The organism is Roseovarius tolerans, assembly GCF_900109855.1.
In the GTDB taxonomy this organism is placed as follows: Bacteria; Pseudomonadota; Alphaproteobacteria; order Rhodobacterales; family Rhodobacteraceae; genus Roseovarius; species Roseovarius tolerans.
Genome location: NZ_FOBO01000004.1, coordinates 1 through 220,225 on the forward strand (window position 1 = coordinate 1; position 220,225 = coordinate 220,225).

At 64.5% G+C, this 220,225-nt stretch carries 225 protein-coding genes, 2 tRNA genes, 1 other RNA gene, 1 pseudogene and 1 riboswitch (1 of these 230 cut by a window edge); of the genes and pseudogenes, 115 read left to right on the forward strand and 114 right to left on the reverse strand.

The window, feature by feature from the left end; genetic code table 11:
* From BMX04_RS04620 to BMX04_RS04630, 3 genes are all read right to left on the reverse strand, one after another.
* On the reverse strand, positions 1-326 hold a 326-nt coding region (locus tag BMX04_RS04620; RefSeq protein ID WP_139194495.1), incomplete at its 3' end, for a DDE-type integrase/transposase/recombinase.
* Positions 327-399: 73 nt separating this feature from the next.
* A complete protein-coding gene (locus tag BMX04_RS04625; protein WP_139194496.1) occupies positions 400-1,383 on the reverse strand; it encodes a hypothetical protein in 984 nt (327 codons plus the stop codon).
* A 212-nt stretch (positions 1,384-1,595) separates the two neighbouring features.
* Positions 1,596-1,685, reverse strand: a tRNA-Ser gene (locus BMX04_RS04630).
* Positions 1,686-1,886: 201 nt separating this feature from the next.
* Here BMX04_RS04630 and BMX04_RS04635 point away from each other — a divergent pair.
* Genes BMX04_RS04635 through BMX04_RS04665 form a run of 7 tightly spaced genes read left to right on the forward strand, consistent with a single transcriptional unit; the run spans position 1,887 to position 8,237 of the window.
* Positions 1,887-2,774: an SPOR domain-containing protein gene (locus BMX04_RS04635; RefSeq protein ID WP_074785222.1), complete on the forward strand. Its 888-nt coding sequence runs from the start codon at positions 1,887-1,889 to the stop codon at positions 2,772-2,774.
* A 15-nt stretch (positions 2,775-2,789) separates the two neighbouring features.
* Positions 2,790-3,953 carry a D-alanyl-D-alanine carboxypeptidase family protein gene (locus BMX04_RS04640; RefSeq protein WP_074785223.1) on the forward strand — a complete coding sequence of 388 codons (1,164 nt, stop codon included), beginning with the start codon at positions 2,790-2,792 and terminating at the stop codon, positions 3,951-3,953.
* Positions 3,950-4,576 carry a dTMP kinase gene (gene tmk, locus BMX04_RS04645; RefSeq protein WP_074785224.1) on the forward strand — a complete coding sequence of 209 codons (627 nt, stop codon included), beginning with the start codon at positions 3,950-3,952 and terminating at the stop codon, positions 4,574-4,576. The genes BMX04_RS04640 and tmk overlap by 4 nt, the downstream gene beginning before the upstream one ends.
* Positions 4,573-5,694 (forward strand): DNA polymerase III subunit delta', encoded by a 1,122-nt coding sequence (locus BMX04_RS04650; RefSeq protein WP_074785225.1) that lies wholly within the window; start codon positions 4,573-4,575, stop codon positions 5,692-5,694. The genes tmk and BMX04_RS04650 overlap by 4 nt, the downstream gene beginning before the upstream one ends.
* A gap of 20 nt (positions 5,695-5,714) precedes the next feature.
* Positions 5,715-6,506: a TatD family hydrolase gene (locus BMX04_RS04655; RefSeq protein WP_074785226.1), complete on the forward strand. Its 792-nt coding sequence runs from the start codon at positions 5,715-5,717 to the stop codon at positions 6,504-6,506.
* Positions 6,506-7,303, forward strand: a complete 798-nt coding sequence (locus tag BMX04_RS04660; protein ID WP_074785227.1) for an MBL fold metallo-hydrolase — start codon at positions 6,506-6,508, stop codon at positions 7,301-7,303. Before BMX04_RS04655 ends, BMX04_RS04660 begins: the two co-directional genes overlap by 1 nt.
* 4 nt (positions 7,304-7,307) lie before the next feature.
* On the forward strand, positions 7,308-8,237 hold the full coding sequence (locus BMX04_RS04665) for an AEC family transporter (protein WP_074785228.1): 930 nt from the start codon (positions 7,308-7,310) through the stop codon (positions 8,235-8,237).
* A gap of 36 nt (positions 8,238-8,273) precedes the next feature.
* On the opposite strand, the gene BMX04_RS04670 is transcribed toward BMX04_RS04665, so the two are convergent.
* The 6 genes from BMX04_RS04670 to BMX04_RS04695 form a co-directional block, all read right to left on the reverse strand.
* Positions 8,274-9,506: a mandelate racemase/muconate lactonizing enzyme family protein gene (locus tag BMX04_RS04670; RefSeq protein WP_074785229.1), complete on the reverse strand. Its 1,233-nt coding sequence runs from the start codon at positions 9,504-9,506 to the stop codon at positions 8,274-8,276.
* A 76-nt stretch (positions 9,507-9,582) separates the two neighbouring features.
* Positions 9,583-10,668, reverse strand: coding sequence for a zinc-binding dehydrogenase (locus tag BMX04_RS04675; protein ID WP_074785230.1), 1,086 nt, complete (start codon positions 10,666-10,668; stop codon positions 9,583-9,585).
* Between the two features lie 308 nt (positions 10,669-10,976).
* Positions 10,977-11,783 carry a 3-oxoadipate enol-lactonase gene (gene pcaD / locus BMX04_RS04680; RefSeq protein WP_074785231.1) on the reverse strand — a complete coding sequence of 269 codons (807 nt, stop codon included), beginning with the start codon at positions 11,781-11,783 and terminating at the stop codon, positions 10,977-10,979.
* Between the two features lie 10 nt (positions 11,784-11,793).
* Positions 11,794-12,768, reverse strand: coding sequence for a threonine ammonia-lyase (locus BMX04_RS04685; RefSeq protein WP_074785232.1), 975 nt, complete (start codon positions 12,766-12,768; stop codon positions 11,794-11,796).
* The gene (locus BMX04_RS04690) at positions 12,765-13,598 is read right to left on the reverse strand and encodes an alpha/beta fold hydrolase (protein ID WP_074785233.1); all 834 of its coding nucleotides are present in this window, start codon (positions 13,596-13,598) and stop codon (positions 12,765-12,767) included. Before BMX04_RS04690 ends, BMX04_RS04685 begins: the two co-directional genes overlap by 4 nt.
* Positions 13,598-14,284 (reverse strand): haloacid dehalogenase type II, encoded by a 687-nt coding sequence (locus tag BMX04_RS04695; protein WP_074785234.1) that lies wholly within the window; start codon positions 14,282-14,284, stop codon positions 13,598-13,600. Before BMX04_RS04695 ends, BMX04_RS04690 begins: the two co-directional genes overlap by 1 nt.
* A gap of 225 nt (positions 14,285-14,509) precedes the next feature.
* On the opposite strand from BMX04_RS04695, the gene BMX04_RS04700 reads away from it, so the two are divergent.
* A complete protein-coding gene (locus BMX04_RS04700) occupies positions 14,510-14,938 on the forward strand; it encodes an FKBP-type peptidyl-prolyl cis-trans isomerase (RefSeq protein ID WP_050662655.1) in 429 nt (142 codons plus the stop codon).
* Between the two features lie 360 nt (positions 14,939-15,298).
* The gene (locus tag BMX04_RS04705; protein ID WP_074785235.1) at positions 15,299-15,907 is read left to right on the forward strand and encodes a hypothetical protein; all 609 of its coding nucleotides are present in this window, start codon (positions 15,299-15,301) and stop codon (positions 15,905-15,907) included.
* Between the two features lie 2 nt (positions 15,908-15,909).
* Here the strand turns inward: BMX04_RS04705 and irrA are convergent, their stop codons facing one another.
* A complete protein-coding gene (gene irrA / locus BMX04_RS04710) occupies positions 15,910-16,332 on the reverse strand; it encodes an iron response transcriptional regulator IrrA (protein WP_050662657.1) in 423 nt (140 codons plus the stop codon).
* Positions 16,333-16,514: 182 nt separating this feature from the next.
* Between irrA and fabA the strand changes: the two genes are divergently transcribed.
* The 5 genes from fabA to BMX04_RS04735 all read left to right on the forward strand — a co-directional run bounded on the left by fabA (position 16,515) and on the right by BMX04_RS04735 (position 20,772).
* On the forward strand, positions 16,515-17,024 hold the full coding sequence (gene fabA, locus BMX04_RS04715) for a bifunctional 3-hydroxydecanoyl-ACP dehydratase/trans-2-decenoyl-ACP isomerase (protein ID WP_074785236.1): 510 nt from the start codon (positions 16,515-16,517) through the stop codon (positions 17,022-17,024).
* Between the two features lie 26 nt (positions 17,025-17,050).
* On the forward strand, positions 17,051-18,280 hold the full coding sequence (gene fabB / locus BMX04_RS04720) for a beta-ketoacyl-ACP synthase I (protein WP_074785237.1): 1,230 nt from the start codon (positions 17,051-17,053) through the stop codon (positions 18,278-18,280).
* A gap of 7 nt (positions 18,281-18,287) precedes the next feature.
* Positions 18,288-19,079, forward strand: coding sequence for an enoyl-ACP reductase FabI (locus BMX04_RS04725; RefSeq protein ID WP_050662660.1), 792 nt, complete (start codon positions 18,288-18,290; stop codon positions 19,077-19,079).
* Between the two features lie 47 nt (positions 19,080-19,126).
* Complete coding sequence (locus tag BMX04_RS04730) at positions 19,127-19,384, forward strand: hypothetical protein (protein WP_050662661.1); 258 nt, start codon at positions 19,127-19,129, stop codon at positions 19,382-19,384.
* An 89-nt stretch (positions 19,385-19,473) separates the two neighbouring features.
* The gene (locus BMX04_RS04735) at positions 19,474-20,772 is read left to right on the forward strand and encodes a glycine cleavage T C-terminal barrel domain-containing protein (RefSeq protein WP_074785238.1); all 1,299 of its coding nucleotides are present in this window, start codon (positions 19,474-19,476) and stop codon (positions 20,770-20,772) included.
* Positions 20,773-20,951: 179 nt separating this feature from the next.
* On the opposite strand, the gene BMX04_RS04740 is transcribed toward BMX04_RS04735, so the two are convergent.
* Positions 20,952-21,827, reverse strand: coding sequence for a hypothetical protein (locus BMX04_RS04740; protein WP_074785239.1), 876 nt, complete (start codon positions 21,825-21,827; stop codon positions 20,952-20,954).
* 113 nt (positions 21,828-21,940) lie between these two features.
* Between BMX04_RS04740 and miaB the strand changes: the two genes are divergently transcribed.
* From miaB to trmB, 9 genes are all read left to right on the forward strand, one after another.
* Positions 21,941-23,266, forward strand: a complete 1,326-nt coding sequence (miaB, locus tag BMX04_RS04745) for a tRNA (N6-isopentenyl adenosine(37)-C2)-methylthiotransferase MiaB (RefSeq protein ID WP_074785240.1) — start codon at positions 21,941-21,943, stop codon at positions 23,264-23,266.
* A gap of 187 nt (positions 23,267-23,453) precedes the next feature.
* Positions 23,454-24,032 (forward strand): OmpA family protein, encoded by a 579-nt coding sequence (locus BMX04_RS04750; RefSeq protein WP_074785241.1) that lies wholly within the window; start codon positions 23,454-23,456, stop codon positions 24,030-24,032.
* An 11-nt stretch (positions 24,033-24,043) separates the two neighbouring features.
* Entirely contained in the window at positions 24,044-24,349 is a 306-nt protein-coding gene (locus tag BMX04_RS04755; protein WP_074785427.1) for a hypothetical protein, read from the forward strand.
* Between the two features lie 181 nt (positions 24,350-24,530).
* A complete protein-coding gene (locus tag BMX04_RS04760; protein ID WP_050662665.1) occupies positions 24,531-25,505 on the forward strand; it encodes a PhoH family protein in 975 nt (324 codons plus the stop codon).
* 6 nt (positions 25,506-25,511) lie between these two features.
* Complete coding sequence (gene ybeY / locus BMX04_RS04765; protein ID WP_074785242.1) at positions 25,512-26,000, forward strand: rRNA maturation RNase YbeY; 489 nt, start codon at positions 25,512-25,514, stop codon at positions 25,998-26,000.
* A gap of 42 nt (positions 26,001-26,042) precedes the next feature.
* Complete coding sequence (locus BMX04_RS04770) at positions 26,043-26,930, forward strand: hemolysin family protein (RefSeq protein ID WP_050662667.1); 888 nt, start codon at positions 26,043-26,045, stop codon at positions 26,928-26,930.
* Positions 26,923-28,458, forward strand: coding sequence for an apolipoprotein N-acyltransferase (gene lnt, locus BMX04_RS04775; RefSeq protein WP_074785243.1), 1,536 nt, complete (start codon positions 26,923-26,925; stop codon positions 28,456-28,458). The genes BMX04_RS04770 and lnt overlap by 8 nt, the downstream gene beginning before the upstream one ends.
* Positions 28,459-28,490: 32 nt before the next feature.
* A riboswitch (SAM-SAH riboswitch) is annotated at positions 28,491-28,538 on the forward strand.
* A 5-nt stretch (positions 28,539-28,543) separates the two neighbouring features.
* Complete coding sequence (gene metK / locus BMX04_RS04780; RefSeq protein ID WP_050662669.1) at positions 28,544-29,710, forward strand: methionine adenosyltransferase; 1,167 nt, start codon at positions 28,544-28,546, stop codon at positions 29,708-29,710.
* Between the two features lie 43 nt (positions 29,711-29,753).
* The gene (gene trmB, locus BMX04_RS04785; protein ID WP_074785244.1) at positions 29,754-30,467 is read left to right on the forward strand and encodes a tRNA (guanine(46)-N(7))-methyltransferase TrmB; all 714 of its coding nucleotides are present in this window, start codon (positions 29,754-29,756) and stop codon (positions 30,465-30,467) included.
* Positions 30,468-30,471: 4 nt separating this feature from the next.
* On the opposite strand, the gene argE is transcribed toward trmB, so the two are convergent.
* Positions 30,472-31,638 (reverse strand): acetylornithine deacetylase, encoded by a 1,167-nt coding sequence (gene argE, locus BMX04_RS04790; protein ID WP_050662671.1) that lies wholly within the window; start codon positions 31,636-31,638, stop codon positions 30,472-30,474.
* 187 nt (positions 31,639-31,825) lie between these two features.
* On the opposite strand from argE, the pseudogene BMX04_RS04795 reads away from it, so the two are divergent.
* Together BMX04_RS04795 and BMX04_RS04800 are read left to right on the forward strand one after the other, a co-directional pair.
* Positions 31,826-32,488, forward strand: a pseudogene (locus BMX04_RS04795) (ATP-binding cassette domain-containing protein); the annotation flags it as partial.
* Between the two features lies 1 nt (position 32,489).
* Entirely contained in the window at positions 32,490-33,689 is a 1,200-nt protein-coding gene (locus BMX04_RS04800) for an HlyD family type I secretion periplasmic adaptor subunit (protein WP_074785245.1), read from the forward strand.
* A 39-nt stretch (positions 33,690-33,728) separates the two neighbouring features.
* Here the strand turns inward: BMX04_RS04800 and BMX04_RS04805 are convergent, their stop codons facing one another.
* The gene (locus BMX04_RS04805; protein ID WP_050662687.1) at positions 33,729-34,745 is read right to left on the reverse strand and encodes a ribose-phosphate pyrophosphokinase; all 1,017 of its coding nucleotides are present in this window, start codon (positions 34,743-34,745) and stop codon (positions 33,729-33,731) included.
* 104 nt (positions 34,746-34,849) lie between these two features.
* On the opposite strand from BMX04_RS04805, the gene BMX04_RS04810 reads away from it, so the two are divergent.
* Together BMX04_RS04810 and BMX04_RS04815 are read left to right on the forward strand one after the other, a co-directional pair.
* Complete coding sequence (locus tag BMX04_RS04810; RefSeq protein WP_074785246.1) at positions 34,850-35,449, forward strand: 2-hydroxychromene-2-carboxylate isomerase; 600 nt, start codon at positions 34,850-34,852, stop codon at positions 35,447-35,449.
* Between the two features lie 4 nt (positions 35,450-35,453).
* Positions 35,454-36,260, forward strand: a complete 807-nt coding sequence (locus tag BMX04_RS04815) for an alpha/beta fold hydrolase (protein ID WP_074785247.1) — start codon at positions 35,454-35,456, stop codon at positions 36,258-36,260.
* 45 nt (positions 36,261-36,305) lie between these two features.
* Here BMX04_RS04815 and BMX04_RS04820 read toward each other — a convergent pair whose 3' ends face one another.
* Entirely contained in the window at positions 36,306-37,259 is a 954-nt protein-coding gene (locus BMX04_RS04820) for a radical SAM protein (protein WP_074785248.1), read from the reverse strand.
* A 158-nt stretch (positions 37,260-37,417) separates the two neighbouring features.
* Here BMX04_RS04820 and zwf point away from each other — a divergent pair, with 158 nt between their 5' ends.
* The 4 genes from zwf to BMX04_RS04840 all read left to right on the forward strand — a co-directional run bounded on the left by zwf (position 37,418) and on the right by BMX04_RS04840 (position 41,850).
* Positions 37,418-38,872, forward strand: a complete 1,455-nt coding sequence (gene zwf, locus BMX04_RS04825) for a glucose-6-phosphate dehydrogenase (protein ID WP_074785249.1) — start codon at positions 37,418-37,420, stop codon at positions 38,870-38,872.
* The gene (pgl, locus tag BMX04_RS04830) at positions 38,869-39,540 is read left to right on the forward strand and encodes a 6-phosphogluconolactonase (protein ID WP_074785250.1); all 672 of its coding nucleotides are present in this window, start codon (positions 38,869-38,871) and stop codon (positions 39,538-39,540) included. Before zwf ends, pgl begins: the two co-directional genes overlap by 4 nt.
* Positions 39,541-39,554: 14 nt before the next feature.
* Complete coding sequence (gene pgi / locus BMX04_RS04835) at positions 39,555-41,135, forward strand: glucose-6-phosphate isomerase (RefSeq protein WP_074785251.1); 1,581 nt, start codon at positions 39,555-39,557, stop codon at positions 41,133-41,135.
* A 439-nt stretch (positions 41,136-41,574) separates the two neighbouring features.
* The gene (locus BMX04_RS04840) at positions 41,575-41,850 is read left to right on the forward strand and encodes a glycine zipper 2TM domain-containing protein (protein ID WP_050662689.1); all 276 of its coding nucleotides are present in this window, start codon (positions 41,575-41,577) and stop codon (positions 41,848-41,850) included.
* 72 nt (positions 41,851-41,922) lie between these two features.
* Here the strand turns inward: BMX04_RS04840 and eno are convergent, their stop codons facing one another.
* The 8 genes from eno to BMX04_RS04880 form a co-directional block, all read right to left on the reverse strand.
* Entirely contained in the window at positions 41,923-43,197 is a 1,275-nt protein-coding gene (eno, locus tag BMX04_RS04845) for a phosphopyruvate hydratase (protein WP_074785252.1), read from the reverse strand.
* 85 nt (positions 43,198-43,282) lie between these two features.
* On the reverse strand, positions 43,283-44,257 hold the full coding sequence (locus BMX04_RS04850) for a glutathione S-transferase family protein (protein WP_074785253.1): 975 nt from the start codon (positions 44,255-44,257) through the stop codon (positions 43,283-43,285).
* Positions 44,258-44,620: 363 nt separating this feature from the next.
* Positions 44,621-46,864 carry a phosphoenolpyruvate--protein phosphotransferase gene (ptsP, locus tag BMX04_RS04855; RefSeq protein WP_050662921.1) on the reverse strand — a complete coding sequence of 748 codons (2,244 nt, stop codon included), beginning with the start codon at positions 46,862-46,864 and terminating at the stop codon, positions 44,621-44,623.
* A 67-nt stretch (positions 46,865-46,931) separates the two neighbouring features.
* Positions 46,932-48,170, reverse strand: a complete 1,239-nt coding sequence (locus tag BMX04_RS04860) for an aspartate kinase (protein WP_074785254.1) — start codon at positions 48,168-48,170, stop codon at positions 46,932-46,934.
* 90 nt (positions 48,171-48,260) lie between these two features.
* Positions 48,261-49,796 (reverse strand): Ppx/GppA family phosphatase, encoded by a 1,536-nt coding sequence (locus tag BMX04_RS04865; protein WP_050662919.1) that lies wholly within the window; start codon positions 49,794-49,796, stop codon positions 48,261-48,263.
* Between the two features lie 50 nt (positions 49,797-49,846).
* Positions 49,847-52,021, reverse strand: coding sequence for an RNA degradosome polyphosphate kinase (locus BMX04_RS04870; RefSeq protein ID WP_074785255.1), 2,175 nt, complete (start codon positions 52,019-52,021; stop codon positions 49,847-49,849).
* A gap of 49 nt (positions 52,022-52,070) precedes the next feature.
* The gene (locus BMX04_RS04875; RefSeq protein ID WP_074785256.1) at positions 52,071-52,745 is read right to left on the reverse strand and encodes a P-loop NTPase family protein; all 675 of its coding nucleotides are present in this window, start codon (positions 52,743-52,745) and stop codon (positions 52,071-52,073) included.
* Positions 52,745-53,812 (reverse strand): AI-2E family transporter, encoded by a 1,068-nt coding sequence (locus tag BMX04_RS04880; RefSeq protein ID WP_074785257.1) that lies wholly within the window; start codon positions 53,810-53,812, stop codon positions 52,745-52,747. Before BMX04_RS04880 ends, BMX04_RS04875 begins: the two co-directional genes overlap by 1 nt.
* A 150-nt stretch (positions 53,813-53,962) precedes the next feature.
* Between BMX04_RS04880 and proS the strand changes: the two genes are divergently transcribed.
* Positions 53,963-55,318 carry a proline--tRNA ligase gene (gene proS / locus BMX04_RS04885; protein ID WP_074785258.1) on the forward strand — a complete coding sequence of 452 codons (1,356 nt, stop codon included), beginning with the start codon at positions 53,963-53,965 and terminating at the stop codon, positions 55,316-55,318.
* Between the two features lie 17 nt (positions 55,319-55,335).
* On the opposite strand, the gene BMX04_RS04890 is transcribed toward proS, so the two are convergent.
* The 6 genes from BMX04_RS04890 to gatC form a co-directional block, all read right to left on the reverse strand.
* A complete protein-coding gene (locus BMX04_RS04890; RefSeq protein WP_074785259.1) occupies positions 55,336-55,842 on the reverse strand; it encodes a DUF2244 domain-containing protein in 507 nt (168 codons plus the stop codon).
* A 36-nt stretch (positions 55,843-55,878) separates the two neighbouring features.
* Positions 55,879-56,279, reverse strand: an RNA gene (gene rnpB, locus BMX04_RS04895) — RNase P RNA component class A.
* A 12-nt stretch (positions 56,280-56,291) separates the two neighbouring features.
* Positions 56,292-57,011 (reverse strand): N-acetylmuramoyl-L-alanine amidase, encoded by a 720-nt coding sequence (locus BMX04_RS04900; protein WP_244888476.1) that lies wholly within the window; start codon positions 57,009-57,011, stop codon positions 56,292-56,294.
* Positions 57,011-57,727 carry a hypothetical protein gene (locus tag BMX04_RS04905; protein ID WP_074785429.1) on the reverse strand — a complete coding sequence of 239 codons (717 nt, stop codon included), beginning with the start codon at positions 57,725-57,727 and terminating at the stop codon, positions 57,011-57,013. The genes BMX04_RS04900 and BMX04_RS04905 overlap by 1 nt, the downstream gene beginning before the upstream one ends.
* A gap of 37 nt (positions 57,728-57,764) precedes the next feature.
* Positions 57,765-59,252, reverse strand: a complete 1,488-nt coding sequence (gene gatA / locus BMX04_RS04910; RefSeq protein ID WP_074785260.1) for an Asp-tRNA(Asn)/Glu-tRNA(Gln) amidotransferase subunit GatA — start codon at positions 59,250-59,252, stop codon at positions 57,765-57,767.
* Positions 59,252-59,539 (reverse strand): Asp-tRNA(Asn)/Glu-tRNA(Gln) amidotransferase subunit GatC, encoded by a 288-nt coding sequence (gene gatC / locus BMX04_RS04915; protein ID WP_074785261.1) that lies wholly within the window; start codon positions 59,537-59,539, stop codon positions 59,252-59,254. The genes gatA and gatC overlap by 1 nt, the downstream gene beginning before the upstream one ends.
* A gap of 141 nt (positions 59,540-59,680) precedes the next feature.
* On the opposite strand from gatC, the gene BMX04_RS04920 reads away from it, so the two are divergent.
* The gene (locus tag BMX04_RS04920) at positions 59,681-60,373 is read left to right on the forward strand and encodes a metal-dependent hydrolase (protein WP_074785262.1); all 693 of its coding nucleotides are present in this window, start codon (positions 59,681-59,683) and stop codon (positions 60,371-60,373) included.
* 58 nt (positions 60,374-60,431) lie between these two features.
* Here the strand turns inward: BMX04_RS04920 and BMX04_RS04925 are convergent, their stop codons facing one another.
* Positions 60,432-61,238: a pseudouridine synthase gene (locus BMX04_RS04925; RefSeq protein ID WP_050662909.1), complete on the reverse strand. Its 807-nt coding sequence runs from the start codon at positions 61,236-61,238 to the stop codon at positions 60,432-60,434.
* Positions 61,239-61,335: 97 nt separating this feature from the next.
* Between BMX04_RS04925 and BMX04_RS04930 the strand changes: the two genes are divergently transcribed.
* A complete protein-coding gene (locus tag BMX04_RS04930) occupies positions 61,336-62,028 on the forward strand; it encodes a cyclic nucleotide-binding domain-containing protein (protein ID WP_074785263.1) in 693 nt (230 codons plus the stop codon).
* Positions 62,029-62,034: 6 nt separating this feature from the next.
* Complete coding sequence (locus BMX04_RS04935; protein WP_074785264.1) at positions 62,035-62,493, forward strand: nucleoside deaminase; 459 nt, start codon at positions 62,035-62,037, stop codon at positions 62,491-62,493.
* Here the strand turns inward: BMX04_RS04935 and BMX04_RS04940 are convergent.
* The 4 genes from BMX04_RS04940 to phaC all read right to left on the reverse strand — a co-directional run bounded on the left by BMX04_RS04940 (position 62,485) and on the right by phaC (position 66,544).
* Complete coding sequence (locus tag BMX04_RS04940; RefSeq protein WP_050662906.1) at positions 62,485-63,450, reverse strand: LysR family transcriptional regulator; 966 nt, start codon at positions 63,448-63,450, stop codon at positions 62,485-62,487. The genes BMX04_RS04935 and BMX04_RS04940 overlap by 9 nt on opposite strands.
* Positions 63,451-63,456: 6 nt before the next feature.
* A complete protein-coding gene (gene phaR / locus BMX04_RS04945) occupies positions 63,457-64,014 on the reverse strand; it encodes a polyhydroxyalkanoate synthesis repressor PhaR (RefSeq protein WP_050662905.1) in 558 nt (185 codons plus the stop codon).
* Between the two features lie 132 nt (positions 64,015-64,146).
* On the reverse strand, positions 64,147-64,596 hold the full coding sequence (locus BMX04_RS04950; RefSeq protein WP_050662904.1) for a hypothetical protein: 450 nt from the start codon (positions 64,594-64,596) through the stop codon (positions 64,147-64,149).
* A gap of 142 nt (positions 64,597-64,738) precedes the next feature.
* On the reverse strand, positions 64,739-66,544 hold the full coding sequence (gene phaC / locus BMX04_RS04955; RefSeq protein WP_074785265.1) for a class I poly(R)-hydroxyalkanoic acid synthase: 1,806 nt from the start codon (positions 66,542-66,544) through the stop codon (positions 64,739-64,741).
* 108 nt (positions 66,545-66,652) lie between these two features.
* Between phaC and phaZ the strand changes: the two genes are divergently transcribed.
* A complete protein-coding gene (phaZ, locus tag BMX04_RS04960; RefSeq protein ID WP_050662927.1) occupies positions 66,653-67,948 on the forward strand; it encodes a polyhydroxyalkanoate depolymerase in 1,296 nt (431 codons plus the stop codon).
* A 28-nt stretch (positions 67,949-67,976) separates the two neighbouring features.
* Here the strand turns inward: phaZ and BMX04_RS04965 are convergent, their stop codons facing one another.
* Complete coding sequence (locus BMX04_RS04965; RefSeq protein ID WP_074785430.1) at positions 67,977-68,432, reverse strand: GAF domain-containing protein; 456 nt, start codon at positions 68,430-68,432, stop codon at positions 67,977-67,979.
* A 451-nt stretch (positions 68,433-68,883) separates the two neighbouring features.
* Here BMX04_RS04965 and BMX04_RS04970 point away from each other — a divergent pair, with 451 nt between their 5' ends.
* Positions 68,884-69,345 carry a GNAT family N-acetyltransferase gene (locus tag BMX04_RS04970; RefSeq protein WP_074785266.1) on the forward strand — a complete coding sequence of 154 codons (462 nt, stop codon included), beginning with the start codon at positions 68,884-68,886 and terminating at the stop codon, positions 69,343-69,345.
* Between the two features lie 6 nt (positions 69,346-69,351).
* Here BMX04_RS04970 and BMX04_RS04975 read toward each other — a convergent pair whose 3' ends face one another.
* The gene (locus tag BMX04_RS04975; protein WP_074785267.1) at positions 69,352-70,524 is read right to left on the reverse strand and encodes a thiolase family protein; all 1,173 of its coding nucleotides are present in this window, start codon (positions 70,522-70,524) and stop codon (positions 69,352-69,354) included.
* Positions 70,525-70,621: 97 nt separating this feature from the next.
* Here BMX04_RS04975 and BMX04_RS04980 point away from each other — a divergent pair, with 97 nt between their 5' ends.
* The 3 genes from BMX04_RS04980 (at position 70,622) to BMX04_RS04990 (ending at position 73,250) form a co-directional block, all read left to right on the forward strand.
* Positions 70,622-70,960 (forward strand): STAS domain-containing protein, encoded by a 339-nt coding sequence (locus tag BMX04_RS04980; RefSeq protein WP_074785268.1) that lies wholly within the window; start codon positions 70,622-70,624, stop codon positions 70,958-70,960.
* Positions 70,961-71,010: 50 nt separating this feature from the next.
* Positions 71,011-71,442, forward strand: a complete 432-nt coding sequence (locus tag BMX04_RS04985) for an ATP-binding protein (protein ID WP_074785269.1) — start codon at positions 71,011-71,013, stop codon at positions 71,440-71,442.
* A 230-nt stretch (positions 71,443-71,672) separates the two neighbouring features.
* Positions 71,673-73,250, forward strand: coding sequence for a gamma-glutamyltransferase family protein (locus tag BMX04_RS04990; protein ID WP_074785270.1), 1,578 nt, complete (start codon positions 71,673-71,675; stop codon positions 73,248-73,250).
* A gap of 46 nt (positions 73,251-73,296) precedes the next feature.
* On the opposite strand, the gene hspQ is transcribed toward BMX04_RS04990, so the two are convergent.
* Complete coding sequence (gene hspQ / locus BMX04_RS04995; protein ID WP_050662899.1) at positions 73,297-73,623, reverse strand: heat shock protein HspQ; 327 nt, start codon at positions 73,621-73,623, stop codon at positions 73,297-73,299.
* A 189-nt stretch (positions 73,624-73,812) separates the two neighbouring features.
* On the opposite strand from hspQ, the gene BMX04_RS05000 reads away from it, so the two are divergent.
* Positions 73,813-74,415: a transglycosylase SLT domain-containing protein gene (locus BMX04_RS05000; protein WP_050662898.1), complete on the forward strand. Its 603-nt coding sequence runs from the start codon at positions 73,813-73,815 to the stop codon at positions 74,413-74,415.
* Between the two features lie 7 nt (positions 74,416-74,422).
* Here the strand turns inward: BMX04_RS05000 and BMX04_RS05005 are convergent, their stop codons facing one another.
* Entirely contained in the window at positions 74,423-74,776 is a 354-nt protein-coding gene (locus tag BMX04_RS05005; protein ID WP_074785271.1) for a dihydrodipicolinate reductase, read from the reverse strand.
* A gap of 54 nt (positions 74,777-74,830) precedes the next feature.
* Entirely contained in the window at positions 74,831-75,649 is an 819-nt protein-coding gene (dapB, locus tag BMX04_RS05010) for a 4-hydroxy-tetrahydrodipicolinate reductase (RefSeq protein ID WP_074785272.1), read from the reverse strand.
* Between the two features lie 129 nt (positions 75,650-75,778).
* Between dapB and BMX04_RS05015 the strand changes: the two genes are divergently transcribed.
* Both BMX04_RS05015 and BMX04_RS05020 read left to right on the forward strand, forming a co-directional pair.
* Positions 75,779-76,198, forward strand: a complete 420-nt coding sequence (locus tag BMX04_RS05015; protein WP_074785273.1) for a protein tyrosine phosphatase family protein — start codon at positions 75,779-75,781, stop codon at positions 76,196-76,198.
* A gap of 207 nt (positions 76,199-76,405) precedes the next feature.
* A complete protein-coding gene (locus BMX04_RS05020) occupies positions 76,406-76,918 on the forward strand; it encodes a 2-dehydro-3-deoxygalactonokinase (protein ID WP_244888477.1) in 513 nt (170 codons plus the stop codon).
* A 6-nt stretch (positions 76,919-76,924) separates the two neighbouring features.
* On the opposite strand, the gene BMX04_RS05025 is transcribed toward BMX04_RS05020, so the two are convergent.
* Positions 76,925-77,383: a GatB/YqeY domain-containing protein gene (locus tag BMX04_RS05025; RefSeq protein ID WP_074785274.1), complete on the reverse strand. Its 459-nt coding sequence runs from the start codon at positions 77,381-77,383 to the stop codon at positions 76,925-76,927.
* Positions 77,384-77,545: 162 nt separating this feature from the next.
* Between BMX04_RS05025 and carA the strand changes: the two genes are divergently transcribed.
* Positions 77,546-78,694: a glutamine-hydrolyzing carbamoyl-phosphate synthase small subunit gene (gene carA / locus BMX04_RS05030; protein WP_074785275.1), complete on the forward strand. Its 1,149-nt coding sequence runs from the start codon at positions 77,546-77,548 to the stop codon at positions 78,692-78,694.
* 96 nt (positions 78,695-78,790) lie between these two features.
* Positions 78,791-80,728, forward strand: coding sequence for a glycosyltransferase (locus BMX04_RS05035; protein WP_083398084.1), 1,938 nt, complete (start codon positions 78,791-78,793; stop codon positions 80,726-80,728).
* Here the strand turns inward: BMX04_RS05035 and BMX04_RS05040 are convergent.
* Complete coding sequence (locus BMX04_RS05040; protein WP_050662892.1) at positions 80,669-81,313, reverse strand: GntR family transcriptional regulator; 645 nt, start codon at positions 81,311-81,313, stop codon at positions 80,669-80,671. The genes BMX04_RS05035 and BMX04_RS05040 overlap by 60 nt on opposite strands.
* Positions 81,314-81,422: 109 nt before the next feature.
* Here BMX04_RS05040 and BMX04_RS05045 point away from each other — a divergent pair, with 109 nt between their 5' ends.
* The 3 genes from BMX04_RS05045 (at position 81,423) to BMX04_RS05055 (ending at position 83,602) form a co-directional block, all read left to right on the forward strand.
* On the forward strand, positions 81,423-82,067 hold the full coding sequence (locus tag BMX04_RS05045) for a pyrimidine 5'-nucleotidase (protein WP_074785432.1): 645 nt from the start codon (positions 81,423-81,425) through the stop codon (positions 82,065-82,067).
* 88 nt (positions 82,068-82,155) lie between these two features.
* On the forward strand, positions 82,156-82,371 hold the full coding sequence (locus BMX04_RS05050) for a hypothetical protein (protein ID WP_074785276.1): 216 nt from the start codon (positions 82,156-82,158) through the stop codon (positions 82,369-82,371).
* A gap of 28 nt (positions 82,372-82,399) precedes the next feature.
* The gene (locus BMX04_RS05055; protein ID WP_074785277.1) at positions 82,400-83,602 is read left to right on the forward strand and encodes a UbiH/UbiF family hydroxylase; all 1,203 of its coding nucleotides are present in this window, start codon (positions 82,400-82,402) and stop codon (positions 83,600-83,602) included.
* A 288-nt stretch (positions 83,603-83,890) separates the two neighbouring features.
* Here BMX04_RS05055 and BMX04_RS05060 read toward each other — a convergent pair whose 3' ends face one another.
* The 3 genes from BMX04_RS05060 to BMX04_RS05070 form a co-directional block, all read right to left on the reverse strand.
* The gene (locus BMX04_RS05060; protein WP_074785278.1) at positions 83,891-85,018 is read right to left on the reverse strand and encodes an aminotransferase class V-fold PLP-dependent enzyme; all 1,128 of its coding nucleotides are present in this window, start codon (positions 85,016-85,018) and stop codon (positions 83,891-83,893) included.
* A 64-nt stretch (positions 85,019-85,082) separates the two neighbouring features.
* Positions 85,083-85,541, reverse strand: a complete 459-nt coding sequence (locus BMX04_RS05065) for an Lrp/AsnC family transcriptional regulator (RefSeq protein ID WP_074785279.1) — start codon at positions 85,539-85,541, stop codon at positions 85,083-85,085.
* On the reverse strand, positions 85,538-85,993 hold the full coding sequence (locus tag BMX04_RS05070) for an Lrp/AsnC family transcriptional regulator (RefSeq protein WP_074785280.1): 456 nt from the start codon (positions 85,991-85,993) through the stop codon (positions 85,538-85,540). The genes BMX04_RS05065 and BMX04_RS05070 overlap by 4 nt, the downstream gene beginning before the upstream one ends.
* A gap of 127 nt (positions 85,994-86,120) precedes the next feature.
* Here BMX04_RS05070 and ilvC point away from each other — a divergent pair, with 127 nt between their 5' ends.
* Positions 86,121-87,143: a ketol-acid reductoisomerase gene (gene ilvC, locus BMX04_RS05075; RefSeq protein WP_074785281.1), complete on the forward strand. Its 1,023-nt coding sequence runs from the start codon at positions 86,121-86,123 to the stop codon at positions 87,141-87,143.
* A 55-nt stretch (positions 87,144-87,198) separates the two neighbouring features.
* Here the strand turns inward: ilvC and BMX04_RS19355 are convergent, their stop codons facing one another.
* A complete protein-coding gene (locus BMX04_RS19355; protein WP_175477326.1) occupies positions 87,199-87,360 on the reverse strand; it encodes a hypothetical protein in 162 nt (53 codons plus the stop codon).
* Between the two features lie 111 nt (positions 87,361-87,471).
* On the opposite strand from BMX04_RS19355, the gene BMX04_RS05080 reads away from it, so the two are divergent.
* Entirely contained in the window at positions 87,472-88,386 is a 915-nt protein-coding gene (locus BMX04_RS05080; protein ID WP_074785282.1) for a DMT family transporter, read from the forward strand.
* A gap of 134 nt (positions 88,387-88,520) precedes the next feature.
* Here the strand turns inward: BMX04_RS05080 and folP are convergent, their stop codons facing one another.
* Together folP and BMX04_RS05090 are read right to left on the reverse strand one after the other, a co-directional pair.
* A complete protein-coding gene (gene folP / locus BMX04_RS05085) occupies positions 88,521-89,528 on the reverse strand; it encodes a dihydropteroate synthase (protein WP_074785283.1) in 1,008 nt (335 codons plus the stop codon).
* Positions 89,528-90,457, reverse strand: coding sequence for a dihydroneopterin aldolase (locus BMX04_RS05090; protein ID WP_074785284.1), 930 nt, complete (start codon positions 90,455-90,457; stop codon positions 89,528-89,530). Before BMX04_RS05090 ends, folP begins: the two co-directional genes overlap by 1 nt.
* 220 nt (positions 90,458-90,677) lie before the next feature.
* Here BMX04_RS05090 and BMX04_RS05095 point away from each other — a divergent pair, with 220 nt between their 5' ends.
* Positions 90,678-91,262, forward strand: a complete 585-nt coding sequence (locus BMX04_RS05095) for a carboxymuconolactone decarboxylase family protein (protein ID WP_074785285.1) — start codon at positions 90,678-90,680, stop codon at positions 91,260-91,262.
* On the opposite strand, the gene BMX04_RS05100 is transcribed toward BMX04_RS05095, so the two are convergent.
* Positions 91,263-91,616, reverse strand: coding sequence for an ArsR/SmtB family transcription factor (locus BMX04_RS05100; RefSeq protein WP_074785433.1), 354 nt, complete (start codon positions 91,614-91,616; stop codon positions 91,263-91,265).
* 265 nt (positions 91,617-91,881) lie between these two features.
* On the opposite strand from BMX04_RS05100, the gene BMX04_RS05105 reads away from it, so the two are divergent.
* Positions 91,882-92,514, forward strand: coding sequence for an ATP-dependent Clp protease proteolytic subunit (locus tag BMX04_RS05105; RefSeq protein ID WP_050662834.1), 633 nt, complete (start codon positions 91,882-91,884; stop codon positions 92,512-92,514).
* 150 nt (positions 92,515-92,664) lie between these two features.
* Positions 92,665-93,936, forward strand: a complete 1,272-nt coding sequence (clpX, locus tag BMX04_RS05110; RefSeq protein WP_050662835.1) for an ATP-dependent Clp protease ATP-binding subunit ClpX — start codon at positions 92,665-92,667, stop codon at positions 93,934-93,936.
* 301 nt (positions 93,937-94,237) lie between these two features.
* On the opposite strand, the gene queF is transcribed toward clpX, so the two are convergent.
* The 5 genes from queF to BMX04_RS05135 all read right to left on the reverse strand — a co-directional run bounded on the left by queF (position 94,238) and on the right by BMX04_RS05135 (position 98,119).
* Positions 94,238-94,702 carry a preQ(1) synthase gene (queF, locus tag BMX04_RS05115; RefSeq protein ID WP_074785286.1) on the reverse strand — a complete coding sequence of 155 codons (465 nt, stop codon included), beginning with the start codon at positions 94,700-94,702 and terminating at the stop codon, positions 94,238-94,240.
* 12 nt (positions 94,703-94,714) lie between these two features.
* Complete coding sequence (queE, locus tag BMX04_RS05120; protein ID WP_074785287.1) at positions 94,715-95,455, reverse strand: 7-carboxy-7-deazaguanine synthase QueE; 741 nt, start codon at positions 95,453-95,455, stop codon at positions 94,715-94,717.
* Positions 95,434-95,790 carry a 6-carboxytetrahydropterin synthase QueD gene (queD, locus tag BMX04_RS05125; protein ID WP_074785288.1) on the reverse strand — a complete coding sequence of 119 codons (357 nt, stop codon included), beginning with the start codon at positions 95,788-95,790 and terminating at the stop codon, positions 95,434-95,436. Before queD ends, queE begins: the two co-directional genes overlap by 22 nt.
* A complete protein-coding gene (gene queC, locus BMX04_RS05130) occupies positions 95,790-96,488 on the reverse strand; it encodes a 7-cyano-7-deazaguanine synthase QueC (RefSeq protein WP_074785289.1) in 699 nt (232 codons plus the stop codon). Before queC ends, queD begins: the two co-directional genes overlap by 1 nt.
* Positions 96,489-96,640: 152 nt before the next feature.
* Entirely contained in the window at positions 96,641-98,119 is a 1,479-nt protein-coding gene (locus BMX04_RS05135; RefSeq protein ID WP_074785290.1) for an AMP-binding protein, read from the reverse strand.
* Between the two features lie 108 nt (positions 98,120-98,227).
* Between BMX04_RS05135 and BMX04_RS05140 the strand changes: the two genes are divergently transcribed.
* The 4 genes from BMX04_RS05140 to aat all read left to right on the forward strand — a co-directional run bounded on the left by BMX04_RS05140 (position 98,228) and on the right by aat (position 101,404).
* Positions 98,228-98,770: a LuxR C-terminal-related transcriptional regulator gene (locus BMX04_RS05140; protein WP_050662841.1), complete on the forward strand. Its 543-nt coding sequence runs from the start codon at positions 98,228-98,230 to the stop codon at positions 98,768-98,770.
* 146 nt (positions 98,771-98,916) lie between these two features.
* On the forward strand, positions 98,917-99,399 hold the full coding sequence (gene accB, locus BMX04_RS05145) for an acetyl-CoA carboxylase biotin carboxyl carrier protein (protein ID WP_074785291.1): 483 nt from the start codon (positions 98,917-98,919) through the stop codon (positions 99,397-99,399).
* Positions 99,400-99,410: 11 nt separating this feature from the next.
* Complete coding sequence (gene accC / locus BMX04_RS05150) at positions 99,411-100,760, forward strand: acetyl-CoA carboxylase biotin carboxylase subunit (protein ID WP_050662843.1); 1,350 nt, start codon at positions 99,411-99,413, stop codon at positions 100,758-100,760.
* Between the two features lie 2 nt (positions 100,761-100,762).
* Positions 100,763-101,404, forward strand: coding sequence for a leucyl/phenylalanyl-tRNA--protein transferase (aat, locus tag BMX04_RS05155; protein ID WP_074785292.1), 642 nt, complete (start codon positions 100,763-100,765; stop codon positions 101,402-101,404).
* Here the strand turns inward: aat and BMX04_RS05160 are convergent.
* The 12 genes from BMX04_RS05160 to BMX04_RS05215 form a co-directional block, all read right to left on the reverse strand.
* Positions 101,371-101,724, reverse strand: a complete 354-nt coding sequence (locus tag BMX04_RS05160) for a DUF2155 domain-containing protein (RefSeq protein ID WP_074785293.1) — start codon at positions 101,722-101,724, stop codon at positions 101,371-101,373. The two genes, aat and BMX04_RS05160, sit on opposite strands and share 34 nt — an antisense overlap.
* Positions 101,721-102,182 (reverse strand): outer membrane lipid asymmetry maintenance protein MlaD, encoded by a 462-nt coding sequence (mlaD, locus tag BMX04_RS05165; protein ID WP_074785294.1) that lies wholly within the window; start codon positions 102,180-102,182, stop codon positions 101,721-101,723. The genes BMX04_RS05160 and mlaD overlap by 4 nt, the downstream gene beginning before the upstream one ends.
* 11 nt (positions 102,183-102,193) lie before the next feature.
* Entirely contained in the window at positions 102,194-102,577 is a 384-nt protein-coding gene (locus BMX04_RS05170; protein WP_074785295.1) for an NADH:ubiquinone oxidoreductase subunit NDUFA12, read from the reverse strand.
* A 159-nt stretch (positions 102,578-102,736) separates the two neighbouring features.
* Positions 102,737-103,009, reverse strand: a complete 273-nt coding sequence (locus tag BMX04_RS05175) for a glucose-6-phosphate isomerase (RefSeq protein ID WP_074785296.1) — start codon at positions 103,007-103,009, stop codon at positions 102,737-102,739.
* Positions 103,010-103,115: 106 nt separating this feature from the next.
* Positions 103,116-104,021, reverse strand: a complete 906-nt coding sequence (locus tag BMX04_RS05180; RefSeq protein WP_074785297.1) for a DMT family transporter — start codon at positions 104,019-104,021, stop codon at positions 103,116-103,118.
* The gene (locus BMX04_RS05185) at positions 104,018-105,046 is read right to left on the reverse strand and encodes a DMT family transporter (protein WP_074785298.1); all 1,029 of its coding nucleotides are present in this window, start codon (positions 105,044-105,046) and stop codon (positions 104,018-104,020) included. Before BMX04_RS05185 ends, BMX04_RS05180 begins: the two co-directional genes overlap by 4 nt.
* 297 nt (positions 105,047-105,343) lie before the next feature.
* The gene (acs, locus tag BMX04_RS05190; protein ID WP_074785299.1) at positions 105,344-107,293 is read right to left on the reverse strand and encodes an acetate--CoA ligase; all 1,950 of its coding nucleotides are present in this window, start codon (positions 107,291-107,293) and stop codon (positions 105,344-105,346) included.
* A gap of 91 nt (positions 107,294-107,384) precedes the next feature.
* Complete coding sequence (locus BMX04_RS05195) at positions 107,385-108,140, reverse strand: ABC transporter ATP-binding protein (protein ID WP_050662852.1); 756 nt, start codon at positions 108,138-108,140, stop codon at positions 107,385-107,387.
* Between the two features lie 14 nt (positions 108,141-108,154).
* Positions 108,155-108,913, reverse strand: coding sequence for an ABC transporter ATP-binding protein (locus BMX04_RS05200; protein WP_050662853.1), 759 nt, complete (start codon positions 108,911-108,913; stop codon positions 108,155-108,157).
* Between the two features lie 12 nt (positions 108,914-108,925).
* The gene (locus tag BMX04_RS05205; RefSeq protein ID WP_074785300.1) at positions 108,926-110,128 is read right to left on the reverse strand and encodes a branched-chain amino acid ABC transporter permease; all 1,203 of its coding nucleotides are present in this window, start codon (positions 110,126-110,128) and stop codon (positions 108,926-108,928) included.
* A gap of 4 nt (positions 110,129-110,132) precedes the next feature.
* Entirely contained in the window at positions 110,133-111,164 is a 1,032-nt protein-coding gene (locus BMX04_RS05210) for a branched-chain amino acid ABC transporter permease (protein WP_074785301.1), read from the reverse strand.
* A gap of 104 nt (positions 111,165-111,268) precedes the next feature.
* Positions 111,269-112,615: a substrate-binding protein gene (locus BMX04_RS05215; protein ID WP_050662856.1), complete on the reverse strand. Its 1,347-nt coding sequence runs from the start codon at positions 112,613-112,615 to the stop codon at positions 111,269-111,271.
* Between the two features lie 219 nt (positions 112,616-112,834).
* On the opposite strand from BMX04_RS05215, the gene BMX04_RS05220 reads away from it, so the two are divergent.
* The 8 genes from BMX04_RS05220 (at position 112,835) to BMX04_RS05255 (ending at position 121,351) form a co-directional block, all read left to right on the forward strand.
* Entirely contained in the window at positions 112,835-114,145 is a 1,311-nt protein-coding gene (locus BMX04_RS05220; protein ID WP_074785302.1) for a helix-turn-helix domain-containing protein, read from the forward strand.
* 72 nt (positions 114,146-114,217) lie between these two features.
* On the forward strand, positions 114,218-114,586 hold the full coding sequence (locus BMX04_RS05225) for a response regulator transcription factor (protein WP_050662858.1): 369 nt from the start codon (positions 114,218-114,220) through the stop codon (positions 114,584-114,586).
* Positions 114,583-114,855 (forward strand): hypothetical protein, encoded by a 273-nt coding sequence (locus BMX04_RS05230; RefSeq protein ID WP_074785303.1) that lies wholly within the window; start codon positions 114,583-114,585, stop codon positions 114,853-114,855. Before BMX04_RS05225 ends, BMX04_RS05230 begins: the two co-directional genes overlap by 4 nt.
* The gene (locus tag BMX04_RS05235) at positions 114,855-117,539 is read left to right on the forward strand and encodes an ATP-binding protein (protein ID WP_074785304.1); all 2,685 of its coding nucleotides are present in this window, start codon (positions 114,855-114,857) and stop codon (positions 117,537-117,539) included. The genes BMX04_RS05230 and BMX04_RS05235 overlap by 1 nt, the downstream gene beginning before the upstream one ends.
* Positions 117,540-117,609: 70 nt before the next feature.
* Positions 117,610-118,581 (forward strand): FliM/FliN family flagellar motor C-terminal domain-containing protein, encoded by a 972-nt coding sequence (locus tag BMX04_RS05240; RefSeq protein ID WP_244888479.1) that lies wholly within the window; start codon positions 117,610-117,612, stop codon positions 118,579-118,581.
* A gap of 86 nt (positions 118,582-118,667) precedes the next feature.
* Positions 118,668-118,994, forward strand: coding sequence for a TraR/DksA family transcriptional regulator (locus tag BMX04_RS05245; protein ID WP_074785305.1), 327 nt, complete (start codon positions 118,668-118,670; stop codon positions 118,992-118,994).
* Between the two features lie 90 nt (positions 118,995-119,084).
* The gene (locus tag BMX04_RS05250) at positions 119,085-119,294 is read left to right on the forward strand and encodes a hypothetical protein (RefSeq protein ID WP_074785306.1); all 210 of its coding nucleotides are present in this window, start codon (positions 119,085-119,087) and stop codon (positions 119,292-119,294) included.
* A gap of 89 nt (positions 119,295-119,383) precedes the next feature.
* Positions 119,384-121,351: an enoyl-CoA hydratase/isomerase family protein gene (locus tag BMX04_RS05255; RefSeq protein WP_074785307.1), complete on the forward strand. Its 1,968-nt coding sequence runs from the start codon at positions 119,384-119,386 to the stop codon at positions 121,349-121,351.
* Positions 121,352-121,357: 6 nt separating this feature from the next.
* Here the strand turns inward: BMX04_RS05255 and BMX04_RS05260 are convergent, their stop codons facing one another.
* Positions 121,358-122,965, reverse strand: a complete 1,608-nt coding sequence (locus BMX04_RS05260; protein ID WP_074785308.1) for a peptide chain release factor 3 — start codon at positions 122,963-122,965, stop codon at positions 121,358-121,360.
* Between the two features lie 135 nt (positions 122,966-123,100).
* The gene (locus BMX04_RS05265; RefSeq protein ID WP_074785309.1) at positions 123,101-124,114 is read right to left on the reverse strand and encodes a Hint domain-containing protein; all 1,014 of its coding nucleotides are present in this window, start codon (positions 124,112-124,114) and stop codon (positions 123,101-123,103) included.
* 195 nt (positions 124,115-124,309) lie between these two features.
* On the opposite strand from BMX04_RS05265, the gene BMX04_RS05270 reads away from it, so the two are divergent.
* The 3 genes from BMX04_RS05270 (at position 124,310) to BMX04_RS05280 (ending at position 127,231) form a co-directional block, all read left to right on the forward strand.
* Positions 124,310-125,089, forward strand: coding sequence for an SDR family oxidoreductase (locus BMX04_RS05270; RefSeq protein ID WP_074785310.1), 780 nt, complete (start codon positions 124,310-124,312; stop codon positions 125,087-125,089).
* A 114-nt stretch (positions 125,090-125,203) separates the two neighbouring features.
* Positions 125,204-126,571 carry an SLC5/6 family protein gene (locus BMX04_RS05275; protein ID WP_074785311.1) on the forward strand — a complete coding sequence of 456 codons (1,368 nt, stop codon included), beginning with the start codon at positions 125,204-125,206 and terminating at the stop codon, positions 126,569-126,571.
* A 66-nt stretch (positions 126,572-126,637) separates the two neighbouring features.
* Positions 126,638-127,231 (forward strand): DUF3833 domain-containing protein, encoded by a 594-nt coding sequence (locus tag BMX04_RS05280; RefSeq protein ID WP_083398098.1) that lies wholly within the window; start codon positions 126,638-126,640, stop codon positions 127,229-127,231.
* Between the two features lie 27 nt (positions 127,232-127,258).
* On the opposite strand, the gene ribA is transcribed toward BMX04_RS05280, so the two are convergent.
* On the reverse strand, positions 127,259-128,353 hold the full coding sequence (ribA, locus tag BMX04_RS05285; protein ID WP_074785312.1) for a GTP cyclohydrolase II: 1,095 nt from the start codon (positions 128,351-128,353) through the stop codon (positions 127,259-127,261).
* A 159-nt stretch (positions 128,354-128,512) separates the two neighbouring features.
* Between ribA and BMX04_RS05290 the strand changes: the two genes are divergently transcribed.
* From BMX04_RS05290 to BMX04_RS05310, 5 genes are all read left to right on the forward strand, one after another.
* Entirely contained in the window at positions 128,513-129,199 is a 687-nt protein-coding gene (locus tag BMX04_RS05290; protein ID WP_050662871.1) for a response regulator transcription factor, read from the forward strand.
* Between the two features lie 286 nt (positions 129,200-129,485).
* Positions 129,486-130,274: an exodeoxyribonuclease III gene (locus tag BMX04_RS05295; protein WP_074785313.1), complete on the forward strand. Its 789-nt coding sequence runs from the start codon at positions 129,486-129,488 to the stop codon at positions 130,272-130,274.
* 55 nt (positions 130,275-130,329) lie between these two features.
* Positions 130,330-131,250: a thioredoxin family protein gene (locus BMX04_RS05300; RefSeq protein WP_074785314.1), complete on the forward strand. Its 921-nt coding sequence runs from the start codon at positions 130,330-130,332 to the stop codon at positions 131,248-131,250.
* Between the two features lie 26 nt (positions 131,251-131,276).
* Positions 131,277-131,924: an LON peptidase substrate-binding domain-containing protein gene (locus tag BMX04_RS05305; protein ID WP_074785315.1), complete on the forward strand. Its 648-nt coding sequence runs from the start codon at positions 131,277-131,279 to the stop codon at positions 131,922-131,924.
* On the forward strand, positions 131,921-132,130 hold the full coding sequence (locus BMX04_RS05310) for a Trm112 family protein (RefSeq protein ID WP_074785316.1): 210 nt from the start codon (positions 131,921-131,923) through the stop codon (positions 132,128-132,130). The genes BMX04_RS05305 and BMX04_RS05310 overlap by 4 nt, the downstream gene beginning before the upstream one ends.
* A gap of 98 nt (positions 132,131-132,228) precedes the next feature.
* On the opposite strand, the gene cobT (BMX04_RS05315) is transcribed toward BMX04_RS05310, so the two are convergent.
* Genes cobT (BMX04_RS05315) through cobS form a run of 3 tightly spaced genes read right to left on the reverse strand, consistent with a single transcriptional unit; the run spans position 132,229 to position 135,682 of the window.
* On the reverse strand, positions 132,229-134,106 hold the full coding sequence (gene cobT / locus BMX04_RS05315; protein ID WP_074785317.1) for a cobaltochelatase subunit CobT: 1,878 nt from the start codon (positions 134,104-134,106) through the stop codon (positions 132,229-132,231).
* A complete protein-coding gene (locus BMX04_RS19015; RefSeq protein ID WP_139194498.1) occupies positions 134,103-134,699 on the reverse strand; it encodes a hypothetical protein in 597 nt (198 codons plus the stop codon). Before BMX04_RS19015 ends, cobT (BMX04_RS05315) begins: the two co-directional genes overlap by 4 nt.
* Positions 134,696-135,682 (reverse strand): cobaltochelatase subunit CobS, encoded by a 987-nt coding sequence (gene cobS / locus BMX04_RS05320; RefSeq protein ID WP_050662877.1) that lies wholly within the window; start codon positions 135,680-135,682, stop codon positions 134,696-134,698. Before cobS ends, BMX04_RS19015 begins: the two co-directional genes overlap by 4 nt.
* A 166-nt stretch (positions 135,683-135,848) precedes the next feature.
* Between cobS and BMX04_RS05325 the strand changes: the two genes are divergently transcribed.
* Both BMX04_RS05325 and BMX04_RS05330 read left to right on the forward strand, forming a co-directional pair.
* Entirely contained in the window at positions 135,849-136,391 is a 543-nt protein-coding gene (locus BMX04_RS05325; RefSeq protein WP_074785318.1) for a sigma-70 family RNA polymerase sigma factor, read from the forward strand.
* A complete protein-coding gene (locus BMX04_RS05330; protein WP_074785319.1) occupies positions 136,388-137,083 on the forward strand; it encodes an anti-sigma factor in 696 nt (231 codons plus the stop codon). The genes BMX04_RS05325 and BMX04_RS05330 overlap by 4 nt, the downstream gene beginning before the upstream one ends.
* A 102-nt stretch (positions 137,084-137,185) precedes the next feature.
* Here BMX04_RS05330 and BMX04_RS05335 read toward each other — a convergent pair whose 3' ends face one another.
* Positions 137,186-138,403: a cytochrome b/b6 domain-containing protein gene (locus BMX04_RS05335; protein WP_074785320.1), complete on the reverse strand. Its 1,218-nt coding sequence runs from the start codon at positions 138,401-138,403 to the stop codon at positions 137,186-137,188.
* 168 nt (positions 138,404-138,571) lie between these two features.
* Here BMX04_RS05335 and fabD point away from each other — a divergent pair, with 168 nt between their 5' ends.
* Positions 138,572-139,507 (forward strand): ACP S-malonyltransferase, encoded by a 936-nt coding sequence (gene fabD / locus BMX04_RS05340; RefSeq protein WP_074785321.1) that lies wholly within the window; start codon positions 138,572-138,574, stop codon positions 139,505-139,507.
* A gap of 14 nt (positions 139,508-139,521) precedes the next feature.
* Here fabD and BMX04_RS05345 read toward each other — a convergent pair whose 3' ends face one another.
* Positions 139,522-140,214 (reverse strand): DUF2726 domain-containing protein, encoded by a 693-nt coding sequence (locus BMX04_RS05345; RefSeq protein ID WP_074785322.1) that lies wholly within the window; start codon positions 140,212-140,214, stop codon positions 139,522-139,524.
* A 127-nt stretch (positions 140,215-140,341) separates the two neighbouring features.
* On the opposite strand from BMX04_RS05345, the gene fabG reads away from it, so the two are divergent.
* Both fabG and BMX04_RS05355 read left to right on the forward strand, forming a co-directional pair.
* On the forward strand, positions 140,342-141,079 hold the full coding sequence (fabG, locus tag BMX04_RS05350; RefSeq protein ID WP_074785323.1) for a 3-oxoacyl-[acyl-carrier-protein] reductase: 738 nt from the start codon (positions 140,342-140,344) through the stop codon (positions 141,077-141,079).
* Between the two features lie 228 nt (positions 141,080-141,307).
* Positions 141,308-141,541 (forward strand): acyl carrier protein, encoded by a 234-nt coding sequence (locus BMX04_RS05355; protein WP_050663737.1) that lies wholly within the window; start codon positions 141,308-141,310, stop codon positions 141,539-141,541.
* Positions 141,542-141,617: 76 nt separating this feature from the next.
* Here the strand turns inward: BMX04_RS05355 and BMX04_RS05360 are convergent, their stop codons facing one another.
* Entirely contained in the window at positions 141,618-142,577 is a 960-nt protein-coding gene (locus BMX04_RS05360) for an alpha/beta fold hydrolase (protein ID WP_074785324.1), read from the reverse strand.
* Positions 142,577-142,867, reverse strand: coding sequence for an SCP2 sterol-binding domain-containing protein (locus BMX04_RS05365; RefSeq protein ID WP_050663739.1), 291 nt, complete (start codon positions 142,865-142,867; stop codon positions 142,577-142,579). Before BMX04_RS05365 ends, BMX04_RS05360 begins: the two co-directional genes overlap by 1 nt.
* 71 nt (positions 142,868-142,938) lie before the next feature.
* On the opposite strand from BMX04_RS05365, the gene BMX04_RS05370 reads away from it, so the two are divergent.
* The 5 genes from BMX04_RS05370 to BMX04_RS05390 all read left to right on the forward strand — a co-directional run bounded on the left by BMX04_RS05370 (position 142,939) and on the right by BMX04_RS05390 (position 147,948).
* Positions 142,939-143,499, forward strand: coding sequence for a tetratricopeptide repeat protein (locus BMX04_RS05370; protein WP_074785325.1), 561 nt, complete (start codon positions 142,939-142,941; stop codon positions 143,497-143,499).
* A 20-nt stretch (positions 143,500-143,519) separates the two neighbouring features.
* Positions 143,520-146,366: a helicase-related protein gene (locus BMX04_RS05375; RefSeq protein ID WP_074785326.1), complete on the forward strand. Its 2,847-nt coding sequence runs from the start codon at positions 143,520-143,522 to the stop codon at positions 146,364-146,366.
* Positions 146,367-146,369: 3 nt separating this feature from the next.
* Positions 146,370-146,750: an RNA-binding S4 domain-containing protein gene (locus tag BMX04_RS05380; RefSeq protein WP_074785327.1), complete on the forward strand. Its 381-nt coding sequence runs from the start codon at positions 146,370-146,372 to the stop codon at positions 146,748-146,750.
* Between the two features lie 52 nt (positions 146,751-146,802).
* A complete protein-coding gene (fdxA, locus tag BMX04_RS05385) occupies positions 146,803-147,141 on the forward strand; it encodes a ferredoxin FdxA (RefSeq protein WP_074785328.1) in 339 nt (112 codons plus the stop codon).
* Positions 147,142-147,438: 297 nt separating this feature from the next.
* Positions 147,439-147,948, forward strand: a complete 510-nt coding sequence (locus BMX04_RS05390; protein WP_050663744.1) for a CarD family transcriptional regulator — start codon at positions 147,439-147,441, stop codon at positions 147,946-147,948.
* A 332-nt stretch (positions 147,949-148,280) separates the two neighbouring features.
* Here BMX04_RS05390 and BMX04_RS05395 read toward each other — a convergent pair whose 3' ends face one another.
* A complete protein-coding gene (locus BMX04_RS05395; protein WP_074785329.1) occupies positions 148,281-149,039 on the reverse strand; it encodes an adenosylcobinamide-GDP ribazoletransferase in 759 nt (252 codons plus the stop codon).
* A 78-nt stretch (positions 149,040-149,117) separates the two neighbouring features.
* On the opposite strand from BMX04_RS05395, the gene cobT (BMX04_RS05400) reads away from it, so the two are divergent.
* Both cobT (BMX04_RS05400) and BMX04_RS05405 read left to right on the forward strand, forming a co-directional pair.
* Complete coding sequence (gene cobT, locus BMX04_RS05400) at positions 149,118-150,131, forward strand: nicotinate-nucleotide--dimethylbenzimidazole phosphoribosyltransferase (RefSeq protein ID WP_074785330.1); 1,014 nt, start codon at positions 149,118-149,120, stop codon at positions 150,129-150,131.
* 176 nt (positions 150,132-150,307) lie between these two features.
* Positions 150,308-151,972: an ABC transporter permease gene (locus BMX04_RS05405; protein WP_050663747.1), complete on the forward strand. Its 1,665-nt coding sequence runs from the start codon at positions 150,308-150,310 to the stop codon at positions 151,970-151,972.
* Positions 151,973-152,080: 108 nt separating this feature from the next.
* Here BMX04_RS05405 and BMX04_RS05410 read toward each other — a convergent pair whose 3' ends face one another.
* Positions 152,081-153,766 carry a thiamine pyrophosphate-dependent enzyme gene (locus BMX04_RS05410; RefSeq protein ID WP_074785331.1) on the reverse strand — a complete coding sequence of 562 codons (1,686 nt, stop codon included), beginning with the start codon at positions 153,764-153,766 and terminating at the stop codon, positions 152,081-152,083.
* A gap of 133 nt (positions 153,767-153,899) precedes the next feature.
* On the opposite strand from BMX04_RS05410, the gene BMX04_RS05415 reads away from it, so the two are divergent.
* Positions 153,900-154,343 carry an NUDIX domain-containing protein gene (locus BMX04_RS05415; RefSeq protein WP_074785332.1) on the forward strand — a complete coding sequence of 148 codons (444 nt, stop codon included), beginning with the start codon at positions 153,900-153,902 and terminating at the stop codon, positions 154,341-154,343.
* Here the strand turns inward: BMX04_RS05415 and BMX04_RS05420 are convergent.
* Positions 154,333-155,181: a DMT family transporter gene (locus tag BMX04_RS05420; RefSeq protein ID WP_074785333.1), complete on the reverse strand. Its 849-nt coding sequence runs from the start codon at positions 155,179-155,181 to the stop codon at positions 154,333-154,335. The two genes, BMX04_RS05415 and BMX04_RS05420, sit on opposite strands and share 11 nt — an antisense overlap.
* A gap of 543 nt (positions 155,182-155,724) precedes the next feature.
* On the opposite strand from BMX04_RS05420, the gene BMX04_RS05425 reads away from it, so the two are divergent.
* Positions 155,725-156,369, forward strand: coding sequence for a CE1 family esterase (locus tag BMX04_RS05425; protein ID WP_420876398.1), 645 nt, complete (start codon positions 155,725-155,727; stop codon positions 156,367-156,369).
* 19 nt (positions 156,370-156,388) lie between these two features.
* On the opposite strand, the gene BMX04_RS05430 is transcribed toward BMX04_RS05425, so the two are convergent.
* Positions 156,389-157,204: a cyclase family protein gene (locus BMX04_RS05430; protein ID WP_074785334.1), complete on the reverse strand. Its 816-nt coding sequence runs from the start codon at positions 157,202-157,204 to the stop codon at positions 156,389-156,391.
* 105 nt (positions 157,205-157,309) lie between these two features.
* Between BMX04_RS05430 and BMX04_RS05435 the strand changes: the two genes are divergently transcribed.
* Positions 157,310-157,576 carry a hypothetical protein gene (locus BMX04_RS05435; protein ID WP_074785335.1) on the forward strand — a complete coding sequence of 89 codons (267 nt, stop codon included), beginning with the start codon at positions 157,310-157,312 and terminating at the stop codon, positions 157,574-157,576.
* Positions 157,577-157,587: 11 nt separating this feature from the next.
* The gene (locus BMX04_RS05440; protein ID WP_074785336.1) at positions 157,588-158,169 is read left to right on the forward strand and encodes a DUF1523 family protein; all 582 of its coding nucleotides are present in this window, start codon (positions 157,588-157,590) and stop codon (positions 158,167-158,169) included.
* Positions 158,170-158,312: 143 nt separating this feature from the next.
* Here the strand turns inward: BMX04_RS05440 and BMX04_RS05445 are convergent, their stop codons facing one another.
* The 8 genes from BMX04_RS05445 to BMX04_RS05480 form a co-directional block, all read right to left on the reverse strand.
* On the reverse strand, positions 158,313-158,711 hold the full coding sequence (locus BMX04_RS05445; protein ID WP_074785337.1) for a Na+/H+ antiporter subunit G: 399 nt from the start codon (positions 158,709-158,711) through the stop codon (positions 158,313-158,315).
* 11 nt (positions 158,712-158,722) lie between these two features.
* The gene (locus tag BMX04_RS05450; RefSeq protein WP_050663755.1) at positions 158,723-158,992 is read right to left on the reverse strand and encodes a K+/H+ antiporter subunit F; all 270 of its coding nucleotides are present in this window, start codon (positions 158,990-158,992) and stop codon (positions 158,723-158,725) included.
* Positions 158,989-159,480 carry a Na+/H+ antiporter subunit E gene (locus BMX04_RS05455; protein ID WP_074785338.1) on the reverse strand — a complete coding sequence of 164 codons (492 nt, stop codon included), beginning with the start codon at positions 159,478-159,480 and terminating at the stop codon, positions 158,989-158,991. The genes BMX04_RS05450 and BMX04_RS05455 overlap by 4 nt, the downstream gene beginning before the upstream one ends.
* 14 nt (positions 159,481-159,494) lie before the next feature.
* Entirely contained in the window at positions 159,495-161,012 is a 1,518-nt protein-coding gene (locus tag BMX04_RS05460) for a monovalent cation/H+ antiporter subunit D (RefSeq protein WP_074785339.1), read from the reverse strand.
* Positions 161,009-161,362: a Na+/H+ antiporter subunit C gene (locus BMX04_RS05465; protein ID WP_050663758.1), complete on the reverse strand. Its 354-nt coding sequence runs from the start codon at positions 161,360-161,362 to the stop codon at positions 161,009-161,011. The genes BMX04_RS05460 and BMX04_RS05465 overlap by 4 nt, the downstream gene beginning before the upstream one ends.
* Before the next feature lies 1 nt (position 161,363).
* Positions 161,364-164,222: a monovalent cation/H+ antiporter subunit A gene (locus BMX04_RS05470; RefSeq protein ID WP_074785435.1), complete on the reverse strand. Its 2,859-nt coding sequence runs from the start codon at positions 164,220-164,222 to the stop codon at positions 161,364-161,366.
* Between the two features lie 190 nt (positions 164,223-164,412).
* The gene (locus BMX04_RS05475; protein ID WP_074785340.1) at positions 164,413-164,901 is read right to left on the reverse strand and encodes a hypothetical protein; all 489 of its coding nucleotides are present in this window, start codon (positions 164,899-164,901) and stop codon (positions 164,413-164,415) included.
* A complete protein-coding gene (locus BMX04_RS05480; protein ID WP_074785341.1) occupies positions 164,898-165,380 on the reverse strand; it encodes an RNA pyrophosphohydrolase in 483 nt (160 codons plus the stop codon). The genes BMX04_RS05475 and BMX04_RS05480 overlap by 4 nt, the downstream gene beginning before the upstream one ends.
* A 134-nt stretch (positions 165,381-165,514) precedes the next feature.
* On the opposite strand from BMX04_RS05480, the gene BMX04_RS05485 reads away from it, so the two are divergent.
* Positions 165,515-166,150 carry a glutathione S-transferase family protein gene (locus tag BMX04_RS05485; protein WP_074785342.1) on the forward strand — a complete coding sequence of 212 codons (636 nt, stop codon included), beginning with the start codon at positions 165,515-165,517 and terminating at the stop codon, positions 166,148-166,150.
* A gap of 7 nt (positions 166,151-166,157) precedes the next feature.
* Here the strand turns inward: BMX04_RS05485 and BMX04_RS05490 are convergent, their stop codons facing one another.
* Positions 166,158-167,381 (reverse strand): MFS transporter, encoded by a 1,224-nt coding sequence (locus tag BMX04_RS05490; protein ID WP_074785343.1) that lies wholly within the window; start codon positions 167,379-167,381, stop codon positions 166,158-166,160.
* A gap of 518 nt (positions 167,382-167,899) precedes the next feature.
* Entirely contained in the window at positions 167,900-168,826 is a 927-nt protein-coding gene (locus tag BMX04_RS05495; protein ID WP_074785436.1) for a LysR substrate-binding domain-containing protein, read from the reverse strand.
* 205 nt (positions 168,827-169,031) lie between these two features.
* Between BMX04_RS05495 and BMX04_RS05500 the strand changes: the two genes are divergently transcribed.
* Entirely contained in the window at positions 169,032-169,475 is a 444-nt protein-coding gene (locus BMX04_RS05500) for a cupin domain-containing protein (protein WP_083398087.1), read from the forward strand.
* A gap of 365 nt (positions 169,476-169,840) precedes the next feature.
* Here the strand turns inward: BMX04_RS05500 and BMX04_RS05505 are convergent, their stop codons facing one another.
* The 3 genes from BMX04_RS05505 to BMX04_RS05515 all read right to left on the reverse strand — a co-directional run bounded on the left by BMX04_RS05505 (position 169,841) and on the right by BMX04_RS05515 (position 172,317).
* Positions 169,841-170,398 (reverse strand): YceI family protein, encoded by a 558-nt coding sequence (locus BMX04_RS05505; protein WP_074785345.1) that lies wholly within the window; start codon positions 170,396-170,398, stop codon positions 169,841-169,843.
* Between the two features lie 34 nt (positions 170,399-170,432).
* Positions 170,433-171,041 (reverse strand): ImuA family protein, encoded by a 609-nt coding sequence (locus BMX04_RS05510; RefSeq protein WP_074785346.1) that lies wholly within the window; start codon positions 171,039-171,041, stop codon positions 170,433-170,435.
* Positions 171,042-171,312: 271 nt separating this feature from the next.
* Complete coding sequence (locus BMX04_RS05515) at positions 171,313-172,317, reverse strand: hypothetical protein (RefSeq protein WP_074785347.1); 1,005 nt, start codon at positions 172,315-172,317, stop codon at positions 171,313-171,315.
* 729 nt (positions 172,318-173,046) lie between these two features.
* Here BMX04_RS05515 and BMX04_RS19020 point away from each other — a divergent pair.
* A complete protein-coding gene (locus tag BMX04_RS19020) occupies positions 173,047-174,459 on the forward strand; it encodes a hypothetical protein (protein WP_139194501.1) in 1,413 nt (470 codons plus the stop codon).
* 644 nt (positions 174,460-175,103) lie between these two features.
* Here BMX04_RS19020 and BMX04_RS19360 read toward each other — a convergent pair.
* Positions 175,104-175,187, reverse strand: a tRNA-Tyr gene (locus BMX04_RS19360).
* 158 nt (positions 175,188-175,345) lie between these two features.
* On the opposite strand from BMX04_RS19360, the gene rlmB reads away from it, so the two are divergent.
* Positions 175,346-176,122: a 23S rRNA (guanosine(2251)-2'-O)-methyltransferase RlmB gene (gene rlmB, locus BMX04_RS05525; RefSeq protein ID WP_074785349.1), complete on the forward strand. Its 777-nt coding sequence runs from the start codon at positions 175,346-175,348 to the stop codon at positions 176,120-176,122.
* On the opposite strand, the gene BMX04_RS05530 is transcribed toward rlmB, so the two are convergent.
* Positions 176,104-177,006, reverse strand: a complete 903-nt coding sequence (locus BMX04_RS05530; RefSeq protein ID WP_074785350.1) for a hypothetical protein — start codon at positions 177,004-177,006, stop codon at positions 176,104-176,106. The two genes, rlmB and BMX04_RS05530, sit on opposite strands and share 19 nt — an antisense overlap.
* Before the next feature lie 114 nt (positions 177,007-177,120).
* Between BMX04_RS05530 and BMX04_RS05535 the strand changes: the two genes are divergently transcribed.
* The 3 genes from BMX04_RS05535 to BMX04_RS05545 all read left to right on the forward strand — a co-directional run bounded on the left by BMX04_RS05535 (position 177,121) and on the right by BMX04_RS05545 (position 179,579).
* Positions 177,121-177,420 (forward strand): hypothetical protein, encoded by a 300-nt coding sequence (locus BMX04_RS05535; RefSeq protein ID WP_050664288.1) that lies wholly within the window; start codon positions 177,121-177,123, stop codon positions 177,418-177,420.
* A gap of 192 nt (positions 177,421-177,612) precedes the next feature.
* Positions 177,613-178,086, forward strand: coding sequence for a CoA-binding protein (locus tag BMX04_RS05540; protein WP_074785351.1), 474 nt, complete (start codon positions 177,613-177,615; stop codon positions 178,084-178,086).
* 80 nt (positions 178,087-178,166) lie between these two features.
* Entirely contained in the window at positions 178,167-179,579 is a 1,413-nt protein-coding gene (locus BMX04_RS05545) for an FAD-binding oxidoreductase (protein ID WP_074785352.1), read from the forward strand.
* Here the strand turns inward: BMX04_RS05545 and BMX04_RS05550 are convergent.
* Positions 179,548-180,084, reverse strand: coding sequence for a PaaI family thioesterase (locus tag BMX04_RS05550; protein WP_074785353.1), 537 nt, complete (start codon positions 180,082-180,084; stop codon positions 179,548-179,550). The two genes, BMX04_RS05545 and BMX04_RS05550, sit on opposite strands and share 32 nt — an antisense overlap.
* Positions 180,085-180,145: 61 nt before the next feature.
* Positions 180,146-181,012, reverse strand: coding sequence for a methylenetetrahydrofolate reductase [NAD(P)H] (gene metF / locus BMX04_RS05555; protein WP_074785354.1), 867 nt, complete (start codon positions 181,010-181,012; stop codon positions 180,146-180,148).
* Positions 181,013-181,117: 105 nt separating this feature from the next.
* On the opposite strand from metF, the gene BMX04_RS05560 reads away from it, so the two are divergent.
* Positions 181,118-182,023 carry a LysR family transcriptional regulator gene (locus BMX04_RS05560; RefSeq protein ID WP_074785355.1) on the forward strand — a complete coding sequence of 302 codons (906 nt, stop codon included), beginning with the start codon at positions 181,118-181,120 and terminating at the stop codon, positions 182,021-182,023.
* A gap of 276 nt (positions 182,024-182,299) precedes the next feature.
* On the opposite strand, the gene BMX04_RS05565 is transcribed toward BMX04_RS05560, so the two are convergent.
* On the reverse strand, positions 182,300-183,160 hold the full coding sequence (locus tag BMX04_RS05565) for a helix-turn-helix domain-containing protein (protein WP_074785356.1): 861 nt from the start codon (positions 183,158-183,160) through the stop codon (positions 182,300-182,302).
* Between the two features lie 107 nt (positions 183,161-183,267).
* Between BMX04_RS05565 and BMX04_RS05570 the strand changes: the two genes are divergently transcribed.
* The gene (locus tag BMX04_RS05570) at positions 183,268-183,474 is read left to right on the forward strand and encodes a DUF2061 domain-containing protein (protein ID WP_074785357.1); all 207 of its coding nucleotides are present in this window, start codon (positions 183,268-183,270) and stop codon (positions 183,472-183,474) included.
* A complete protein-coding gene (locus BMX04_RS05575; protein ID WP_074785358.1) occupies positions 183,467-184,372 on the forward strand; it encodes a fatty acid desaturase in 906 nt (301 codons plus the stop codon). The genes BMX04_RS05570 and BMX04_RS05575 overlap by 8 nt, the downstream gene beginning before the upstream one ends.
* A gap of 251 nt (positions 184,373-184,623) precedes the next feature.
* On the opposite strand, the gene BMX04_RS05580 is transcribed toward BMX04_RS05575, so the two are convergent.
* Genes BMX04_RS05580 through BMX04_RS05595 form a run of 4 tightly spaced genes read right to left on the reverse strand, consistent with a single transcriptional unit; the run spans position 184,624 to position 188,399 of the window.
* Positions 184,624-185,406: a heme ABC transporter ATP-binding protein gene (locus BMX04_RS05580; RefSeq protein WP_074785359.1), complete on the reverse strand. Its 783-nt coding sequence runs from the start codon at positions 185,404-185,406 to the stop codon at positions 184,624-184,626.
* Positions 185,406-186,473 (reverse strand): FecCD family ABC transporter permease, encoded by a 1,068-nt coding sequence (locus tag BMX04_RS05585; RefSeq protein ID WP_074785437.1) that lies wholly within the window; start codon positions 186,471-186,473, stop codon positions 185,406-185,408. Before BMX04_RS05585 ends, BMX04_RS05580 begins: the two co-directional genes overlap by 1 nt.
* Entirely contained in the window at positions 186,451-187,335 is an 885-nt protein-coding gene (locus BMX04_RS05590) for a heme/hemin ABC transporter substrate-binding protein (RefSeq protein ID WP_074785360.1), read from the reverse strand. The genes BMX04_RS05585 and BMX04_RS05590 overlap by 23 nt, the downstream gene beginning before the upstream one ends.
* Entirely contained in the window at positions 187,332-188,399 is a 1,068-nt protein-coding gene (locus BMX04_RS05595; protein ID WP_074785361.1) for a ChuX/HutX family heme-like substrate-binding protein, read from the reverse strand. The genes BMX04_RS05590 and BMX04_RS05595 overlap by 4 nt, the downstream gene beginning before the upstream one ends.
* Before the next feature lie 223 nt (positions 188,400-188,622).
* Between BMX04_RS05595 and BMX04_RS05600 the strand changes: the two genes are divergently transcribed.
* The gene (locus tag BMX04_RS05600; RefSeq protein ID WP_083398088.1) at positions 188,623-190,632 is read left to right on the forward strand and encodes a TonB-dependent receptor domain-containing protein; all 2,010 of its coding nucleotides are present in this window, start codon (positions 188,623-188,625) and stop codon (positions 190,630-190,632) included.
* A 54-nt stretch (positions 190,633-190,686) separates the two neighbouring features.
* On the opposite strand, the gene BMX04_RS05605 is transcribed toward BMX04_RS05600, so the two are convergent.
* Together BMX04_RS05605 and BMX04_RS05610 are read right to left on the reverse strand one after the other, a co-directional pair.
* Positions 190,687-191,976, reverse strand: a complete 1,290-nt coding sequence (locus BMX04_RS05605; RefSeq protein WP_074785362.1) for an NAD(P)H-dependent oxidoreductase — start codon at positions 191,974-191,976, stop codon at positions 190,687-190,689.
* An 85-nt stretch (positions 191,977-192,061) separates the two neighbouring features.
* Positions 192,062-192,853 (reverse strand): IclR family transcriptional regulator, encoded by a 792-nt coding sequence (locus BMX04_RS05610; RefSeq protein ID WP_074785363.1) that lies wholly within the window; start codon positions 192,851-192,853, stop codon positions 192,062-192,064.
* A gap of 171 nt (positions 192,854-193,024) precedes the next feature.
* Here BMX04_RS05610 and BMX04_RS05615 point away from each other — a divergent pair, with 171 nt between their 5' ends.
* From BMX04_RS05615 to BMX04_RS05670, 12 genes are all read left to right on the forward strand, one after another.
* The gene (locus tag BMX04_RS05615) at positions 193,025-194,542 is read left to right on the forward strand and encodes an ABC transporter substrate-binding protein (protein WP_083398089.1); all 1,518 of its coding nucleotides are present in this window, start codon (positions 193,025-193,027) and stop codon (positions 194,540-194,542) included.
* A gap of 95 nt (positions 194,543-194,637) precedes the next feature.
* Entirely contained in the window at positions 194,638-195,555 is a 918-nt protein-coding gene (locus BMX04_RS05620; RefSeq protein ID WP_074785365.1) for an ABC transporter permease, read from the forward strand.
* Position 195,556: 1 nt separating this feature from the next.
* A complete protein-coding gene (locus BMX04_RS05625) occupies positions 195,557-196,459 on the forward strand; it encodes an ABC transporter permease (RefSeq protein ID WP_074785366.1) in 903 nt (300 codons plus the stop codon).
* Between the two features lie 4 nt (positions 196,460-196,463).
* Entirely contained in the window at positions 196,464-197,462 is a 999-nt protein-coding gene (locus BMX04_RS05630; protein ID WP_050662990.1) for an ABC transporter ATP-binding protein, read from the forward strand.
* Positions 197,459-198,457, forward strand: a complete 999-nt coding sequence (locus BMX04_RS05635; protein ID WP_074785367.1) for an ABC transporter ATP-binding protein — start codon at positions 197,459-197,461, stop codon at positions 198,455-198,457. The genes BMX04_RS05630 and BMX04_RS05635 overlap by 4 nt, the downstream gene beginning before the upstream one ends.
* Before the next feature lies 1 nt (position 198,458).
* Entirely contained in the window at positions 198,459-200,042 is a 1,584-nt protein-coding gene (locus tag BMX04_RS05640; protein ID WP_074785368.1) for a gamma-glutamyltransferase, read from the forward strand.
* On the forward strand, positions 200,039-201,436 hold the full coding sequence (locus BMX04_RS05645) for a M20 family metallopeptidase (protein WP_074785369.1): 1,398 nt from the start codon (positions 200,039-200,041) through the stop codon (positions 201,434-201,436). The genes BMX04_RS05640 and BMX04_RS05645 overlap by 4 nt, the downstream gene beginning before the upstream one ends.
* A gap of 149 nt (positions 201,437-201,585) precedes the next feature.
* Positions 201,586-202,080, forward strand: coding sequence for an Lrp/AsnC family transcriptional regulator (locus BMX04_RS05650; RefSeq protein ID WP_074785370.1), 495 nt, complete (start codon positions 201,586-201,588; stop codon positions 202,078-202,080).
* A 161-nt stretch (positions 202,081-202,241) separates the two neighbouring features.
* Positions 202,242-203,414: a glycine cleavage T C-terminal barrel domain-containing protein gene (locus tag BMX04_RS05655; RefSeq protein ID WP_074785371.1), complete on the forward strand. Its 1,173-nt coding sequence runs from the start codon at positions 202,242-202,244 to the stop codon at positions 203,412-203,414.
* A 12-nt stretch (positions 203,415-203,426) separates the two neighbouring features.
* On the forward strand, positions 203,427-203,876 hold the full coding sequence (locus tag BMX04_RS05660) for an OsmC family protein (RefSeq protein ID WP_074785372.1): 450 nt from the start codon (positions 203,427-203,429) through the stop codon (positions 203,874-203,876).
* Positions 203,877-203,897: 21 nt separating this feature from the next.
* On the forward strand, positions 203,898-204,701 hold the full coding sequence (locus BMX04_RS05665) for an enoyl-CoA hydratase (RefSeq protein ID WP_074785373.1): 804 nt from the start codon (positions 203,898-203,900) through the stop codon (positions 204,699-204,701).
* A gap of 2 nt (positions 204,702-204,703) precedes the next feature.
* Positions 204,704-206,353 carry an acyl-CoA synthetase gene (locus tag BMX04_RS05670; RefSeq protein ID WP_074785374.1) on the forward strand — a complete coding sequence of 550 codons (1,650 nt, stop codon included), beginning with the start codon at positions 204,704-204,706 and terminating at the stop codon, positions 206,351-206,353.
* Positions 206,354-206,365: 12 nt separating this feature from the next.
* On the opposite strand, the gene BMX04_RS05675 is transcribed toward BMX04_RS05670, so the two are convergent.
* Positions 206,366-206,836 (reverse strand): DUF411 domain-containing protein, encoded by a 471-nt coding sequence (locus tag BMX04_RS05675; RefSeq protein WP_074785375.1) that lies wholly within the window; start codon positions 206,834-206,836, stop codon positions 206,366-206,368.
* 215 nt (positions 206,837-207,051) lie between these two features.
* On the opposite strand from BMX04_RS05675, the gene BMX04_RS05680 reads away from it, so the two are divergent.
* Complete coding sequence (locus tag BMX04_RS05680) at positions 207,052-209,313, forward strand: mechanosensitive ion channel domain-containing protein (protein WP_074785376.1); 2,262 nt, start codon at positions 207,052-207,054, stop codon at positions 209,311-209,313.
* Positions 209,314-209,330: 17 nt separating this feature from the next.
* Here the strand turns inward: BMX04_RS05680 and BMX04_RS05685 are convergent, their stop codons facing one another.
* The 4 genes from BMX04_RS05685 to BMX04_RS05700 all read right to left on the reverse strand — a co-directional run bounded on the left by BMX04_RS05685 (position 209,331) and on the right by BMX04_RS05700 (position 212,962).
* Positions 209,331-210,125: an alpha/beta fold hydrolase gene (locus BMX04_RS05685; RefSeq protein ID WP_083398090.1), complete on the reverse strand. Its 795-nt coding sequence runs from the start codon at positions 210,123-210,125 to the stop codon at positions 209,331-209,333.
* On the reverse strand, positions 210,101-211,402 hold the full coding sequence (locus tag BMX04_RS05690) for a TRAP transporter large permease (protein ID WP_074785377.1): 1,302 nt from the start codon (positions 211,400-211,402) through the stop codon (positions 210,101-210,103). Before BMX04_RS05690 ends, BMX04_RS05685 begins: the two co-directional genes overlap by 25 nt.
* Before the next feature lie 3 nt (positions 211,403-211,405).
* Positions 211,406-211,909, reverse strand: coding sequence for a TRAP transporter small permease (locus BMX04_RS05695; RefSeq protein ID WP_074785378.1), 504 nt, complete (start codon positions 211,907-211,909; stop codon positions 211,406-211,408).
* 63 nt (positions 211,910-211,972) lie between these two features.
* Entirely contained in the window at positions 211,973-212,962 is a 990-nt protein-coding gene (locus tag BMX04_RS05700) for a type 2 periplasmic-binding domain-containing protein (RefSeq protein WP_074785379.1), read from the reverse strand.
* A gap of 209 nt (positions 212,963-213,171) precedes the next feature.
* Between BMX04_RS05700 and BMX04_RS05705 the strand changes: the two genes are divergently transcribed.
* Positions 213,172-214,056, forward strand: coding sequence for a LysR substrate-binding domain-containing protein (locus BMX04_RS05705; protein WP_074785380.1), 885 nt, complete (start codon positions 213,172-213,174; stop codon positions 214,054-214,056).
* Between the two features lie 353 nt (positions 214,057-214,409).
* Here BMX04_RS05705 and BMX04_RS05710 read toward each other — a convergent pair whose 3' ends face one another.
* Together BMX04_RS05710 and BMX04_RS05715 are read right to left on the reverse strand one after the other, a co-directional pair.
* Positions 214,410-214,625, reverse strand: a complete 216-nt coding sequence (locus BMX04_RS05710; RefSeq protein WP_074785381.1) for a polysaccharide deacetylase family protein — start codon at positions 214,623-214,625, stop codon at positions 214,410-214,412.
* 51 nt (positions 214,626-214,676) lie between these two features.
* Positions 214,677-215,048 carry a cupin domain-containing protein gene (locus BMX04_RS05715; protein WP_050663005.1) on the reverse strand — a complete coding sequence of 124 codons (372 nt, stop codon included), beginning with the start codon at positions 215,046-215,048 and terminating at the stop codon, positions 214,677-214,679.
* A gap of 297 nt (positions 215,049-215,345) precedes the next feature.
* Between BMX04_RS05715 and BMX04_RS05720 the strand changes: the two genes are divergently transcribed.
* On the forward strand, positions 215,346-216,290 hold the full coding sequence (locus BMX04_RS05720; protein WP_175477327.1) for a ligand-gated ion channel: 945 nt from the start codon (positions 215,346-215,348) through the stop codon (positions 216,288-216,290).
* Between the two features lie 21 nt (positions 216,291-216,311).
* Here BMX04_RS05720 and BMX04_RS05725 read toward each other — a convergent pair whose 3' ends face one another.
* The 5 genes in view from BMX04_RS05725 to BMX04_RS05745 are tightly spaced (at most 34 nt apart) and all read right to left on the reverse strand, a layout consistent with a single transcriptional unit that may run on beyond the window.
* Complete coding sequence (locus tag BMX04_RS05725; RefSeq protein ID WP_074785383.1) at positions 216,312-216,677, reverse strand: hypothetical protein; 366 nt, start codon at positions 216,675-216,677, stop codon at positions 216,312-216,314.
* 34 nt (positions 216,678-216,711) lie between these two features.
* Positions 216,712-217,221, reverse strand: coding sequence for a DUF308 domain-containing protein (locus tag BMX04_RS05730; RefSeq protein ID WP_074785384.1), 510 nt, complete (start codon positions 217,219-217,221; stop codon positions 216,712-216,714).
* A gap of 10 nt (positions 217,222-217,231) precedes the next feature.
* Positions 217,232-217,750 carry an HdeD family acid-resistance protein gene (locus tag BMX04_RS05735; protein WP_074785385.1) on the reverse strand — a complete coding sequence of 173 codons (519 nt, stop codon included), beginning with the start codon at positions 217,748-217,750 and terminating at the stop codon, positions 217,232-217,234.
* Positions 217,751-217,776: 26 nt separating this feature from the next.
* A complete protein-coding gene (locus BMX04_RS05740) occupies positions 217,777-219,624 on the reverse strand; it encodes a glycerophosphodiester phosphodiesterase (protein ID WP_074785386.1) in 1,848 nt (615 codons plus the stop codon).
* Positions 219,625-219,627: 3 nt separating this feature from the next.
* Positions 219,628-220,225: the final stretch of an efflux RND transporter permease subunit gene (locus BMX04_RS05745; RefSeq protein ID WP_074785387.1), read on the reverse strand. 2,534 nt of this gene lie beyond the right edge of the window; only the last 598 of its 3,132 coding nucleotides appear in the window; its start codon lies off the right edge, out of view; its stop codon occupies positions 219,628-219,630.

Genomic DNA, 220,225 nt, shown 5'->3' on the forward strand with positions numbered 1-220,225 from the left:
CTTTCCAGAACTTCGCCTTCGTGATCAACGGCTCGCCACAGATAATGTCTCTCACCGTTGATTTTCACGAACATCTCATCCAGGTGCCAGCGCCAGCGGCTGGATTTCAATCCGGCCACACGGCGTTTTTTGATCTCTGCTGCAAACAATGGCCCGAACCGATGCCACCAATACCGCACCGTTTCATGGCTTAAATCTATGCCGCGCTCATGCAGCAGATCCTCGACGTTCCGGAGAGACAAAGGGAACCGCACATACATCATAACCGCCAGGCGGATGATCTCAGGGCTCGTCTTGAAGTATTTGAAAGGGTCTCGGTTTTTCATCCGAGCAGGGTAGGGCGGCATCAACTCCGCCTCAACCCAAGTTCCTTTGACAATGCCCTAAACTCCATTCCCTCTATATTCCGCGTTCCCGCTTTTTTGTCCGCAGCAACTCAAGAAAGCGTTCTTCCCATCCCTCGGTATGAACGAAGCGGTCAAAACGCTCATCGGTCCCCTTCAACAGTTCAAGTCGCGAGCGTTGAGATACGTCCTCCCAATCGTCGTAGAGAACATAAAGTGCGTTCCCGTATCTGACGTTCTCAAATACCACTAGGTTGTCCGCGAACTTTGCCCCGACATACGCATGCAATCCGCCCGCTCCGCGAATGTATTGCTGAGGTTCTAGGCGTTCAAATAGCGCTACTCTTTCTGCAACTGTGCGTGCAGCTTCGCCCGATATCCTGCCTCCATCAAGTAGGCGTTCGACAACCTCATCACGGGTTCCGGGTGGAAAGAACTGCCAGTCCATTTGGACAGTCCGTATATAGTCGTCACGGCTGGCGTCGCTCGCGAACACGCTACAAGTTCCGACGTTTTCTTGCAGCAGGTTCAGCGCCAGCAACAACTCATCCTCGAATACTTCGCTAGTGCGATCAAGATCGCGGTCCAAGGCAAAGCGGAACAATCCGGCTGCATTTTCTTTGCCTGCCTTAAGAAGTTCGGCTTCCAACTCGTAGAAGCGGGGTTCATGGTGTTCGCGCTGGTATACCTCTTGTTCGAGGTAGTGGACATGTGTTCCGTATGTTGCGGCATCGCCAAAATTGGGCGTCTCGAAGGTTCGAGACTTGGTGATCTTTGGTAGGTCGGTACGCCGTTCGATCCACCCCTCACGGTTCCGCGTTGACCATTTACCCATTTCTGCGAGAGGCAAAGTCGAAACTACAGCGCCTTCCTCTTCCGGCATACCAAGGTGCCGATAGTCATTCAATTGCGCGGAGCTGATCAGTTTCGTCACAGCAACTCGGACAAGTTCGGTTTGAATGCCGTCAAGAGCTTTGTGCACCTTCTTGGGCGGTTTGAGCACGTTGCGCGGCCTCCAAAGCGTCTTTTTATATGTCACATCGCGCTCCTGAAACACCATATATTATCGATTTTTAGCGGCTTACACATCATGTAGCACGGAAAGCGCTCAGGCTACTAGTGGCCAGTTGCAGGCGCGAACAACCTGTGCCTAGGGTGAGGAGCCTATTTATACACCAGCGGGTCCAATAAGGGGTCCAATAAGATGATTCGCGTACCGCTTAAGTATATGATATATAACGATAAATACTTTGGCGGAGGAGGTGGGATTCGAACCCACGGTACGCTCTCACGCACGCCGGTTTTCAAGACCGGTGCAATCGACCACTCTGCCACTCCTCCGGCCCGGATGCTCCTACAGCGCCGCGCACGATTCTGAAAGATGTTGTTTCGCGTGGAAAATCGCCCATGCCGCGCCTGCGCACTTTTCACGTCGCGGGTGAGGCGCTAGAGTGTGCGCGGGATCATGCCGGAATAACGAGCGGCGCGACCGGAAAACCGGCGCAGGCCGGGTGGGCGTGAGCTACAGGCAAGGGGCAGAACATGACATATGCGATTGGGGGCGGACGGGCACCGTGGTGCCGTTTGATGCTGGCGGGGCTTGGTCTCGCGGTGCTGGCCGGATGCGATGAGAATGGCAATTTCTCGCTCCAGCCCGATACGCGCGGCGGTGAAGTCCCGGCGCGTTCCGGCAGTTCGGTCAAGCTGGTGGAGCGCGACGTCGAGGCTCCGGATGTGTTTCAGGTCACCGACATGGGCCTGTGGGACGGTCGTCCGTCGCTTGGCGGGGTCTGGGTGGCGCATCCTGACGTGAAAGAGCCCGAGCGGGTGATCATCCGCAATACGTCGAATTCGAATTTTGTGATCGGCGCACTGTTCCGGCGCGAGCGCGAGGCGCCGGGGCCTGCGTTGCAGGTGTCATCGGATGCCGCCGCCGCCCTTGGCATGCTGGCAGGCGCGCCGACGCAGCTCAACGTCACGGCCCTGCGGCGCGAAGAAACTCCGGTCGCACCAGAGCCCGAGGCGGAGGCCGCGACTGAACCGCTCGCCGAGACGCAGGACATCGAAGAAAGTGCGCTTGACCCGGTCGCGGGCGCCGCCGCGGCCATCGAGGCCGCCGAAGCGCAGGCTGAGACCGCAGCCGCCCCCGCCCCGGTCGAGACGCCCAAACCGCGTCCCGCCCCGCGTGCATCTGCGCTGGAAAAGCCGTTTATCCAGGTCGGTATATTCAGTGTTGAGGAGAACGCCCAGAACACTGCAACCGCGATGAGGCAGGCGGGGATGGTGCCCACCGTGCTGGAACAGTCTTCACAGGGCAAGGCGTTCTGGCGGGTCATCGTCGGTCCCGTCACCAGCACGTCGGAGCGCGGCACCGTACTGAAAAAGATTCAGGGGATCGGCTTTGACGATGCCTATCCCGTCACCAACTGATCAATGGAGGGGAGTATGCGCCTGATCCGCCCTATCCTTGCCGGTCTTCTGGGGCTGATGCTGGCCTGGCCCGCCGCCGCGTTCGAGACGAGCGCGCGCGCAGCTTATGTGCTCGATGTCACCACCGGCACGGTTCTGCTCAACAAGAACGCCGACACGCCGCTGCCGCCCGCCTCGATGTCGAAACTGATGACGCTCTATGTGGCCTTCGAGGCGGTGCGCAGTGGGCGCTTGTCACTGGATGAACGCCTGCCGGTTTCGCAGCATGCCATGAGCTATGGTGGCTCAACCATGTTTCTCGACACCACTGACCGCGTGAGCGTCGAGGATCTGTTGCGCGGGATCATCGTGCTGTCGGGCAATGACGCCTGCGCGGTGATCGCCGAGGCGCTGAGCCCGGATGGCACCGAGGCCGGGTTCGCCCGCTTCATGACGCAGCGCGCGCAGCAGATGGGCATGACCAATTCGGTGTTCAAGAATTCCAACGGCTGGCCTGCCGATGGCCATGTCATGAGCATGCGTGATCTGGCGTTGCTGGCGCGGCACATCATTCAGGATTTCCCAGAATTCTACGAGATGTTCGCCGAGCGCGAGTACCGCTTCGACGGGCGTGCGCCGAGCAACATCAACAATCGCAATCCGCTTCTGGGTCTGGGCATCGGGGCGGACGGGCTCAAGACTGGGCACACGCAGGAGGCGGGATATGGCCTCACCGGCTCGGCACGGCAGGGTGACCGCCGGGTCATATTTGCGATTTCCGGCCTCGACAGTGCCTCCGCCCGCGCCCGAGAATCCGAGGCGATCGTCAATTGGGCGTTTCGCCAATTCGCGCGCAAATCCGTGGTGAAGGCCGGAGACGAGGTGGCGCGCGCGCCGGTCTGGATGGGCGAGGCGCAGAGTGTGGGGCTGACCCCGGCCGAGGACGTCGAAACGCTTTTGCCGGTGTTGGGCGGGGATCAGGTTGCGGCACAGGTGGTCTATACCGGCCCCGTGCGTGCGCCTGTGGCAGCGGGCGATCAACTGGCTGAATTGGTGCTGACACCCGAGGGGCTGCCCGAGACGCGGGTGCCGCTGGTGGCTGCCGAAGCCGTTGCGCAGGGCGGGTTCGTGACCCGTTTGCGGACGGTCTCGGGGCTGTTGATCAAACGGTTGCAGGAAGGTCCCGGGGGCGCGCTTTGAGCGGGTCGGGCCTGTTCGTCAGTTTCGAGGGCATCGACGGGTCGGGCAAGTCCACGCAGGCGCGCCTGCTGGCCGAACATCTGTGCGAGCGTGGCCGCGACGTGGTGCTGACCCGCGAGCCGGGCGGCAGTGCCGGGGCCGAAGAGATCCGCCGTCTGGTGCTGGAGGGAGACAAGGATCGCTGGTCGCCCGAGACCGAGCTTTTGCTCTTTACAGCGGCTCGGCGTGACCATCTGGAACGTGTGATCTTGCCTGCGATTGCCGCCGGTCAGGTGGTGATCTGCGACCGTTTCGCCGACAGCACGCGGATGTATCAGGGCCTTGGTCGCGCCGACCTGCGCGGGCTGGTCGATCAGTTGCACGAGTTGATGATCGGGCGCGAGCCGGATGTGACGGTGCTCATCGACATCGCGCCCGATGTGGGGCTGGGCCGCGCTCTGTCGCGTGGCGGCGGCGAGGAACGATTCGAATCCTTCGGAGAAGGGCTGCAGGCGCGGATGCGCGCCGGGTTTCTGGCTTTGGCCAAGGAATTCGACGGGCGTTTCGTCGTGATCGACGGCGGGCGTGGGGTAGAGACGGTTGCCGGGGATGTGGCGCGCGCGGTGGAGGCGCGGCTGCCATGAGTGACGAGTTCCTGCCAGATCCTGATCGCGTCGAAGGCGCGCCGCACCCGCGCGAGACCGCGCGTCTGATCGGGCAGGGGGCCGCAGAGACGGAATTCCTTGATGCGTTCAACAGTGGGCGGCTGCATCATGGGTGGCTGATCACCGGGCCGCGCGGGGTGGGCAAGGCTACCTTTGCCTGGCGGTTGGCCCGCTTTCTGCTGGCCAATCAGGAGGCGCAGGGTGACGGGCTTTTCGGGGCGCCGCCGCCGCCCGCGTCGCTGGATGTGGAGCCCGAGCACCCTGTTGCGCGGCGCATGCTCGCGTTGTCGGAGCCGGGGCTTTTCCTGCTGCGGCGTGGTCCCAATGACAAGGGCGACCGACTCGCCGCCGAAATCCGGGTGAGCGAGGTGCGCAAGCTGGGCAATTTCTTCGCGCTGTCCTCGGCGGATGGCGGGCGGCGTGTGGTGATCGTCGATGCGGCGGATGAGCTCAACACGCAGGCGGCCAACGCGATCCTCAAAATGCTGGAAGAGCCGCCCGCGCGCACAGTTCTCTTGCTCGTTTCACATCAACCCTCTGGCCTTTTACCGACGATCCGCTCGCGCTGCCGCACGCTGCGGCTGGCCCCGCTCGGCCCCGAGGACATGGCCACTGCGCTCGAACAGGCGGGCATCGCGCTTGAGGGCGATCCTCTGGCGCTTGCGGAACTGTCGGGTGGCTCGGTCGGGGCTGCGGTGCGGCTGCTCAATCTGGGCGGTCTCAAGACCTATTCGGAGCTTGTCGGCCTGATGGAAAGCCTGCCGCGCCTTGATCGGGCGCGCGCGCTGAAGCTGGCCGAGGCGGCGGCGATGCGAGGTGCGGAAGAGCGGCGAGACCTGCTGTTTTCCTTAACCGATCTCTTCATGATCCGCCTCGCGCGCACCGGCGCGACCGGTCATCCGCCGGGGGCAGAGGCCGCCCCGGGTGAGGCCGCGTTGCTCTCGCGTCTTGCGCCTGATCCGCAGCGCGCGCGGGATTGGGCGGATTGCGCGCAAGAGATCGGCGCGCGGGCGCGGCATGGCCGGGCGGTCAACCTTGACCCTGCCAGCCTAGTCCTAGATACGGTGTTCAGAATTCAGCAAACCGCGAAGGGCTGAGCGCCCGCCGAGGGAGAGGCATGAGCACCGAGATCCGCATCACCGACAGCCATTGCCACCTCGACTTTCCCGACTTCGACACCGAGCGTGACGATGTGATCGCCCGCGCAGTGAAGGCGGGCGTGACACGTATGGTGACGATCTGCACCAAGCTGCGGCAGGAACCTCAGGTGCGCGCCATTGCCGAGGCGTATCCGGAGGTGTTCTACGCTGCCGGAACGCATCCGATGAGCGCCGCCGCCGAGCCGATGGCGTCGGTGGAGGAGTTGGTGGCGCTCGCCGCGCATCCGAAATTCGTGGGCATCGGCGAGAGCGGGCTCGACTACCATTACACCGCCGAGAGCGCCGAGGTGCAACAGCAGAGCCTGCGCATCCATATCGCGGCGGCGCGGGACACCGGCCTACCGCTCATCATCCATGCCCGTGATGCCGACGAGGACATGGCGCGCATCCTGACCGAGGAATATCGCAACGGGGCATACACTTGCGTCATGCATTGCTTTTCTTCGGGGCCGGATCTGGCCAAGGCGGCGCTCGATCTCGGGTTTTACCTGTCGATGTCGGGCATCGCGGCCTTTCCCAAGAGCCAAGCGCTGCGCGATATCTTCGCGGCCGCCCCGGTGGACCGCATTCTGGTCGAGACCGACGCGCCCTATCTCGCGCCGCCGCCCTATCGCGGCAAGCGCAATGAGCCATCCTATACCGTGCATACCGCGCAAAAGGGGGCCGAGGTGTTCGGCATGGAGTGGCCAGAATTCGCCGCGCAGACCGAGGCCAATTTCGAGCGGCTGTTCACCAAGGCGGTGCTGTGATGGGCGAGTTGCGCTTTACCATTCTCGGCTGCGGCTCTTCGGGCGGTGTGCCGCGCCTTGGTGGGCATTGGGGCGATTGCGACCCGTCTGAGCCGCGCAATACGCGGAGGCGCTGTTCGCTACTGATCGAGCGCGAGACAGAAGGCGGCGTGACCCGCGTGCTGATCGACACGTCGCCCGACCTGCGTGCGCAGCTGCTGGATGCGGGCATAGGCGCGCTCGATGCGGTGGTTTATACCCATGCCCATGCCGATCACGTGCATGGCATCGACGACCTCCGGATGATCGTGTTCAACATGCGCCAACGCCTGCCGGTCTATGCCGATGGTGACACGCAGAACGCGCTTTATTCGCGCTTCGGCTATGCCTTCACCCAGCCCGAGGATAGCCCCTATCCGCCGATCCTCGACATGCACACGATTGATGGCCCTTTCGAGATCGAAGGGGCTGGGGGTGCTATTCCGCTCTCCCCGTTTCAGGTCGGGCATGGCTCTATTGATGCGCTTGGCTTTCGGGTGGGGGATCTGGCCTACCTGCCCGATGTGGCCGAGATCCCCGAAGCGGTCTGGCCCACACTTCAGGGGCTTGATTGCTGGGTACTCGACGCGCTCCGCCGCACGCCGCACCCGACGCATGCGCATCTTGAACTGGCGCTTGAATGGATCGCGCGGGCGGCCCCGCGCCGGGCCGTGCTGACCAATATGCATATCGACCTTGACTATCAGACCGTCGCTGACGAGACGCCTGAACATATCACCCCGGCCTATGATGGGATGATCATCCGCTACGCGGTCTGATGCGATGCAGGCGCTGATCGAAGTCATCCTGCCGGTCTTTCTGGTGATCGGCTTTGGCTATCTCGCGGTCTGGCGCGGCTGGTTCAGTCAGGTTGGGGTCGAGGGGCTGATGACCTTCACCCAGAAATTCGCGATTCCCTGCCTGCTTTTCGCCGCTATTGCCCGGCTCGATCTGGGGCAGAATTTTGAATGGCGGCTACTTCTCAGCTTCTACGTGGGGGCGCTGTCGGGGTTCCTACTGGGCCTCTTGGGCGGCCGGTTCCTGTTTGGCCGCTCTTGGGAGGACGCGGTCGCCATCGGCTTTTGCGGGCTGTTTTCCAACTCGGTCCTTCTGGGCCTGCCGATCATGGAGCGCGCCTACGGTGTAGATGCGCTTTCGGCGAATTTCGCGATCATCGCGATCCATTCGCCCTTTTGCTACGGCATCGGCATCACCGTGATGGAGGTTGTGAAGGCGCGCGGGCAGGCGGGGATCACGGTCGTGGGCAAGGTGCTGCGGGCGATGTTCTCGAACACGCTGATCATGGGCATCGGCGCGGGGTTCGCCGTCAATCTCTCGGGGTTGCCGTTGCCGGTGCCGTTCAATGATGCGGTTGACCTGATGGTGCGCGCGGCGCTTCCGGCGGCTCTCTTTGGGTTGGGGGGTATCCTTGTGCAATACAAGCCCGAGGGCGATATGCGGGTGATCCTCTATGTCTGTGCCGCCTCGCTATTGGCGCATCCGCTGGTCACCTATGGCCTCGGGCGGGGGCTTGGCCTGTCGGTCGATGCGCTGCGCTCGGCGGTGGTGACGGCGGCGATGGCGCCGGGGGTCAACGCTTATATCTTCGCCAATATCTACGGCCACGCCAAGCGGGTGGCGGCGTCGAGCGTGTTGATCTCGACGGCGCTGACGGTGGTGACGGCTTGGCTGTGGCTGCAAGTGCTTCCTTAGAAAGCACTTTTCCAGTTTTGCCCGTGCTTCGCCGACTCACTCCGTCTTTAGCGGTGCGCCTCCGGCGAAGCTGTTGCCGTTCACGTAATCGCAAGGGGCGTCCTGCATTTCCAGGTGCAGGCCGTCCCCGTCGAAGGGGTGCGCGCGGGCGAGGGCCTCGTCTACGTCGATGCCGAGGCCGGGGGTGTCGGGCGGGGTGATGAAGCCGTCCTCGACCGTGATACCGCCCTTGATGAGCGCGCTGTGAAACGGCGTTTCGATGGTCTCGGCCATCAAGATGTTGGGGATGGAGGTGGCGAGGGCCACATTCGCTGCCCATTCCACGGGTCCGGCATAGAGGTGGGGGGCCAGTTGCGCGTTATGGGCCTCGGCGATGGCGGCGACCTTTTTCATCTCCCATATCCCGCCTGCGCGGCCAAGGGCGGGTTGCAGGATTTCGGCGGCACCCGCGCGCAGGACGGCGGCGAATTCGGCCTTGGTGGTCAGCCGCTCTCCGGTGGCGACGGGGATGCGCACGGCCCGGGCCACACGGGCCATTTCTTCAATGTTATCAGGGGGTATGGGCTCTTCATACCAGAGCGGAAAGTAGGGCTCCAACGCCTGTCCGAGGCGGATGGCACCGGCGGTGGTGAATTGCCCGTGGGTGCCGAAGAGAAGGTCGGCGCGGTCGCCCACGGCCTCGCGGATGGCGCGGCAGAAGGCGACCGACATGGTGATGTCGGACATCGCGGGCATATGCCCGCCGCGCATCGTGTAGGGGCCGGCTGGATCGAATTTTATCGCGGTATATCCGCGACTTACGCAGTCGAGCGCACTCTCGGCGGCCATCTCGGGGGAGGTCCAGAATTGGCTCAGATCGTGGTGCGGCAGGGGGTAGAGATAGGTATAGGCGCGGATGCGGTCGTTCATCCGGCCGCCGAGCAAGGCCCAGACCGGACGCTCGCGCGCCTTGCCCAAGATGTCCCAGCAGGCGATTTCCAGCCCGGAAAACGCACCCATCACCGTCAGATCGGGGCGCTGCGTGAAGCCCGAGGAATAGGCACGGCGGAACATAAGTTCAATGTTTTCAGGGCTTTCACCTGCCATGTGGCGCGTGAACACGTCCTCGATCACGGCGCGCATCGCGTCCGGCCCGACGGAGGCGGCGTAGCATTCGCCCCAGCCGGTGATGCCGTTATCGGTGGTCAGTTTCACCAGTATCCAATAGCGCCCGCCCCAGCCGGGGGCGGGGGGCGAGGTCACGATGATGTCGAGGTCTTGCAGTTTCATTGGGTCTCCGGGGGGCTGATTTTGCCGGTCGGTATCGTGTCGGTATTACGTCGGTATCGCGTCGGTGCCGGTGCCGTCAGTCGAACACGATCACGTTGCGCTTGGCGGCGCCGGTCTTGGTGTCGGCGATGGCCTCGTTGATCTGGTCGAGCCGCCAGCGGCCCGAGATCAGCTCGTCGAGTTTCAGCCGCCCCTGTTCGTAGAGATCGACCATCCATGGGATGTCGCGGCGGATCACCGCCTCGCCCATCTTGGAGCCGACAAGCGCCTGTCCCATGGCGGCGAAATTGGCGGCCTCGTAGTGGCTCTCGGCGCCGCTATGGGGCATGCCGACCATGATCATCCGGCCGCCGCCCGCGAGGTAGCGCGGCGCCTCGTCATAGGCGCGCGCGACCCCCACGGTGACGAGCACCGCATCGGCCCCGCGCCCCATCGCCGCCTTGGCCGCGCGCCACGGCTTGTCCTCGGTGGCAAGCACGCCGTCGGTCGCGCCGAACTCTCGCGCGATGGCGAGTTTTTCTTCGTTCATGTCCACTGCCACGATACGCCGCGCGCCCGCGATGCGCGCGCCCTGAATGGCGTTGAGGCCGACGCCGCCTGCGCCGATCACCACCACGTCCTGCCCCGCGCGCAGATGTGCCGCGTTGACCACCGCACCGACGCCGGTGATCACCCCGCAGGCCAGCAATGAGGCCGCCGCCATGTCGATGCCTTCGGGCAGTTTCACCACCTGGCTGTGATGCACCACGACCTTTTCGGCGAAGGCCCCGCAGGCCATGGCCTGATGCAGCTTGCCGCCATCCGTGGTCGTGAGGGGGCCGTGATCGCCGTCATAGGGCGTCTCGCATCCCGTGGGCCGCCCGCTGCCGCAGCTTGGGCATTGGCCGCAGGCGCGAATGAGCGTGACGACGACCGGGTCGCCTGCGGTCAGCCCTGTGACACTGGCCCCGATGCCGCGCACCCGGCCTGCCGCCTCGTGGCCGTAGACCGCCGGGAGCGATCCGCCCCAGCCGCCATCGGCATAGGAAATGTCCGAATGACAGATCGCCACGGCGTCGAGATCGACGAGGACCTCGCCCGCCTCGGGGGCGCGTAGGTGGACGTCCTCGACGGTGAGCGGAGCGCCGAATGTGTGACAGACGGCGGCCTTGATGGTGTGCATGAATTTCTCCCTCGTTTTTTCACAGGTGAGGGGGATTCGGGGGAGGGTTCAAGGGCAATTTTGTGGGGGTTTGGGTTGGGCTGGAGCGGGCGTTTGCACTTTGCCAGAAAGTGCCGCGTGATCGCAGGGCCGGGGACTGGCGAAGCAACGGTTGTTGCCCGCGCTTTATCCCAGCCAAGTCATTCTAAACTCAACACGTTGCACAACCCCTCAAATCGCCAGGCCGCGGGACGGCCCGGCGATCGCGCGGCACCTTCGGTGCGTTTCGCGCGGTTGCCCCTTCTGTCCGCTCCAAGCCAAAAGTCCCCTCAATGCCCTGACGGCGCGGCGCGCAGATGTCCCGTGGCGTTGATGAAATCCCCAAGGCAGGCGGCATAATCGGCGGGTGCGTCCACGGGTGGCACATGCCCGGTACCGCGCAGCAGGCGGAATTGCGAGCCGGGGATGAGATCGACGGTTTCACGCACGAGATCGGGCGGGGTGGAGCCGTCCTCGGCCCCCGCTATCCCGAGGGTGGGGATGCGCAACCCGGAGGTGGGGGTGTAGAAATCGGTGCCGGAAATCGCGGCGGCGCAGCCCGCGTATCCCTCGGGGTCATGAGCGCAGAGATGCTCATACCACGGCTGGTGGTGGCCGGCTTTGACATAGGCGCGGGGGAACCACCGCTCGCACGAGCCGCGGGCCAGATCCTCCATTCCGCCGGGGCGGCGGGCGGTGGCGATGCGCTCGGCCCAGATCGCGGGTGTGCCGATCTTGGCGCCGGTATTCGAGAGCACCAGTGCGCGCACGAGGTCGGGGCGCTTTACCGCCAGCCCCTGCGCCACCATGCCGCCGACGGAGAGACCGACGAAGATCGTGTCGCGCAGGCCGAGATGGTCCATCAGCCGTTCCGCGTCGCGGATCAGCGCGCCCATCGTGTAGGGCGCGGGCGGGGTGGAGGATTGCCCGTGGCCGCGCGCGTCGTAGCGGACCACGCGCAGGCCGGGCGGCAGCAGCGGCACGACATTGTCCCACAGATGCGTGCCGGTGCCGAGCGCATGGGCGAGCACGAGCGCCGGGCCCGTGCCCTCGTCGAGGTAGTGGATCGTTACATCATCGAACTCTGCGAAAGGCATTCTTGCTCCTTCAGGCGAACTGGCTTAGCGCCGTTTGGAAAACATCCGCATCGACATTGCCGCCGGAAATGGTGCAGATCACCGCATCGCCCTCGATCTCATCCGTGCGGAAGAGGGCTGCCGCGAGGGCCACCGCGCCGCCGGGTTCAGCCACCAGCTTGAGCCGGGAAAAGGCGAGCGCCATGGCGTGCAGCGCCTCGTCGTCGCTCACCACAAGGCCGGGACCGCAGAGGCGGTGTAGGATGGGAAAGGTGATATCGCCCGGTTGCGGCGTGACGATGGCATCGCAGAGGCCGGTCGTGGTCTGCGCATTGCGCATGATCCTGCCATGGCTGAGAGAGCGGGTGGCGTCGTCAAACCCCTCCGGCTCGCAGGGGCGGGCGCGCAGTCCGGGTGCGTCGGCCTCGAGCGCCAGGGCGATGCCCGAGGTGAGACCGCCACCGCCGCAGCACACGAGCACATCCGCCGTCTCGATGCCGAGGGCCGCCGCATCCTCGGCGATCTCAAGCCCCGTGGTGCCTTGGCCTGCGATCACCTGTGGCTCGTCATAGGGTTTGATCAGGGTCAGGCCGCGCTCGGCGCTGAGCCGCGCGCCGATGGCGTCGCGATCCTCGGCCGCGCGATCATAAAGCACCACCTCGGCGCCGAGGGCGCTTGTGTTGTCGATCTTCATGCGCGGCGCGTCCCTTGGCATGATGATGACGGCGGGCACGCCGAATTCGCTGGCGGCGAGCGCCACGCCCTGCGCGTGGTTGCCAGAGGAAAAGGCGATCACGCCATGGGCGCGGGTGTCGGGGTCGAGTGCGGAGATGGCGGAGCGCGCGCCGCGATACTTGAAGCTGCCGGTGTGTTGCAGGCATTCGGGTTTCACGAAGACGCGCCGCCCGGCGATCTCGTCGAGAAAGGGCGAGGAGAGCAGCGGCGTTCGCCTTGCGTGGCCTGCGAGGCGGGCGGCGGCGCTGCGGATCATGGTGATATCGGTCATCTTGTCTGGTCCAGAAGGGCGCGAATGGCGGTGAGGGATTGGGTTTCGTCGAGAAACGGGACGTGGCCCCGGTCAGGCACGGTGGCGGCGATCATGTCGGGGCGGCGGTCCTGCATTTTTTGGAAGATCTCCACGCTCAGCAGATCGGAATTGGCACCCCGGATCGCGGCAAGGGGCAGGCCGTCCAGCGCATCGAAAAGCTGCCACAGATCCGCGGCCTCGCCTGCGCCCGCCTGACCGACGAGCGCATCGCGCAGCTTCGGGTCATAGCGCAGGCCCAGCCCGCCGCCGGGTTTCTCAAAGAACATCGCCTCGGCCTGTGCGCGCCAGCGGGCCAGCGGCACGCCGTGAAAGGCGCGCGCGTTGACATGGGCGAGCGCGCCGCCTGCGGCGTCGAGATCGGGCAGGGCGGGTTCGCGCCCGACATAATCCATGATGCGTTCGATGCCTTCGGTGGTGACCTCGGGGCCGATATCGTTGAGCACGACACCTGCCAGCCGGTCATGGGCGGTGTGACCGAGGGCCATGGCAATGAGCCCGCCGCGCGAGGTGCCGATGAGGGTGACGCGGTCGATGCCGAGATGATCGAGCAACTCGACCGCATCCTGCCCCTCGCGCAGGATGTTGTAGGACATGAAATCGGGCGTGTGATCGGACTGTCCGCGCCCGCGATAATCCATGCAGATCATCCGGCAACCCGAGAGATGCGGGGTGAGAAAGCCGAAATCGGCGCTGTTGCGGGTGAGGCCAGCAAGGCAGAGCACGGGTTGGCCGTGGCCTGCATCGGTGTAGTGGAGCGAGAGCCCGTCCGACGTCGTGAAACGTGCCATCAGCTGCGCGCCAGATCGGGGATGCCGGAGAGATCGGTCAGTTGCCGGTCGGGGGCGGCGGGCAGGCGGTCCACCGGATCGCCCGCGCGGTTGACCCAGACGGTGTTGAAGCCATACCCGGCGGCGGCGCAGGCGTCCCAGCCGTTGGAGGAGACAAAGAGCACTTCTTCGGGGGCGCAGCCAAAACGTTGGCCGACAAGGTCATAGACCACCCGGGCGGGCTTGAAGATGCCGACGCTCTCGACCGAGAGCACATCATCGAGAAGCGCGCCGATACCGGCCGATTTCACCGCACCGTCGAGCATGTCGGGCGCGCCGTTGGACAGGATCGCGGTGTCCTTTCCCGCCTCCTTGAGGGCGGCGAGCATGGTGGGCACTTCGGGGTAGGCCTCGAGTTCCCAGTAGAGTTGCAGCAGGCGTTCGCGCAGGTCGGCGTCATCGCCCAGACCTTCGGCCTCTAGCGTCCAGTCGAGCCCGTCCTGCGTGACCTGCCAGAAGCCGACATGCTCGCCCATCACGGCGCGCAGCCAGGTGTATTGCAACTGCTTAAGGCGCCATTTCTCGGCGATGGCGGGCCAGTGGCGGGCGAAGGTCTCGCGCCCTGGCTCGGACGCGGCGCTGCGCGCGGCGGCGGCGACGTCGAAGAGCGTGCCATAGGCGTCGAAAATGCAGGTGGTGATCGGCATGGTATCCCCTCTTGGGTGATCGTGCGGGTGATTTCGCGCGCAGACTGGCATGGACGGGGCGGGGGGGAAAGACCCCATGCGCATACGGCGCAGTGAGCGGCCAAGGATCGGTTTGCAAATCTGGCCATAGGCGGTTACGATTCGCGCCAGCCACACAAGCACCCGCGCGACCGGCGCGGCCTTGCAAACTCACGCACTCCCCATACACAACAGATTGGAACAGCCATGACGCAAGTCAAATCGGGCGATACAGTTCGCGTACATTATACCGGCACCCTGACCGATGGTCAGACCTTCGATTCCAGTGAAGGCCGCGATCCGCTGGAATTCGTGGTCGGCTCGGGCCAGATCATCCCCGGCCTCGATGCCGCGATGGAAGGCATGGCCGTCGGCGAGAAGAAGACCGTCGACGTGCCCGCCGATCAGGCCTATGGCCAGCCCGACCCCAATGCGCAGCAGGCCGTGCCGCGCGCCGAGATCCCCGAGGATATCCCGCTTGATCTGGGCACGCAGCTGCAGGTGCAGACGCCGCAGGGGCAGGTGATGCCGGTGACTGTGGTGGAGGTCACCGAGGAGCAGGTGATCCTCGACGCCAATCACCCGCTGGCGGGCAAGGACCTGACCTTTGCTATCGAGCTGGTGGATATCACCTGATCTCGCTTGCAGGTTTGAATGAGTGCACGCGCCGGGCCTTGGCCCGGCGTGTTGCGTTTTAGGGGGGTGTTGGCCTGAAGTGGGCAACGGATGACTGCAAGAAGGTGCCGCGCGATCGCAGGGCCGGGGACTGGCGATTCAACGGTCGTGGCGGGCACTTTATCCTAGCCAAGTCAGTCGTAACTCGACACGTTGCGCGCCCCATCAAATCGCCAGGCCGCGGGACGGCCCGGCGATCGCGCGGCACCTTCGGTGCTATTCGCGCGGTTGGCTCTTAGGTCCGCTCAAGGCCACTCGTTGCAGACTCGACGACAAGCCCTCTAGGATGATCCCGATCGCATCACGCCGAAAGGGCCCGCCATGTCCGCGACCGAAAAGATTCTGACCCGTATCCGTGAGCTGCAGGACGAGTTGGACGAGGAATTCGCCCGCCGCCGTGCCGCGTTCCGCTACGGGTTCGAAAACGGGCGGGTGGTGTTCGAGGCCGAGGTGCGCCGACGTCACCGCGAGATGAGGGTGCGCCTGCTGACGTTCCTGCGCCAGACCCGGCCCCTGACGGTGATCACCGCGCCGGTGATCTACAGCCTGATCGTGCCCTTCGTGCTGCTGGATCTCTTCGTCACGCTCTATCAGGCCATCTGTTTTCCGGCCTATGGCATCGACAAGGTGCGCCGCGCCGATTTCATCCGCGTGGACCGGCACCACCTTGCCTATCTCAACGCGCTGCAAAAGCTGAACTGTGTCTATTGCGGCTATTGCAACGGGCTGATCGGCTATGTGCAGGAGGTCGCGGGCCGGACCGAGGCCTATTGGTGCCCGATCAAGCACGCCGCCCGCGTCGGCACGCATCATGCCTATTACGCGCAATTCGTGGATTATGGCGATGCCGAGGGGTTCGAGGCGGGGCTGGAGGCATCGCGCCGCCGGGTCACGCAGGCCGGACTGTCGGGGATCGCGCCGTCGGAGTGACCTTACTGCGCCGTGCGGCGCAGGCGGATCACGACGTCGACCGCGCTGATCTCGGCGCCGTCGGGGGCTGAGGGCAGGCGCGAGATTTCCAGCTCGTCGGCGGGGGCGTCGCTGAGGCGGTTTTCGTCTTCCCAGAAGAAATGCGGGTGGTCATGGGTGTTGGTGTCGAAATAGCTCTTGGAGCCATCGACCGTCACTTCCTGAATGAGCCCGGCCTCGCAGAACGCGCGCAGCGTGTTGTAGACGGTGGCCAGCGACACGCTTTCGCCCTGGGTCTGCACATCGGCAAAGAGGCTTTCGGCGGTGACGTGCCGGTGCTGGCCATCCCCCACGAGAAGACGCGCCAAGGCCACGCGCTGCCGCGTGGGCCGCAGCCCGGCCCCCGAGAGCCAATCGGTCGCCACTGTCGTCGCTTGCGTTGTCATGGATCGCCTTTCCCTTCTTTGTCTGTAATATAGGGCCGCGCCCCCCCCGAGTTCAAACAAAATTCATCTGCCGCGAAACAAGGCCGCAACACTGCGGCAGGCTTGCAAGGGGCTTTTGCCCGGTGTTAGAGGGTTTCAGGACAAGTTCTTTTGCGAAGCAAGCAATGAAAGGGGCCGCCCGAATGGCCGATTATCCAAGCAGTTTCGATCGCGACGATCTGCTGAAATGCGCCCGCGGCGAGCTTTTCGGGCCGGGCAATGCGCAATTGCCCGAACCGCCGATGCTGATGATGGACCGCATCACCGAGGTGTCGGGCGATGGCGGGGCGCATGGCAAGGGGCATATCGTGGCCGAATTCGACATCGACCCCGATCTTTGGTTCTTCAAATGCCACTTTCCGGGCAATCCGATCATGCCCGGCTGTCTGGGCCTTGATGGTCTGTGGCAGTTGACCGGTTTCAACCTCGGCTGGCGCGGCTGGCAGGGGCGCGGCTATGCGCTCGGCGTCGGCGAAGTCAAGCTGACGGGCATGGTGCGCCCTGACAGAAAGATGCTGACCTATTACGTGGATTTCACAAAGGCGGTGCAGACCCGTCGTCTCACGATGGGGGTTGCCGATGGCCGGGTTGAGGCCGATGGTGAGGTCATCTATCAGGTCAGCGACATGAAGGTCGCCCTTTCGGAAAACTGATCCGCGCTGAAACAAGGAGAGCGCCTATGCGTCGTGTCGTCGTCACCGGGCTGGGGATCGTATCCAGCATCGGCAACAACGCCGAAGAGGTCCTGACCTCTCTCAGGCAGGGAAAATCGGGCATCACCGCCAATGAGGCGATGGCCGAACACGGCTTTCGCAGCACGATCGCGGGGGCGATCGACCTCGATGTCGCCGAGCATGTCGACAAGCGCACGCTGCGCTTCATGGGGCCGGGGGCGGCCTATGCGCATATCGCCATGGGGCAGGCGATCGCCGATAGCGGGCTCGAGGAGGCCGATATCGTCAACCCGCGCACCGGTCTGGTCGCGGGCTCGGGCGGGCCGTCGACCTCGGCGATGTTGCAGGCGCATCAGACGGTTCTGAAAACCGGATCGACCAAGCGCATCGGGCCGTTCGCGGTGCCCAAGACGATGTGCTCGACGATCTCTGCCAATCTGAGCACCGCCTACCGGATCAAGGGCATAAACTATTCGATCACCTCGGCCTGTTCGACCAGCCTGCATTGCATCGGCAATGCCGCCGAGCAGATCATGATGGGCAAGCAGGATGTGATGTTCGCGGGTGGCGGCGAGGAGCTGGACTGGACGTTGTCTTGCCTCTTTGATGCGATGGGCGCGATGTCGTCGAAATACAACGACTCGCCGGAGCGTGCGAGTCGTGCCTTTGACGCCGATCGCGACGGGTTCGTGATCTCGGCCGGCGGCGGCATCGTGGTGCTGGAAGATCTGGAGCACGCCCGCGCCCGGGGTGCCAAGATCTATGCCGAGGTGACAGGCTACGGGGCCACCTCGGACGGGGCCGACATGGTTGCGCCCTCGGGCGAGGGCGGTGAGCGCGCGATGCGCGTGGCGCTGTCGACGCTGTCTGAGGACCGCAAGGTGAGCTATATCAACGCGCATGGCACCTCGACCCCCGTGGGCGATGTCGGCGAGGTCGAGGCGGTGCGCCGCATCTTCGGGCACGGCACCACCCCGCCGATCAGTTCCACCAAGTCGATGACCGGTCATTCCCAGGGGGCCACCGGCGCGCAGGAGGCGATCTATTGCCTGCTGGCGCTGGAGCACGATTTCATCATTCCGTCGATCAATGTCGAGACGCTCGACCCTGCGCTTGACGCGGCCGAGATCGCGACCGACCGGGTGGATAATGCCGGGCTCGATACGGTGATGACCAATTCCTTCGGCTTCGGCGGCACCAATGGCTGCATGCTGCTGAGCAAGTATCACGGATGACACGCAGATGATAAATTCGATGCAGGGCAAGCGCGGCCTGATCATGGGGGTGGCCAATGACCGCTCCATCGCGTGGGGGATTGCCCGGGAAATGCACGCGGCGGGGGCGGAACTGGCGTTTTCCTATCAGGGCGAGAATTTCGCGCGGCGCGTGGCCCCGCTGGCCGAGAGCGTCGGCTCGGATATCCTGCTGGATGTGGATGTGACCGATGACGCCTCGCTCGATGCGGCCTTTGCGGCGCTGGCCGACCGCTGGCCGACGATTGATTTCGTGGTCCATGCCATCGCCTATTCCGACAAGTCGGAACTGACCGGGCGGTTCCTCAACACCAGCCGTCAGAACTTCAAGCATTCGATGGAGATCTCGGCCTATTCCTTTATCGAGGTGGCCCGCCGGGCGCATCCGATGATGCGCGACAATGGCGGCTGTCTGCTGACGCTGACCTATCAGGGGTCGAACAAGGTCGTGCCGAATTACAACATCATGGGCGTGGCCAAGGCCGCGCTTGAGGCGGCGACGCGCTATCTGGCCAACGATCTGGGCCCCGAGGGTATTCGCGTGAACGCGATCAGCCCCGGCCCGATGCGGACGCTGGCGGGGGCCGCGATCGGTGGCGCGCGCAAGACCTTCAAGCACACGGAAATGAATGCGCCGATGCGGGCCAATGCCACGCTGGAGGCGATCGGCGGCACGGCGGTCTACCTTGCGTCCGACGCAGGTGCCTGCACCAGCGGCGAGATCATCCATGTGGATTGCGGCTATCACGTGCTGGGCATGCCGCAGGCCGAAAACCTCTGATCTGGCAGCGCCATATTGCTGCCATGCTGTGATGCCAGACTTCCGGCATGTTTGATCGCACCGAATATCTTACGCCACGACAGGCGCGTTGCCGACAGCGGGCGCAAAATGCGCGCGGATGGGCGCGGGTGGTCAATCTTGCGATGGTCGGCTGCTGTCTTGGAGCGATCTGGCAGGAGCCGGAGATCGCGCCGCCGGTACATGCCGGGATGACGCTGGTGGTGAATAACGTGGCGCGGCTGGTGCTCGATCCTGAAACGCAGCGCGCGGCGACCGAAAAGGGCGAGGCGGCTTCGGGCGTCTGAGGGGCGGGGGTGTCCCGCTTGAAGGTCCGTGATCGGGATTCTGCCGCGCGCGTGTTGACCGCGCCCTAGGCGATCCCCACGTCATTTGCATGACCTACCAGAACCGCACCCACCCGAATGTGCCCGGCGTGGATCAGTCGGATCGCACCGTGCCCGCCAATCTTCGCCAATCCGGGCCGACGCCTGTGCAGATGCTGGTCTCGACCCGGGTCAGGAAATCGCCGTTCTGGCACCTGTCGATCGAGGCCGGGGCCTGGCGCGCGACGATCTACAACCGGATGTATCATCCGCGCGGCTATGCCCGCCCCGAAGATGGCGGGGCGATGGCCGAGTATCGCGCGCTGGTCAATGGCGTGACCCTGTGGAATGTCGCGGTCGAGCGACAGATCCGCGTCAAGGGCCCCGATGCCGAGGCGTTCGTCAACACCGTGATCACCCGCGACGCCACGCGGATCAAGCCGATGCATGGCAAGTATTGCATCCTGTGCAATGACAAGGGCGGCATCCTGAACGATCCGGTCCTGCTGCGACTGGCCGAGGACGAGTTCTGGTTCTCGGTCTCGGATAGCGACCTGATGCTGTGGCTGCAGGGGGTGAACACGCCGCGCCGCTGGGATGTGGATATCCGCGAGTTGGACGTCGCGCCGCTGCAGGTTCAGGGGCCGCTCTCGGAGGATCTTATGGCCGACCTGATCGGCGAGGCGCTGCGCGACATCCCCTATTATGGGCTGATGGAGGCGCAGATCGAGGGTTGCCCGGTGGTCATCAGTCAGACCGGGTTCAGCGGCGAGAAGGGTTATGAAATCTACGTGCGCGATGCCTCGGAGACCGCAGAGCGCGTCTGGTATGCGCTGCGCGGCCTGGGGGCGCGTTACGGGCTGCGGGTGATCGCGCCGGGCCATCATCGCCGGATCGCTGCCGGGATCCTGTCCTGGGGGCAGGACATGGACTCAGAGACCTCACCGTTTCAGGTCAATCTCGCCTATCAGGTGCCGCGCGCGAAACCCGTCGATTACATCGGCAAGGCGGCGCTGGAGGCGCAGCGCGACGAGATCGAGGCGGGGCGCTATCCGTTCTCGCTCAAGCTGGTCGGGCTGAAGATGGGCGGGTTGCCGATCACCGATTATGCGCCTGATTTCTGGCTGGTCGGGGATGCCGAAGGCGCGCGCTGCGGCTATGTCACCTCGCCGTGGTATTCGCCGGAACTGGAGCAAAATATCGCCTTGGCCTATGTGCCGTGGGACAAGTCCGCCGTCGGCACGCAGTTGCAGGTCGAATTGCCGGAGATGTATCAGGAGACCTCGGGGCAGTCGGTTGCGGCGGTGGTGTCGGAGGTGCCGTTCGTGGCGTCAGAGCATCCGAGCGCGCGCGAGCAGGGGCGCGGGTAGGGGCTGCCGATGACAGTTTTCGGATGTTGTTAGTGGCCTTGAACTGCCGTTGACGGTTTCAGAAATGAGCCGTGCAGCGCCCGCCCGAGGGGGCAGTCGGGCGCTGCGCGGCGGTGCCTGCGGCACCTTGATTCCGCGCATTGGGGCTGAACTTCAACGGCAGCAATAGGCCACCCGCGTCAGAACCATTGCCCCGGCTCCATCAGCCCCAGATCGAGCAATTGCCGGGAGTGCCATTCGAACGGGATTGAGTTGTGCCAGTGGAAGCCCTCGATATCGAAGGTCGAGCCGGGGTTCCGCTTGAGCGCCTTGGCGGTGCGGAATGACACGATGGCCCCCGTCAGGTTGTTGTGCCACGGGCAGGCATAGGTGTTGTATTCCTCGTCCGAAAACGTGTGATCGTCGCGCAGGGTCAGCCCGGCCTTGGCCCGAAAAAGCGCGATCCGGTCGATCTTGCGCCGGGCGGCGGGGATATGCTCCTCGTAGCGCCAGCGCAGCCCGCCGAAGAAATCGAGCTGGCGTTCGCGCGGGTGGTTGTGATTGGCCGGGTCGTTGCGGGCGAGCGCGTAATACCCGGATTTGTCCATATGCGCCTCTTCCAGCGAGACAGCAGTGGGATGGCGCGCGAGATCGCCGGCATAGAGGTCGATGACATAGGTCAGCATCGCGTCGCGCCGTTCCTCGGTGTGGAAGGCCAGAAGCTCGCCGATGGTGCGCGTCTCGCAGAACGGGTAAAAGAGGTATTCGGCATTGTAGCAGTAATACATCCACAGCCCCGGCGCGGCCTTGATCACCGCGTCCACCGCCCCGGTCAGGCTGTCGCCCGAGGGCAGATCATAGGCGATGCGATGGATGAGCGGGTTTTCAGTGACGTCGGGGGCGAGGGTAAAGCTGTCGGGGGCGAAGAAGAGCACCGAGTTGAACCCCGAATCGACATGGTGGCGCAGGGTGGAATCAAGCTCCACCTCATCCTCGGCAAAGACCATTGCCACCGGCCCCTTGGCGAGGGCGGTGTCGGGGGCGGCGAGAAACTCGGTCAGGGTCGGGGCGGTCATCGGCTGCTCTGTCCTCTTGTTGGCGGCAGATTCCGTCAAACGCGCGGGCATTGCAAGTGCCCCCTGCAGTGATGTAGTCACCCGGCTTGAACCCTCAGGCGGAGGCCCGGCGCATGGCGGATGTGAAAAAGCTCTATATCAAGACCTATGGCTGTCAGATGAACGTCTATGACAGCGAGCGCATGGCCGAGGCGATGGGCGGCGCGGGCTATGTCACCACAGAGGATGCGGCCGAGGCCGACATGATCCTGCTCAACACCTGTCATATCCGCGAAAAGGCCGCCGAGAAGGTCTATTCGGAACTGGGACGGTTCCGTGCGCTGAAGGAGGAAAAGCCCGATCTCAAGATCGGTGTGGCGGGCTGCGTGGCGCAGGCCGAGGGGCAGGAAATCATGCGCCGTCAGCCGCTGGTCGATCTGGTGGTGGGGCCGCAGAGCTATCACCGCCTGCCGCAGATGGAGGCGCGGGTGCGCGGGGGCGAAAAGGCGCTCGACACCGATTTTCCGCTCGATGACAAGTTCGACACGCTGCGGCAGCGCCCCAAGGCCAAGCGCGGCCCGACAGCGTTTCTGACCGTGCAGGAGGGCTGTGACAAGTTCTGCGCCTTCTGCGTGGTGCCCTATACTCGTGGCGCCGAGGCGAGCCGCCCGGCGGCGCGCGTGCTGGAAGAGGCGCGTGATCTGGTCGAGCGGGGCGTGCGCGAGATCACCCTGCTGGGGCAGAACGTCAACGCCTATCATGGCGTGGGAGAGGGCGGCGACTGGTCGCTGGCGCGGCTGATTTGGGCGCTCAATGACATCGACGGGTTGGAGCGTATCCGCTTTACCACGAGCCACCCCAACGACATGGATGACGATCTGATCGCGGCGCATGGCGAGTGTGCCAAGCTGATGCCCTATCTGCATCTGCCGGTGCAGTCGGGCAGTGACCGCATCCTCAAGCGGATGAACCGCAGCCACACCGCCGAAAGCTATCTGCGGCTGATAGAGCGTATCCGCGCGGCGCGGCCAGATATCCTGATATCGGGCGATTTCATCGTCGGGTTTCCGGAAGAGACGGAAGAGGATTTTCAGGCCACGATGGACCTGATCGAGGCGGTCAATTACGGCTACGCGTTCTCATTCAAGTATTCCACGCGCCCCGGCACCCCGGCGGCGGAACGCGCGCAGGTGGCCGAGGACGTGAAATCCGAGCGTCTGCAACGGCTTCAGGCGCTGATCACCCGGCAACAGCGCGCGGCGCAGGATGCGATGGTCGGGCGCACCGTTGGCGTGCTCTTTGAAAAACCCGGGCGCATGGCCGGACAGATGGTCGGCAAGTCGGATTACCTGCACGCGGTTCACGTGACGGATGACCGTGTGCAGCCGGGCGATCTGGCGCAGGTGGAAATCATCGAGAGCGGGCCGAACTCTCTTTCAGGGCGAATCGTCTCGGTCTGATACGCGCGCGCCTGCATGAAATGCGGCGGAAATGCGGCGCTGACTTGGGATTGTTTCTGCTTAGTCCACAATATCTGGTGGAATATGCTTCACTTTGACAGCTTTCTTGCTAAACTTTCATTGCATTTGAGTTGGGTGTGCCGGCGTGTCGGGTGACCCGGCATAGGGTAATATAAGGACAGTGGTCGTGGCGAAATTGACTTCGGAAACGCTGCACGGTCTGGTGAAAGGGTCTGCGGTCGCGGCGCTCTCTCTGGGCCTGGCGGCAGGGGCAGCATTTGCCCAGAGCGGTGATCGGATCGTGAGTGGCGAGCGATACATTCCCACCATCTGGGTCGATCCCGATGGCTGTGAGCATTGGGTGATGGATGACGGCGTCGAGGGCTACATGAGCCCGCATGTCAGCCGTCAGGGCATCCCGGTGTGCCGCGAGGCAAACCTGTGCGGCGTGGTCAACACCGATCAGCATTTTGCCACCGACAGCGCGCGCATTCACGCCTCGGCCCGCGACCGGCTGGCGCAATTCTTCCGTGATACGCAGGCGATTTCCTATACCATCGTGGGCCATACCGACAGCCGCGCGTCGGATGAATACAACATGGACCTGTCGCTGCGTCGCGCCAATTCGGTGGCCGCGGTGGCGGCCAGCACCGGGGCGCAGATCGCGGATGTGCGCGGCTATGGCGAGCGGATGCCGAAAGCGTCGAACAATACCGCCGGTGGCATGGCGCAGAACCGGCGTGTCGAAATTCTGTGCTGGCGCTGAGGGGACTGATGATGAACACGCTTAAAATTGCACTCGCCCTTCCGGTGGTCGGCCTTCTGGCGGCCTGTGACGCGGGACCGGACAAGACCGAAGACCGCAACTTTTTCGACAAGGACCACCTGAGCACGATGCGGGCCGGTATCTGGGTCGATCCCAACGGCTGCGATCACTGGATCATCGACGACGGCGTCGAGGGGTATCTGTCGCAGCGGCTCGACAAGTTCGGTAAGCCGGTCTGTTCCGGCTCGGCCCCGCCCACGGTGGCGACCGGAGATTTCAAGCAGGGCTCGACCGGGACGTTCGGCGATCCGATCTGATGTGACGCCGATCAGGGCAATATCCGATGCGGGCCGGGGACGGCCCGCATTTTTTTGTTAGACGCAGGGCAGCAGCGCATGTCGGCGCTTGCACCCCGCGTCGCATGTTGGCACTCTGAGTGCAGACCTTTTGCAGTGGGAGACATGTTTGGTCCATAGCGCACCGCCCCCCGCCCCGGACATGGCCGCAGGCCACGAAACCCTTGTTGAATTTCCCGATAACCGTCTGCTGATCGAGCTTTGCGGCGAATATGACCGCAACCTCGCCGATATCGAAAAATCCCTTGGAATCCAGATCCTGCGCCGGGGCAATCAGCTTGTCGTGGTGGGTGAGACGGATGCGCGCGAGGCGGCGGCGGAGGTGCTGGCCGCGCTCTACGAGCGGCTGGAAAGCGGCAAGAGCGTGGAGCGCGGCGACGTGGACCGCGAATTGCGCATGGGCGACGACGAGGGCGATTCGGGCGGTCTGGACGGTGATCAGCTTGAGATGTTCAAGGGCGGCACGGTCGAGATCAAGACCCGCAAGAAGCTGGTGGAGCCGCGCACCGACGCGCAGAAAGCCTATGTGCGGTCGCTCTTTGCGCATGAGCTGGCGTTCGGCATCGGGCCTGCGGGCACCGGCAAGACCTATCTCGCGGTGGCGGTCGGTGTGAACATGTTCATCGAGGGGCATGTGGACCGGATCATCCTGAGCCGTCCGGCGGTGGAGGCGGGCGAGAAGCTGGGCTATCTTCCCGGCGACATGAAGGACAAGGTCGATCCCTACATGCAGCCGCTCTATGATGCGCTGAATGATTTTCTGCCCGCCAAGCAACTGGCCAAGCTGATCGAGGAAAAGCGCATCGAGATCGCGCCCTTGGCGTTCATGCGGGGGCGGACGCTGGCCAATGCGTTTGTCGTGCTCGATGAGGCGCAGAACGCCACCTCGATGCAGATGAAGATGTTCCTGACCCGTCTGGGCGAAGGTAGCCGCATGGTCATCACCGGCGACCGCACGCAGATCGACCTGCCGCGCGGTGTGCCGTCGGGGCTGGCGGATGCGGAGCGGCTGCTGACGACCATTCCGCAGATCAGTTTCAACTATTTCACCGCCAAGGACGTGGTGCGGCACCCGTTGGTGGCGGCGATCATCGAAGCCTATGAGGCTGAAGGTTAGGCGCACATGCTGACCGAGGTGATGATCGAGGACGACCGCTGGCAGGCGGTGGGGCTGGCGGGGCTGGCGGCGCGCGCGGCGGAGGCCACGCTGGTGCATCTGGGGCTGGCCCCCGGTGATTGGGAGATCAGCGTTCTGGGCTGTGACGATGCGCGCATTGCCGTCCTGAACGGTGATTTCCGGGACAAGCCGCAAGCCACCAATGTATTGAGCTGGCCGAGCGCGGAGCGCGGCGCTGACCGCCCCGGCGCGCGGCCTGCACTGCCCGAGGCGGGGCCTGATCCGGAACTGGGCGATGTCGCGATTGCCTATGAGACCTGCGCGCGCGAGGCCGAGGCAGGCGACAAACCGCTGGGTGATCATGTGACACATCTGATCGTGCATGCGGTGTTGCACTTGTTGGGTTACGATCACATCCGTGACCAAGATGCCACTTTGATGGAGGCGACCGAAGTCGCCATACTTGGCAAACTGGGGGTTGGTGACCCATATTAGCTATTGAGGGGCCTAGACCCCTGTGATTTGGAAAAGAGACGGATGGACGAGAGTACGGACGGGTCTTCTAGCGCAGCGCAGGGCGCGCAGCCGGAGGGCCATAGCGAGAGTGACGAAACGGGCGGGTTTTTCCGTCGCGTGATCGGGATATTCAACCCGGGCGAAGATATCGACGAGATAGCGCAGGACGACGCCGAGTACGTCAATGGTGCGCCGGGTATCGGCAACCTGCGTCACATGGCGGTCGAGGATGTGGCCATACCCAAGGCCGAGATCGTCTCGGTGCCGTCGGACATTACCAAGGATGATCTGGTGCATGTGTTCCGTGACAGCGGCATGACACGGCTGCCGGTCTACGAGGGTACGCTCGATACCCCCATCGGCATGGTGCATCTCAAGGATTTCGCCCTCAAGCACGGGTTCAACGGCAATGGCCCCGCGTTTTCGCTGAAGAAGATGCTGCGGCCGCTGCTGTTCGTGCCGCCGTCGATGCCGATCGGGGTGCTGTTGCAGAAGATGCAGGCCGAGCGGCGGCACATGGCGCTGGTGATCGACGAATATGGCGGCGTGGACGGGCTTGTCACCATCGAGGACCTGATCGAACAGGTGGTGGGCGAGATCGAGGACGAGCACGATATCGACGAGGGCCAATACTGGACCGAGGAAAAGCCTGGCTGTTACATCGCCCTCGCCAAGACCCCGCTGGAGGAGTTCGAGGCCGAGATCGGCCAGTCGCTGACCGACGTGGACGAGGTGGACGAGGAAGAGATCGACACCATCGGCGGGCTGGTCTTCATGCTGTTGGGCCGGGTGCCGGTGCGCGGTGAGGTGATCGAGCATCCCGCGGGCCCGGTGATCGAGGTGATGGAGGCCGACCCGCGCCGGATCAAGCGGGTGCGGGTGCGGCTAGTCGAGGCGGCGCATGGCTGAGCAGGGGCGCGTGGCCGGCATGGCCGCGCAGATCCCCCTGATGCCGCGCGGGCGGCGCGTTATGCTTTTATTGCTGATCGGGGCGCTGGCGGCGCTCGGGCAGGCCCCGGTCGGGGCGTGGCCGGTGACGCTGCTGGCGCTGGCGGTGGTCTTTGGCCTCTTTCGGATGACCGAGGGATGGCGGCAGGCGGCCTGGCTGGGCTGGCTGATCGGCACCGGCTATTTCCTGCTGGCGCTCAATTGGATTGTCGAGCCGTTCCTTGTGGATGTGGCGCGGCATGGCTGGATGGCGCCCTTTGCGCTGATGGGTTTGGGCGCGGGGCTGGCGCTATTCTGGGCGCTGGGCCTGGGTGTGGGGCGGGCCCTGGGCGGTGGTTTGCCCGGGTTCGTCGGCGGCATGGGCCTTGCCGAACTGGCGCGCGGCTTTGTCTTTACCGGCTTTCCATGGGCGCAGCCGGGGCATGTGCTGATCGACACGCCGCTTTTGCACTGGGCGGCGTGGCTGGGCGCGCCGGGATTGCTGGCGCTGGTGCTGCTGGCGTCGGCGCTCATCTGGCGGGTGGCGACGGCGCGGCATGTGCCCTCGGTGCTGGGGCTGCTGGTGCTGGTGGCGCTTTGGCCGCTGGGGGCATGGCGCACGCCCGAGGCGGGTGCCGCGCCCGGGGCCCTCACGGTGCGACTTGTGCAACCCAATGCGCCACAGCACGAGAAATGGGACCCCGACAAGATTCAGGGGTTTTACGAGCGGCAATTGCGGTTCTCGGCGGTGGGCGAGGGGGCGCGGCCCGATCTGATCGTTTGGCCGGAGACGGCCGTGCCGGTGCTGCTGAACCATGCCGGGCGCACATTGGAGAGCATTTCCGGCGCGGCGGGGGGGGTGCCGGTGGTGCTGGGCATTCAGCGGTTCGATGGGCCGCGTCTCTATAATTCGCTGGCTTATGTGGAGGCGGGGGGCGCTGTCGCGGCGGTCTATGACAAGCATCACCTCGTGCCCTTCGGGGAATACATGCCGTTCGGCGATCTGCTGGCGGACTGGGGGATTCACGGCCTCGCGTCGAATGCCGGGCAGGGCTATTCCGCCGGGCCCGGCGCGCAGGTGCTCGACCTTGGCGCCGTGGGGCGGGCGCTGCCGCTGATCTGCTACGAGGGTGTATTCTCGCGCGATCTGCGGGCGGCCCCCGAGCGCGCGGATTTCCTGTTGTTGATCACCAATGATGCGTGGTTCGGCAAGATTTCCGGCCCCTATCAGCATCTGGCGCAGGCGCGTCTGCGCAGCGCCGAGATGGGGCTGCCGATGATCCGGGTCGCCAATACCGGCGTGTCGGCGATGATCGACGCGACCGGGCGCGTCACGGCGCGTATCCCGATGGGCGAGGCGGGATGGCGCGATGCGGCCCTGCCGCCGCCCTTGCCGCCGACGCTATATGCGCGGCTGGGCGATGCGCCGATGATCCTGCTGTTTCTGGCTCTGCTGGGGCTGTCGCGGCTGCGCCACAGGGCGCGGCAGACCGGTGCAGTTCTCCATTGACGCCACCGGGTGGGGGGCGTAACGACACGCCACAATCGTCACAACGGCTTCCTGGCGTGGCGCTGAAACACAATGGAGCACTTTCATGGCAAGACAGAATTACCTTTTTACCTCCGAATCCGTTTCGGAGGGACACCCGGATAAGGTCTGCGACCGGATTTCCGACGCGATCCTCGATGCGTTCCTCGCCGAGGAAGAGAACGCGCGGGTCGCCTGCGAGACCTTTGCGACCACCAATTGCGTGGTCGTCGGCGGTGAGGTGGGGCTGTCGGACAAGTCGCGGCTCGCGGATTTCATGGGCCGGATCGACGGTATCGTGCGCGACTGCGTGCGTGATATCGGTTACGAGCAGGACGAATTTCACTGGAATACCTTGCAGTTGCACAACATGCTGCACCCGCAGTCGGCGCATATCGCGCAGGGCGTGGATCGCGACGGTGCGGGCGATCAGGGCATCATGTTCGGCTTTGCCGTCGATGAGACCGATGCGCTCATGCCGGCGCCGATCCTGTTCTCGCATGCGATCCTGAAGCGGCTGGCGGAGGCGCGCAAATCGGGGGCCGAACCGACGCTTGGGCCCGATGCCAAGTCGCAGCTGACCCTGCGCTACGAGGATGGCAAGCCGGTCGAGGTGACGCAGCTTGTGTTGTCGACGCAGCATACCGACGAGGCGCAGACGAGCGATGATATTCGCGCCATCGTCGAGCCCTATATCACGGACGTGCTGCCGAAAGAGTGGATCACCAGCAATACCGAATGGCACGTGAACCCCACGGGCACCTTCGTGATCGGTGGGCCTGACGGCGATGCGGGCCTGACCGGGCGCAAGATCATCGTGGATACTTATGGTGGCGCGGCCCCGCATGGCGGCGGCGCGTTCTCGGGCAAGGATCCGACCAAGGTGGACCGCTCCGCGGCCTATGCGGCACGGTATCTGGCGAAGAACATCGTGGCGGCGGGGCTGGCGCAGAAATGCACGCTGCAACTGAGCTATGCGATCGGCGTGGCGCGGCCTTTGTCGATCTATGTCGATACGCATGGCACCGGCCAAGTGCATGAGGCGGAGATCGAGAAAGCGGTTGCGCAGAATATGGATCTGACGCCGCGCGGCATTCGTGAGCATCTGTCGCTGACCCGTCCGATCTATGCGCGCACGGCGGCCTATGGTCATTTCGGGCGCGCGCCCGACGATGACGGCGGCTTCAGCTGGGAGCGCACCGATCTGGTCGATGCGCTGAAAAAATCCGTTTGATCAAGGGGCTGGTGCGTGAACCTCACGCGCCAGTTTTAGCTGCATGAGCCAAGACAAGCACCCGACCGGCGCGCCGTGGCGCAACTTTCACGGCCGGTTCAAGGGCAAGGCCCTGCGTCCCAAGCAAGAGGAATACCTGGCTGAGGATCTGGGCAAACTGTCGCCCGGGCCGGTCGATTGGGACATGAACCCCGCGCGGAAACCGATTGATCTGAAGGCGCTTTTCGGGGATCGGGAGGTCTGGCTTGAGATCGGGTTCGGCGGGGGCGAGCACATGGTGCATCAGGCCGTCGAAAATCCGGGCGTGGGGATCATCGGCTGTGAGCCCTATATCAACGGCGTAGCGATGCTGTTGGGCAAGATCCGCGATGCCGATGCTCGGAATGTTGCGGTTTATCCGGGGGATGTCCGCAACATGTTTGACGTGCTGCCGGAGCAGTCCATCTCGCGGGCGTTCCTGCTTTATCCTGATCCATGGCCCAAGAAACGCCATCACAAGCGGCGCTTCGTGACCGAGCAGCATTTGACGCCGCTTGCCAAGTGCCTGAAGCTTGGCGCTATTTTCCGGGTCGCGACGGATATCCCCGATTACGTGCGCCAGACCTTGGAAGAGGTGCCGCGCCACGGGTTCGAGTGGCTGGCAGAGCGCCCTGCCGACTGGCGGGAGCCGTGGGGCGATTGGATATCCACACGCTACGAGCAAAAGGCCCTGCGCGAGGGCCGGGTGCCGCATTACCTGACCTTCCGGCGGGTCTGAGGCGTCAGGCCGCGAGCTTGTCGCCCAAGCGGCCCAGCATGTCGAGGCATTGCTGCAGTTGGTCGAGGGCCACGTATTCGTCGGGCTTGTGTGCCTGGTCGATCGAGCCGGGGCCGCAGACCACCGCCGACATGCCGTATTGCTGGAAGATCCCCGCCTCGGTGCCGAAGGGCACGAGTTCTGCGCCGTTGCGGCCGGTGAGTTCCATCATGATGTCCTTGGCCTCGTTGATCTCGGTGGGTTCCAGCCCGTCGACCTCTCCGATCACCTCGGTGGTGATGCTGGCCTCGGGGTGGACGCCGCACATGCGCGGCAGCAGCACCTCTTCGCAATAGCGGCGCATGTCCTCCTTGACGAATTCGGCATCGGCGAGGGTGACGGGGCGCATTTCCCATTCGATGGTGGCGTTCGAGGCGATCACGTTATGCGCCACGCCGCCCTTGATCGAGCCGGTGTTGATCGTGGTCCAGGGGGGCTCGAAGCGGCTATCTTCGGGGGCACGGAAGCGCAGCGATTCCTTGAGTTCCAGCAGGCGGTTGACGTAGCGCACCGCGTATTCGACCGCGTTGACGCCGCGTGCGGGATGCGAGCCGTGCCCGGCGAGGCCGCAGAAATGGGTGGTGTATTCGTAGCAGCCCTTGTGGCCCTCGATGATGCGCATCGAGGTGGGTTCGCCGATGATCGCGACGCCGGGACGGATGCCGCGCTTTTTCAGGCTGTCTACCAGCGCCTGCGCGCCGAAGCAGCCGACCTCTTCGTCATAGGTGAAGGCGAAATGAACCGGGCGGTCGCGCACCTTTTCGGCAAAGATCGGGGCCATCGCGCAGGCGGCGGCGATAAAGCCCTTCATGTCGCAGGTGCCGCGTCCGTAGAGGTGACCGTCATGTTCGATCAACTCGAACGGGTCGCTGGCCCAGTCCTGTTCGGCCACCGGCACCACGTCGGAATGGCCCGAGAGCACGATGCCGCCATCGACGTCATCGGGGCCGATGGTGGCGAAGAGATTGGCCTTGTGGCCGATCTCGTCGTGGAAGATGTCGACCCGCGCGCCGTGGGATTCGAGCCGGTGCGCGAGATAGGCGATCATGTCGAGGTTGCTGACCTCGGAGATCGTCGGGAAGGCGATGAGATCGCGCAGGAGTGCGACGGTATCGGAGAGTTGCGTGCTCACATCGATGTCCTTGGTCAGTAGGGCGGTTTGAAAACTGTCTGACCTTGTTGATCCTGAGCGGCCCCGTCAAGTCCTTGTCCGGGGAAATCTTGCCGAGCGTGGTGGGTGATAATTGTGCTGCCTGTTGCATAATCGACTCAGGCGTGTGGAGTGGTAGGCCGAATACTGGCCTATACATCAAGATATATTGGATATTCCCGCGCTGGCCATTCAGCCGGGGCAGAGGATCGCGGTGCTGGGCACCAATGGGTCGGGCAAGTCGACCTTTCTCAAGCTGTTGGCCGGGCTTTATGCGCCGTCCTCTGGCCGGGTGATGCTGGACGGCACCGATATGGGTCAGATCGCGCCGCGCGACCTGCGGCGGCTGGTCGGCTATCTGGGGCAGGATGTGCGGCTGTTCACCGGCAGCCTGCGCGAGAACCTGAACCTGACGCTGCTGGAGCGTGACGACGCGCGGCTGATGCAGGCGCTGGATTTCGCCGGGTTGGGGCCGTTCGTGAAGGGCCATCCCAAGGGGCTCGACCTCGAAATTCTCGACGGCGGGCAGGGGTTGAGCCAGGGCCAGCGGCAGAGCATCGGCTGGGCGCGGCTGTGGTTGCAGGACCCGGCCATCTGCCTGCTGGACAAGCCGACGGCGGCGCTGGATCAGACGCTGGAACGCACGCTGGTGAGCCGGTTGGAGACATGGCTATCGGGGCGCACGGCGGTGATCGCCACGCACCGCATGCCGATCCTGAGCCTGACCGACCGCACCCTGATCCTGCAGGCCGGGCGGATGGCCGTCGATGGCCCGCGCGATCAGGTGCTGGCGCATCTGGCGCAGGTCGGTGCCACGGCGGGAGGGGCATGAGATGAGCGACACCACAGAGCGCAACGCGGCCCATGTGATCGCCGATCTCAATGCCCGGCTGGGCGGCCCGAGCCTGATGATCTGGCTTTGTGCGCTGACGGTCTGGGCGTTTGTTCTGTGGGCGTCGCTGGCCTGGATCGACGAGATCGTGCGCGCGCCGGGCGAGTTCATTTCCAATTCGCGCCCGCAGATCATCCAGAACCTCGAAGGTGGCATCCTTGCGGAGTTGCAGGTGCAGGAGGGCGACGTGGTGGAGCGCGGCGATGTGCTGGCGCGGCTGCATGACACCCGGTTCCAGAGCGAGGTCGCCGATATGCGCGACCAGATCGCGGCGCTGGAGGTGCGGCAATTGCGGCTGGAGGCGGAACTGGCCGGGCAGTTCGATTTCGAGGTGCCCGAGGCGCTGGCCGGGCGGGCGCCCGAGATGGTCGCCTCGGAGCGCGCGCTGCTGAAGGCGCGGCAGGAGGATTACGTCAAGCGCAGCGAGGGGGCGGCGCGGGTGATGGTGCAGGCGGCCGAGGAAAAGCGCCTGCTGGAGAACCTGCTGGCACAGAAGATCGTCGCGCTGATTGAGGTCACACGCGCACGCAAGGCCCATGCCGATGCCGAAAAGCGCTATGACGAGATCGTCACGCAGGCCGAACTGGAACGCGCCGAGGCCTATTCCGAGGTTCTGAAGGAGTTGGCGACGCTGCGCCAGACGCTCAAGGCCAGTCAGGACCAGCTGAACCGCACCGTGCTGCGCAGCCCGATGCGCGGGGTGGTCAACAATCTCAGCGTGACCACCATCGGCGGGGTGGTGCGCCCCGGCGAGGAGATCCTGGAGATCATCCCGCTCGATGAGGCGCTGCATGTCGAGGCGCGGGTCGAGCCGCGCGACATCGCCAATATCCGGCGCGGGCAGGAGGCGACGATCAAGCTGACGGCCTATGATTACACGATCTACGGCACCCTCAAGGGCCGGGTGGATTTCATTTCCGCCGACACGTTCAAGGATGAGCGTGCCCGCGACCCGGACGGCAACCCGCATTACAAGGTGACGCTGCGGGTGGATATGGGGGCGCTGACCGCGCGGCAGGCGGGCATCGAGATCCGCCCCGGCATGCAGGCGGATGTGGAATTGCACACCGGCGAGAAGACGGTGCTGCAATACCTGCTCAAGCCACTTTACAAGAGCCAGGAGGCGCTGCGCGAGCCGTAGCCCTCTACGGCGATGCGCGACGGCCCAAGGCCCCCGTCTTCAGCCCGCGAATTGCCCCTCGTAGACCGGCTCCAGCGTGGGGGTCTCGAAGAGCGACGAGACCGAGGTGCCATTCCAGATATTGAGGATCGCCTGCGCAAAGACCGGAGCGGTCGGGATGATGCGGATATTGGGCGTGGCCTTGACCGCCTCGGTGGGCTGGATCGTGTCGGTGATGACCATGGATTTCAGCACCGAATTGGTGATCCGCTCGACCGCCGGGCCGGACATCACGCCGTGGGTGGTATAGGCGTGCACCTCGCGTGCGCCGTTGTCGATCAAGAGTTGCGCCGCCTTGCACATGGTGCCGGCGGTGTCGCACATGTCATCGACGATGATGCAGATCTTGTCGCTCACATCGCCGATCACCGTCATTTCGGCAACTTCACCGGCCTTTTCGCGGCGCTTGTCGACGATCGAGAGCGGTGCCTCGATCCGCTTGGCCAACTCGCGGGCGCGTGCCACGCCGCCCACATCGGGCGAGACGATCATCACGTCGTCCATCGTGCCCTTGAACTGGGTCATGATGTCGAGCGCGAAGATCGGCGAGGCGTAGAGGTTATCCACCGGGATATCGAAGAAGCCCTGGATCTGGGCGGCGTGCAGGTCCATGGTCAGCACCCGTTCGATCCCGGCCTCGACGATCATGTTGGCCACCAGCTTGGCCGAAATCGGCGTGCGCGCCTTGGAGCGGCGATCCTGCCGTGCATAGCCGAAATAGGGGATCACGGCGGTGATGCGCTTGGCCGAGGAGCGGCGCAGCGCGTCGGACATGATCAGCAGTTCCATCAGGTTGTCATTGGCCGGGTTCGAGGTGGGCTGGATGATGAACATGTCCTCGCCGCGGACGTTCTCGTAGACCTCGACAAAGATTTCCTGATCGTTGAACCGTTCGATGCGCGCGTCGCAGAGCCCGACATCGACCCCCCGATGCATCGACATGCGCCGCGCGATGGCCTTGGCGAGTGGCATGTTGGCATTGCCGGAAATCAGCTTGGGTTGCGATGTGGAAGGCATGATGTGGTCCCCGGAATGATCCATGTGACAGATTCGTGATGTTGCACACCGCTTAGCATGCGCCTAACGTCGCGCAAAGCGATGCGAACGGGGAGCGCGGTGAAATGGCCCATATAGATTATTATTTCTCGACCTTGTCGCCCTTTGCCTATCTGGCGGGCTCGGGGTTGGAGGAGATCGCGGCCCGGCATGGCGCAGGCGTCACCTACAAGCCGCTCGACATCATGGCGCTGTTTGCGCGCACCGGCGGCACGTCACCCGCCGAACGGCACCCGTCGCGCAATGCCTATCGCGCGCAGGAATTGCCGCGACAGGCGAAAAAGCGCGGCCTGCCGCTCACTGTCAAACCGGCGCATTGGCCGACCAACCCGGCGCCGTCGTCCTATGCGATCATCGCCGCGCAGAATGCGGGCGGTGGCGATGTCGGCGCGCTGGTGCAATCGGTGCTGCGCGCCTGCTGGGCCGAGGAGCGTGATATCGCAGAGGATGCGGTGGTGCGCGACTGCCTGCAACAGGCGGGGTTCGATCCGGCGCTGGCCGACACCGGTCTGCTGAGCGGGGCCGAGACTTATGCCGCCAATCTCGAAGAGGCGGTGAATGCGGGCGTGTTCGGCGCGCCGTTCTACGTGGTCGACAGCGGTCAGTCGTTCTGGGGGCAGGACCGGCTGGAGGATCTCGACCTGCATCTGGCGGGCAAGCTCTGAGGTCATGCCGAAGGCGAGCCGCGCGGGCCATCCGATTTACTGGACCGAGTTCGGACGCGGACGGCGCGCGGCGCTTGGGCTGCATTGCTCGCTGTCGCATTCCGGCAGCTGGAGCGGGATCATGCGCGGCCTCGGAGGCGTGCTGCACCTGACGGCCCCCGATCTGCCGGGACACGGGCAGAGCGCGCCCTGGGATGGCGCGACAGAGATCCAGGCGCTGAGCACCGCGATCGCGGCGGAGTTCCTGACCGGCCCCACCGATATCATCGGTCATTCCTTTGGCGCGACGGTGGCGCTGCGGCTGGCGGTCGAGCATCCCGGGCTGGTGCGGTCGCTGATCCTCTACGAGCCGGTGTTCTTTGCCGTGGCGCTGGCCGATCATCCGCAGATGCGGGCGCGCCACGCGCTCGAGATGTCGGGCTATGCCAAGGGGATCGAAGCGGGGGACATGGCGGCGGCGGCGCAAGCCTTTCTGCGGGTCTGGGGCGACGGGCGCGCCTGGGACGATCTGCCCGGCGCGGTGCGCGCCGGGCTGGCGGCGCAGATGCCGCTGATCGAGGCGGCGGCCCCGGCGCTCTACGAGGATGCGGGCGGCATGCTGGCCAGCGGTGCGCTGGCCCGGGTCGCAGCACCGGTGCTGCTATTGGAGGGCAGCGCGTCGCCTGCGATCATCACGGCGATCAACGAGGGGCTGGCGGCGCGCTTGCCGCAGGCCGCGCGCGCGGTGATCGCGGGGGCAGGGCATATGGGGCCGATGACCCATCCCCAACAGACCGGCGCGGAAGTGCTGCGGTTTCTGGGCGAGACCTGAGCCGGGCGAGACGCGCTTTGCAAGCGCCTTGCGCGGTGGGCCGGGTCAGCCCGAGCAGTTGGCCCCGCCGAGGACGCAGAACTTGGCGCAATGCGGGTGGTTGAGGGCGACATCGCGCTCGGCCTCGGCGAGGCTTTCGCCCAGCTCGAATTCCGGCGCGTAGGGCAGCAGCGTGCAGGCCAGCACGGCCGGTTTTTCGGCCCCCTTGCGTTTCACAACCATGCGCGAGGAGGCGCACATCACGTCGCGCGGTGACTTGCCGAGGATGTCCCAGCAGGCGGTGGTGATCTCGGGGACCTCGGCGCTCTCGTCCATTTCGGGAAAGAGCACGGTCGCGCCGGGGTCATAGGCGTCGATCTCGAAGCCGTGTTCGGCATAGAGCTGGGCATAGCCCGCGCGCGATTGTGCCTCGGTCTCGTCCCAGACGGTGCGGCCTGCCACGGTCATGCGGATGCCGTTGTCGCGCAACCAGCACATGCCGTCGATGGTTCTGGCAAAGGTGCCCGGCCCGCGTTCCTCGTCATGGCAGGCCTCGGACCAGTGATCGACCGAGATGCGCAGGGTCAGCTTGTCGCGCCATGTCTGCGCCAGGTCGAGCAGGCCCGCGCGCATCGTCTTGCGCATCATCGGGCGCATCGCGTTGGTGAGGATCAGCACCTCGTACCCCTCTTCCAGGGCCGCCCGTGCCATGCCGATCATCTGCGGATTCATGAACGGCTCGCCGCCGGTAAAGCCGATTTCGGTCACCGGCCAGTGGCGCGCGCGGATCTGGTCGAGATAGTCGCGCACCTCCGATTCGGTGATATAGACGAGCGCGTCATTCGAGGGTGAGGACAGGATATAGCAATTCCGGCATTCGATGTTGCACAAGGTCCCGGTGTTGAACCACAGCGTTTCGGGATGGCTGAGCGGCACGGTGGCGCGCGGCTGACCATCGGCGGTGCGCGCGGCATCCTGAAACTTGCCTTGATTGGCGGGGATACTGAGGCTGTCTTTCATGCGTTGGATCGCTCCTTTCCGAATATGTGTGAGCTATCTCTCACGATCTGGCAAGGGAAGGGCTCTGACGCCATTGTGAAGCCGCAGCGACATGTTACAGTCATGCCGATACGCGGATCGCCCGGAAGATGGGCGCGCGGCAATCTGAGGAGACAGGCATGGCGTCTCGGGTGATCCCGGTCGATCCGTTCGATCTGGTGGTGTTCGGCGGCACGGGCGATCTGGCCCGGCGCAAGATATTGCCTGCGCTCTTTCGCCGTTATGTCGCCGGGCAGATCGAGGGCGACGTGCGCCTGATCGGGGCGGCGCGCAGCGAGATGGACGCGACGGCCTATCGCGAGATGGTGCGTGAGGCGATCCTCGAGTTCGGTGGCGACGAGGCAGGCCGCAAGACCGAGCTCGCGGCGTTTCTCAAGATGCTGGATTATGTGACCCTTGATGCCAAGGGCACGCAGGGCTGGGCCGATCTGGCGGGCAAGATGCGCACCGATCGCATCTGCGCGTTCTATTTCTCGGTGGCCCCGTCGCTGTTCGGGGATCTGGCCAAGCGGTTGCACAAGCATGGCATGGCCGATGACGAGAGCCGCATCGTGGTGGAAAAGCCCTTTGGCCGCGACCTGGAGACCGCCCGCGCGCTCAACCGGACGCTGGCGCAGCATTTTCACGAGGGGCAGATCTACAGGATCGACCATTATCTCGGCAAGGAAACCGTGCAGAACCTGATGGCGATCCGGTTCGGCAATGTTCTGTTCGAGCCGCTGTGGAACAGCCAGTATGTCGACCACATCCAGATCACCGTGGCCGAGAGCGTGGGCGTCGGCGGGCGTGGCGATTATTATGACAGTTCGGGCGCAATGCGCGACATGGTGCAGAACCACATGATGCAGCTCTTGTGTCTCATTGCGATGGAGCCGCCCGCCAAGTTCGAGCCCGACGCGGTGCGCGACGAAAAGCTCAAGGTCATTCGCGCGCTCGATCCGGTGGAGCCGGAAAACGTGGTGCGGGGCCAGTACGAAGGCGGTGACGCGCAGCCGGGCTATCGCGCGCAGGTCGAGAATGCCGACAGCCTGACCGAGAGTTTCGTGGCCCTGAAGGCGCATATCAGCAACTGGCGCTGGGCCGGCACGCCGTTCTACCTGCGCACTGGCAAGCGCCTCAAGGAGCGGGCGAGCGAGATCGCGGTGATGTTCAAGGACGCGCCGCATTCGATCTTTGGTGCCGATGCCGGGCGGCATCACAATATCCTGACCATCCGGTTGCAGCCCAATGAGGGGATCGAACTGGGGGTCACGATCAAGGAACCGGGGCCGGGCGGCATGCGTTTGATAGATGTGCCACTCGACATGACCTTTGCCGAGGCGCTTGGGCCCGAGGAGGCCGATTTCCCGGATGCCTATGAGCGGCTGATCATGGATGTGATCCGTGGCAATCAGACGCTTTTCATGCGCGGTGACGAGGTCGAGGCCGCCTGGGCCTGGACCGATCCGGTCATTGCCGAGTGGGACGCGCAATCAGATGCGCCATTGCCCTATGTGAGCGGCTCTTCGGGGCCGGATGACGCGCTCATGCTGATGCATCGCGACGGGCGGCGCTGGCGGGAGATACGACCATGAACATCATTGATTATCCGGATGCCGAAATGCTGGCCATCGGCCTTGCCGATGAATTGGCCAGCGCCCTGCGCACCGCGCTTGCCAATGAGGAGCGCGTGCTTTTCGTGGTGCCCGGCGGCACGACGCCCGGCCCGATCTTTGATGCGCTCTGTGAGACAAGTCTGGACTGGGACCGGGTGGATGTGCTGCTGAGCGACGAACGCTGGCGGCCCGAGGTGCATGTGCGCTCCAACACGCGGCTGATCCGCGAGCGGCTGCTGACCGGGCGTGCGGCGGCGGCGCGCTATCTGCCGCTTTATGCCAAGGCGGAGGAGCCCGAGGAGGTGCTGGCGGAACTGGAGGCCAATATCTCACCCGCGCTGCCGATTGATGTCTGCCTGTTGGGGATGGGCGAGGACATGCATACCGCTTCGCTTTTCCCGGGGGCCGACAATCTGGAGGATGCGCTGGCGCGGCGCGCGCCGATCCTTGTGCCGATGCGCGTGGACGGGGCCGAGGAGCCGCGTGTCACGCTGTCGGCGCGGGTGCTGAACGGGGCGGTGGCCAAGCATCTGGTGATCACCGGCGACAAGAAGCGCCGCGCGGTGGAACGCGCGCAGCACATGCGGGCCGTCGAGGCCCCGGTCGCCGCCGTGCTGGACGACATGACCGTGCATTGGGCCCCGTGACAGGAGTGTGTGAAATGTGGACCGAGGTCGAGCGTGCGGCTGAGGCCGCAGCAGGGCGCAGTATTGCCGATTTGTTCGAGACGGCAGGCCGCGCCGAGGCGTTTTCCGTGCGCTTTGACGGGATGCTGCTGGATTATTCCAAGACCGCGCTCGATGAGGATGCGCGCGCCGCGCTGGTGCAGCTGGCCGGGGCGGCCGGGGTTGCGGCGCGCCGCGCGGCGATGTTCGACGGTGCACCGATCAATGAGACCGAGGGGCGCGCGGTCCTGCATAGCGCGCTGCGCAACCTCTCGGGCGGGGCGGTCATGGTCGAGGGCGAGGATATCATGCCCGGCATCCACGCCACCCGCGCCCGGATGGCCGCGTTTGCCGAAGAGATCCGGCAGGGGTCGATCACCGATGTGATCAATATCGGCATCGGCGGCTCGCATCTGGGCCCCGAGATGGCGGTGCGCGCGCTCGGCCCCTATCACGACGGGCCGCGCTGTCATTTCGTGTCGAACGTGGACGGGGCGGATATCGCCGACACGCTGCGCGGGCTCGATCCTGCGACCACTTTGGTGATCGTCGCCTCCAAGACCTTTACCACCATCGAGACGATGACCAATGCCGCCACCGCGCGGGCGTGGATGGAGCGCGCGGGCGTCGATCCGGGGCCGCAATTCGCCGCCGTGTCCTCGGCGCTGGAGAAGACCGCCGACTGGGGGATCGACCCGGCCCGTGTCTTTGGCTTTGGCGATTACGTGGGCGGGCGCTATTCGGTCTGGGGGCCGATCGGCCTCGCTGTGATGATCGCAATCGGGCCGGAGCGGTTCGAGGAATTCCTGACCGGGGCCGAGGCGATGGACCGGCATTTTCAGGACGCCGAACCGCTGGAGAACATGGCCGTGATGCTGGCGCTGGTCGGGCTGTGGCATCATCAGGGCATGGGATACGGCACCCGCGCCGTGCTGCCCTATGATCAGCGTCTGGCGCGGTTGCCCGCCTATCTGCAACAGCTGGAGATGGAGAGTAACGGCAAGCGGGTGCGCATGGATGGCGCGCCGCTCACACGCCCCTCGGGCCCCGTGGTCTGGGGTGAGCCGGGCACCAACGGGCAGCACGCGTTCTATCAGTTGATCCATCAGGGAACGGCAGTGGTGCCCTGCGAGTTTCTGGTGGCGGCAGAGGGGCATGAGCCGGATCTGGCGCATCATCACCGGCTGCTGGTGGCCAATTGTCTGGCGCAATCCGAGGCGCTGATGCGCGGGCGCGGGATCGACGAGGCGCGCGCGCTGATGCGCGAGGCGGGGTTTGCCGGGGCCGAGTTGGAGCGGCAGGCCGCACACCGCGTGTTTCCGGGCAACCGGCCCTCGGTGACGCTGGCCTATGACCGGCTGACGCCCCGGCGGCTGGGGCAGATCGTGGCGCTTTATGAACACCGGGTGTTTGTCGAGGGGGTGATCCTCGGGATCAATTCCTTCGATCAATGGGGGGTGGAATTGGGCAAGGTTCTGGCGGGCGAGATGGTGCCGCTGCTGGAGGGGAGCGACACCACCCGCAAGGACGGCTCAACCCGTCAACTGGTTCACTTCTGCAAATCATACACGGGCTGAGCCGCCTCCCCCCGGGAGTGGGGGCATTGATACCTCCGGGGGATTGGCGTGTCTCTGAACCATCAGAACTCGGAAACGTACACGCCACTGGGTCACACATGAGCGCACCGCACAGGTCTCGGCCCCGTTCCAAGCGCGTCATTTGGGATGCTGCGCGAGGCGGGCACCGCGACCCGTTCGGCGGCGCACATCAAGACTCACGTCTGGTGGGGGTGAGAGTTTCAGGACAGGGGAGATTTTTTTGCGCCGGCATGCATGAAGCTGGGTCATTGGGGAGGAGTGAGGTGAGGGGGGCTGACTCGGACCTTTGCCGAAGCCTTTTTGGGCGGCGATGGAACATGTGGGCGGGCGCGCGCGTTCCAACGTTGAGAGGTGGCGCGATGTGCCGCCCCGGTGGGTGCCGCAAGGGCCTGCCGTGCACCATAGAAAGGAGATCAGGATGAAACTTTGGATGCTACTCGCCGCAGGTCTGACCACGCTCGCACTCGGGGCCTGTGCGAACATGTCAACCGAGGGGCGCACAGTCGCCGGTGCCGCAGGCGGGGCCGCCGCAGGCCTGATCGCGGCGGAGGTGCTTGACGCCGATGACAATTGGCGAGTGATCTCGGCGCTCGGCGGGGCCGCTGCCGGGACGGTCGTGGCGCAGAACACGCAGAACGGCAATTGCGCCTATGCGCGCGGTGACGGCACCTATTACACCGCCCCCTGCCGCTGATATCGAGACGGATGACAGACACGGGCCGGGCTTTGAGAAAGCCCGGCCCGTTTTGCGTGCTGCAACGTTGGATCAGCGCAGGATTGAGCGGCCTGCGTAAATTGCGGTTTCGCCGAGCATTTCCTCGATCCGGATCAGCTGATTGTATTTTGCCAACCGGTCCGAGCGGGCGAGCGAGCCGGTCTTGATCTGCCCGCAATTGGTGGCGACAGCCAGATCGGCGATGGTGGCATCCTCGGTCTCGCCAGAGCGGTGCGACATGACATTGGTCATGCGCGCGCGATGCGCCATTTCGACCGCCTGAAGCGTCTCGGTGAGGGTGCCGATCTGGTTGACCTTGACCAGCATCGCGTTGGCCGCGCCTTTCTCGATACCCATGGTGAGGCGCGTGGGGTTGGTGACAAAGAGATCGTCGCCGACAAGTTGCACGCGGTCGCCGATCGCCTGCGTGAGGGCCACCCAGCCGTCCCAGTCATCCTCGGAACAGCCGTCCTCGATCGAGATGATCGGATAGTCGTTCACCAGGCTTTGCAGGTAGGCCACGTTCTCGTCGCTGGTGAGGCTGAGACCCTCGCCGCAGAACTCGTATTTGCCGCCCTTGAAATATTCGGTCGCGGCGCAATCGAGCGCGAGGCAGATGTCGTCACCCGGTGTGTAGCCCGCCTTTTCGATGGATTTCAGGATGAAGTCGAGCGCGTCGCGGGTCGAGGACAGGGCCGGGGCAAAGCCGCCCTCGTCGCCCACACCAGTCGCAAGGCCCGCCGCTGACAGTTCCTTCTTCAGGGTGTGGAACACCTCGGCGCCCATGCGCACCGCGTCGCGGATGTCGGAGGCGCTGACCGGCATGATCATGAATTCCTGTATGTCGATCGGGTTGTCGGCATGTTCGCCGCCATTGATGATGTTCATCATCGGCACCGGCAGGGTGCGGGCCGAGGTGCCGCCGACATAGCGATAGAGCGGCTGGCCGGAATAATCCGCCGCCGCCTTGGCGACCGCAAGGCTGACACCGAGGATCGCGTTCGCGCCGAGACGCCCCTTGTTGGGGGTGCCGTCGAGTTCGATCATCGTCATGTCGACCGCCACCTGCTCGGTGGCGTCCATGCCCAGAAGTTCCTCGGCGATCTCGCCGTTGACCGAGGCACAGGCCTCGAGCACGCCTTTGCCGAGATAGCGCGCGGCGTCGCCGTCGCGGCGTTCCACCGCCTCATGCGCGCCGGTCGAGGCCCCCGAGGGCACCGCCGCGCGACCCATGGTGCCATCTTCGAGCGTGACGTCCACCTCGACCGTGGGGTTGCCCCGGCTGTCGAGAATTTCGCGGGCATGGATGTCGATTATACTGCTCATGGGCGGGAATCCTTGGACCAAATTGCGTTGCACGTGCCTTAGCAAGTTTTCCCGGTTTTGCAAACGCGGCACGCGGGCGCCGCGATCAGCCGCGCCCGTGCGGTGCGTCGTAATCGGGGCGCGGGTTGATCGGGATGATCCGGTGCGGATTGATGGTGTCGTGGCTGTAATGGTAGTGGCGCACGATGTGGTCGAAATCCACCGTCTCGCGCACGCCGGGCCATTGATATAGCTCGCGGACATAGCCCCAGAGATTGGGGTAATCGACGATCCGGTGACGGTTGCATTTGAAATGCAGGTGATAGACCGGGTCGAAGCGGATGAGCGTTGTGAAGAGCCGCCAGTCGGCCTCGGTCAGCCGGTCGCCCATCAGGTAGCGGTTCTGCGACAGGCGCTCTTCCAGCCAGTCGAGGCTGTCGAAGAGCGGATGCACGGCGGCGTCATAGGCCTCTTGTGAGGTGGCGAAGCCGGATTTGTAGACGCCGTTGTTGACGGTGTCGTAGATGCGCTCGTTGACCGGCTCGATGGCGTCGCGCAGGTCTTTGGGCCAGTAGTCGTCGGTATTGCCGGTGATCCCGTCAAAGGCCGAGTTGAACATGCGGATGATCTCGGAGCTCTCATTGGAGACAATGGTCTCGCGCTCGGTGTCCCACAGGATCGGCACGGTCACGCGGCCGGAAATCTCGGGATCGGCCTTGAGATAGATGTCGCGGGCGAAGGGCAGGTCGTAGAGCCGGTCGCCGGTGGTGCCGGGAAAATCGGTACGGAATTCCCAGCCCTCGGACAGCATGTCGGGATGCACGACCGACACGTCGATGTGATCGGTCAGACCCTTGAGGCTGCGAAAGATCAGGGCGCGATGTGCCCAGGGGCAGGCATAGGCGACGTAAAGGTGATAGCGCCCGCTTTGTGCCTTGAAGCCGCCCTCGCCCGACGGGCCGGGGCTGCCATCCGGGGTGATCCAGTTGCGGAATTTCGCGGTGGAGCGGACGAATTTTCCGCCCGTCGATTTGGTGTCGTACCAGGTGTCGTGCCAGACGCCGTTGACCAGTTGGCCCATGGGGATGCCCTCCTTCTTTGAGGCGAAGGTAGGGTGGCAGGACGGCGGGGATAAGCCGTAGCACCGCGCAGGGGGCGTGCGGGGGTGCACAGGGGGGTGGGGGCGTCTGGAGAGGACCTTAGATTGAAGCACCTGCGCGGAACAAGGCCGAAGGCCGCCGCGCATCGACGGGCCGCCCCCCGGCACGGCGATTTGGCTGCAACGTGCTCTACGCTCTGATCTTTTTCGGGCTTGGCTGAGATAAAGCGCTACAAAACTGACGTTGGATCGCCGCACCGCGGCCCGTCGATGCGCGGCTTACTGCAACGATCGCTTCAGGCCACCCCCGCCCCACATCACGATCCACCACGCACCCACCAACCATCACAGCTTGCCGCGCAGATACTCCATCACGGCCGGGCGCACGCTTTGCGCGCCGACGCTGCGTTCGGCGTGGATCACGTCGCGCAATTCGCCAAGGTCGATGCGGCGCAACACGCTTTTGACCGGGCCGATGGAGGCCGGGCGCATGGAAAGCGTGCGAAAACCGATGGCGGCGAGACAGGCGGCCTCGACCGGACGGCCTGCGTCTTCGCCGCAGAAACTGAGCGGGGTGTCGAGCGTGGCGCAGCGATAGACGATGCCTTCGAGGAAGTTGAGAAAGCTTACGTTGAGCGTGTCGTAGCGGCGGCGGACGCGCTCGTTCTCGCGGTCAGCGGCGAAGAAGAACTGCTTGAGATCATTGCCGCCCACCGAGAGGAAATCGACCTCGGAATAAAAGCTGTCGGGCGCGAAGGCGAGCGAGGGCGTCTCCAACATCGCGCCCACCTCGATCACCTCGGGGATGGGGTGGCCGAGAATGCGCTCGCGCTCCAGTGCCTTGTCCATCTCGGCGCGGGCGGCGGTGAACTCGTCGCGCTGCGCCACGAAGGGGAACATGATCGTCAGCGGCCGTCCCCGCGCGGCGCGGATGAGGGCCTGAAGCTGCATGCGCATGACGCCGGGTTTATCCAGCCCCACCCGGATCGCGCGCCAGCCCATGGCGGGGTTCGGCTCGTCGGTGGCCTTCATGTAGGGCAGCACCTTGTCGGACCCGATATCGAGGGTGCGAAACACCACGCGCTGATCCTTGGCCGCGTCCATCACGCGGGCGTAAAGCTCCGACAGTTCGGCGCGCTTGGGCATGTGGTTGCGAATGAGAAATTGCAACTCGGTCCGAAAGAGGCCGACGCCCTCGGCCCCCGAGCTTTCGAGACTGGGCAGATCGGCCATCAGACCGGCATTCATCTTGAGCTTGATGTGCGCGCCGCAAAGCGTCTTGGCGGGTTTGTCGCGGATCGAGGCATAGCGCTCCTGCGCCTGTGCCTGCATCGCCATCTTGTCGCGAAACGCCGAGACGACCGAATCGTCGGGGCGCAGATGGGCGATGCCCTGATCGCCGTCGACCAGGATCAGATCGCCGTTGAGCGCCTCGGTGGTGACGCGGGCGGCATGAATGATCAGCGGAATGGCGAGCGCGCGGGCGACGATGGCGGCATGAGAGCCGACCGCGCCTTCCTCGAGCACGATCCCCTTGAGTGCGCGCCCGTAATCCAGAAGCTCGGCGGGGCCGATATTGCGCGCCACGAGGATCGGGTCGGCGGGCATTTCCGCGCCGGTCTCGTGGCCCTGTCCGGTGAGGATGCGCAGCAGGCGATTGCTGAGATCGTCGAGATCGTGGAGGCGTTCGCGCAGGTAGGCGTCGCTGACCTGGCTCATCCGGGCGCGGGCGGCGGATTGTTCCTTTTCGACGGCGGCCTCGGCCGAGAGGCCACTGTCTATGTTGCCCTCCATCCGGCGCATCCAGCCCTTGGAATTGGCGAACATGCGATAGGCTTCGAGCACGTCGAGATGTTCTTTTTCGCCGCCCTTGGCGGAGCTGAGCATGCGGTCGACGCCGACGCGCAGCGCCTCGACCGCCTCGTGCAGGCGTTCCAACTCGCGGGCGGGGTCTTCGGCGATGGGGTTGGTGACGACGACGCGCGGTTCGTGCAGCCAGACATGACCCTGCGCCGCACCTTCCTGTCCGCAGCTGCCGCGAAAGAGCACCGCCTGGCTGTGGCGCGCCGACATCGCCGCGCCCTCGCCGACGAAGGCCCCGAGTTCGGCCATTTCGGCAAGCACCATGGCCACCACTTCGAGCGCGTAGATTTCCTCATCGGAGAACAGCCGCGCCTGTTTCGATTGGACCACCAGAACGCCCAGTTTCTCGCCGAGCCGTTGCACCGGCACGCCCGCGAAAGAGGAATAGGCCTCTTCACCGGTCTCGGGCATGAAGCGAAAGCCCTTGGCGGCGGGGGCATTGTCGGTGTTGATCACCTCGCCCGAGCGCGCGACGCGACCGACCAGACCTTCGCCGAGCTTCATCCGGGTCTGGTGCACGGCCTCGGCCTTGAGGCCTTCGGTGGCGCAGAGTTCAAGCGTGTCCTCGTCGCGAAAGAGATAGATCGAGCACACCTCGGTGTGCATCTCCTCGGCGATCAGCCGGGTGATCTGGTCGAGCCGGGTCTGCCCGCCCGCATCCTCGGCCATGACCGCGCGCAGGCGGCCCAGCATCTGGCGGCTGTCGGTCTTGAAGCTGTCGCTCATGGGTGGCGGTCCCCCGGGCTCGTTTCAGGGCTGGCCCGCCCGGTGCGCCGGTTATCCGCGCGCAGACTCAGGCCGATTTGTCCAACTCGAAGGCATCATGCAGCGCCTGAACCGCGAGTTCCATGTATTTCCGGTCGATCAGAACGGAAATCTTGATCTCGGAGGTTGCGATGACCTTTATGTTCACACCTTCATCACTGAGCGTCTTGAACATCTTGGCAGCGACGCCCGACTGGCTGCGCATGCCGATGCCCACGGCAGAGACCTTGGCGACGTCGGTGTCGGCAATCAGGTCATGATAGTTGATCTGACCCGAGTCCTTGGCCGCCAGAAGCGCCTTTTCGGCGCGTTTGACCTGATCTGTGGGGCAGGAGAAGGTCATGTCGGTGCGGCCCTCCTCGGAGATGTTCTGCACGATCATGTCCACGTTGATCCCGGCCTCGGATAGTGGGCCGAAGATGGCCGCCGCGATGCCGGGCCGGTCGGCCACGGAGACGAGGGTCATCTTTGCCTCGTCCCGGGAATAGGCGATGCCGCTTACGACGTTCGATTCCATGATTTCCTCCTCGGCGCAGACAAGCGTGCCGGCCTCATCCGATTGTTCCTCGAAACTACTGAGCACGCGCAGTTTCACGTTATAGCGCATGGCCAGTTCGACCGAGCGGGTTTGCAGCACCTTGGCCCCGAGCGAGGCCAGTTCGAGCATTTCCTCGAAGGCGATCCGGTCGAGTTTACGGGCCTTTGAGGCGATGCGCGGGTCGGTGGTGTAGACGCCGTCCACATCCGTGTAGATGTCGCAGCGCTCGGCGTTGAAGGCCGCGGCAAAGGCTACGGCGGTGGTGTCGGAGCCGCCCCGCCCGAGCGTGGTGATGCGGCCCTCGGGGCTGATGCCCTGAAAGCCCGCGACCACGGCGACGCGCATGCCCTCATTGAACTTGGCGGTGATGTTCTCGGGCGGGATATCCTCGATCCGGGCGGAAGAATGCGACGAGTTGGTCTTGAGCGGCACTTGCCAGCCCTGCCAGCTGCGCGCGGGCACGTCCATTTCCTGCAAGGTCAGCGCCATCAGCCCGGCGGTCACGTTCTCGCCGGAACTGACCACGGCGTCGTATTCGCGCGCGTCATAGAGAGGTGAAATTTCGCCCACCCAGTTCACCAGCTCGTTGGTCTTGCCGGACATGGCCGAGACGATAACGATCACGTCATAGCCCTTGGCGACCTCGACGCCGATGCGTTTGGCGGCGCGCCGGATGCGGTCGATATTGGCGACGGACGTGCCGCCGAATTTCATCACGAGAACGGGCATGCGCACTGTCCTGAGCCGTTTTTACCGGGCGGGGTTTACGCGGCGGCGCGAGGCGGCGCAAGAGGGCAGGTGACGCAGGGGCGCGCGCGCTCAGCGCACCACGGCCTCGGCCCCCAGGGCCGAGGCAAGTGCGGCGAAGCGCGACCGCGCCACTTCGCCGTAGAGCGGGGCGGCCTCGTCCGAGAGGCGCAGTTCGAGCACCTTTTTCTTGGGGAACCAGCGCAACTCGCCCAGGCGGGCGTTCTTTTTCAGCCAGAGCATCGCGGCGAAGCGCATCGCCTTGCCGACGATTTCGGCGTCATCCTTGTCCTTCTCGGAAATCAGGCTGTCGAGATCGGAAAACCGGCTGTTGTCGCGCTTGTTGGAATAGCGGTGCAGCAGGGCAAGGCCGAGGAACACGCGCTCGGAATGCTTGAGCCCGCCGAGGTTGGCGCGGGTGGCGTTGTCGAAACAGACCTCGCCGCGGTAATCGGGATGGGCGCGCCAGCTGACATCGTGCAAGAGGCAGGCGGCGCGGATCAGGCGGCGGCGTTCGGGGCTGGCGGATTTGAAGAGCGGCAGCAGGAAGTGATAGATCACCTTGCCGAAGCCCGGCAGGCGAGCGTCCTTGTGCTCGGCGAAGCGGCAAGCCTCGATCAGCGGGTCGCGGTCGCGCAGGAGTTGCGGCATCTGTTCGTAGAGCAGCCCTTCGCGGATGCCGTAGCTGGAGACGGCGATGTCGCGCGGCTTGAAGGTCTTGAGCACCTCGCGCAGCACCTCGGCCGCGAGTGGGACGAGGGCGATCCGGCTTGATGAGACGCCGGACGCGTTGCGCAGCGTGTCGAGATCGGTTTTCTCGATATGCTTGATCGTGGCGCGCAGGTCGGCGGGGCGCATGCGGTATTCGTGCAGCACGTGCAGCGGATAGCCACGCCGGGCCATGTCGATCTTGGCAATCGCGCGCCAGGAGCCGCCGACGAGAAAGAGCCGGTTGCGCTGTTCGCCGAGTTCCTTCTGCATGGCGGCGAGCGTCTTCTGGATGTGCGTCTTGCGGGCCTTCTTGCCGCCCTTGAGATCGGCCAGCTTGAAGGGCCCGAGCGGCGAGGAGATGCGCGCGCCGACGGTGCCGCCGTCGATTGCCGCGAGTTCCATCGACGAGCCGCCGATATCGCACACCAGACCGTAGGACCCGGGCCAGCCCAGAAGCACGCCCTGCGCCGAAAGCCGCGCCTCTTCGCGCCCGTCGATGACCCAGAGCTTGAGGCCGGTCTCGCGCTCGACCTCGGCGCAGAAATCGGCGCCGTCCTCGGCGTCGCGCACCGCTGCCGTGGCCACGGTCACCAGCGGGCCGGTATCCATGCCATTGGCCAGCATCTGGAAGCGGCGCAGGGCCTCGACCGCGCGCTTGCGTCCTTCGGGGTTGAGCCGCCCGGTTTCAGTCATGCCGGAGCCGAGGGCGCACATGATCTTTTCGTTGTAGAAATAGGCCGGGCTGCGCGCCGCGCCGTCAAACACCACGAGGCGGACGGAGTTGGAGCCCACATCGACCACGCCCACCCGGCTGAGCGCACGGGCTGTGTCGCTATCGAAGAGCGGGCGGCCGAAAGGCCCGCCATCGGGTTCCGCAGGATCGTTGGTGCCGTCCATATCCGTCCCAGTCTCGTGCGCCCCCTCTATGCGTCAGGGGCGCGCGCGGGTCAATCACCGGTATGGGTGAGTTTCGGCACATCCGACGCGCCCGCCGAGCCACGGCCCGACAGCGACGGGTTCTCCATGAAGAAGCGGTGGCAGTTGAAGGCGAATTCGCCTTCGGGCTTGACCATGCGTGAAAAGGTGCCGTCCGGTGCCATCACCCAGCTTTGGGCGACATCGGCCATGTTGGCGGCCATCACCTGGCTGACGATCTGTGCCTTGACGGTGGGGTTTTCGATCTCGACCAGCGTTTCCACACGGCGGTTGAGGTTGCGCCCCATCCAGTCGGCGGAGGAGATGAAGACCCGCGCCTTCTTGGAGGGCAGCCCCGCGCCGTTGCCGTAACAAACGATGCGCGAATGCTCCAGAAAGCGCCCGACAATGGATTTGACGCGGATGTTCGAGGACAGGCCCTTGATGCCGGGGCGCAGCCCGCAGATGCCGCGCACCACGAGGTCGATCTTGACCCCGGCCTCGGAGGCGGCATAGAGCGCGTCGATCACATCCGGCTCGATCAGCGAATTCATCTTGGCCCAGATCGCTGCCGGACGTCCGGCGCGGGCGTGCTCGGCTTCCTTGCCGATCAGGTCGATCAGGCGGGGTTTGAGCGTGGTGGGCGAGATCGCCAGGTTTTCGAGGCTGTCGGGCTGCGCGTAGCCCGAGAGGTAGTTGAAGACCTTGGTGGCGTCCCGTCCGAGGGTGGCGTCGCAGGTGAAAAAGCTGAGATCGGTGTAAATCCGCGCCGTGATCGGGTGATAGTTGCCGGTGCCGTAATGGGTATAGGTGACGAGGTTGTCGCCCTCGCGGCGGACCACGGTGGAAATCTTGGCATGGGTCTTGAGGTCGAGAAAGCCGTAGACCACATGCGCGCCCGCGCGCTCCAGTCGCCGGGATTGCCGGATATTCGCGGCCTCGTCGAAGCGGGCCTTGAGTTCCACCAGCGCGGTGACGGATTTGCCGTCCTCGGCCGCCTCGCACAGCGCCTCGACGATGGGCGAGTTGCGCGAGGTGCGGTAGAGCGTCTGCTTGATCGCCACCACGTCCGGGTCGCGCGCCGCCTGTTGCAGGAAGCGCACCACCATGTCGAAGGTCTCGTAGGGGTGGTGCAGCAGCATGTCCTTTTGCCGGATCGCGGCGAACATGTCGCCGTCATGATCCTGCACCCGTTCGGGCACGCGCGGCGTGAAGGAGGGCCACAGCAGGTCGGGCCGGGCGTCGAGCACCAGTTCCTTGAGATCGGCGAGACCGATCATGCCCTCGACCTCGACGACCTCGTCGGGGATGACGTGCAATTCCTCCATGATGACCGCGCGCAGGGCCACTGGCGCCCCGGCGGAGATCTTCATGCGGACAACCTCGCCCCGGCGGCGGCGTTTCAGCGCCACCTCGAATTCGCGCACGAGGTCTTCGGCCTCGTCCTCGACCTCGAGATCGCTGTCGCGCAATACGCGGAAGGCGCAGTGCCCCTTGTACCTGTAGCCGGGAAAGAGGCTGGAGAGATGCAGGAGCAGCAATTCCTCGAGCGGCAGCACGCGGAATTCGCCTTCGGGGGCGGGCAGGGCGACGAACCGGTCGATCTGCTGCGGGATCGGCAGCAGCGCCTGCAGCGGGCGCTTGTCGGACTTGCGTTCAAGCTGCAATGCCAGGCTGTAGCCGAGGTTGGGAATGAACGGGAACGGATGCGCCGGGTCGATGGCCAGTGGCGAGAGCACCGGAAAGACCTTGTGTAGAAACACGTCGGCCAGCACGTCCTTGTCGGCGTCGCTGAGCGAGGTGTGATCGAGAATCGCGATGTTCTCGGCCTCCATCTCGACGCGCAACGCCTCGTAGGTGTCTTGCTGCGACTCGAGCAGGCCGCGCGCGTTGTCGTTGATCAGCACCAGTTGCTCGGCGGGGGTGAGCCCGTCGGCTGCGGGCGTCGTGTTTCCCGCCTTGGCCAGTTCGCGGAGGCCCGCGACGCGCACGTTGTAGAATTCGTCGAGGTTGGTCGCGGAAATCGACAGGAAGCGCAGCCGTTCCAGCAGCGGCACGCGGGGGTTTTGCGCCTCTTCCAGAACGCGCCAGTTGAAGCCCAGCCAGCTGAGTTCGCGGTTGAAGAAACGACCGGGGCCGGTGACGTCGAGATCGGGCAGGTCGACCGGTTCGGGCGCGGGGGATTTGAGAAAATCTGCGTTTGTCATGGCGGCCTTATGGCTTTGGCATGTAACGGTTGGGTGACGCAGGGTGGCGCTATTCGCCGGGATTGTCCAGCACCCGTGCGGCAAGGCTGCGGGTGATCGCGCGACCCTGGGCCAGCGCGGCCCGGTCGAGCGCCTCGACGGTCTCACGGGCGGCGTCGAAGGACCGTTCGATGCGGCGGGCGAGATAGGGGATGGTGTCGGGGCTGGGGCTGAGCTGGCGGTCGGCAAAGAGCTTCATCAGCACCGCCGAGAGCAGCGCGTCGTCGGGCGCGCGCAGCTCGGTGAGCAGCGTGCCCTGCATGCGGCTGGCCAGGTCGGGCAGGGTCAGGCCCCACAGGTGCGGCGCGGTGCGGGCGGTGACAAGCAGCGTGTGACCTTCGGCCAATGTCAGGTTGTGCAGGTGAAAGAGCGCGTCTTCGGCGGCGCGGTCACCGGCGATCAGATGGGCATCTTCGACCGCGACGGGGCCTTGGGCGAGGGTGGGGATATCGGCGTCGGGCAGATCCTGCGCGGCGATGATGTGCGCGCCCGAAAGCGCGGCCCAGACATGGGTGAGGTGGGTCTTGCCCGCGCCTGCGGGGCCGGCGAGGATCAGCTTGCGCGAGGGCCAGCCCTGCCAGCCCTCGATCATCGCCACGGCTTCGGCATTGGCGGGGGAGACGAAGAAATCCTCGCGCCCCAGCGCCGGGCGCATGGGCAGATCGAAGCTCAGCTGTTGGGCCATCACTCGTCGCCCTGGCTGTCGAGTCCGCGATAGAGGCGGCTGTCCTTGTACTGGTCGAGCACGAACCGGGTGATCACCCCGAGCGAGGCCGCCACCGGCACCGCCACCAGCATGCCGACAAAGCCGAAGAGCGTGCCGAAGGCCGACAGCGCGAAGATCAGCCAGACCGGGTGCAGCCCGACCGAGGAGCCGACCAGCTTGGGGGTGAGGAAATTGCCCTCGATCACCTGACCGGAGACGAAGATCGCAGCCACAAGGCCGATGCTGACCCAGTCGCCCCAGAACTGAAAGAGCGCGAGGCCAAGCGCCAGCGCGCCACCGAGGATCGCACCGACATAGGGAATGAAGGTCACCAGCCCGGCCAGCGCCCCCACCACAAGGCCGAATTGCAGCCCGACCAGCATCAGCGCCACCGCGTAATAGGTGCCGAGGATCAGGCAGACCGTGCCCATGCCGCGGATGAAGCTGGCGAGCGTGGCGTCGATCCGGCCCGCGAGGCGGCGGATCACCGGGGCATGATCGCGCGGCAGCAGATCGTCGATCTTCGCGATCATGCGGTCCCAGTCATAGAGCAGATAGACCGCCACGACGGGGGCCACGACCAGCAGCACCACGATGTTGAGCAGCGAGGCGGCGGAGCTGAGCGCGGTTTGCAACACCTCTCCGCCCCGGTCGCGGATCGTCTCGCCAAAGGACGTGAGCGTCTGATGCGCGGCCGAGCCGGGATCGAACAGCGACGGGACATGCGTGCTCAGAAAGTCCCGAAGGTCGCGGGCCAGTTGCGGCGCGGTCTCGAAGAGGGCGATGGCCTGGTTGACCAGCGTCGGGATCACCAGCAGCAGGGCAAGGGTAAAGATCAGAATGGCCACCAGCGTGATCACCACGACCGCCGCCATACGGCTCAGCCCCATCCGCTCCAGCCGGTCGGCGACGGGATCGAGGAAATAGGCCAGCGCCCCGCCGATCACGAAGGGCAGGATCACGTTGCCCAGAAACCACAGCAGCAGGATGAACACCGCCGTGGCGATGCCCCAGTATTTCGCCTGTTCCCTGACCGGCAATGCCATGATGCGTGCTCCTGCTCGTCGCGCACTATGTCACCTCTGGGCGGGCGGGTTTCAAGGGGAAAGGCGCGTGCGCGCAGTGCTGGCTTGCTCCGTTCTGCGATCTCGCCTAGAACCGGCGACGATCCGGACCCAACCCATGAAGGCCCTAACATGCGTCTCAGCCGATATTTTCTGCCCGTCCTCAAGGAAACGCCCTCGGAGGCGCAGATCGCCAGTCACCGCCTGATGCTGCGGGCGGGGATGATCAAGCAGGCGACTGCCGGGATCTATTCCTGGCTGCCCTTGGGCTTCAAGGTGTTGCGCAAGCTGGAAAACATCGTCCACGAAGAGCAGGTGCGCGCGGGCCATGTGCCGATGCTGATGCCGACGCTGCAATCGGCGGACTTGTGGCGCGAGAGCGGACGTTATGACGATTACGGTGCCGAGATGCTGCGCATCACCGACCGGCACGGGCGCGACATGCTCTACGGCCCCACCAACGAAGAGCTGATCACCGACATCTTCCGCGCACATGTGGGCAGTTACAAGGATCTGCCGCTGACGCTCTACCATATCCAGTGGAAATTCCGTGACGAGGTGCGGCCGCGCTTTGGCGTGATGCGCGGCCGCGAGTTCTTCATGAAGGACGGCTATAATTTCGACCTGACGAAAGAGGACGCGCTGCACGCTTATAACCGCCACATGGTCAGCTACCTGCGCACCTATGAGCGGATGGGCCTTCAGGCCATTCCGATGCGCGCCGATAGTGGCCCGATCGGTGGCGACGACACGCATGAATTTCTGGTGCTGGCCGAAACCGGCGAGTCGGAGGTGTTCTATGACAGTGCGATCACCGATCTGAAGCTGGGCGAGCGCGTTGTCGATTACGACAGCCGCGCCGAGTGTGAGGACATCGTCACCGAGTGGACGACGCCCTATGCCCGCACCGACGAGACCCATGACGAGGCGAAATTCAACGCCATACCCGAGGATCGTCGCCGCTCCAGCCGGGGCATCGAGGTGGGGCAGATCTTTTATTTCGGCACCAAGTATTCCGAGCCGATGGGCGCCACGGTGCAGGGCCCCGACGGCAAGCCCGTGCCGGTGCACATGGGCAGCCACGGCATCGGGGTGAGCCGTCTGGTGGGTGCGATCATCGAGGCGAGCCATGATGACAAGGGCATCATCTGGCCCGAGGGCGTCACGCCGTTCCATGCTGGGATCGTCAATCTCAAGCAGGGCGACAGTGAGGCGGATGCCGCCTGCGAGGCGCTTTATGCGTCGCTCACGGCGCTTGGGCTGGAGCCGCTTTACGATGACCGCGACGAGCGCGCGGGCGGCAAGTTCGCGACGATGGACCTGATCGGTCTGCCGTGGCGGATCACGGTGGGTCCGCGCGGCCTCAAGAACGGGGTGGTGGAACTGACCAGCCGTCGCACCGGCGAGAGCGAGGAACTGCCGCCCGAAGCGGCGGTGGAGAAGCTGGCGCAGATCTACGCGGGCCATGTGCTGCGGCCTGCGTTCTGAACGATAGCGCGGCGCGCCTATCCCGCCATTGGGGCGGGCGGGCGTAGCGCATCGCTCAACTCGCCATAAAGCGCCTTGCGCTCGTCCTCGGACAGGAAGGCGCCGATTTCGACCTCGCGGTCGCTGCCCTTGAGGGTGATGTAATGCTCGACCGGGCCGCCCTTGGGGTGCATCTGCACCCGCGCCCAGTAGCGGTTGCAGTCCCATTCCTGCACGTCGCCGCGCGGATTGGTCCGCGTCAGGTGCACCTCGTCCGGTGAAATGACCAGCTCCTCGGTCACGCGCGCGCTGCGATAGCTGTGCTCCAGCGCCCACCAGATGCCGCCCACAGCCGCCAGTATGAAGGGCAACAACCCCCAGAGCACCACCGTCCCCAGAAGCGGATAAAGCGGGATGGTGATCAGCGTGAAGGTTCCCAGCACGAACGCGGCAAAGCCCCGGCGCGGCAGCGACCGGTGCGGCCAGAGCGAAAGGCTGATATCTCGGTCTGCCCCGCGCGGCGGGGTGCTCCATTCATACGGCATGACCCGTTTGTAGCCCTTGGATGGAAAATGAAAAGGGTGCGCGGAGGGCCTGTAAGCCGGATTCTGTCCAGGGGTTGCCCCCTTGGATGACCATTCATCTGGACGCGTGGTTGCCCGCGCGCCTCAAGCTGCCAACCCGGACCGCCGGGCCAAGACGTGCCTGCGGGCGGTTTCGGTTGCCCGACCGGTCCCCGCGTGCGGTCCCTATTTGGCATTGCTCCCGGTGGGGCTTGCCGTGCCGGTCCGGTTGCCCGTCCCGCGGTGGGCTCTTACCCCACCGTTTCACCCTTACCCGGCCACAAAGGTCGGGCGGTCTGTTTTCTGTGGCGCTTTCCCTCGGGTTTCCCCGGCCGGGCGTTACCCGGCACCGTTGTCTTGTGGAGTCCGGACTTTCCTCGACGCCCCTTGCGGGGTGCCGCGGCCATCCGACCCTCCGCGCGAGGTTCGACTTAGGCGGTCGCGGCGTCCCGGTCAACGGGGAAGCGACGGGCGAGATCGGCGATCATCGCGCAATCCTCGGGGTCAAGCGGCCCGGTGGCCTGGGGACGAAAGCGCAGGCGGACGGCGCGCAGGATGTCGTCGGCCGTTACGTCGTCGCGCAAGGCATAGCCGAAGCGCTCGGCGTTGTGCAAGAACTCCGCCTCCGAGACGCGGCCCTGCGCAGGCACCTCGGGCCAGACCGAGAGCCCCGACCGCGCCAGCCCGCGCCAGTCAAAGCGCGGCCCCGGATCGGATTTGCGGGCGGGGGCCATGTCGGAATGGGCGATGACGCGCGCGGGCGCGATCTGCCAGCGCGGCATGATGCCCGCCATGAGCCGTTCCAGCGCCGCCATTTGCGGGGCGGGAAAGGGATGCGCGCCGGTATTGGCCAACTCGATGCCGATGGAGCGGGAATTGACGTCGCTGACATTGCCCCATTGCCCGGCCCCGGCATGCCAGGCGCGCATCTCTTCCTCGACCATGCACCAGATGCGGCCCCGCTCGCTGATCAGGTAGTGTGCGGAGACCTCGGCCCCCGCATCACAGAGCCTGTCGAGCGCCGCCTCGGGGGTCGTCATCGCGGTGTAATGCAGCACGATCATGTCGGGCGTGGCACCATTCCGGCGCGGCCCGACATTGGGTGAGGGGTGGGGGATCACCGCAAGCTGCGCGTCGGCGCAGCCGCGCATCAGCCGCCGACCGCGGTCTGGAACGGGCTCGGATCCCAGCCGCAGGCATAGCCGTCGCCATCGGGATCAAGCCCGAGGCGGTCACGGTCCGGCCCGCCCCGGCGCAGAAAGTCGATCTGTGCCTGATCCGAGGACGGGTATTGCGCGCAGTTGCGGCGGAACTTGCTTTCGGCGTTGAAGCCGCCGCGACTATAGAGCCGGGTGCCCACCGGGTGGCGGTTGGCCAGCGCGTAGGCCACGATATTGGGGCCGACATCGCCGGGGCGGGCGCCGATCGCTTCGGGCTGAATGACCTGATATTGCTCGCGGTTGCGGGCGATGCGGGCGGCGTCCTCCTCGATGGAGCGCTCCGAGCCGACGGCGTCGAAATCGTTTTCCTGCGAAATACCTGCGGAATTGAGCACCGGGGGCGGGTTCGACGGGCTGGCCTGCAGCGGCGCCTCGCCGGAATTGGATGCGGCGAGCGCGGCTTCGGTTTCCGCCGCGAGACGCTCTGCCTCGCTGCCCCCGGTCGCCTGCCCGGTGGCGTCGAGCGGCTCGGACGAGACCGCATCGGGCGCGGGCAGGGCATTGCCCGCAAGCGCCGCCTCGCGCGCCGCTTTCTCGCGCTGATAGTCGCTGTAATCCTCAAAGCCGACGCCCGCGCCGCTTTCGGGGATCGCCGGGGCACAGGCCCCGAGCGCCAACATCGTCACCACTGCAACTGCGATCCGCATCATTTTTATCCTGCCATGTGCCCTTTTGTCGGGGCGTTTACCACCATTTGGCGGGCTTGGCCACAAAGCCTGCCGCCTGCTCCAGCGCATAGGCGGTGTTAAGCAGATCGCCCTCTTCCCATGGCCGGCCAATCAGTTGCAGCCCGAGCGGCAGGCCTTGGCGGTCGATCCCCGCAGGCACCGCGATGCCCGGCAGACCGGCCAGGTTGACGGTCACGGTGAAGACGTCGTTGAGATACATCTGCACCGGATCGGCATCGGTCATCTCGCCCAGACCGAAGGCCGCGCTTGGCGTGGCGGGGGTGAGTATGGCGTCGATACCGGCGGCGAAGACCTCCTCAAAGTCGCGCTTGATCAGGGTGCGGACTTTGCGGGCGCGGTTGTAATAGGCGTCGTAGAACCCGGCCGATAGCACGTAGGTGCCGACCATCACGCGGCGCTGCACCTCGTGGCCGAAGCCCTCGGCGCGGGTTTTCTCGTACATTTCGGTGATGCCGTCGCCCTGCGCCAGTTTTCCCCGGTGGCCATAGCGCACGCCGTCATAGCGCGCGAGGTTCGAGGATGCCTCGGCAGGGGCGATCACGTAATAGGCGGGCAGGGCGTATTTGGTATGCGGCAGGGAAATGTCGCGGATCTCGGCGCCTGCGTCCTTGAGCATCGCGGTGCCATCGGCCCAGAGTTTCTCGATCTCGTCGGGCATGCCGTCCATGCGGTATTCCTTGGGGATACCGATCACCTTGCCCTTGATGTCGCCGGTCAGCATCGCCTCGAAATCCGGCACGGGGATATCCGCCGAGGTGCTGTCCTTGGGGTCATGGCCGCACATCGCGCCCAGCATGATCGCGCTGTCGCGCACCGTCTTGGTCATTGGCCCGGCCTGATCCAATGACGAGGCAAAGGCCACGATCCCCCACCGCGAGCAGCGCCCGTAGGTGGGCTTGATGCCGGTGATGCCGGTGAAGGCCGCAGGCTGGCGGATCGAGCCGCCGGTATCGGTGCCGGTCGCGGCAAGGCAGAGATCTGCCGCCACGGCGCTGGCCGAGCCACCGGAGGAGCCACCGGGGGTGAGCTGTGCCTCGTCATTGCCGCGCCGCCACGGGTTGACGACGTTGCCGTAGCAGGAGGTCTCGTTCGATGAGCCCATGGCGAACTCATCCATGTTGAGCTTGCCCAGCATCACCGCACCGGCGTCGAAAAGGTTCTGCGTGACGGTTGATTCGTATTCCGGCGTAAAGCCTTCCAGAATGCGGCTCGCGGCCTGCGAGGGCACGCCGCGCGTGCAGAAGAGATCCTTGATCCCCAGTGGAATGCCGCACATCGCGGGCGCATCGCCCTGCGCGATCCGCGCATCCGCTGCCTGCGCCTGTGCGCGGGCCAGATCGGGTGTGTCATGGACAAAGGCATTGAGCGCGCCTGCGCCCTGCACCGCCGTCAGACACGCCTCGGTCAATTCCACGCTGGTCACATCGCCCTTGCGCAGCGCGTCGCGGGCATCAGAAATGGTAAGTTTGTTGAGATCGGTCATTATTCAACCACCTTCGGCACGGCAAAGAAGCCCTCGCGCGCGTCGGGCGCATTGGCGAGGATCTTGTCCTGCTGGTCACCCTCGGTCACTACGTCCTCGCGGCGTTTCAGGCGCTGCGGGGTGACGGAGGTCATCGGCTCGACGCCCTCGACATCCACCTCGCCCAATTGCTCGATAAAGCCGAGGATGGTGTTGAATTCCTCTGCCAGCGCAGGCAGCGCGTCCTCGTCCACGCGGATGCGCGCCAGCTTGGCCACCTTGGCCGCGGTTTCCAGATCGATCGACATGAGCCACTCCTCTTGTCCGGTTGCCCTCGCGTTTAGCGCCCGCGCGATATGGGTGCAAGACGGGTGCGGGCCCGGCACCCCCTTTATTCTGGCCGAAGCCTTGCTACAGTCGCGTCAAATCGCAACACAGGGAGACGACACATGAATATCATCTGGCTCGGACACAGCTCTTTCCGGATCGAGATAGGGGGACAGGTGCTGCTCATTGACCCGTGGCTGAACGGCAACCCTATGCTGCCCGAGGACAGCCACGACGAGGCCACAAGGGGGGCCACGCATATCCTGCTGACCCATGCGCATTTCGATCACGTCAACGACGTGCTGCCGCTGGCCAAATCCCTTGGCATCCCGGTGGTCGGACAGTTTGACCTGATGGCGCATTGGGAGCAGGCCGAGCAGATCGAGACGGTGGGCTTCAACAAGGGCGGCACGGTCGATCTGGAGGGCGTCAAGGTGACGATGGTGCATGCCACCCATTCCACCAGCTTTGGCACAGATGCCGGACCGCATGTGCCGGGCAGCGAATGCGGCTTCATGATCGCGGGCGAGGGGCATGTGATCTATGTCTCGGGCGATACCGACGTGATGGCAGATATGGGCGTGTTCCACGACCTGCATGCGCCCGATATCGGGATCTTGTGTGCGGGCGGGCATTTCACGATGGATATGCGCCGGGCAGGCTATGCGGCGAAAAGGTTCTTTGACTTCAAGACCGTGATCCCGTGCCACTACAAGACCTTTCCGATCCTGGAGCAATCGGCGGAGGCGCTGGTCAAGGCATTGCCCGGCGTCGATGTGATCGAGCCCGAGGTGATGACGGCGATCACGATCTGAGCGCGGAGTGGGGGCGCTGCCCCCACGCCCCCGGGATACTTTTGGCAAGATGAAGGGATCAGCGGCGGCGGCGCTGCGGTTTGCGCTGCGGTTTTGTGGGCGACTTCTTCGTGTCGGGCTCGGGCTCGTCCGGCATCCCCAACTGGTCGCGCAGCACGCGGGGGCGGATCTCCTCGACCGCGCCGGGTTTGAGCTGGCCCAGCTGGAACGGTCCGTAGGACAGGCGGATCAGGCGGTTGACGACGAGGCCCACCGCCTCCATCGCGCGGCGCACCTCGCGGTTCTTGCCCTCGCGGATCGACACCGAGACCCAGGCATTTGCCCCCTGCTGGCGGTCGAGCGTGACCGTCATCGGCTGGAATTTCTCGCCCTCGACCACCAGCCCCTTGCGCAGCGGATCGAAGGTGGCCTCGGTCGGCCGCCCGTTGACGCGTGTGCGGTAGCGGCGCAGCCAGCCGGTCGAGGGCAGTTCCAGCTTGCGCTTCAACTCGCCGTCATTGGTCAGCAGCAACAGCCCCTCGGAATTGAGATCGAGCCGCCCGATGCTCATCACGCGCGGCATGTCTTCGGGCAGATCGTCGTAGATCGTCGGGCGGCCCTGCTCGTCACGGGTGGTGGTCACGCGGCCCACGGGCTTGTGATAGAGCCAGAGGCGCGCGGGCTCGGGCGCTGCAAGGGCGCGGCCATCGACCACGATCTTGTCCGCAGATGTCACGTTGAGCGCGGGCGAGGTGATCTTTTGCCCGTTGACGGTGACCCGGCCCGCCTCGATCAGGCGCTCGGCCTCGCGGCGGCTGGCGCGGCCTGCGCGGGCGATGACCTTGGCGATGCGGTCGCCCGGGGGAGGGGTGGGGGACGTGTTCATGAGAACAGGCCATAGAGCAAACTGCGGTGGTGAAAAAGACCCTATCAGCGGCGTCGGCGCGCGGCTATGGTGCCCGCGCGCGGCGAGGGGGCAGAGGATGGAATGGCAAAGTGAGCTTTGGATCAGCGGGCTGATCTATGGGGCGCTGGCCTTTGGCGTCATGGGGTTTCTGGCACGGGATGAATTGCTGCTGCGGCTCTTAATGTTGGCGGCGAGCGCGCTGTACCTGGTTTATTACTACAATGTCGCCTCGGTTCCGCTTTGGGATGCCATCCTTGCGAATTCGATCCTCGCCACGGTGAACATCGCGGTGATCCTTGTCGTGGTGCTGGAGCGCACGACCTTTTACATGTCGAAGGAAACCGAGGCGCTGTTTCGCCAGTTTCCGATGCTGACGCCGGGACAGTTCCGCAGGTTGCTGAAGGCGGCGCGCGAGGTCGAGGCCGTGGAGCCGCTGAGCCTGACCCGTGCGGGCACGGCGGTGGACCGGCTGTGGTATGTGCATGAGGGGGCGCTGCGGATCGGCAAGGGCGGTCGGGAGGCCCGGGTCGAGACGACCATGTTCGTGGGCGAGTTGGCGTTTCTCACAGGGGCCCCGGCGAGTGCGTCGGTTTCGTTGGAACCGGGGGCGCGGGTGCTGGAATGGGAGGCCGCCGACCTGCGTCGCCTGCTCGGGAAATCGGCCAAGCTGAATGTTGCGCTTCAGGCCCAGTTCAATGCCGATCTGGTGCGCAAGGTCACGCGGTCCGCGCCATTGGCGGAATTCTCCCTTGGCCGGTTGGAGCCGTAAGGCGACATGAGAGATACGACACATATGGACCGGGCGCTGGATGAGGCCCGTGCCGCGGGTGCCCGGGGCGAGGTGCCGGTGGGCGCGGTGGTGGTGGCCCCCTCGGGCGAGATCGTGGCGCTTGCGGGCAATCGCACACGCGAGTTGAACGATCCCACGGCGCATGCCGAGATCCTCGCGATTCGCGCCGCCTGTGCTGCACTCGGCTCGGAGCGGCTGGTGGGGCACGATCTCTACGTCACGCTGGAGCCGTGTGCGATGTGCGCGAGCGCCATTGCGGCGGCGCGGATCGCGCGGCTCTATTACGCGGCGGACGATCCGAAATCGGGCGGGGTGGCACAGGGCGCGCGGGTGTTTGCGCATCCGCAATGCCACCACGTGCCGGAGGTTTACGACGGGATCGGCGCGCGCGAGGCCGAGGCGCTGCTCAAGGCGTTCTTTGCCGCGCGGCGCGGCTCAGAATAGGGTGATGCCCTTGGCTAGGAACGGGTGCTGCCGGATCGCCGGATCGACGATCGTTTCCTGCAGGATCGGCTTTAGCTTGGCGGCCAGCGTTTCGGGCATGTCTTGCAAGATGCCCTTGCGCGCGGTCACGCTGATGGTGCGGGTCAGCGGGGCCAGCGGCAGTTCCAGCACGTCGATCTGATCGGCGAAGCGGCGCGCGCGCATCAGGGCCAGCGGCGTCAGGATCGACCAGCCGGTGCCCTGTCCGACCAGCGCGAGGATGGAATGATAGCTGTCCAGTTCGAACCGGTGCGGCAGGCTTAGATTTTCCCGCGCGAGATGCGATGAGATCAGCCGCCCCATGTAATGGCGCTGCGTGTACTGGATGAGCGGCAGGCGCTTGAGTTGGCGCAGCACGTCGCGGTCGGGCTTGATCACGCCGCGCGGGGCGACCACGGCAAAGCCTTCGCGCAGCACCGGGTGCACCTCGGTCCAGTCGGCGGCACCGCCCAGTTCGGCGGCGACGATGATATCGAGCGAGCGGGCGTCAAGCTGATCGTAGAGATGATGGCTCGCACCGGTTTCCAGCAGGAACTGGCAACCTTTCAGTTCTCCGGCCATGTGGGTCAGCAGTTGCGGGGTCACATCCGCCTCGAGATCCTCGATCATGCCGAGGCGAAAGCGGGTTAGCGTCGAGAGATGCGACATCGCGAGCTCGGCGCGCGCCTGTGCGGCCTCGTTGAGAATGACCTGCGCGCGGCGGTGCATGATCTCGCCCGCAGGGGTCAGGCGGATGGGGCGCGCGTTGCGTTGCAGCAGGGTGGCCCCGACCGCGCCTTCGAGGTTGGTGAGTTGCTGGCTGACCGCCGAAGGGCTGGCCCCGAGACGCCGGGCGGCGGCGGAAATCGAGCGTTCGTCGGCGGCGGCCATGAACACCTCTATGCCCCAGAGGGTGATCCGGCCCGGGCTTTCGACCATGGGACGTTACTTGCCCATCTTCGACAGCTTGCTCTGCAACTCCGCAAGCTGTTTCTTGATGTCGTCGAGATCTTCGTCGTCCCGCGGCGCATCGCCGTCGGATTGCGGCGTCGTGCTGCCCATGCCGGGCATGCCGCCGGTCATCGCCTTCATGAACGCCTCTTGCTGAGCGCGCATCGCCTCCATGCCGGGCATCGCCGCGAGCGGATTGGCCTTGGTCATGTTCTCCAGCATCTTGGATTGCCCGTCGCGCAGCATCTCGAAGCTGGCGGCGAGGAATTCCGGGACCACGCTGGTGGCCTGCGTCGTGTAGCTGCGCACGAGGTCGTTGAGCACGTTGATCGGCAAGACGCTTTCGCCGCGACTTTCGTGTTCGGCGACGATCTGGAGCAGGTATTGCCGGGTCAGGTCGTCGCCGGATTTCAGGTCGATGATCTGAACTTCGCGCCCGTCGCGGATGAATTCGGCGATATCCTCCAGGGTGACGTAATCGGAGGTCTCGGTGTTATAGAGCCTGCGGCTGGCGTAGCGTTTGATAAGTAACGGTTTTTGGGTGTCGGCCAAAGGATGTCCCTCCCGAGGAATGCGGCTGCAGCACAGAGTAGACGCATGTGCAGAAAAAAGAAAGGGCGAGCCTTTCGGCTCGCCCTTCGCAGTCCATGCCCCTAGGGAGGGGACGGGGCATGTATTCTGCTATCACTTGGTTGCGGCGGTCGCTTTCTGCGTCGCGGCAGTCACGTCGTCGGTTGCTTTCTTGACAACCTTCGTCGCGTCTTCCTGCATGGTCTTGCCGGCAGCCATCATCAGTTCGACGGTTTCCATCTGAACCTTCTTCGCGATTTCGGCGAAGGCGGCCATGTTCTCGGCGGCCACTTCGGCGTTGGCCGATGCGAAATCGGTCATCGACTTGGCGTAGTCTGCGGGCTCTGCCTTGGCTTTCGCCATCTCGGACATCTTGGCCAAGGTTTCCTTGGTCCATTTGTTCGAGATTTCAGCCGACTGCTCGGCTGCGGTCAGGGCGACGCCGGACAGCTTCTCGCTGAGCGTTGCCTGGTTCTTGAACGCGTCTTCCATCGCCTTGGTGTCGACGGGGAATGCGCCCATGACGTCTTTGAACATCGCGGTGTAATCTTGGGTCTTAGCCATTGGTAAAGTCCTCTCGGGTTAAGCGGGGTGATCCGCTGTGTTGTGCAACTGAGAGAAATATACGTGCTGCAGTGCAGCATTTCAAGATGTTTTTCTGCATTGCAGCATTTTTGAGTAACCCAAGGTCAAGAACCCATGAAAATCAGGTGGTTGCCTTTTTGCGCACATAGGTGCCGGGGGCCGGGGCAAGGGCGGGATGCTCCGAATCGCCCGGCTCTCGGGCCGCGACCATCTTGCCGGAGCGCTTGGCGAGCCATGCTTCCCAGCGGGGCCACCACGACCCTTCGTGATAGGTGGCGTTGGCCATCCACTCATCTGCGGACCCGCTCAGATCCTCATTGGCGTAGTGGCCGTATTTCTTTTTCGAGGGCGGATTGACGATGCCGGCGATATGGCCGGATTCGGACACGATGAAGGTGCGATCCTTGGAGCCGGTCTGCTGAAAACCGCGATAGCAGTCTTTCCAGGCGGCGATGTGGTCGCTTTCGCAGGTGACCGACATCAGCGGGATCTTGACGTCGCCGATATGCAGCCGCTCGCCGCAGAGATCGAAGCCGCCGGTCACGAAATCGTTGCTCTGACACAGCCCGCGCAGGTATTGCACGGTCATGCGCCCGGGAAGGTTGGCGCCGTCGCCGTTCCAGTATAGCAGGTCGAAGGCGGGCGGTGCCTCGCCCATCATGTAGCTGCGCACGGCGGGCTGATAGATCAGATCGCGCGAGCGCAGGAAGGACATGGTGCGTCCCATGATGAAAGAGCGCAGCATGCCTTGCGCGGCCACTTCCTCCTCGATCCCGTCGATGAAATCGTCCTGCAAGAAGGGGGTGAATTCACCCTGTTCGGCAAAATCGGTGAGGGCGGTGAAGAAGGTGGCCGATTTGACCGACTTGTCGCCGCGCTTGGCCATCAGCGAAAGCGTCAGGTGCAGCGTGGTGCCCGCGATGCAGTAGCCCACGGCATTGACCTGCTTTTGGCCGGTGATCGCCTTGGCCTCGCGGATCGCCGTCCGAAAGCCCTCGTCGATATAGTCCTCCATGCCGACATCGGCATGGCTGGCATCAGCATTGACCCAGCTGACCACGAAGAGGGTATAGCCCTGATCGGTGATCCATTTGATCATGCTGTTCTGCGCCTTGAGGTCGAGAATGTAGAACTTGTTGATCCAGGGCGGAAAGATCACCAGCGGGATGGCGCGCACCTGTTCGGTGGTGGGGCTGTACTGAATGAGCTCCATCATGCGGTTGCGATAGACCACCTCGCCGGGCGTGGTGGCGATGTTGGTGCCCAGCTCGAATGCCTTGTCATCGGCGAGCCGCACGACCAACTCGCCATTATTGGCCTCAAGGTCGGCGATCAGGTTCTCCATCCCCTTCACGAGGCTTTCGCCCTCGGTCTCGATCGCGCGTTCGAGCGCGTCGGGGTTGGTGCCGAGGAAATTCGTCGGCGACATCATGTCGATGATCTGATGCGCAAAGTAGTCCAGCCTGCGGCGGTCCTTCGCGGGGAGATCCTCGTCGATATCCTCCAGCGCCTGCTCGATCGCCTGCGCGTTGAGGGCATATTGGCGCTTGATGTATTTGAAATAGGGGTGCGAGTTCCAGAGCGGGTTGGCAAAGCGCTTGTCGCCCGCCAGCGGATCGGGCCCGTCCTCCGTCTCGGCCACCTCGCCGCGCACCAGCATCTGCTGCGCCTCCATGAAGTGGCGCACCGACTTGCCCCAGTATTCCAGTTGCTGCTCGTAGATCTTGCCGGGGTTTTCGAACATTTCGGTCCAGTAAGACGACGCCGCCTTGGAAAACAGCTCTTGCGAGGGGGCGTTCAATGTCGGATTTGCGGGCTTGCGCGCCGCGAGTGCCTGGATGAGTCGCTGTGACAACTGCTCGACCTTAGCGAGATTTTCATTCAGCTTTTCAACGTTCTCGCCTGCGATATCGTCATGCGTTGTCATTTCAATCATTTCCCCTTAACATTTTCTGCTATGCAGCATATCGTCGTCAAGGCCGGAGGGGCAGTGCGACGAATGGAACCGGGTGCCCACCCGAAACAGGAGACGAATATGCGCTACATGGCCACCTACGATCTGATGGAATCCCTCCGCAATGCCAACCAATGGCTGGGAGCCTCCGCCCTCTCCATGGCATCCTATCCGATGTTCAGCATGGTGCCAAACCCTGCGTTGCAATGGATGGCCGCCTGGGGCGAAGTGACGGAACGCAGCTTTCAACGGATGACCGCCAAGCCCGACTGGGGTATCCGCACCTTTACCCACGAGGACGGGCGCGATCACCTGGTGAACATCGAGACCGTCGTCTCGCGTGCATTCGGTGACCTGATCCATTTCAACGTCGCTGGCCGCGAAGAGCAGGCGCGCAAGGTGCTGCTCGTGGCACCGATGTCGGGCCATTACGCGACGCTGCTGCGCTCGACCGTGAAGTCGCTGATGGTCAATTGCGAGGTCTATGTCACCGATTGGCATAACGCGCGCGACATTCCCGTGTCCGAGGGTAAGTTCGATATCGAGGATTACACCCTCTATCTTGTCGATTTCATGAAGGCGCTCGGCCCCGATATCAACGTGATCGCCGTCTGTCAGCCCGCGCCGCTGACGCTGGCCGCGACTGCCTATCTCGCCGAACTCGACCCCGAGGCGCAGCCGCGCACGCTCACGCTCATCGGCGGCCCCATCGACCCCGACGCGACCCCCACCGACGTGACCGATTTCGGCCGTCGCGTGACCATGGGCCAGCTGGAAGAAACCATGATCCAGCGTGTCGGCTTCAGCCACAAGGGGGTGGGCCGTCAGGTCTATCCCGGCCTGCTGCAACTGGCCTCTTTCGTGTCGATGAACGCAGAACGGCACGCCAAGGCCTTTACCGATCAGATCCTGCGTGTGAGCCAAGGCGATGCCAGCGATCACGATGCGCATAACCGGTTCTACGACGAGTATCTCGCCGTCATGGACATGCCCGCTGAATTCTACCTCTCGACGGTGGAGCGGATCTTCAAGGGGCTGGAAATCGCGCAGAACCGCTTTGTCGTAGATGGTCACCCGGTCGATTTGGGCAAGATCACCGATGTCGCGGTCAAGACCGTCGAAGGCGGCAAGGACGACATTTCCGCGCCCGGGCAATGCGTCGCCGCGCTTGATCTGTGCACCGGGCTTCCCGACAGCATGAAGGCCAGCTACCTGGAGCCTGAGGCGGGCCATTACGGTATCTTCGCCGGCCGGTCCTGGCGCAACAACATCCGCCCGCTGGTGCTCGATTTTATCGACGCGAATGCCGGGCGCAAGAAAGGCGCGCGCAAAGCCGCGCCGAAGCCTGCCAACCGGAACGTCGCCGCCAACGGCTGAGGCAGTCCGGCGGGTCCGGCCGGTTTTTTTACACGCTGCCGAAGACTTGTGACAGGATGCGGGCCAGATGGTCCGCGTCCTGTTGCGTGAAAGCGCCGGGCCGGTCGCTGTCGATATCGAGCACCGCGATCAGTTCGCCTGTCCCGTTGCGCACCGGCAGCACGATCTCTGATCGGGTCGAGGAGGCGCAGGCGATATGGCTGGGAAAGGCGTCGACGTCATCGACACGCTGCACCTCGCCGGTGCGCGCCGCCGCCCCGCAGACCCCGCGCGAAAACGGAATGGTCAGGCAGCCATGCCCGCCCTGGTAGGGGCCGATCTTGAGCATCTCGGGCGCGGTGACGCGGTAGAACCCGGTCCAGTCGAAGCGGTCATCGGCGTGGTGCAATTCGCAGACCACGGTGGCCATCAGCGCCACGGTGTCGGTCTCGCCCTCGGTGAGGGCGGCGATGGTCTTGGTGATGCTGTCGTAATCAATGGTCATGGTCGCGATATGCCACGGCACGCAGGCGGGGGCCAGTCCCCTCGCAGGGGGGTTGCGTTGGGAGTGCAAAGCGTCGGGTCCCGTGAGAGGATTGGAAGTGTGGGCTTGGAGCAGACATAGCACCCCGCCAGAAGGTGCTGCGTGATCGCAGGGCCGGGGACTGGCGATGCAACGCTCGTGGCGGGTATTTTATGCTAGCCAAGTCATTGTAACCTCGACACGTTGCACACCCTATCAAATCGCCAGGCCGCGGGACGGCGTCATGCCGGAGGCATGCCTCTGGCATGACGATCGCGCGGCACCTTCGGTGCGTTTCGCGCGGACAGGCTTCAAGGGCAACTCAACGCCTTTCACCTCCAAAGCTTCGCGGCGACGGCCACCGGTTGCATCCCACCGGCCTCTCGTGGCAAGTCCTTGCCCCGACACCCGAATCCCATATCAAGGAGAGGCCATGTCCCTGCTCACCCTGCATCGCAACCACGCCCGCGACCTTGCCCCGCTCGCCCGCCTTCTTGCCGATCCCGACGATCTGGCGCTCGTCAATCCGCATGCTGCACAGCCCTTCGACCCCGGCGAATGGGCGATGAAATGGGTTGGGGAACGGGATGACGAGACCTTCTACCTGCTCGACGACGCAGGCTGCGAGGTGGGTTTCTTCGCGCTGCGCGTGGGCGTAGGGCCGGAGGTGCGGCACCTGACATATGTCTTTGTCGAGGAACGCATGCGCGGCGGCACCGGTGAGGAGCTGGCGCGGCTGGCCGAAGACGCCGCGCGCGATCTCGGCGCGCTGTCGATCACGCTCAAGGTCGAACTCGACAATGAGCCTGCCCTAAACCTCTACCGCAAGGCGGGGTACGAGGAACTCTCGCGCCGCGGCGGCATGGCCACGATGCGGCGCGATCTGGACGGCTAGACCCTCTCAGACCCGCTCGATGGCGATCGCGGTGCCTTCACCGCCGCCGATGCAGATGGCGGCGATGCCGCGCGTGAGCCCGCGCTTTTCCAGCGCATTGAGCAGCGTGACCATGATCCGCGCACCCGAGGCCCCGATGGGATGGCCCAATGCGCAGGCCCCGCCATTGACGTTCACCCGGTCGCGCGGCAGACCCATCTCGTGCATGAAGGCCATGGGCACCACGGCGAAGGCCTCGTTCACCTCCCAGAGATCGACATCCTCGATCCCCCAGCCCAGCCGCTTGAGCAGCTTTTGCGCGGCCGGAACCGGCGCGGTGGTGAACCAGCCGGGGGCCTGCGCGTGGCTGGCATGGCCGAGGATGCGGGCGCGGATGTTGAGCCCCTGCGCCTGCGCCGCCTCGCGCGAGGCCAGCACCAGCGCGGCCGCCCCGTCGCTGATCGAGCTTGAATTGGCCGCCGTCACGGTGCCGCCCTCGCGAAAGGCGGGCTTGAGTTGCGGGATCTTCTCGGGGCGTGCCTTGGCGGGTTGCTCGTCGGCGGTGATCACCATCTCGCCCTTGCGGGTTTTTAGCGTGACCGGTGCGATCTCGCCCTCGAAGGCCCCGGATGTCTGTGCGTCGAGCGCACCCTGCAACGAGGCGATGGCATAGTCGTCCTGTGCCTCGCGGGTAAATTGGAATTTCTCGGCGCAATCCTCGGCGAAGGTGCCCATCAGGCGGCCGGTGTCATAGGCATCCTCCAGCCCGTCGAGGAACATGTGATCGACGACCTGTCCATGCCCCAGCCGCGCACCGCCGCGCATCTTGGGCAGCAGGTAGGGGGCGCAGGACATCGATTCCATGCCGCCCGCGATAATCGTCTGCACCTGGCCAAGCGCGATCTGGTCAAACCCCGTCATCGCGGCCTTCATGCCCGAGCCGCACATCTTGTTGAGTGTGGTGGCGGGCACCTCTTCGCCGAGGCCGCCCAGGAACCCGGCCTGCCGTGCCGGGGCCTGGCCCTGTCCTGCGGGCAATACGCAGCCCATCAGAACCTCATCGACCGTTGCCGTGCGCGCATCATTGAGCGCCGCCGCAATCGCCGTACCGCCCAGAACAGGGGCCGCGACGCCGTCGAAATCGCCCTGAAATCCGCCCATCGGGGTGCGTGCCGCCCCGGCGATCAAAACCTCTTTCATTTCGCATCCTCCCACTGAAATTCTGCGCCTGAATACCGGATGGTAACGAATCAGGTCTAGCGTGCCCTGTATTACTACGTATCATCCCGGAGGCAGTATGGATCTCGCGACCACCCCTTATCCTGACATGACAGTCATCACGGTCAACGCCGGGCGTATCGACGCCGCCGCCGCCATCGCCTTCAAGGATGCGATGCGCGCTGCCGTGGCGGATGGGCCTGCGCGTGTCGTGCTTGACCTGTCGCATGTCACCTTTGTCGACTCGAGCGGGCTCGGGGCGATTGTCGCGGCGATGAAGCATCATGAGGCGGGGCGCAGGCTCGATCTTGCGGGGCTGACGCCGGACGTGGCCAAGGTGTTCCGGCTGACGCGGATGGACACCATCTTTACCATCCACCGCAACCTCGACCGGCTTATCCCCCGCGCGACCGGGTGATGGCGCTCTGCCACATCGAGCCCTAGAGGACCCGGAGACCGACCCAGATCATGGCAGACACCATCCATGTCGAGTGTATCGCCACCCAGACCGCCGTGCGCGGGCTGCTGATCGGCATTCGGACGTGGCTGCGGGCTGCGAACCTGTCGGAAGAGAACTGCGGCACGGTGGAGATCGCCCTTGCCGAGGCGCTGAACAACGTCGTGGAACATGCCTACCCGGCGGATCTGCCGGGTGGTATCGCGCTCGATCTTGCACTGACCGCCGCCGGTCTGCGCTGTGAATTGCGCGATCAGGGGGCGGCGTTGCCGGGCCTTGGTCCGCCCGATACCGGCCTGCCACCCATCGACGGCCCGCGCGAAAGCCTGCCGGAAGGGGGATTCGGCTGGTCGCTGATTCGCACCCTGAGCAGTCGGCTGAGCTATGAACGCCGCGACGGCGAGAACCGTCTGACGCTGGAATTCAACCTTAACCCGGCCTGATTCAATCTATGGGGGAACATGCCGCATTATCACCGCAATCCAGGCAAACTGGTGCCGCACGGCCCCGTCACAACAGGTCCTGTAGCTGCATATGGCTTCCCTCGACGTCGTGCGTAATTGCCCCCACCCAGTGCGCGGCGTCGAGGTCTCTCCCCTTCTTCAGTTCGGACGATTGGCAAAGCGCGCGATAGGTCCTAATGTCTGCCCCATTCACAAGATGAGGCAACGACATGCGCGACTTTCACCTGCCGGGCCGCTCGGCCACCTATGCCACGAACGGGATGTGCGCCACGTCTCATCCACTTGCGGCCAAGACCGCCATCGACATCCTCGAACGTGGTGGCAACGCCGTGGACGCCGCGATTGCCGGTGCGGTGCTGTTGGGCATCTGCGAGCCGCAGATGACCGGTATCGGCGGCGATTGCTTTGTGCTGTTCAACACCCCCGGTGACCAGACTGTGCATGCGCTCAACGGCTCGGGCCGGGCACCTGCCGGTGCCTCGGCGGCGGCCTTGCGTGCCGAGGGCCATGATGTGATCCCGCTCCGCAGCGCGCATGCCGTCACCGTTCCCGGGGCCATCGACGCGTTTTGCCAGTTGAGTGCCGATCACGGCAAGCTGGGGCTGGATGCGCTGCTTGCCCCTGCGATCCGCTATGCGGAAGAGGGCGTGCCGGTGGCACCGCGCGTGGCCTTTGACTGGCCGACGGCGGGCCAGGCGCTTCAGGCACATGGGCGCGCGCATTTCATGCCGACGGGCAGCGCGCCACGGGTGGGCGACATGTTCCGCGCGCCCGGTCAGGCCGAGGTGCTGCGCCGCGTGGCCCGCGACGGCCGCGCCGCGTTCTACGAGGGCGAGGTGGCCGAGGATATCCTGGCCGCGCTCAACGCGCTTGGCGGTGTGCATCAGGCGCAGGATTTCGCCGCGCAACGCTGCGACTACACCACGCCGGTGAGCGGCGATTACAAGGGCGCCAATCTGGTCGAGCATCCGCCGAACGGGCAGGGGGCCACGGCGATCCTGCTGCTCAATATCCTCAAGCATTTCGACATCGCCGGGATGGACCCGATGGGAGCCGAGCGCCTGCATATCGAGGCCGAGGCCACCAAGCTGGCCTATGACGCGCGCAACCGCTTTATCGCCGACCCGGACCATACCGCGCGGCTGGATCACATGCTGTCAGCGGAGACCGCAACGCGGCTGGCCGCGCTGATCGACCCAAAGCGTGCAATGGAGGCCGCATCCCCGCTGAGCGAGCAGGTGCATCGCGATACCGTCTATATCAGCGTGGTGGACAAGGACCGCATGTCCGTTTCGCTGATCTACTCGATCTTTCATGGCTTCGGCTCGGGCATCGCATCGGAAAAGTTTGGCGTGCTGCTGCAAAACCGCGGCGCGGGCTTTACGCTGGAAGAGGGGCACCCCAATGAACTGGGGGCCGGAAAGCGCCCGATGCACACGATCATTCCGGGGATGCTGACCGAAGGTGGGCGCGTGACGATGCCCTTTGGCGTGATGGGCGGCTCGTATCAGTCGACCGGACATGCGCGCATGGTGTCGAACCTGCGCGATTTCGGGATGGATGTGCAGACGGCCATCGACGCGCCGCGCGCCTTTGCCGATCACACCGGGCTGAAGGTCGAGCGCGGTTTCGCGCCGGATGTAGCGCAGGCGCTGACCGATCTGGGGCACACGGTCTATGATCCGCCCGAGGCCATCGGCGGCGCGCAGGCGATCTATATTCACGAGAATGGCGTGCTGGAAGGTGGCAGCGATCCGCGCAAGGATGGTTGCGCGCTCGGGAATTGAGGGTGCAGGGGCGGTGTCTGGTGGGGGCGATCCCACCGCACCGGCCTTAATTCAACTGGAAATGCAGCGGGTAATGCCCGTCCTCGAACGGTCCGAACAGATCGGGGATGTCCGGATGATCTACCGGCTCGCCCGAGTAGTCGGCCACGAGGTTCTGTTCGCTCACATAGGCGACGTAGTAGCTTTGCTCGTTCTCGGCCAGCAGGTGATAGAACGGCTGTTCCTTCGAGGGGCGGCTGTCCTCGGGGATCGAGGCATACCACTCCTCGGTATTCGAGAACTGGGGGTCCACGTCAAAGATCACACCGCGAAACGGGTGTTTCTTGTGACGGACCACCTGGCCCAAGTGATATTTCGCGCGTGTTTTAATCATAACGAGTGTGCCCCTATCACACATACTAGACGGTGCAAGGCCGGTTTGTCGAATCATCGGCTGAAACATAAGGGAAACAGTCTGTGAACCGGACCGGGACAGACCGCCGCGGCGCGATCCGCGAATTCGTGATTCCCCCCGGCCCACGTTTCCGCTAGACTTGGCAAAAAAGAAGAAAGCGAGAGGCAAATGAGCAGAACTCTTCGCGCTTTGGTCGTATTTTTGCTGCTGTCCTCCTGTGGCGGCGGAACGGGTTACGGTACGGCCCCGCGCAATCTCGATAACGCCTGTGCGATCCTCGCGGAGCGACCCGAATACGCGCGCGCATTCAACGCGTCGGCGCGACGATGGGGCGTGCCCGCCCATGTGCAGATGGCGACGATCTATCAGGAAAGCAAATTCATCAGCGACGCGCGCACGCCGTTTCGCTGGTCGCTTGGCGTGATCCCGACCGGGCGGGTCAGTTCCGCCTATGGCTACAGTCAGGCGCTCGACGGCACTTGGGACGAGTACAAGCGCGAGACCAATCGCTTTGCCGCACGGCGCAGCGATATTCATGACGCGGCGGATTTCATCGGCTGGTACATGGCGAAATCGACCGAACGCCTCGGGATTTCGCCGCTGGATGCGCGCAATCAGTATCTTGCCTATCACGAAGGGCGCACCGGCTTTTCGCGCGGTAGCTATAATGGCAAACCGTGGCTGTTGCGGGTCTCGGGCGAAGTGGGAGAGCGCGCCACGCGCTACCGCGCACAACTGGGCACATGTTCCCAAGGGCGTGGTCTGGTCTGAGGCCGCGTTATTTCAGGTAGAGGTCGGCGTATCGGCCGCTGCCCTGGTCGGAGATGAACCGCAGTTTGTTGCCTTGCAGGCGCACAGCCTGACAGTTCGGGCCGAGATTGGTGCTGCCCCAGTAGAGGTCGCGGCAGAAGTAATCGCCGTTCCATTTCCATGCCCCGGTCACGTCGCGGCCAAAGGCGCGCCCCTTGATCTGGCCCTCGGGGGTGACGTTGAGCGAAATGCCAAAGCGCGTCAGGTCGCGATCCTTGATCAGCGATACGAACCGCGCGCGGTCGGTGATGTTGTTGAAGCCCTCAGCGGCCACCGGGCCGGCAAGGCCTAGACACAAGATGGAAATCAGTACGGCACGCATATCAAAACCCTCACACTAGGTTGTATCGAGATACGTGTGAGGGCGGGATCTGGATCAGTTGTCGTTCAGGCCGAGCACGTCGATCATGTCATATTGCCCCGGCTTGCGCCCCTGTCCCCAGAGCGCGGCCTTGAGCGCGCCGCGTGCGAAAACCGCGCGGTCGGTGGCGATGTGGCGTAGCACGATGCGCTCGCCCGCGGCGGCGAAGATCACGTCATGCTCGCCCACGATATCGCCGCCGCGAATGGCGGAAAACCCGATATGGCCGCGCTCGCGCTTGCCGGTGATGCCGTCGCGGGCACGGTCGCTGACGTGATCGAGCAGCAGGCCGCGCCCGTCGGCCGCCGCCTCGCCCAGCATGAGGGCGGTGCCCGAAGGCGCATCGACCTTCTGGTTGTGATGCGCCTCGACGATCTCGATATCGAAATCCTCATCCAGCGCCTGCGCCACTTTCTTCGTCAGCTGCGTCAGCAGATTCACGCCGAGGGACATGTTTCCCGCCCGCACGATCACCGCATGACGCGCGGCGGCCTCGAGCTTTTTCAGGTGGCCGTCGTCAAACCCGGTGGTGCCGATCACATGCACCACCCGCGCCTGCGCGGTCAGGGTCGCCATCTCGACCGTCGCGTCGGGTGCGGTAAAGTCGATCACGGCATGCGCGCCCGCCACCAGTTCCAACGGGTCGTCGCTGACCGTCACCCCAAGATCGCCGCCGCCCATGGCCGCGCCCACGTCCTGCCCGATCCAGCAATGACCGGGCCGCTCGACCGCGCCGATCAGACGCGCGCGCGGGCTGTCGCTGACTGTGCGGATCAGCATCTGCCCCATCCGCCCAGAGGCCCCGGTGATCACGATACCCGGCAAATCGCTCATCTGTGGCCGCTCCTCATGTGATGTTTCGGCCTGCATAGCGTGGGGGCGCATGCGCGGCAAGCCGCGCGCGGCATTGATCTCGCGGGCGATTCTCGCGCATATGTCGGCAACGCTTTCAGGGAGGGCCACATGGACCTGCGCAAGATCACCGAAGATTTCTCCGTCTCGCCCCAGATCACGCCCGAGGACATGCCAGCCATCGCCGAGGCCGGGTTTCGCGCGGTCTTGTGCAACCGGCCCGATGGCGAAGAGTTCGGCCAGACGCCCTATGACGCCGTGGCCGATGCGGCTCGTGCGGCGGGGCTCGAGGTGCGCTGCGTGCCGTTTTCCTCGGGGCAATTGACCCAAGGCGTGGTGGAGGAGTTTCAGACAGCCCTTGCCGAGATGCCGCGCCCGGTGCTGGCCTATTGCCGTACCGGCACGCGCTGCACGATGATCTGGAGCCTTGTGAAATACGACGATCTGGGGGCCGACGAGGTGCTGCGCGCCACGTCGGATGCAGGCTATGACATGTCAGGCCTCGTGGCACAGCTTGACCGCCAAGCATGAGCGATTGCGCGATTGTCGGCCATGACGGCCACCGCGCGCGGGCCTTTGTGCAACGCGGCGGCAGGGTAGTAGACAGTGCCCATGGTCCGGACCGCGACGCGGCGCTCGCGGCATTGGTAGCGGTGCCGGAGCGGGTCTTTCACATCGGCGACGGCGCGCCTGACAATCTGCCCACCCCCCCTTTTGCCCATCACCCCGGGGCGCAGCTTGCCCGCCCTGACACAGGACAGCCCGGCGGATGTGCTCGATGGCTGGGTGCGCCTGCTGCTACTGGGCTTTGTCGAAGCGCAGCCCGACTGGGACGGCGTGGCGCTGGTGCTGACGGATCAGCTCAGCCATTGGGTGCATCTGAGCGCGCGCGAGGCGGTGAGTTGCCAGAGTTTCCTGACCCCGCGCCTGATCGCGGCCCTTGGGGGCACGCTGCCTGCCGATATGGGTGCGCTTGGCGACAGCCTGAGCCGCCCTGAACGCCTTGCCGCGCATCTGCGCAGTGCCGAGGTGTCGGGCCGGGCCGGTGCGATTTCGGGCTATCTGATCGGTGCGGAACTGGCCGCGGCACGGCCCTATTGGCTGGGCCAGAGCGTGGCCCTGATCGACGGCGGCGGGAGCGGTGCGGGGCATGCCGAGGCATTGGAGGCGCAGGGCGTGCCGGTCAGCCGACACGACCCCGAGGCCATTCTGTCCACCGCCCTTGCCGCGCTTGGCGAGCGGATCGGCTAGCTGGCTTCAGGCCAGCCGGGCCTTGACCTGCGGGCCGACTGCGCCGAAATCCATTTGCCCGGAATGGCGCTCTTTCAGCTTGCCCATGATCTTGCCCATGTCGCGGATCGAGTTCGCGCCGACATCGGTGATCGCCTTGTCGATGGCGGCGGTGACCTCGTTCTCGTCAAGCTGGCGCGGCAGGAATTCCTCGATCACCTCGATTTCCGCACGCTCGCGCTCGGCAAGGTCGAGACGGCCACCCTCTTCGTAGGCGCGCACGCTCTCGTTGCGCTGCTTGGTCATCTTGGCGAGGATGGCCATGATCTCGGGATCGCCCACGGTTGTCGCGCCGTCGGCGCTGCGCCCGGCGATTTCCTGATCCTTGATCGCGGCGTTGATCAGGCGGAGCGTGGCCAGACGGCTGGCATCCTTGTCCCGCATCGCCTGCTTGAGGGCCTGATTGACCCGGTCGCGCAATTCCATTCGTTCCATCCCCATGGTCTCTACACAAGATGCCAAGGCTACTGAAAAGCCACGGGCATGGCAACCGTCAGAGGACTGCGCGGACGGGCGAACCGGCCCTTGACCCGACCGGGGCGCAGCCGTAGGTATGCGCCAATTTGCTCAGACCGGAGACTCGCCCAGATGGCCCATGCGACCCGCCCCCGCCCGACTGCCTGCCTGGCGCTTGCCGATGGCTCGCTCTTTTATGGTCAGGGTTTTGGCGCGGTGGGCGAGACGGTGGCGGAACTGTGCTTCAACACCGCGATGACCGGCTATCAGGAGATCATGACCGATCCCAGCTATGCCGGGCAGATCGTGACCTTCACGTTCCCGCATATCGGCAATACCGGCGTGAACACGGAAGATGACGAGACCGTCGATCCGGTGGCCGCAGGCATGGTCGTCAAGTGGGACCCGACCGATCCGTCGAACTGGCGCGCGCAGGAGCATCTGGCGGCATGGCTCGCACGGCGCGGGCGGATCGCCATCGGCGGTGTCGATACCCGCCGTCTGACCCGCGCGATCCGACAGCAGGGCGCGCCGCATGTGGCGCTGGCGCATGACCCCGAGGGCAATTTCAACGCCGAGGCGCTGGTCGCCAAGGCACGCGGTTTTGCCGGGTTGGAGGGCATGGACCTCGCGCGCGACGTGACCTGCACGCAGTCCTACCGCTGGGACGAGATGCGCTGGGCCTGGCCCGAGGGCTATGCCCGTCAGACTGACGCGCGTCACAAGGTCGTGGCGGTGGACTACGGGGCCAAGCGCAATATCCTGCGCTGTCTGGCAAGTGCGGGCTGCGAGGTGACGGTGCTGCCCGCGACGGCCACCGCCGAGGATGTGCTGGCGCATTCGCCCGATGGTGTGTTCCTGTCCAATGGTCCGGGCGACCCGGCGGCGACCGGCGAATATGCGGTGCCGATGATCCGGGGTGTGCTCGACAAGGGGCTGCCGCTGTTCGGGATTTGCCTCGGGCATCAGATGCTGGCGCTGGCATTGGGCGGCAAGACCGTGAAAATGAACCACGGCCATCATGGTGCCAACCACCCGGTCAAGGACCTGGAGACCGGCAAGGTCGAGATCACCTCTATGAACCATGGCTTTGCGGTCGATGGCCAGAGCCTGCCCACAGACGTGATGGAGACCCATGTGTCGCTGTTCGACGGCTCCAATTGCGGCATCCGTATCAAGGACCGCCCGGTGTTTTCCGTGCAGCATCACCCCGAGGCGAGCCCCGGCCCGCAGGACAGCTTTTACCTTTTCGAGCGGTTCGCGGCCTCGATGGCGCGATAAACCCTGAGTATTTCCTCTCGCGTTAACCACTCGTTAAAAGATCGTTAACCATCCGCGCGCTAGCGTTTCCTCAAGGCAGAGAGGGAAGGTTGCCGCATGGGGATTTCTGAATTGCGCCAACTCGGGCCGGGTTGGGATGATGGGGTTGCGACGCTGCGCCGGACCGGTGCATTGGGGCGCGAACTGGTCCGGGCAGGCACGGTCAGCACGTCGGACATGGCGCTTGCCGAGTTGATGCGGCGGCATTGCGACACTTCGCTCGACCGTATCCTGCGCGCCGAGGGGCTGGCCAGCGAGGATGATCTGCTGGCCGCGCATGCCCGCCATCTGGCCACCCGACGGATCACACCCGAGGCTCTCGCCACCTCCCCAACCATAGATAGCGGTCTCGATCCTCGCGTGCTCTTGAAGCATGGGGCATTGGCTATCCGGGACGGGCATGGCGCGCCGCGCATTGTGGCCGATGGTGGCGACAGCCTTGTCGCCCTGCGCCGTGCTCTGCCGCCGGACCTGGCGGAGGCCCGCTCGCTGATGGCCCCGCGTGCGGATGTGCAGGCGCGGCTCGGGCAGGAGTACAGGGCGGAGTTGCGCGCATTGGCCACCGCGCGGGTTCCCGAAAGCGAAAGCTGTCGCACGTGGGGCGGCACGGCTGCGCGACGCCTGCGCCTGACCCTCGCCGCGCTTTTGTGTCTCGTGTTGCTGTGCCTTGCCTTTCCGGTCGCGTTGTTCGGCCTGTTGGCAGGCTGGGCCGTGGTGACTTTGGTGGTCGCGGCGGGGCTCAAGACTGCGGCGTTCACGGCGCATTTGACGGGCGTGCGATCGGCGCCCGTGCCGCGCCCGAACCTGGCCCTGCCGCACGTGTCGATCCTCGTGCCGCTTTTTCGCGAGACCGAGATCGCGCATGCACTGATCGCGCGCCTGAGCCGGCTCACCTATCCCAAATGCCTGCTCGACGTGATCCTCGTGCTGGAGGAAGAAGATCAACTGACCCAGCAGACCCTTGCGGGCATCGACCTGCCGCCCTGGGTGCGGCCCGTGGTCGTGCCGGACGGGCAGCCGCGCACCAAGCCGCGCGCGATGAATTACGCGCTCGATTTCTGCAGGGGCGATATCATCGGCATTTTTGACGCCGAGGACGCGCCCGACCCCGATCAGATCACCAAGGTCGCCCGCCGTTTTCAGCAGGTCCCGCGCGAGGTGGCCTGCCTGCAGGGCATTCTCGACTACTATAACCCGACGCAGAACTGGCTCGCGCGCTGTTTCACAATCGAATACGCGACCTGGTTCCGCACCATGCTGCCGGGCATGGCGCGGCTCGGGCTGGCCATACCGCTTGGCGGCACGACGCTCTATTTCCGGCGCGACGTGCTGGAGGAGCTGGGCGGGTGGGACGCCCATAACGTGACCGAGGACGCCGATCTGGGCTTTCGGCTGGCGCGCCACGGCTACCGGACCGAGATGATCGAGACGGTGACCGAAGAAGAGGCCAATTGCCGCCCCTGGCCCTGGATCAAGCAGCGTTCACGCTGGCTCAAGGGTTATATGACAACCTATCTGGTGCATATGCGGGCGCCCCGGCATCTGCATGCGCAAATGGGGGCGTGGAAATTCTGGGGCTTTCAGGCGCATTTCGTCAGTGCCGTGTCACAGGTCCTGCTCGCGCCGGTGCTGTGGTCGTTCTGGCTGGTGCTGTTCGGTCTGCCGCACCCGCTCGACCCGGTCCTGCCGCGCGCGGTGCTCACTGCCATCGGCAGTCTTTTCCTGACCGTCGAGGTGTTGAATGCCTGTATTCACGCGGTGTCTGTCGCGCGGCCAAAGCACCGGCATCTGATCGCCTGGGTGCCGGTGATGCATTTCTATTCCCCGCTTGGCGCGGTGGCGGCCTACAAGGCGCTCTATGAACTGGTGTGCAAGCCGTTCTTCTGGGACAAGACGGCGCATGGTCTGTCGGTGACGGCACGCGGGCAGCGTGGCTCAGACGGCGGACTGGACCTCGCCGGAATCAAGCTTGAGCCGGGTCACGAAGGCCTTTGAGATGTGATCGCGCAGCGCCTGTGCCGCCGCCTCGCCGTCATGCGCCTCGATCGCGGTGACGATGGCGTCATGTTCCTTGAGCGCATCCTCGTCTCGGCCCACGGCGGCCAGCGACGTGGTCGCCAGAAGCGCCATGGAACGATGCACGAGATCAAGCTGCTGCACCAGAAAGCGGTTATGGGACGACAGATGTATCTGCTTGTGAAAGCGCCGGTTGGCGCGCGCCATATCAGACGGTTTGCCCAAGAGCGCGCGATCATCCTCGACCATGTCGCGCAGCACACGCACCTCTTCGGGCGTGGCGTGGCGTGCGGCGAGCGCCGCGGCCAGCCCTTCGAGTTCGGCGCGCACCACGTAAAGCTCTGCCAGTTGGTTGTAATCGAGCGAGGCCACGATCAGGCTGCGCCCGTCGCGCGTCAGCATGGATTGTGTCTCAAGCCGTTGCAGCGCCTCGCGGATCGGGGTGCGTGACACGCCGAACCGCTCGGCCAGATCGCTTTCGACCAGCCGGTCGCCGGGCTTGAACACGCCGATGTCGATCGCCTCGAGGATCAGGGAATAGGCATCGGTGCTGGGCGGTTTCATGGGCGGTTCCGTTTCGTTTCCTGCGTTGAGGCAAGACCTTACGCGGATTGTGCGCGGGATCAAGCCTTGCCCGATTGCACCCATTGTCGCGCCCGCCTATGATCGCGCCATGCCGAAACAGGATTTCACCCATGTCGAGACATGGGTTTTCGACCTCGATAACACGCTCTATCCCCCCTCTGCCCGGCTCTTTGATCAGATCGAGGCGCGGATGACGCATTTCGTGATGGAGACGCTGCGCGTGAGCCATGCCGAGGCCGACCGGCTGCGTCATGCCTATTGGCGCGATCACGGCACCACGCTGGCCGGGCTGATGCGGCTGCATGATCTCGATCCCGGTCCCTATCTGCACGCGGTGCATGACATCTCGCTCGATCATCTGGAACCCGATGCCGATCTGGGTGCGGCCATCCGTGCGCTGCCGGGGCGGCGGATCGTCTACACCAACGGCTCCGCGCCCTATGCCGAGCGGGTGATCGACCGGCGTGGGCTGGCCGGCGCATTCGATGCGGTCTACGGCGTCGAGCATGCGGAATATCGCCCCAAACCCGAGGCAGAGGCGTTCGAGACGGTGCTGCGGCGCGACGGCAGTGCGGCGGCGCGTGCGGCGATGTTCGAGGACGATCCGCGCAACCTCTCGGCGCCGTATGCCATGGGGATGCGCACCGTGCATGTGGCACCGGACCGCGTTGAAGCCGCGCATATTCATCACCATACCGACGATCTGGGTGGGTTTCTGGCGCGGCTGGTCTGAGCGCTGCGGCGAAACGCCCCTTTGCGGTGCGGGCGCGCGGTCATAAATACGTGAATGAAACAGTCACCTTTTCACAATGAGGCCGCTCATGACCCTGACCGACACTACCCCCGCGCACGACGTACCGCGCGCCCATCACGATGCGGACGCGGGTGCCGTCGGCCCGATCCTGCTGAGCCTTGCGATTTTCATCGCCGGGTGGGGAACGAGCATTGCGCTCTGGGGCATTCCGGGGCTTTATATTCCCGCGCTGGCGCTGGTCCCGGTGATGTGGGTGGTGCTGCTGATCATTTCGCGCGGCTGAGGTTGGCCGCGCCCCGAGGGAGGCCGACATGACGCAGGCGGAGTATGACATCGTCGTCTCTGGCGGGGGCGTGGCCGGTCTTGCCGCAGCCTCGGTCTTTGGCAGCGCGGGGTTTTCCGTGCTTTGCGTCGATCCCGCACCACCCATTACCGCGCGCGATGCCGAGGGCTCGGATCTGCGCACCACGGCGTTTCTGCAACCGGCGCAGGCGCTCTTGGACCGGGCCGGGGTGTGGGCGCCGCTCGCGCCTCATGCCGCCGATCTGCAGGTGATGCGGATCGTCGATGCGGGCGGTGAGGTGCCGGAGCCGCGTGTGACGCGCGAGTTCGACGCCTCGGATATTTCCGAAAAGCCGTTTGGCTGGAACCTGCCCAATTGGCTGTTGCGCCGCGAAATGGTCGCGCATCTGGAAAGCCTGCCTTCGGTCACATTTCGCCCCGGCACCGGCACGACCACGCTCTTCACTCGTGAGAGCGAGGCGCGCGTCGGGCTGAGCGATGGCAGCCGCGTGCGCTGTCGGCTGGTGATCGCCGCCGACGGGCGCAATTCGCCCATCCGCGAGGCGGCGGGGGTCGAGGTCAAGACCACACGCTATGGGCAAAAGGCGCTGGCCTTTGCGGTCACCCATCCGATTCCACATGAGAATGTTTCGACCGAGATTCATCGCTCCGGCGGGCCGTTCACGCTGGTGCCGCTGCCCGATCACGAGGGGCGGCCCTCGTCCGCCATCGTTTGGATGGAGGAGGGGCCGGAGGTGGCGCGTCTGGCCGCCCTGCCGGTGGAGGATTTCGAGGCCGAGATGAACATCCGCTCCTGTCACCTGTTCGGGCCGCTGACGCTTGCCTCGCGCCGGACGGTCTGGCCGATCATCAGCCAGGTGGCCGAGCGGATGTGTGCAGAGCGCGTGGCGCTGGTCGCCGAGGCCGCGCATGTGGTGCCGCCGATTGGCGCGCAGGGGCTGAACATGTCGCTTGGCGATATGCGCGTGCTGCTGGAACTGGCCGAGGCGGCACCCGAGAGGCTGGGCGACCGCGCGATGCTCGAGACCTATCACCGACGTCGGCATTTGGAGGTGCGTGCGCGGGTGACCGGGATTGACCTGCTCAACCGGGCCTCGATGATGCGCGCGCAGCCCCTGCGGGATGCGCGTGCGCAGGCGCTCGATGCGATCTACTCATTGGCGCCGGTGCGCAAGACGCTGATGCAGATGGGGCTTGGCGCGCGCGGGTGAGAATGGGCCGTGACGCCGGGCTGAGGCGAAGGGTATGGGTGATTTGGCCTGGAGGGGACGTTAGATTGAAGCACCTGCGCGGAACAAGGCCGAAGGCCGCCGCGCATCGCCGGGCCGCCCCCTGGCACGGCGATTTGGCTGCAACCTGCTCTGTGCGCGGATGTTTTTCGGGCTTGGCTGATATAAAGCGCTACAAATCTGATGTTGGATCGCCGTACCGCGGCCCGTCGATGCGCGGCTCACGGCAAAGGTCCGCTCCAGGCCAAAATCAGCCTTTAGCCCCGAAGGTTACAAAACCCGGTCGAGCACTGTCTCCAGCCGGTTCAACGCGGCGGGCACATCGTAGAGTTTGTCAAGCCCGAAGAGGCCCAGCCGGAAGGTGCGGAACCCATCGGGTTCGCCTACCTGCAAGGGCACGCCGGCGGCGATCTGCATACCCTCTGCGGCGAATTTCTTGCCGTTCTGGATGTCGGGGTCGCTCGTATAGCTGACCACCACCCCCGGCGCGCCAAAGCCTTCGGCGGCGACCGAGGTCACGCCGCGCGCGGCCAGCATCGCGCGCACCCCGTCGCCCAATTCCCATTGCGCCTCGCGTAATTTTTCAAAGCCGTAGTCGCGCGTTTCGATCATCGTGTCGCGGAAGGCGCGCAGCGCATCGGTGGGCATGGTGGCATGATAGGCATGGCCGCCATCCTCATAGGTCTGCATGATCGCGCGCCATTTCTTGAGATCAAGCGCGAAACTGTCCGAGGAGGTCTCCTCCAGTCGCGCCATCGCGCGCGCCGAGAGCATCACCAGACCGGCCGAGGGGGAGGCTGACCAGCCCTTTTGCGGCGCCGAAATCAGCACGTCGACGCCGGTGGCTTTCATGTCCACCCACGCGCACCCGCTCGCGATGCAATCGAGCACCATCAACGCGCCGACCTCATGTGCGGCCTCGGCCAAGGCTGTCACATAGTCATCCGGCAGGATCAGCCCGGCGGAGGTTTCCACATGCGGGGCGAAGACCACGTCCGGTTTCGCCTCGCGGATCTTGGCGGTGACCTCCTCGATCGGGGCGGGGGCAAAGGGCGTGGCAGCACCGTTGCCGGTCTGACGCGCCATACAGACGGTGGTGTCAGAGGTGAACTGGCCCGCGTCGAAAATCTGGCTCCAGCGGAAGGAGAACCAGCCATTGCGCACGATCAGAGCATGTGCGCCGCGCCCGAATTGCCGGGCCACGGATTCCATCGCGTAAGAGCCGCCACCGGGCACGAGCGCAACCGCATCGGCGGTATAGACCTCCTTCAGCATGGATGAAATGTCGCGCATAACCGTTTGGAAAGATTGGCTCATATGGTTGAGCGAGCGGTCGGTGAACACGACCGAATATTCCAAGAGGCCGTCGGGATCGACCGTGTCGAGAAGGGCAGTCATGGGGCGTCTCCTGTTGGGTTGCGGCCAAGATGCAGTGCAGGCCCGGGGATGTCCAGTCTCGGGGCTAGCCGATGGGGCCGGGGCGGCGTTCCTCGGACAAGAGCACATTCGCCTCGACGTTGCCGACACCGGGCAAGGTCATGATCCGGCGGCGCAACACGCGCTCAAAATCCGAGATGTCACGCGCCACGACGCGCAGGCGGTAGTCGTAAAGCCCGAGGATATGTTCGACCGTCTGCACCTCGGGGATGGCCGAGACCGCGCGTTCGAAATCCTCGAGGCTGACACGCCCCTTGGTGGCGAGCTTCACACCGAGAAAGACAGTGACGCCGAACCCCAGTTTTTCGTGATCGAGATCAAGGCGTTGCGCCTTGATGACGCCGCTGTCTTGCAGCTTGCGGATGCGCCGCCACGCGGCGGGTTGCGAGAGATTCAGACGGCGGCCGATGGCGCTTGCCGATTGGGTGGCGTCTTCGGTGAGCGCGCGCAGGATCAGCCGGTCGGTGGTATCGAGGTCGATCATACCGGCAGCACCTCGTCGGACTTGATCCGCGCCACATGCATCAGCGCCTCGATATCGGCGATATGCGGCAGGGTCAGGATGGCGCGGCGGTACAGGTCCTGATAATGCGCCATGTCCCGCGCGATGACCGAGAGGCGCAGATCGACGCGACCAAGGAATGTTTGTATTTCAATGACTTCCGGCACGTTCCTCGCGGCGTCCATGAATTCGTCAAAGGCGCGGACCTGCGTCTTGTCGAGAGTGACGCGCAGGCTGACCTCCACCTCGTAGCCGAGCGCGCGCCAGTCGATCACCGCGCGATTGGCGCGGATCACGCCCGTGGCCTGCATCCGGTCGAGCCGCCGGGCGCAGGTTGCGGGGGTCACGCCCGCAAGTTCGGCCAGTTCCGCGGGGCCGAGATGGGGGGCGTGCTGATAGTGGCGCAGGATACGCCGATCTGTGTCGTCGAGCATGAAAATTTATCCAAATCATATTTTCACGAATGAATATCACGAGAAATGACAGAAATAAATCACATTTGATCCCCTAATCTATAGCGCGGCCCTATCCTGACGCCAGTCAAGCAAAAAGGAGAACGCCATGCGCGTGTATTACGATCGTGACTGCGACATCAACCTGATCAAGGACAAGAAGGTCGCCATTCTGGGCTATGGCAGCCAGGGCCATGCCCATGCGCTGAACCTGCGGGATTCAGGCGCGAAGAACCTCGTTGTCGCGCTGCGCGAAGGGTCGGCATCGGCCAAGAAGGCCGAAGGCGAGGGCCTTCAGGTCATGGATATCGCCGAGGCGGCGGCCTGGTGCGACCTGATGATGTTCACCATGCCCGACGAGTTGCAGGGCGAGACCTATCGCAAATACGTGCATGACAACATCAAGCCCGGCGCGGCGATTGCCTTTGCCCACGGGCTGAACATCCATTTCGGCCTGATCGAGCCGAAAGAGGGCGTGGACGTCATCATGATGGCCCCCAAGGGCCCCGGCCACACCGTGCGCGGCGAATATGTCAAGGGCGGCGGTGTACCCTGCCTTGTGGCGGTGAACAACGATGCCTCTGGCAAGGCGCTTGAAATCGGCCTCAGCTATTGCTCGGCCATCGGTGGCGGGCGCTCTGGGATCATCGAGACCAATTTCCGCGAGGAATGCGAAACCGATCTCTTCGGCGAGCAGGCGGTGCTCTGCGGCGGTCTCGTGGAACTTATCCGCATGGGCTTTGAGACGCTGGTCGAGGCGGGCTATGCCCCGGAGATGGCGTATTTTGAGTGCCTGCACGAGGTGAAGCTGATCGTCGATCTGATCTACGAGGGCGGCATCGCCAACATGAATTACTCGATCTCGAACACGGCCGAGTATGGCGAGTATGTCAGCGGGCCGCGCGTGCTGCCCTATGAGCAGACCAAGAAAGAGATGAAGGCGATCCTGCACGACATTCAGACCGGCAAGTTCGTGCGTGATTTCATGACGGAGAATACCGTCGGTCAGCCGTTCTTCAAGGGCACACGCCGGATGAACGACGCGCATCAGATCGAGGAAGTCGGCGAGAAACTGCGCGGCATGATGCCGTGGATCAGCGCGGGCAAGATGGTCGATCGCGAGAAGAACTGAGTCCCGACTCACAAAGCCCGATCCGGCCCCTTGCATGGGCCGGATCGCGTCCTGTTTACGGAGCCTTCTTGTGGGCATCACCGTCCCGCGCGAGGGCGCTCTTGGGGGTCTCCGCGGATTTGCGCCGTTCATCGGTTTTGCGCTTGCTGCGCAAGGCCAGTATCAGCACCAGTACCAGTGTGATCAGGGCCAACCCGGGTAGCAGATAGATATCCATGATGGTCCTCCTTTCGTTTCACTACCGCCCCACCTGCATCGCCCAACCGTCCCGTCAACCGAGGCATCCGGTCACAGGGCTGTCTCCCATCAGTCGAGGATTGGTCAAATTATTGAAATCGCGCCCATAAACTTCCTCCGGATCGGAGCGCTCGGGTTGATTTGGGGGGCGTCTTTCATGTTCATCTCGGTGGCGCTGCGCGACACCGGGCCGCTGATGATCGCGGCGACGCGGATCACCCTTGGGGCGGTTTTTCTGCTTGCACTGGTGCGGCTGAAGGGGCGGTCTCTGCCGGATCCGCGCCAGCCCAACGGGCGCATGATCTGGGCGTTTTCGGGCTTCATGGCATTGTTTTCAAACGTTATCCCGTTTTCCCTTCTGGCCTGGGCGCAGCAATCGGTGGCGTCTGGCTTTGCCGGGGTCTGCATGGCGGCGGTGCCGCTCCTGATCCTGCCGCTGGCGCATTTTCTGGTGCCGGGTGAACGGATGAGTCTGCGCAAGCTGGTGGGGTTCGTCATGGGAACCGTCGGGGTGGTTGTGCTGATCGGGCCTGACGCATTCGCTTCGACCGGCAAGGATTTGGAATCATTGGCAAGGTTGGCATGCCTTGGTGTGGCGGGCTGCTATGCCATGGGCACCATCGCCACGCGGCTTTGCCCCGAAGTGGACCGGCTGGCCCTGGCTGCCACCGTGCTGCTGATCGGGGCAGTGATCATCCTGCCCTATGCGCTGCTTCAAGAAGGGCTGCCAACTACATTGAGTGCAAAGAGTTTTCTGGCGTTGCTTTACCTTGGAATCTTACCCACCGGGGTGGCGCAACTGCTGCTGGTGCAGGTCAATCGCGAGGCAGGGCCGAGCTTTTTCGGGCTGGTCAATTACATGGTGCCTGTCTGGTCGGTGATCCTTGGGGCGGCAGTGCTGTTCGAGCCGTTGCCACCGAGCCTGCTGGCGGCGATGGCGCTCATTCTGGGCGGGGTAGCGATCAGTCAATGGCGCGCCTTGCGGCGGGTGTTCGCACGGGGTTGAGCCGGGCAGGTTGGCGCAGATCAAAGCCCAATGTCACATGGGTGGGGATAACGCCTGGTGCTGTCGGTTTTTCTAAAGAAACCGGGCAAGATCTGTGGATAAATGCTGCGTTCAGATCGGGATCAAACAGGTGATCAGCGGGCCGCGAAGGTGACGGCGCGCCAGAGGTCGAGGGCTGCGCGGGTTTCAGGGACGTCATGGACGCGCAGGATCTGCACGCCTTGGGCAACGCCGCCGAGCGCCACGGCGAGGGAGCCGGGAATGCGGTCGGAGGCCTGCGGCGTGTGGCTGATGTCGCCGATGAAGCGTTTGCGCGAGGCCCCCAGAAGGACCGGGCAACCGAAGCCGTGAAAGAGCGAGAGATTTTGCAGCAGGCGCAGGTTGTGCGCTTGGGTCTTGCCGAAGCCGATGCCGGGATCGACGACGATGCGCCCGCGCGGGATGCCAAGGGCGATGAGCGCCTCCACGCGCTGCCCGAGCCAGTCATAGACGTCGAGCGTCACGTCGTCATAGCGTGGGTCGCTCTGCATGGTCTCGGGGCTGCCTTGCGCGTGCATGACGCAGACCGGCAGGGCGTGCTGCGAGGCGAAGGGCGCGAGGGCGGGGTCGAAGGTGAAGCCTGCCACGTCGTTGATCAGATTGGCCCCGACGCGCGCGGCCTCTTGCGCCACGGGGGTCTTGCGAGTGTCGATGGAGATAGGCGTCGCGATCTCGGCGCGGATGGCGGCGATCACTGGCGCGGTGCGGCGGATTTCGTCGTCGATCTGGACCGGGGCGGCCCCGGGGCGGGTGGACTCGCCGCCCACATCGAGGATCGCAGCCCCGGCGCGGGTCATGGCATGGGCATGGGCGAGCGCTTGCGCGGGATCGAAATGCTGGCCGCCGTCGGAAAAGCTGTCGGGGGTGACGTTGAGGATGCCCATGATCTGCGGCGCGGTCATGTCGAGCGAGGCTATGGGCGCGCGGGGCGCGGTGAGACGGGTCATCGCCTCATCGGGCAGGTCGCGGGCGGGCATCAGCCGCGGGGCGGCGTCGCGTGCCAGCACCTCGACCGTGTCGAACCAGCACCAGCCGCCCGCGAGCGGCAGGGCACCTTCGGGGCGGGCGGGGTCAGTGCGGGGGATGGGGCGGTAATAGAGCATCACAGGCCGGAGCGGGCGATGTCCTGAATGAGCACCGGCACGTCGCAGGAGGACGGCGGGGCCTCGCCTATGAGCAGCAGGTCCGAGGCCTCGATATGGCCAGCAAACCACGCGGCGAGATCGACCGGCTTGTCGGGGCCGACGGTGGGGCCGTCGACGGCGTCGAGCACGATCTTGGACGGGGCCCAGACGCTGATCTGGCCGTTCTTCATCGCCCAGTCGAGTTCGGTGCGGGTGGCGACCACGACGCAGCGGTCATCACGGCCCGCCAGAACCCAGGCGTTCTGTTCCATTGCCAGCAGGTCGACCCGGCGCTGTGTCATGCGGTGTCCGGTCTTGGGGCTGTCCACGTCGGGGCGGCCGACGCAGAGGATCACCGGCTCTGCCCGCGCCTCGAGCTGATCGAGCCAGCGGGGCAAGTTGGGCGAACGCACCGCCGCGTTGGTCAGGAACACCACATGCGGATGCGGTGCTGTGTCGTGATGCGGGCTAGCGGGCTTGGTGGCCAGATCATCGACCGAGCGGACGATCTCGACCCCGAGTGCGCCGGGGCCACGGTCGAGTTTCTCGATACGCACGAAGGTGCGGACCGCCTGCGGCTCCCACAGGATGCGTTCGGCGATGCGTTCGGCCAGCGTTTCCAGGAGGTTGAGCCGTTCCTCGGCCAACTCGGCGGTGATCGCCTCGGTCACCTTGTCATAGGACAGGATGCGGTCGACATCGTCGTCGAGCGTGCCGGTCATCGGGCGTACCTCGACCACCACGTTGAAGCAGATCCGCTGCGTGGTGCCGCGCTCGGCCTGAAAGGCACCGATCTCCACCTCGACGGTGTGATCGCGCACCGAAATGCGATCGAGCGGCCCATCGGGGGCCGTGGCCGAGGCGCGCGCGGCGGGATGCTCGAAGGCGAGGCGGATTTCGTGGCTCATCACGGGGTCCTTTCCGATATCGGCGCTTGGGTAGCATGTGGGGGCCGCGCGGGAAATGGGGGAATGCGACGCATGGCGTGGCCTGTGCGGCAGCGGTGTTGCGCCGCACAGTCCGGTCTGCGCCCGCGCACCGGCCTCACGCTTAGGTGACCGGCGCGGCGGTTTCATCCAACACGGGCCCAGATTACCTTGGGTTTGACCGCAAGCAAAGGAGGGTTAAATGACTGCTGAACTCAAGGTGGACGCCACCCCCGTGAGTGATGAGACGGCCGATGGTCTGGCCAAGGAGTTGTTGGACGGGGCCCGCGAAAAGCTGGGTTTCGTGCCGAACATGTATCGCGGCATGGCCGTCAATCCGGGCCTGCTGAGCACCTATCTGCACGGCTATGCGCATTTCCGCGAGCAGGCCAATTTCACACCGCCGGAGCAGGAGGTCGTGTTTCTGACCATCTCGCTGGCGAATGGCTGTGACTATTGCACCGCCGCGCATTCGATGCTGGCGATCAATGTCTCGAAGCTGTCGGAGGCGCATACGCAGGCGTTGCGCGACGGCAAATCGCTGGACGATGAAAAACTGGAGGCGTTGCGCCGGTTCACCCATCACATGTGGGAGACGCGTGGCCTGCCGACCAAGGCCGAGGCCGAGGCGTTCAAATCCGCAGGCTATTCGGATATCCACGTGCTGGAGATCATCCTGGCGATGGCCGTCAAGACGATCAGCAACTATTCCAACCATGTGAACCACACGGATGTGGATGATGCGTTTGCGCCCTATGCGGTGGACAAGACCGTGAAGGCCGCCTGATCAGCCATTGCGCCCCTGCGCGTCGGGGGCGCAAAACAGGTCATAGACCACTTCGAGCACGCGCCGCGGGCGCTCATCGGCAAGGCTGTAATAGATGGCCTTGCCCTCGCGCCGGGTGCTCACGAGCCCTTCGAGGCGCAGCCGCGACAGCTGTTGCGACACCGCCGCCTGCCGGGCCGAAAGCAATTCCTCCAACTCGGTCACGGATTTCTCGCCCGAGACCAGATGACACAGAATCATCAACCGCCCCTCGTGGCTGATCGCCTTGAGGAAATTGGCCGCCGTGGTCGCGTTTTCGACCATGCGGTCCATTTCTTCGGGGGAGATCTGGTCATCGAGAACGGGCAGGGGCATGACATGTGCATCCATTGAGAGCGTTGGAGTGGTATTTAGGGCGTTTTTCCGCATTCTGCAAAACATGTGCGGACGTCTGCGCGAAAAAGTGAGCGGCTGTGGCGGGGAAAGCGACGGCGGCGCGGCCGCGTGCCACAAATTAATGCGACGCCCTTGCAGCCCCTTGGGCGCGACACTAAGACTCCTTTAGCAACTGACCGGCTACGGTCGGCAAATCCCATCTACCCGGGCAGGCAGGCCCGGGCAAAACAGCAGGCGGGCCCCGATGAACGACCCTATGGATACCTACATGAACACCCTCGTGCCGATGGTCGTCGAGCAGACCAGCCGGGGGGAACGCGCCTATGACATCTTCTCGCGCCTCCTCAAGGAGCGGATCATCTTTCTGAGCGGCCCGGTGCATGATGGCATGTCGAGCCTGATCGTGGCGCAGTTGTTGCATCTGGAGGCGGAGAACCCGTCGAAGGAAATCAGCATGTATATCAACAGCCCCGGCGGTGTGGTGACGAGCGGCCTGTCGATCTATGACACGATGCAATATATCAAGCCCAAGGTCAGCACGCTGGTCGTGGGGCAGGCGGCGAGCATGGGATCGCTCTTGCTGACGGCGGGCGCGCCGGGCATGCGGTTCTCGCTGCCCAACAGCCGGGTGATGGTGCACCAGCCTTCGGGCGGCTATCAGGGCCAGGCGACGGATATCATGATCCACGCCAAGGAAACCCAGAAGCTGAAGGACCGGCTGAACGAGATCTATGTCAAGCATACCGGCCAGACCATGAAGAAGGTGGTGGATGCGCTGGAGCGTGACAATTTCATGTCGCCCGAAGAGGCCAAGGACTGGGGCCTGATCGACGAGATCGTCGAGAGCCGCGCCACCGGCGACGACGAGGAAAAATAAGGCGATCGCGGCACCCGGATCGGGGTGCCGCGATTTTCGGATTGTGGTGCTTTTCCGCCTGTCCTAAGCTGGTGGGAGACACGAAAGACAGAGCAAAGGCCCTGACCGCGCCGCATGACGCATAGCGGCGCAGGGTCTGAAAGGTACGTGATGGCAACGAATTCCGGCGGCGACAGCAAAAACACGCTTTATTGCAGCTTTTGCGGCAAGAGCCAGCACGAGGTGCGCAAGCTCATCGCCGGGCCGACCGTGTTCATCTGCGATGAATGCGTCGAGCTTTGCATGGATATCATCCGCGAGGAAACCAAGAGCGCGGGGCTGAAGTCGAGCGAGGGTGTGCCGACGCCGCATGACATCTGCCAAGTGCTCGATGACTATGTGATCGGGCAGGCGATGGCCAAGCGGGTGCTGTCGGTCGCGGTGCACAACCACTACAAGCGCCTGAACAATTCCGGCAAGAGCGATATCGAGCTGTCGAAGTCGAATATCCTGCTGATCGGCCCCACCGGCTGTGGCAAGACGCTGCTGGCGCAGACGCTGGCGCGCATCCTCGATGTGCCCTTCACGATGGCCGATGCCACGACGCTGACCGAGGCGGGATACGTGGGCGAGGATGTGGAAAACATCATCCTCAAGCTGTTGCAGTCGTCCGAATACAACGTCGAGCGCGCGCAGCGCGGCATCGTTTATATCGACGAGGTCGACAAGATCACCCGCAAGAGCGAGAATCCTTCGATCACCCGTGACGTGTCGGGCGAGGGGGTGCAACAGGCACTGCTCAAGCTTATGGAGGGCACCGTCGCCGCGGTGCCACCGCAGGGCGGGCGCAAGCATCCGCAGCAGGAATTCCTGCAGGTGGACACCACCAATATCCTGTTCATCTGCGGCGGGGCCTTTGCCGGGCTCGACAAGATCATCGCGCAGCGTGGCAAGGGCAGCGCAATGGGCTTTGGCGCCGATGTGCGCGGCAATGACGAGCGGGGCGTCGGTGAAATCTTTACTGATCTGGAGCCGGAGGATCTGCTCAAGTTCGGTCTGATCCCGGAATTTGTCGGGCGTTTGCCGGTTCTGGCGACGCTGGAGGATCTCGACGAGGACGCGCTGGTGACGATCCTGACGCAGCCCAAGAACGCGCTGGTGAAGCAGTATCAGCGGTTGTTCGAACTGGAGGGTGCGCAGCTCAGCTTTACCGATGATGCGCTGACCGCGATCGCGAAACGCGCGATTGCGCGCAAGACCGGTGCGCGGGGCCTGCGCTCGATCCTCGAGGATATTCTGCTCGACACGATGTTCGATCTGCCGAGCCTGGAGAATGTCGAAGAGGTGGTCGTCAACGAGGAGGCTGTGAACTCGGACGCGGCACCGCTGATCATCTACGCGGAATCCAAGGGCAAGAAGAAAGAGGGCGCGAGCGCGGGGTGAAGCGCGGCACCGCCTAGTCTGGATGAGGCCCGCGTGTGATGCGCGGGCTTTTTTTGTGGGGCGTTGCGTTTGGCTTGGAACTGACGTTTGATTGACGCCCCGCGCGATACGCGGCCTTCAGGCCGCCGCGCATCCCCGACGCGCTCCCCAGCGGCGGCGATTCGGCTGCAACCTGTTTTGCGATCAATCCGTTTTCGGATTTGGCTGGCATAAAGACCGGCTGAACCAAGGTGAGATCGCCACCGCGCGCGTCGGCAACGCGCCGATCACGCAAATGGCAGATTCAGGAAAGAGCGCGCTCTTATCCCCGCCCGCGATAGGGTGGCACGCCCTGATCGGGGATCCATACGCCCTCGGGCATGGGCCCAGTTTGCCAGAACACGTCGATCGGTATACCGCCGCGCGGATACCAGTAGCCGCCGATGCGCAACCATTGAGGATCGAGAAACTCGACCAGACGCCGAGCAATGGTGATCGTGCAATCCTCGTGGAAGGCCCCGTGATTTCGGAAAGAGGTGAGGTAGAGCTTTAGCGATTTGCTCTCGACCAGCCAGGCACCCGGCACGTAGTCGATCACCAGATGGGCAAAGTCGGGCTGGCCGGTCATCGGGCAAAGCGAGGTGAATTCCGGCGCTGTAAAGCGCACGTTATAGACGGTGTCAGCCTGCGGGTTGGAGACCCGTTCCAGCACCGCCTCTTCGGGGTGTTGCGGCACCTGCGTTGTGCCGCCCAACTGTTTGAGGTCTTTGTAGATATCGTCGCTCATTGTCTTTCTCCTTCAAACCCCGCGCTTGTTGCCCCAGAGCATGACATGCAATTGCGGCAACACCTTCGCCGCGAACCATCCGTCAGCCACCACGCGTTCCACCAGCCAGCGCATGCGGTCATCAATGCCGTCCTGATCCACGACCGCGCTGTCATCCTCGGGCGGCGGTGGGGTGTGGTTGCCCGGTTGCAGGTAGAGCGGCAGGGCCGGGCAGCGCGCCGCCACGTCCTGCGCCCAAAGGTAATCCGTCTCGTCGAAGATCACGATCTTGAGGACGGCCGGGGCGGTGCCGGCCGCTGTCACGCAGTCCTCGAACACGGGCCAATCGACGGTCATGCCTGACGAAGGTGGCTTGGGGCTGAGCACCAGCATGTCGAGCGCCGCGAACCAGTCGCGCGCGACACTCCCTTGCGTCTCCATGGCAAAGCGGTAGCCCTGTGCCTTGCCCATCTCGATCAATTGCCCAAGCGGCTGGATCGCCGGATTGCCACCCGAAAGCGTGACCATCAAGGGCCGGTCGCCCGAGAGGTGCGCCACCTCGGCCATCACCTCGGCGGGCGGCATGGGGGCCCAAGTGGTGCGATACTCCGCATTGACCGCATGCAGGCTGTCGCACCATGAGCAGCGGTAATCGCAGCCGCCGGTGCGCACGAAGACCGTGGGCTCACCAATCAGCGCACCCTCGCCCTGAATGGTCGGGCCAAAAATCTCTGAAATGCGGATCGCCTCGCTCACGGTCGGTATTCCGCCCATGTCTTTGGCGTCTCACTGACTTTGACGGCGGTCACTTCGGGCCAGCGGGCGCGGCACCAGTCGTAGAAATGCTTCGCCATGCGCTCGGCGGTGACGCAATCGTCGCCCAGCACGTCATTGAGGTGCCGGTGGTCCAACTCGTCGTCGATATAGCGCTTCAATTCGGCCAGATCGAGGTAGTCGCGCACGAAGCCATGTGGGTTGAGGTCGTCGGCGGCGAGTTCGACCACGACGATGTAATTATGGCCGTGCAGCCGGGCGCATTGATGCTCCGGCGGCAGGCCGTGCAATTGATGCGAGGCTGAGAAATGGAATTCCTTGGTGATCCGGTACATCATGCGCCTCCTTTCGCCACGGCGGTGAGCCAATAGTCGGGATCAGCGTAGTCGGTTGGATCGGCCACACCCGCCAGATGAAACGCCTCGCGCCGCTCCACACAGGTGCCGCACCGCCCGCAATGCCGCGCGCCACCCTTGTAGCAGGACCATGTCTCGGCAAAGGGCGTGCCATGGCGCGCACCGTCGGTGACGATATCGGCCTTGGAGCCGTGCAGATAGGGGGTGTAGAGGGTGATGTTGGCATAGCCCTCGAGCGCGGCGTCCTGCATCGCCTGAAAGGCGTTTACAAAGCCGGGGCGGCAGTCAGGGTATATGAAGTGGTCGCCGCCATGCACCGCCATGGCCACGGCCTCGGCCTTTTCCGCCGCGGCCATTCCGAAGGCGATGGCCAGCATGATGGCGTTGCGGTTGGGCACGATGGTGATCTTCATCGTGTCCTCGGCATAATGGCCGTCGGGCACGTCCACATCATCGGTCAGCGCCGAGCCCGAGAGCGCGGCACCGATCTGGCGAATATCCACCACCTTATGCGGCACACCCAGACGGCGCGCGCAGGCGGCGGCATATTCCACCTCCTTGACGTGGCGCTGTCCGTAATCGAAGCTCACCAACCCCGCGAGATCATGCTCGGCGGCGGTCTTGTGGGCGAGCGACACGGAATCGAGCCCGCCCGAGCAGATAACTATCGTCTTCATGGTGTCATCCTTGTTTTTTAAAGCGGGTAGGCTGCGACCGCTTGGGCGCGCGTCTAGCGCCTTTGGCCTGCAAGAACAAGTGTCGTTTGGTGGGGAAGGCCCTTGCAAGGCGTTTGAAAACGCCTTGCAATCGTTTTCGAAAACGATTGCGGTCAGGCGTCTAGGCGGGCGCGCAGATCGGTCTTGAGCACCTTGCCGTAGTTGTTCTTGGGCAGGCTCTCGATGGCCAGATAGCGTTTGGGGCGTTTGAACCGGGCGATATGGGCCCGGCAATGGGTGTCGAGCGCGGTCTCGTCCAGGGGGCCGTCGCTGACCACGAAGGCGACAACTATTTCGCCCCATTCCGGATCGGGCGCGCCGACCACGGCCACCTCGGAGACCGAAGGATGGGTGAGCAGCACCTCCTCGACCTCGCGGGGGTAGATGTTGGAGCCACCGGAGATGATCATGTCCTTGGAACGGTCCTGCAGCGTGACATAGCCCTGCGCGTCCATCCGACCCAGATCGCCGGTCCAGAGCCAGCCGCCGCGCAGCGCGGCATCGCTGGCCTGCGCGTTCTGCCAATAGCCCGGCATCACCGTGTCGCCGCGCACGAGGATTTCACCCACCTCACCGGGCGGCACATCGGCCCCTGTTTCATCGGCAATCCGCACCTCGACCATGGATTGCGCGCGGCCCACCGAGGCAAGCCGCGCGCGCCAGTCCGGGTGGCTGCGGTCGGCCACGTCGTGGCGCGGCAGGGCGGTGATCGCCATGGGACATTCGCCCTGCCCGTAGATCTGGATAAAGACCGGGCCGAAGGTCTCGACCGCCTCGAAGATATCAGCGAGATACATCGGCCCGCCTGCGTAGACCACGCTGCGCAGCCCCGTGCCGGGCGTGCCGGTGGCGCGGGCATGGGCGGTCAGGCGTTTGACCATGGTCGGCGCGGCGAACATGTGCAGGCGGTCGTGATGCTGCGCCAGATCGAGGATCTCGCCCGCGTCGAACCCGCCCGAGGCCGGGCAGACATGGCGCGCGCCGCGCAGAACATGGACCATCGCGTAGAGCCCTGCACCGTGGCTCATCGGGGCGGCGTAGAGCGTGGCGTCCCCGGCGCTCACCTCGTCCACATCGGCAAGATAGCTCAGCGACATGGCGATCAGCATGCGGTGGGTGATGCACACGCCCTTGGGCCGCCCGGTGGTGCCGGAGGTGTAGAAGAGCCACGCCAGATCATCGGGCGCGCGGGCGGTGGGGCGTGGCAGCGGCGTGCCGCGCGGGAGGTGCTGCGCGGTGACGCCCTGCGCGGCGAGGGCTGCTTGGCCGGTGCTGTCGGCGAGGGTCAGGCGCGCGGCGGCATTCTTGATGATCCAGGCGGCCTCGGCGGCGTGCAGCTTGGCATTGATCGGCACCGCAGCGGCCCCGGCATACCAGATGCCATAGAGCGCCAGCAGATACTCGGGCGCATTGCCCATGAGGATCGCTACCCGGTCGCCGGGTGTCACGCCCTGTTCCACGAGTGCGCCCGCCACCTCGCGCGCGGCAAGATCAAAGGCCGCGTAATCCATCACCCGCTCGCGCCCGAGAAAAAGCGCGGCGCGGTCGGGCATGGCCTCTGCCGTGCGTTCGAGCCAGATGCCGATATTCATTGCCGGTCCTCCCGATGGGCAGAAAAGCACCTGCGGGCCCGGCGCACAATTCCGTATATCTACGCAAAGCGCTTGGCGCGGCGCGGGCGGCGCGGCATAAGGTCGGGCATGGATATCGGACACCTCGCCTTTGATCACGCGCCCGTGGGGCTGGCCCTGCTTGAGCATCGCATCATCCGGGCCTGCAATCTGCAATTCGCCGCCATCTTCGGCGACACCCCTGCCGATTACACCGATATTCCTCTGGCGCGTTATTACCCCTCGATCGAGGATTACCGCCGCATCGGGGCCGACGCGCTGGCGGTGATGCGCAAGACCGGGCGTTATTCGGACGAGCGGGTGATGAAGCGGCGGGATGGTACGCTGTTCTGGTGCCGGGTGCGGGGGCAATCGCTCACGCCCGAGGCCCCGTTTCAGCGCGGCATCTGGTCGTTCTCCGATCTTTCCGAGGAGCGCCCGCTGGTGGCATTGACACAGCGTGAGCGGGAGGTGGCGATCCTGACCTGCCGGGGCATGACCTCGAAGGAAATCGGGTTGGAACTGGGGCTGAGCTATCGCACCGTCGAGGTGTATCGCGCCCGGCTGCTGGAGAAATTCCATGCCCGCAAGCTGGCGGAACTGGTGGCGAAACTGTCGGGGATGCCACTCTGAGGCGCGCTATCCTCGCAAATTTGCCCATCAAACCCCAAGTTGCAAGGCAATGGCCGCTTTTCTCAGGCTTTGGCTTGCCCTATAAGCGGCGAAAACAAACGCAACGAGCCCGCGTGCGGGCATCATTGCTGTGGTCGAGGAATCCTATGTCGAACAAATCCCATGAATCGGACGTGGCCTTCATCAAGGCGCTTGCGGAACTCTTGAACGAGAACGATCTGACCGAACTGTCGGTCAAGCGCGAATACGGCGAGGACGACACACTCAACGTGCGGGTGAGCCGACGCGGTGAGGTCGTGACCACGCAGATGAGCGCGGCCCCGGCCCCCGCCTATGCCGCGGCGGCCCCGGCTGCGTCCGCGCCGTCCGAGCCCGCCGAGGACCCCGCAAGCCACCCCGGTGCCGTGACCTCACCGATGGTGGGCACCGTCTACATGCAGGCCGAACCCGGCGCGCCGTCCTTTGTCAGCGTCGGTCAGCAGGTGGCCGAGGGCGACACGCTGCTGATCATCGAGGCGATGAAGACGATGAACCACATTCCCGCGCCGCGCGCCGGGACCGTCATGCGTATCCTGATCGAGGATGGCGCGGCGGTGGAATATGGCGCGCCGCTGATGATCATCGAATAAGGCACCCGCGCATGTTCGAGAAAATCCTGATCGCCAACCGGGGCGAGATCGCCCTTCGCGTCATCCGCGCCGCGCGCGAGATGGGGATCGCGACGGTGGCCGTGCATTCCACCGCCGATGCCGATGCGATGCATGTGCGCATGGCTGATGAGTCGGTCTGTATCGGCCCGCCCTCTTCGTCCGAGAGCTACCTGTCGATCCCCGCGATCATTGCCGCCTGCGAGGTGACTGGCGCGCAGGCAATCCATCCGGGTTACGGCTTTCTCAGCGAGAACGCCAATTTCGTGCAGATCGTCGAGGATCACGACCTGACCTTCATCGGCCCCTCGGCCGAGCATATCCGCATCATGGGCGACAAGATCACCGCCAAGGACACTATGAAAGCGCTTGGCGTGCCCTGCGTGCCCGGATCGGAGGGCGGTATCGCCGATGTGGCTGCGGCCAAGGCGCTTTGCGCCGAGATCGGTTTTCCGGTGATCGTCAAGGCCACGGCAGGCGGCGGCGGGCGCGGCATGAAAGTGGCGCGCAACGCGGATGAGCTTGAGCGCGCGTTTCTGACCGCGCGGTCCGAGGCCAAGGCGGCCTTTGGCAATGACGAGGTTTATATCGAGAAATACCTGACCACGCCGCGCCATATCGAGATCCAGGTCTTTGGCGATGGCAAGGGCCGCGCCGTGCATCTGGGCGAGCGCGACTGCTCGCTTCAGCGCCGTCACCAGAAGGTTCTCGAAGAGGCGCCGGGCCCCTGCATCACCGAGGAAGAGCGTGCGCGGATCGGCAAGATCTGCGCCGATGCCTGCGCCAATATCAATTATCGCGGAGCGGGGACTATCGAGTTCCTCTATGAGAACGGCGAGTTCTTCTTTATCGAGATGAACACCCGGTTGCAGGTGGAGCATCCCGTCACCGAGGCGATATTCGGCGTCGATCTGGTGCAGGAGCAGATCCGCGTGGCCGAAGGCCTGCCGATGTCCTTCACGCAAGAGGATCTGCTGATCAACGGCCATGCCATCGAGGTGCGCATCACCGCCGAGAAACTGCCCGATTTCGCACCGCGGCCCGGCACGATCACGCAGTTTCACGCGCCGGGTGGTCTGGGCGTGCGGATGGATAGCGCGCTCTATGACGGCTACAAGATCCCGCCCTATTACGACAGCCTGATCGCCAAGCTGATCGTCCACGGCAAGGACCGGCCAAGCGCGCTGAACCGTCTGGCACGGGCCTTGGGAGAACTGATCGTGGACGGTGTCGATACCACCGTGCCGCTCTTTCATGCGCTGTTGCAGGAAGAGGACATCCAGACCGGCAATTACAACATCCACTGGCTGGAACACTGGCTGGAAACCAACCTGCAAGCCTGAGCATGTCGCATGTCCTGACCCCCCCGCTTTTGCTTCAGGCCTACGCGGCGGGGGTCTTTCCGATGGCAGAGCATCGCGACGACCCCGAGGTGTTCTGGGTCGATCCGCATATGCGCGGGGTGCTGCCGCTCGACGGGTTCCACATTTCACGCAGTCTGGCGCGGCGGATGCGACGGGGTGGCTATACGGCGACGCTCGACGCGGATTTCGAGGGCGTGCTGCGGGGCTGTGCCGACCGCGATGATACCTGGATCAGCGCGCCCATTCATGCCGCCTATATGGCGCTGCACCGGATGGGGAATGCGCATTCGCTGGAAATCCGGCAGGAGGGCGTGCTGATGGGCGGGGTCTATGGCGTGGCGCTTGGCGGGGCGTTTTTTGGCGAGAGCATGTTCTCGCGCTGCACAGACGCGTCGAAACTTGCGCTGGCGCATCTGACCGATCACCTGTGGCGCTGTGGGTTTATTTTGTTCGACACCCAGTTCATCACGCCGCATCTGGAGCGGCTTGGTGCGGTCGAAATTCCGCGTGCGGAGTATCGCGGGCTATTGCGGCAGGCGCTTGGACTTGACGCGCATATCCATGCAGAGCCGTTTTCAAGCGACCCTGATCAGATCTTGCAGCGCAGGACCCAGATGTCGTAGCGGGCGTGTTCCAGAGGGTTGAGCGCAGGCGAAGAGGCCAGCATCCAGCCTGAGAAGATCTCGCGATTGCGCTCGGTCTCGCGAATCGTGAGAAAGGCGTAGGCGTCGCCATCGGGATTTTCCACCGGGTAGCGGCATTCGGCCAACTCCACGGTGAGGCTGCCGAATTCTGTGGCCGTGCCATTGTCGAGATCGAGGTCGCTGGCCTGTCCGTTGACCTTGTCGAGGCCGCGCAGTATCGCACCTTGGCCCTGCACCGCCGCCTCCTGCGCGTGGCTGGCGGAGGCGAGGATGATCGCGACAGCCAAGGCGCGGATCATTGCGCTGCCCCGTCCTCGCTGCCGCCCGAGACGAATTTCATCAGGAGCGATACCAGGCTGACCGACCCTTGGGTGAATTCGATCTCGTCGCCGGGCTCGAAATAGAAGGGCGAGCCGCCGGGCATGATCTCGACGTAGTTGCCGCCCAGAAGCCCCTCGGAGGAAATCGCCACCGCGCTGTCATCGGGCACCTCGATGTTGTCCTGCACGGTAAATACTGCCTTGGCGCGGTAGGTGCCGGGATCGAGCACGATATCTGCCACCCGGCCCACCTTGACCCCTGCGAGGCGCACATCGGTGCCGATGCTGACACCGTCGGCACTGCGGAAACTGGCATTGAGCGTGTATTCGTCGCCCGCCCGTGTCATGCCGGTGGTCTTGCCTGCATAGACGAGAAATCCGATGGCCACGGCCAGGACGATCCCGCCAACCAGAACTTCGGTTTTGCTTTCGGACATGAGAGCTGCCTTTATTCCGGGGTCCAGGCTTCGTAATCGCGCCGTTCGACCGGTTCGGGACGGCGGATCGAGCCCGCGGGCGCATAGGCCAGCGGTGTGCCGGTCAGGTTCTCGCTATGCGGTTTTTCCCACGGCTTGTGCTTGAGTGGGCGCTCGGTCGGGGGTTCCTTGTAGGTGTGGTGCAGCCAACCGTGCCAGTCGGGATCAACGCGGCTCGCCTCGGCCTCGCCGTTGAAGATCACCCAGCGACGCTTGCCGTCATGGGTGCGATAAAAGGTGTTGCCCTGCGCGTCCTCACCCACCTTGACACCCTTGCGCCAGGTGTAGAACTGCGTGTTGAGCGTCTGCCCGTGCCACCATGTCACGGCGCGCAAAAGCGTGTTGAGAATACCCATCAGACCCTCCGGCGTTATCCTCACCCGATATGGCGGATTTGGCGGCAAAGGTCCAGTGCTGCATTGCCCCGCTACACCGGGACAGTGTGGATGGGTCCGGGACGCGAATGTTGATATAAGCCGCGCATCGCACGAATACGCCCCCCGAACCCGACCCGATCAGCAAGGCACCGTCCGATAGGTGCCATCACCGTTGGAATAGGCGCATTGGTCAGTGCGGGTGTTGCGCGCGATCAGCGTGCCGGCGGCAGCGCCTGCGAGGGTCGAGAGCACGGTCCATCCGGCATTGGCGTCGAACGCCGCCGCGCCGAGCAACCCCGCGCCCGCGCCCGCGCCAAGCGCTGCGCCGGTCATTTCGCGATTGTCCGTGGTGTCGATGCATCCCGCAAGGGTCAGGCTGGTGATGCTGGCAAGGATCAGGCCGCGTTTCATGATGGGCTCCTTTCCGTGGTTGCGCGTCATGTATGATGACGCAGGATAGGACGATTTATTCCCGAGGAAAAATGCGTCTCGGCAGGGGATTGCCGAGTGCGAGCGGTCAGACCATCGGCGGTGGCGGTCTGCGCCGTGCGCCTGAAAGCGCGTTGCCCGCGATGGCCGTCAGCAACACCGCGCCGCCGATAAGCGTGTTCGGCGTCGCGGTCTCGCCCAGCACCAGCCAGACCCAGACCGGGCCCAGAACCACCTCGGCCAATGACAGCAGCGTCAATTCGGCGGCGGGCACGGTTTTTGAGCCGATGGTGTAGAAGATGAGGCCCGCGCCGACCTGAAACACTCCCATGCCCAGGGAAATACCGGTATCATTGAGCGAGAGTGCGAAGCCGAGCCCGAGTGCCGCGCAGATCGCCCCCATGATGACAATCGCGAAAAGACCCGAGAGAAACACCGCCGGCATCATCTCGGTGGCCTTGCCCCAGCGCAGCGTGATGGTGAAGCTGGCAAAGCCAAGGGCCGAGCCGATGGCGGCGAGATTGCCCTTGAGCGCGGCACCCGAGGATTTGTCCCAGACCATGATCGCGATGCCGATGCTGGCCACGGCGATGGCAACCCATGTGGCGGGTCGGACGCTCTCGCGCAGGATCAGCCGGCCGAGGATGGCAGCCATCAGCGGGGCCGAGGCGAAGAGCATCATCGCGTTGGCGACCGAGGTGGTCTGCACCGAGTAGATGCCGCCGGTATAGGCCGCGACCAGCGACAGCCCGCCGATCACGCCCGGCCAGCCCATGCGCATAGCAAGGGTGATCGGGTTTTTGCCGGTGCGCAGGCGGATCACGATGAAGAGCAGCAGGCTCATCGAGATCGAGCGGTAGAACAGGATCTGCCAGACCTGTGCCTCGTCGATCAGGCGGATGCCGAGGCCCACCGTGGACCACAGCACGCCCGCGAAGAATACCAGCGCATAGCCGCGCAGGTCGCGCTCGGGCAGGGGGACGGCGAGGGTCACTTGAGGGCCTCGTCCTCGGGGATTTGCGCGGGCAGCGGGCTGCCGGGGGCAAAGATCGCCTCGGCGGTGTAGGGGGTGTCGTCGCTGCGCCGTGCGGCGCGCAACTCGCGCCAGCCAAGGTAGAGCCCGGATCCGATGATCAGCGTCATGCCCGCCAGCGTGCTCAGCGCCAGGCGCTCATCCCAGAGCAGGTAGGCCAGCACGGCGGCGAAAGGCAGGTAGGTATAGTCGAACGGGGCGATCAGCGAGGCATTGGCGATCTGATAGGCGCGCGACAGCAGCATGTAGCCCGCCATGCCAACCAGCCCCAACAGCGCCAGTTGCGGCAGCGCGTCCGTGCCCGCCACCGACATGTCCCACCGCAGGTGATGCGTCTCGGGGCCGAGGGGGATCAGATGCGACACGGCCCAGCCCATCGGCAGGATCATCAGCCCGGCAAAGCTGAGCGTGTAGAGCCCGACCGTGAGCGTGCTTTCACGCTCGCCGATGCGGCGCGCGATGATCTGCGACAGCGCGTAGGTGACGGCGCAGAAAAACGGCAGGATCGCGACCCATGAGAAATTCTCGCCCGCCGGGTTCATTGCGACGAGCACGCCGACAAAGCCTACCACCAGCGCCGCCGTCCGGTGCAGGCCGATGGTTTCCCCTAGAAAGAGCGCCGCGAATAGCGCGGTGATCAGCGGGGCCGAGAAGAAGATGGTCGAGACCTCCGCGAGCCCCATGAACGGAAAGGCCGCGTAGAACATCGAGAAGCCCGAGGCGAAGAGAAAGGCGCGCGCCATGTGCAGCGGCCAGAGCGGGGTCAGTAGCCGGTGCGGCCCGCCGAGCCAGAGGATCAGCGGCGTCAGCACCAGCACCGTCACCACGGAACGCACGAAGATCAGCATCCAGACCGGGTAGATGGCAAGCAGCGATTTCATCATCGCATCCTGCCCGACAAAGAGAAGCATGCCGATCTCGACACAGAGAATGCCCTGAAGCGCACGGGACGGCACCGGGGCGGGATGCGCGGACAACATCGCCATAAGCGGTCTTTCACAGGTCTGTCGGGGGTGGGCGCAGTGGCCACTGTGGTCCGGCTACAGGAGCCGATTGCGACTTTCATGTCCGATAGCGACAAAAGGACGAAAAACCCCGCAGGCGGGGGCCATATACCCGTCATCGCCCGGCTTGACCGGGCGATCTGTTGTTGTGAGAGATCCTCGGATCAAGTCCGAGGATGACAGAGGGTGGGGGTAAGGGTGTCATCGCCCGGCTTGACCGGGCGATCTCTCAGTCTGGAGATCCTCGGGTCAAGCCCGAGGATGACGTAGAAATGTGGCTCAGCCGCGATTCATCCGGTTCTCGATCAGCTCGTCCACGACGCCGGGGTCGGCCAGGGTCGAGGTGTCGCCGAGCGCGCCGTAATCATCCTCGGCGATCTTGCGCAGGATGCGGCGCATGATCTTGCCGGAGCGGGTTTTCGGCAGGCCGGGGGCCCATTGGATGAGGTCGGGCTTGGCGATGGGGCCGATCTCGGTGCGGACCCAGGTTTCCAGTTCCTTGCGCAACTCTTCGGTCGGTTCCACGTCGTTCATCAGGGTGACATAGGCGTAGATGCCCTGGCCCTTGATGTTATGCGGATAACCCACCACCGCCGCCTCGGCGACCTTGGCATGCGCGACGAGGGCGCTCTCGACCTCTGCCGTGCCCATCCGGTGGCCCGACACGTTGATCACGTCATCGACACGGCCGGTGATCCAGTAATAGCCATCGGCGTCACGCTTGCAGCCGTCGCCGGAGAAGTAATAGCCCTTGTATTGCTGGAAATAGGTCGCCTCGAACCGTTCATGATCGCCCCAGACGGTGCGCATCTGACCGGGCCAGCTATCCTTGAGGGCCAGCACGCCTGAGGCTTCGGTGTCTGTGATTTCCTTGCCCGATTCCGGCTCCAGCACCACCGGCTCGATCCCGAAGAAGGGCAGCGTGGCGCTGCCGGGTTTTGTCGGGATGGCGCCGGGCAGGGGGGTCAACAGGTGACCGCCGGTCTCGGTCTGCCACCAGGTGTCGACGATGGGGCAGCGGCCTTGGCCGACATTGTCGTTATACCAGTTCCACGCCTCGGGGTTGATCGGCTCGCCCACGGTGCCCAGCACCTTGAGCGACGACAGATCGCATTTGCTGACATATTCGGTGCCCTGGCCCATCAGCGCGCGGATCGCGGTGGGGGCAGTGTAGAACTGGTTGACCTTATGCTTTTCGCAGACCTCCCAGAAGCGGCTTGCGTCGGGGTAGGTCGGCACGCCCTCGAACATCAGGGTGGTGGCTCCGTTGGCCAGCGGCCCGTAGACGATATAGCTGTGGCCGGTGACCCAGCCGACATCGGCGGTACACCAGAATACGTCGCCCTCGTGGTAGTCGAAGACCAGTTCCTGCGTCATCGCGGCATAGACGAGATAACCGCCGGAGGTGTGCACCACGCCCTTGGGCTGGCCCGTGGAGCCGGAGGTGTAGAGGATGAAAAGCGGGTCTTCGGCGTTCATCTCCTCGGGTGGGCAATCGGTGGCGGCCTCGCTGGCCAGTGCGTTATAGTCGTGGTCGCGCCCCTCGATCCACGTGGTCTGGCCGCCGGTATGCTTGACGACGAGGCATTTCACCTTGTCCGAGCAATGCAGCAGGGCCGCGTCGGTGTTGGATTTGAGCGCCGTCTTGCGCCCGCCGCGCGGGGCCTCGTCGGCTGTGATCACGACCTTGGCCTGACAGCCGTTGATCCGCGCCGAGAGCGCGTCGGGCGAGAAGCCCGCGAACACGATGGAATGGATCGCGCCGATCCGGGCGCAGGCGAGCATCGCATAGGCCGCCTCGGGGATCATCGGCAGGTAGAGCACCACGCGGTCGCCGCGACCCACGCCCATATCCTTGAGGACATTGGCCATGCGGCAGGTGTTCTCATACAGCTCGCGGTAGGTGATGTGCTGCGCCGCATCCTCGGGGTTGTCCGGCTCCCAGATGATGGCGGTGCTGTCGCCGCGCGCCTCGAGATGGCGGTCGATGCAGTTGGCGGCGACGTTGAGCGTGCCGTCCTCGAACCATTTGATCGAGACGTTGCCGAAGTCGTAATTCACGTCCTTGACGCGGGTGTAGGGCTTGATCCAGTCGATCCGTTTGCCATGCTCGCCCCAGAACGCCACCGGATCATTGATCGAGGCGGCATACATTTCCTTGTATTTCGCGGCGTCCACATGGGCGTTCGACGCGAACTCTGCGGAGGGGGGATAGGTGGTGTCGGACATTTGAACAAACCCTTGCTGTCTGCGGTCGATAGAAATTCGAGCCCGCCCCGTTTGTTACAGGGAGAAACAGCCAAGGGCGGGCGTTCCGGCCTCAGATGGCCAGATATTCGGAGCGGAGTTCCTCGTTATCGAGCACTTCCGCTGCCGTACCGTCAAACACGATCCCGCCGGTGTCAAGGATCACGGCGCGGTCGGCCAGCTCCAGTGCGCGCACGGCGTTCTGTTCGACGAGGATGGTGGTGATGCCCTGTTCCTTGATGATGCGCAGGGTTTTCTCGATCTCGTCGACGATCACCGGGGCGAGGCCCTCGTAAGGCTCGTCCAGCAACAGGACCTTGATGTCACGTGCGAGCGCGCGGGCAACCGCGAGCATCTGCTGTTCGCCGCCCGAAAGCGTCGTGCCCTCTTGCTTGCGGCGCTCGGCGAGCCGGGGAAAGAGCTCGTAGAGGCGGTCGAGCGACCAGCCGATGGGCGGCGCGATCTGCGCCAGCTGCAGGTTTTCCTCGACCGTGAGACCGGAGATGATGCAGCGATCCTCGGGGACAAGGCCGATGCCCGCCGCCGCCGCTTCGTGGCTTTTCATGTTGTGCAGCGGCTGGTGGTCGAGCCAGATCTCGCCATGCGTGACCTGCGGGCTGTCCATCCGGGCAATCGAGCGCAGGGTCGTGGTCTTTCCGGCACCGTTGCGGCCCAGAAGGGCGAGGATTTCGCCCTCGTGGACGTTGAACGAGATGTTCTGGACGATGTAGCTCTCGCCGTAATAGCTCTCCATGTTCCACACCGAGAGGAAGGCGGGGGCGGTTTCGGCGTAGTTCCTGCCTTTGGAAAAGTCGGGTTTGACGTTCATGATCCGCGCTCCTGTCAGGCTGCCGTTTCGCCAAGATACGCTTCGCGCACCTTGGGATGGCCCTTGATGTTTTCGGGGGTGTCTTCGACCAGCGGGCTGCCCTGCGCCAGCACGGTGATCCGCTCGGCGAGGGAGAACACGACATGCATGTCGTGCTCGATGATCGCGATGGTGATGTCGCGCTCGTCCTTGATCTGTTTCAGAAGGTCGATGGTGTTGTTGGTATCGGCGCGCGCCATGCCCGCTGTCGGCTCGTCCAGAAGCAGTAGCTTTGGGGTCTGCGCGAGGCACATGCCGATTTCCAGACGCCGCTTGTTGCCGCGTGACATCGAGGCGGAATGCATGTGGCGCTGATCTTGAAGGTTGAGGTCTTCAAGCATCGCCTCGGCCTGATCAATGATCTCGTTCTCATTGTGCGAGCTTTCGAGCGCATGCATCCGGAACACGCCGTCGCGCTTGGCGAAGATCGGGATCATCATGTTTTCCAGCACCGTGAGATCGCCGAAGATTTCCGGTGTCTGGAACACGCGGCTGATGCCCATCTGATTGATCTCGTAGGGCTTGCGCCCCAGCACCGACTGGCCTTGGAACATGACCGAGCCGGTGTCTGGGATCAGCTTGCCGATCAGGCAGTTGAGCAGGGTGGATTTGCCCGCCCCGTTCGGCCCGATGATCGCATGCACGGTATTTTCCGCAACGCTGAGGTTCACGTCCCCCAGGGCCTGCAATCCGCCGAAGCGCTTGTTGACGTTCTTGACTTCGAGAATGCCCATGTCATGCGCTCCTTATTCGGCGGGGGTGGATTGGGTGGATTTCTTGGCATCATCCGGCTTCTTGCGGCGGAAGAGCCGGGCGATGCGCTGGCCACCTTCGACAAGGCCACCGGGCAGGAAGATCACGACGAGCATGAACAGCAGCCCGAGCGTGAGGTGCCAGCCCTTGCCGACGAAGGGATGCACGAGGGTCACCAACAGGTTCTCGAGTCCGTCGGGCATAAAGCTGAACCAGCTGTGCAGAACGCTGTCGTTGATCTTCGAGAAGATGTTCTCGAAATACTTGATGAAGCCTGCGCCCAGAACCGGGCCGATCAGCGTGCCAGCGCCGCCGAGGATGGTCATCAGAACGACCTCGCCTGATGCCGTCCACTGCATGCGCTCTGCGCCTGCCAGCGGGTCCATCGAGGCGAGAAGCCCGCCTGCAAGCCCGGCATACATGCCCGAGATTACGAAGGCCGCGAGCGCATAGGGGCGCGCGTTGAGGCCGGTATAGGTCATCCGTGTGTTGTTCGACTTGATCGCCCGCAGCATCATGCCGAACGGCGACCGGAAGATGCGGATCGCGATGTAGAAGCTTAGCAGCATCAGGACCGCGCAGAGATAGTAGCCGTTGTTGAACTGGAACGACCACGGACCGACGATCATTTCGTAGGTGTCGCGCATTTCCAGCCCGAAGAAATTGGTCACCGGGATGGAGCCGTCCTCGGTGCGGCTCACACCGAGGATGCGGGGATCGTCAAGGGTCAGTTGCAGGCCGGTCTCGCCGTTGGTGATCGGGGTCAGGACCGAATAGGCGAGGTTGAAGCTCATCTGCGCAAAGGCGAGCGTGAGGATCGAGAAGTAGATGCCCGATCGGCGCAGAGAGATGAAACCGATCAGCAGCGAAAAGAGCCCCGCCACGACCACGCTGAGCAGGATCGCGGGGATGACATTCATGCTGAGCAGCTTGAACATCCATACCGCCGAATAGCTGCCCACCCCGAGGAAGGCGGCGTGACCGAAGCTGAGATAGCCGGTCAGGCCGAAGAGAATGTTGAAGCCGATGGCGAATATCCCGAAGATCACGAAGCGCTGCATCAGGTCTGGATAGCCCGCGTTGAACTGCGCCATGGCGCTGTCGGCCGGGAACGGGTTGAGGAGGAAGGGTGCGCAGAGCGCCAGAATGGCGACGATGAGCAGTAGTGAAAAGTCTCTTTTGTTCAGTCCGAGCATTGTCTTAGTCCTCCATCACGCCCTTGCGGCCCATCAGGCCCCGCGGACGGGTCAGCAGAATGATGATGGCCACGAGGTAGATGATGATCTGGTCGATACCGGGGAGGATCGACTTGATTTCGTTCATCGAGGCAAAGCTTTCGAGCACACCCAGAAGGAAGCCCGCAAGCACCGCACCCGGCAGAGAGCCCATGCCGCCGACCACGACGACCACGAAACTCAGCACCAGGAAGTCCATGCCCATGTGATAATTCGGAGAGTTGATCGGCGCGTACATCACCCCGGCGAGCCCGGCCACGGCGGCGGCGATGCCGAACATGATGGTGAAGCGCTTGTCGATATTGATGCCCAGAAGCTGCACCGTCTCGCGGTCGGCCATGCCGGCGCGGACCACCATCCCAAAGGTGGTGAACTGCAGGAAGGCAAAGACGCCACCGATGATCACGGCAGCAAAGGCGAAGTAGACCAGACGCCAGTAGGGATAGATGATCGCGTTAGGATCAAAGCCGAGCATGACCCCGAAATCGAACGAACCGCGGAAGACTTCGGGCGCGCCGGTGGGGATCGGGTTGGCCCCGTAGAAGTATTTGATGATCTCCTGCAACACGATGGCCAGGCCAAAGGTCACGAGGATCTGATCGGCATGCGGACGCTTGTAGAAATGCTTGATCAGCCCGCGTTCCATTATGAAGCCGATGCTGATCATGATCGGGATCGAGAACAGGATTGCAAGCGGCACCGACCAGTCGATGATCGCACCGCCCATTTCCGGTCCGAACCAATGCTCGATATACGGCGTCTTGACGGTCATCGGGTTGCCGAGAAAATCGGTCCTGGACTCGTCTATGGTTTCGTAGCTGATATTGAAGATGCGCTGCAACGTGACGGCGCAGAACGCGCCGATCATGAACAGTGCGCCATGGGCGAAATTGACGACCCCGAGCGTGCCGAAAATCAGCGTCAGGCCAAGCGCGATGAGCGCATAGGCCGAGCCCTTGTCGAGCCCGTTGAGAATTTGAAGAATGATTGCGTCCATTGTTCCCACCCATGGGTTAGAGGCGATGGTGGTCTTGTGCGAAAGCGAACCGCCAGGGGAGTCGGCCGCGCGCGGCGTGCGCGCGACCGGTCAGTCACGTCAGATCAGGCGCCCGGGTTGCAGGCCCCAAGCTCGCCGCCGGCGAACATCGGGTGATCGGGCGGGTAGGTGACCTGTGCGGCGGGTGTGACCTCGACCACTTCGAGAAGGTCGAATTCGCTGGTCGGGTTCTCTTTCCCGCGCACAACGAGCACGTCCTTGAAGCACTGGTGGTCTTCGGCGCGATAGAGCGTCTTGCCGTTGCCCAGACCGTCGAACTCGAAGCCTTCGAGGGCTTCTGCCACGGCGCAGGGGTTGAAGCTTCCGGCACGGGTGACGGCATCCGCATAGAGCAGCGTCTGGCAATAGCAGGTATGCGCTGCCTGGCTGGGCGGGAAGCCGTATTTCTCACCGAAGGATTTGACAAATGCCTTGGAGGCGTCATCGGTCAGCGACCAGTGCCAGTTTGTCGAGCCGTGAATGCCCTTCACGTTCTCGCCCGCACCACGTGCCATCAGGCGCGAGTAGAGCGGCACGACGATTTCGAAGTTCTTGCCGTTCACCTGCTTGTCGCGCAGGCCGAACTGGACCGCGTTGGTCAGCGAGTTGACCATGTTTCCGCCGTAGTGGTTCAGGACCAGAACATCGGCACCCGAGTTCAGAACCGGCGCGATGTAGGACGAGAAGTCGGTCGCGGCGAGCGGGGTCTTGACCGTGTTGACGGTTTCCCAGCCCAGCGACTCGGTCGAGGCGACGATCGACTCTTCCTGCGTCCAGCCCCAGGTGTAGTCGGCGGTCAGGTGGTAGGCCTTGCGGTCCGAGCCATAGAGGCTCTGGAGCACCGGAGCCAGAGCGGCACCCGACATGTAGGCGTTGAAGAAGTGGCGGAAGCCGTTGGCCTTCTTGTCCTTGCCGGTGGTGTCGTTGGAATGCGTCAGACCCGCCATGAAGATCACGCCAGCCTCTTGGCAGAGGCCCTGCACGGCCACGGCCACGCCCGAAGACGAGCCGCCGGTGATCATGATCGCACCGTCTTTTTCGATCATCGACTTGGCCGATGCGCGCGCGGCGTCGGATTTGGTCTGGGTGTCGCCGGTCACATACTCGACCTTCTTGCCCATGATGCCGTTGCCTTGCAGCGCCTTGGAGCTGAAGGTGTTCATCATGCCGCCGTCGCCGCCCCCGTTGAGGTGCTCGACCGCAAGCTCGTAGGCGCGCAGCTCGTCCGCGCCCTCATCGGCATAGGGACCGGTCTGGGGCACGTTGAAGCCGAGCGTCACGGAGCCGCCGGTCGGCTCGTTGGTGAAGGCTGCGGCGCTGGATGCGGTGAAGATCGTCGGCAGCGCGACGCCGGCACCGGCGATGGCGCTGGTCTTGATCAGACCCCGACGCGTCAGGTTCGATTTGGACATGGATTCCTCCCATTATGAAAATCGCGGGAAGGGCCTCCTCTTGCGCCTCCCCTGAGCACAAGTGTGCTTTTCAAGTATGCGGGGTGCTTAGAAAATTACGCAACAACTGGTTTTCGTGAAACAATTTTTTTGTAAATTTATAGACAGGTTTGGTTTTCATGTTGTAAAGAAATTCTCGCGCAGTTGCGGCAAGTCCAGTTGAAGGCAGGGAAAATTCAGATGCCGGAACGGCTTATGATCGGAACACGAATTCGCGAGCGTCGGGTGCTCAGTGGTATACGGCAGTCAGAGCTGGCGAAACAGGCGGGAATTTCGCCCTCCTACCTCAACCTGATCGAGCATAACCGCCGCAGAATCGGCGGCAAGACCCTGCTCAAACTGGCGCAGGCGCTGGAGGTGGAGCCGCAGGTCTTGTCCGAAGGGGCCGAGGCCACGCTCATCTCAGCCCTGCGCGAAGCCGCGGGAGAGCCGGGTGTCGATGGCCCTGAACTGAGCCGGATCGAGGAGTTTGCCGGGCGCTTTCCGGGATGGGCGGGATTGCTCACTGATCTTTACCGGCGCACGCAAGGTCTGGAGCGCACAATCGAGACACTGACCGACCGGCTGGCGCATGATCCCTTTCTGGCGGATTCGCTGCACGAGGTGATTTCATCTGTGACGGCCATTCGCTCAACCTCGTCGATCCTGGTGGAAACCGAGGCGCTGGAGCCCGAGTGGCAGGCGCGCTTTCACCGTAATATCAACGAGGACAGCGCGCGGCTGACCGAGGGCGCACAGGCGCTGGTCAAGTATCTGGAGGGCGCGCCCAATCGCGACGCCGAGGTGCAATCGCCGCAGGACGAGATGCACGCCTTTCTGGCGGCGCGCGGGTATCATTTCGAGGAGCTGGAGCGCGATGTCGCCGGGCCGCGTGATGTCATGCGGCTGTTGAAGGACGAGGCGGCGCAAGCGATGTCGACCCCGGCACAGAGCCTGACCCGGGAGGTGTTGCTGCGCTATCTGGCGGATGCGCGGGCCTTGCCGCTCGGCCCGTTTCTGGCGCGTGTCCGCACCATCGGGTTGCGTCCCGACCGGCTGGCAGACGCCACCGGCGTGGAGATCGCACAGGTCTTTCGCCGTCTTGCCGCACTGCCCGAAGATGAGGTTGGACCCGTCGGGCTGGTAATCTGCGATGCCTCGGGCACGCTGGTGTTCCGCAAGCCGATTGACGGGTTCGACATGCCGCGGCTGGCCGGGGCTTGCGCGCTCTGGCCGCTCTATCAGGTGATGGCACAGCCGCAGGTGCCGCTGCGCGCCCGTGTGCGGCAGGTCGGGCGTGGTGGCGAGGTGGTGGGCGCGCTCGCCGTGGCCGGTCTGGCGGCACCTGCGGGCTTTGACCGGCCCGCGCTGATGCAGGCGCATATGCTGCTCTTGCCCGATCCGGGCGAGGCTTCGGGAGGTGTGCACGAATTGGGCGTGAGTTGCCGGATTTGCCCGATCAAGGACTGTGTGGCGCGGCGCGAGCCGTCGATCATCGCAGAGGGCTTTTGACTTGGGGCCCGAGATTGGGAATAGTTGCGCGGTGCGTCTGACCGCGCACGCATCGGAGGGGAGGCCGGTTGCATGGGGAAAAAGGTTCTGCTGATCGAGGATGAGCCGAATATAATCGAGGCGGTGAGCTTTATCCTGTCGCGGGATGGCTGGGAGGTGAAGACCCATTCCAACGGGCATGATGCGATGGAGGCGGTGCGCCTTCGCGGCCCTGACCTGATCATTCTCGACGTGATGCTGCCCGGCAAGAGTGGCTTTGACATTCTGGCCGAGATCCGGGGGGATCTGGAGTTCGCGGAGATCCCCGTGCTGATGCTGACGGCGCGCGGTCAGATGAAGGATCGCGAGATGGCCGAGAAGGCGGGAGCCAGCCAATACATGACCAAGCCGTTTTCCAATGCAGACGTGCTGGCGGCGGTGCGCGATCTGGTGGGGGCATGAGCCCCGAGCGCGGCCCGGTCTTTCTGGCGCGGCGCACCTACAGGCGTCGCCGCTTGTCAGATGGCGCGCGGCTGTTGCCGGTGCTGGGCGGCCTTTTATTCTGTGTGCCGCTGTTGTGGCAGGGCGGCGAACGCGCGCCCGGCACGGCCGTGACGATGCTTTACGTGTTCGGGCTCTGGGCGGTTCTCGTCGCGATCTCGGGGGTGATCTCGCGTCACCTGCGCGCCAGCGATACCGAAGAGGGTGCTGCGGACGGTGAGGAGGGCTGATGGCGATCCTCAACGTCCTTGTTCTGGTCTGTGTATTTTACGTGGTGCTGCTCTTCGTGGTGGCATTCGGTGCGGACCGGGCAGCGGCGCAGGGGCGGGGCAGCTGGCTGGGATCGCCCCTTGTCTACACCCTGTCGTTGTCGATCTACTGCACGGCTTGGACGTTTTACGGCGCGGTCGGGTTCGCGGCACGGTCGGGCCTCGAATTCGTGACGATCTATCTGGGCCCCACGCTGGTGATGATCGGCTGGTGGTGGACGCTGCGGCGTCTGGTCCGGGTCGGGCGCAGTCAGCGCATCACCTCGATCGCCGATCTGATTTCGTCGCGCTATGGCAAGTCGAACCTGCTCGCGGTGCTGGTGACGGTGCTCGCGGTGGTGGGGACGACGCCCTATATTGCGCTGCAACTGCAATCGGTGACACTGTCCTTCGCCGCCTTCGCCGAGACCGATCTGGCCGCCACCACGCTGCCCGACATGCAGTCCACCGCGCTCTGGGTGGCGATGGGGCTGGCGCTGTTCACCATCCTCTTCGGCACCCGCAACCTCGATGCCAACGAGCGTCATCACGGTGTGGTCATGGCCATCGCGATGGAGGCGGTGGTCAAGCTGTGCGCGCTGCTCGCAGTGGGCATTTTCGTGGTCTGGGGACTGGCGGGCGGCATCGAAGGCACGCTTGAACGAATTGAGGCCTCGGCGATTTCGAGGTTCGATGTGTCGGGCGGACGCTGGGTCGGGCTGACCGCGCTGTCGGCGGCGGCCTTCCTGTGCCTGCCGCGGATGTTTCAGGTCATGGTGGTCGAGAACGAGGACGAGGACCATCTACGCACCGCCGCCTGGGCCTTTCCGGCCTATCTGATGCTGATGAGCCTGTTCGTCGTGCCGATTGCCGCCGTCGGGCTCGACATGATGCCCGAGGGGGCAAATCCGGACCTCTTCGTGCTCACCCTGCCGCTCATGGACGGGCGCGACGGGCTGGCGATCCTGTCCTTTCTGGGCGGGTTCTCAAGCGCCACCTCGATGGTGATCGTGGCGGCCATCGCGCTATCGACCATGGTGTCGAATCATGTGGTGATGCCGATCTGGCTGCATTTTTCGGGCGGTGCGGCGATGGTCTCGGGCGACGTGCGCAACGTGGCGCTTCTGGCAAGGCGGCTGAGCATCGCGGGCGTGGTGTTTCTGGGCTATCTCTATTTTCGCCTGTCGGGGGGCGGCACGGCACTCGCGGCGATCGGGCTCATCGCCTTTGTCGGGGTGTCGCAGTTCCTGCCTGCGCTCATGGGCGGGCTGTTCTGGCGTGGGGCCACGCGGACGGGTGCGCTTTTGGGGCTGAGTGTCGGGGCGACGCTTTGGCTTTATTGTCTCTTCCTGCCCAGCTTTGGTCCGTCGCTTCTCCTGCCGCAGGGGGTGTTCGATCACGGGCTCTGGGGACTTGCCTGGCTGCGGCCCTACGCGCTTTTCGGGGCCGAGGGGATGGACCCGGTGCTGCATGCGCTGATGTGGTCGATGCTGCTCAATGCGACTGCGTTCATTCTGGGATCTCTGCTGAGCTTTCCGCAACCGCTGGAGCGCTTGCAGGGCGCACAATTTGTCAATGTGTTCGATCATTCCGGGACACCCGGCGGCTGGACTGGCGGCATGGCGCAGAGCGAGGATCTGCTGATCATGTCGCAGCGCATCATGGGCGCGCGAGAGGCGCAGGCGCTCTTTGCCGCCGCCGCCGGGCGGCAGGGCGTGGCGGGCTATTTGCCCGAACCCAGCCCCGATTTCCTGCAGGAGCTGGAACGCGCACTTTCAGGCTCGGTGGGGGCGGCGACGGCGCATGCGATGATCAGTCAGATCGTCGGCGGGGCCGCCGTGTCGGTCGAGGATCTGATGGCGGTGGCGGACGAGACCGCGCAGATCATGGAATATTCCAGCCAGCTCGAGGCCAAGAGCCAGGAACTGGCGCGCACGGCGCGGCAATTGCGGCAGGCCAACGAGAAGCTGACCCAGCTGTCGGTGCAGAAGGACGGGTTCCTCAGCCAGATCAGCCATGAATTGCGCACACCGATGACCTCGATCCGGGCGTTCTCGGAGATTCTGCGCGATACCGGCGATCTGACGGGGGACGAGCAGAGCAAATACGCCTCGATCATTCATGACGAGGCGGTGCGGCTCACCCGGCTGCTCGACGATCTGCTGGACCTGAGCGTGCTCGAGAATGGGCAGGTGGTGCTGAACACGCAGACCGGCCTGTTGTCGGACCTGCTCGACCGGGCAGAGCGGGCGGCGGGGGTGAATTACAGCGGTCTCACGGTCGCGCGCGACCGTGCGGCGGAGGCGGTGGAGCTGACCTCGGACCTTGACCGGCTGGCGCAGGTCTTCATCAACCTGATCGCCAACGCGCGCAAATATTGTGACGGCACGCCGCCGGTGCTGAGCATCCGGGCGAGCGTTGCGGACGGGCATGTGGTTGTCGATTTCACAGATAACGGCTCGGGCATTCCGCCCGAGAAACAGGCGGTGATCTTCGAGAAATTCTCGCGCATCGGCGAGACCAAGGCCGGGGGCGCGGGGCTGGGTCTTGCGATCTGCCGCGAGATCATGGCGCGGCTTGGCGGATCGGTCAGCTATCTGCCGGGGCAGACCGGCGCGGCGTTTCGCGTGAGCCTGCCGCAGGCGCGGCGTATGGCGGCGCAATGAGAGGTTGGGCGGTAAGGGAATCGTAACCACGCCTGACCTAGGATGGCGCGACGGAGGGATATCGCGCGCCATGACAGCCCAAGACACAGCTTCGGTCATCCACCGCAAGGCCCGCGCAGCGCGCGACGGCTCTGACGCGCGGGCGATGTCGCCGGCCAAGGCGCTGCGCCTCGCGGTGGCGCGGGCCGCTGATACGCTGCTTGACCTGGCGCTGACCGTGGCCACGGTCGAACAGCGGCGGGTCAGTCTTGCGCAGGTCGCGGAGACGGTTGCGGACGAGGGGCTTATCCTGCTGCTGGACGGTGCGGGCGGGGCCCGCGGGGCCCTGGCCCTCGACGCACAGATGATGGCGGCGCTGATCGAAGTGCAGACCACCGGCAAGGTGCGGCCCGGTGCGGCCCCTGCGCGGCGGGCAACGCGCACCGATGCGGCGATGGTGGCGCCGCTGGTCGATGCGGTGCTTGACGGGGTCGACAGCGAAATGCTGGCCGAGGTGGAGGGATACGTGCCGCGCGGTTTTCGCTTTGGCGACCGGGTTGAGGATCGGCGCGCTCTGGGGCTCTTGCTCGACGCGCCGGATTTCGATGTTTTTCGCGTGACCGCTGATCTGGGGCCGGGTGTTCGGACCGGGCGGCTTGATCTGCTGGTGCCTGCGCGCCGTCCGCTCGCCACCAAGACCGGCCCCCGGACCGACGCGGGTGGACCTGCCCGCGCCTTGATGAGCGATGTGGCGCTTGGCGCGCCAGTGGTGCTTGATGCGGTGATGGCGCGGATCACCCTGCCGTTGCGCGAGGCCTGCGCGCTATCGCGAGGCCAGGTGCTGGCGCTCACCCCCGAAAGCCTGGGCGCGATCCAGGTGACCGGAGCGGGCGCGCATCTTGTGGCCGAGGCGCGACTGGGGCAACTCAACGGCTGGCGTGCCCTGCGCCTTGTATCCTCCGCCGCCGCGCCTCTGCCCGACGCGAAGGCCGAACCGGAGCAAAGCACGACCAAACCAGCCCCCGGCACGGCACTGACGTTACACGCCAAGCAGGACGCGTGAGCCCGCGCTCTGGCCAGGGTTGACATGTGTCAAGGCCCGCCACGTGTGGTTCTGCTAGGATAACCCCGAATTGCGGAGGATAATTCATGCTGGACAAATCGACATATCGCGAGGCGCTGTTGCAGCGTCTCAAGCTGCTGGATGCACGGCTGCACGCCATCGAGGCCGAACTGGATGCGCCGAAATCCCGCGACTGGGAAGAACTGGCGGTCGAGCGGGAAGGTGACGAGGTGCTGGAACAGCTTGGCCACAGCGGCGAGTTGGAGATCGCGCGGATCAGGGCGGCACTTGGCCGTCTGCGCGATGGCAGTTTCGGACTCTGCACGTCGTGTGGTGAGCAGATTGCCGCTGATCGGCTCGACATTCTTCCGGAAACGCCTGTTTGCCGGTCATGTGCCGCGCAAATGTCCTGACCGCGTTCACAATTCTGTCGCGCATCGCATCTACCTATAGGTCGCGTGGAAAAGACCCGCTATGGTTGTCTTCCATCAGGGAGGAATGTCATGATCAACGTCACTGCCGAACTTGACCAGATCCAGACCCTCGTCGGTCAGGAGGGGTTGAACACCCGTTATCGCCATGAGCCCCGGTTGCGCCGGGCGATCGACCATCTGCGCGCCGAGGGCCAGGCCGTGCCGCCCCGGATCAAGCAATTGCACCAGACCTTGCTGAGCGAGGCGATCGAGGCTGAATTCGACAATATGCCGGTCTGAGGCGACGCCCATATCCCGCCTGTGCTTGCGTATGGAGCAATTCTTCGTAGTAATTGCTCCAATGGCAATGCAGAGCGAGTGGAGCGGGTGTGAGCGGGACGATCCAGACAGACCAGAAGTACGGGATCACCGTGCTGCGGCTCGACCGTCCGGTGGCCAATGCACTTGCGCCTGACCTGCGCGCGGCCTTGATGACGGCGCTCGATGCGGCCGAGGCGAATGCGACGTGTCGCGCGGTTGTCCTGACCGGGACCGGCACCGGATTTTCCTCGGGGGTTGACCTCACGGAATATGACGGGCCGCTGGCGGCCCCGCGGATCGGCGATATCTGCAAGCGGATCGACGCGTTTTCCAAACCGGTGGTCGCGGCGCTGCACGGCTCGGCCCTGGGGGCGGGGCTGGGGCTGGCGCTTGCGGCGCATGGGCGGGTGGCGCAGGCCGGCACTCGGATCGCGCTGCCGGAAATCAGCCTTGGGATGATGCCGGGTGCGGGTGTAACGCAGCGTCTGCCGCGTCTTGTCGGGGCGCAGGCCGCACTGGAACTGATGCTGTCGGGACAAGCCGTGCCAGCAGAGGATGCGCGCTTGCGGCGTCTTTTTGACCAGATCACCGAGGACCCGCCCGAGGCCGAGGCCTGCACCTTCGCTGCACGTCTGGCCGCAGCGGGCCAGTGGTCGCGGAGCGGCGACATGGTTCGCGGTCTGTCGGACCCTGCGGGGTATCAGCGCGCCATCGCCTCGGTGCGCGACAAGCTGGGCGCGCAGCGCGGTGCTGCGGCGGATATCCTGCGCGCGGCCGAGGCGGCGCAACTTTTGCCTTTCGCGCAGGGCCTCGATTTTGAGGAGGTGCTCTTTGAGGAACGCGTCAACAGCGCCGAGGCGCGCGCGCAGCGTCATGTCTATGCCGCCGAGCGGCGGGCGGCTGTTTTGCCGGAATTGCGCCGGGGACAGGTGCGCGAGATCGGGCGCGTCGGGCTGTCGGGGCGTGGGCTGGAGGAGGTGGCGCTGCTCTGCCTCGCTGCCGGGCGTGCGGTCTGGTCGGATGATCCCGACCTGCCCGCCACGTTGCGCCGGACCCTCGATTCGCGGGTCGCGCGCGGTCAGATGCAGGCGGGCACCAAGGAGGAGTGGCTGTCACGGTTGAGTGATGACGCCGACGACCGGCGGGCCGACCTGTGGCTGGGCACGGATGCGGTCGAACCGGGCGCGGGCCTTGCGGCGCGACTTGATCTTGGGGCGGGTTTTGCCGGGCCGGGACTGGCGCTGCGGCTCTTCGCGCCTGCCGAGACGGCCCGATGCGCCGAGATCGGCGTGCCCGAGGGCCATGCGCCCGATGAGGTTGCCAGCCTTGCGCGGTTTCTGACGGCGCTGCGGGTGACGGTGGTGCGCGCGGCGCGCCCCGAAGCCGGACCGGGGCTGGGTCATGTTTTGGGGGGTGCGCTGTGTCTGGCCGGTGTGGCGCTGGTGCAGACCGGATTTGCCCCGCAGCGCGTCGATCAGGCGGCGCGGCATCTGGGGCTGCGCATGGGTCCGTTCCTGATGATGGACCTCGAGGGGCTGGTGCCCGCCGAGGCGCGCCTGCGCCGCGTGGCGGATATGCTGGGCCTGCCCGGAGACGCGCTGACCCCGTTGGCCGGGCGGATCGCCAAGGGCGCATCGGGGCGGGCCGTCGGGCGCGGGTTTTACGACCATCCGCCCGAGGGGCCGCGCACGCCACGCGAATTCGCCGAGATGGGCGAGGCGGCGCTGCCCGGCGGCATGGCCCCGCGCCATGCGCTGCATGCCGCCCTTGTCAATGCGTCGGAGCGTTTGCTGGCAGCGGGCGCGGTGCAGCGGGCCTCTGATCTGGACGTGATCATGGTGCGCGGTCTTGGCTATGCCCGCAGCCGGGGCGGCGCGCTCGGCCATGCCGATCAGCGTGGATTGATGGCCGTGCTCAAGGATATGAAGGCGCTTGCACCTCTCGCGCCGCCACTTTGGTCGCCACGCCTGGGCATCGTCGAGCGCGTGAAGCTGGGCGAGGGGTATTTCGGACGCGCCGGTGCGGCTGCGCTCTGACCGGTCTCAGACCATCATTTCCTTGGTCGCGGTCAGGGTGATGTCGGGATAATCGCGTTCCACCCGGTCGATATCCCATTGCATGCGGGTGAGGTAAACGACGTCGCCGTCATTGTCATGGGCGATGTGCTGCTTGTTGGCGGCGGTGAATTTTTCGACCGCCTGCTTGTCGCCCTGCACCCACCGGGCGGAGGTGAACTGTGACGCCTCGAAGCGGACGGGCAGGCCGTATTCCAGCTCGATCCGGCTGCCCAGAACCTCGAATTGCAGCGCGCCCACGACGCCCACGATGAAGCCCGAGCCGAAGGCGGGTTTGAACACCTTGGCGGCGCCTTCCTCGGCGAATTGCATCAGCGCCTTTTCAAGGTGCTTGGCCTTCATCGGATCGCCCGCGCGGGCCTGTTGCAGCAGTTCCGGCGCGAAGGATGGGATGCCGGTCACCTTGAGCGTCTCGCCCTCGGTCAGAGTGTCGCCGATGCGCAATTGCCCGTGGTTGGGGATGCCGATGATGTCACCGGCCCATGCCTCTTCGGCGAGTTCACGGTCAGAGGCGAGAAAGAGCACGGGGGCGGAGACCGTCATCGGTTTCTTGGAGCGCACATGGGTGAGCTTCATGCCGCGTTTGAAATGGCCAGAGGCGAGGCGGACGAAGGCGACACGGTCGCGGTGCTTGGGGTCCATATTGGCCTGCACCTTGAACACGAACCCGGAAACCTTTGATTCTTCAGGGCAAATCTGGCGTGGTTCGGCGCGTTGGGGCTGCGGTTCGGGGCCGTAGGTGCCGATGCCCTCCATCAGTTCCTTGACCCCGAAGGAGTTGATCGCGGAGCCGAACCAAATGGGTGTCATATGCCCTTCAAGCACCGATTGCGGGTTGAGTTCGGGCAACAGTTCGCGCGCCATCTCGACCTCTTCGCGGAGCTTGGCGACGAGGGTTTCGGGCACGTGTTCGTCAAGTTTTGGATCGTCCAACCCGTTGATCTTGATGGATTCCGCCACTTTGTTGCGGTCGGCGCGGTCCATCAGTTCAAGACGGTTGTTAAACATGTCATAGCAGCCGACGAAATCGCGGCCCTGACCGATGGGCCAGCTGGCGGGGGTCACGTCGATGGCCAGATTTTCCTGAATTTCATCAATGATATCAAACGTATCGCGGCTCTCGCGGTCCATCTTGTTGCAGAAGGTCAGGATCGGCAGATCGCGCAGGCGGCAGACCTCAAAGAGCTTGCGGGTCTGGCTCTCGACGCCCTTGGCCCCGTCGATCACCATCACGGCGGCATCGACCGCGGTCAGCGTGCGATAGGTGTCTTCGGAGAAATCCGAGTGTCCGGGCGTGTCCACAAGATTGAAGCGGAAGTCTTTGAAATCAAAGGACATCGCCGAGGCTGAGACGGAGATGCCCCGGTCCTTTTCCATCTGCATGAAATCCGAGCGCGTGCGCCGCGCCTCGCCCTTGGCGCGGACCTGTCCGGCCATCTGGATGGCCCCGCCATAAAGCAGGAATTTTTCCGTCAGCGTGGTCTTGCCGGCATCGGGGTGGGAGATGATGGCGAAGGTGCGCCGCCGGGCAATCTCGGCGGGCAGATCGGGGCGATTTGTGCGGGTGTCCAACATGGCTCGCCATATAGAGGGGGGAGGTGAGGGGCGCAAGCGAGGGGTGGATCAGGGCTGTCTGTATCGCGTCGGTATTCTGTCGGTATCGCGTCGGTGGGCAGGACCGTGGATTTCGGACGGTCCGCGCCGCGCGGCTTACCGTGTCGAGGCGCGTTTGAGCAGGTCGGCGGCGTCGGGGTGGTCGAGCAGGGCGCGGCCGACCTCGAATTGCAGATGGGTGCTATTGCCGTGGGCGGCGGCCTCGGCCAGCAGCTTTTCTTCGAGTTCGGCGGGCAGGGCCGCGCGGGTGCGGGGATCGACCAGCAGGGTCTCGGCGGCGATGCCTTCGGCATAGATGATCTGATGCGCGTCGAACAGGATCTGGTAGTAATCGACGAAGCCGCCGGTTTCGCGGCGGACGGTGTCGCCGTTCACCAGATGACGGGCACGGACCAGCACCTCGTGCCGGCCGGCCCCGAGCGCATCGGAGCGCTGGTAGATGAAGAGCCGGTGATCGGGGCTGACCAGCAGGTCGTTTTCATTGTGCAGGGCCCCGGCGGTGATGCGGACGGGGGCGAAATCGCCCACGGCGCGGGCCGTCGAATGGCCGATCCAACGCACCGGGCGGGGGCCGTCGTCGCGGGTGAGCACCATGTCGCCAGGGCGCAGGTCCTCGACCGGTATCTGCTCGCCCCGGGCCATGGTGATATGGGTGCCCCGGGTGAAGGAGACGCAGGCGGCCTGCGCGAATTTGCGCAGCGCACCGTCCCGGTCGACGCCGACCAGCGCATAGCCGGTGCGCGGCGCGATCTGTGCCAGCGGCATGGCGTAGATGTCGGCAACGTGGCCTGCGTCATCCACCTCGACGAAGACGAGCACATCCGTGGTTCCGCCGGTCGCCGACATCAGCGTGAGCGCGCAATCGAGATGGACATGCGCGCCGGGTAGGCCGATTTCCGATTCGGCCCCGATGGTGAAGGGGCCGGTGCCATGCATGACCAGAGACAGCCGCGCCGGGCGCGCCTGCGCGGTCAGTTCATACACGTCGTCGAGATCGAGTTCGGCGGCGAAGGACAGCGCATCGCCGAGGTTGGCGCCGCTCACGACACGGAAATCCATGGCCTGATAGACCGGAATGGATTGGGCGGGGCGGGGTGCGTCTTGGGTCATTCGAGAGCGGTCATTCTGAAAAGGTGATTGGCATAAGTATCTATACCAGAGGGCTAGCTTAGGATTGTGGCAGCATGTGGTCAATCGCTGCGAGATTTGGCGGCGAGAGCCACGCACACGCCCTGCAAGATACTGGCCATGTTGCTCGACAGGGTGTTAAGTCGCGGTAAAGCATCGAAACAAGCGGAGGGTGAGATGGATCTTGGCATCAAGGGCAAGCGGGCGCTGGTTTGTGCGTCGTCGAAAGGGCTGGGGCTGGGCTGTGCGCGGGCGCTGGCCGGGGCGGGCGTCGATCTGGTGATGAACGCGCGCGGGGCCGAGGCGCTGGAGGCGTCGGCGGCGACAATTCGCGAGGAGTTCGGTGTCGAGGTCGTGACCGTGGCCGCCGATATCACCGATGACGCGGGCCGCGCGGCTGTGCTGAAGGCGGCGGGCGCGGTGGATATCCTCGTCAACAACGCGGGCGGGCCGCCGCCGGGGATGTGGACCGATTGGGAGCGTGAGGATTTCATTGCCGCGCTCGATGCCAACATGCTGACGCCGATTGCGCTGATCAAGGCGCTGGTGCCGGGGATGATGGAGCGCGGCTGGGGCCGGGTTGTCAACATCACCTCGCAATCGGTGAAGGCACCGATCCCGGTGCTGGGCCTGTCGAATTCGGCGCGCGCGGGGTTGACCGGCTATGTCGCGGGGACCGCGCGGCAGGTGGCGGGCAGCGGGGTCAACATCAACAACCTGTTGCCGGGCATTCATGCCACCGACCGGGCCAATGCGCTCGACAAGGGGGTGTCCGAGGCGCAGGGGATTTCCATGGACGAGGCCAAGGCGCGGCGCTGTGCCGGGATTCCGGCGGGGCGCTATGGCACGGCCGATGAGTTCGGCGCGGCCTGCGCGTTCCTGTGCAGCCAGCATGCCGGGTTCATCGTGGGGCAGAATATCCTGCTCGATGGCGGCGGAGTGAATGCCACGCTGTGACGCCGGATCGGGGGGCTGCGATCACGTTTGCGTCACAAGCTGCGCCGGGGCGTGGCGGTGCCCTGCGCGGCTTGGTAGCGATTGGTGGGCTCTTCACAACGGGGAACGAATGAGATGCAAGCAGTGGTGATCATTGGCCTTTTCGGGCTGGTCATTCTGGCCAGCCTGCTGGTTGCGCCACGGCGCGCCACGATCGGCGGCTTTTTCAGCGGCGCGGGTGTTGATGGGCGCGCGCCGGGTCTGTGGGTGCTGGTGCTGAGCCAGGTCACGACGTGGATTTTCGCGCGGTCGCTGATGAACTCGGCAATCCTTGGCTATTTCTACGGCATCTGGGGCACGCTGGCCTATGCCGCCTACTACGGATCGTTTCTGACCGGGGGCTATATCGTGGGCCGGTTGCGCGCGGGCGGTGCCGGATCGGTGCAGGACTGGCTGGGCGCGCGGTTCGGGGCCACGGGAAATGCCTGCTATAACCTAGTGATCGGACTGCGCCTGTTGTCGGAGGTGTTCGCCAACCTGCTGGTGGTCGGGCTGATCTTTGCCGCCGTCCTGCCAGAGGTCGGCGTGGCGCGCGAGGCCTCAATCCTGATCGTCGCCGCCCTCGGGCTGGCTTATAGCGCCTGGGGGGGCTTGAGTGCGGCGCTGCGCACGGATGTGTTGCAGATGGTGGTGTTTCTGGGGGTTTTTGCTGCAGCGTTTATCGCGCTCGTCGTGAGCCCCGGATTCCAGATCGGCGCGGTGCTGACTGCGCCGGGCACGGCGGGGGCATGGAACGGGCAGGTGTTGCTGGTGGTGGCGCTGTTGCAGGTGTTCTCATACCCCGCGCATGACCCGGTGATGATGGATCGCGGCTTTCTCGCCGATCCGGCGACGACGCGGAAATCGTTTCTGCATGCGTTCTGGATCTCGACCCTGTGCATCATCGGGTTCGGGTTTTTCGGCATTCAGGCCGGGCTGGTCGGGGCGGAATACGAGGGCGAGTTGATCGGCACATGGGCGGGGATGTTCCCGGCATGGCTGTTCATCGCGCTGTTGGTGTCGTTGCTGATTTCGGCGCTGAGCACGCTGGATTCCGCGCTGGCCAGTGCGGCGCGGCTGGTGGTGGATGAGCTGAAGATCGGCACCCGGTCGCTGATGGCGGGGCGGGGCGCGATGGTGGTGTTCATGGTCCTCGGCACGCTGCTGACGCTTTGGGGCAATCAGACGCTGTTTGATGCCGTGGCGGTCAGCGGCACGGCGAGCATGTTCCTGAGCCCGGTTCTGGTCGTGGGTCTGGTGATGGGGCGGCAGATCGCCCTCTGGTCCTACCTGGTGGCGTTCGGGGCCGCGATGGCGGGGGCGGTGACATACTTTGCGCGAAGTGCGGACTGGGCCGTGGCGCTCCTGCCCGAGGGGCACAAATACGAGCAGTTGCTGGTGATCTGCGTGGCGGTTCTGGCGGTGGGGTTCGCCGCCGTGCTGAGCGGGGCGCGCCGGGCCTGAACCTTGCCGTGCGGCGGTTTCGCGATAGGTCCCCGGGGGTAGATGATCACCCCGGGGGCCTTTTTCATGCGTGTCGTTGTTCTGATCCTTTCCCTGATGATACTGAGCGCCTGTGCCGGGCGACCGGATCTGGCGGATGAAAAGCTGAGCCAGCGGGATTTCGAGCTGGAAGAGTTTTTCGACGGGCATGTGGTGGGCTATGGTCAATTTCAGGACCGGTTCGGCACCGTGCGGCGGCGCTTCGAGGTGCAGGTGGCGGGAGACTGGGATGGCGAGGTGCTGACCCTGACCGAGGATTTCGTCTACGAGGATGCCAGTACCGAACGCCGGGTCTGGACCCTGACCAAGACCGGGGCAGAGACCTGGGAGGGCAGCGCGCCGGGGGTGATCGGGCAGGCCAGCGGTGAAGAGCGGGGCGACGCGTTCAACTGGCAATATACCATTGATCTGCCGGTGCCGGATGGCACGCTGCGGGTCAGTTTCGACGACTGGATGTGGCAGGTGAGTGAGGACCGCGTGCTGAACCGCGCCTATATGGACAAGTACGGCGTCGAGGTGGGCGAGGTGATCATCTGGTTCGAGAAGCGGGGGGAGGGGCGGTCGGGCGCTGCGCGACGGTGCCTACGGCACCTTGATTCCGCGCATTGGAGCTGCACCTAAACGGCAGCATCAGGCCAAATCACGCACCTATAAAAGGTGGCCGGATTTAGACGCCTTGGTCGCGAGATAGGCGTGGTTATGGGCGTTCTCGCCCAGTTTCAGCGGCACCCGTTCCACGACCTTGATGTGGTTGTCCTCCATCATGGTGATCTTGGCCGGGTTGTTGGTCAGCAGCCGCACGGCGGAGAAGCCCATCAGCGACAGGATGCGCGCGCCGATGCGGAAATCGCGCTCGTCATCCTCGAATCCCAGCCGGTGATTGGCCTCGACCGTATCAAAGCCCTGATCCTGCAGCGAATAGGCGCGCATCTTGTTGGCAAGGCCGATGCCGCGCCCTTCCTGGTTGAGATAGAGCAGCACGCCCGCGCCCTCGGTGCCCATCTGCAGGAGCGCGCCGCGCAGTTGCGGGCCGCAATCGCATTTCAGGCTGCCCATCAGGTCGCCGGTGAAACAGGCCGAATGCAGCCGGGCCAGAACCGGCACGGCGCGGTCGGGCTGGCCGATCTCTATGGCGTAATGTTCTTCGCCGCCATCCTCGGGGCGGAAGATGTGCAACCGGCCCGCCTCGGACACCTCGAGCGGCAGGCGCGCGCTGACCACCGGGTGCAGCGGGCTGGTGCGCAGGAGTTGCGGCGTGGCCTGATCGAGCGTCACGCGGGTCAGCCCGTGGCGTGCGGCAAATTGCTCGCCGTCGGTGAGCGTCAGCACCACGGCGGCGGGCAGCAGGCGCGCGGATTTCACGAGGTTGAGCGCCAGCCGGTGCAGCCCGGCATCGCCGTCGCGCTGGGTCTGGAGCGGACCTTTCATCGGGGTCTTGAGATCGTCCGCCGGATCGGCCACCGCCAGCACCCACGAGAGCCGCGCATCGGGCGGCAGCAGCACGCGCGCCAGATCTCCGTCATAGGCGCGCGCCTTGAGCGTGGCGGCGCGGCGCGCGGTGATCGCCAGCACGGGGCTCTGACCGAGCGCGCGCAGGTCGGCGAGGCGCTGGCCATCGAGGGTTTCGGCGGCCATGACCAGAGCGGCGCTGCCATCCGCCGCGCAGAGCACCACCGGCACACCCATCCGCAGGTCCGAGCGGGCACGGGCGATGATCTCGGTGATGTCGGGCGAAAGGCTCATGCTGCGGGTCTCCGGTTGCGTCTATCGGTCATGTAGAGCGTTTTGTAATGAAATGAAAGAAACGCTCGCAGGGCAACACGTGGGCGTGAGGCGGATGTTGCACATCTTGTCGCAGCCGCGCTTGTGGCGCATGTTCGGAAAGAAGAAGAGGAAGAGTATATGGCACAGGTCAAGAAAATTCTGCTGGTCGATGACGATGACGATCTGCGCGAGGCGCTGGGCGAACAACTGATCATGACCGAGGATTTCGACGTCTTCGAGGCGGGCAACGGCGCGGATGCGATGAACAAGATCAAGGACATGATCTATGATCTGATCATCCTTGACGTCGGGCTGCCAGATACCGACGGGCGCGAACTGTGCCGGTTGATGCGCAAGCAAGGCATCAGGGCCCCGGTCATGATGCTGACCGGGCATGACGGCGATGCCGATACGATCCTGGGGCTGGATGCCGGGGCGAACGACTATATCACCAAGCCGTTCAAGTTCCCGGTGCTGCTGGCGCGCATCCGTGCGCAACTGCGCCAGCACGAGCAATCCGAGGACGCGGTGTTTCAACTGGGCCCCTACACGTTCAAGCCGTCGATGAAGATGCTGATCACGGATGACGAGCGCAAGGTGCGGCTGACCGAGAAGGAAACCAACATCCTCAAGTTCCTCTACCGCTCGACCGAGGGGGTGGTGGCGCGCGATGTGCTGTTGCACGAGGTCTGGGGCTACAATGCCGGGGTGACGACGCACACGCTGGAAACCCACATCTACCGCCTGCGTCAGAAGATCGAGCCCGATCCCGGCAACGCTCGCCTTCTGGTAACGGAATCGGGTGGATATCGCCTTGTGGTTTAAAGGACACGCTCGCTTGACTTCGATCAAAGTCTTATCTGAGGATCACGAATAATCTGCTAATGTTAGCTCATGTATGGTTATACATGAACCTCCCTGTTGGACTGGCCCCGGCATCGCGCCGGGGCTTTTTTCTTTCTGGCCGGTCGGTTGGGGGCGCTGCCGTCGGCGTCGTGGTGCCGCGCCCCGGGAAATTTCCGGCCAGAAGAAACCCTGCCCGCACAATCGCATCTGGAAACGCGGCGCGCCGCGCTTTAGGGTCTGCGCGAACGCAGACAGGAGATCGCGCATGAGTTTTACCCTCGCCACATGGAACATCAATTCGGTTCGCCTGCGCGAGGGGCTGGTGGCGCGGCTGATGGAGGACGAGGCCCCCGACATCCTGTGCCTGCAGGAATGCAAGAGCCCGGTCGAGAAGATCCCGCTGGAGCGGTTCCATGAGCTTGGCTACACCCACATGGTCGCGCGGGGGCAGAAGGGCTATAACGGCGTGGCGATCCTGTCGAAATTGCCGATCGAGGATGCGGGCGACATGGATTTCGCATCCCTTGGCCATGCGCGTCACGTGGCGGGGCGGCTGGAGAACGGGGTCACCATCCATAATTTCTACGTGCCTGCCGGGGGCGACGTGCCCGACCGTGAGAAGAACGAGAAATTCGGCCAGAAACTCGATTACCTGACCGAGATGCGCGACTGGTTTCGCGACAGCCGTCCGGAAAAGGCGGTTCTGGTGGGGGATCTCAACATCGCACCGCGCGAGGATGATGTGTGGTCGCACAAGCAGCTCTTGAAGATCGTGAGCCACACGCCGGTCGAGGTCGAGCATCTGGATAACGTGATGGAGGCGGGCGGGTGGCATGACGTGACCCGCGCCGACATTCCCGAGGGACAGCTTTACAGCTGGTGGTCATATCGCGCGCGTGACTGGGACGCCGCCGACAAGGGCCGCAGGCTGGATCATGTCTGGGCCAGTGGCGATATCCGCGCCGCCGCGCATGGCAGCCGCATCCTGCGCGATGCGCGTGGCTGGGAGAAGCCGTCGGATCACGCACCGGTCTTTGCGCAATTCGACCTTTGAATCCGCGCCGCTGCCCCTCATATAAGGCGCAACACAAAGCTGAAGGATGGTGACAATGCTCGAATTGGGTCAAGGACAAGCGAAACCAGCGGCAGGCGACCTGATCAAGGACGTCTCCGAGGCCGATTTCATGGCCGAGGTGGTCGAGGCGTCGCAAAGCGTGCCGGTGATCGTGGATTTCTGGGCGCCGTGGTGCGGGCCGTGCAAGACGCTGGGACCGGCGCTCGAGGCGGCGGTGACGCGCGCGGGCGGGGCCGTGAAGATGGCCAAGGTCAATGCCGATGAGAACCAGATGATCGCGGGGCAATTGCGGATTCAGTCGCTGCCCACGGTCTATGCGTTCTGGCAAGGCCAGCCGATCGACGGCTTTCAGGGCGCGCTGGCGCCGTCGGAGATCGACGCCTTCGTGGCCCGGGTGATCGAGGCTGCGGGCGGTGCGGCCGAGGGCGGCGGGCTGGATGAGGCGCTCGATGCCGCCGACGAGATGCTGGAGCAGGGCGCGGTGACGGATGCCGCGCAGACCTATGCGGCGATCCTGCAGGAGGACGGGCAGAACGCCCGCGCCTATGCCGGGATGGTGCGCGCGCAGATCGCGGCGGGGGATCTGGATCAGGCCGAGGCGATCCTGAACGGGGCCCCGGCCGAGATCAGCAAATCGCCCGAGATCGAGGCCGCGCATGCGCAGCTCGAACTGGCGCGGCAGGCGGAGAATGCCGGGCCGGTCGGGGACTTGCGCGCCGCCGTGGAGGCCGATCCGGACGATCATCAGGCCCGCTTTGACCTCGCGCAGGCGCTCTATGCCAAGGGCGAGGCGCAGGAGGCGGTGGACGAATTGCTGGAGCTGTTCCGCCGCGATCGCGAGTGGAATGACGCGGCCGCCAAGACGCAGCTTTTCACCATATTCGAGGCGCTCAAGCCGAATGATCCGGTGCTGTTGAACGGACGCAGAAAACTCAGCTCGATGATATTTGCCTGAGCCATGCAGCGGGCTAGGTAATCGGCATGACATATAACGTCGATCTGCCTGAGATCATTCCGATTTTCCCGCTGCCCGGCGCGCTGCTCTTGCCGCGCTCGCGCTTGCCGTTGCATCTGTTCGAGCCGCGCTATCTGGCGATGCTCGATGACACGCTTAAGACGCCGGGGCGGCTGATCGGGATGGTGCAGCCCAACAAGGTGCCGGGCCGCGATGGTGGCACGGGGCTGCACACCATCGGCTGCGTCGGGCGGGTGACGCAATTCTCGGAGACCGAGGACGGGCGCTACATGATCACGCTGTCCGGTCTGTCGCGGTTTCGCGTGGTCGAGGAGGTCGAGGGGTTCACGCCCTATCGGCGGGCCAAGGTGTCGTGGTCGGGTTTCGAGCGGGACATGGGGCCGGTGGACAGCGATCCGGGCTTTGACCGGGATCGGTTCATGAACCTGTTATCGCGGTATTTTCAAGCGCGCGAGTTGGAGACCGATTGGGAATCGCTGCGCGAGGCGGAGGACGAGTTGCTGATCAATTCGCTGTCGATGCTGCTGGGGTTCGAGCCGGAGGACAAGCAGGCGCTGCTGGAGGCGCCGTCGCTGAGCACGCGACGCGAGACGCTGGTGACGCTGATCGAATACACGCTGCGTGGCGGCGATGACGAAGGGGTCATGCAATGAGCGAGACGGGTGAGGCACCGGGGTTTGACCGGCGCATGCTGGACGGGTTGATTTGCCCGCAGACGCACCGGACGTTGGAGTATGACGCGGCACAGCAGGAGCTTGTGAGCCGCGCGGCGGGGCTGGCCTTTCCGATTCGCAACGGGATTCCGGTGATGCTGATCGACGAGGCGCGTAAACTGGATGGGGATGTGACGGCGCGGTGATGGGCGAGGCAGATTTTTGGCCTTGAACCGTCGTTGGACCAAAGCACCCGCGCGATACGCGGCTCACTCCAAAGTCAGTTCCAGCCCAAAACCAGCCCTCAGACCGCCTTCCTGATCCCCATCATCCGCGCCCGTGCGCGCGGGTCGCTGTCGAAAAGCGCCGCCAGTTGCTCGGTCATCGCACCGGCGAGTTGATCGGCATCGGTGATCGTCACCGCGCGCTCATAATAGCGGGTCACGTCATGGCCGATGCCGATGGCCAGCAGTTCCACCTGTTTGCGCCGCTCGACCATGGCGATCACGTCGCGCAGGTGTTTCTCAAGGTAATTGGCGGGGTTCACGCTGAGCGTGCTGTCATCGACCGGCGCGCCGTCGGAAATCACCATCAGGATCTTGCGCTGCTCCTTGCGGGCGGTGATGCGCTTATGCGCCCATTCCAGCGCCTCGCCGTCGATGTTTTCCTTGAGCAGCCCCTCTTTCATCATCAGCCCGAGGTTGTCGCGCGTCCGGCGCATCGGGGCGTCGGCGGATTTGTAGATGATGTGGCGCAGATCGTTCAGGCGACCGGGTAGTTGCGGGCGGCCCTCGGCCAGCCATTTCTCGCGGCTCTGCCCGCCTTTCCAGGCACGGGTGGTGAAGCCCAGCACCTCGACCTTGACCGAACACCGCTCCAGCGTGCGCGCGAGGACATCGGCGCAGATGGCGGCGATGGATATGGGGCGCCCGCGCATCGAGCCGGAATTGTCCAACAGAAGTGTGACCACCGTGTCGCGGAACTCGGTATCCTTCTCAACCTTGAAGCTGAGCGGCGTGGTGGGGTTCGCGACGACGCGGGCCAGCCGACCGGCATCGAGAATACCCTCCTCGCGGTCGAATTCCCAAGAGCGGCTCTGCTGTGCCTGCAGGCGGCGTTGCAGCTTGTTGGCGAGACGTGACACAGCGCCTTTCAGCGGTTCCAGCTGCTGATCGAGATAGGCGCGCAGGCGTTCCAGTTCCACCGGATCGGCCAGATCCTCAGCGCGGATTTCCTCGTCATGCTCGGTGCTGTAGACGATGTAATTGGGGTCGGCGTCGGAAATCGGCTGCGGTGCGGGCGGCTCTAGCGGGGCCTCGCCCTCGGGCAGTTCGGTTTCTTCGTCCATGTCCTCGTCGGACATCTCGTCCATGCTGACCTGCGCCTGTTGCGCATCCTGCTGCTCGTCCTGACTGCGCTCGGGGTCGGCCTCGGCCTCTTCCTCGTCGCTGTCATCCTGACCGCTGCTATCGGGCTCTTCCTGCTCTTCGCCGGTCTCCTCGGCGTCGTCTTCCTGATCGTCCTCGGCGCTGTCGGGATCGTCGCCCAACTGATCGCCATAGCCCAGATCCTCGATGATCCGGCGCGCGAAGCGCGCGAACTCGGTCTGATCGGCAAGCGTGTCCTGAAGGTTTTCCAGCGTGCCGCCGGCCTGCTCCTCGATGAAGCCGCGCCACAGCTCCATCACGTTCTGCGCGCCGGGCGGCATGTTGCGCCCGGTGGCGAGGTGGCGGATCAGGTAGCCCGCGGCAGCGGGCAGGGGCGCATCGGCGGAATTGGTGATCTGCTCGAAGCCCAGACGGGTCGCGTCCTGCGCGATCTTGGCGTCGATATTGGTGGCGGTGCCGGGCATCTCGCGCGCGCCCACGGCCTCGCAGCGGGCGGTTTCCATCGCCTCGTAGAGATCGCGGGCCATATCGCCGGGTGGGGCGTAGCGGGCATGGGTGCTGGCGTCGTGGAACTTGTGCCGCAGCGCCAGCGCATCGGCGGTGCCGCGTGCGATCAGCACCTCCTCGCGGCTCATCCGGCGGCTGACCTGCGGCAGGCGCATCGCATCGCCCGAAATTCCCGCCGGATCGACCGAGTAGCTGACGGTCAGATCCGCATCGTCTGCCATCACCTTGGTGGCATTGGCGAGCGCCTTCTTGAACGGGTCGGCGGGGTTGTCGGAGGGTTTGTTCATGACGCGGCCTCTTTTCCATGCCTGAAGACGGCTCTTCGTAAAGATTGGACATCCCTAGTTTTGCAATAGTGGTATCTTCCGAAAACGTCCAGAAAACCAAACTTTGTGAGGTTCTCTGTGCTCGTCCAAGCAGGTTCAATAGGAAAATAAACTGAAAATTCCTCTCCCACTTCGAGGTTGGCTGGTAGTCCTCCACTAAATGGGCCATTTGAAGACAAATTTGATGGATAATTATTGTAAGGGTTCAGGAGGCCTACTGCACCCGGAGAAAAAGTACTGAATCTGCTTTTTTTGGCTATCGCGGATTGCAGCTTGATCGCGCCCGGGCCGAAATTGGTAGCCGATATACGCACACAAGGGTATTCCAAGTCCGATTTACTCCACCCTCCCGGAAAATCACCCTGATTATTCTCTGCAATGATGTGTCCGGTTGCTAGATCGCAATGTACCACTGATAGAAAAACTCGAACCTTTGCTTTTGGAAAAATGAATTTTGACCAGACATTCCAAACAAACGCGGCGAAAGCTAAGCACAAGGAAAAAAGGCTGATGATCAGCGCATAATCAGCGGTTAACCAACTGCCGTCGCTCACTGCACGCTCACATTCGCCGCACTTTCCGGCAGTTCCTCGTCGAAGCAGCGCTGGTAGAATTCCGCCACCGTCTGGCGCTCCAACTCGTCGCATTTGTTGAGGAAGGTCAGGCGGAACGCGTAGCCGACATTGCGGAAGATATTGGTGTTCTGCGCCCATGCGATCACGGTGCGGGGACTCATCACCGTGCTGAGTTCGCCATTCATGAAGGCGGTGCGCGACAGATCGGCCACCGTCACCATGCGGCTCACGGTCTTGCGCCCCTCGGCGGTATTATAGAGCGGGTTCTTGGCCAGCACGATCGCGGTCTCGGCGTCGTGGCTCAGGTAATTGAGCGTCGCGACCAGCGACCAGCGGTCCATCTGGCCCTGGTTGATCTGCTGCGTGCCGTGATAGAGGCCGGTGGTGTCGCCCAGACCCACCGTGTTGGCGGTGGCGAAGAGGCGGAAGAACGGGTTGGGCGTGATCACCTCGTTCTGATCGAGCAGTGTCAGCTTGCCGTCGGCCTCGAGCACGCGCTGAATGACGAACATCACATCGGCGCGGCCCGCATCGTATTCGTCAAAGACGATGGCGGTCGGGTTGCGCAGCGCCCAGGGCAGGATGCCCTCGTGAAACTCGGTGACCTGCACCCCGTCGCGCAGCTTGATCGCGTCCTTGCCGATGAGGTCGATCCGGCTGATATGGCTATCAAGATTGACCCGCACGCAGGGCCAGTTGAGCCGGGCCGCGACCTGCTCGATATGGGTCGATTTGCCGGTGCCGTGGTAGCCCTGGATCATCACCCGGCGGTTGTGGGAAAACCCCGCGAGGATGGCCAGCGTCGTGTCGGGGTCGAACTTGTAGGTCGAATCGAATTCCGGCACGCGCTCGCTGCGGTCCGGGAACCCCTTGACGACCATGTCCGTGTCGATGCCAAAGGTGTCGCGGACGGAGATTTCCTCGGTCGGTTTCGCATTGATGTCAATCGTGCCGTCAGCCATGTCGCCGGTCCTTCAATCGGGTCGTTATTTGCGTCTCGTGGTGCAACATATCGCAGGTGAGGGCAAGGGGAAGGGGCAAGATTGGATTGGCCTCAAGGGCATGCAGGACTGGTCATATGGCGCAGGCGTGTTAGGTTGGTGCTGCGAACAGGACATCGGCGGTTGAATGACGACACGCGCGGACATTGAAAATCTGATAGCGCGCGTGGCTCAGGGGGACCGGGCCGCGTTCAAGGCGCTTTATGGTGCCACCTCGGCGAAACTCTTTGGCGTGACGCTGCGTGTCTTGAACGATCGCGCGGAGGCGGAAGAGGTGTTGCAAGAGATCTATGTCAAAGTCTGGCACAATGCGGACAGGTATACTGTCAACGGGCTGAGCCCGATGACATGGCTGATTACCATTGCTCGCAACAGCGCCGTGGACCGCTTGCGCAAGCTGCGACGGGCCGAGACACCGGCGGAACTGGAAGAGCGGATCGCCGATGACGGCGCGGGGCCCGAGGCCCTCGCCGTCGCGGCGTCCGAGCGGGGCCGCCTTGTGGCCTGTTTCGAGGAACTTGCCGCCAAACATGCCGAGGCGGTGCGCCGCGCCTATCTCGAGGGTGAGACCTATGCCGATCTGGCGGCGCGTTTCGACGTGCCGCTGAACACGATGCGAACCTGGCTGCGCCGCAGCCTGCTGAGCTTGAGGGAGTGTCTGACGCGATGAGCGATCAGGACCAGCCAGACCGGGACGATCGGGTCCTTGCGGGGGAATACACCCTCGGGCTGCTCTCGGCAGAGGATGCGGCCGCGTTCGAGGCGCGCATGGTGCGCGAGCCTGAACTGCGTACGCTCTATGCGCAATGGGCTGAGGATTTCGCGGGGCTGACCGATGATATAACGCCGCAAGCGCCGCCCGCGAGGGTCTGGCAGCAGATCGAGGCGGGGCTGTTCGGCACCCGCGAGCGGGGGTCGTGGCTGCGGCGCTTGACGCTCTGGGGTGGCGGGATCGCGGCGGCGGCTGTGCTGGTGCTGGCCGTGTTCCTGCCCGATCTGGTGGAGCGCGGGCCGGTGCCGCCGGTCGATCCGCCCTATGTGGCGCAGATCGCGGCAGAGGATGGCAGTCTTGTGGTGCAGGCGGTCTATGATGATGCGACCGGCACGCTCTTTGTCGATCGCGAGGCCGGAGGTGCCGCCCCGGGGCGGGCGCTGGAACTGTGGCTGATCGCCGGTGAGGATGCGCCGGTGTCGCTTGGCGTGATGCCGCAGTATGCGCAGGCGGTCCTGCGGGTTGCGGACGATCTGCGCGGGCGCGTCGCCGGGGCCGTGCTGGCCATTTCCGACGAGCCCGAAGGTGGCTCGCCCACGGGCGCGCCGACCGGCGACGTGCTGGCCGTTGGGCCGGTGCAGGAGAGCTAGGGCAAGGGGCTGTCGGGCGGTGCCGGGTTTGGGTTGCGGCAGCGACAGCGCCAAGACAACCGCGTCGCGCGATGCCATCAGACCGGCGTCAGACAGGGCGTTTCACGCCCCACCCTCTCGCGTGGCGGTCAGGTCGAAGCGAATCTCGACCGAATAGCCCAGTGATCCCTCGTCGCTGACCCCCTGACCGATGTTGAAATCGCGCCGGTCCACGGTGAGGCCGCCCGAGGCGGTGGCGGTGTCGTCTTCGATGGTCAGATCGAAGGGCATCTCGACCGGCACGGATTGGTCGCGGATGGTGAGCGTGCCGCGCGCCACGTGGCCGTCGCCCTCTGCCGACAGGTCGGCGGCGAATGTGGCGGTGGGGTATTCGTTCACGTTGAAGAAATCCGCGCCCATTGCCTGCTGTGTGACCGACCCGAGGGTGAGCGACGGGATGCTGACCGTCACCTCGACCGTGCCATGCTGGCCGCTTTCGTCGGGGGTTTCGGCATAGGTGATGTCGGCAGTCCAGTCGGCGAAATTGCCGGTCACCTCGGATCCCATCTGACGGATGGCGATCTGCAACTGGCCGCTCTCGACCTGCCAGTCACTTTCGACCTGCGCGAGGGCAGGGCCGCCGGATTGTTCGGTGGCGAACCAGCCGAGGGCCGTGGCACCTCCCATGGCCGCGCCCCATACCGCGAGTGCGGTGACGAAGGGTAGCACATGACCGGGCTGGCGCGCCGTGGGCGGGGCCGAGACCTGCCCCGGCAGCATGCGCCGCAGGGTGGCGTCGCGGTCGATCAGGTGATGCTTGAGCGCGCCTGCCATATGCGCGGCGATCGCCCCGGTGAGCACCCATTGCAGGATGAAATGCGCCGTCCCGGCGGCCTGTGACAGCAGTTCGGATTTGGGAACGAAGGGCAGGGTCTGCCCGAACGGCCACCAGATCGGCGCGAAGCCAGAGGTGGCGGCGTGATGCACCCAGCCCGACAGCGGCACCAGCACGAGCGAGCCGTAGAGCAGCCAGTGCACGGTTTCCGCAAGCCACGCCTCGGCGGGTTTGTCACCGTTCAGCAGGCCCGGCTTGGTCTGGCCCAGTGCCCATAGAATGCGGGCGAGGGCGACGAAGAAGATCGTCACGCCAAGCGTCTTGTGGATCGAGAAGAGCAGGGTGGCGCGGGCGATCAGCGTCTCGTCTGCGCCGCCCTCGACCGCGTGGGCGACATCCGAGGCGATCCAGCCAAGCGCGATGTTGGACAGGATCAGAAGCGCGGTGAGCCAGTGAAATGTCTTGGTCACGCGGCCATAGGTGTCGGCGGAATTGGTCAGGGGCATCGCACTCGTCCTGTTGCGGGTTTCGCGTCAAACTAGATGATGCGACGCCAGAGACAATCGCCGCGCGCGCACATGGCTCGTGCATTACTGCGGGAACGGGCTTTGACGTTGCCTTGGGGGGCATGGCGATGTATCGGGGGGCACTTTTTCAAAGGGAGGCAGGGGCAGATGAGCCGAGCATTCGTATTCCCCGGACAGGGCGCGCAAGTGATAGGCATGGGGGCCGATCTGGCGAAGGCCTACCCGGCCGCGCGGGCGGTTTTCGACGAGGTGGACGCGGCCTTGGGTGAAAAGCTCTCGGCGCTGATCTGGGAGGGGGAGCAGGACCAGCTGACCCTGACCGCCAACGCGCAGCCCGCCTTGATGGCCACGTCCCTGGCAGCGCTGCGTGCGCTGGAGGCCGAGGGGGTCGAGATCGGGCAGGCGGCGTTCGTGGCGGGGCACTCCTTGGGCGAATATTCCGCATTGGCGGCGGCGGGCAGCCTGAGCGTTGCCGATACCGCGCGGCTGTTGCGCATCCGGGGCCGCGCCATGCAGGAGGCCGTGCCGGTGGGCGTGGGCGCGATGGCGGCGCTGCTGGGGCTCGATTTCGAGGCGGCGCGCGCCGTGGCCCAAGAGGCCGCACAGGGCGAGGTCTGTCAGGCCGCGAACGACAATGATCCCGGTCAGGTCGTGGTCTCGGGGCACAAGGCGGCGGTGGAGCGCGCGATCAAACTGGCCAAGGAAAAGGGCGCCAAGCGTGCCGTCCTGTTGCCGGTGAGCGCGCCGTTTCACTGCGCGCTGATGCAGCCCGCTGCCGAGGCGATGACGGCGGCGCTGTCGCAGGTCGAGATCAAGGCCCCCGCCGTGCCGCTGGTGGCAAATGTCCGCGCAAGCGCGGTTTCGGACCCTGCGGAGATCCGCCAATTGCTGATAGAGCAGGTCACCGGATCGGTGCGCTGGCGCGAGTCGGTGCAATATATGAGCGGTGCGGGCGTGACCGAGATCTGGGAGATCGGCGCGGGCAAGGCGCTGTCGGGGATGATCCGCAGGATCGACCGCGAGATCGCCTGCCGGGCGGTCGGCACGGCGGACGATGCGGCGGCGGCAGCGGCATCACTCTGAACTGCAGATATGCCCTAGGGCGCGGACCCGACGGCGGGTTTAAAGCCAATGAGCTTCACAAGTTGCTCCTTGAGTTCGTGGGGTAGGGTGTCGGTGTGCACCTCGATGAACGCCACACCCGCTTTGCGACAGGCCTCGCGTTTTACGGCATCGCGCATGAACGCAGTCTTGCGGTAATGGCCGCCTCCTTGGTATTCGATTGCGACCACGAGGCGGCCAAAGCAATCAATCACCGAGAAATCGAACCGCTTCGAGTTGATCGCGGCATGGGCGGCATCGCGCGTGGCTGCATCCTGATCATTGCATGGACGAAGAACCTCTCCGACGCTTGTCTGCGCCATCACCCGATGACCGCGTCCGAGTTCTGCCAGAGTGGCTTCGATAACAGGCAGCAGGCGGGCTTCGGATTTGTTGAGAAGCGGCTGTGTTTCAAAGGTTGCCGCCGCGACCGCGATCATCTGTTGCTCTGGAAGATGCATGTTTTGGGTATTGGTCGTCGATGTGTTTTGGCGCGCTTTCTGGAAAGGCAGGATCACGGCACCTGCGGCATGCCTGCGACGTCCGTGGCCCCGGCGCCCGGACCTGCGCCAATGTTTTGTCAGCACGCCAAGAACCAGGATCGCGACAAGCATGGCCATCACGATATGCGGCACCGATCCCAGATCGCCACCGGCAAACGGGCCGAAGAATGGGTTTTGTTCGATCATCGTAACAGTCCGAATGCAAGATCATATCGGATATGCGCGGATTTCGGCGATGTTGCGGCTGCAGGCTGGCAAAAAGCGGACAATGTGTTAATCACCCGCGAAGTATGTAGAAAGAAGGCTCGGAAACATGTTCGATCTGACGGGAAAATGCGCGCTGGTGACTGGTGCGTCGGGCGGCATTGGGGCGGCGATTGCGCGGGCGCTGCATGGCGCGGGGGCGAGTGTGGGCCTGTCGGGCACCCGGGTGGAGCCGCTGGAGGCACTGGCCGGTAACCTGGGCGAGCGCGCGCATGTGCTGCCCTGCAATCTGGGCGACAAGGATGCGGTGGAGGCGCTGCCGAAGGAGGCGATTGCCGCCATGGGCAGTCTCGATATCCTTGTGAACAATGCGGGCATCACCCGCGACCAGCTGTTCATGCGGATGTCGGATGACGACTGGCTGGATGTTCTCAACGTCAACCTGACCTCGGCGATGCGGCTCTGCCGTGGCTCGGTGCGTCCGATGATGAAGGCCCGCTGGGGCCGGATCGTCAATGTGGGCTCGGTCGTGGGCAGCACCGGCAACCCCGGTCAGGTGAACTATGCCGCCGCCAAGGCCGGGTTGACGGGCATGACCAAATCCATCGCCCAAGAAGTCGCGACGCGCGGGATCACTGCGAATGTCGTGGCCCCCGGTTTCATCGCCACGCCGATGACCGAAAAGCTGACCGACGAGCAGAAAGCGGCGATCAACGGGCAGATACCGACAGGTCGCATGGGCACGCCCGAGGAGATCGCGGCGGCGGTGCTGTATCTGGCCAGCCCCGAGGCGGGTTACGTCACCGGGGCCACGCTGCACGTCAATGGCGGGATGGCGATGATCTGAGCCAAGCGTCGCAAATCGTGACCGACGGGGCGAGTGAAAGCATTTGCCATCGGCGGCGCATATGCTATAGGCCACGCAGATTTGCCGGAGGGATATGCGGTTTCTCCCGGTGGCCTGTGCTTTCAGGCAGTCGAGAGCCGCCCGCAGGGGCACAATCAAAGCCGCTTCCCGCGCCGGGCGGGGGCAGAGAACGGGCAAGCCGCCCAAGACAATATGAGGAAGTAAGACATGAGCGATATCGCAGACCGCGTGAAAAAGATCGTTGTGGAACACCTGGGCGTGGAAGAGGACAAGGTCGTGGACAAGGCCTCGTTCATCGACGATCTGGGCGCAGACAGCCTTGACACGGTCGAGCTGGTCATGGCCTTCGAAGAGGAATTCGGCATCGAGATTCCGGATGACGCCGCCGACACCATCCAGACCGTGGGCGATGCGGTGAAGTTCATTTCCGAAGCTTCCTGAGATTAACCCGTCTCATCGAAAAGGCCCTGCCGGTTGGCGGGGCCTTTTTCGTTGCAGCGGGGTTTGGGATGGGCTGTCAGGACACCGCCACGGCGTCGGACGGGCCGGTGCTGCTGTAGAAGTCGCAGAGCAGGCTGAAGAGGCGGGCCTGCGTCGCCTCGGTATCCATCAGCGTCTCGTGGCGACCGCCGGGCACGAGTTCGAGCCGTCCGCCCGGCCAGCGTTTCATGCGACCATGCACGCGCGGCACATCGACGATATCCTCGTCGCTGCCCAGAATGGTCAGGCAGGGCAGGTCGGGCGAGGGGCGGCGCGCGAGATCACGGGTCTCGCGCAGCGCCTCGTGCAGCCAGTGCAGGCTGGGGCCGCCCAGGCCAAGCGCGGGATGCGCCCGCAACTGCCGCCCCATATAGGCCCACATGTCCTGATCATTGGTGAGCTTGTTGGTCTCGAACGGCTCGCTCAGCACGTAATGTTCCGCGGCGGTGCCGGGGGCGTAGCGATGGCTCATTCCGACCTGACGGCTGCCCCAGGATAGCGACCACGCCACCGGGCGCAGCGCGTCGGCCATCCTGATCCCCCACATCGGACCCGAAAAGGCGACGCTTGCGACATCGAGCCCCTGCATCACCGCGCGCAGCCCGATGCAGCCGCCCATCGAATGCGCCAGAAGATGCCACGGGCGCGGCAGGTCGAGCCTCTCGGCGGCCTGCATCATCGCGGCGACATCGTGCTGGTAGTCGATGAATTGATGCACATGGCCAGACATCGAATCGTCAAGCAGGCGGCTGGCCAATCCCTGGCCGCGCCAGTCGATGGCGAAGGTGGCATATCCCCCTGCGGCGAACCGTGTCGCGGCGCGGCCGTATTTCTCGATATACTCGGTGCGTCCGGGCCAGAGCAGGACCGTGCCCCGGGGGGCCTCGCGGTTCCAGAGGCCGACGCGCAGGCGCACGTCATCGCGCGCCGTGATCCACCAAGCGGCACCGCCCTCGGGCCCTTCGGCCACATCTGCGAAGAACGGTGCCGTGTCCATCAAGCGAGAACGCTGCCCAGCTTCATCGCTAGCCCCATGTCGCCGTCGACACTCAGACGGCCCGACATGAAGGCCGCCGTCGGGTCGAGATCGCCCTGCAGGATCGATTCGAACGTGTCGGCATCGGCGGTGAGTGTCACGTCGGCGTCATCGTCGGAGGCACGCGCGCCATCCGAATCTATGACGATGCTGCCTTCGCCCTCGATCACGAATTTCGCGGTGCCGTCAAAACCGTCGTCGCCCATCTTGTCGTTGAGGGCCTTCACGGCCGCGTTGATCACGTCGCTCATCTGCGCTTCCTTTCACAATTGCGATGTCGGGGGTTTGAATCCCGGCATTCTGCGCTAAACTCACCACCGTTATGGGCGCAGCAATCACCAATCTCAACCGTATCGTCACGGCATGTCTGGCGGTAGTCACGTTTTCCTTACCCGCCATGGCGGAGGACACACGGCTTGATACGCTGCTGTCGGACCTGTCCACGGCTGAACCGGCGGAGGCACGCAAGATCGCCGCCGAGGTCGAACTGGAATGGTCGAAATCCGGCTCGCCCGCGATGGACCTGCTGTTGCGCCGGGGCGAAGATGCGATCGAGGCCGGTGATCTCGATGCTGCGGTCGAGCATCTGAGCGCGCTGATCGACCATGCGCCGCACTTCGCGCAGGGCTGGCATCTGCGCTCGGTCGCGTTTTTCAAGCAGGATCGTTACGGGCTGGCGCTGGCCGATATCGAGCGGGCGCTGGCGCTGGAGCCGCGACAGTTCAACGTGATCTACGGGCTGGGCGTGCTGCTCGATGAGACCGGGCATCCCGATCTGGCCTATGACGCCTTTTCACGCGCGTTGGCTATACATCCCCACCATGAGGACGTAACCAAGGCCAAAGAGCGTGTGGCCCGCGACCTGGGCGGCGCGGAACTCTGACGGCATAAGGAACGCGGCGGATGTCCGAGCAGTCGAGAACCCTTGCGGTTCTGGGCCCCACCAATACCGGCAAGACGCATTTCGCCATCGAGCGGATGCTGGGCTATCGTACGGGGGTGATCGGCCTGCCGCTGCGCCTGTTGGCGCGCGAGGTCTATGACCGGATCGTGGCGGTGCGCGGCCCGTCGGTGGTGGCGCTGGTGACGGGCGAAGAGCGCATCGTGCCCGAGCGCGCGCAATACTGGGTCTGCACGGTTGAGGCGATGCCCGACGGGATGGGCACCGATTTCGTTGCCGTGGACGAGATACAGCTTTGTGCCGATCCCGAGCGGGGCCATGTCTTTACCGACCGGCTGTTGCGCATGCGGGGCCTGCGCGAGACCCAGTTTCTGGGCAGTCACACGATGCGCAGCGTGATTGCCAACCTCGTGCCGGGCGTCGAGTTTCTGAGCCGCGAGCGAATGTCGCAGCTGAGTTATTCGGGGCCGAAGAAGATCTCAAAGATGCCCGCCCGCAGTGCGATTGTAGGATTTTCGGTGGAAAACGTCTATGCGATGGCTGAATTGCTGCGTCGGCAAAAGGGCGGGGCGGCGGTGGTGATGGGCGCGCTTTCCCCGCGCACGCGCAATGCGCAGGTGGCGCTCTATCAGAATGGCGATGTCGATTATCTGGTGGCGACCGATGCGATCGGCATGGGGCTCAACCTCGATATCAACCACGTGGCGTTCTCGTCGCTGACCAAGTTCGACGGGCGGCGGATGCGGCATCTGCAACCCAATGAGCTGGGGCAGATCGCCGGGCGCGCGGGGCGGGGGATGAGCCATGGCACATTCGGTGTGACCGGCGAGGCGCCCGATCTCGACCCCGATCTGGCGCAGGCGATCATGGAGCATCGCTTTGCCCCCATTCGCAAGCTGGAATGGCGCAACGCGCGGCTGGCTTTTGGCAGCACGCAGTCGCTGATCGCCTCGTTGGAGGCCAAGCCCGAGCACGAGTTGCTGGCCCGCGCCCGCGAGGCCGACGATCTGGGCGCGCTCAAGACGCTGGTGGCAGAGCCCGATGTCGCGGCGCGCGCCACCGATGCGCCCTCGGTCCGGCTGTTGTGGGATGTCTGCCGCATTCCCGATTTTCGCGGCATCAGCCATGCCGAACATGCGGGCCTGTTGGAACGAATTTACGGCGATCTGGTTGAGTATGGGCGTGTGCCTGACGATTGGCTGGCGCGGCAAGTCAAGCGGATCGACCGCACCGATGGTGATATCGACACATTGTCGAAACGGCTGGCGTATATCCGCACATGGACCTATGTCGCACAGCGCAAGGGTTGGGTGGATGACGAAAATCATTGGCGCGGCGCGACTCGCGCGGTAGAAGACCGCCTGTCGGACGCGCTGCACGAGCGTCTGACGCAAAGATTTGTGGACCGGCGCACATCCGTGCTCTTGCGCCGGCTCAAGCAGAAGGAGGCCATGGTGGCCGAGGTAAACGATCAAGGTGATGTGAGCGTCGAAGGCGAATTCGTCGGACGGCTCGAAGGGTTCCGCTTCATGCAGGACAAGGCGGCAGCGGGCAAGGAGGCGCGCACGTTGCAACAGGCGAGCCTGCAGGCGCTGGCCCCGCATTTCCATCTCAAGGCGGATCGCTTTTACAACGCGCCCGATACCGAGATCGATTTCACCGAACAGGGCGGGCTGCTCTGGGGCAAGGAAGCGGTGGGCAAGCTGATGCCCGGTGCCGACGCGCTCAAGCCGCAGGTCGCGGCCTTTGTCGATGACGAGGCGGGCGCGGATGTGGCGCAGAAGGTGCAGCGCCGCCTTCAGCATTTCATCGACCGCAAGATCGCCACGCTGTTCGAGCCGATGATGAACCTGCAACGCGACGAGACCTTGAGCGGTCTGGCACGCGGCTTTGGCTTTCGCATGGTCGAGGCGCTTGGCATCATTCCGCGCGGCGAGGTGGCCGCCGAGGTCAAGGCGCTTGATCAGGAGGCGCGCAGCGTGCTGCGCAAGCATGGCATCCGGTTCGGTCAGTTCACGGTGTTCATGCCCGCGCTGCTGAAACCTGCGCCGACACGGCTGCGGCTGGTGCTGTGGTCGCTGAGCAACGGGTTGCAGGATTTCCCCGAGGCACCGCCGCCGGGTCTGGTGACGGTGCCCGCGCGGGACGATGCGCCCAAGGGCTATCACAGCATGGCCGGGTATCGCGCCGCTGGTGAGCGGGCGATTCGCATCGACATGCTGGAACGGCTGGCCGACATGCTGCGCAGTGAGGACACGCGCGGCGGCTTTGAGGCCAAGGCGGACATGCTGTCGATCACCGGCATGACGCTGGAGCAGTTCGCGGCGCTGATGCAGGGGCTGGGCTACAAGGCCGAGCGCGGTGAGCGCGAGAAGGTCAAGCCGGTGGATCAGGTCGTGGCGGAAGCGCCCGCCGATGCCGCGCAAGCCGCCGAGGAGACCCCGGTCGAGACCGCCGAGGAGGCCGTCGAGGCGATCGCGGATCAGGGCGAGGCCCCGATTGCCGCCGAGCCGCCGGAGGCCGAGGTCGAGGTGGTGCCCGAGATTTCGGAGACCCCGGAAGAGGAAGTGACACCAGGCGAGACGCCGGAGATGGCGGAGCCGGAGATCGAGGTTTATTACACCTTCACCTGGGCCCCGCGCGCGCCGCGTGGCAACCGCCCCGCACAGGGTGGGCGTGGCAAGCCGCAAGGCAAGGCGCAGGGCAAGCCCAAGGGCAAGGGCGGCCCCAGGGGCAAGCCGCGCGAGGACAACCCGCGGAACTACTCGGCCAAGCCCGAGAAGAAGGACAAGATCGACCCCGACAATCCCTTTGCGGCGGCCCTGATGGGGCTCAAGACCAAGGGCTGATCCTTGGTCGGGGGCGCGTCACGCATCCGTCTCGACAAGTGGCTGTGGCATGCGCGGTTTTTCAAGACGCGCTCGCTGGCGTCCAAGCAAGTGTCGGGCGGGCATGTGCGGGTCAACGGCAACCGGGTGTCGAAACCGGCGCAGGCGGTGGGGCCCGAGGATGTGCTGACCTTCTTGCAGGGCGATGCGGTGCGGGTGGTGCGGATTTTGGCCCCCGGCACGCGGCGCGGCCCGGCCTCCGAGGCGCAAACCCTCTATGATGATCTGACCGAGCCCAAGCCGCAGGACAGCGTTCCGCCCGCGCCAAAATACGAGGGAAAAGGACGCCCCACCAAGCGCGACCGCCGCAAACTCGATCTCAATGGGCCGGGGACGCTTGATTGATCCGGTTCACTGGATTAGGTGAAGCGCAATCCGGCAAACATGAGAGACGACCATGACCTACATCGTCAACGACAGCTGCATCGCCTGCAAATACACCGACTGCGTCGAGGTCTGCCCGGTGGATTGCTTTTACGAAGGCGAGAACATGCTGGTCATCCACCCCGATGAGTGCATCGACTGCGGTGTCTGCGAGCCGGAATGCCCCGCCGACGCGATCCGCCCGGACACCGAGCCGGAGATGGAGAAATGGGTGGAGTTCAACCGCAAGTATTCGGAGATGTGGCCGGTCATCATCACCAAGAAAGACCCGCTGCCCGAGGCCGAGGAACGCGATGGTGAGACCGGCAAGCTGGAGAAGTACTTTTCCGAGGCCCCCGGCGAGGGCGGCTGAGACCGATTCGCGCGGCTTGGGCGTGCATGGCGCGCCGGGCGGCCCGAGAAAACCGAAGAATCCGTTGTTTTCACGATGGATTTACCGCTCCTGTGATGCATGGCCTTTCACAGGGTGCGTTTTTGTGATACATTTCCTTCATAAACAATGAGAGATGCCTGACATAAATTCACCCACCTTGCTGCCTGGGGGTGAATTTCCTTGTGACAGTGACACATATCCCCGGTCTGCAACTGGTCCGAGGCGTGTGTTCGTCTGCGTCACCAAGGCAGGCCCCCATGCTAGGAAATGAACCGAATGTCGAAATCCAAGAAATCCGAATTTCGCCCTGATGATTATGTCGTGTACCCCGCCCATGGCGTGGGGCAGATCGTGTCCATCGAAGAGCAGGAAATCGCCGGGATCACCCTGGAGCTTTTCGTGATCTCCTTCGAGAAGGACAAGATGACCCTGCGGGTGCCGACCAACAAGGCGACGGAAATCGGAATGCGCAGCCTGTCCAGCCCCGACGTGATTTCGAAGGCGATGACAACGCTTAAGGGCAAGGCCAAGGTCAAGCGCGCGATGTGGTCGCGCCGCGCCCAGGAATACGAGCAAAAGATCAACTCGGGCGATTTGATCGCCATCGCCGAGGTCGTGCGCGACCTGCATCGCAGCGACGATCAGCGTGAGCAGAGCTATTCCGAGCGCCAGCTTTACGAGGCGGCGCTCGAGCGTCTGACCCGTGAGGTCGCGGCTGTTTCCGGTGGCGATGAGGTTCTGGCCGCCAAGCAGGTGGACGAGGTTCTGGTCTCGCGCGCGGCGTAAGCCTGGTTGCGGATTGGTATTGGGCCGCGCCTTCGGGGCGCGGCCTTTTTCGTGGGGGATCGGGAGGTTGAGAGAGGGGCTGTGGGTGGCTTGGAGCGGTCATTGAATGCCCCGTATAAGGTGCCGCGCGGTCGCAGGGCCGGGGACTGGCGAAGCAACGGTTGTTGCCCGCACTTTATCCCAGCCAAGTCATTCTAAACTCAACACGTTGCGCGCCCTATCATATCGCCAGGCCGCGGGACGGCCCGGCGATCGCGCGGCACCTTCGGTGCGTTTCGCGCGGTTGGTTCTTATCTCCGCTCAAGCCCAAATCCACCCAAGTTCGCGACATATCACGCCAGCAGGCTGACCAGCACCGCGATCTCAACCATCTGTTGCGTCGCGCCCAGAATGTCTCCGGTCTGCCCGCCGATCCTGGCCCGGGCGAGGGCCGCCACCGCGACCGTGACGAGCCCGGCCCAGAGCACCGCCCAGAGCCCGGCCCCGCCTGCGAGGATCAGCGCGACCCCGATCGTCACGCCCAGACCAAGCAGGACCGCCGCCATTGGAGCCCGGCCCTGACTGTGTGACAGCCCGTCGGCGCGCGCATGGGGCAGGGCGGCCATCACCCCGGCCATCGCTGCGCGTGACAGGGTGGCGGCGACCAGCACGCCCGCGACGCCTGCCGCCGGGGACTGTGCGAAGAGCAGCCAGAGGGTGATTCCCCGCGCGGCCAGTGACAGGCAGAGCGCGATCACGCCGTAGCTGCCGATATGGCTGTCGCGCATGATCTCCAGCCGCCTTTGCTGCGTCCAGCCACCCCAGAGACCGTCGGCGCTATCGGCGAGCCCGTCTTCGTGCATCGCGCCGGTACTGACGATCCCGAGGGTCAGGACCACAAGCGCCACCAGAGGCGCTGGCAGACCGCACCACAGTGCGACCAGCCCGCCCAATGCCGCCAGCCCGCCGATCACCAACCCGGCCAGCGGATAGGCCCAGGCCGCGCGTGCCCCGCGCGCGAAGCAGGTGCAGCGCACCGGCAGGCGGCTGAGCAGCGAGAGCGCGAGGGGGATATCGCCCGCGCGGATCAGGGCGGTGTCGTTTTCTGCCATGCGGGGGCCTTTTGGGGCTGTGGTCAAGGACCCTGTCGCGATACATCAAGGGCAGGTCCCTATGCAACGAGGCAAGCCATGCACACCGGTTTTTCCACCCTTGCCGATCTGGCCGCGCTGCTGCGCGACCTGCCTGCGCCCGATGCCGCAGCCCATGAGGCGGCGCGCGAGCGCGATGCTCAACTGACCAAGCCGCCGGGTGCGCTTGGCCGGTTGGAGGATCTGGCGCTGTGGTATTGCGGCTGGCGCGGTGACGCGCGCGCAAGGGTGAGCGCGCCGCAGGTGATCGTCTTTGCCGGAAATCACGGGGTGGTGGCGCAGGGCGTCTCGGCCTTTCCGGCGGAGGTCACGGCGCAGATGGTCGCCAATTTTGAAGCGGGCGGCGCGGCGGTCAACCAACTGGCCCGGGTGGCGGGGGCGCGGATGGATGTGCACGCCCTCGATCTCGACCGGCCGACGGGGGATATCAGCACCGGCCCGGCGATGACCGAGGCCGAGGTGATCGCCGCCCTGCGCACCGGATGGGAGGCGGTCGCGCCAGACACCGACCTGCTCGTCTTGGGCGAGATGGGCATCGGCAATACCACGAGTGCGGCGGCGATTGCGCTGGCGCTTTTCGGCGGGGCGGCGGGCGAGTGGACCGGGCGCGGCACCGGCGTGGACGAGGCCGGGCTTGACCGCAAGACGCAAGTGGTGGCGCGCGCGGTCGCGGCGAATGCAGGCGCGACGGACGGTCTGGAGGTGCTGCGCTGCCTTGGCGGGCGGGAACTGGCGGCGATGGCGGGGGCGATCCTGCGCGCGCGGATGATGCGGGTGCCGGTGCTGCTCGATGGGTTCATCTGCACCGCCGCCGCGGCCTGCCTGGAGAGGACGCAGCCCGGCGCGCTCGATCATACGCTCGCGGGCCATGTCAGCGCCGAGCCGGGCCATGCACGGCTGCTGGAGCGGTTGGGCAAGGACCCGCTGCTGTCGCTTGGCCTGCGCCTTGGCGAGGGCACGGGCGGGGTGCTGGCCATGGGCGTCGTGCAATCGGCGCTGGCCTGTCATTCGGGCATGGCGACGTTTTCCGAGGCGGGTGTTGCGGGCGGTTGATGGTGTATTCCTGACGTCATCGTCCGGCTTGACCGGACGATCTCATGGCCGGGAGATCCTCGGGTCGAGCCCGAGGATGACGGGGATGGAGAGGCCTGACACAGGCAATTCCTTGACCCTTCCGCTGCGCCGGAATACTGATCGAAACTGTCGGATTAGACCGGAGCAAACCGCCCATGAGTGAAACCCTGTTGCACCGCCTCGCCTGGGTCGTGGTTGTGCTGTGCGTGGCACCGATCCTCGCTGCAGGGCTGGCCGCGTTTACCGGCGATTTGCAGACATGGCGCGAGGTGCTGTCGTCGGTGCTTCCGCGTTACACGGCGACGACGCTGGCGCTGGTGGCGATTGTTGGGGTCAGCACGGCGGTGATCGGCTCGGTCACGGCGTGGCTGGTGACGGTCTACCGCTTTCCCGGGGTGCGGCTCTTGGAGGTGGCGCTGGCGCTGCCGCTGGCCTTTCCGGCCTATGTGATGGCCTATGCCTATACCCATATGCTGGATCATCCCGGCCCGGTGCAGACCGCACTCAGGGCGGTGACCGGATGGGGGCCGCGCGATTACTGGTTCCCGGAAGTGCGCAGCCTTGGCGGGGCGGCGCTGATGCTGACCATCGTGCTTTATCCTTATGTCTACCTGCTGGCGCGCGCCTCGTTCCGGCAGCAATCGGCCAATGCGTTTCTGGTGGCGCGCACGCTGGGGCGCTCGCCGATGAAGGCGTTCTGGCGGGTGGCGCTGCCGATGGCGCGCCCGGCCATCGCTGGCGGCGCGTTGCTGGCGATCATGGAGACCATCGCCGATTTCGGTACGGTCGCGTTTTTCAATGTGCAGACCTTTGCGACCGGCATCTATCAGGCGTGGTTTTCGCTCGGCGACCGCGCGGCGGCGGCGCAGCTGGCGCTCTGCCTGCTGAGTTTCGCGCTGTTGCTGGCGGGGCTGGAGCGCGCGAGCCGGGGCCGGGCGCGCACCGCCGGGCGCGGTGCGCGGTTCGAGACGATGGAGCGGCCCGAACTGCGCGGGGCCGCCGGTTGGGGGGCGTTCACGCTGTGCTTTCTGCCGGTGCTGGTGGGGTTCCTCATCCCGGTGGTGATGCTGGGGGTGATGGCGATTGGCTCGGGTCAGGATCTGTTCTCGCCGCGTTATGTCGGGTTCATGACCAATTCCGTCACATTGGCGAGTGTCGCCGCCGTGCTGACGGTGCTGGGGGCGATCCTTGTGGGGTTTCGCGCGCGCACCCGTCCCGGGCGTGCCTCGCGCTGGCTGGTGGTGGGCGCAGGGCTTGGCTATGCGGTGCCGGGCGGGGTGATCGCGGTGGGGTTGATGGTGCCGATGGCGGCATTCGACAACGCGCTCGATGCGTTCATGCAGGAGGTCTTCGGCATCCGTACCGGGCTTTTGCTGACGGGGTCGATCTGGCTGATGGTGATGGCCTATGTGGTGCGGTTCATGGCCGCCGCGCTCAACGCCTATGACAGCGGCATGGCGACGGTGCCGGGGCATCTCGATGCGATCGGGCGCTCGCTCGGGCAGCCGGGGCCGAAGCTGCTGACGCGGGTGCATCTGCCGGTGGCGCGGACCTCGGTGGTGACCGCGCTGCTGATCGTCTTTGTCGATGTGATGAAGGAACTGCCCGCGACGCTGATCCTGCATCCGTTCAACTTTCAGACGCTGGCGGTGCAGGCGCATCGGCTGGCCGCCGATGAGCGACTTTCCGAGGCGGCGGTGCCGTCATTGGTGCTGGTGGCGTTCGGCCTTGTGCCGGTGCTGATCCTGTGCCGGACGCTGGGGCGCGAGAGCATGGGACGGCGCGCCGCCAAGCTGGGCACGGCGATCGCGCCAGGGTAGGGGGCGCGGCATGGCGCTGTGCGGCCGTTGCCGCAGCGGTGCCTGTTGCATCTGGGCCCCGCGCGGTTACAGACGGTCAACTTAAGTCGGAACGCGAAGCCCGGTTCGCTACCCCTTCGCCACCTTCTCCAATCCCGCTGCGCGCATCTGGCTGAGGGTCATGCGCGGGGTCAGCGCCTCGGGCGAGATCGCGAGATCGAGCACCGCGCCGGTGGGCGAGGCACAGGCGCGGGCGAAGGCGGGGGCGAAACCTTCGGTGGTTTCGACCCGTTCGGCGTGAAAGCCGTAGGCACGGGCCAATGCTGGGAAATCCGGATTGACCATGGTGGTGCCCGAAACCCGCTCGGGGTAATTGCGTTCCTGATGGGCGCGGATGGTGCCGTAGATGCCGTTGTTGAGGATCAGGATCACCGGTTGCGCGCCTGCTTGCGCGGCGGTGGCGAGTTCCTGACAGTTCATCTGGAAATCGCCGTCGCCCGCGAAACAGACGACGCGGCGGTCGGGATGCACGATTTTGGCGGCGATGGCGGCGGGGATGCCATACCCCATCGAGCCCGATTGTGGGGCCAGGAGCCGCATCTTGGGCCCGTATTTCAGGAACCGACCCGACCAGATCGCGAAATTTCCTGCGCCGTTGGTGATGATCGCATCCTCGGGCAGCACCTCGCGCAGATGGGCGGTGACGCGGCCCATATCGACGGGGGGCGGCTGATCGGGCAGATCAAACGCGGCCTCGTAAGATTCCCGCCCCTCGGCGCGCCAGTCGGACCAGTCGCCGTGCAGGGGGCCACCCGCGTCAAGCGCGCGGATGAAGGCGTTGGCACCGGCCTGAACGCCAAGTTCCGGCTGATAGACCTTGCCCAGTTCCAGATCCGAGGCATGGACATGGATCAGGCGTTGCGCGGGCTGCGGCACGGTGAGGGCGGTATAGCCATCAGTGGAATTTTCGCCAAAGCGGTTGTTGATCGCGAGGATCACGTCGGCCCCGGCGATCAGCGCACGGACATGGGGCATCATGCCCACCCCTGCCTCGCCGCAGAAGGCGGGCGAATGGTTGTCGAACTTGTCCTGATAGCGGAAGACCGAGACGACGGGGATGTCGGAGCCTTCGGCAAAGGAGTGCAGCGCCGCGCGGCCTGCGCTCGTCCAGTTGCAGCCGCCATAGAGGATGAGCGGGCGCTTGGCCGCGCCGAGCATATCGCGGGTTCTGGCAATGGCCTCGGCGCTCGGCTCTGCCTCGGGATAGTGGCTGGGGCCGGTGAGCGGGGGCTTGGTGCTGGTTGCTGTCAGCATGTCCTCGGGCAGGGCCACGACCACCGGGCCGGGGCGGCCTGTGAGCGCGGTTTTCCACGCGCGGGCGGTGATTTCGGGGATGCGGTCCACGTCGTCGATCTCGACCGACCATTTGACCATGCTGCCGAAGACGGCGCGGTAATCGAGTTCCTGGAACGCCTCGCGCCCCTTCATGTGGGTGCCGACCTGCCCCACGAAGAGGAGCATCGGCGCGCTGTCCTGCATCGCGGTATGCACGCCGATCGAGGCATTGGTTGCCCCCGGCCCGCGCGTCACCCAAGCGATGCCGGGACGGCCCGTCAGCTTGCCATAGGCGGCGGCCATGTAGGCGGCGCCGCCTTCCTGTCGGCAGATCGTGAAATCAAGCTGGCCCGCCGTGTCGTGGAGCGCATCGAGCACCGCCAGATAGCTTTCGCCCGGCACGCCGAACGAGTGCCGCGCGCCAAGCGCGACGAGACAGTCCACCAGCAATTGCCCGCCATTGCGCGTGTCATGGGTCATGCCCGATCCTTTCCGTTGTTGCGCGCAGGCTGGCCCATCGGGCAGGGGAATGACAAGCCCCTTTCCGGGCGGCTTGCCGGGGGCATCTCGCGCGGTCATAGTCGGCCCGGTTCATGTCATGACAGGAGCGCCCATGCCCAGCCCCCGCCTTGCCGCCCGCGCCGTGATCGTCGAGGAGGGGCGGCTGTTGCTGGTCAACGCCTTTGCCGCCGCCGACAGCACGTTGTGGTGCGCGCCGGGCGGCGGGGTGGAGGCGGGCGCGTCGCTGCCCGAGAACCTGACGCGAGAGGTGCATGAGGAGACCGGGCTGGTGATCGAAGTCGGGCCGCCCTGCCTGATCAACGAGTTTCATGCGCCCGAGACCGGGTTTCACCAGGTCGAGGTGTTCTTTCGCTGCCGGGTATCGGCGGGCGCGCTGAGTGACGAATGGCGTGATCCCGAAGGTGTGGTCAGCCGCCGTCGTTGGGTGACACGCGACGACATGGCCGGGCTGCGGGTGAAGCCCGACAGCCTCGGTCGCGTCGCCTTTGCCCGGGGCATGGGGTACGACCCGCTGGAGGTGCTGGTCAGCCCTTGATGGGCAGCACCGAGATCGCGACGCCGCCCAGAACCAGCACGCTCGCGAGGATGAATTGGAGGCTCAGGCTCTCGCCCAGAAAGAGCATGCCGCCCGCCATGGCGATCACCGGCACGGTCAGTTGTGCCACTGCCGCTACCGAGGAGGCCAGCCCCGGCAGGACGCGGTACCAGAGCGCATAGCCCAGCCCCGAGGTGACCGCCCCCGAGATGATGGCGAGGATGATGCCCTCGGTTCCAAGGAGCGTGCCCTGCGGCCCGATTGGCAGGGCAAAGCCAATGAGCAGCCCGAGCGGCGCGGCAAGGATGAAATTGGCCGCCGTCGCCTGCAGCGCGTCGGTGTTGAGCCGCCCGGTCAGCGAATAGATGCCCCAGCCCACGCCTGCGGTGGCCATCATCAACCCGTGCGGCACGCTGATTTGCGGCCCGGCACCGGGCCAGAGCAGCCAGGCGAGACCGGCAAAGGCCAGCGTCGCGCCGATCCAGCGGCGGGGGGGCATCGCCTCGCGCGCGACGAGGCCCCCGGCGAACATGGTGATCTGCACCACGCCGAAGAGGATGAGCGCGCCCAAGCCCGCATCGAGCACGGTGTAGGCGGTGGAAAAGCCGTACATGTAGACCAGCAGCGCCAGCACCCCTGCCACGCGCCCCGGCCCGCGCAGGTGCAGCCCGCCGCGCAAGGCAAGACAGAGCGCGGCCAGCATCAAAGCGCCTGCGATGAGGCGGATGGTGCCGAAACTGGTGGCGTCGATGCTGCCGCCCGCGAGGGCCATGCGGTTCAGGACCGAATTGGCGGCAAAGGCGATCATGGTGAGGGCGGTGAGGAGAAAGAGGCGCATGGGGCAGGCATAGCGCAGGTCGGGCCGGGCGTATAGTCACGGCTGAGTGTGGGGTGGATTGGCCTGGAACTGTGGTTGCCGTCAGTGAGATGAGCCGCGCGGGCGACCGACCGCGGGTGGGCGCTGCAACCTTTCCGGGGCGCGCTTTATGGTGGCCAAAGACTGCAACGATTGCGCGGGTTTGCGACGTTGCAAAAGCGCCCGCCCTCGGGGGCGGTCGGGCGCTCGCGCGGCGGCGTGCAAGCACGCCTTGGTTCCGCGCTGATGGTCACAAGTCCAACGGCAGCAACAGGCCAAAATTGTCTCGGCTGACAGGCTTGTGACATGACATTTCAGGCGGCCCGGTTACCTTGGCTGCGATGTGACACGACCGGAGCCGCCATGCGCCTGATCCCGTTTCTTCTGGCCCTCCTGTAGGCCGCGCCTGCACTCGCGGGGACCGCCGATGAGGCCGCCTGTCACGCGGACATTCCCTGCCCGCTGGGGGAGCGGTCCTATCACGTCAAGGCACCCGACGATTGGGATGGCAGCTCGCCCTTGCCGGTGTTGCTGCATTTTCACGGCTGGATGCGGCAGGGCACGCTGATCGTCAAGCATGGCCGGATTTCCGGGGCCACGCGGCGGCGCGGTGTGCTGTTGCTGGCGCCCAACGGGCGGGGCAAGACATGGGATTTCTGGAGCGATCAGACCGACGACGTCGCCTTTGCCGCCGCCGTGATCGAGGATGCCGCGAAACGCTATCCCATCGACCGCAGCCGGATCTATGTCTCGGGCTATTCCTACGGCTCGGCGATGGCCTGGCGCTATGCCTGCGAGAACGGCGACGGGGTGGCGGCGCTTATCGCCGTTTCCGGCACGCTGCGCCAGTCCGAGACCTGCCCGCAGGCCCCGGCGGCGGTGCGCCATGTCCACGGCACCTCTGACAGGGTGATGGATTTCCCTTTTGGTCCCGATGGTCAGACGACATGGCCGGTCAAGCTCTGGCGTGACCGGATGGGCTGTGCCGGGCCCGGCACCGAGGCGGGGCAGTGGAGCATCACCCGGCATGACACGTTCCGTCGCACCACATGGGCCTGCGCCGAGGGGGATGTGACCCTCGATGTGCATCCGCGCGGTCATTTCATCCCGCGCGGCTGGATCGCACGGCAACTTGATGAGTTGCTCGGGCGGGCTGCGTCCTATCCCTGAGCGACGCGAGGGTGCCGGGTCAGATCAGCGCGAAGATGCGCGCCGGGCCGCCGGTGCCGCCGCGATGCTTGGGCGCGCCGATGACCACGGTCGCGCCCGCCGCCGGAACCTTGTCGAGATTGGCCATGCATTCGATGCCGAAACGCCCCGTCGGCAGCCAGGCGTAATGCGTGGCAAAGTCCGCCGAGGGCCCGTGATCGAGCGACAGCGTGTCCGAGGCGATGGAGCGCGCGCCGGTCTCTTCGATGAGCATCTGCGCGGCCTCGACGTGAAAGCCCGGATAGTGCTGCGCCTCGCCGTCGAAGCCGCGAAAGGCGTCGCTGCCGGTCTTGGCCCCCCAGCCGGAATAGAGCGCCACGCAGGCCCCGTCGGGAATGTCGCCATTGGCCGAAATCCAGGCCTTGAGATCGTCGGGGGTGAGCCGCGTATCGGCATCCTCGGCGGCGCGCGCGGCGATATCGACAACGCAGAGCGGCGCCACGAGATCACCCACCGGGATTTCATCGACCGAGGTGCCATCGGCGGAGAAATGCAGCGGCGCATCGACATGGGTGCCGGTATGTTCGTTGACCGTTAGTGTGAGCAGGTTGAAGCCATGATCGGCAAAGTTGAAATTCTGCTCGGTGGAGATGCCGGGCGCACCGAAATAGGTGGGAAAATCGGCGTCATAGCTGTGGGTCAGATCCTCGACCGTGCTATGGCCATGCGCCATCGCGGGCGATGCGCCCAAGGGCGAGAGCGCAGTGGCGGCCCCGGCCCCGGCGGCGGTGCCAAAAAAGGCGCGGCGTGACAGCATCCTGTCCTTGACCGCATTGATTACGCAGGCGTCACACATGGCATGTCCTTTCCGGTTTGCGTCCATATGGGGTGCAGCCTAGCATGATTCTGCGCTATGCAGGGGTGCGGCTTTAATCGGCGGACCGGAAAAGGGAGAGGGTGGATGCTGGCATTGATGCGATTGCTGATCTTCGGGCTGATCGCTCTGACGGCGCTCTATCTCGGGATTTCCTGGTATTCGCGGTCCGTGCGGCGCAAGAAAATGGAGCAGGATTGGCAAGAAGCGGGTCGTCCCGGCGACCGGGATGCCTATATAGAGGCCGGGATGGTGCAGTATGAGCAATCTTTGCGCAAGCGGCTGATCTGGCTGGTCTATATCATTCCGGTGACGCTGATCTGCGTCACCATCTATGTCACGAATTTCATGTAAGGGGGCCACGCATGGTCTATGTCAAATGGGTGTTCTGGGGCGTGTTCTGGACGGCGGTGATCGCCTTTCTGCACTATACGCTGCCGCAGCATGACGTGGTGCGGATCACCGACACCTACGAAAAGCGGGTCAATCCGGGCGACAATGCGCTGTTCTGGTCGAATGCCGATACCGGCGAGGATCCGACGGCGACCGAGCGCGACGTGTTCTTCATCCAGACCTTTCAGGGCAACGACAAGCCGATGATCTATCGCAACGAGGATACCGGCTGGGGCTGGCCGCCCTATTTCAAGTTCGATACTGCCAATCTGCAGGCGCAGGCGTCGGACATGATGTCCAAGAAGAATGCCGAGACCGCGCAATGGGTGGTGGTGCGTCATTACGGGTGGCGCAATGAGTTGTTCTCGATCTACCCCAATGCGGTGAGCATCCGCGCGGCCACCGGGCCGGACGAGCAGATCATACCGTGGGTCAAGATCGTGGTGCTGGTGCTGCTGGCGGCGCTTTTCTGGGCCATTCGCGTGCGCTGGATCCGGTTTCGCGAGCGCCGGATCGAGCCGGTGGTGGATGAATGGAGCGAGAGCGCCCGGTAGCGTGGTGCGAGGCGTGGCCTGATGCCGCCGCGGAGCGACGGAATTTTGAAAAAGTTCCGATCAAGAGAGTTTTGAACTTTCCTGGTCCGTGACCGGGCTTTGCGCAGATGATCTTGCGCACCGGGTCACGCATCGCCGCGCTTTCATGCGCGCGGGTTTTCTGCCGCTTGCTCTGCTTCGATGCGCTGACGTTCGGCGTCGCTTTCATAGCTGGCCCAGGGCCGGGCGGTGCCGGTCGGCGGCAGGTCGGCGGGTTTGTGCAGCAGGTGCAGGTGCGTCTTGGCGATGAAATGCCCGGTGATCGGTGCTGTCAGGAACAAGAAAAGCGTGATCATCAATTCGTGGAACGAGAAATTCCCCACGACGAAGTAGAAATAGAGCATCGAGGCGATGAGCGCGCCGCCCACCCCGAGCGTCGTCGCCTTGGTCGGCGCATGCAGGCGCATCATCGGGTCGGGCAGCTTGATCAGGCCGAACGAGCCGACCAGCCCGAAAATGCCACTGATCACCAGACAGGCGGAAATGAGGATGTCGATGAGCATGATCTTTCCCCTTATTCGATGATGTCGCCACGCAGAAGAAAGCGCGTGTAGGAGACGGTGGAGATGAAGCCAGTCATGGCGATGATCATCGAGGCCTCGAAATAGACCGTCGTGCCCTTGTGGATGCCATAGAGCGCCAGCAGCGCGATGGCGTTTACCACCATGGTGTCGAGCGCCAGAATACGGTCACCCACGGCAGGCGCGCTGATCACGCGGTAGATGTTCATCAGGAGGCCAAGGCCGAAACAGGCGAAGGCGAAATAGAGCGCGTATTCGATCATTCGAAAATCTCCTTCAGCCGGGCCTCGTAGCGGGTCTTGATCTCGTCGCGTACGACGTCAGGGTCGGGCGCGTCGAGGCAATGCACCAGCAGGCTGCGCCCGTCGGCGGCGACATCGCTCGATACCGTGCCGGGGGTCATGGTGATGGTGCCTGCCAGCACGGTGATTGCCTCTGGGGTGCGCAGCTCGAGCGGGATGGAAATCCAGGCCGGTTTGGTATTGGCATTGGTCTTGAACAGGATCACATAGGCGACCTGCACATTGGCCACGCAGATATCCCAGAGCACGACCAGCACGTATTCCACGATGCGCGGCGCGCTGCGCAGCTTGGGCCGGTTGGGCCAGTAGGGCGAGGTGATGACCGGGATGATCAGGGCCAGAATTGTGCCGAGCAGCAGGTTGCCAAGGGTCAGCTTGTTGACCAGCATTTGCCAGACCACAATCAGCGTCAGTGTGAGGAAGGGATGGGGCAGAAGTTTGCGGAGCATCGTCTTGTCCCTCCTCAGTTGGTGCCGAGCACGGCGGCGATATAGCCATCCGGTGCATGCAGTTGCGTGGCCGTGGCGTCGATATAGCCCATCATCGGACCGGCGAGGACCGAGAGCGCGATGACCGCCCCCAGCATCGCGCAGACCGCCACAATCGGCAATGCGGGTTGCGGGGCGGGGGCCTCTTGCGGGGCGTCAGCGCTCGCCGGGGCGAGTTTCCAGAACACCATGCTGCCCGCCTGTGCAAAGCCGAGCACCGCGACGAGTGAGGTGGCGAGGATCACCGCCCAGATCAGCCAGACCTCGGCCATGTCGCGCACCGCGTCGAGCACCAAGAGCTTGCCGATGAAGCCCGAGAGCGGCGGCATCCCCGCCGATGCAATCGCCGCGCCGAAGAACAGGGCCGCGATCAGCCCGTGCTGTGCCATGCGCGGGCCGGGCTGCAGCGCGCCGCCCATCTCGCCGCGCCGTTCGCGCACCAGATCGACCACGAGGAAGAGCAAGGCTGCCGCAAAGGTGGAATGCAGCATGTAATAGATCGCCGCCGCCGTCGTCTCGGGGCGGAACCCGGCGATGGCAATCAGCAGCGTGCCCATCGAGCCGATGGAGGCGAAGGCGGCGAGCCGCCCGAGGCGCTTGGCCCCGAGAACGCCGATCATCCCCGCAGCGATGGTGATGAGGGCCGCGTAGATCATCATATTGTCGATGAGTTCCGCCGTGGCCCCCAGATCGGGGCCGAAGACCAGCGTGTACATCCGCAGGATCGCATAGGCGCCGACCTTGGTCATGATCGCAAAGAGCGCGGCCACCGGGGCCGGGGCCTCGGCATAGGTTTCGGGCAGCCAGAAATGCAGCGGCAGAAGGGCGGCCTTGATCGCGAAGACTAGAAACAGCAGCATCGCGCCGACACGCAAAAGCGCGCTGTCCTCGACCGGGATTTCCGCCGCACGCACTGCCAGATCGGCCATGTTGAGCGTGCCGGTCACCGCGTAAAGCGTGCCGAGCGCAAAGAGAAAGAGGGTAGAGCCAAGCAGGTTGTAGATGACGTATTGCACCCCCGCCTTGAGCCGGCGCGCCCCGCCTGCGTGGATCATCAGCCCGTAGGAGGCGATCAGCAGAACCTCGAAGAACACGAAGAGGTTGAAGGCGTCGCCGGTCAGGAAGGCGCCGAAAATGCCCATCAGCTGAAACTGGAACAGCGGATGGAAATTGTTGCCGCGCTGATCCCAGCCCGAGCCGATGGCATAGAGCAGCACCAGCCCGGCGAGCACTGCCGTCAGCAACACCATCAGCGCCGACAGGCGATCCAGCACCAGAACGATGCCGAAGGGGGCAGGCCAGTTGCCCAGTTCATAGACCTCGATGGCACCCGTGGACGCATGCAGCGTCAGGCCAAGCGCCACCGCCAGCACCGCCACCACGCCCGCCAGCGAGAACACCCGCTGCAAGAGCGGATGGTGACGCATGGTCAGGGTGAGCACCGCCGCGAGCACCGCCGGAAGAAGAACAGGGGCGATAATCCAGTGGTTCATGCCTTATTCTCCTGATCGGGCGCGGCGCTGTCGTCCATGTTCACGCTGTCCTCGCGGCCCGAGAGGTAGGCCCCGAGGGCCAGCATCACCACCACCGCCGTCATCCCGAAGGAGATCACGATGGCCGTGAGCACCAGCGCCTGCGGCAGCGGGTCGGTATAGGTCTCGACCCCCTTGCGCAGCACCGGGGGAAGGTTGATCGCCAGCCGCCCCGCGCCGAAGAGAAAGAGATTGACCGCGTAGGTCAGCAGCGAGATCCCGATGATCACCGGAAAGCTGCGCAGGCGCAGCACGAGGTAGATACCGGCGGCGGTGAGAAGCCCGATGGCTGTTGCGAACAGAAGTTCCATGTCAGGCCTCTCCCTCTTTCGGTGCGTCTTCGCGCGCCGGGTTGATATCCATCGGGAAGACGTTGACGGTCTCGCCCGAGCGGCGTGCCATGCTCGACAGGCTGTTGAGCGCGAGCATCACCGCGCCCACCACCGTCAGGAACACGCCCACGTCAAAGGCCATGGCGGTGGCCCATTCGAATTCCTCGATGGGCGGGAAATGCAGATAGCCGTAATCCGAGGTCAGGAAGGGCCGCCCGTTGAGCCAGGCGCCGATGCCGGTCACGCTGGCGATCAGCACGCCAAAGCCGATGGTGGCGTGATAGGTCACGCGCTGGCGGTCCTCGGCCCAGGCAAAGCCCGAGGCCATGTATTGCATCAGGAACGCGATGGCGACGATCAGACCGGCGATGAAGCCGCCGCCCGGCTCGTTATGGCCGCGCAGGAAGATGAAGGCCCCGACCATCAGCGCAATCGGCATCATCACGCGGGTCGCGACCACCATCATCAGCGGGTGCCGGTCGCCCGCCTCGGCGTAGCGATGCGCATCCCAATTGGCGAGCCAACGGCCGCCCGGCCCCTTGAGCACGGTCTCGGTCAGCGCGTAGATCACCAACGCCGCGATGCCCAGAACGATGATCTCGCCATAGGTGTCAAAGCCCCGGAAATCCACGAGGATCACGTTGACCACGTTGGTGCCGCCGCCGCCCTTGTAGGAGTTGGCGAGGTGGAAGGCCGAGATGCTCTCCTGTGCAAAATCACGCACGAGGATGGCATAGGTGAGGCCGGTGACGGCCACGCCACCGACGATGGCGATGCCTGCGTCACGCAGGCGGCGCGCCGGGCTGCTCTCGGCAGGTGTCTCGCGCGGCAGGAAGTTAAGCGCCAGCAGGAGCAGGATGATCGTCACCACCTCGACCGATATCTGCGTCAGCGCCAGATCGGGGGCGGAGAAGTAGACGAAGCCGAGCGACACCATCAGCCCGACGATCCCCATCAGCACCAGCGCGAGGAAGCGGTTGCGGTGGAAGGCCACGAGACAGATCGTCGCCAGCACCAGCAACAGCCAGCCAATGGCTGGAATGATGGTGATCGGCAGCGCCTCGCGCGTCGGGCCGAGCGCGCTGCCGCCGGACCATGCCAAGGCCCCGGCGGCGATGACCGCGACGGCGAACACGGCGGCGTTGCGCGTCAGCGCGCCGTTGTGGATGCCATCGGTCAGCGCGTTGGACAGGGATGTGGCGGCGCGGGTCACGGCGTCGAACATCACCTTGGCCTCGGGGCGCGGCGTGGCGTTCCACAGGCGCATCAGCGGGCCATGCAGCGCCAGCAGTAGCGCGCCGCCCAGAACCGCGATCACCGACATCCAGAAGGCGGGCACCAGCCCGTGCCAGTGGTAGATTTTCACATAAGGATCCGCCTGCGTCACCGCCTGTGCCGTCACCTTCACCAGATCGCCCGCGAAGGTCATCGGCATGAAGCCAATCAGGATGACCAACACCGTCAGGAAGGCCGGGGCTGCCCACATGCCGAAACCGGGATCATGCGGCTTGGCGGGGTAATCGCTGCGTTCCTTGCCCAAAAACACATGCGCGATGTAGCGGAACGAATAGGCCACCGAGAAAAGCGCGCCGAGCGTCGCAACCGCGCCCATCAGCCAATGCGGCCCGATCCAGTGGGTATGCGCCACCTCTTCCAGCATCATTTCCTTGGAGAGGAACCCGTTGAGCGGCGGAATGCCCGCCATGGAGAGCGCCGCGATGGTGGCGATGGTGAAGGTGATCGGCATCAGGTGCCGCAACCCGCCAAGCCGTTTGATATCGCGGGTATGCGCCTCGTGGTCGATAATGCCCGCGGTCATGAAGAGCGCGGCCTTGAAGGCGGCGTGGTTGATGATGTGGAACACCGCCACGACAGCCGCCGCCTTGGTGCCAAGGCCAAGGAGCATGGTGATCAGGCCTAGGTGGCTGACCGTCGAGAACGCGAGCAGCGCCTTGAGATCGTCCTTGAAGAGCGCGATCTTGGCCGCCATCACCATGGTGATGAGGCCGGTCGAGGCCACGATCCAGAACCATTCCGGCGTGCCCGCCAGCACCGGCCACATCCGCGCCATCAGAAAGAGCCCTGCCTTCACCATCGTGGCCGAGTGCAGGTAGGCCGAGACGGGGGTGGGCGCGGCCATGGCGTGCGGCAGCCAGAAGTGGAACGGGAACTGTGCCGATTTGGTGAAACAGCCCAAGAGGATCAGGATCAGCGCGGGCAGGTAGAGCGGGCTGGCCTGAATCGCCTCTTTCTGCGTCAAGATCACGCTCAGGTCATAGCTGCCTGCGATATTGCCAAGGATCAGCATGCCCCCGATCATCGCAAGACCGCCGAGGCCGGTGACGGTCAGCGCCATGCGCGCGCCCTGCCGCCCCTCGGGCAGATGCTTCCAATAGCCGATCAGCAGGAAGGACGAGAGCGAGGTCAGCTCCCAGAAGACCAGCAAAAGCAGGATGTTGTCGCTGAGGACGATCCCCACCATCGCGCCCTGAAAGAGTAGCAGATAGGTGTAGAACTGCCCCATCGGGTCCTCTCGCGAGAGGTAGAACCGCGCGTAGAGGATGATCAACAGGCCGATACCGAGGATCAGCCCGGCAAAGAGCAGCCCCAGCCCGTCGAGCATGAAATTGACGTTGAGGCCAAGCGAAGGTAGCCAGTCGATGCCAAAGGTCAGAACCTCGCCACGCATCACGGCGGGGGCGCAGAGCAGCAGCAGGATCAAGGCGAGGATCGTGGCAGACGCGGTGAAGGCAGCGCAGGTGTTGCGGCCCGCCTGGATCATCAAACCCGGAAAGAGCGCGCCCAAGAATGGCAATGCCGCGATGATCGGCAAATAGATTGCGGCACTGTCCATGCGTGTCCTGCCCCCTGTCCCGTCCCTGTGGCCCGGTTTGCACTGCCCCCATCACTGGGCACAGGCCAAGCCATCTCGATTAACCATCGGTAATATATTGATGCCCTTGCCCGCAACAACCCGAATCCGGTCGATTTCAGGTTTATGCGTTGCAAAACGCATGCCGACTGCGTGGTCAGGGGCTTTGAGGATCGCATCGCCCGCCGCTGTAACAGGTCTCCACCCGGCGCAGGGTTTCCGGCGTGGGGTCGGCAAAGCCCATGCCGCCGCAGGGGTCGAGCGCGAGCAGGTAACCGCTCTGCGTGCGTTGCAGAAAGGCGAGATAGGAGGTGCCGGGGATGGCGCCCGCGCACCACGGCCCGAAACACTGTGCATCGAGGGTTATGGCGCGATCAAACGGCAGGTCGAATCCGGTTTTGGTGAGGGCCTGCCCGGTCATACGCGCCGGGATCAGGGTATGCGGCGGGCTCGCCGCCTGATCCTGCCAGTCTGTGCGCGGCAGGGCGTCGGCGTCGAACTCCAGCCGGGCATGCACCACGATGTAGGCCTCTTCCGCCTCGGCGACCTGCTGATAGGTCCGGGCCACATCAGGCGGCAGGCAGGTCAGCGCGAGCGCCGGGGCCGTGAGCGTGCAAAGCAGGGTGAAGAGCGCGACGCGGATCACAGGAGCGCCTCGAATTCATCGAGCACCGACGTGTAGACCGCGCGTTTGAACGGCACGATATTCGCCACCAAATCAGCGGGCGGCAACCAGCGCCATTCGGAAAATTCCGGGTGATCTGTGGCGATGTTCACATCCGTGTCCTGCCCCAGAAACCGCATCAGCACCCATTTTTGCTGTTGCCCCCGATAGCGCCCCTTCCAGATGCGCGGCACGAGGTCATGCGGCAGATCGTAGTAAAGCCATCCCTCGGCCTCGGCCTCGATCCGGACCTTGTCGGCGGGGATGCCGGTCTCTTCCCAGAGTTCGCGCAGCGCGGCCTGTTGCGGGGTCTCACCGGGGTCAATGCCGCCCTGTGGCATCTGCCAGGCGGGCGCGTCATTGTCGATGCGCTGCCCGACAAAGACATGGCCCGCGCGGTTCACGAGCATCACGCCGACACAGGCGCGGTAGGGCAGTTTGGCGATCTCTTCGGGGGTCATGGCGGGCCTTTCCTGAGCGCGCAAACCCTGCTTTGTCCTGCGCGGCGCGTCAAGCGGGCAGAGCGTCGGAGTTGACATTCACGGCACGCAAGACACCCTTTTCCGGGAAAAACGCCGCAGGAGGAAAAAGACCAATGGCTGACAAACCCGTGCTTTATGGCTTCGATGGATCGACCTATGTGCGCACGGTGCGCATGGTGCTGGCCGACAAGGGCATCGACTACGACCAGGTGCCGGTCAATGTGCTGGAAGGCGAGCCGCGCCAGCCCGAGCATCTGGCGCGCCATCCGTTCGGCAAGGTGCCGGTGCTGGATATCGAAGGGCTGCGCATCCGCGAGACCGATGCGATCTGCCGGTATCTGGAGGATATCGCGCCCGAACCGGCGCTGACACCCAAGGATGCCAAGGCCCGCGCGCGGATGAACGAGGCGATCGGGCTGATCGGCAGCTATGGCTACGGTGCCCTCGTCGGTGTGGCGGGCTATCATCTGTTTCCCGATCTTATCGGCGGGCAGGACGAGGACGCGCGCAAGCAGGCGATCGCCGACTCCAAGACGTTGTTGCACCTGTTGATGGACAACGGCGACGGGGCGAAGTGGCTGGCGGGTGATGCGCCGACGCTGGCCGATTACTTTCTCGGGCCAATCCTGTTCTATGTTTCGCTCACGCCGGACGCCGACGCGGTGATGAGCGTACCGGGCGTGAAGGCGTGGTTCGAGGCGATGCAAGACCTTGAAACTTTTGCCAAAACCGAGCCCGATCTGGGCTAGGGCCGGGTCAGTCGCGTTCGCGGCTGCGCCCGGTCAGGCGACCGATCAGGAAAGACGTGCGCGGCGACCAGATATAGGCCGTGCGGGTCTCGGCGCCGGGGCGGGCACGCATGCGGATCAGGCCGAAAATCACCAGCACGGCATGGCCTGCGGCGATCATCACGAACATCGCGGCGGGGCCGTAAACTTCGATCAGGGTGGAGGCCATGAGGGGGGCGGCGATGGCGCCGACGGCGAAGAAGAACATCAGCGCTGCCGACAGCTCCACCCGCTCGGAGGCGTCGGCGAAATCATGGGCGTGGGCGGCGCTGACCGAGTAGATCGGAAAGGTGGTCATGCCGAAGAAGAACGCCGTCATCAGGATGCCGAAGGTCTCGAGGTTGTGGGTCATCGCGGTGGTGAGGCTCGACAGGATCGCGGCGAGCGAGAGGCCGATCAGAACCCACCGGCGATCATAGCGGTCGGCGAGCCAGCCGACGGGGTATTGCGCGACCGCGCCGCCCAGCACGAACACCGCCAGAAAGCCCGCGATCTGATCGACGGCGAGGCCGACCTGACCGCCGTAGAGCGGCCCCACCATGCGGAAGGAGGCCGAGGAGAGCGCGGCCACCAGAACGCCTGCGGCGGCGAGCGGTGAGCAGGCGATCAGGAGCAACGGGCGCAGGCGCGGGGCGGCGGGGGTTTCGGGCTCTCTGAGGCGCGACAGGGTGAGCGGCAGAAGGGCCGCGCAGCACAAGAGGGCCAGCAGGTTGTAGGAGACGTAAGACGCTGGGGCCAATACGGAAATCAGCATTTGCGCGGCCAATGAGGCCCCCATGTCGACCACCCGGTAGACGCCCATGGTGCGGCCCCGGGTCTGGTTGGTGACCTTGGCCTGCAACCATGCCTCGATCACCGTGTAACAGCCCGCCACGCAGAGGCCCGAGGCGACCCGCATCAGCGACCAGGCATAGGGGTCGATCACCAGCATATGGGCCAAAAGACCGATCGCGCCCATGGCGGTGAAGGCGGCGAATGCGCGGCTGTGACCGATCGAACCCATGAGGCGCGGGGCGACCCAGCAGCCGATGAAAAACCCCACGAAATGGGCCGATCCGAGCAGGCCGATCTGGGCTGTGGAGAAGTCGAGGGCAAGGCCCGAGAGGGCATCGAGCGGGCCTACTCCGCCGGTGGAAAGCTGGAGCAGAATGACCGACAGGAAGAGGGCCGCGAAGGAAATCATCAGGCGCATGGTGGGGCCAGAATGGCAGGATGCGGGGGGCGGGGCCACCTGTTTTCGACATGCCGGTGTCGGTTTCGGGCCAGGGGCCGCGAATCACGGTTAACGCCTAGAAATTTCTGCGTTTTGCGGGGCTGTATCGCGTCGGTATCGCGTCGGTATTCCGTCGGTGCGGATTTCGGTGGGTGGTGGGATTAATGGGGCGTGCGGTGGGGAAGGGCGCGCCCGGTCTGTCTAGTGGTTCAGCTAGGGTGCGTGGCGGCTTTGCGCAGGGAGCGGGCTTTGCAAAGTTGTGGCTGAACCAAGATAGCCGACCTTCGAGCCATGTGCGGCGAATGCCAGTAGTGAGCCCATTTTGGCTGAGTTGGAGGTGCCGACCTTGCAGGCGCAACGGCGAAGGAACCGGCATGCCCGATAAAAACCGGCCCTCTGCTGACCTTCATTCCAACCGTATTGCTTGTCCGGTCTCCCTCGCAAGCGGGGCTGGGTGGAAATCCATGCTTGCAACGAGGTGCGCTATGAGAACGACATCACTCTTGACTGGCAAGTGAACTTGCCAAGTCGCGCCGCGCCGATACACCATCGGCCTGCACCTGCGCGTGCAGCCAATCCGAGAACTCCCGAACCATAGGATCGTTCTTGCGCGCCACCGAATAGGCGACCGAGTAGATCACGAAGGGCATTGTCACTGTATCGAAGAGGCGAACGAGTGTTCCATTTTCGAGTGTGCCCCGAACCACCGCATCGTAGGCAAGCGCCACGCCCTGTCCCATTTCCGCCGCTGTCGTGGCCAGTTCGCAATTTGGAAATGTAGGACCTTTTGGAAAGGCGGGTGGCGCAATCTCGGCGGCCTCGAACCATTCCTCCCAGGCGTCCATGGTCTCGTCATGCATCAAGGTGGTGCGACGAAGGTCTTGCGGTTCCCGAAGCTTCTCGCGCTCTTTTAGAGCCGGGCTTGCAACCGGATAGCGCGCAGATTGCATCAGCGGCTCGGTAACCACACCCGGGATATGTGCGTCCGCCCACTGGATCACCACGTCGGCACCATTTGAAGCGAAATCGGTTGAGGGTGCTCCGTTCGACACTGAAATGCGCACCCGGTCGCCGAAGGCAAGTTGTCTCAGTCGAGGCACGAGCCAGCGGGCCGCGAAACCGGGCGTGCAATGGACCCGGAATGGTTTTTGGCCCGCCTCTTTCACCGAGCGCGTGGTCTCGTCGAAAAGGTCCAAAAGCGCAGTCAGTTTACGCGCGTAGGCTCGACCGGTGAGCGTCAACTCTACCCTGTTGCCGGACCGAGTGAATAAAGCGGTATCGAGATAGTTCTCCAATGCCCGGATTTGGTGACTGACCGCCGATGCGGTCAGGCAAAGCTCTTGCGCGGCGTCCTTGATGCTGCCTTTCCGGGCTGCAGCCTCGAACGCGCGCACAGCGGCGAGTGGTGGCAATTTCCGGGTCATCATGTCTCTCCCCAAGCGACCGAGTTATCAGCCTGACTGAGCGTAGTATCGCACAGAGCCCCACTCCGCTCAAAACACGGGGCGAATGCGAGCTATAGACTGAAAGAAATTCAGCCTGCCGTGAAAAACCATCATTTGAGGCAAATCTCTGATCCGACTAGCATTTTCTCAGTTCGAGACGTTCATTTCAGATGGAGAAAAAGAGATGGCAAAGTGCACAGCCCCCCCGATCTTCACTAACGGATTGACGCAATATGCCGCCGTTGCGCTAGTTTCAGTTGCGTTATCAACCACGCTTTCACAGGCTGATGCGCATTTCCCGACCGAGCATGCCGGTCTGCAGGTCGAGCAACTTGCGGTCGTCCCGTCGGAATCGATGGAGCGGCAATTGGGGCTTGAAGGGCGTATCCTGCTGGCTCGGCGCATCACCATCGAGCCCGGCGGTCAGATTGCGCGGCATGGGCACGAAAGCGTACCTGGCATCGTGTTCATGGAAAGCGGCGCGTGGACGGAAGGCACCGCAGACGGCGAAATCGTCCATTCGGCTGGTGAGGCCTTTATTGAAGATGCAGATACCACGCATTGGTTCTACAACCGGGGCGACGCTCCGGCCTCCGCGCTGGTTTTCGACATCAAGCCAGACAATTGATCGCAAGCAGGACAGATACCGAAATGGCGTAATCGGTTTCGCCTGCAGGTTCCGGGAAGTCAGATTGTTACGCATTGCCCGCGTTTGTGCGTGAGGCAGCGAAGGGCCGCTTCCCGCACCACCTCCGGATGCCCTGCGCGGGCGCGGCGGAGATCGAGTCCCCACGGAGAGCGGCAGTTTTTTCAACTTGAAATCAGTCACGGCCAACACTTTTAACGCCTACTTTCATCGGCCCTAGCCCCTCAGTACATGACCGCTTTGGGCTGAAAGCTATCATCAAGGGCATCTGCGAGACTCACGCCATCGCCGATATCTCCCGCCCGGCAGGCGCTGCCCTCGTTTCTCTGCCTGACCGGGAGTGCCCCCTACCTCTCAATCCTAGCTACGATCTGCAGGTCGATCACCGGTCCCACGAGGTCGGCAAAGCCGGAGGCACCGAAATCACGGCGGTCGATCTGGCCTGTCAGCAATATGGTGAGGTGGTCGAGGTCGCGGGCCTCGGTGCCGCGCTGGCGGTAGAGGCCGGCGTCGAGGGTGATCGGGCGGGTCATGCCGCGCAGGGTGACGCGGCCTTCGATCCGGGCGGCCTGCAGGGTGCCGGTGATGCGGGTGGAGCGGAAGGTGATCAACGGGTGGCGCGCGGTGTCGAGTACCTGCGGCCCGCGCATCGCCTCGGTCGCGAAGAAAACGCCCGCGCGGGCCGCGCTCGCGTCGAGCGTGACGGAGACGCGGCTGGCGGAGGGATTGGCAAGGTCGATCCACATCTCGGCCGCGCGCACCGGCATGGTGCCCGCCGTTTCCGCCTGCCCCAGCCGGTAGGTGAAGCCCACCGAGGAGCGTGCGGTGTCGAGCCGGTAGGCCTCGGGTGCGGCGGCGGCCTGTGTGGCGATCAGGCAAAGGGCGAGGGCGAGGCGGCGGATCATGCCTTGGTATACGCGCGGCGGCGGGGGGCGGATGTCACGTTTGCTTGAGCGCCCATGCGCCGGGGTGTCCGCTCAGGTGCCATGCGGCGGGCGGCGCGGCGCGGGCGCGGCGGCGTTCCAGATGCCAGCGGTCGGTGTCGAGGTCATGCGCGGGGGCCATGTGCCAGCGGCTCTCGACCCCCGGCGCGCCGCCGTCGCCCGGTGTCAGGATCAGGCCGAGGGGGCGGTAGTGACCGCGCGCCGCACCTTCCTCGGCGGCGAGATGCAGGCGGCGCACCGGGGTGAGGCCGGGCGGGCCCGGCAGGTCGGCGATGACGAGGGGGGTGGCACCGCTGCGCAGCGCCTCTTCCATGCACCAGAGCAGATCCTCGCGGCGTTGCGGGGTGGCGAAGAGCAGGCGCTCGGGGCCGTTGTCGGGGCCGGTGAGGGGGCAGGCGCCTTCGGGGTTGAGGCGGTCAGGACCCCAGGCGGGCGCGATCCAGAGCACCGGGCCGCGCGTGGCCCCGACGAGCAGCGTGGCGAGGCTGTGGCGGGCGGGGCCGCAGCCCTCGTGCAGGCGGGCCTCGGTGAAGGGCAGCGCGCCGAGGAGGCGCAGGGCCGGGCGCGGGCGGTGGTGCTGGCGGGTGAGGAGCGGGGCCGTCATGGGGGAGAGTGTAGTATGTTCGCGGAATGTTCTCAAGTTGGGGGTGTGAGCTGCCGTTGCCGCCCTCCGCGCGAGACGCACCGAAGGTGCCGCGCGATCGCCGGGCCGTCCTGCGGCCTGGCGATATGATAGGGAGCGCTGCGTGTTGAGTTTAGAATGACTTGTCTGGCATAAAGTGCGGGCATTCGGCGTCGCATCGCCAGTCCCCGGCCCTGCGACCGCGCGGCATCTTCTACGGATCAGTAATGTCTGCTCAACGCCAACCCCCGCCCTAGCGCATCCAGAAGCCGTTGCGCTTGATCATGTTGCGGATCGCCTGTTCGCGGCGGGGCAGGTTGTCCTGATCGAAGAGCGCGCGCACCTTGGCGCCGCGCCCCTGGTAGATCATCCGCTTGATGGCGTCGTATTCCTTGAGCGCCTTCTTGGTCCGGTGCGGGGCGGTCACCTCTTCCAGCACGGCGATGACGTGATCGCTCTCGCGGGCATAGAGCAGGGGCAGGGTGCGGTAATGGCAGGTGATGTCGCCGTCGAGCAGCCCCTCGGGCAGGGTGTAGCGGCCGCCGCCAAGGGCGTGGATCACCAGCGGCAGCGCCACCTGATCGAGCCACGGATTGAGCGACTGGCACACCAGTTCGGGGGGGGCGTCGTCGCGGATGGCGAGGGCATAGTCGAGGAAGCGCTGCCCGAAGACCTGCGGGCAGGTGTAGAAGAAGAACCCCGCGTTGAAGTAGAGATAGCGCTTCCAGTATTCGTCGGGCTGGGAGAGGTCGAGCGAGGTTTCGAAATCGAGGCCGAACTTGTCGTAGAGCGATTTCCAGATCTGCGTGTAGCCGGGGCCGTAAAGTTCCGGCTCGGGCCAGGTGCCGCTGCGGCGCAGCGAGGCGGTGGGCCGGGTGAAATCGAAGGGCACCCGGCTCAGGTCGCCGGTGATCAGCGTGTCGGTGTCGAAGAACACGAAGGGCGCGCCCTCGGGCAGGGCGAAAAGCGCCTCGATCTTGTTGCCATAGGGGTAGGCATGGCCGAAATGACGGCTCTCGAAGGGCAGGATCTCGGCCCCCAGATCGTCGAGCCGGGCGCGGATTTCGGCGCTTTTCATGCGGGGATCATTGGGCCAGAGCGGGCCCGGTTGCGGCTCTGCTATGAGGAGCCGCCCGGCAAATTCCGGGGACATGGCGCGCAATGATGCGGCGAAGATCAGCGCCTCGTATTCGAGCCGTCCGCCCTGAGCGACGATCACGATGTTGAAATCTGCCTGTTGCGTGCCGCGTTCGGCCATGCCCGTGCCCCTGCGTTTTGCGCCGCAGTATAGGCGGTTTACGGGACGAGCCAAAAGGGGGAAAGTGGTGGGCGACCTAGTGAAAGTCGCCTTGCTTTTTCAGCCACTTAACCTTTCCCACCTACTTCTTGTCTACGTTGTATTAACTATTTAGCTAACAATTATGCGTTCACCTGAAAAAAGGTAGACACCTTTTCCACGCATTTCTTTTCCTGTAGGGCTGGGCCTTCAAGTTTGTTTTCCGCAATTACGTGGACGTCTACATTTCGCACCAAGCATCAAAGATATTCGCGCGATTCTTTTAGCCCTAATTCATGTCACCCCCGCAGATATCCGCCCAACCTTTTTAAACGATAGCTGATCGAATGCCGCAAAGTCCACGAAGTTCTACGTCTTACCATTCAGAGCCGATGGTAATCCTCCCATTTTTAACGAAAGCTTTTCGTAGGGTGTAACATGTATCGGGCCATCGGCACGAAGGGCGGATTGCGGACATTCAGGGCATTAGCGAATATTGACCTCATCCCCAGGAAAGCTGACGTTCAAGACAGCTTGATTTAGAGCCAAGGTGCAGAGATCGATGCCGCGCATCACTAGATGAGTGTTGCTAGGGCAAAAAGACTAAGCGAGGGCCGTGATTTGGGAAGATTCTCAAACGAGAAGCGAGCGTACTGGGAGCGGAGACTCCATGATCTTCTCCGGCCTTTGCCGGTTGAAGATATTATGATTATGAGCTGGGCTATCGAAGCGATGCGAGACGGGCGCGAGAAAGTGGCGCGCCGTCGTCTTGAGATGCCAGGCGTTCCGGTTGATCATGAAGTTGGCGGCAAATTTTTCGTGCCGCCTTGGTCAATCGACGCCATTCTCCGTGAAAAACTTTCTCTTGGGCCTGCAGAGCAAAACGCGAAACGCCTAAACCTGAAATCCTGGAATGGTGCGGCCAAACTGCTCGACGTGTATTCATCATTATCCAACACGGAGAGCGTCATGGATTACTCGCCGAGCGATGTTTTGGCCGCGATGCCACGTTTGTTCTGGCCACAATATGATTGGCAGCTTGGCACGTCGAATATGTTTCGCGTTGGACGTGCGTGGCATGTGTACGCAACAGACGACGGTAAGGCTGCCTTTTACGCAAAGTACGGCATCGATCTGGAACTTTTTTTGAAAGTTGGTTTTGGGATTTATGCCGGAAGTGCTGAACACCCAGCGATACGTCCCAGCTATCTTACAACGCTCGGCATTACTAAAGCGCAAGTGCATCAAGTGCGACAGGTCATCGGCGATACAATCAAAGGACATCATGAATGGGCAAGGAGCACGGGCAATCCTGACGTTCCACGTGATTTCCTCCGTAGTGTCACAAAAGAAAAGCCGCTTTTTGAAGTATCTGATACTGAGGGGCCAGCATATTTCGTTCCTTCTCGATCCAATCTTATGCTTCGTATTACCGACGGGCTTTACTACGATATCGTGTCCGACCCCGACGCGAGACGTCGGTCTGGGGAAGCATTTGAAAATCTCTGCTTGGAACTTGTAAGGCACTATGCTGGGGCGACCATATCCATTGAGCCTGAACGGAAAACTACATACGGCATGAGTGCGGATATTCTTGTTGAAGACAAAGAAACTTCGAAAGGTCTTATTGTTGAGTGTAAAATTCGTCGAATCCCGCAACGGGTGTTGACGTCACCTGACCCATTCGAAGACTGTGCCGATGCATTTACTGATGTTGTAAAGGGCATCGTTCAGGTGTGGCGGACATCCCATGAGCTCTATAGCGCATCACCTATGAACATGGCTGGCGTTGTGCTGCAATACGACCCGTGGACAATTTTGGGCAATGTCTTCGTCAGCAAATTGTTTAAGTCCGCCCATGAAAAAGCGAATGCTCTGCACATACCTATCAGCGATCGCATCCCTGTGGCCTTGGTCGGTTACGCTGATTTCGAATTTATTCTAAGAGATTACGCATACTCAGATATATTTGAAGCCGTGTGTGAGTGGGACAGCGAAAAATTCCACGGTTGGGAGCTCGTCGGTGTTCTAAGAGCAAACAAAAAAGCAAAGAGTCCGAAATCAGCATTTGACTATGGAACGGTTGTCAGGGCAGCAGTTCCCTGGTGGAGTGAAATCTTCTAACGCGCGGATGTTTAATCGCGAAATGGCTATTTTCGCCTGAGATCGAATTCACCTAACACGCAAATTCGGAATCACAACGAATGTCTCCTTCGGCGTGCCGCAGCGCGGGATCAGTGGCCGCAACTGAACGGTTGCTGAGGGGCGAACGCGTCCCGGAGGGCGACTACAGGTTGCACTACATGCGCAGTGCCGCCATTCGAGCGAGAGGCAGCGTTTCCAACATGGGCTTGATGTAGCCTTGTGACGGTTGTTTTCGGATGAGCGGTTCGCAGGTCTAAGTCGTCAAACGCAGCAAGGGAGTGTCGAGGAAAACTACTTGCGAAAATCTTGTTGATGGAACCATACCAAGAACACCCATCTCTGATATGGTTACGTGTTTTGTAAACGTACTAGGGGCTTTGAACTCTACTTTCGAGCCACTCAACTTCGATTGAAGTTGTAACCCATGTCTGGTTCGATTCTTCGTTTCCGAAAATCCGGTAGACGAAGGTAGACGGAACCGCCCGTCTACTTTTTTCCACCGGTAGCTAAACCCTCAACCGGAGCAGAAATCCACTGAAAAGTGACAAACATGGGGTAAGCCATTGATTTTTGGTCGCGAAAGCGCGCCAAAATATCAACCAAAAGGTGGTAAGTGAGATTATTGGTGGGCGACCTAGGAATCGAACCTAGCGTGCGTCTCCGCGAGGGAGTTACAGTCCCCTGCCACACCTTGCGGCCTGTCGCCCACTTGCCCGGTGCGCAGCACCTGACGTTGCCCGGTGCTGAGCACCTGACGTGGAGGGCTGATTACTAGCGGCCTGCGCAGGCGTCAACCGGAAAATCGCTTGCACATAAGCGCGCTCCGGTGCAGGGTCGCGCGCCTGAAAAGAGGGGTATGAACCCAATGAAAAAACCCCGTTGGGTGATCGAGAAAGAACAGGCGCGGCGGGCCTCTGCGGCCGAGACCGTGTGGCTGTTCGGTCTGCATGCGGTGCGCGATGCGCTGGAGAATCCGCGCCGCGAGAAGCTGCGGCTTATCGTGACGCGCAATGCCGCCGACAAGCTCTCGGAGGCGATTGCCGTGAGCGGGCTGGAGCCGGAAATGGCCGATCCGCGCAAGTTTCCCGCGCCGCTCGATCCCGGCTCGGTGCATCAGGGGGCGGCGCTGGAGGTCAAGCCGCTGGATTGGGGGCCGCTGTCGGAGGTCTGTCTGGGCGATGGCGCGCAGGCGCCGCGCGTGGTGCTGCTCGACCGGGTGACCGATCCGCATAACGTCGGCGCGATCCTGCGCTCGGCGGAGGTGTTCGGCGCGCGGGCGGTGATCGCGCCGCGCCACCATGCCGCCCCCGAGACCGGGGCGCTGGCCAAGACCGCGAGCGGCGCGCTGGAGCGCCAACCCTATCTGCGGGTGCGCAACCTTGCCGATGCGATCACCGAGTTGCAGGCCATGGGCTATGTCGTGCTGGGGCTGGCCGGTGAGGCCGAGGCGAGCATCGAGAGCGCGCTGGAGGGCCGCCGCGACCGGCCTGTGGCGCTGGTGCTGGGGGCTGAGGGGCCGGGGCTGCGCCCGCGCACGCGCGAGACGGTCGATGCGCTGGTGCGCATCGGGTTCGCCAGTGATTTCGGGTCGCTCAACGTGTCGAACGCGGCGGCGGTGGCACTTTACGCTGCGCGCGGCTGAGCGCGCGCGGCGGCATCCTCGAACACCGGCAGGAAGCGGCCCTTGATCATCCAGCTGAGGCCGAAGGCGATCAGGCCAGTGGCCTCGAACACGAAGGTCAGGCGCAGGCTGTCCCAGAGCGCGGCAAGGTTCTGGGCGGTGCCGTCGGGGAGTATGCCCTGCAGGAGCAGCGCCTTGATCCCGAGCACGGCGACCACGGCGAAGATCAGCTTGCCCAGCACGCGATACCACGCGTTGCGCCGGTCCTTGCGGTTGCCCGCGACCAGCGAGGCGGTGGAATTGGGCCGCGTGAAGACATAGGCCGAGAAATAGCCCAGGATCAGGAACATCACCCCCGCCGCGCCGAAATGCGCCAGTTGCAGCAAAAGCGGCACATCGGCCCCGATGGGGGCGAAGCTGGCCCAGAAATCATAGCTGATGGTGCCGGTGACGGTGCCGCCGGGTGGGTGAAAGCCCTGTGAGCCCGCCGCATCGGTGAGAAAGACGCGCGCGACCTCGCCGGTATATGTGCAGCCCGAACCGGTGGTCGGCACGAAGGCCACCACCACGCTGGCCGCGCCCGCGAGTTTCAGCAGCATCACATCATACCAGTGCCAGCCGAGACAGCCTTCGCGCCCCGGTGCGCGGAAGCTGTAGAAGAACATCAACAGCAGGCCGATGAAGCTGAGCGCGCCGACGAGGATGTCGCCACCAAGGCGGCTGTAATAATAGTGGCTGATCGAGGCGTTGAAACAGGTGTTGGTCAGCGCCGAGATCACCGCGAGAGAGAGCGGCAGGCCGAGGGCCACGTAGCCCACGCCGAGATTGATGCGGCGCAAGTCGATATCAAACGGCAGGTCGCGGGGAGCTGTGGGCGGCGCGGGCGGGTCTGGCAGGTCGGTCATCGGGTGAAATCCTCTTGCGGAAATGCCACAACCTTACCATGTATCGCGGAACCGGGCGACGGTTTCGTGGGGCAGGCCCTTGGAAACCCCCGTCAATTGACCGATATGGGGCGCATGGGTCACAAGATCGCCACTTGCAATTATTGCGGCACGCGCGCGGCGCTGGTGCTGGACCGGGACCGGCATGAGCTGGCCTGTTCCAGCTGTGGCGCGCCGTTGCATGACATGAAGGCGATGCCCAAGGCCAAGATCGAGCGGCCCCGCGCCAACACACGCCCGATGCCGCTGCCCCGGCAGGAGTATCGCGACGACCGCGCCCCTGCGCGCGGCAGAAAAAAGCCCAAGCGGCGCAAGGGCCTGGGGCGGCGGGTGCTGGAGGAAATCTGGGACGTGGTCGAGGATATCTTTGACTGAGGGCGCGGCGTCACCGGTAGTCACAGCTATATTACAATCCCTTTATATTCTGAGAATCGGACCTACATTTGTCCCAGAGATGCCGATCCGGAACCTCGGCGTCTCATATCACTGTCCCTCGTTCCGCGACTGGCGCCCAAGTGTTTACTTGGGCGCTTTTTTCTTGGTGCGCTTCGTGCTTGAGTGGTCGCCATGAGCGAAGATTACAGTGATTCCCACCTGCGCGAGATCCTGACCCGCACGCGGCGCGTCGCGGTGGTCGGCGTGTCGATGAACCCGGTGCGCCCGTCCTATTACGTGGCGCGCTACCTGAGCCTGAAGAAATTCGAGGTGGTGCCGGTCAATCCGGGCCATGCCGGGCAGATGCTGTTCGGGCAACGGATCGTGGCGTCGCTGTCCGAGATCGAGGGCGGGGTCGATATGATCGATATCTTTCGCCGGTCGGAGCATGTACCGCCCATCGTCGACGAGGCGCTGGATATGTTTCCCGGGTTGCAGACGGTCTGGATGCAGATCGGTGTGGAGCACGCGCATGCCGCCGAGCGTGCGCGGGCGCGCGGGGTGGATGTGGTGATGAACCGCTGCCCGAAGATCGAATATCAGCGGCTCTTTGGCGAGTTGCGGATGGGCGGCTTCAACACCGGGGTGATCTCGTCGAAGCTGTGAGCCGCGGATCTGGATATTTATGGCAAGACGAAGCGGGGGAACGGGCTGGCCTTGGGCCGGGCTTGTGATAGCTAAGGGTCATGACGCTCCATTCCGCCACCCCCACATTCATCGACACCCTGCGCGCGGGTCTGACCGACGCGAGTTTTCGCGAGGCCGAGCCGCGCTATCTGGAAGAGCCGCGCGGGCGCTGGCAGGGGCAGGGCGTGGTGCTGGCCCCCGACGACGTGGAGGGCGTGGCACATGTGGTGCGCGCCTGTGCCGAGACGGGGGTGCCGGTGGTGCCTTATGGTGGGGGCACGGGATTGGTCGGCGGGCAGATCGCGCCCGATGGCCCGGTGCCGGTGATCCTGAGCCTCGAGCGGATGCGCGCGGTGCGCGGCATCTGGCCCGAGGAAAACGTGATGGTCGTCGAGGCGGGCGCGATCCTGCAGGATATTCACGACGCGGCGGAGGCGGCCGGGCGGCTCTTCCCGCTCAGTATCGCCGCCAAGGGATCGGCGCGGTTGGGCGGCCTTCTCGGGACCAATGCGGGTGGGGTCAACGTCCTGCGCTATGGCAATGCGCGTGATCTGTGTCTGGGGCTGGAGGCGGTGCTGCCCGATGGGCGGATCTGGCACGGGCTGAAGCGGCTGCGCAAGGACAATACCGGGTACGATCTGCGCAACCTGCTGATCGGATCGGAGGGCACGCTGGGGGTGATCACCGCCGCTGCGCTCAAGCTCTATCCGCGCCCGAGTGGCGAGGGCACGGCGCTGATGGTTGTGGAGGGGCCGCGCGCGGCGCTCGACCTCTTGGCACTGGCGCGCGATCATCTGGGCGAGGGCGTGAGCGCCTTCGAGATCATGCATCGGCAGGGGCTGGAATTCCTGGCCGAGACGCTGCCCGATATCCGTCAGCCGTTCGACGAGATGCCCGAGTGGTTCGTGCTCATTGACGTGGGGCTGGCGCGGGGGCTTGATCCGGCGGCGGCGCTGGAGACGCTTTTTGCCGAAGCGTTCGAGGCGGGGCTGGTGAGCGATGGCACGATCGCACAATCCGAGGCGCAGCGGCATGCGTTCTGGGAGGTGCGCGAGCAGATCCCCGAGGCCAACCGGCGGATCGGATCGGTGAGTTCGCATGACATATCATTGCCGATGTCGGAAATCCCGGCGTTCATCGCGCGAGGGGCCGGGGTGATCGCGGGGATCGGCGATTTCCGGATCAACTGTTTCGGGCATCTGGGCGACGGCAACCTGCATTACAACGTCTTTCCCGTGTCGGGGCGCGCCCGCGCCGATCATGTGGGCGAGCGCGACGCGATCAAGCGGGCGGTGCATGATCTGGTGCACGAGATGGGCGGGTCGGTCAGTGCCGAACACGGGATCGGGCGGCTCAAGGTCGGGGATCTGGAGCGCTATGGCGATCCGGTGAAACTGGCTGCGATGCGCAGCATCAAGGCGGCGCTCGATCCGCAGGGGATCATGAACCCGGGGGCGGTGCTGGCGGGGTGAAATCGGGGCCAGTGTCAGTGCCAGTGTCGGGCCGCAGGATGATGCAGGTGGTGGAGCCGGTGGCGTAGAGCTTGCCATCCCCGACGCCGCGCAATTCGCCGGTGGCGACGCCCGTTGAGCGGCCGCGATGCTGCACGGTGCCGATGGCGCGGACCGCGCGGCCGAGGGCCAAGGCGCGGGTGATGTTGGTCTTGAATTCCAGCGTCGTGTAAATCTCGCCGCGCGCCAGTTCGGTCATCACCGCGCAGCCCATGCAACTGTCGAGGATCGCGCCATACCAGCCGCCATGCACACCGCGCATCGGGTTGAGCGCGGCAAAGGTCGGCGTGCCCTCGAAGACGACGCAGCCCGGCTCGGCCACGACGGGGTGAAAGCCCAAGGTCGCGCCGATGGGCGGGCCGGGCAGGGTGCCCGCGATCATGTCGCGCATGAAGTCGAGCCCGGAGCGCGACAGGAGCGCTGTCATGTCGGGCAGATCGTCGAGCGAAGTGGCGTGATCCGGCATGGTTGTCCCCCGTGGCGCGTGCGCGGACAGGCTATGCCGCGCCGCGCCGTGGGGCAAGCCGTCAGGCCACGTCGCGCAGGGTGACGCGGGGTGTCACGCCGAGGGCGTGGCACACATCGCGGGTCAGTTCGGGGCGATTGAGCGTGTAGAAATGCAGGTCTTCCACCCCGCCCTCGATCAGGTCGCTGCATAGCTCTGTGGCCAGCGCCGTGGCGAGCAGGTCGTGACGGTCATCGCGGATCGCCTTGTCGAAGCAATCGTCGAGCCAAGCGGGGATCTGCGTGCCGCAGGAGGTGGCGAATTTGCGCGCGCCGGTCCAGTTCTCAATGGGCAGAATGCCGGGGATGATCGGCGCGTCGATGCCCGCCGCGACGCAGGCATCGCGGAAGCGGAAAAAGGTGTCGGCCTCGAAGAAGAACTGGGTGATCGCCTCAGTCGCGCCCGCGTCGATCTTGCGCTTGAGCCAGTCGATATCGGCGCGGCTGTCGGCGGCCTCGGGGTGTTTCTCGGGATAGGCGCCGACGCGGATGGTGAACTTGCCGGTCTCGGCGAGGGCTGAGATCAGTTCGCAACTGTCACCGAAGCCTTGCGGGTGCGCGGTGAAGCCGGTCGAGCCCTTGGGCGGGTCGCCGCGCAGGGCGACGAGTTCCGTGACACCGGCGGCGGCGAACTGATCGGCGATCTCCAGCGTTTCTTCGCGGCTGGCATCGACGCAGGTCAGATGGGCGGCGACGTTGAGGCCGGTGGCCTTGTGCAGCGTGCCCACGGCCTCGCGCGTCAGTTCGCGCGTGGTGCCGCCCGCGCCGTAGGTGACCGAGACGAAGCGCGGATCGAGCGGCGAGAGGGTGTGGACGGTATCCCAGAGACGGAACGACGCCTCGAGCGTCTTGGGCGGGAAGAATTCGAACGAGATGCGCGGCGTTTTCATCGGGATCATCCTGTGAGGAAGCTGGAACTGTCGCCCTCTTGTTGCAGGCGCAGCATTGTGAGACAACTTCATTAAATTCATGGTTTGAATGAGGCGCGCTAATATATGCATATCGAGTTCCGGCATCTCAGGACGATCCGCGCCATCCATCAGGCGGGCGGATTGGCGCGCGCGGCGGACCTGCTGCACATCACGCAATCGGCGCTGAGCCACCAGATCAAGGGGTTGGAGGATCAGGCCGGGGTGGAGCTTTTCGTGCGGCGGTCCAAGCCGTTGCGCCTGTCGGCGGCGGGGCAGCGCCTGTTGCGGCTGGCCGAGAAGATCTTGCCCGAGATCGAGGCGCTGGAGCATGAGTTCGAGGGGCTGCGCGAGGGCAGCGCGGGGCGGATGCATATCGCCATCGAGTGCCATGCCTGTTTTGAGTGGCTGTTCCCGGTGCTGGAGCGGTTTCGCAAGACATGGGGCGAGGTGGATGTGGATATCCGGCCCGGCCTCGCCTTTGACGCGCTGCCCGCGTTGCAGAAGGAAGAGGTCGATCTGGTGGTGTCCTCGGACCCGGAGGATCTGCCGGGGATCACGTTCAAGCCGCTCTTCGATTACGAGCCGGTGTTCGTGGCCTCAAGCCAGCATCCGCTGGCGCAGAAGGACTATGTCGAGGCTGGTGACTTTCGCGACGAGGTGCTGATCACCTATCCGGTGGATCGCTCGCGGCTGGATGTGTTCACCGAATTGCTGACGCCCGCCAAGGTGGAGCCGCGCAGCATACGGCAGGTGGAGTTGACGGCGGTGATCCTGCTGCTGGTGGCGTCCAATCGCGGGGTTGCGGTGTTGCCCGACTGGGTGGTGCGCGAGGTCAAGACGAGCACGGATTACGTGACGCGGCCCCTGACGGAAGCGGGCAAGACCAAGCGGCTCTATGCGGCGATCCGCGATGAGGATGCGGACAAGCCCTATATGGCGCATCTCATTCGTCTGGCGCGGGAGATTCCGGTGCGGTTGCAGCGGGGGTAGGGGGGGAGGCATGGGGCGGACATTAACGGTTTATAGATGAGCCGTGCGGTGCCCGACCGCCGGGTGGGCGCAGCAACCTCGGTGGACCGCACTTTATGCCAGCCAAACACTCCCGCGTTATCAATGGCTTGATACATTGCAAAAGCGCCCGCCCGAGGGGGCGGTCGGGCGCTGCGCGGCGGTGCCTGCGGCACCTTGATTCCGCGCATTGGGGATGCACGTGAACGGCAGCAACCGGCCATTCGCGTCGGTCCATCTGGCCCGTCGTATATCTCCCTAGCCGACCTCGTCGCGCAGGGCGCGCAGGTGGTCGGGCAGGGCGCGGGCGCTGATCGCTGCCTCGCGCAGCAGCCCGTCGAAATGCAGCGTCATCGCCTGCACCCGCTCGGTATCGCGGAACACGAGGTAGTTGCGCCCCAGATAGAGCACAGCGAGGAGGGGGCCGAAAATCGTGACTGGCGCGGAATAGAGGCGGCGGGCGTCAAATAGGTAGAGCCGCAAGCCGGGATAGAGCTGGGAGGTCACGGCGATGAAATGGTCGAGCTGGGCGCGGCGGATCTCCTCGGGCAGGTCGCGGTAATAGCCTTCGCCGCGCGCAAAGCTTTCGATCTCGAAGAGCGGCAGGGCGATCTCGTAATCCGAGCGCGCGGCGCGCATCCAGGCCATGCGGTCCTCAGACGCGCCGATGGCCTGATCGGTGGAGCGGCCAAGATGCGGTGCGTATTCCCATTCCAGCATGGCCCGGGTCTTGAGCATGTCGGGCAGGCCGGCGGGGACGTGGCGGATCTTGTAGCCCGCCGCCTCCTTGTGCCAGGCGAAGATCTGCTCGTCGACCAGCGCGCGGGGGGCCTCGGTCAGTGACAGGGTATTGGCGAGCATGTCGGCGGCGGTTTCGGGCCGGTCGGTGAGGCCCAGAAGCCAGTCGGCGGAGATGCCCAGCGCGCCCGCGCATTCGCCCACCACCTGCGCATTGGGCAGGCGCGCGCCGGTGCCGGTCAGCAGTTGCGACACGGTGGAACGGTCCACCCCGATGGCGCGGGCGAGCGCGCTTTGATTGGTGTCGCGCAGGCGCATCGCCTCGGCCAGTCGGGTGCGAAACAGCGTGGCGCGCAGACGTTTGTCGAGTTTTTCATTCATATGGTGATTTAAATCACGAATGCGAAAAAATGTTAACCATTTCCGAAATGGTCGGTCAATCAAATCGAAAGCATTCTCTGCGCATCGTTCAATCAAATGGAGGAGACATGGAGACGCGATTGCGCAGCATCGTGAAGGCGGTGATCTGGAACCTGATCGGGCTTGCGGTCATGGCGGTGGTCGGCTTGGTCGTCACCGGCTCGCTGACGGCGGGCGGGCTGATGGCGGTGATCAATACCGCGATCGGATTCACCACCTATGTGCTCTACGAGCGCGTCTGGTCGCGCATCGGATGGGGGCGCTGTCATGGATGAGGCGCGCCGCGGGGCGGTGGAATGGCCCACCCTGCTGTTGCTGATCGCCTGCTACGCGGTGTGGCTTTTGGGCACGACATGGGGGGCTGCGGTCTGGCTGCCGTTGGGGATCTGTGTCACCGGGCTGGCGATCGCGCTGCAGTCGTCGCTGTGCCACGAGGCGCTGCACGGCCATCCGTTCAGGGCGCGCGTCTGGAACGAGGTGGCGGTCTTTCCCTGCCTGTGCCTGATGATTCCCTATGGGCGATTTCGCGACACCCATCTGGCGCATCACCGGGATGAACATCTGACCGATCCCTATGACGACCCGGAATCGAATTACCTGGACCCGAGCGTGTGGGACCGGCTTCCGGGCTGGGCGCGGACGGTTCTGCGGGCCAACAACACGCTGGCGGGGCGGATGATACTGGGGCCGTTCATTGCGCAATGGGCGTTTTTGCGGGCCGACTGGCAGGCGATTCGCGCCGGGGATCGGGGTGTGCGGGAGGCATGGCTGTGGCATGTGCCGCAGGTGGCGGTGGTGCTGGCCTGGGTCTGGGTGGCCGCGATGCCGGTCTGGGGCTACCTGCTGGCGGTGTGGCTGGGGATCGCGCTGTTGAAGATCCGCACCTTTCTGGAGCATCGCGCGCATGCGCGGGCGCGCGGGCGCACTGTCATCGTCGAGGACCGGGGGCCGCTGGCGTTGCTGTTTCTGAACAACAACCTGCATGTGGTGCATCACATGCATCCGGAGGTGCCGTGGTACCGGTTGCCGGGGCTTTATGCGGCGCGACGCGCGCATTACCGGCGGCGCAACGATGGTTATGTCTACCGGTCTTACGGGCAGGTCTTTCGTGACTATCTGTGGCGGACAAAGGATCCGGTGGCGCATCCGCTGTGGCCGTGGCGGCGGGGGTAGGGGGAGTGAATGGCCTGGAGCGGTCATCTGATTGAAGCACCCTGCGCGGAACAAGGCCGAAGGCCGCCGCGCATCGCCGGGCCGCCCCCCGGCACGGCGATTTGGCTGCAACCTGCTCTGCGCTCGGATGTTTTTCGGGCTTGGCTGATATAAAGCGCTACAAATCTGATGTTGGATCGCCGTACCGCGGCCCGTCGATGCGCGGCTCACTGCCAATGTCCGCTTCAGCCCAACATTCTACCCCCCTCGCCTCAGCCCGCCCGGGCGTTCTGCGGCAGGATGTAGGGCCGGTTGCCGGGCGGGGGCTCGCTGACCGCGAGATCGCAGCCATAGACCGCCGAGAGCGTTTCGGAGGTGATCACCGTCTCGGGTGTGCCCTCGGCCACCACGCGGCCCGATTGCATCATCACCACCTGGTCGGCGAACATCGAGGTGAGGTTGAGATCGTGCATCACCGCCACTACCCCGCCGCCGCGCGCGGCGAAATCCCGGGCGAGGCGCATCACGCCCAGTTGATGGCCGATATCGAGGCTGGAGACCGGCTCGTCGAGAAAGAGCCAGTTGGGGCCGTCGGGGCCCGCAGGCTCCCATATCTGGGCGAGCACGCGGGCGAATTGCACGCGCTGCTGTTCGCCGCCCGACAGGTCTTGGTAGGTGCGGCTGGCCATGTGGCGCAGCCCGACATGATCCAGCGCGCGCAGCGGCAGGTCGGGCCGGTGCGCGAAACGCCCCGCGCCGTGGCCGATGCGCACGACCTCAATCACGGTGAAGGGAAAGGCCAGCCGGGCGGCCTGTGGCAGCACGCCCCGGCGCGGGGCGAGGGCCATGGCGTGGCGCGGATGCACCGGCAGACCACCCATGGTGATCGTGCCCTGGGCGGCAATCTCGCCGGTGAGGGCGCGCAAGAGCGTGGTCTTGCCCGAGCCGTTGGGGCCTGCAATCGCGGTCAGGTGCCCGGCGCGCGCCGAGAGGCTGACATCGTGCAGGATGGCGGTGCCACCGAGGCACAGCGAGACGTGATCGGCGCACAGCATCACAGGTCCACCAAGCCGCGCCGCCGCAGCAATATCCACAGAAAGACCGGCGCGCCGAGCACGGCGGTGACGATGCCGATGGGCAATTCGGCGGGTGCGATGAGCAGGCGGCTGAGAATATCCGCGCCCAGAAGCAGGCTTGCGCCCAGAAGCGCACTGTTGATCAGAAGCGGGCCGTGATCCGGCCCGGTGGCCAGCCGCAAGAGATGCGGCACGACGATGCCGACAAAGCCGATGCCCCCCGAGACCGCGACCGCAGCGCCTGTGGCGCCCGCCACGCAGAGGATGGCGAGGGTCTTGGTGCGCTGCACCGGGATGCCGAGATGCAGCGCCGTCGCCTCGCCCAAGGCCAGCCCGTTGAGGCCGCGCCCGAGGGTGGTGGCCGCAACCAGCGCCAGCCCGATGATCGGCGCGGCGGTGGCAAGCTTGGCCCATGTCGCCCCGGCGAGCGAGCCGAGGCCCCAGAAGGTCAGATCGCGCAATTGCTGATCGTCGGCGGCATAGACCATCAGCCCCGAGACCGCGCCGGAGAGCGCCCCGAGCGCGATGCCCGCCAGCAGCATCGTCGCGACCGAAGTGCGCCCGCCGCGCGTGGCGACCCCGTAGAGCAGCAGAACCGAGGCCCAACCGCCGACAAACGCCGCAAGCGGCACGGTGTAGATGCCGATGAGGGACTGGAGCGCCGGGGGCAGCAGCCCGCCCAGCACGATGGCGGTGATCGCGCCGAGGCCCGCGCCTGCGCTCACGCCGACGATGCCGGGATCGGCGAGCGGGTTGCGAAAAAGCCCCTGCATCACCGCGCCCGACACGGCGAGTGCCGCACCGACGAGCGCGCCCATGGCGATGCGGGGCAGGCGCACCTCCCACAGGATGATGCGGGCGAGGGTGTCGTCCTGCGCGCTGCCGGTGACGAGGCCGAGAAGCGAGACGCCCGACGCGCCGCTTTCAAGGCTGATCGCGCAGACCGCAATGAGCAGCAGCCCGAGCCACAGATGCGCCTGCCGCGCGGTGGCGCGGCGGTCGCGGGGCTGCGCCTCGATCATCTTAGCTTGGGTCAGTGTCATCATCGGCCCCGGGCGTTGCATAGATGGCGCGGTGCAGGTCGCGCGCGGCCTGCGCGGTGCGCGGACCGAAGCCCAGAAGATAGAGCCCCTGCATGCGGATCACCGCGCCGGTCGTGGCGGCGGGGGTGGTGCGGATCGCGGGCATGGACAAGAGCACCTCGTCCTCGATGGCGTGATCGCCGCCACGATCCATCATCAGGATCACGTCGGGGGCGGCGCGGCTGACCGCCTCGTCGGTGATCTGCTTGTAGCCCTCGAATGCGTCCACGGCATTGACCGCGCCCGCCATGTCGATGATGCCCGCCGCCTGCGTGCCGGTGCCACCGGCGAGGATGCGCCCGCCCTGCAGGCTGAGGATGAAGAGGACGCGCCTGGCATCGCCGGGGGCGATTTGCGCGGTTGCCTTGGCGGTCGCCTCGAGCGCGGCGCGGGTCTCGGCGATGAGCGTCGCGGCGCGGTCGGGCAGGCCGAGCGCATGGCCCACCACGGCGATCTTTTCAAGGATGCCGGGGCCGTCACTGGCCTCGGGCACGGTGGTGAACGGCAGGCCCGAGGCTTTGAGCACGTTGATCGTCTCGGGCGGGCCCGCGCCCTCGATGGCGAGAATCCGGTCGGGGGCGACCGAGAGCACGCCCTCGGGGCTGAGCGCGCGGGCATAGCCCACATCGGGCAGGCCGGTCACCTCGGGCGGGTAGGTGGAGGTGGTGTCGCGCGCCACCAGCCGGTCGCCCGCGCCGAGCGCGTGGACGATCTCGGTCACCGAGCCACCGATCGAGAGCAGGCGGTCGCGGGACTGGCCGAAGGCGGGCAGGGCGCAGAGCGCGGTGGCCTGCGCGAGCAGGGTGCGGCGGGTGAGACGGGTCATGCGGGCACCTCTGCGTCGGCGCGGTCGGGCAGGGCGGCGACATGCGCGCCGAAGGCCGGGCGGTGGTCGCGGTCGTCCTTGCGCAGGCCGAAGATTTGCAGGATCAGCCCGCCTTCGGCATCGAACGCCTCGACCGAGATGGCGGGGCCGCGCTGGGTGGGTTTCTCGACTGCCCAGACCTCTGTGATATGGTCGCGGCGCAGGTGCAGGTTGAAGCCGGGATCGAGCACGTTCTGCCACGGGCCCATGGCCTTGAGCGTGTGGACCGGGCCGGAATAGATCTGGATGCAGCCGCGATTGCCGACGAAGATCATCGCCTCGGTGGCGTCTTCGGCGAGGCGGGTGAGGAGTGTGTCCACGGCCCCGGGTGCCAGCGCGCGCACAAAGGGCGCGCCCGCGATGCGGTAGGCGCCGAGGCGGTTCATCCTGAGTTTGGAGGTCAGGCGCAGGAACTGGTGGGTGTCGGTCAGGCGCTGCCATTCGTCGCGCAGGATATCGACCTTTTCGGGGTTGGATTTCGCCGGTTCGGTGGGCTGGCGCGGGGCCACGTCGAGGGTCTGGCCCTGATCTGGCAGGGCCTGCGACAGGCGCAGCGCGTCCCATGCGGCGAGCGAGGAGGCGTCGCGCAGGAAGATCTTGTGCACCGCGTCGCCTGCGGCATCGAAGACCTGAAGGCGGCGGCGGGGGCCGGTGTCGGCCTCGGTCTCGACCATGAAGGCGTGGCACCAATGGCTGGGAAAGAGGCGCAGGTCGATCTCGGGGGTGAGTATCATCGCGGCGTGTTTGCCGCTGTGATAGTTGTCGTAGCGCCCGACCTTTTCATGCACGCAGGAGGGGTTGCGGGTGAGCGCCATCACCTCGCCGAGTTTCTGCGCCGCCGCCATCACCTGATCGGGATGCGCCGGGATGCGCGTGGCACCCGCGCCAGTGGAGGCGGCGACAAGCTGGGCCTCGGAAATGCCCAAGGTGTCGGCCTGATCGCGGCTGCGCAGTTTCGGGTTCTCGGCCTGAAAGGCGCGGATTGTTTCGGGGGTTATGGGGGCATGCCTACCTCTTGATCTGATGCAAAGGGGTGGCTGCGTCGCGGTCGATGCGGACGTGGCTTATGTGACGATCCAGGTGAATCGCAATGTTGACTCTTTTAGTCACAAATGGGTAAGGGGTGCAAGAGCGCAGGCCGAACGTCGGCGTATCGCACTCATTTCAACCAAAACGACCGTGCCAGCCTTTCGCAAGCACAGCGGCGTGAAAGCCAATGTCTGCAAGACGAGAAGGGGACACGGGGACATGACAAAACATCTGAGACTCGCGCTATTGACGAGCACCTGCCTGTGCGCGGCGGCACCATTGCTGGCGCAGGACGGCGCGGAGGGATTTCTGGGGACGCTGACGCTGGGCGAGAGCAAGCGGGCGGTGCAGACAGAGACCGCAACTCCGGTGACGGTGATCGACGAGGAGGAACTGCGCGACCGGCAGGCCGGATCGGTGGCCGAATTGCTGGTCACGGTGCCGTCGGTGGCGCTGGTCAATGGCGACACGGCGCAGGGGTCGGGTATCTCGATCCGGGGGTTCGGGTCGAACAGCACCTTCGGCACCGATCAGAAGGTCCTGATACAGGTGGACGGGGCGACGCGGGGGGCAGAAGAGCTTTACCGTATCGGCACGCAATTGTTCACCGATCCGTTTCTCTTCCGGGAGGTGGAGGTGCTGCGCGGCACGGTGGGCTCGTTCGAATACGGCTCTGGCGTGGTCGGTGGTGTCGTGCGGCTGGAGACCATCGACCCCGAGGATGTGACCGGTGGTGAGACCGGCCTCGCGCTGCGGCAGACGGTGGAGTTTCAGACCAATGGCAACGGTGTCACCACATCGACCATCGGGGCGTGGCAGGTGAATGAGGATCTGGGGTTCATGTTCAACTACGTGGATCGCAGCCTTGGTTTTCCGGAGGATGGCAACGGCGACGTGATCAACCCCGGACGCGACCGGATCGACGATCCGTCGTGGTTGATCAAGGGCAAGTATCGCTTTGGCGATGACAAGGCGCATTCGCTGGAGGCGAGTTTCCAGGAGACGCAAAGTTCGCAATTCGATGTGCCCTATGACAGTTTCGGAAACCTCACGTTTTTCGGCAATGTCGACCGCGAGATCGAGAGCAAGACCACGATCCTGAGCTATGGCTACAACCCGCTGAACGATCTGGTGGACCTGTCGCTGCAATATTCGCATGTCGACGAGGTGATCACGCAGGCGGCGGTTTCGTGCCCCGGAAGCCCGCCTGCGCCGACGTCGATCTGCTCGGACCTGCTGGATGCCGATCACGAGTATGAGACGACCACGCTGACCCTCAAGAACACGGCGTTCTTTCAGACCGGGGCGCTGGTGCATGACCTGACGACAGGGATCGAGTATATCAACCGCGAGCGGGTCAATGCGTTTGCAGCACCCGGGGGCGAGGATGAACGCTGGGCGTTCTTTGCGGTCAACGAGATCGACATCGGCGAGGCGTGGACGGTGACGCCCGCGATTCGCTATGAAAGTTCGACCGTGAAGGGCGACACCGCCCCCAATGACGGGACGTTCAGCAAGGATGCGCTGATGGGCGGGCTGTCACTGCGCTATGCGTTCGGCAACGGCTTTGCGGTCTTTGGCAGTGCGGCCTATACCGAGGTGATGCCGATCATCGACGATCTGGAATTTCCGGGCCGCGTGACGCGCAGCGAGAAGTCGCGCAGCTACGAGGTGGGCTTTTCCTACGAGCGGCGCGGCGCGCTGCGGGCCGGGGATCAACTGGCGCTCAAGGTCAATTATTTCGACAGCGAGTTGTGGGATGTGAATTCCTTTGTCGATGCCACGGCGGCGCAGAACCCGCTGGAGGAAATCCGCACCGAAGGGGTGGAGATCGAGGCCTCTTATGCAATGGAGAACGGGTTCTACATCGATCTCAACGCCACCCTTGCGGAGGGTGAGGAGGTCACGCAGGCGGGGCTGGTGAGCGACTGGCGCAATCAGGCGGCGGATAACCTGCGGCTGACGGTCGGCAAGGTGTTCAACGACATCTACGATCTGAGCTGGGAGGTGGTGAGTGCCGATGCGATCACCGTGAACGGGGCGCGCGACGCGGGCTACACGGCGCATAACCTGCGCGCCACGATCGCCCCCAAGGGCAAGGGCGTCTGGGAGAACACCGAGTTCCGGGTCGGGATCGACAACGTGTTCGACGCACAGTTCACGCCCAATCTGGCGACGCGGCCCGCGGTGGGGCGGAACTTCAAGTTCACGCTGGCCAAGACGTTCTGAGGTGTGGGATGGGGCCTGCCGCGTCTTGCGCGCGGCGGGCCTTTGGCGTGTCTGTCAGCCCGCGATGAGCCCGCGATAGAGATCGACCACCGGGTCGGGGCCAAGCGTCACGTCATCGAAGCCGAGCACCGCGCCGCGTGCCACGTCGCGGGTCATCGCCACGCCATGCGCAAGCCCGATGGGCAGGGCATGGCCTGCGCGCGCGATGGGCTGTGCCTTGCCCCAGACGGTATAACCGCCCTCGCCGTCGAGTACCTCTCCGGCCTTGAGGTCGCGCTTGGCCACCGCCGCCACGGTGCCGCGCATCTCGCGCGACTGGCCGGTGGGCTCGTGGCGCAGGGCGGCACTGAGGACCGAGACCGACAATTCCAGACCGATCAGGTGGAAGGGTTTGTACATCGAGGCAAAGCGCCCGGTGGAATCGGTGGGCAACCCGTATTGTTTGAAACAGGCGGCGGCGTAGTCATTGGGGGCCTCCAGCACCACGTAGACGCCCCATCGCAGATCGCGGAACACCGGGCGGCCGTCGCGTTCGAGCGACGACACCGTTTCGGCCATGCCGCGCCGGTCAAGCTGGCCGCCCACCTCGCGCGGGCGCAGCACATGGGCGAGATCATCGACGCCGCAGGGCGGGAAGGCGAGGCCGCTATCGGGCACGTCGAGACCGCAGGCATTGGCGATGGCGACCATCTCGATTGCGCTCTTGGTGCCGTCGAGGAAGGAGTTGAACATCTGCGGGTTCATGCCCGCCGCCGCGGCCTCCTGCGCCGTCAGACCGTAATGCGACCAGACGTCATCGGGGGTCACTTCGTGATAGGCGGGCAGGTATTTGGTGCCCTTGCCGGCGGCGGTGACGTGAAAGCCGGTGGCGCGGGCCCAGTCGACCATGTCCGAGACAAGTGCCGGTTGATCGCCGTAGGCCATGGAATAGACCACGCCCGCCGCGCGCGCCTCGGACGCGAGCGCGGGACCGGCGAGCACGTCGGCCTCGACATTGACCATGACGATGTGCTTGCCCGCTGCGATGGCGGCGCGGGCATGGGTGATGCCGACGCGCGGATTGCCCGTCGCCTCGATCACCACGTCGACGTCGTCGCGCGCGGCCAGCGCCGCGCCGTCCTCGAGATAGGCGGTGGCGGCGATGCGGTCCTCGTCCCAGCCCACGGCGGCGCAGGCGCTGCGCGCGCGGTCGGGCGAGAGATCGGCGATGGCGCTGACCTCGAGCCCGGCGATGGTGGGCGCCTGGCTGAGGAACATCGAGCCGAATTTGCCTGCGCCGATGAGGCCCGCGCGCACCGGTGTGCCGCGCGCCCCTGCCTCTGCCGCCAGTCTTGCCAGGTTCATGTCTGTCTCCTCCGCTTGCGTTTCGGGCGCAGGACACTCTGGCCCGGGGCGGAGTGCAAGCGGATTTTGCCGGATCGGACGCCGGTCACGCCCCGCCTGCGCGGTGTGCGCGGAAGGCGGGAGAGATGGCGTTGGCGGTGTCCTGCAGCTTGGGGAGAATGTCTGCGACGATGCGTTCGCGCGTCCATGTATGGGCGGAGACCGAGCATTGCACGGCGGCGAAGGCGCGTCCGTCATGGCCGATGATCGGGCTGGCGACGCCGATCTCGTTGAGAATCATCTGCCCGGTGGAGACCGCGAATCCGTCGCGGGCGGCCTCTGCGATGCTGGTGGCGATCAGGTCGCGGTCAAGCGTGGTGCTGGGGGTGAAGGGTGTGATCGGCCATGTCTCGATGGCGTGGCGGCGCTCGTATTCGGGGAAGGTGGCGATGATCGCGCGCCCGCCCGAGGTGGAGAGCGCGGGCAGGCGCCGCCCGATGATGGTGGCCGCGAAATAGGTGCGTTTGCAGGGCAGGCGGCTGACATAGATGATGTGATCGCCCGAGATTTCGGCGAGGTTCACGGTCTCGCCCAACTCCTGGCTGAGATTGATCAGCTTGGGCATCGCCTGACCGATCAGCGGGTCGGACCAGTAATAGGCATAGGCCATCTGCAGCCAGGCATGGGACGGGCGAAAGCGGCGGGTGACCGGGTCCTTGTCGAGCATGCCCTCGACATGCAGCGTGTTGGCGAGGCGCTGTGTGGCGCTCTTGTCCAGCCCGGTGCGCTGCGCGAGTTCACCGAGCGACAGGTCGGTATGGCCCTCGTCGAAGGCGCGCAACAGGCGCAACCCCTTGGCGAGCGATCCGACGTAGAGGGTATCCTGCTTTGTTTTCATGCATCTCTCGTAAAATGTGGCCGGATGTCGCAGGCCGGGCTTGACGTGGCGAAGTATGTTCGCATTAATGGATCATATGGCGATTATATGTATCATAATATGATACGTCAACGAAAAGCCAACATCACGCGCCTCGCCATATCGGCGCGCGACCAACATAGGGAGAGAGACATGAAACAGTCCTCTTTGAGACATGCAATTGCCGGTCTGGCGATCGTCGCGGCGTCTGGTGCGGCCTATGCCGACAAGGCCAATGACACGCTGCGCGTGGCCTTTACCAAAGAGCTGGAGAACGTCGACAGCTACTTCAATTCCTCGCGTGAGGGCGTCGTTTTGCAGCGCGCGGTCTGGGATGGGTTGATTTATCGCGATCCGGCCACCAACGAATACAAGGGCAACCTTGCCACGTCCTGGGAGTGGATCGACGACCTGACGCTTGAATTCAAGCTGCGCGAGGGCGTCACCTTTCACAACGGCGAGCCGTTCAACGCCGATGACGTGGTCTATACGGTCGATTTTGTCGCCAAGGAAGAAAGTGGCGTCAAGACGCAGCGCAATGTGAACTGGATGAAGTCGGCCGAGAAGATCGACGAGTATACCGTGCGCATCCATCTCAAGGACAAGTTCCCGGCGGCGATCGAATTCCTGTCCGGCCCGGTGTCGATGTACCCCAATGAGTATTACGCCGAGGCGGGCCCGTCGGGCATGGGTCTGGAGCCGGTGGGCACTGGTCCCTATAAGGTGGTGTCGGTGACGCCCGGGCAGCATTTCGTGCTGGAGAAGAACGAGAATTACCATGACAGCCCCAAGGGGCAGCCCGAGATCGCCAATGTCGACATCCGCACCATTCCGGACGTCAACACGCAGATGGCGGCGCTGTTCAGCGGGTCGCTCGACCTGATCTGGCAGGTGCCTGCGGATCAGGCGGAGAAGCTGGCGGAGATGGATCAGTTCACCGTCTCCAACGAGTCGACGATGCGGGTGGGGTATCTGTCGATGGACGCCGCCGGGCGCTCGGGGGATACGCCGTTTACGGATGTACGCGTGCGACAGGCCGTCAACCACGCGATCAACCGTCAGGAGCTGGTCGATGCGCTGCTCAAGGGCGAATCCAAGGTGGTTTGGACGCCGTGCTTCCCCAGCCAGTTCGGCTGTGAGCAGGATGCGGCGGCACAGTATGAGTACGATCCCGAGAAGGCCAAGGCCCTGCTGGCCGAGGCGGGCTATCCCGACGGGTTCAAAACCGAGTTCTACGCCTATCGCAACCGTGAATACGCCGAGGCGATCCTGAGCTATCTCAATGCCGTGGGCATCGAGAGCGACTTCAAGTTCCTGCAGTATTCCGCGCTGCGTGAGTTGAACATGACCGGCGATGTGCCGCTGGCCTTCCTGACCTGGGGCAGCTTCTCGATCAACGACGCATCGGCGATGGTCAGCCAGTTCTTCAAGCATGGCTCGCTTGACGATGCGCGGGATGATCAGGTGCTGGCCGATCTTGAAGTGGCCGACAGCGCGACCGACCCGGAGGTGCGCAAGGAGCATTACGCCAAGGCCATCGAGCGGATCACCGAGCAGGCCTATTGGGCGCCGATGTTCTCGTACAACACCAACTACGTCTCCACCAACGAGGTGGAATACACGCCGACCGCCGACGAGGTGCTGCGGTTCACCACGATGGAGTGGAAGTGATCCACACCGTCTGAGCGGGGGGCCGCGATTGCGGCCCTCCGTATCCCCCGTCGCCCGCGCATCCAGCGACCTGCCAGAAAACGAGGGGCCTGCCCGTGCTCATATTCATTCTCAAACGACTTGGCCTTGCCGTTCTGGTGGCCTTTACCGTGTCCTTCATCAGCTTCAGCCTGCTGTTCATGGCGGGTGATCCGGCGGCGGCGCTGGCGGGCGAGACCGCGAGCGGCGAAGATATCGAATCGATCCGCAAGCTCTATGGCTTTGATCGTCCGATGCTGGTGCAATACGGCGATTGGCTGATCTCTGCGTTGCAGTTCAACTTTGGGGAAAGCTATTATTTCCGTCTGCCGGTGTCGTCGCTGATCGTCGACCGGCTGGGCGTGACCATGACGCTGGGCGTTTGCGGGATCACCTTTGCGCTCTTGACCGCCGTGCCGCTGGGCGTGGCCGCCGCGATCCGCCCAAACTCGATCATCGACCGGGTGGCGTTGTTCCTGTCGGTGGCGGGGCAGGCGATGCCAAGCTTCTGGTTCGGCCTGATCCTGATCGTGATCTTTGCCATCCAACTGGGCTGGTTGCCGCCGTCGGGTGCCTCAAGTCCTGCGCATTTCATCATGCCAACCATCGTGCTGGGTTATTACGCGATGCCTGCGATCATGCGTCTGACGCGGGCCGGGATGCTGGATGTGCTGTCGTCGGATTACATCCGCACCGCGCGGGCCAAGGGCGCGCCGGAGGGCCGGGTGCTGTTTCGCCACGCGCTGCGCAACGCGATCATCCCGGTGGTGTCGCTGGCTGCGGTGCAGATGGGCTTCATGCTGGGTGGCTCGATCGTGGTCGAGTCGATCTTTGCGCTGCACGGCGCGGGGTTCCTTGCGTGGGAGAGTATCGCGCGTAACGACCTGCCGACGGTGCAGGCGCTGATCCTCGTGTTTTCGATGTTCTACATCGTCTTCACCTTTCTGGCCGATGTGCTGAATGCCTGGCTCGACCCCCGCATGCGGAGCAGCTGAGATGACCCAACTTGATACGCAGGATCCGATTCTGGCAGAGATCACCGGGCCGACGCCGGGGCAGATGTTGCGCAAGCGCGTGTTCGGCCATCAGGGTCTGATGATCGGCTTGGTTGTGCTGGTGATCCTCACGCTGGTCGCGATCTTTGCGCCGCTGCTGGCCCCGCATGACCCCTATGCCCAAAGCCTGATGACCCGGATGGAGCCGCCGGTGTTTCTGGGCGGCGACTGGGAGCATCCGCTGGGCACCGATCATCTGGGACGCGATTACCTGTCGCGGCTGATCTACGGCGCGCGGGTGTCGCTGATGATCGGGGTGATCGCGGCGCTGATTTCGGGCGTGATCGGCACCGCGATGGGGGTGGCCGCCGGATACTTTGGCGGGCGCGTGGACATGGTGGTGACGTTTCTCATCAACGTGCGGCTGGCGATGCCGGTGGTTCTGGTGGCGCTTGCCGTGGTGGCCATTCTGGGCGGATCGTTGCAGGTGGTGATCGTGGTTCTGGGGCTGTTGTTGTGGGACCGGTTCGCGGTGGTGATGCGCGCCTCGACGCTGCAGGTGCGGGGCCGCGAATACGTGGCCGCCGCGCGCGCCATCGGGGCCTCGACCCCGCGCGTGATCCTGTCCGAGATCATGCCCAATATCGCGAATAACCTGATCGTCGTGGTGACGCTGGAAATGGCGCATGCGATCCTCTTGGAGGCGGCGCTGTCGTTCCTTGGCCTCGGTGTTCAGCCGCCCACCCCAAGCTGGGGCCTGATGGTGTCGGAGGGCAAGAACATGATGCTGTTCGAGCCGTGGATGGTGCTGATCCCCGGGGCCGTGCTGTTTGTCCTCGTGCTGGCGATCAACCTGATGGGTGACGGTCTGCGCGACGTCACCGCCCCCGAAAACCGGAGCTGAGACCATGGAGAACCCCCTGCTGAGCGTGCGCAACCTGACGCTGGATATTCCCGTTGGCGGCGGCACATTGCACGCGGTGCGCGGTATTGATTTCGACCTGATGCGCGGCGAGACGCTGTGCATCGTGGGCGAGAGCGGGTCGGGCAAATCGCTGACCTCGCTGGCGCTGATGGGCCTGTTGGGCAAGACCATCCGGCGCAGCGCCGACCGGATGGATTTCGATGGCACGGACATCCTGACCGCCAAGCCGCGCGCCATGCGGGCGCTGCGCGGCGACCGGATGGCGATGATCTTTCAGGAGCCGATGACCTCGCTCAACCCGGCCTACACGATTGGCGATCAGTTGACCGAGGCGCTGCTTTTGCACAAATCCGTCGGCCGCGAGGCGGCGCGGGAGCGCGCCATCGAACTGCTGGAAAAGGTCGGGATCACCGCCGCGCGCAGCCGTCTGGGGCAGTATCCGCATCAGTTGTCGGGCGGGTTGCGGCAGCGGGTGATGATCGCCATGGCGCTGATGTGCGAGCCGGAACTGATCATCGCGGACGAGCCGACGACCGCGCTCGACGTCACCATTCAGGCGCAGATCCTGCGGCTGCTTTATGATCTGGGACGCGAGATGAACATGGCGATGATCCTGATCACCCATGATCTGGGCGTGGTCGCGCGCGTCGCCGACAAGGTGGCGGTGATGTACGCGGGCGAGTTGGTCGAGACCGGCCCGGCGACCGATGTGTTCAACACGCCGTCGCATCCCTATACGCGGGGATTGCTGCGCTGCATTCCGCAGCCGGGCAAAACCGAGCGGGGCAGCACCCTGGGCACCATTCCGGGCATCGTGCCGTCGCTGATCGGCGATGTGCAGGGCTGCGCGTTTCGCACGCGCTGTCCGTTTGCGCAGGCGGAGTGCAAGGCGGATATTCCGCGCCGGGAAGAGGGCACGCATATGTTTCGTTGCATTCATCCCGATGGCAAGCGCCACGCCGAAGAGGAGGTCACCGCATGAGCAACGCATCTGCATCCGCCGTTCTGGAACTGCGCGGCGTGACCAAGACCTATCACGTCAAGCAGGGCCTGTTCGGCACGGCACGGCCGCTGACGGCGGTCAACGACGTGTCGCTCTCGCTGCCGCGCGGCGAGGTGCTGGGGCTGGTGGGTGAATCCGGCTGCGGCAAGTCCACGCTGGCCAAGATCCTCTTGGGGCTGGAGGCCCCCACGGCAGGGCAGGTGCTGGTCGATGGCGAAGAGATCGGCGCGCAGGACCGCATGACGCTGGCACGGCGGATTCAGCCGATCTTTCAGGATCCTTATTCGTCGCTCAACCCGCGCAAGAGCATCTTTGACATCGTGTCGCTGCCGTTGCGCGTGCATGGCATCGGTGATCGCGCGCATTGGGAAAAGGAAGTGCGCTCGATCCTCGATATCGTGGGGCTGCCTGCGCGGGTGATGAACACCTTTCCCAGCCAGATGTCGGGCGGGCAGCGGCAGCGCGTGGCGATTGCGCGGGCGCTGATCATGAAGCCCGAGATCGTGATCTGCGACGAGCCGACCTCGGCGCTGGATGTGTCGGTGCAGAGCCAGATTTTGAACCTGCTGGGCGATCTGCGCAGCGAGTTCGGGCTGACCTATCTGTTCATCAGCCACGATCTGGCGGTGGTGGAGCATCTGGCGACGCGGGTTGCGGTGATGTATCTGGGGCGCATCGTCGAGGAGGCGGGTGTCGCGGGGCTGTTTGACGAGGCCGCGCATCCTTATACGCAGGCTTTGTTGAAATCCGTGCTGACGCCGGAGCCGGGGCTGGGCGTGCCCGATACGCAGCTTGGCATGGCCTATCCCAACCCCATCGACCCGCCGTCGGGCTGTCATTTCCACCCGCGCTGCCCGATGGCGACGGAGCTGTGCAAGACCACCGCACCGCGCCCTGTCGAGACCCCGGGCGGGCGTGTGGAATGTCACCTGCACGACCCGCAAAGCCCGATGCACAATCCAAAGGCGGCGTGACATGTCGGTGAACCTGTCGCGCACGGCGACCACGACCAAGACCGTCATCGAGACCGAACACGGCATCGTCGCCGCCCAGCACCGGCTGGCCGCGCAGGCGGGGGCCGATGTGCTGGCGGCGGGGGGCGATGCGGTGGATGCCGCGATTGCCACGTCCTTTGCCATCGGCGTGTTGGAGCCGTGGATGAGCGGCCCGGCGGGGGGCGGTGCGCTGATGCTGTGGCGCGCCGATGAGGGCCGGGCGCAGGCGCTGGATTACGGGATGCGCGCGCCCGCCAATCTAGATCCCGCCGACTATCCGCTTACGGGTAAGGGGATCGCAGGCGATCTCTTCCCGTGGGAGCAGGTCGAGGGCGACCGCAACGTACAGGGTGCCACCGCCGTGGCGGTGCCGGGGCTGGTTGATGGCATGGGGCAGATGCATGTGCGCTATGGCCGGATGCCCTGGGCCGATCTGCTGGCGCCCGCCGTGGCCCATGCCCGCGAGGGGATGCTGGTCGATTGGTATGCCGCGCTGATCATCGCGTCGACCACGCGGGAACTGGCCAAGGATACCGATGCCGCCGCCCTCTTTCTGGAGGACGGGCAGTGGCCGACGATTTCCGGCTGGACGGCGCTGGCGGAAAAGCGGCTGGATCAGGCGCGGATGGCCGACAGTCTTGATCAGATCGCGCGGCATGGCGCGCGGGCGCTTTATGACGGTGATCTGGGGGCGGCGATGGCCGCCGATATTCAGGCCAAGGGCGGCAGCCTGAGCCATGACGATCTGCGCGGCTATGAGGCGGTGTTTCGCGACCCGCTGCGCGTCGAGTATCGCGGTGCGCGGTTCGACGTTCTGCCGGGGCTGACCGCCGGGCCGACCTTTGCCGATGCCCTGCGGGTGATGGAGGGCAGGGACATGGGGATGAAGCCCGATGCAGAGGGCTTTGCCGCCTACGCGGACGGGTTGAATGCCGCCTATGCCGACCGGCTGGCCCGCATGGGCGACACCGGCGAGAGCGAGACGCATGCGGGCTGCACCACGCATTTCTCGGTGGTGGACCGGCAGGGCAACATGGTGTCGCAGACGCAGACGCTGCTGTCGATCTTCGGGTCGCGGGTGGTGTCGCCCTCGACCGGGTTCACGATGAACAACGGGATCATGTGGTTCGACCCGGTGCCGGGGCGGCCCAATTCGCTGGCCCCCGGCAAGCGCTGCCTGATGAATGTCTGCCCGATTTTGGGCGAGGCGGGCGGCGCGCGGTTTGCCTTTGGGGCGTCGGGGGGGCGCAAGATCGTCTCGGCGATGGTGCAGATGGCGTCGTTTGTCGCAGATTACGGGATGGAGATCGGGGCGGCGTTTCATCATCCGCGCATTGATGTGTCGGGCGGGGCGGCGGTGGTCGCCGACGAGACGCTGCCCGATGCGGTGCTGGACCGTTTGCGCGCCGAGCATAGCGTGCATACCACCCGGCGCAGCCCGTTCCCCTATGCCTTTGCCTGCCCCGCCGGGGTGATGCGGCGGGGCGCGGTGAACAGCGGCTGCACCGAGATCATGTCACCCTGGGGTGACGCCGTTTCAGAAGAAAAGACAGGACAATCATGACCAGAGATGCAGCGATCACCACGATTTCCGATTACTTCGACGAGGGACGGTTTCAGAGCGATCTGGCCGATCTGGTGGCCTATGAGACCGAGAGCCAGAACCCCGATCAGGCCCCGGAATTGCTGCGCTACCTGCAAGAAGCGATGCAGCCCCGGCTGACGGCGATGGGGTTTGACTGTGCCATCCACGATAATCCCGCGCCGGGGGCGGGGCCGTTGCTGGTCGGTGAGCGGCATGAGGGCGATGACCTGCCCACGATCCTGAGCTATGGGCATGGCGATGTCATTCGCGCGCAGACCGGTCAGTGGCGCGAGGGGTTGCATCCCTTCAAACTGGTCGAGGAGGGGGATCGCCTCTATGGGCGCGGCACTGCTGACAACAAGGGGCAGCACCTGATCAACATCGCGGCGATGGAGGCGGCGATCGCGGCGCGCGGGCAGTTGGGGTTCAACTGCCGGATCGTGATCGAGACCGGCGAGGAGACCGGGTCGCCGGGGCTGCATGAGTTCTTTGCCGCCAATAAGGACGCGCTGACGGCGGATGTGCTGATTGCCTCGGACGGGCCGCGATTGCAGCCTGAGACGCCCACGATGTTCATGGGCTCGCGCGGGGGGGTGACGTTCGACCTGGTGGTCGATCTGCGCGAAGGGGCGCATCATTCGGGCAATTGGGGCGGGTTGCTGGCCGATCCGGCGATGATCCTGGCGCAGGCGCTGTCGTCGATCACCGATGCGCGCGGGCAGATCCGTATTCCCGAATGGCGGCCCGACAGCCTGAGCAACAGCGTGCGCGCGGCGCTGGGCGGTTTGCCGATCGAGGGCGGCGACGGCCCGGCGATCAACCCCGACTGGGGCGAGGAAAGCCTGACGCCCACCGAGCGCGCCTATGGCTGGAACAGCTTTGCCATTCTGGCGATGAAGAGCGGTGTACCCGAGGCCCCGGTCAATGCCATTTCGGCGCATGCGCGTGCGACCTGTCAGTTGCGCTACGTGGTGGGCACGGTGCCCGAGGATATCCTGCCCGCGCTGCGGCGGCATCTGGATGCGCAGGGGTTCGAGGCGGTTGAGATCGTGCCGCATGATCGCGGGTTTTTCCGCGCCACGCGGCTCGATCCGGATCATCCTTGGGTCAAATTTACCGCTGCCTCGTTGGAGCGGACATCGGGGCAGGCGCCGCATGTGCTGCCCAATCTGGCCGGGTCGTTGCCGAATGACGCCTTTGCCGAAATCCTCGGGCTGCCCACGGTCTGGGTGCCGCATTCCTATCGCGGCTGTTCGCAGCATGCGCCCGATGAGCACGTCCTGAAACCCGTCTGCCGTGACGCGCTGCGGCTGATGGCGGGGCTGTTCTGGGATATTGGTACGGGCGAGGGGCTGCCTGCGGCGCAGGGCTGAGGGGGCGTTCTGGACGCTCTTGTCCTGCAAGTGGTCGCAAAGGATTGCGCCACAGTCGTTTTCCCACGTCAATGTCGGGGCAGGTGCGTTTGCCCGGCCCATGCCTGTTGTCGGCGCATGTCCGGGTGCGGCTCAGAGAGAGTTCCCGAATGAACGACAGACAAGGGCTTGATGCGGCCGATATTCGCATTCTCAGCGCGGTTCAGAAACATGGGCAGATCAGCAAGACCAAGCTGGCCGAGATCGTGAACCTGTCGCCGACGCCGTGCTGGGCACGGCTGACGCGGCTGCGCGCGGCTGGGTATATTCGCGGCTATCACGCCGATATCGCGCTTGAGCGGATCACCGATGTCACGCAGGTGATCGTCACCGTGTCGCTGACCCATCACCGGCGCGCGGATTTCGAACGCTTCGAGAACCATGTTCGCGGTGTCGACGAGATCACCGATTGCATCGCGACGGGCGGTGGGATGGATTACGTGATGAGCGTGTTCGTGCCCAGCCTCGCGCAGTTTCAGGCGCTGATGGATGACCTGTTGTCGGCGGAGTTGAGCATCGACCGCTACATCACCTATTTCGCGACGCGCCAGGTGAAGCGCAGCACGCCGAATCTGTCCAAGCTGGTCCACCGACCGGTGCGGTAGGCGCACGCGACCATTCGGTCTTTCGCATGGCTCGAAATCGGGACGAGAGGTCTCGTTTCGGGCCGTTTTTCGGAACACATGACGTCGCGACAAGCGTTAGACACGGCCCATCGACACACAGGTTTCAGCGGGTGCTGGGACCGGCGCATGGGAGGAATGACATGACGCAACCGCATGATTTCGGCTTTGGCACGCAGATCCGCAAGTCGCCTTATTTCGACGCCACCGTGCGTTGGGGTGCCAAGGGATTTTCGGTTTATAATCATATGTATATCCCGCGTGATTTCGGTGATCCGGAGCAGAATTTCTGGAACCTCGTGAACGACGCGATCCTGTGCGATGTGGGCGTCGAGCGGCAGGTGGAGATCACCGGACCGGACGCCGCCAAGTTCACCCAGATGCTGACGCCGCGCGACCTGTCGAACATGGCGGTGGGGCAGTGCAAATACGTGCTGATCACCAATGGCGAGGGCGGTATCCTCAATGATCCGATCTGCCTGCGGCTGGGCGAGAACCATTTCTGGCTGTCGCTGGCCGATAGCGATATCCTGCTCTGGGCGCAGGGCGTGGCGGTGCATTCGGGCCTTGATGTGACGATCTCCGAGCCGGATGTTTCGCCGCTGCAATTGCAGGGGCCGAAGTCGGGCGAGATCATGCGCGCGCTCTTTGGCGACGAGATCATGGACCTGCGCTATTACTGGCTGCGCGAGGTCGATCTGGACGGTATTCCGCTGATCGTGTCGCGGACCGGCTGGTCGAGCGAGCTGGGCTATGAGCTCTATCTGCGCGACGGCAGCCGGGGCGATGCGCTGTGGGAGCGGATCATGACCGCGGGCCTGCCCTTTGGCCTCAAACCGGGCCACACCTCGACCATTCGCCGGATCGAGGGCGGGATGCTGAGCTATCACGCCGATGCCGATATCACCACCAACCCGTTCGAGCTGGGCATGGACCGTCTGGTCAATGTCGACATGGAGGCGGAGTTCATCGGCAAGTTCGCGTTGCAGCGCATCCGCGACAACGGTGTGGCCCGCAAGCAGGTCGGTCTGATCATTGATGGCGAACCGATGGCCGGCCCCAACACCGCGTTCTGGACGATCAACCACGAGGGCGAAACCGTGGGCAAGGTGACCTCGGCAGTCTACTCGCCGCGCCTGAAAAAGAACATCGCGCTGGCGATGGTGGCGGTTGAGGCGGCTGAGCTGGGAACCGAGCTGGACATCATGACGTATAGTGGTGAAACCACCGCCACCGTTGTGGAAAAGCCGTTCTTCGACCCGCGCAAGCAGCTGGCCGCCACCGGCGCGACCAAACCTGCCCAAGCCACCGCGTAAAGGGACCGTCACATGTCGGACCTTGCCATCGAGCTGCATTGGCAGCGCGCCGAGCCTGTCTTGCAGACCGGCCGCTATTCGAACGCGCATACCGTGCAATACAACCGCGCGTATGACATGCAGGTGGACGCCGCCCCCGACTGGGGCGGCGATCCGGAACATACCAACCCCGAACAGGCGCTCGCCTCGGCGCTGTCGAGTTGCCACATGATGACGTTCCTGGCGCTGTCGGCCAAGGCGGGCGGGCCGGTGGCGAGCTATCACGACTACGCGGTCGCCCATCTGGGCAAGAACGCACGCGGGCAGATGTCGGTCACGCGGATCGACCTCAATCCGGTGGTGCGGTTCGATACCGGTTTCGTGGTCGATGCCGAGACGCTGGCCGAGATGCAGGACCGGGCGCATCGCTATTGCTTTATCGCCAACACGCTCGCTGAGAGCGTGGAGATCAACATTCTCTGACCCTTCCGAAGGAGGTGATCCGTGCAAGACAGTGGTGACATTCTGCTGTGGGAATTGGGCAATGACGGCGTTCTGCGCCTGACCCTGAATGACGTGGCGCGGCGCAATGCGCTGTCGGAGGCGATGCTGGCCGAATTGGGCCGGACATTTGCCCAAGCCGGTGAGGATGCGGCGGTGCGGGTGATCGTGCTGGCCGCAAACGGCCCGGCGTTTTGCGCGGGCCATGACCTCAAGGAGATGACCGCCGGGCGCGATGTGCCGGACCGGGGGCGGGCCTATTTCGCGCGGGTCATGGCGCAATGCTCGGGCGTGATGCAGGCCGTCGTGAATTGCCCCAAGCCGGTGATCGCCGAGGTGACGGGCGTGGCCACGGCGGCGGGCTGTCAGCTGGTGGCAAGCTGTGATCTGGCAGTGGCGGCCGAGAGCGCGCGCTTCAGCACGCCGGGGGTGCATATCGGGCTCTTTTGCTCGACCCCGATGGTGGCGCTGTCGCGCAACGTGGCGGACAAGCACGCGATGGAAATGCTGCTGACCGGGGACATGACCCCGGCGGCGCGCGCCGCCGAGATCGGGCTGGTCAACCGGGCGGTGGCGGATGACGCGCTGAGCGAGGTCACGATGGAAATGGCGCGCAAGGTCGCCTCGAAATCGAGCATGACGCTGGCCACCGGCAAGCGCGCCTATTACGCGCAGCGCGAGATGCCGCTGGCGGCGGCCTATGATTATGCCTCGACCGTGATGGTCGAGAACATGCTGGCGCATGATGCCGAAGAGGGCATCGGTGCCTTTATCGAGAAACGCGTGCCCGCGTGGCAGGACAAGTGAGCATGACGGTGCAGAACCCCTATAACAGCGGCCTTGATCGCAACCCGGCGAATTATCAGCCGCTCACGCCGCTGAGCTTCTTGGAGCGCGCGGCGAGCGTTTATCCCGAGCACACGGCCATTGTGCACGGCCCCCTGCGGCGCAGCTATGCGGAGTTTTACGCGCGGTCGCGGCAACTGGCCTCGGCCTTGTCGCGCACCGGCATCGGGCGGGGTGATACCGTCTCGGCGCTGCTGGCGAATACGCCCGCGATGCTGGAATGCCATTACGGCGTGCCGATGTGTGGCGCGGTGCTGCATTCGATCAACACCCGTCTCGATGCCGCGATCATCGCCTTTCAGCTGGATCACGCGATGGCGCGGGTGGTGATCGTGGACCGCGAATTCATGGGGCTGATGCAGGAGGCGCTGGCGTTGGCGCAGGTCGACCCGCTGGTCATTCAGTATGACGATGCGGAGTTCACCGGGGTGGGTGGCTGTGACGATGTTCTGGATTACGAGTGGTTCGTCTCGGAGGGCGACCCCGATTTTGCGTGGCTCATGCCAGAGGACGAGTGGGACGCGATTTCGATCAACTACACCTCGGGCACGACGGGCGATCCCAAGGGCGTGGTGTCGCATCATCGCGGCGCGTATCTCTTGGCGCAGGGCAATGCGTTGACCACCTCGATGGCGAAACACAGCGTCTATCTGTGGACGCTGCCGATGTTTCACTGCAACGGCTGGTGTTTTCCCTGGACGTTGTCGGCGATCATCGGCACGCATGTCTGCCTGCGGCAGGTGCGCGCCGAGCCGATCTGGGCGGCGCTGGCCGAGGAGGGGGTGACCCATCTGTGCGGCGCGCCCATCGTGATGTCGCTGCTGATTTCGGCCCCCGAGTCTGAGAAGCGGGCGCTGGAGCGGGAGGTGCAGTTCTTTACTGCCGCCGCGCCGCCGCCCGAAAAGCTGCTGGCGGACATGCAGGCGGCGGGCTTTGGCGTGACGCATCTCTACGGGCTGACCGAGACCTATGGCCCGGCGGTGGTCAATGAATGGCACGGCGCGTGGTCCGATCTGCCGTCGCCCGAACAGGCGCGGCTGAAATCCCGGCAGGGGGTGCGCTATCTGCCGCTGGAGGGGTTGCAGGTGATGGACCCCGAGACCATGGCCCCGGTGCCGCGCGATGGCGAGACCATGGGCGAGGTGATGTTTCGCGGCAACGTGGTGATGAAGGGCTATTTCCGCAATCCGCAGGCGACGCAAAAGGCGTTTGCCGGGGGCTGGTTTCATTCCGGCGATCTGGGGGTGGTGCATGCGGATGGCTATATCCAGCTCAAGGATCGGTCCAAGGATGTGATCATCTCGGGTGGTGAGAATATCTCGTCGATCGAGGTAGAGGAGGCGCTTTACCGGCATCCCGCCGTGGCCGTTGCCGCCGTGGTCGCCATGCCGCACGAGAAATGGGGCGAGACGCCTTGTGCCTTTGTCGAACTGGCCGAGGGGCAGGCGGTGGAGGCCGAGGCGCTGCGCGCGTGGTGCCGCGATCACCTGGCCCCTTACAAGGTGCCGGGGAAGGTGGTGTTCACGGATATCCCGCGCACCTCGACCGGCAAGATCCAGAAATTCGTGCTACGGGATCAGGCCCGCGATCTGGCGCTGCACCCGGTGGCGTGATGCGCCGGGGGATCAGGCCGCCGCGTAGCTGGTGAACACCTCGGCGCGACCGTCGTGGTGGATCAGGAACACGTCATAGGCCTCGCGCCGGTCCTCGGGGCCCATGCCGGGAGAGCCATAGGGCATGTCCGGCACGGCGAGGCCCACGGCCTGTGGCCGCTTGGCCAGAAGGCGGCGGATATCGGCGGGGGGCACGTGGCCCTCGATCACATAGCCGTCGATGTCGCCGGTGTGGCAGGACATCATGGCCTGCGGAATTCCGGCCGCCATCTTGTGCCGGATCAGGGCGGTTCCGAGGCTGTTTTCGGTCGTCACCTCAAAGCCGTCGCTGCGCAGGATGCGCACCCATGCCTCGCAGCAGCCGCAATTCGGGTCCTTGAGGACGTGGAGGGTGGGCATCGCCCCGGCCCGCGCGAGGTGAGGGGCGGCAACCGACAGGCTTGCGGCCCCGAGGATCAGGCTGCGGCGGGTGAGGCGGGACATGGCGACCTCCTGTGCTGGTGGTGCGAGTATCGTGGCAAGCGGCGCGGCATGCAATGGCGGGTGGGGTCGGCTGCGGGGGATTGTGCCTTGACCTCGGGGCCTCCGCCTTTACGTTCAACGCAGATCATCCGCACCCTTCGATCATGCGAGGGCTGCGCGGCGACGGGATCTGCTGACCGCAGTCCGTCGAAACAAAAAAATAAAGGTATCGTTACATGTTGCGACAGTTGGCGAGCGTACTCGTATCCCTCTTTCTTGTGTTTGGCGCAGCCCATGCGCAGGACGGCAGCGGGGCGTCCTCCGAGACCAACGGACAGAGGACGAGCGTCGATCTGTTGCTCGATGTCATCGAGGATGACGCGGCGCGTGCCGAGTTGATAGAGCGGCTGCGCGGCGCGGATGCGGTGCCGCCCGACGCGCCCGGTGATGTGATTGTGGAGACGCTTTCGGACGGGACCGTCCCGCCGGAGGACGCGTCCTTTGGGCGGCGGATCGCGCTGGTCACGCAGCAGGCGGCCGAGGATGTCGTGGGCTGGGGCATGCGGTTCTGGCGGCAATTGACCCGCGCACCCGAGGTGTTCGGCGGGCTGAGCGGCGGCGAGGCCGGTGTTCTGGTCGAGGCGCTGAAGGATCTGGCGCTGGTGATCGCGAGCACGGTCGTGGTGTTCTTCGCGCTGCGATGGCTGGGGAAATCGCTATATGCCGACATGAGCGCGTCGGCGCGCGATGGGGGGGTGGCGCGCACGGCGATGCTCTTTACCGCCTCTGCGGTGATCGACGCGGTGATCGTCATCCTCGCTTGGGGTGCGGGCTATGCGCTGGCGATTCTGGCGCTGGGCGAGTTTGGGCAGATCGGGATCCGGCAGACGCTCTATCTCAATGCCTTCCTGCTGGTGGAGATGGCCAAGGTGGCGGTGCGGCTGGTGTTGTCGCCCTCGGCGACCTCGCTGCGGCCCTTGCCGATTGGCGACCGGGCGGCGTCTTACCTGTCGTCGCGGATCAACCTGATCGTCGGGGTGGTGGGCTATGGCCAGTTGCTGGTGGTGCCGATCATCAACAGCAATGTCTCGTTCGCGGCGGGGCGCGCGGTGTCGGCGCTGATCGCGGTCGCTGTGCTGGGCTTTGCGATCTGGCTGGTGCTGCGCAATCGCCGGTCGGTCACATACTGGTTGCTGGGTGAAGACGCGGGCCCCCGGTCTGCGGCACCCGAGGGGACGGCTGATCCTGCACCCGTGCGGGGCCGCCGGGCGCGGGGCGCGCTGGCTTATCTGGCGCGGCACTGGCACTGGCCGGCGCTGGCCTATCTGCTGGCGCTGTTCGTCATCGTGATGCTGCGGCCGGGCGATGCGGTGTTTCAGACGTTCCTCGCCTCGGGGCAGGTTCTGGTGGTCGGGCTGCTTGGCTTTGCCGCCTCGGGCTTTATCAGCCGGACGATGGTGAGCGGCGTGAGCCTGCCTGCGCGTCTCTCGGACCGGGTGCCGCTGTTGCAGGGGCGGCTCAATGCGTTCGTGCCCCGGATGCTGTTCGTGTTGCGCCTGGTGATTTTTGCGGGTGTCGTGCTGCTGGCGCTCAATGCAATCGGTTTGATCGACCTGCGCGGCTGGTTGGTCAGCCAGTTCGGGTTGCGCTTCACGGGCATGATCCTCTCGGTGTCACTGGTGCTCCTGGTGTCGTTCGGGCTGTGGCTGGCGCTGACGTCGTGGGTGGATTACCGGCTCAACCCCGAGTTCGGCAGCGTGGCGACGGCGCGGGAACGCACGCTTCTGACACTTCTGCGTAATGCCGCGACGATTGCGCTGGTGATCATCACGCTGATGTTCGTGCTGGCCGAGATCGGGCTTGATATCGCGCCGCTGCTGGCCTCGGCCGGTGTTCTGGGCCTTGCCATCGGTTTCGGTGCGCAGAAGATGGTGCAGGACATCATCACCGGCATTTTCATCCAGTTCGAGAATGCGATGAATGTGGGTGACGTGGTGACTGTCGGTGGCGTCACCGGGACGGTGGAGCGGCTGACGATCCGCTCGGCCAGCCTGCGCGATCTGCACGGGGTGTTCCACATCATCCCGTTCTCGTCCGTCGACATGGTGTCGAATTACGTCAAGGATTACGGCTATTTCGTCTGCGACATGGGCGTCGCTTACCGCGAGGACGTGGAGGAGGCGAAACAGGCGATGCTCGACGCCTTTGCCGAGTTGAAAGGCGATCCCGATCAGGCCGACGGCATTCTCGACGAGTTGGAATGGTTCGGCGTCAACAGCTTTGGCGACAGCGCGGTGATGTTGCGCGCCCGGATCAAATGCGTGCCGGGGCGGCAATGGGGCATCGGGCGGGCCTATAACGGTGTGCTCAAGACGGTGTTCGACGCGCGCAATATCGAAATCCCGTTCCCGCATCAGACGGTCTATTTCGGCGAAACGAAAGACGGCCAGACCCAGAGCGTCAAGGTGGACATGGAGACGCCGACAGCCCCGGCCTGACGGGCCGGGGGCGGTCGTCAAGGCCGGGCAGGGGTCAGGAAATCGTCGAGCACGGCATGAAACAGCGCTGGTTTTTCGAGGTGCACGGCGTGGGCCGTGCCGGGGATCACGGCTAGGGCGGCATCCGGCAGTCCTTGCCAGAGCAGTTCCACCTGCGGCCAGCGATAGGATTTGTCGCCGTCGCCCCAGAGCACCAGCGTCGGCATGGTCAGCCGGACAAGCGCGCCGCGCCCGTCCCAATGGCTCATGGCGTCGAGCCCGGCGATAGCGGCGGCTTCGCTCGCCTGTGCGCCGAGTTGCGCGACGATGCCAAAGCCCTGTGCCGCCGTGCCCTCGCGGAACCATGTCGCGCCGATGCGGCGGATGGTTTGCGCCACCCCATCGCAGCGGACCCGGTCGCGCGAGGTGTCGAGCGGCTCGAACCGGTCGGGCATGAGGCCGAGCGGTCCGGTGCCGTAGAGGATAAGCTGGGTGATGCGGTCGGGGTGGGTCGCGGCCATGTCCTGCACGATCATGCCGCCCATCGAGTGACCCAGAAGGGTGATGCGGCCCAGCCCCAACTCGTCCAGCAGATCGACCACCGCCGCGCCAAAGCGCGCGATCCGGTCGGCGGGCGGCAGGTCGGCGGAGCCAGCATAGCCCGGCAGGTCGGGGGCGATCACGTCGAAGCGGTCGGCGAAGCGGTCGATCTCCGCCTGCCATTGCGCCGCCCCGCCGAGATAACCATGCACAAGCACCAGCGGCGTGCCCGCCCCCTTGCGCCGGTAGCTGAGACCGCTGCGCGCGGTCAGCGCATCTGTTCGGGCAGCCACAGGGCAGTCTCCGGGAAGAGGATCAGGATGACGATCAGCAGCACCAGCGCGCCGATGAAGGGCAGGCAGCCCATGATTACGTCGCCGATGGTCACCTGCCCGCGCCCGATGCCCTGAATGACATAAAGGTTGAGGCCCACGGGCGGTGTCAGCACTGCGATTTCCATGGTGATCGTGTAGACCACGCCGAACCATATGAGATCGAACCCCGCGGCTGACATCAGCGGAAAGATCGTGGGCAGCGTGATGAAGGTCATCGAGACCGGCTCGAGGAACATACCGAGCGCGATGTAGAAGATGAGCACGATGGTCAGTACCACGTAGGGTGAGAGATCGAAGCTGAGGAACAGCTGCGTGAATTCATGCGGCACGCGGTAGTAGGTGAGGACAAATCCGAAGAGCACCCCCGCCGAGAGCAGCAGGCCGAGATAGCCCATGGTGCGCATGGTGGCGAAAAGCGCGTCGGTGAAGCCCTGCCATTTGAGCCCGCCCACGCCAAAGGCGAGGATCACGGTGAGCAGGGCCGCGACCGCTGCCGCCTCGGTCGGGGTGGCGATCCCCGCGTAAATGGCGACGGTGATCACGAGGCCGATGAGGCCGATGGGGGCCACGGTGGCGGCGATCTGGACGATCCCCATTTTCACCGACGCCTCGCTGTCGGGGATGTCGCCGGGCTTCAGGATGCCCCAGACCAGCACGACGATGGCGAAGGAGGTGACAAGGATCAGGCCGGGAATGACCCCCGCGATGAAAAGATCGCCGATGCTCTGATCGGTGACGATGCCGTAAAACAAAAGGATCAGCGAGGGTGGCAAGAGCACGCTGAGCGTGCCGCCTGCGGCCAGCACCCCCGAGGACAGCCGTTTGCCATAGCCGAGGCGCAGCATTTCCGGCAGGGCGACGCCGCCGATGGTGAGCGCGCCCACCATGGACGAGCCGCAGACAGCGCCAAACCCCGCGCAGGCCCCGATCGAGCCATAGGCCGCCGAGCCGCGCACGCGCACACCCTGATGCAGGAACTGGTAGAGATTGGGGCCGATATTGGATTTGCCGATGAGCTCGCCCAAGAAGACGAAAAGCGGCACCGCCAGCAGGATATAGTCGATCCAGACACCCCAGAGTTTGAGTTCCGCTGAGACGATGGAGGTGTCGAAGGACTGGATTTGCCACAGGAAGGGCAGGGAGGCCGCCGCCAGCGCGAAGGGGATCGGCAGGCCGATGGCGATGAGGAACATCAAAAGGCCGAGGAGGCCGAGGCCGACTTCATACCATTCCATCGCTCAGACCTCCTGTGCCGGGGTGCGGATGAGTTTCACCAGCCGCAGGGTTGCGTAGATCGAGAACAGCACCAGCGCCAATGCCCCCGGTGCCCAGAACGCATAGCGCGGCCAGAGCAGGATTTCCGAGGAGGCGCCCGAGTTGAACGAGCGGATCGTGGCGCTGACACCCGCGAGCGAAAAGAAGAGCCCCACGCCCAGCATGACGCACAGGTTGACCAGTGCCGCGATCTTGCGCCCCATCGGGGGCAGCGTGTCGGTCAGCATGGTCACCTTGGGATAGGCGTCTTCCTTCATCGCGTAGGCAAGGCCCGCGAAGGCCACCGGAAAGAGCAAGAGCGCGGTCGCCTCGGTTACCATGCGGTCGGGGGCGTTGAGCGCGTAGCGGGTGAAGACGCCGTAGGTGATCCACACCATCTGCACGAGGACCACGATGGCCCCGGCCGCGGCGAGCCAGACCACGGCGCGTTCCACATGGCTGATCAATCGGTCGAGACCGGGTTGCATGGCAAGCCTCCCTTTGCCGGAGATGCGGAGGGTGCCGCCGCGCGGGCAGCGGCACCTTTTGGGTCAGGGCGCGTGCTGTGCGAAGAGATCGCGGATCTGACCGGCCAGTTCTGGCCCGCAGGCCTCGTCCACGGTCTCGTTCCAGGTGCCCTGCACGCTGTTGATGAGTTCCATGCGCTTGTCCTGAGAGATCGAGACGGCCGCGCCGCCGCCCTTCATCACCGCCGTGCCGACGCGCTGATCGACCCAATCCTCGTAGCGGGGTTTCAGCCATTCCTCGGTCTCGTGCGCGGCCGCCATCACGGCGGCCTGTTCATCTGCCGTCATGCTGTCGAACTTTTCCTTGTTCATCATGTAGTTGATGTTGCCGTAAAAGAGGTTGGCGTTGACCATGTAGGGCATCACGTCCCACAGCTTCCAGCTGGAATAGGTGGCGACCCCCATGTTGATGCCGTCCACCACGCCGCGCTCTGCGGATTGGAACACTTCCTTGGGGGCGACAAATACTGGCGCGCCGCCCCATGTCTCGATCATCAGGCTCACGAGCGGCCCGATGGAGCGGACCTGCTTGCCGTCGAGATTGCCCAGATCGTCGATGCCGCCCTCGAACCACCATTCCTGATCGTAGGAATAGTTGGAGTTGAAGACCGGCACGAGGTTGATTGCGGCGGCCTCGTCGCGCACCAGATCGGCATAGGAGGCGTCCATCTCGATCTGGCCCTCGAGGTCGATGGCGACGGGGTAGAGCGAGGTCACGCGGTAGCAGGGCAGGCGCTCGTCGGCGGGCATCCAGCTCATGTCCGAGACGCCACCCTGCACCGCATCGACGCCTTCGGACCAGCCATGCAGCGTGGCAGAGGGGAAGATCTGCACCTCGACGCTGCCGCCGGTCTTCTCCTCGACCAGCTTGGCGAAATGCACGAAGCCGTCATAGCGGATGTCGGCCTCGTTGACATAGGTCGAGAGGCGGATGGTGGTCTCGGCCACGGCGGGGGCGGCAATGGTGGTGCCGAGGGCCGTGGCGGCGATCAGTCCTTTGAGGGGAAATGTCATGGTTCTCTCCGTGTTGGGGTGGGCGAGACCGTTCGTGCGGCCTTCATCATTGAGTATGGTCAGAGGCGGGGTGCCTGCGTTGGAAACGACCAATGGAAAAAGGCTAGGCCGATGATGCGCGAGTCGGCCAATTCAAACATTTCATCAAACTATTCCGATCTTGCATGACGAGGGCTGCTGGCGCAATCTGATCTCATCGGGGGGCTGTCATGGACATCAACTGGCTGCGCGATTTCGTCTGTCTCGGGCGGACGCTGAATTTCACCCGCGCGGCGGAGGAGCGCAACATCACCCAATCGGCGTTCAGCCGTCGCATCCGCTCGCTGGAAAACTGGATCGGCGTGCCGCTCATTGATCGGGCCAATTACCCGGTGCAGCTGTCGGAGGCGGGGCGGCAATTCCTGCCGGTGGCGCAGCAGACGGTGGCGGATCTGACCGACACGCGGCAGGCGATCCGCGAACGCGCGCGCGGCAATGCGAGCTTTCAGAGGTTCGCGGCGCTGCACGCGATCTCGGTCAATTTCCTGCAGCCGCGCATGGCGGAACTGGAGCGGCATTACCCGGATATGCGCACGCGGGTGATTTCCGACAGCCTGACCGCCTGTTGCCAGTTGCTGAGCGAGGGGGGCTGCGAGTTCCTGCTCTATTACCGGCATCAGGACGTGGCCCCGATCCTCGACGAGACCCGGTTCAAGCGCAAGGATATCTGCGAGGAGCGGCTGATTCCGGTGGCGCAGCACGAGGCGGCGGCGCGGCATGGCTGGACGCTGCCCGCGCGCGCCGGGCGCGAGGTGCCCTATCTGAGCTATGATCCCAACACGTTTCTTGGCACCGTCGTCGATCAGACCATCGGCAACCGCCGCCCCGCGCTCGACCTGCGCTACATGGATGCGCTGGCCGAGGCGCTGAAGCGGCGCACGCTGGCGGGGGCGGGGATGGCCTGGCTGCCGGAATTCTCGATCCGGCAGGAGCTGGAGAACGGCACGCTGGTGCGGCTTGGCGGGCGCGACTGGACGGCGACGATGACCATTTCGCTGTTTTGCTCGCCCGAGCGGCTCGACACGCTGGGTCAGACGATCTGGGCGCAGTTCTGACGGGTCGGGGGTGCGTTTCGCACGCAAAAAAGGCCCTGTGAGGGGCCTTGTTTCATTGGTCGGAGTGAGAGGATTCGAACCTCCGGCCCCTGCCTCCCGAAGACCGAAGCTGCTAGCCAAAATATTGATTTTCCGTCAAAGAGCACTGTTTTACGGGCCGAATTTTCAGCCAAACCAATCAAGTTCAGGTTCGACAGGTTTATCGAACCAAAGAGCACTGTCTACCGACCTGAGCTGTGGCGCGAATTGGATGTAACTTGCACTCAAAGCTCTATGGATGGAGGTATTTGACAGAGCTCCTGAAATGTTGGCAGGACATATGCTGTGCGGCGCGAAGCAACTTTTCGACTGTGTCACGAGGTGAGAGTTATACAAGCCTCTCGCTTGATGGAGTGCGAGCAGAGCTGTTCGGGAAAGGTCTCAGCCACCAGCCCGGAGGTCATCAGCGTGACTAGAATCTCGTGGCGTTCGAGAATCGAGACCAGCCACGGGATGCCGTGGCTGGCGTTGTAGCGCCCGTAGCTGTCGGCATTGGGGTCAAAGAGACCGTCGCCGAGTATGTTGCCCATCGGGCTAGCCCCAGATGTTACTCATTGCTTAATGTGATGACGCCGTCGCGCCTATTCAGTTTGCACTACCAAGATGTGCGCTGCTTCATCGCCAAGGACCCGGATTTCACGACTGGGATTCTCGTAATCGGTATCGTCCAAAAGCATAACGCCTCCGGCACTCAAACGCTCCGTATCACCTGTGCTTGAACTCAGTTCCACTTCGCCCGAAAGCAAAACACAAAGCTGGCTGCGACTTGAAAAGTCCTTGCTGCTTGCAAAGCCAGGCGGCAACTCGGTGAAGAAATAGCGCTTGCATGGCCTAGCCGCGGACATCATCTGGGAGCTCACAACAAAACCGCTTAGCCCCGACTGAAAGTCCACCATTTGATGGCCGAACTGTGTGCCGCCTTTGCCGTCATTCGAAAAGGTCATAATCCGCATGGTAATTTCGATCTCCTACTCTGAATGCTGGCACATTCGACAGAGCGTGCCCATACGTATCAATTGCACGAAGGCTACAAACTTTCTTCGGATTTGAAAACGCGTTTTGAGCGACGGCGAAGGGTTCCATGACCTTCAGGTGCTGATTTTCTTGCCTGCGTGGGCTGGCCGGGACAGTATTCTGTTCAGAAAAAGGATCAGGGGGACGGCATGGATCGGTGGCTTGCAGGGGTATTGACGTGCATTGGTGCTATCTTGCTGGGGGCGGCGAGTGTCATGGCGTGCACATTACCGGACATGCGGACCGACGTCGCCCCTATGCCGGAACATGGCGGCCCGGTTCAGGTAGACGCTTCCTTTACGGTGCTCGACATGCTGGGCGTCGATGATGTGAGCCAGCAAATCAATGTCGATATCGGCGCGATGCTGGTCTGGCGGGATCCACGATTGCAATCGCTTGAAGGCTGCCGATTTGCCCGATCACAGGTTTGGACGCCCGACATCATCTTGCGGAATTCGTCCAACCTGCGCACCACGCTCAATAACGCGCGCGATCAGGTGGTGATCGGTGCCGAGGGTCGCGTGACCTACCGGCAGCGGTTCTTCGGCGAGATTTCGACCTATCACAACCTGCGCAGTTTCCCATTTGACGCACATGACTTCACCATCACCTTCATGTCGGTCGAAACCGGCGTCGAGACGCTGAAATTCGTGCCGGATCAGGCGAATACATGGCTGTCCGACAGGTTCAATATTTCGGGTTGGCACGTCACCGGTCTGACGCTTGCGGAAGAGAGCGCGAAACTGCGCGAGACCGGGCGCAGTCTGAGCATGCTGCACCTGACCATCGCGGCGGAACGCGAGGTCAACTACTACCTTTTCCGGATCATGCTGCCGCTCTTCTTCGTGGTTGCGATGTCCTGGGTGATCTTCTGGGTGCCGCCAAGCAGGTTCGAGTTTCAGATCGGTCTCGGGGCAACGTCAATGCTGACGGTGATCGCCTTCAATCTCGCGGTCGCCGGGGCCCTGCCCCCGCTAGGCTATCTGACGGTTCTGGACCAGATCCTGATATGGTCCATCGCGATGGTGTTTCTCGCCATCGCCGAGGCGCTGGTGACCGGGCTTCATGTCGTGAACGGCAAGGAAGCACGTGCGCTTCAACTTGATCGCGTGGCGCGTGTGGTCTTTCCCATTCTGCTCATTGGCGGATGGGCCGCACTAGCGTTGCGGGGTATGCGCTGAGCCGCGTAGCTTTGGGCGCGGTCACTCCGGTACCGGGCTGACGCGCCATCCGCCGTCTGCCGTGCGACAGCGCCACGTGCGAAAGGTGGCAGGCTCGGGCCGTTTCACCGTGCTGACCCTGTGCACGAGTTCGGCACAGTTCCCGTCGATCCGACCCAGCGTGACCGCCCCCTTGGAGCGGCTCGCAGGGTTGCTCCAGCGGCGCGCGTCACCGGTTTGCCCAAGCGGCTCGACCAGTTGGCTTCCGGCTTTTTCCATCGCCGACAGGTCGCTCTGCGACAAGCCTGAGTCGTAGAGGATCTTGCCAAGACTACGCGCCTGTGCCTCGCCCGATCCCATCAATGGCAGCGCCAGCAGCGCCGCGGACAGGAGTATTTTCGCTCTCATAATGAATTCCTTTCGAGATTGTCGCTTCCGGCGCTCATCGTATCGCTGGTTTCTCCAGCCGCAAGGCCATCACGATCAGCGCCGCCCCGCTGCCCAGAAGTTCCAGCGACAGGATCACGCCCAGTTGCAGCGTAACGCCCAGCAGAACAAGCAAACCCAGCACAACCGACAGCGCACCCGCCACAAGCACCGCCCAGAACAGCGGATCGGTCTCGTAGCGCCGTCCGATCCAGAGCTTGGCCAGCCCGCCTATAACCAGCAGCCCAACCAGCAACCAGCGCAGCAGCGTGCCATCGCCGATCGGCCCGATCAGCAGCGACAGGCCCAGGAACAGCCCCGCCGCCGCAAAGAGCGCGGCCCCGGCCCGCTCGCGAAAGGCCGAGGATTTCCAGGCTGCGCGTCCCTGCAAAAGCCCCATCAGCACCAACGCCCATCCCGCGATGGTGGTCGAGGTGATCTGCGCAGCATTCGGATTGATCAGGCCCAGCACACCGCCCGCTAATGCGACCAGCCCCGCCAACAGCCACCATAGCCAGTTTTTCATCACCGCCTCCTCAGTTTGTCTGGTCCCGGGCGGCAAGGCCCAGAACGATCAGGGAAATTCCGTTCGAAATCAGCTCGATCGCCAGCAGGATACCCAGAACCACCGCCGCTGAGAACGGAAAACTCGTCAGGATCATCGCGCCCAAAGCCAGCGAGATGATCCCCGACAGGATCAACACCAGCCGGAGCCCGCCACCCGGTAGCCGAAACGCGAAGATGATCCGCAACACGCCAATGAACAGCATCAGCAGCGCCACCACGACCGTCAGTTGCAGCACGCCCTGCAACGGGTTGCTCACCAGATTGACACCGATGGCCAGAACCGCAGCGCCCAGCACGAGCGACAACAATCGCGAGCCCCAGCTGTCATCGGCAAAGATCGAGACCAGCATGAGCGCACCGATGGCGATAAAAAGATACCCGGTCAGAAGTTCCGCCGTCAGCGTCGCTGCCAGCGGGTTCAACAGGGCGATGATGCCACCGATCAGCGACAGGGCGCCGATGCCGAGCAACAGGATGGAATTCTTCATTGTATGTCTCCCGAAACTGCCAAAATCTATGCCTCCGAAGGCTCTGCCATTAGATCGAAACTCTCGAGCCGCAACCGGTCGCTCAGCCACAACAAAATCCGCTCCGCCAGCGACAGCGCGGCGCGCTCTTCCATCACCTGCCGCGCCAGAGCCGGTTTGTTGGTGATCAGCCCGTCCACCCCCATCGAGATCATCCGCGACATGGCGCGCGGGTCGTCCACCGTCCAGACATAGACCTGCTTGCCCGCCGCATGCGCGCGGCGCAGTAGATGCCCTGAGACCTGCCCGGTATTGACCGCCAGAAATTCGGCATCGAGCGCGCTCAGGTCACCGATTGCCCGCGCCGCGAGGATGCCCACCGGCCAATCGGGGCGCAGGGCGCGCATCTTCGCCACCCCCGCCCGCTTGAGCGACATGATCATCACGTCATCTGCCATGCCGGTCTCTTCGACGATCTGTGCAACACGCTCTTCCAGCCGTTCGTCATGGCCGTAATACTTCAACTCGATCAGCACTTGGCCGCGCCCCTTGGCCACCTCCAGCACGTCGCGCAATGTGGGCACCCGGGCCTCCGCATAGGCAGGGTCGAACCAGCTTCCGATGTCGATCTGCGCCAGATCGTCGGGCATCGCGTTCCAGACCTTGAGCGGCACGCCCGCCTGTTTCATGAAATCGCTGTCATGGGTGACGATCACGGTGCCGTCGGCGATCTCCTGCACGTCGATCTCAACCCAGTCGGCGCGATCCTCCAGCGCCTTTTCCACGGCGGCCAGCGTATTCTCGGGCCGCGCCGCCGCCGCACCGCGATGCGCGATGATCTCGACCGCCTGCGGGGCCGCAAGACGCCCCGCCAGATCGCCCAGAACCGAAACCGCGCCCAAACCCGCCACGCCCGCCGCGATGGCAAGCCCGGTCAGAACCAGTGCAGCGCCGCCCGGCGCGCTGTCCTGCTGCGGTGCCAGAACCTTGGGGGCTACGCTGCGATGCAAATCATCCAACAGCACCGCCAGCGCGCCGTTGGACACCGCTGCCAGAACCGCATTGGCCAGCGACCAAAGAGCGAGCGTAAGAAGCGCGGCCAGCACGACCCCGGTGAGGCTTGGCAGCGCCAGCGCCTGCGCGCCCGACCCGAATACGCCGATCAGCGCCGCGACCCCGGCGGCAAGCGCCAAACGCAGCGCAAGCCAGCCAAGGATGCGCCGGATCACCGCGCCGCGCCGCGCGCCCAGATGTGCCTCGCTCTGCGCAAAGCAGTCGCGCGCGGGCACCCCGTCGATCAGCCGCAGATGCAGGGCCAGCGCCCAGCCCGATAGCCGACAGACCAGCAGCCCCGCCATGATCAGGACGAGCGTGCCGATCACACCTGCAGCCAGCAGAAACTCTGGCGGCCAGTAGGTCAGGTAATAGTTGATGTCGTGCGCCCGAAGTGTGAGCACCGCCACCGCCGCGCCCAACGCCAGAAACGGCAGGGCCAGCAGCGCCACCCGCAGCACCAGCCGCAGAGCAACGCCAAACACCGCCCCTAACCGGGGCAGCACTAGCCTCCAGGCCGTCGCAAGCGTGGGCCAGAGCCCAGTCACGGGCTGCCGCAAGGCCGCCGTCATCAATGCAAGATCGAGCACCGCTGCGACAATCAGAACGCCCGCCACGGCCAATGCGCCAAGCGCCCCCAAGGGGGATAGCACAAAGCCTGCGATATCCTGATCGGTCAGCGCCGAATCCCCCGACCAGCGCAGCGCAAGGCCAAGGATCACCCCTGCAAGCGGCAGCATCAGAACCGAGACAGCCAACCGCACACTCAAATGCAGCGCCGTGAACAGCAGCACGTCCGACAAAGCACGACGATAGGCCGGAAGGACCGCGCGCAGCCCCACCGGTCAGGTCTCCGCTTCGGTGGATTTGTTCCCTTTCAATCTCTCCCGCAAGGATTGGAATATCACGTAGAGCGCCGGGATCACGAAGATGCCCACCAGTGCCGCCGCCAGCATGCCGCCTGCCACGCCCGTGCCGACGGCGCGGCGCGACAGCATCGAGGCACCTTCCGCCGTGACCAGCGGGATAAGCCCGGCGATAAAGGCGAAAGATGTCATCATCACCGCCCGGAACCGCGCGCCCGCGCCCTGCACGGCGGCATCGAGAATGGTCTCCCCCGCCTCGCGCCGTGCCTTGGCGAATTCCACGATCAGGATGGCGTTCTTCGCCGCCAGCGCCAACAGCACCACCAGCCCGATCTGCGCGTAGATATTAAAGGGGAGCCCCGCCAAGAGCAGCGCCGCAATCGCCCCCGCCACGCCGAACACCACCGATAGCATCACCGGCACCGGCACCGTCCAACTCTCGTAAAGGGCCACAAGGAACAGATAGGCAAAGAGCATCGCAAGCACGAGGATCATCGTCGTCTGCCCCGCCGCCTGCTTTTCCTGCAACGCGGTGCCGGTCCACTCGTAATCAAAGCCCGGCGGCAGATTGGCCTCG

What these genes read in the sequence shown, in the direction of transcription:
- BMX04_RS05710 (WP_074785381.1), bottom strand. Translation starts at nt 214,625, where the DNA reads ATGGGCAACATACTCGGCGACGGTCTCTTTGACCCCAATGCCGACAGC.
- gatC (WP_074785261.1), bottom strand. Translation starts at nt 59,539, where the DNA reads ATGTCGATCGATCTGGAAACCGCGGCCAAGGTGGCCAAGCTGGCGCGC.
- accB (WP_074785291.1), top strand. Translation starts at nt 98,917, where the DNA reads ATGTCGAACAAATCCCATGAATCGGACGTGGCCTTCATCAAGGCGCTT.
- BMX04_RS05245 (WP_074785305.1), top strand. Translation starts at nt 118,668, where the DNA reads ATGCTGGACAAATCGACATATCGCGAGGCGCTGTTGCAGCGTCTCAAG.
- BMX04_RS05050 (WP_074785276.1), top strand. Translation starts at nt 82,156, where the DNA reads ATGACCCTGACCGACACTACCCCCGCGCACGACGTACCGCGCGCCCAT.
- BMX04_RS05295 (WP_074785313.1), top strand. Translation starts at nt 129,486, where the DNA reads ATGAGTTTTACCCTCGCCACATGGAACATCAATTCGGTTCGCCTGCGC.
- BMX04_RS05305 (WP_074785315.1), top strand. Translation starts at nt 131,277, where the DNA reads ATGACATATAACGTCGATCTGCCTGAGATCATTCCGATTTTCCCGCTG.
- BMX04_RS05135 (WP_074785290.1), bottom strand. Translation starts at nt 98,119, where the DNA reads ATGAATATCGGCATCTGGCTCGAACGCACGGCAGAGGCCATGCCCGAC.
- irrA (WP_050662657.1), bottom strand. Translation starts at nt 16,332, where the DNA reads ATGACAACGCAAGCGACGACAGTGGCGACCGATTGGCTCTCGGGGGCC.
- BMX04_RS05140 (WP_050662841.1), top strand. Translation starts at nt 98,228, where the DNA reads ATGGATATCGGACACCTCGCCTTTGATCACGCGCCCGTGGGGCTGGCC.
- BMX04_RS05690 (WP_074785377.1), bottom strand. Translation starts at nt 211,402, where the DNA reads ATGGAATGGTATGAAGTCGGCCTCGGCCTCCTCGGCCTTTTGATGTTC.
- folP (WP_074785283.1), bottom strand. Translation starts at nt 89,528, where the DNA reads ATGCTCTATTACCGCCCCATCCCCCGCACTGACCCCGCCCGCCCCGAA.
- BMX04_RS05260 (WP_074785308.1), bottom strand. Translation starts at nt 122,965, where the DNA reads ATGTTGGACACCCGCACAAATCGCCCCGATCTGCCCGCCGAGATTGCC.
- BMX04_RS04760 (WP_050662665.1), top strand. Translation starts at nt 24,531, where the DNA reads ATGGCCGCAGGCCACGAAACCCTTGTTGAATTTCCCGATAACCGTCTG.
- BMX04_RS05225 (WP_050662858.1), top strand. Translation starts at nt 114,218, where the DNA reads ATGGGGAAAAAGGTTCTGCTGATCGAGGATGAGCCGAATATAATCGAG.
- clpX (WP_050662835.1), top strand. Translation starts at nt 92,665, where the DNA reads ATGGCAACGAATTCCGGCGGCGACAGCAAAAACACGCTTTATTGCAGC.
- BMX04_RS05265 (WP_074785309.1), bottom strand. Translation starts at nt 124,114, where the DNA reads ATGACCCAAGACGCACCCCGCCCCGCCCAATCCATTCCGGTCTATCAG.
- BMX04_RS05375 (WP_074785326.1), top strand. Translation starts at nt 143,520, where the DNA reads ATGTCCGAGCAGTCGAGAACCCTTGCGGTTCTGGGCCCCACCAATACC.
- BMX04_RS05635 (WP_074785367.1), top strand. Translation starts at nt 197,459, where the DNA reads ATGAGCAACGCATCTGCATCCGCCGTTCTGGAACTGCGCGGCGTGACC.
- ybeY (WP_074785242.1), top strand. Translation starts at nt 25,512, where the DNA reads ATGCTGACCGAGGTGATGATCGAGGACGACCGCTGGCAGGCGGTGGGG.
- BMX04_RS05490 (WP_074785343.1), bottom strand. Translation starts at nt 167,381, where the DNA reads ATGCGCCTGATGATTTCCTTCGCGGCCCTCTTCCTGTCGGTCATTCTG.
- BMX04_RS04900 (WP_244888476.1), bottom strand. Translation starts at nt 57,011, where the DNA reads ATGCGCGGCTGCGCCGACGCGCAGCTTGCGGTGATCCCCCACCCCTCA.
- BMX04_RS05325 (WP_074785318.1), top strand. Translation starts at nt 135,849, where the DNA reads ATGACGACACGCGCGGACATTGAAAATCTGATAGCGCGCGTGGCTCAG.
- BMX04_RS05720 (WP_175477327.1), top strand. Translation starts at nt 215,346, where the DNA reads ATGCGGACCGACGTCGCCCCTATGCCGGAACATGGCGGCCCGGTTCAG.
- BMX04_RS05730 (WP_074785384.1), bottom strand. Translation starts at nt 217,221, where the DNA reads ATGAAAAACTGGCTATGGTGGCTGTTGGCGGGGCTGGTCGCATTAGCG.
- BMX04_RS05495 (WP_074785436.1), bottom strand. Translation starts at nt 168,826, where the DNA reads ATGACCCGGAAATTGCCACCACTCGCCGCTGTGCGCGCGTTCGAGGCT.
- BMX04_RS05310 (WP_074785316.1), top strand. Translation starts at nt 131,921, where the DNA reads ATGAGCGAGACGGGTGAGGCACCGGGGTTTGACCGGCGCATGCTGGAC.
- BMX04_RS05480 (WP_074785341.1), bottom strand. Translation starts at nt 165,380, where the DNA reads ATGACCCCCGAAGAGATCGCCAAACTGCCCTACCGCGCCTGTGTCGGC.
- BMX04_RS05535 (WP_050664288.1), top strand. Translation starts at nt 177,121, where the DNA reads ATGGGTCACAAGATCGCCACTTGCAATTATTGCGGCACGCGCGCGGCG.
- BMX04_RS05465 (WP_050663758.1), bottom strand. Translation starts at nt 161,362, where the DNA reads ATGGAACTTCTGTTCGCAACAGCCATCGGGCTTCTCACCGCCGCCGGT.
- BMX04_RS05510 (WP_074785346.1), bottom strand. Translation starts at nt 171,041, where the DNA reads ATGACGGCCCCGCTCCTCACCCGCCAGCACCACCGCCCGCGCCCGGCC.
- BMX04_RS04975 (WP_074785267.1), bottom strand. Translation starts at nt 70,524, where the DNA reads ATGAAAGAGGTTTTGATCGCCGGGGCGGCACGCACCCCGATGGGCGGA.
- BMX04_RS05570 (WP_074785357.1), top strand. Translation starts at nt 183,268, where the DNA reads ATGGAGACGCGATTGCGCAGCATCGTGAAGGCGGTGATCTGGAACCTG.
- BMX04_RS05035 (WP_083398084.1), top strand. Translation starts at nt 78,791, where the DNA reads ATGGGGATTTCTGAATTGCGCCAACTCGGGCCGGGTTGGGATGATGGG.
- BMX04_RS05025 (WP_074785274.1), bottom strand. Translation starts at nt 77,383, where the DNA reads ATGGAATTGCGCGACCGGGTCAATCAGGCCCTCAAGCAGGCGATGCGG.
- BMX04_RS04810 (WP_074785246.1), top strand. Translation starts at nt 34,850, where the DNA reads ATGGCCCATATAGATTATTATTTCTCGACCTTGTCGCCCTTTGCCTAT.
- BMX04_RS05205 (WP_074785300.1), bottom strand. Translation starts at nt 110,128, where the DNA reads ATGCTCGGACTGAACAAAAGAGACTTTTCACTACTGCTCATCGTCGCC.
- aat (WP_074785292.1), top strand. Translation starts at nt 100,763, where the DNA reads ATGTCGCATGTCCTGACCCCCCCGCTTTTGCTTCAGGCCTACGCGGCG.
- BMX04_RS05090 (WP_074785284.1), bottom strand. Translation starts at nt 90,457, where the DNA reads ATGAGCCACGAAATCCGCCTCGCCTTCGAGCATCCCGCCGCGCGCGCC.
- BMX04_RS04920 (WP_074785262.1), top strand. Translation starts at nt 59,681, where the DNA reads ATGAATATCATCTGGCTCGGACACAGCTCTTTCCGGATCGAGATAGGG.
- BMX04_RS04970 (WP_074785266.1), top strand. Translation starts at nt 68,884, where the DNA reads ATGTCCCTGCTCACCCTGCATCGCAACCACGCCCGCGACCTTGCCCCG.
- eno (WP_074785252.1), bottom strand. Translation starts at nt 43,197, where the DNA reads ATGAGCAGTATAATCGACATCCATGCCCGCGAAATTCTCGACAGCCGG.
- phaC (WP_074785265.1), bottom strand. Translation starts at nt 66,544, where the DNA reads ATGACAACGCATGACGATATCGCAGGCGAGAACGTTGAAAAGCTGAAT.
- BMX04_RS05360 (WP_074785324.1), bottom strand. Translation starts at nt 142,577, where the DNA reads ATGGACACGGCACCGTTCTTCGCAGATGTGGCCGAAGGGCCCGAGGGC.
- BMX04_RS05345 (WP_074785322.1), bottom strand. Translation starts at nt 140,214, where the DNA reads ATGATCGAACAAAACCCATTCTTCGGCCCGTTTGCCGGTGGCGATCTG.
- BMX04_RS04880 (WP_074785257.1), bottom strand. Translation starts at nt 53,812, where the DNA reads ATGGCATTGCCGGTCAGGGAACAGGCGAAATACTGGGGCATCGCCACG.
- BMX04_RS05270 (WP_074785310.1), top strand. Translation starts at nt 124,310, where the DNA reads ATGGATCTTGGCATCAAGGGCAAGCGGGCGCTGGTTTGTGCGTCGTCG.
- BMX04_RS05440 (WP_074785336.1), top strand. Translation starts at nt 157,588, where the DNA reads ATGGTCTATGTCAAATGGGTGTTCTGGGGCGTGTTCTGGACGGCGGTG.
- BMX04_RS05675 (WP_074785375.1), bottom strand. Translation starts at nt 206,836, where the DNA reads ATGTCCCGCCTCACCCGCCGCAGCCTGATCCTCGGGGCCGCAAGCCTG.
- BMX04_RS05580 (WP_074785359.1), bottom strand. Translation starts at nt 185,406, where the DNA reads ATGCTGTGCGCCGATCACGTCTCGCTGTGCCTCGGTGGCACCGCCATC.
- BMX04_RS05590 (WP_074785360.1), bottom strand. Translation starts at nt 187,335, where the DNA reads ATGACCCGTCTCACCCGCCGCACCCTGCTCGCGCAGGCCACCGCGCTC.
- cobT (WP_074785330.1), top strand. Translation starts at nt 149,118, where the DNA reads ATGCACACCGGTTTTTCCACCCTTGCCGATCTGGCCGCGCTGCTGCGC.
- BMX04_RS05395 (WP_074785329.1), bottom strand. Translation starts at nt 149,039, where the DNA reads ATGGCAGAAAACGACACCGCCCTGATCCGCGCGGGCGATATCCCCCTC.
- BMX04_RS05300 (WP_074785314.1), top strand. Translation starts at nt 130,330, where the DNA reads ATGCTCGAATTGGGTCAAGGACAAGCGAAACCAGCGGCAGGCGACCTG.
- BMX04_RS05485 (WP_074785342.1), top strand. Translation starts at nt 165,515, where the DNA reads ATGGCTGACAAACCCGTGCTTTATGGCTTCGATGGATCGACCTATGTG.
- BMX04_RS05680 (WP_074785376.1), top strand. Translation starts at nt 207,052, where the DNA reads ATGTTGCGACAGTTGGCGAGCGTACTCGTATCCCTCTTTCTTGTGTTT.
- rlmB (WP_074785349.1), top strand. Translation starts at nt 175,346, where the DNA reads ATGAAAAAACCCCGTTGGGTGATCGAGAAAGAACAGGCGCGGCGGGCC.
- accC (WP_050662843.1), top strand. Translation starts at nt 99,411, where the DNA reads ATGTTCGAGAAAATCCTGATCGCCAACCGGGGCGAGATCGCCCTTCGC.
- fabB (WP_074785237.1), top strand. Translation starts at nt 17,051, where the DNA reads ATGCGTCGTGTCGTCGTCACCGGGCTGGGGATCGTATCCAGCATCGGC.
- BMX04_RS05455 (WP_074785338.1), bottom strand. Translation starts at nt 159,480, where the DNA reads ATGCTCCGCAAACTTCTGCCCCATCCCTTCCTCACACTGACGCTGATT.
- BMX04_RS04965 (WP_074785430.1), bottom strand. Translation starts at nt 68,432, where the DNA reads ATGACCATTGATTACGACAGCATCACCAAGACCATCGCCGCCCTCACC.
- BMX04_RS05045 (WP_074785432.1), top strand. Translation starts at nt 81,423, where the DNA reads ATGCCGAAACAGGATTTCACCCATGTCGAGACATGGGTTTTCGACCTC.
- BMX04_RS04740 (WP_074785239.1), bottom strand. Translation starts at nt 21,827, where the DNA reads ATGACCGCCCCGACCCTGACCGAGTTTCTCGCCGCCCCCGACACCGCC.
- BMX04_RS04980 (WP_074785268.1), top strand. Translation starts at nt 70,622, where the DNA reads ATGGATCTCGCGACCACCCCTTATCCTGACATGACAGTCATCACGGTC.
- pcaD (WP_074785231.1), bottom strand. Translation starts at nt 11,783, where the DNA reads ATGCCTTTCGCAGAGTTCGATGATGTAACGATCCACTACCTCGACGAG.
- BMX04_RS05200 (WP_050662853.1), bottom strand. Translation starts at nt 108,913, where the DNA reads ATGGGCATTCTCGAAGTCAAGAACGTCAACAAGCGCTTCGGCGGATTG.
- BMX04_RS05515 (WP_074785347.1), bottom strand. Translation starts at nt 172,317, where the DNA reads ATGGCCGAACGCGGCACGCAACAGGCAGATTTCAACATCGTGATCGTC.
- BMX04_RS05650 (WP_074785370.1), top strand. Translation starts at nt 201,586, where the DNA reads ATGAACGACAGACAAGGGCTTGATGCGGCCGATATTCGCATTCTCAGC.
- acs (WP_074785299.1), bottom strand. Translation starts at nt 107,293, where the DNA reads ATGTCCGACACCACCTATCCCCCCTCCGCAGAGTTCGCGTCGAACGCC.
- BMX04_RS05500 (WP_083398087.1), top strand. Translation starts at nt 169,032, where the DNA reads ATGGCAAAGTGCACAGCCCCCCCGATCTTCACTAACGGATTGACGCAA.
- BMX04_RS05530 (WP_074785350.1), bottom strand. Translation starts at nt 177,006, where the DNA reads ATGACCGACCTGCCAGACCCGCCCGCGCCGCCCACAGCTCCCCGCGAC.
- BMX04_RS05105 (WP_050662834.1), top strand. Translation starts at nt 91,882, where the DNA reads ATGAACGACCCTATGGATACCTACATGAACACCCTCGTGCCGATGGTC.
- BMX04_RS05335 (WP_074785320.1), bottom strand. Translation starts at nt 138,403, where the DNA reads ATGCCCCTGACCAATTCCGCCGACACCTATGGCCGCGTGACCAAGACA.
- BMX04_RS05585 (WP_074785437.1), bottom strand. Translation starts at nt 186,473, where the DNA reads ATGATGACACTGACCCAAGCTAAGATGATCGAGGCGCAGCCCCGCGAC.
- BMX04_RS05445 (WP_074785337.1), bottom strand. Translation starts at nt 158,711, where the DNA reads ATGCTCATCGACATCCTCATTTCCGCCTGTCTGGTGATCAGTGGCATT.
- cobS (WP_050662877.1), bottom strand. Translation starts at nt 135,682, where the DNA reads ATGGCTGACGGCACGATTGACATCAATGCGAAACCGACCGAGGAAATC.
- BMX04_RS05715 (WP_050663005.1), bottom strand. Translation starts at nt 215,048, where the DNA reads ATGCGGATTATGACCTTTTCGAATGACGGCAAAGGCGGCACACAGTTC.
- BMX04_RS05170 (WP_074785295.1), bottom strand. Translation starts at nt 102,577, where the DNA reads ATGGGTATTCTCAACACGCTTTTGCGCGCCGTGACATGGTGGCACGGG.
- BMX04_RS05410 (WP_074785331.1), bottom strand. Translation starts at nt 153,766, where the DNA reads ATGACCCATGACACGCGCAATGGCGGGCAATTGCTGGTGGACTGTCTC.
- BMX04_RS04925 (WP_050662909.1), bottom strand. Translation starts at nt 61,238, where the DNA reads ATGAACACGTCCCCCACCCCTCCCCCGGGCGACCGCATCGCCAAGGTC.
- BMX04_RS04690 (WP_074785233.1), bottom strand. Translation starts at nt 13,598, where the DNA reads ATGGCACGTTTCACGACGTCGGACGGGCTCTCGCTCCACTACACCGAT.
- dapB (WP_074785272.1), bottom strand. Translation starts at nt 75,649, where the DNA reads ATGAGCGATTTGCCGGGTATCGTGATCACCGGGGCCTCTGGGCGGATG.
- BMX04_RS05100 (WP_074785433.1), bottom strand. Translation starts at nt 91,616, where the DNA reads ATGCCCCTGCCCGTTCTCGATGACCAGATCTCCCCCGAAGAAATGGAC.
- BMX04_RS19355 (WP_175477326.1), bottom strand. Translation starts at nt 87,360, where the DNA reads ATGGATATCTATCTGCTACCCGGGTTGGCCCTGATCACACTGGTACTG.
- BMX04_RS04635 (WP_074785222.1), top strand. Translation starts at nt 1,887, where the DNA reads ATGACATATGCGATTGGGGGCGGACGGGCACCGTGGTGCCGTTTGATG.
- BMX04_RS04890 (WP_074785259.1), bottom strand. Translation starts at nt 55,842, where the DNA reads ATGCCGTATGAATGGAGCACCCCGCCGCGCGGGGCAGACCGAGATATC.
- BMX04_RS05235 (WP_074785304.1), top strand. Translation starts at nt 114,855, where the DNA reads ATGGCGATCCTCAACGTCCTTGTTCTGGTCTGTGTATTTTACGTGGTG.
- BMX04_RS04650 (WP_074785225.1), top strand. Translation starts at nt 4,573, where the DNA reads ATGAGTGACGAGTTCCTGCCAGATCCTGATCGCGTCGAAGGCGCGCCG.
- BMX04_RS05390 (WP_050663744.1), top strand. Translation starts at nt 147,439, where the DNA reads ATGTCGAAATCCAAGAAATCCGAATTTCGCCCTGATGATTATGTCGTG.
- BMX04_RS05695 (WP_074785378.1), bottom strand. Translation starts at nt 211,909, where the DNA reads ATGCAACCCGGTCTCGACCGATTGATCAGCCATGTGGAACGCGCCGTG.
- BMX04_RS19020 (WP_139194501.1), top strand. Translation starts at nt 173,047, where the DNA reads ATGAGCTGGGCTATCGAAGCGATGCGAGACGGGCGCGAGAAAGTGGCG.
- BMX04_RS05505 (WP_074785345.1), bottom strand. Translation starts at nt 170,398, where the DNA reads ATGATCCGCCGCCTCGCCCTCGCCCTTTGCCTGATCGCCACACAGGCC.
- BMX04_RS04865 (WP_050662919.1), bottom strand. Translation starts at nt 49,796, where the DNA reads ATGGACGGCACCAACGATCCTGCGGAACCCGATGGCGGGCCTTTCGGC.
- BMX04_RS05615 (WP_083398089.1), top strand. Translation starts at nt 193,025, where the DNA reads ATGAAACAGTCCTCTTTGAGACATGCAATTGCCGGTCTGGCGATCGTC.
- BMX04_RS05705 (WP_074785380.1), top strand. Translation starts at nt 213,172, where the DNA reads ATGGACATCAACTGGCTGCGCGATTTCGTCTGTCTCGGGCGGACGCTG.
- queE (WP_074785287.1), bottom strand. Translation starts at nt 95,455, where the DNA reads ATGGGCGGAATACCGACCGTGAGCGAGGCGATCCGCATTTCAGAGATT.
- BMX04_RS05625 (WP_074785366.1), top strand. Translation starts at nt 195,557, where the DNA reads ATGACCCAACTTGATACGCAGGATCCGATTCTGGCAGAGATCACCGGG.
- metK (WP_050662669.1), top strand. Translation starts at nt 28,544, where the DNA reads ATGGCAAGACAGAATTACCTTTTTACCTCCGAATCCGTTTCGGAGGGA.
- BMX04_RS05015 (WP_074785273.1), top strand. Translation starts at nt 75,779, where the DNA reads ATGGACCTGCGCAAGATCACCGAAGATTTCTCCGTCTCGCCCCAGATC.
- BMX04_RS05450 (WP_050663755.1), bottom strand. Translation starts at nt 158,992, where the DNA reads ATGATCGAATACGCGCTCTATTTCGCCTTCGCCTGTTTCGGCCTTGGC.
- proS (WP_074785258.1), top strand. Translation starts at nt 53,963, where the DNA reads ATGCGTCTCAGCCGATATTTTCTGCCCGTCCTCAAGGAAACGCCCTCG.
- BMX04_RS05700 (WP_074785379.1), bottom strand. Translation starts at nt 212,962, where the DNA reads ATGACATTTCCCCTCAAAGGACTGATCGCCGCCACGGCCCTCGGCACC.
- BMX04_RS05655 (WP_074785371.1), top strand. Translation starts at nt 202,242, where the DNA reads ATGACGCAACCGCATGATTTCGGCTTTGGCACGCAGATCCGCAAGTCG.
- BMX04_RS04755 (WP_074785427.1), top strand. Translation starts at nt 24,044, where the DNA reads ATGAACACGCTTAAAATTGCACTCGCCCTTCCGGTGGTCGGCCTTCTG.
- BMX04_RS05725 (WP_074785383.1), bottom strand. Translation starts at nt 216,677, where the DNA reads ATGAGAGCGAAAATACTCCTGTCCGCGGCGCTGCTGGCGCTGCCATTG.
- BMX04_RS05160 (WP_074785293.1), bottom strand. Translation starts at nt 101,724, where the DNA reads ATGATCCGCGCCTTGGCTGTCGCGATCATCCTCGCCTCCGCCAGCCAC.
- phaZ (WP_050662927.1), top strand. Translation starts at nt 66,653, where the DNA reads ATGCGCTACATGGCCACCTACGATCTGATGGAATCCCTCCGCAATGCC.
- lnt (WP_074785243.1), top strand. Translation starts at nt 26,923, where the DNA reads ATGGCTGAGCAGGGGCGCGTGGCCGGCATGGCCGCGCAGATCCCCCTG.
- BMX04_RS05355 (WP_050663737.1), top strand. Translation starts at nt 141,308, where the DNA reads ATGAGCGATATCGCAGACCGCGTGAAAAAGATCGTTGTGGAACACCTG.
- BMX04_RS05290 (WP_050662871.1), top strand. Translation starts at nt 128,513, where the DNA reads ATGGCACAGGTCAAGAAAATTCTGCTGGTCGATGACGATGACGATCTG.
- BMX04_RS05430 (WP_074785334.1), bottom strand. Translation starts at nt 157,204, where the DNA reads ATGTGTGACGCCTGCGTAATCAATGCGGTCAAGGACAGGATGCTGTCA.
- BMX04_RS04850 (WP_074785253.1), bottom strand. Translation starts at nt 44,257, where the DNA reads ATGGGCCAACTGGTCAACGGCGTCTGGCACGACACCTGGTACGACACC.
- BMX04_RS04860 (WP_074785254.1), bottom strand. Translation starts at nt 48,170, where the DNA reads ATGCCCGTTCTCGTGATGAAATTCGGCGGCACGTCCGTCGCCAATATC.
- BMX04_RS04870 (WP_074785255.1), bottom strand. Translation starts at nt 52,021, where the DNA reads ATGACAAACGCAGATTTTCTCAAATCCCCCGCGCCCGAACCGGTCGAC.
- BMX04_RS05540 (WP_074785351.1), top strand. Translation starts at nt 177,613, where the DNA reads ATGAGCGAAGATTACAGTGATTCCCACCTGCGCGAGATCCTGACCCGC.
- zwf (WP_074785249.1), top strand. Translation starts at nt 37,418, where the DNA reads ATGGCGTCTCGGGTGATCCCGGTCGATCCGTTCGATCTGGTGGTGTTC.
- BMX04_RS05210 (WP_074785301.1), bottom strand. Translation starts at nt 111,164, where the DNA reads ATGGACGCAATCATTCTTCAAATTCTCAACGGGCTCGACAAGGGCTCG.
- BMX04_RS05545 (WP_074785352.1), top strand. Translation starts at nt 178,167, where the DNA reads ATGACGCTCCATTCCGCCACCCCCACATTCATCGACACCCTGCGCGCG.
- BMX04_RS05250 (WP_074785306.1), top strand. Translation starts at nt 119,085, where the DNA reads ATGATCAACGTCACTGCCGAACTTGACCAGATCCAGACCCTCGTCGGT.
- BMX04_RS05560 (WP_074785355.1), top strand. Translation starts at nt 181,118, where the DNA reads ATGCATATCGAGTTCCGGCATCTCAGGACGATCCGCGCCATCCATCAG.
- BMX04_RS05330 (WP_074785319.1), top strand. Translation starts at nt 136,388, where the DNA reads ATGAGCGATCAGGACCAGCCAGACCGGGACGATCGGGTCCTTGCGGGG.
- BMX04_RS05435 (WP_074785335.1), top strand. Translation starts at nt 157,310, where the DNA reads ATGCTGGCATTGATGCGATTGCTGATCTTCGGGCTGATCGCTCTGACG.
- BMX04_RS04655 (WP_074785226.1), top strand. Translation starts at nt 5,715, where the DNA reads ATGAGCACCGAGATCCGCATCACCGACAGCCATTGCCACCTCGACTTT.
- BMX04_RS05060 (WP_074785278.1), bottom strand. Translation starts at nt 85,018, where the DNA reads ATGACTGCCCTTCTCGACACGGTCGATCCCGACGGCCTCTTGGAATAT.
- fabA (WP_074785236.1), top strand. Translation starts at nt 16,515, where the DNA reads ATGGCCGATTATCCAAGCAGTTTCGATCGCGACGATCTGCTGAAATGC.
- BMX04_RS04665 (WP_074785228.1), top strand. Translation starts at nt 7,308, where the DNA reads ATGCAGGCGCTGATCGAAGTCATCCTGCCGGTCTTTCTGGTGATCGGC.
- BMX04_RS05735 (WP_074785385.1), bottom strand. Translation starts at nt 217,750, where the DNA reads ATGAAGAATTCCATCCTGTTGCTCGGCATCGGCGCCCTGTCGCTGATC.
- BMX04_RS04840 (WP_050662689.1), top strand. Translation starts at nt 41,575, where the DNA reads ATGAAACTTTGGATGCTACTCGCCGCAGGTCTGACCACGCTCGCACTC.
- BMX04_RS04875 (WP_074785256.1), bottom strand. Translation starts at nt 52,745, where the DNA reads ATGGCCCAACAGCTGAGCTTCGATCTGCCCATGCGCCCGGCGCTGGGG.
- BMX04_RS04670 (WP_074785229.1), bottom strand. Translation starts at nt 9,506, where the DNA reads ATGAAACTGCAAGACCTCGACATCATCGTGACCTCGCCCCCCGCCCCC.
- BMX04_RS05055 (WP_074785277.1), top strand. Translation starts at nt 82,400, where the DNA reads ATGACGCAGGCGGAGTATGACATCGTCGTCTCTGGCGGGGGCGTGGCC.
- BMX04_RS05065 (WP_074785279.1), bottom strand. Translation starts at nt 85,541, where the DNA reads ATGATCGACCTCGATACCACCGACCGGCTGATCCTGCGCGCGCTCACC.
- BMX04_RS05605 (WP_074785362.1), bottom strand. Translation starts at nt 191,976, where the DNA reads ATGAACCTGGCAAGACTGGCGGCAGAGGCAGGGGCGCGCGGCACACCG.
- BMX04_RS05610 (WP_074785363.1), bottom strand. Translation starts at nt 192,853, where the DNA reads ATGAAAACAAAGCAGGATACCCTCTACGTCGGATCGCTCGCCAAGGGG.
- cobT (WP_074785317.1), bottom strand. Translation starts at nt 134,106, where the DNA reads ATGAACAAACCCTCCGACAACCCCGCCGACCCGTTCAAGAAGGCGCTC.
- BMX04_RS05215 (WP_050662856.1), bottom strand. Translation starts at nt 112,615, where the DNA reads ATGTCCAAATCGAACCTGACGCGTCGGGGTCTGATCAAGACCAGCGCC.
- BMX04_RS05220 (WP_074785302.1), top strand. Translation starts at nt 112,835, where the DNA reads ATGCCGGAACGGCTTATGATCGGAACACGAATTCGCGAGCGTCGGGTG.
- BMX04_RS05575 (WP_074785358.1), top strand. Translation starts at nt 183,467, where the DNA reads ATGGATGAGGCGCGCCGCGGGGCGGTGGAATGGCCCACCCTGCTGTTG.
- BMX04_RS05230 (WP_074785303.1), top strand. Translation starts at nt 114,583, where the DNA reads ATGAGCCCCGAGCGCGGCCCGGTCTTTCTGGCGCGGCGCACCTACAGG.
- BMX04_RS05175 (WP_074785296.1), bottom strand. Translation starts at nt 103,009, where the DNA reads ATGAAACGCGGCCTGATCCTTGCCAGCATCACCAGCCTGACCCTTGCG.
- BMX04_RS04725 (WP_050662660.1), top strand. Translation starts at nt 18,288, where the DNA reads ATGATAAATTCGATGCAGGGCAAGCGCGGCCTGATCATGGGGGTGGCC.
- BMX04_RS05670 (WP_074785374.1), top strand. Translation starts at nt 204,704, where the DNA reads ATGACGGTGCAGAACCCCTATAACAGCGGCCTTGATCGCAACCCGGCG.
- BMX04_RS05000 (WP_050662898.1), top strand. Translation starts at nt 73,813, where the DNA reads ATGAGCAGAACTCTTCGCGCTTTGGTCGTATTTTTGCTGCTGTCCTCC.
- BMX04_RS05005 (WP_074785271.1), bottom strand. Translation starts at nt 74,776, where the DNA reads ATGCGTGCCGTACTGATTTCCATCTTGTGTCTAGGCCTTGCCGGCCCG.
- BMX04_RS04660 (WP_074785227.1), top strand. Translation starts at nt 6,506, where the DNA reads ATGGGCGAGTTGCGCTTTACCATTCTCGGCTGCGGCTCTTCGGGCGGT.
- BMX04_RS05550 (WP_074785353.1), bottom strand. Translation starts at nt 180,084, where the DNA reads ATGCCGGATCACGCCACTTCGCTCGACGATCTGCCCGACATGACAGCG.
- BMX04_RS05365 (WP_050663739.1), bottom strand. Translation starts at nt 142,867, where the DNA reads ATGAGCGACGTGATCAACGCGGCCGTGAAGGCCCTCAACGACAAGATG.
- BMX04_RS04940 (WP_050662906.1), bottom strand. Translation starts at nt 63,450, where the DNA reads ATGGTCGAAAGCCCGGGCCGGATCACCCTCTGGGGCATAGAGGTGTTC.
- BMX04_RS05640 (WP_074785368.1), top strand. Translation starts at nt 198,459, where the DNA reads ATGTCGGTGAACCTGTCGCGCACGGCGACCACGACCAAGACCGTCATC.
- BMX04_RS04730 (WP_050662661.1), top strand. Translation starts at nt 19,127, where the DNA reads ATGTTTGATCGCACCGAATATCTTACGCCACGACAGGCGCGTTGCCGA.
- BMX04_RS05095 (WP_074785285.1), top strand. Translation starts at nt 90,678, where the DNA reads ATGACTGCTGAACTCAAGGTGGACGCCACCCCCGTGAGTGATGAGACG.
- BMX04_RS05405 (WP_050663747.1), top strand. Translation starts at nt 150,308, where the DNA reads ATGAGTGAAACCCTGTTGCACCGCCTCGCCTGGGTCGTGGTTGTGCTG.
- BMX04_RS05420 (WP_074785333.1), bottom strand. Translation starts at nt 155,181, where the DNA reads ATGCGCCTCTTTCTCCTCACCGCCCTCACCATGATCGCCTTTGCCGCC.
- BMX04_RS04770 (WP_050662667.1), top strand. Translation starts at nt 26,043, where the DNA reads ATGGACGAGAGTACGGACGGGTCTTCTAGCGCAGCGCAGGGCGCGCAG.
- BMX04_RS05660 (WP_074785372.1), top strand. Translation starts at nt 203,427, where the DNA reads ATGTCGGACCTTGCCATCGAGCTGCATTGGCAGCGCGCCGAGCCTGTC.
- BMX04_RS05185 (WP_074785298.1), bottom strand. Translation starts at nt 105,046, where the DNA reads ATGGCGATGTTGTCCGCGCATCCCGCCCCGGTGCCGTCCCGTGCGCTT.
- metF (WP_074785354.1), bottom strand. Translation starts at nt 181,012, where the DNA reads ATGAAAACGCCGCGCATCTCGTTCGAATTCTTCCCGCCCAAGACGCTC.
- queD (WP_074785288.1), bottom strand. Translation starts at nt 95,790, where the DNA reads ATGTACCGGATCACCAAGGAATTCCATTTCTCAGCCTCGCATCAATTG.
- ilvC (WP_074785281.1), top strand. Translation starts at nt 86,121, where the DNA reads ATGCGCGTGTATTACGATCGTGACTGCGACATCAACCTGATCAAGGAC.
- gatA (WP_074785260.1), bottom strand. Translation starts at nt 59,252, where the DNA reads ATGACCGATCTCAACAAACTTACCATTTCTGATGCCCGCGACGCGCTG.
- pgi (WP_074785251.1), top strand. Translation starts at nt 39,555, where the DNA reads ATGTGGACCGAGGTCGAGCGTGCGGCTGAGGCCGCAGCAGGGCGCAGT.
- queF (WP_074785286.1), bottom strand. Translation starts at nt 94,702, where the DNA reads ATGAGCGACGATATCTACAAAGACCTCAAACAGTTGGGCGGCACAACG.
- BMX04_RS05415 (WP_074785332.1), top strand. Translation starts at nt 153,900, where the DNA reads ATGCCCAGCCCCCGCCTTGCCGCCCGCGCCGTGATCGTCGAGGAGGGG.
- BMX04_RS04935 (WP_074785264.1), top strand. Translation starts at nt 62,035, where the DNA reads ATGAGAGATACGACACATATGGACCGGGCGCTGGATGAGGCCCGTGCC.
- BMX04_RS04695 (WP_074785234.1), bottom strand. Translation starts at nt 14,284, where the DNA reads ATGCCGATCACCACCTGCATTTTCGACGCCTATGGCACGCTCTTCGAC.
- BMX04_RS04985 (WP_074785269.1), top strand. Translation starts at nt 71,011, where the DNA reads ATGGCAGACACCATCCATGTCGAGTGTATCGCCACCCAGACCGCCGTG.
- BMX04_RS04685 (WP_074785232.1), bottom strand. Translation starts at nt 12,768, where the DNA reads ATGACCGATATCACCATGATCCGCAGCGCCGCCGCCCGCCTCGCAGGC.
- BMX04_RS05600 (WP_083398088.1), top strand. Translation starts at nt 188,623, where the DNA reads ATGACAAAACATCTGAGACTCGCGCTATTGACGAGCACCTGCCTGTGC.
- BMX04_RS04905 (WP_074785429.1), bottom strand. Translation starts at nt 57,727, where the DNA reads ATGCGGATCGCAGTTGCAGTGGTGACGATGTTGGCGCTCGGGGCCTGT.
- BMX04_RS05370 (WP_074785325.1), top strand. Translation starts at nt 142,939, where the DNA reads ATGGGCGCAGCAATCACCAATCTCAACCGTATCGTCACGGCATGTCTG.
- BMX04_RS04705 (WP_074785235.1), top strand. Translation starts at nt 15,299, where the DNA reads ATGTCCGCGACCGAAAAGATTCTGACCCGTATCCGTGAGCTGCAGGAC.
- BMX04_RS04800 (WP_074785245.1), top strand. Translation starts at nt 32,490, where the DNA reads ATGAGCGACACCACAGAGCGCAACGCGGCCCATGTGATCGCCGATCTC.
- BMX04_RS05280 (WP_083398098.1), top strand. Translation starts at nt 126,638, where the DNA reads ATGCGTGTCGTTGTTCTGATCCTTTCCCTGATGATACTGAGCGCCTGT.
- BMX04_RS04930 (WP_074785263.1), top strand. Translation starts at nt 61,336, where the DNA reads ATGGAATGGCAAAGTGAGCTTTGGATCAGCGGGCTGATCTATGGGGCG.
- BMX04_RS04675 (WP_074785230.1), bottom strand. Translation starts at nt 10,668, where the DNA reads ATGCACACCATCAAGGCCGCCGTCTGTCACACATTCGGCGCTCCGCTC.
- BMX04_RS05240 (WP_244888479.1), top strand. Translation starts at nt 117,610, where the DNA reads ATGACAGCCCAAGACACAGCTTCGGTCATCCACCGCAAGGCCCGCGCA.
- BMX04_RS04805 (WP_050662687.1), bottom strand. Translation starts at nt 34,745, where the DNA reads ATGCCTTCCACATCGCAACCCAAGCTGATTTCCGGCAATGCCAACATG.
- fabD (WP_074785321.1), top strand. Translation starts at nt 138,572, where the DNA reads ATGAGCCGAGCATTCGTATTCCCCGGACAGGGCGCGCAAGTGATAGGC.
- BMX04_RS05645 (WP_074785369.1), top strand. Translation starts at nt 200,039, where the DNA reads ATGACCAGAGATGCAGCGATCACCACGATTTCCGATTACTTCGACGAG.
- BMX04_RS05460 (WP_074785339.1), bottom strand. Translation starts at nt 161,012, where the DNA reads ATGAACCACTGGATTATCGCCCCTGTTCTTCTTCCGGCGGTGCTCGCG.
- mlaD (WP_074785294.1), bottom strand. Translation starts at nt 102,182, where the DNA reads ATGTCCGAAAGCAAAACCGAAGTTCTGGTTGGCGGGATCGTCCTGGCC.
- BMX04_RS05565 (WP_074785356.1), bottom strand. Translation starts at nt 183,160, where the DNA reads ATGAATGAAAAACTCGACAAACGTCTGCGCGCCACGCTGTTTCGCACC.
- BMX04_RS05070 (WP_074785280.1), bottom strand. Translation starts at nt 85,993, where the DNA reads ATGCTCGACGACACAGATCGGCGTATCCTGCGCCACTATCAGCACGCC.
- BMX04_RS04950 (WP_050662904.1), bottom strand. Translation starts at nt 64,596, where the DNA reads ATGGCTAAGACCCAAGATTACACCGCGATGTTCAAAGACGTCATGGGC.
- hspQ (WP_050662899.1), bottom strand. Translation starts at nt 73,623, where the DNA reads ATGATTAAAACACGCGCGAAATATCACTTGGGCCAGGTGGTCCGTCAC.
- pgl (WP_074785250.1), top strand. Translation starts at nt 38,869, where the DNA reads ATGAACATCATTGATTATCCGGATGCCGAAATGCTGGCCATCGGCCTT.
- ribA (WP_074785312.1), bottom strand. Translation starts at nt 128,353, where the DNA reads ATGAGCCTTTCGCCCGACATCACCGAGATCATCGCCCGTGCCCGCTCG.
- BMX04_RS04735 (WP_074785238.1), top strand. Translation starts at nt 19,474, where the DNA reads ATGACCTACCAGAACCGCACCCACCCGAATGTGCCCGGCGTGGATCAG.
- BMX04_RS04990 (WP_074785270.1), top strand. Translation starts at nt 71,673, where the DNA reads ATGCGCGACTTTCACCTGCCGGGCCGCTCGGCCACCTATGCCACGAAC.
- BMX04_RS05275 (WP_074785311.1), top strand. Translation starts at nt 125,204, where the DNA reads ATGCAAGCAGTGGTGATCATTGGCCTTTTCGGGCTGGTCATTCTGGCC.
- fabG (WP_074785323.1), top strand. Translation starts at nt 140,342, where the DNA reads ATGTTCGATCTGACGGGAAAATGCGCGCTGGTGACTGGTGCGTCGGGC.
- carA (WP_074785275.1), top strand. Translation starts at nt 77,546, where the DNA reads ATGGCCCATGCGACCCGCCCCCGCCCGACTGCCTGCCTGGCGCTTGCC.
- BMX04_RS04640 (WP_074785223.1), top strand. Translation starts at nt 2,790, where the DNA reads ATGCGCCTGATCCGCCCTATCCTTGCCGGTCTTCTGGGGCTGATGCTG.
- BMX04_RS04815 (WP_074785247.1), top strand. Translation starts at nt 35,454, where the DNA reads ATGCCGAAGGCGAGCCGCGCGGGCCATCCGATTTACTGGACCGAGTTC.
- BMX04_RS05630 (WP_050662990.1), top strand. Translation starts at nt 196,464, where the DNA reads ATGGAGAACCCCCTGCTGAGCGTGCGCAACCTGACGCTGGATATTCCC.
- BMX04_RS04700 (WP_050662655.1), top strand. Translation starts at nt 14,510, where the DNA reads ATGACGCAAGTCAAATCGGGCGATACAGTTCGCGTACATTATACCGGC.
- miaB (WP_074785240.1), top strand. Translation starts at nt 21,941, where the DNA reads ATGGCGGATGTGAAAAAGCTCTATATCAAGACCTATGGCTGTCAGATG.
- fdxA (WP_074785328.1), top strand. Translation starts at nt 146,803, where the DNA reads ATGACCTACATCGTCAACGACAGCTGCATCGCCTGCAAATACACCGAC.
- queC (WP_074785289.1), bottom strand. Translation starts at nt 96,488, where the DNA reads ATGAAGACGATAGTTATCTGCTCGGGCGGGCTCGATTCCGTGTCGCTC.
- trmB (WP_074785244.1), top strand. Translation starts at nt 29,754, where the DNA reads ATGAGCCAAGACAAGCACCCGACCGGCGCGCCGTGGCGCAACTTTCAC.
- BMX04_RS05040 (WP_050662892.1), bottom strand. Translation starts at nt 81,313, where the DNA reads ATGAAACCGCCCAGCACCGATGCCTATTCCCTGATCCTCGAGGCGATC.
- BMX04_RS05195 (WP_050662852.1), bottom strand. Translation starts at nt 108,140, where the DNA reads ATGAACGTCAAACCCGACTTTTCCAAAGGCAGGAACTACGCCGAAACC.
- ptsP (WP_050662921.1), bottom strand. Translation starts at nt 46,864, where the DNA reads ATGAGCGACAGCTTCAAGACCGACAGCCGCCAGATGCTGGGCCGCCTG.
- BMX04_RS04820 (WP_074785248.1), bottom strand. Translation starts at nt 37,259, where the DNA reads ATGAAAGACAGCCTCAGTATCCCCGCCAATCAAGGCAAGTTTCAGGAT.